Origin of the sequence: Prauserella cavernicola, from assembly GCF_016595675.1 — a bacterium.
Classification (GTDB): domain Bacteria; phylum Actinomycetota; class Actinomycetes; order Mycobacteriales; family Pseudonocardiaceae; genus Prauserella_A; species Prauserella_A cavernicola.
In genome coordinates, this window is the sequence record NZ_JAENJH010000003.1 from 733,144 (window position 1) to 909,516 (window position 176,373).

Here is a 176,373-nt window from a genome sequence, read left to right on the forward strand (position 1 = left end):
GCGTAGGACGTGGGCCACAGTCCGCTGTCGTCGTCGAGGTTCGCCTCGGTGGTGAAGCCGAAGGTCGAGTAGCGCTCCTTGTCGACCTGGCCGCTGCGGAAGAAGCACACGACCTTGCCCTTGCGCGCGTAGGCAGGTTGTCCGTACCAGAGCTTCGGAGACAGTTCTGGAGCGTTGGCGGTGATGATGGCGTGGATGCGTTCGGCCACCGCTCGGTCGGATGCCTCCATCTCGTCGATCTTCGCCAGGACGTCGAGTTCCGCGGCGGCGGCCTTGTTACCCCGTCCCTGGGTTGCCTCTTTCTTCAGCTCCGCGGCGCGCTCCTTCATGGCAGCGCGTTCTTCCTCGGAGAATCCGCCCGTGCTCGTCGTGCCGGTGTGTGCGCTCATCGATGTCTCTCTCCTGACCGTGTTCGTTCGAAGCACTTCGGACGCTAGCCATGTCGGTGAGCGGATGCTTCTTGATTCCTGATCAATGACCCATTGCGGTACGAACCAGCCAGACCGGTCAGGAATCAAGAAGCATCCGCCCGGTCGCGGTGCCTAGCGTGATCACCATGAACAGCACCACGCTTTCTCTCGACGTCATCACCATCGGAGTGCCGGACATGGAGGCCGCGCGAGCTTTCTACTCGTCGGCCTTCTCGGCCGCGGCGACCGGCGACGACCACACCGCGGGGCTGGACCTGCACGGCAGCGGACAGCTCGCTCTTCGCCAGCTCGCCGCGCTGGCCACCGACTCCGGGGCGAGCTCGGCGACCTCGGGTTTCCGGGGCTACGTTCTGTCCGCCATCGTCGACCAGCCCGCCGAGGTCAAGGCCCTGCTCGACGCCGCCGTCGTTGCGGGCGCGACGGTGGTCAAGTCGGCGAAGAAGGCTCTGTTCGGCGAGTTCATGGCCACCTACCAGACACCGGACGGGGCCGTCTGGAAGCTCGCCGCCGCGTCCAAGAAGGACGCCGGTCCCGTCCCCGATCCTCCGAAGCCGACCGAGACGGCCGTCTATCTCGGCGTCGAAAGGCCGAAGGAATCCAAGGTGTTCTACGAGTCCCTGGGGATGTCCGCCGATCACGACTACGGTGACAAGTTCGTCGACTTCACCATCGCTGGCGGCGGGTGCCGGCTGGGTCTGCTGCCGCGGAAGGCCCTTGCCAAGGACGCCGGTGTCGACGAGAACGGCGACGGCTTCTCCGCGCTCGTGCTCACTCACACCGCCACCTCCCGTGCCGATGTCGATGCACTGCTCGCCGCCGCGAGCTCGGCCGGTGGCCGGGTCACCTCCACGCCGGCCCACACCGACCAGGGCGACTACTCCGGGCGGTTCACCGACCTCGATGGTTACCACTGGAGGATCACCGCCGCCTGAGTGAACTACTCGATCGTGGACCCCGTGATCCGCGACGACCGGGTCACGGGGTCGACTCGCTCCGTCGGCGATCGCTGCCATCGCGGCCAAGGCTGTGGTTGAAGCCGCAGGAGATGTCGATGCGGGCGAGCGTCGGACATCGGGTGCACGATGTCTGGCCGGAGGTTGGCGTGGCCGGATCCCCTAGCGGCCGTCATCCACGATCAGACGATCCTCGGTCCACGTTCAGCACGATCATCGTTCCGGCTCGGCAGGTGTCGCACCGACAGCGCTCCACCGCCTCACGCCGGGCCGCGGGCTAGGAACCGCCGTCCGCGGTCCTGCTCCTGCGCGAGGAGGTACCCCGTTCCTCCAGGCGATCCTCACGCGGGTCGCTCTCTGACCTGAGCGGCCGCAGGCTCCCTGGCCGCTGATTCGACGGCTGCTTCGGAAGGCGGGTATGCGTCGCGCAGACGGTGCATGGTCGCCATCACGACGGCGCGGACGTCGGTCTCGCGCAGTGGTTCGGAGAACAGCGCCGAACTGAGCGAGAAGCCCTCGATCAGCGCGAACAGCAGGAGCGCCTCCCGGTGCAGCGCCTCCTCGTCGATCGTGCGGTCGGCCAGCGCATCACGCAGCAGCGAGCGGATCATCTCCGTGCCCGCGAGCGAGGTCGCAGCGATGTCGGCCGCGAACTCCGGGTCCGTGCGCGCCATGACGCGGTATTCGACCAAGGCGATGTTCTCCTTGCGCTCCTGCTCGCTGGTGGGTGCGGCGAAGGTGATGACGTCCGTGATCCGGGTCGCCGGGTCGTCGGACATCGTCGCGTCGCGGCGCACGGCGCGCTGGATGAGGACGCCCAGGGTGAAGCGCATGACCTCGCGGAGGGTGTCGCCGAAGTAGTGCCGGATGCTCCCGATGGCCAAGCCGGTGCGTGCGGCGATCCGGGCGAGGGTCACAGCGCGGAGCCCGTGTGTGGCGATCTCGTCGATCACGGCGTCGGCGACCTGTTCCCGGCGGGCATCCGGGTCGACTCTCTTGGGCATGCTTTCACCTTAGCGCTTCTAGCATGCACATGCTATTTTGTTGGCATGAGCGTGCTAAATAACTCTCGTGGCGGTGCTCCTCCCCGGTCACGGCCTTGGACAGGACGAGACGTGAATTGGGACAGTGCGGCGCGGAAGGGGCCTCAGGGCGACGGCCGGATCGACGGCTTCGACGGGCTCGAAGGTCTCGACGGCGATGGGGGAGCACTGTCGACGCCCGCTCCGGAGCCGGGAGCGCCGTTGCCGCCGTTTCGCCCTTCGCTCTCGCTGCAGCGCACGCGATTCGCGGTCGAGCTTCCCGATGCGTCGACGGCGACGGTCGATGTCGATCACCTGTCGGGGCGGGCGTCGCTCTACCGGGACGACCGGCACGTGCGGACCTCCGACATGCCGGTCCGGTTCCCACTCGGCTCGGAAAGCATCGACATCGCCGCGAGCAGGTACGGAATGCAGCGGATCCACCTGATCAGCGCGGACGGCAGCGAGCGACGTCTCGATCCAGCGCAGGGAACGCCCGAGTACTGGCGCGCCCAACTGTCCCGGCGGCATCCCGGGGTCGGGCGCGCCCTCGCTGCCTGCGCCGTCATCGTGCTGACGGTCAATCTGATGCTCCTCGCCCCGCAGTTGCTCGAGCTGGTCACCCATCTACCGCTCTGGGCGGATCACTTCAGCCCGTTCGTCTCGCCCATCGACCTGCCGGCATGGGCGAACACGGCTCTCACCGTCACCGCGGCCCTCGCGGGAATCGACCGAGCGCTCACCTTCCGCCATCACCGGCTCCTGGACGCCGAGACCGACGGGATCGGGAGCTGAGGTCCCCGAACCAGCCGGTCAACGTTGCCGCCTGATCGAGCTTCTCAGCGCTCTCAACCAAGAACACCCAACCGCGCCGCACCCTCGTACCCGACTGCGGCTTGACAATGGAGAAACCCATGCGATCACGTCTTCGACCCCCGAGTCGATCCCGGCGCCTCGCGACCGGGCTCGCTGCGGCCGCCACGCCGATACTCCTGCTCACCGGTTGCACCGCCGCTGCTCCTTCACCGGACTCTGGCGCGGATGCGGACCTCGGCGCCTACCTCGGGCAAGAGCTCGACTGGGGCGGGTGCGAGGACACCGCGACGAGCGCGGCGGACGCCGAGCTGTTCGCGAATCCCGCGCTCGAGTGCGCCTCGGTGGAGGTGCCGCTCGACTACGGCGATCCGGAGGGCGAGCGGGCGCAGGTCGCGCTGCTGCGCCTGCCCGCCACGGGTGAGGCCGAGGGTTCGCTGCTGGTCGACCCGGGAGGCCCGGGAGGTTCCGGCACCAGCCTGGTCGCGTCGACCGTGCCGCTGTGGCAGGCCAGCCCCGTCGCCGAGCGCTTCGACATCGTCGGCTTCGATCCTCGCGGGATCGGGTCGTCGACCCCGGCTGTCGACTGCTACACCGACGAGGAGTACGACGCGGGCGACGTGCCGCGATTCGGTGCGGTGTACGACGTCACGAGCGCCGAGCAGGCGGTCGAGCTCGCAGAGCGCTGCACCGAGGGCTCTGGCGGCGTCGCGAACCTGGTGAACGCCGGGTCGGCGAACGTTGTGCGCGATATGGACCTCATGCGAGCGGCGCTCGGTGATGACAAGCTGACCTATCTCGGCTACAGCTACGGCTCGGAGCTCGGCGCCATGTACGCCGCGACCTACCCCGAGAAGGTCCGCGCGATCGTGCTCGACGGGGCCGTCGCTCCCGACCTGACGGCGAGTGAGTTCCGCCTCTCCTCATTCACCGGCGTGCAGGCCCGGTTCGACGACCTCGCCGCGCTCTGCGCCGAATCGCCCGACTGTGTACTCGGCACCGATCCCGCGGCTGCGAACGATCGTCTGCACGAGATCGTGCGGCCCCTCATCGAGACGCCGGCGCCGACGGCCAGCGGCCGAGACGTCAGTGTCTGGGACGTCTACCTCGGCATCACCGGCGGCCTGTACTCGGAGGCGAATTGGCCCGACATCATCTCCGCTCTGACCGCGCTCGAGGCCGGGCGCGCCGACGAGATGCTCGCCCTGCGCGACATCTTGTACACCCGCACCGCGGACGGCGCCTACGGCACGGACATGGACACGAACATCGCCGTGCGGTGCATGGACTCGCCCCGCCTGACGCCCGAGGAACAGACCGCGCTCGCACGCGAGATCGGGGAAGCCGCGCCGATGTTCGACCTCGACGTGTTCACGGCAGGGAAGTACCACAGCGAGTGTGAGGCGTGGCCTGCGCCGCCCACGCGCGGGGAGCCCTGGCTCGGCGATGTCGAGGGCCTCCCCGAGACGCTCGTCGTGTCGGTCACCGGTGACCCTGCGACGCCACACGAGGGCGGTGTCGCGATGGCTCGAGCCCTCGGCGGAAGCCTGCTCACCGTCGACGGCAAGCAGCACGGCGCCTACCTCCTCGGCGGCAGCACGTGCGTCGACGACGTGGTCAACGCGTATCTCCTCGACCTCGAATCCCCGCCCGCCGACGCCCGCTGCAGCCTGTGACCCGCTCGATGGGCTTACCGAGAGCCCACCCTCAGGGCCACGGGTGCGTACTCGACAGCGTCGCCGTCCGCGCAGCTGCGTGTCGCCGCCGCACACCGTCGCCGGTCTGATCAACGAAGCCGGCGTTGTTCTGCGGCGGCGGGCCGTGATGGTCATGGCCGCCGGGTCGACGGGGGCCCGTGATGTCGGGCCCGACTTCATCCTGGCGAGATGAGGCGCCGTGGTGGCGGGGGCGTGGACGATCGCTGCTACCCGTCGGAGGGACCATCATGAGTGAGCCGAGGACTGACGCCCCGCCGATCGTGCTGATCCACGGCCTGTGGATGACACCTCGGAGCTGGGACCGCTGGGCCGCGTACTACCGCGGCAAGGGATACGAGGTCGTCGTGCCGGCTTATCCGGGCTTCGAGATCGAGGTGGAGGCGCTGCGCGCGAAGCCCGAGATCATCGCCGAGGCGTCGGTGCCGGACACACTCGAGCATCTCGTGCGCGTGGTCGAGGGCCTGAACGCGCCCCCGATCATCATGGGCCACTCCTTCGGCGGGACGTTCACGCAGCTGCTGGTCAACCGTGGCCTTGGTGCGGCGGCCGTGACGATCGACTCGGCCCCGCCCGAGGGGGTGCGGGTCAACCCGCCGTCCCAGATCAAGTCCCTGTTCTCGATCCTGTCGAATCCCGCCAACCGGCACCGTGCGGTGGGCTTCACCAAGGAGCAGTTCCACTACGCGTTCGCCAACACCTGCACCCGTGAGGAGTCCGACGCGGCTTACGACCGGCTCCACATCCCGGCGCCCGGCAGCTGGGTGTGGGCGTACGGCCTGATCGCCAACTGGAAACCGGGTCACCAGGAGACCTGGGTCGACTACGACCTGGACGATCGTGCGCCGTTGTTGTTCATCATCGGTGGTAAGGACCACCTGATGCCGCCTTCGGTGGTTCGCGCGAACGCCAAGAAGTATCGCAACTCCGAGGCGTTGACCGACACCCACGAGTTCCCGGACCGGTCCCATTTCACCGGTGTCGAGCCAGGTTGGGAACAGGTGGCGGACTACGCCCTCGACTGGGCGATCAGCCACGCGCGCACGCGCCAGAGCTGACCGGCGTCGTCCGGCCCGGCGAGGCCGTTTTGCACAGGAGCCGAAGCCGGGTGTCCGGCCGGTCCGTCACGCTCGGTGTGCCGGACCGGCCGTCAGGCTCACCAGTGTCTCGGCCAGCACCTGCGCGGGATCGATCAGCGGCACGGCCACGTCGTCCGGACTCAGGCCCAGCGGGATCTCGGTGCATCCGGCGATGATGGCGTCGGCGCCGTCTTGCACGAGCGCGTTCGCGGCCGCGTGCAGGCCGGCGAGGTCCTCCGGTGTCCACTGTCCGCCCTTGATCGACCGGATCGCCCGCATGACCGACTCCTGTGCGGCCGCAGTGGTGACCACGGTCTCGATCCCGTGGTGCGCGAGCCATGCCTGGTAGAAGCCACCCTGGACGGTGCCGGTGGTGGCCAGCAGGCCGACCCGGCCGATCGGCCGCGCCGATGAGGAGAGCCGCTGTGCCACGGCATCGATCATGTGCACGATGGGTACGCCGACCTTCTCGGCGATGCCGTCGATAAAGGCATGCGCGGTGTTGCACGGAATGGCGATCTGCGTTGCGCCGGCCTCACTGAGCCGGCGCGCGCCGGCAACGAGCCACGGGGTGGGGTCGGGTCCGCGCCCCTGCAGAGCTTCGCTCCGGTCGGGGACGGTCGGGTCGGCCCAGATCACGACCCGGCGATGGTCTTGGTCACGCGTGGCCGGTGTCGCATTGATCAGCTTGCGGTAGAAGTCAGCGGTGGCCGCAGGGCCCATTCCGCCGAGAACACCGATCAGGTGAGCGCCCCGCTCAGTGGTGAATTGCATTGGCGCTCCAAGAGGACAGTGATTGGTCTGGCCCGTGTTCTCGTGTGAACCACGGGCCGCGTCGGGCACCAGGCGCATCAGCGGATGGCTCCGCGAACCGCCCTGCCCGGTCGTGCTTCCGGGAGCATCTCGTTGTCTCGGACCACGAACTCACCCCCGACGAGTACGTGACGCATTCCGGAGGAAGCCTGGTTGGGACTCGCGTACGTGGCGCGATCGGTGAACGCGGTGGGGTCGAAGACGACCACGTCGGCGTCCGACCCCACGCTGAGTGTTCCCTTGCGGCGCATGTCGGGCGAGACGGAGGCCAGGATGTCGGCGGGTACCTGCGTCAGGCGCCGGATCGCCTCCGCGTCGGACAACGCCCCCGTCTCGCGCACCATGGTGCGCCAGAAGCGGGCGAACGTTCCGGCCGAGCGGGGGTGGGACCTGGCGTCGCTGGGCAGCGGCCAGCCCGTCGCGGCCGCACCGGAGGCCGTGACGAAACCGATGGCGTCCGATGCCACCGCCGTGTCGGGAAAGATCAGCGCCCGCCGCATGACGTCGCGGTCATCGGCCTCGCCCTCGTCGAGGTAGTGCGCGATGACGGCCTCGCCGGGCGTGGTTCCGCGCAGTTCGAGCAGGCGCTCGGCCGAGGCGATCCGTTCCCCGGTGCGCGCCACCACGATGTTCTGTGGGCCGATGCCCAGCAACGGCAGGTTGTCGGGATGCAGGAACGGGGCGGCCACCGCGGTCATCCCGGCTCCGTACGGGTAGCCCTCGGTGGTGACCCGATGGCCTTCCGCGAGCGCCTTCTCCACGGCCGCGTGGACGTCATCGATGGCGCGCAACGATGTCGAGTTCACGTGGCAGACGTGCATGTGTGCACCCGTGCCGCGGGCGGCCTCGACGATCTCCGCGATTCCGTCGTAGGCGGTGCGGCTGTCGCCGGTCTGGTTCTTGTACCGGGCGTGGGTGAACGTCGGTACGTCGTGACGCCGGGCGAGCCGCGCGATCTCGATGTACTCCTCGCGCGTGGTCTCCGGTGCGTACCCAGCCAGCACCCCGATTCCCAACGCACCGGCACCGAGCTCGATCTCGAGATGTTCCACGACCGTGGCGAGTTCCCGCTCGGACGCCGGCTGCTTCCAGGCCGGCCTGCCCAGGCCGGAAAGCAGGGCTTGCACACTCGCCCCGATGTCGATCCCGCCCAGCACGCGCATCCGGACACCGGCCCACGAGGCGGAGAATCCGTAGTTGATCGGCCGTCCCTCGTTCGCGGCCAGGCGGTAGGCCATCGCGACAGGGCTGACGCCTGCCTCGAGTTCCAGCGCGGTGGTGACGCCATCGAGTGCCTGCATCTGCATCGACGACACGGACTGGCCGTGGCTGTGCAGGTCGATGAAGCCGGGCGCGATGGTCATGCCCGTCACGTCGAGGACGGTCGCCTCAGTGGCGGGGACGGCGCCGATCGAGCGGACACGGCCGTCGGCGATCTCGACCGGTGTGACGGCGTCGAGTCCGGAGGCGGGGTCGACGACTCGCCCTCCGACGAATACCAGCGACCCGCTGTTCTCAGGGGGCAAGGTGCACACTCATTCCCGGGCCGACCGGAAGGTCGGCGAAGTAGAAGACGGCAAGGATTCCGGTCCATGCGACGAGGAAGGCCGGTGCGAACGGCAGAATTCGCGTGACGAAGGTGCCCAGCCGCATGTCCGGAGCCCACTGCTTGGCCATGGCGAGCACTAGCCACAGATAGATCGTCATGGGTGACAGTGGGGTGGAGACCGAGTCACCGATCCGGTGCGCCGCCTGGATCACCGCCGGGGAGAGCCCGCTCAACATCAGGGCAGGCACCACCACCGTCGCCTCGAGCGACCAGAGGCCGGCTCCCGAGGTGATCAGGACGTTCAGCACGCACGAGATGAGGATCAGAATCACCAGGGCGCCGAAGCCGCCGATGTTCAGTGTTTCGATGAGGCTGGAGAGTTGAACGGCGAGAACGACGGCCAGGTTCGAGTAGTCGAGCACCGCGAGCGTCTGTGCGACCACGAACATGAGGACGATGAAGCTCGCCATTCCCGCCACTGATTTCTGCATCAGTGTCAGGCTGTCCTGTCCCTCACCGCGCTCGCCTCGCCGACGTACGGCGCGCACGTAGGTGAAGCCGAACACGAAGAACAGGGTGGAGATGACCACGGGCAGGGAGGACATCAGCGGGGAGCGGACCAGCCCGCCGTCCTCGCCCTGCCAGGGGCTGCCCGGGATCAGTGCGCTGGCGATGAGCATCGCGAACGCGATCGCGGTGGTCCCCACCGAGATCAGAACGGCCTTGCGCTCGTGCGGGGTGATGCGGTGGTCGGGGGTGTCGGTCGCGGCGGCGGCGTCGTCGCTGTCGTTGTCGGCCGCGTCGTCGTTCGCGGGAGCGCTCGGCAGGTACATCCGCAGGCGGGGTTCCAGGACACGGTCGATGATGAAGCCGCCGACCAGCGGAAGGATGAGACCGGTTGCCGCTGCGAAAAACCAGTTCATGAGCACGTGGCTCGGGGGAGCCGCGATGTCGACCATCTCGGCCGCGCTCTGGGTGATCCCGCTGAAACTGACGTCGAGGGTGCCGACGAGCACGCCGCCGCCGTAGCCGGCCGCGACCACCGAGAACGAGCCCATCAGCCCGGCCAGGGGATTGCGTCCGACCGCGCGGAAGATGAGCGCGGCCAGTGGCGGAATGACGATCATGGACGCGTCCGACATGACGTGCCCTTGCGCGGCCACCAATGCGACCGCGTACGGCGCCAACTTGGCCGGTACGCGCGAGAACAGCAGCCGGACGAGCGCCTCGAGACCGCCAGACCCCTGCGCGACACCGATCCCCAGAAGTACGACGAGCACCGGGCCGAGGGCCGGGAACGTCACGAAGTTCTCGACCGCCGTGGACGCCAGTTCGACCAACGCGGACGGCGCGAGGGCCGACCGCACCTCGACCGCGTCGGGCGAACCGGGAACGACCGTCGAGACGCCGACCGCTGACAGCACCGCCGAGAGGCCCAGGATGATCACGAAGAGGCCGGCGAACAGCACGAGAGGGTTCGGGACCCGGTTGCCCACTCTCTCCACGACGCCGAGTATTCGGTCGATCCGCGAGGCGGGGGGCGCAGCAGAGTCGGAGCTCATGAGCTCACGACCTGGAACACCAGACGTATGACGCCGGGACCGGATACGCCGCTCCGCGTCGTGATGTGGGCTGAGGTCATGACCGCGTACGGTAGGGTTCAGGCCATTGAGGCATCGCCAAATGCAGCATATCGACGCGGATCGAGTTCTGATGAAGGAATCGGCTACAGCGCAGCTGTCTGAGGGCGACTTGGAGTTGCTTGACGCTCTCCAGACTGATCCTCGGGCGAGCTGGGCTGACATCGCCGCGGCGATCGGAGTCGATGCGGTCACGGCCGCACGACGGTGGCAGCGGCTGGAGCGTGAGCAGCTCGCATGGTGCACCGTGGCGCTCGGACCGCGCCAGTCACGCTCGCTGCAGCTGTCGGTGTCCGAAATCAGCTGCGTTGCGGGAGCCGCGCCGCAGGTGGCCGAACAGCTGTCCACACTGGCGTGCGTCATCACGGTGCATCACGTCGCGGGCACGTGTGACATCTGGGCGGTCGTGGTCGCTCCGACCATGCCGGAGCTCGCACATCGCCTGATGTACGACATCCCGACGATGCCGGGCATTCTCAGCGTGCGGAACCGGATCGTCAGCCGCTCGTATACGACAGGGCACTGGCGGGTGCGGGCGCTGCCGGACACCAAGGTGGCCGCGCTGCGCGGATCGTCCGCGAGACCGGCTCCCGACACGAGACCGATGGACGAGGTCGACCGCACACTGTTCGTCGCGCTCAGCGGCAACGGACGCGCTTCGTTCGTAGAACTGGCCGAGCATTCAGGTCTCACCGCTCGATCGGTGCAACGCCGGGTGCAACAGATGAGGGCACGAGGCGACATCGAGTTCCGATGTGACATCGCGCGGATGGCCGGGGGATGGCACGCCGCCGCGGTTCTGTGGCTCGACGTCCCGGACGAGTATCTGGACTCGATCGGGTCAGACCTGGGCGGCTGGGCGCAGACCCGAACCTGCATGGCTGTCACCGGGCCACAGAATCTCATGTGGACGGTTGCGCTCCACGACCTCGGCGAACTGCACGCGGTGGTCGAGAAGCTGCGCATGTGCCATCCGGAGGTGCGAATCGGTGACAGGCACGCCGTCCTGCGGACGGTCAAGCTCTACGGCCGCCTGCTTGACGAGAACGGTCGTTGCTACGGCAGTGTTCCGCTGGACTTCTGGAAGCAGGACGCAGATACCCGAACGATGAGTCCTATTGAGAAATAGGCGACCATGCCTCGCTTCCAGCTCGGCCGGGTGCAGCATCAAAGGTTGGTTCAGACCTCCGGACCCTGACCTGATGGTGTGATTCACGCCGGCAGGACTTGAGTCCGACGCGACGTCGGGGTTTGAGCTTCGAGGGTCACTGGTTCATCAACCCGGACAGCAACATCGAGCTCTACCGCACCCTGGAGCGGTTCCTCGCCCACCACCTCGGCGGACGACAGGGCTGAGACGCTTCTGCCCTGGTCATTGGTTGAGGCGGCGCGTCAGGACGTCCAGCATCGATCCGACCTTCTCAACGGTGAGCGAGATGTGACCGTGGTCAGGCTCCAGGTGGGCTCTGACGTCGGTCAGGTTGCGGGAGAGCCACTCGCCGTGGGCGATGGGAACCATGCGGTCCAGCTCCCCGTGCCACAGCTCGACGGGGGCGACGACATCGGCGAGGTCGAAGCCCCAGTCGCCGCCCAGCGCCCGCAGATCGGCGAACCAACCTTCGTCGCCCGCCTCAAGGGCGTGGTCCATGTTCGAGGCGTTGTCCGCGCCGAAGCCACTCGCCATCACGGAGACGTCGACCTCGGGAAAGAGGGACGACAGGTGCGCGGTGACGTCCTCGGGCCGGTTCCCGCGAACCGCGGCCGCCATCTGGCTCACGGCCGCGCGTGCGGCCCGCTCGCCCTCCCTCAGGGTTCCGAACTGGACCTTGTTCTGCTCGCCCATGCCGGCGAGGAAGTCGAGACCCGGTGCGGTGGGGGGAGCGAAGGAGGCATTGATCAGAACGCCGGAGACGCGGTGAGCGTCGACGGCGGCGGTTGCCAGCGCATGAGGGCCCCCGCCGGACCAACCGAACGTGCAGTAGCGATCGATATCCAGGTGATCGATCAGGTGAGCGCCGTCCGCCGCCGACTCGGCCACGGTTCGGCTCGGGACGGGGGCGGACCGGCCGTAGCCCGACCGCGAGTAGGTGACCACGCGGAACCCTCGCTCGAGCACGGGATCGAGCACCGTGCGCATGGGAACAGCGGAACCGGGCATCCCATGATGGAACAGGACGACCGGGGCCTGCTTCGGGCCCAACGACTCGTATTCGAGTTCTCGACCTTCTGGGAGTCGTGCCAGCGGCATGGTCGTCCTTCCGGCTCAGCGGGTGGGTTCCGTCGGTATCGGCCTGGTCAGGCGTCGTTGCCGTGATGTGCGGCGGTGTGGTGCCACCGGGTGGGGTCGTCTTCGAGTTCGGTGCGGTTCCAGTTTCCGCGGTTCGCGGCGGCTTCGTAGGTGGTGTGGAGAAATTCGGCGACGGCGCGGTCGGGGTCGGGTGCGGTGCGGGCGGCCTCGTAGGGCAGCAGGAACTGCTGGTACTCGGTGCTGAAGTAGGCGCCGTCGGGGCCGACGGGCTGCTCGGCGAACCCGGCGGGTTCGGGGTAGGCGTAGGAGTAGAAGGCGCCCTCCTCGCCGCCGCCGGGCCAGAATCCGCAGCTGGACAGCTCCCGGGAGTAGCCCTCGACCATCACCCAGTCCCCGCAGTTGGGCACACCCCCAGGGTGCGGCGGGGCCGTGCGCCCGGAGAAGCGGGTGCAGGCCAGATCCATTCCGCCCCAGAAGAAGTGCACCGGGCTGACCTTGCCGATGAAATGCGACCGGAACTCCCCGATCACCCGGTTGGCCTGCAACAGCTGCCGCCAGAACAGGGTGGCCGCCTCACCGTCGTACGAGGCATGGTCGTAGTCCTCGGCGAACGGGATCGCCGGATCGACCTCGTTCGGGAGCGGCCGGATCGGCGCCTCGATACCCAACTGATCGAGCATGGCCATCGTCCTGGCGTAGAACTCCGCGACCGGCATCGGCCGCAACGGCATGCTCCGCACACCGCCATCGCTGCTACGGACCTCCAGCCGGTGACCGACGAAGTCGAACTCGATCTCGAAAGCCCCCGCCCGGTACGGGATCGACGACGTCGTCAACCCCCGCGCACTGACATACAACGTCACCTGCCACCAATGATTGAGCAACGGAGCATGCGCCATCCGGATCTTGCCCACGACCTGGGTCCACATATGCAACGTCTCACGAGTGGCGGCCCACTCCGCAACCCGCAAACCCGGCCAACTCACCATCGCGGAACTCGTCATCGATCCTCACATCCTTCGGGACACCACAAAAAGGTGGCGATCAGCGGTACTCGGGATTGGCGTTGTCGGGGTGATGGCCCGCGTCCCAGGCCGTGCGCTGGTTGCCGTAGGCCGGGAACCCGCCGGCGCGTCGGATCATCGACGCGAGATGGAGCAGGTTGTAGGTCATGAACGCGATGTTGCGGTTGGTGAAGTCGTTCTCCGGGCCGCCGGAGCCTTCGTCGAGGTAGGAGGGCCCGGGGCCGACCTCGCCGATCCAGCCCGCGTCGGACTGGGGCGGCACGGTGAACCCGATGTGCTGCAGGCTGAAGAGGATGCTCATCGCGCAGTGCTTGAGACCGTCCTCGTTGCCGGTGAGCAGGCAGCCACCGACGCGCCCGTAGTAGGCGTACTGGCCTTGGTCGTTGAGCACGCCGGAGTAGCCGTAGAGCCGCTCGATCACCCGGCGGGTCACCGAGCTGTTGTCGCCGAGCCAGATCGGTCCGGCGATGACCAGGATGTCGGCAGCCAGGACCCGGTCCAGCAGCGCGGGCCATTCGTCGGTGTCCCACCCGTACTCGGTCATGTCCGGGCGGACACCGGTGGCGATGTCGTGATCGACGGCGCGGATCTGGTCGACGCTGACCCCGTTCGCCTCCATGATCGCCACACTGCGGTCGATCACCCCCTGGGTGTGGCTGAGGTCGGGGGAGCGGTTGAGGGTGCAGTTGATGTACATCGCGCGCAGCCCGGTGAAATCGGGTTTCTCGATCGCGGTCATGGTGGTCCTTTCCCGTCCGAAGCCGGACATTGACGGGTGCTTCCGGTTACGGGCGTGCGGCCGGCCACGTCGCGGCCCACCTGGTCGGTGACGTCGGTGAACTCAGTGTGCTTCGTAGGTGGCGAGCCAGGGCCGGGCTTGCCGGCTCGTATCACGATGGGGTGTTTCACCTGCGGCTCCGGGGCAGGATCTGCGCGTTGGGCAGTGCGGGTGCGGGCAGGCGTTGTGGCGTGCCGGTGTAGCCGTCGATGCGGCCGAACTGGTCGGACTCGCGTTGCCATGCCTCGCGGAAGGCCACGATCTCGTCGTGGCCGCGGGCCACGAAGTTCCACCACATCACGATGTCCTCGTCGAACGGGGCGCCGCCGAGCACCAGCACCCGGGCCGGCTGCCCGCCGGGGTTCTCCAGCGTCAGGGTCGATGCGCCGGGCGCGAGGTAGCCGAGATCGGCCGGGGCCAGGCTGGTGCCGGCGAGCACGACCGTGCCGGTGTCGGCGAGGACGCCGTGTTCGTGGGTGGGGTCGACGGCCAGCGTGATGCTGGCCTGCGGATCGAGGACGATCTCCGCCCCGAGCAGCGGGGTGAAGGTCGGCACGGGGGAGGTCTCGCCGGCGAGGTCGCCCAGCAACACTCGCGCGGTGGCGCCGCCGATGTCGATCGAGGGCGGTGTGTGGTGGTGGAAGTCGCGTGCCGTGTGGCGGTGCGCGTCGGGCAGGGCGATCCACAGCTGCACGCCGTGCAGGGTCGTGACGCCCGGGGTGGAGACCTCGGAATGGCAGATGCCGTGCCCGCCGGTCATCAGGTTCAGCTCGCCGGGCCGCAGGATCGCGTGGGTGCCGAGGCTGTCGCGGTGCTCGACCTCCCCGGCGAAGAGCCAGGTCGCGGTCTGCAGGCCGGTGTGCGGGTGCGGGGGCACGTCCATGCCCCCGCTGCGATCGACGGTGGCGGGTCCGAAGTGGTCGGCGAAGCACCATGCGCCGATCAGCGATCGCTTGCGCTGCGGCAGCGTACGCCGGACCGCCATCGCCCGAGGGCCGCCGAGCGGTACCTCCCGTGCGGACAGGACCTCGACCCCGTCCGTGCCGGGTGCGCCGCCAGGGCAGGTGAGTTCGACCGGGACCGTGTCGGTGTTGCTCATGTACTGGTTCCTCAGGCGGCTTCGTCGGATCCGGCCGAAGTCGGCGCTCAGGTGCGGGCGCCGGCTCATTTGGTTGACGTGTCTACAAATATCCGGTTTTTAGTGACGTGTCAACGTCACTGCTAGGCTCCGCGCATGGATGAGGCGCGCTGGCTCGACGAGCGGGAAGCGCTCGTGTGGCGCGGGATGATCGGTGTGCTGCAGCGCGTGACCGCGGAGACGGAGCGTCAGCTGGTCCAGAACTCGGGGCTGTCCGCCGCGGAGTACACCCTGTTGGTGCCGCTCTCGGAGGCTCCGGACGGGCTGCTGCGGGCGCGTGACCTCGGCCGGATGGTCGCCTGGGAGCGCAGCCGGATCTCCCACCAGATCATCCGGATGGAGAAGCGGGGCCTGGTCGCCCGTGAGGAGTGCGGCGAGGACGCGCGCGGGTCGATGGTCCGGCTCACCGAGGCGGGCCGGTCGGCCATCGTCGCCGCCGCACCCGCGCACGTCGCCGCCGTCCGGCAGTACTTCTTCGGCGCGCTCACCGATGCCGAGATCGATGTCATCGGACCCGCGCTCGAACGGGTCCTCGACCGGCTCCCCGACAACGATGGATGACGCCGTCCCCTCGACGGGTCGTGTCCGGCCGGCTTTCGGGGGAGCCGCCCGTGCGGGTGTGGTCGGCGAGCACCTCGTCGTCGTTCGCGCTGCCCACGGTGTGGGGCCTGCTCAGCTCTGGTTCGCGCCGACGACGTAGCTGCTCACGAGCGCGGCGACGTTCTCCCGTCACCGTGCTCGGCCGCGCCCGCGCACGCCGAATGATCTAGCCCGGGAGCTGGTCCTCGAGCGAGCCTCCGGTCCACTTCTGCTCGCCGGGCATCGGGTCGTCGCACCGTCGCACGAAGGCGGCGATCTCGATCAGGAGCAGGTCGGTGAGCGGGTGTGCGCGCTGGGCTGACCCATGTTGCTGTCCGGCCACCACGCGGAGCTCGACCTCGCAGCCCGCGCGGGCGGCGGCGTGGGCGACGGCCAGGGTGTCGTCGCGGAGGATCTCGTGGCCGCCGCAGAACAGGAACAGTGGCGGCGCGTCGGTCCAGGTGCTCGGTGGCGCGAGCGCGGGGGACACCGCCGGGTCTTCCGGGTTCGCGGCACCGAGGTACATGGGGCCGATCTGATGCGCCTGGCCGGGCGTGATCCGGTCGAGTCCGTCGTTGTCCGCCAGCGATCGCTGGGTGAGGGTGAAATCAAGGAAGCCCGACAGCGCGACGACGCCGGAGGGCATGGGCAGTCCGTGCTCGGCGGCGCGGGTGATCACCGTCAGGGCCATCGTCGCGCCCGCGGAGTGCCCGTAGACCACCACGTTCTCCGGTGCCCAGCCCGCGTCGAGCAGTTGCCGGTACGCCGCGATCGTGTCGTCGCTCGCGGCCGGGAACGGGTTCTCGGGGCCGATCCGGAAGTGCGGCAGCACGACCGGCCGCTCCAGTGCCGCCGCGATCCGGTCCCCGTAGAGGTCGGGAGCCTCGTCGAACAGGAACGCCCCGCCGTGCAGGTAGAGCGCCACCTTCGCCCCGGGCTCGGGGGCACGCAGCTGCGGCGGGAGCTCCTCGCCCGGCTGCAGTTCGATGACCTCGGCGTCGACACTCATGATCCACACTCTCCTCGGGGCGGCGGTACGCGGGCAGAGCCGAGGCTACGGCGTCGCGACCGGGCGCACCTGCTGATGACCATGTGGTGCCCTGGAGGAGTGACGAACCAGGTGTCCACAGTGGATGGTTTGAATGGGTCGACGCCGCGTTCGTCGACCCCGCCCACCTGCGACGCGCCACACTTTCGAGGTCGCTACTCGCAGAGTGCCGAGTCGTGGACGTCGAAGGACTGCCGGGCCACTTCCGTGCCGACGGTGTTCGTGACGACCGACGCGAACCGGTCGTCATCGGTGACGCCGGTCGTCGAGACGTGGCCCGTTTCCAGGCCGCCGTTCTTCGCCCAGTACGTGCCCCCGCACGGCAAGGGGACCTCGTCGATCCCGAGCCCCGTGCCGCCGAGCGCCACGGGCACGGTCCTGCGCATCTCCGCCAGCGCGGCATCCGACATGACCTCGCCGTCGAGCAGCGCGCGGAAGAACGTCACCGAGTCCTCCAATGTGGACTCCATCGCCCCCGCCGTGGAGTAGAGCGACCGCTCGAGCACGGTGGTGTTGTCGACCCACAGGAAGAACGGCGGGATCCGGCCGCCCGTGTAGCCGTGCACGAACGGCTCCGCCAGCGCCCGCTCGCCCGGTGCCGGGAACGACGTGTCCTCAAGACCGAGTGGTTCGATGATCCGCTCCGTGATCGCGTCGCCCGCGTACTGGCCGGTGATCTTCTCGATGAGTATGCCGAGCACCTGGTAGCCGGTGTTGGAGTAGATGCTCTGCTCACCGGGCGCGGCCACGGGCGGCTCGTCCATCGCCGCGTGGACCAGGTCGGCCAGCGCGTAGGTGCCGACCGGGCCCGGCTTCGCGTCGCCGGAGAACCGGATCAGTCCGCTGGTGTGCTGCAGCAGCTGCCGCGCGGTGATGACGTTGCCGTCGTCATCGCGGTCTCGATCGTGCTGGTCATTGCCGCGCTCGGCGCCCTGATCCGTGCGCCCCGGCGACTCCCGGAGACCGCTGAGCCGCACAGCGACGCCAGCTCCGGCCGCTGAACCTCGAGCAGGTGGAGTCGCGCCCGGCGACCCACGTGACCTGCCGCGTGCGGTGAGACCGGCTCAGTGTGCGGAGGCGGCCGAGGGCAGCACGACCTGGACGGCGAGCCCACCCTCGGGACGCGGCCAGGCGGTGGCGCCGCCACCGTGGGCCTCGGCGATCGCGCGCACGACCGAGAGCCCGAGCCCGCTTCCCGGTGGCGGTTCGGCCCGGTCGAAGCACAGCCTGCGGAACGGCTCGAAGAGCTGCTCCGCCAGGGTGTCGTCCACCGGGGGGCCGCCGTTGGTGAGCTCCAGCGCGCAGTTCGTGCCGTCGCTCGTGGTGCGGATGCGGACCCAGCCACCGGGCTCGTTGTGCACGAACGCGTTGTCCACCAGGTTGTGCACCAGCTGGGTGAGCAGAACGGGCTCGCCGAGCACCTTGGCCGTGGCGAGGTCGAGGGCGGGCTCGACCCGTTCCGTGGCGCGAGCGAGGAGGTCGCGCACGGTGTCGTCCACCAGCATCGCCAGGTCCACACGCTCCGTGCGGTGGATCGTGTCCGGGTTCTGCGCCAGCGTGAGCAGCCCGTCGAGCACGCGCTGCTGGTGGTCGAGCCCGGCGAGGAGCTTGTTCCCCAGCTCGACCAGCTCGGCGGGGGCGCCCGGCCGAGCCATCGTCACCTCGATCACCGCCCGCTGGGTCGCCACCGGCGACTTCAGCTCGTGTGCGGCGTTGGCGAGAAACCGTCGCTGGCTCGTGAACGAGCGCTCCAGCCGCATCAGCATGTGGTCGAACGCGTCGGCCAGCTCCTTGATCTCGTCGGCAGGGCCGTCCAGCGAGTTGCGCATGTGCAGCTCCTGGTCGGCCACCCGTTGTGCGGTGGCGGTGATGGTCCGGACCGGCCGCAGCGCACGACGGGCGGTGCCCCAGCCGAGCACCGCGGCCACGGCCATCACGACGACCAGCGCGATGAGGCCGCTGATGAGCACCGCGGAGTAGGTGATGGTGCCCAGATCGTTCACCGGCTGGAGCTCCGCCTGCGGTGGTGGGCCGATCTCGCCGGACACGCCGGAATCGCCGGACACGCTCGGCCTCGAACCCGCCACGCTGGCCGGGAGCACGCCGTCCGACAACAGCACGATCAGCCCGAGCATGATCGAACCCGTGACGGCGGTCAGCGCCACGTAGGCGACCGTCAACCGCGTCCGCAGCGACCAGCGCTTCACGGGATCCGGTATCCCACACCGGAGACGGTCTCGATGAGTGCGGGCTTTCCCAGTTTTCTGCGCAGCGAGGTCATGGTCACGCGCACGACATTGGTGAACGGATTAATGTTCTCGTCCCACGCCGACTCCAGCAGGTCTTCCGTGGAAACGACGCCGCCGTCCGCGCGCAGCAATTCCTCCAGTACCGCGAATTCCTTCTTGGTCAGCGAAACCGGGAAGGTGTCGCGCAGTACGCGATGCCGCGCGGGGTCGAGCACCACGTCCGCGCGGCGCAGCACCGGTGGCACGGCCGACCTGCTGCGCCGCCCGAGCGCCCGCACCCTGGTGGCCAGCTCGGCGAAGACGAACGGCTTCGGCAGGTAGTCGTCGGCCCCCAGCTCCAGCCCGAAGATCCGCTCCGCGACGTCCGACGCCGCCGTGAGCAGCAGTATTCGGGTGTGCGGGTGCTCGTCGACGACCGTCCGGCACACCTCGTCACCGTGCACGACCGGCAGGCCGCGGTCGAGTACAAGCACGTCGTAGCGGTTCACCCGGCAGCGGTCGAGCGCGGCGGCGCCGTCGTAGGCGACATCCACGGCGAGGCCGGTGTCGCGCAGGCCCTCGACCACGGCGTCGGCCATCATTTTCTGGTCCTCCACCACCAATACGCGCATAAATCGTCAGTATCACGGTTGTCTCGGATGCGACAAGTGCACAGGTGGGAAAGGCAATGGAGTTGACCCGAATAGGCATAAGGAAAACGTAAGTCGTCGCTTAGCGCTCGTCATTGGGGTGATCCGGCACCGTGTTGGTTGTTCCCACAGATCGTCGGGAACACCAACACGGAGTGGAGATCCTGAGATGAAGAATGGACTCGCCAGGTCGCTGGTCGTGGCAGGCATCGCCGCCGCGGGCATCCTCACCGCCTCGTCGGCCGCGTTCGCCGACACCTCGGGCGGGCAGCCCGGCCAGGACCCGTGCTCGGGCCCCATTACGCCGCCCATGCCCGCGCTGCCCAGCGTTCCCGGTCTGCCGACCGTGCCCTCGCTGCCGAACCTGCCGGGTCTGCCCGGCCTGCCCGGCGACGTCGAGCCCGCCCCGGCCAACGCGGTCGACGGCGGGGACGACTGCGTCCCCTCGGGCGTGCCGGGCGTTCCCCCGGGCGTCCCCTCGGGCGAGCCGGGCGTTCCTCCGGGCATCCCGTCGGGCGAGCCGGGCGTTCCCCCGGTCTCCGACCAGGCCTGATCGGACTCGGCTCAGGCGGGTGGCGGCGCGCTCGGCGCTGCCACCCGCCTGCCGTCGAGTTCGGGGATGTCCGCCCGGTCGGTGGAGACCCTGAGGTCGTCGTAGTTGATGTAGCTGTCGTGCCGCGGGGCGAAGTCGGGGGTCGCCCCGCCCGCGAAGCTGTCCAGGTAGGCCGCGTCTACCAGGTCGTCGTTGGTGACGAAGCGCAGGCCGCTCACCGTGGCCGCGGACTCGCCGTTGTAGAACACCTCGATCTCGCCGTCACGGTTGGCCTCGCCGTCGGTGACGGTGTTGACCCGCACCCGCTGTACGACGTTGACCCACTCGCCGCGTGGCCAGTGGATGACGGAGCCGTCGCGCTTCAGCTCGGCGTAATCGCCGTACTTGCCGGGCTTGTCCATGTGGTAGTAGTACAGCGCCGCTTCGCCGTCTTCGCGCTGCCAGATGAAGCGGGAGCTGAATCCGTTGGTGCCGTCACAGGTGTCGCCTCCCGAACAGAATTCTCCGCCGGCGAGCCCGACGCCGACCTTCCCGGCGTATGAGGTGGTTCCCCAGCTGAAGTCCTCGTCGAACCTGATCCACATGGACAGGTAGTACTCGCGCGCACCGTCCAGTTCGAACGGTGCCTGCGCGCCCGATTCCTGGGGCCCCACCTTGCCTCCGGGGTAGAGCACCCGCAGTGACTTGCCGCCGCTGTGCGCCGGGGTGGAGTCGTCGATGACGGTCCGCTCCCGCATGCCGAGCGACCACGGCGCGCTCCAGCCGTCCTCGGCCCACTGTTCGAGCGGGTACGGCTCGCCCGCCGCGGGTCGCTCGAAGCCGTTCTCCGTGGGTGACCGGTCCGCGGCCGCGCCAGGGGTGGCCACAGTGGACAGCACCAGGGCAGCGGCCGCCGCGGTGGTGAGTCGCGCGGTCGTGGTCATCGCAGGCACGGGTCTGCTCCTCGTTTGGGGGCGGCCGACGATAGTCGATCACGGCCCGGCGCGGGCCGGCGTCACGGTGCGACTGCCCGAACCGCCAGCCCGGTCTGTCCGGATCACCGGGAGCCCGGGGTTCACAGATGATGCCGACATTCGGATCGGCGATATCCTCGTCGCGTCGGCGACGGGAGGAGCGGGATGGTTCGGCTGACGCGAGCCCAGCAGCAGGCGCGGACGCGCGACGCCGTGGTGGCGGCCGCGCGGCAGGAGTTCATCGAGCACGGCTACGGCGCGGCGAAGGTGGACCGGATCGCCGAACGGGCCGAGCTCACCCGGGGCGCGGTGTACTCGAACTTCTCCGGCAAACGTGCTCTCTACCTGGCGGTTCTCGTCGACCTGGTCGACCGGGCAGCCGGGGACGTGGCCGTCGAACGGCCGGGGACGGTGGCCGAGGCGCTCGGCGCGTTCGCCAGGGTCTGGCTGGAGCGGCTCCCGCTGGCGCACGACGTCGACGCGGGTGGTCGCCTGCAGTTGCGGTCACTGGCCGGCATCGTCGAGGACGACGCGGGCCGGGCCGTGCTCGCCCAACTGGCCCGACTGGAAGCGCTGTTGCTCGCGCTCGGGCTGGAGTCCTGTGCCGACGATGGCGCGCGCCGCGTGCGCCTGGCCGAGCTGGCACTGACCATGCTGGGCGGATCGAGCCTGCTCGCCGAGCTGACGCCGGGATTCGGTGATCCCTTCGACCGGAGCAGGGCGTGTGCACACCTGGCTGGTCTGGACCTCGCGGACAACTGGGCGCCGCCCCACCTGGCCTACGTCACGCCGGCAACGCCCGTCCACCAGGACTGGGCGCCACCGGCGCAGCTGCTCGACCAGATCAGCGGCACCCCGGCCGACCTCACGGCGGACGGGGTGGTCGTCGTGCTCGGGGCCCAGCGGCTCGGCGCCGTCGAGGAGGCCGTGCGCTCCGGCGAACCGGTCACGGTCGTGGTCGTGACCAGCGACCCGGCTGAGCTCGGGCAGCTCGTTCGCCTGCGCGTCAGGGACGCGCTCTCGTGCCTGGGGTCCGTGTTCCCACTTCGGACGTGGGAACGGCTGCGGCTGGTCATCGACGACGCGGCGCAGGTCGCCGCGGCGGTGGGGGTGAGTGACGCCACCGATACCACCGAAGTGGCGGTGCGGATCCACGCCGGCGCGGTCGTCGCCCGCGCCGAGGGCCACGGTGCCGCTCACGCCGTCGCGACGGGGCAGGCCGTCCGCGTGGACTGAGCGCGCTCAATCCCGTGTGGACACAGCGAAGGGGCGAGCCGCTGCGGCTCGCCCCTTCGACGTGTCAGGCTCAGGCGATACCCCGCACGAACGAACCCGGGTGCGTCGCGCCGTCCTGGCGCAGCACCGGCAGGTCGTCCGGCCAGTCCTGGATCAGCGGGCTGGACTCACCGGGAGGCGTGACCTCGATGGTGTCGGGCGTCCAGGTCTCGCTGCCCTGCGCCGGGCTCAGCACGGTCACCTCGGCGATCTCACTGGCCTCGCCGGGGACGAGGGCGGCGAAGCCACCGTCCGGCGTGCCCTGCGGCAGCTGGAACGTGTCGCCGTAGACGTCGTGCTCGGGCCCGACGAGCTCCACAGTGGGCAGTCCGTCGACGCCGCACGTGCTCTCGGAGATGTTCTTGAGGCTCAGCGTCATGGTGTGCTGTCCCGAGGCCCCGGCCTGCTGCGGCTCGCTCGCGGACAGCTTGAGCTGGCCCGAGGCGCAGGGCGGAACCTCACCGGCCTGCCCGGTCTCAACCGGGGCACCGGTGGTGGCGGACGCGGTGGTGATTCCCAGGACGAGAGCACCTGCCGCGGCGGCCACACCGGCGGTCACTCGCTTGACAATGGTCCGAGTCATGACAATTCCCTCCCTGTTGTTCCGGCGATTTCCCCGTCGCGGGCGAGGTGTTCGCCCGCATTTTCATCAATCGCCGCTCTGTGGCTTTGTGTGTTGATCCACGTTCGGTGGACGCCCGCTGAGCTGCACGAGTTGACCAATGGTGACGTGGGCCACCCGAAATAAACCTGTTCGTTCCCGCTGCGTCCAGGTCTATTTTCGCCGGTCAGAAACGGTGTTTAGTGGTGAGATCGACTCGCGCAGTTCGACGATCAGGGAGTGGACGTCGGAGATGTCGGAGAGGGCGGGCTTGGCGATGCCGGGTCCCACGTGGTCGGCCCATTTCCCGGAGATCGCCTCGTCGTCGGGAACCACGCCCCACGACGTTCGCGGCCCGTCCGGGAGGTCGATGCGCGCCCACGGTCGGTAGGTGGTGTCCGGGCCGTCGGTGTCGACGTGCACGGTCACGATGTCGAACACCTCCCGCACAGCCGGGTCGAAGCGGGTCGCCGCGCTGCTGCTCGCTTTCGGAGAGGGCGGTGCGGGCAGCGAGCACGGAGTCAGCGACCCTCGCCCGTGCCGTCGGCCGGGAACGTAGTCAGGTGTCGCGCATGCTGCACGCGCTGGAGCGTGGTGGGCTGGTCGAACAGGACGCGGACAGCAGGCGCTACCGGCTCGGCTGGTCACTGCTGGTGCTCGTCGCCGGTGCCGGGGACGCGGCGTTGCTCCGCGCGGCCCGCCCGATGCTGCGGAGGATCGTCGCCAGGACCGGCGAGGTCGCGCTGTTGTCGGTTGCAGCAGGGAAACCGGTCGCTGACCGTGCTGCGGGAGGAGCCGGCCCAGTCCCTGCGCGCGGGCGGCTGGGTGGGGCGCAGTTCCCCGATGCACTGCACCGCGTCCGGTCGTCCGCTGCTGTTCGACTCCGACGACGACCTGGTCGAGGCGCTCACCGCCGACGAACTGCTCGCGCCCACCCACGGACTCGCCGCTCCCCGGTCCCTCGACGAACTGCTCGACCGGTTGCACACCGAGCGGCAACGCGGCTACGCCGTCGCGAGCGAAGAGGTGGAGATCGGGCTCACCTCGGTCGGCGTGCTCATCCGCAACCACGCCGGTGACCTGCTCGCGGTCATCAACATCTCCGGCCCGACGTCGCGGCTGATCGCGCGCATCGACCAGGCGGCACACCGGTTGCGCGCCACCGCCACCGCACTCGAGTCCACACTCGCCCAGCCCCGGCCACCTGGCGCTGCGCCGCGCGGGTGACCGGGCGCTACAGCGCGAGCATCGCCGCGGCGACCTCGTCGGCGGCCGCGTCGGGAATCGCGTTCGCCGCGTCGTCGAGCACGAGCAGTCGCGCTCCGGCGATCTCGCGGGCGAGTGCTTCGCCGTTGCCCACCGGGAAGAACAGGTCGCGCCGACCGTGCACCACGAGTGTCGGCAGTGCCAGCTCCGGCAGCCGTTCGCGCCAGCGCGGCGTGCAGTCGAGCTTCGAGAACACCATGCCCAGCTGGTTGGCCAGGTGGACCGAGGGCTCCGCGCTCGGTGTGCGGTCGAACACGCGCCCGGCGTTCTCGCGGGCGTCGGCCGGGTCGGTGCCGAGCACCTCCGCGCTCGCGGCGGCGAACTCCGCGACGGCGGCGCGATCGGACCAGTCGGGCATCGGCACCGCGAAGAGCCGCTCCATCGCCGCGCCGTCGTGGTCGGGCAGATCGTCGTCGACAGGGCCAGGCGCGACGGGCCGGGTGGCGACGACGGTCAGTGCCGAGAACGCGTCCGGGTGGTCGAGCGCGGCGACCTGGGCCACCATCCCGCCGACGCCGATGCCCGCCAGGTGCGCGGGCCGGTCGTCGAGTCCGCGGGCGAGTGCGGCGGCGTCCGCGGCGAGGTCGCGCAGCGTGTAGTCCGGGGCTTCGGGGTCGGCGGTCGTCGAGGTGCCGGAGTCGCGCAGGTCGTATCGGACGACGTGCGCTCCGCCCCTGGCGAGCGCCTCGCAGAGCGAGTCGGGCCAGGACAGCATCGTCGTGCCGCCCGCGAGCAGCACGAGTGGTGCCGTCGCGTCGCCGAAGTGCTCGATCCCCAGTGTGACCCCGCCGGGCGTACGGAAGGAATTCATCTCCACCTCCGGGCCACACGCTACGCGCTACACCGGTCAGGGGGCCGAAAACGTCGCGGCGCACGGCGTGAAGTGGTACGACCAAGAGCGACAGCCGTGGCCGACCGGGATCGGAGCCATCCGTGATCGTTACGTTCGACCTCTTCAGCGCGCTGACCGACTCCCGCCGCGGCGGCGCGGCCGCCTTCGCCGGGATCGCCGGCGAACGTGGCTGGCCCTGCGGCGGCGAGCAGCTCTACGACGAATGGGACCGGCGCAACAAACGGGCCCAGCAACGGGTCGACACCAGCGCGGGCTGGGTGAGCTTCCGGGACATCTCGCGAGACGCTCTCGCCGCCACGTACACGGCGCTGGACCTCGATGCCGACGCGGACACCGACATCGACCGCGTCCAGGCCAGTGTCGGCGACTGGCCGCTGTGGCCGGACGTCGCCGAGGGCCTGCCCGCCGTGGCCGCGCACGTCCGGATCGGGATCCTGTCGAACGTCGACGACGAGCTCGCCGTCACCACGCGCGCCCACTCGCTCGTGGACGCCGGTCTGGTGCTCAGCTCGCAGCGGCTCGGCGCCTACAAACCCGATCCGGACATCTACCTGCGCGCCCGGGACTTCGCGGGCGACGACCTCGTCCATGTCGCCACGTCGGCCCGCGACGTGCGCGGAGCGCTGGAGGCCGGAATCCACACGGTGCGGCTCGTCCGGCCGGGCCACCGGCTCGATCCCGCCGGACCGGTGCCCGCCGTGTCGATCGACGCCGTACCCGAACTGCTCGAGCACGTGGTGCGCGACGGAACCGGATGAGTGGGTCCACAACGGACAAAACAAAAGGCAAGGAGAACAACTCTCCCTGCCACTCTCAACTTATAGCGCACAGGGGGACTTGCCGCAAGACCCCGGTTGTGCCGCACAATTCGCGGCCGAAGCCGGAACCGGTGGAACTCAAGGGGGTTTCCGACCGGCCGGATGAGTGTGTCGAGCGGGGAGTTCATGACTGACGTGATCATTGCCGGCGGCGGGCCGACCGGCATGATGCTGGCCGCCGAACTGCGGCTGCAAGGCCTGCACGTACTGGTGCTGGAGAAGGACACCGAGCCGCCGAAGTTCGTCCGCTCGCTGGGGCTGCACGTGCGCAGCATCGAGGTGCTCGACCAGCGCGGGATGCTGGAGCGCTTCCTCGCGCACGGCACGCGCTACCCCACCGGAGGGTTCTTCGCCGCCATCCACAAACCGGCGCCGGAACGGCTGGACACCGCGCACCCCTACGTGCTCGGCATCCCGCAGACCACCACCGACCGGCTGCTGGCCGAGTACGCCGCCGAGGTCGGCGTCGAGATCCGGACCGGGTGCGAGGTGACCGGGCTGAGCCAGGACGACGACGGGGTCGCCGTCGAGGTGGCCGGGGCGGACGCGCCGCTGCGCGCGCGGTACCTCGTGGGCTGCGACGGCGGTCGCAGCACGGTGCGCAAGCTGCTCGGCGTCGACTTCCCCGGGGAACCCACCCGGGTCGAGACGCTCGTGGGCGAACTGGAGGTCACCGCGCCTGCTGAGGAGGTACAGGAACGGATGGCGGAGGTCCGCAAGACCGTCGTCCGGTTCGGTCTCGGACCGCTGGAGGACGGCGGATACCGCGTCGTGGTGCCCGCCGACGGCGTGACCGAGGACCGCTCCGTGCCGCCGACCATCGAGGACTTCCGGAAGCAACTGCGGGCCTACGCCGGCACCGACTTCGGCGCGCACTCGCCGCGCTGGCTCTCCCGCTTCGGCGACGCCACCAGGCTGGCAGAGCGTTACCGCGTCGGGCGGGTGCTGCTGGCGGGCGACGCGGCCCACATCCACCCTCCCGTGGGCGGACAGGGCCTCAACCTCGGTCTGCAGGACGCGTTCAACCTCGGCTGGAAGCTGGCGGCGCAGGTCCGTGGCTGGGCCCCGGAGGGCCTGCTCGACAGCTACCACGCCGAACGGCACCCGGTGGCCGCCGACGTACTGGAGAACACGCGGGCGCAGATGGTGCTGCTCGACCCAGCGCCGGGACCGCGGTCGGTGCGCAACCTGTTGTCCGAGCTGATGGAGTTCGACGAGGTGAGCCGGTATCTCACCGAGAAGATCACCGCGATCGGGGTGCGCTACGACTTCGGCGAGGGGCCCGAGCTGCTCGGCAGACGCCTGCGGGACGTGCCGTTGAAGGGCGGCCGGCTCTACGAGCTGACGCGCGCCGGTCGCGGGCTGCTGCTCGACCAGACCGGCAGGCTCTCCGTCGCCGGCTGGCAGGACCGGGTGGACGTCGTCGTCGACGTCAGCGAGGAACTGGACGTGCCCGCGGTGCTGCTGCGGCCGGACGGCCACGTCGCGTGGGCGGGCGAGGACCAGCGGGACCTGCTGGAGCACCTGCCTCGCTGGTTCGGCGCGGCCGCGGGCTGAGCCGTCACGGGCTGGGACGCGGAGCCGGCGGTGACGTCGGCTCCGCGTTGATCCACAGCGGACTCGGCTCAGTCTCTGGGGAAGGCGATCGTGTCGCTCGCCGCGTCCGGCGGCACCATCCCCGTGCGCGCGAACTCGCCCCAGATGCGCCGGATCCGGCGGCCGTGTCGCTCGATGTCGGCCCACGTGGCCTCGCCCAGCAGCTGGGCGCCCTCCCACGCCCTGCGCGACCCGAATAGCAACGGAATGTCGGTGACATGGGCCGCGCCGAACTCGCTGCCTTCGGGCCGCCACGTCAGGCGGTAGCGGGTGGCGCGCCCGCCCGCTTCCCGGTGCCTGCGGGCGAACGCCCGTGCCGGGGATTCGTAGATCCTGCGCGTGGAGGCTCCGACGAGTGCGCGCCGGACGAGACGGCCCAGCACCGGCACCCGGAACAGCCTGTCCAGCGCCGGCACCGCCGCGATGAACAGCGCCGTCTCCTCTGCGGTTGACCCGATCAGGACGTCGATGCTGGGGGCCACTGTCCGCCACGCCGCGTCCCGGTCGGCCTCGCCGGGCACCGGTGGCAGGCCGTACTGGACGCCGAACGGCATGCCACCCGCGAGCCCGAACCGGCGGGCCGCCCGCTCGGCCACGGGCTGCAGAGCCAGCACCTCGTCGACGCTGGCCTCGACCGGCGGGTCGCCCACGGCCGCGAGCATGGCCCGCGTCATCGCGTCGCGTCCGTGGGTGATGCCGAGCGGTGCGCTCTGGATCACCGCTCGCCGGAACAGGCCGGACGCCTCGTCGGTGAGCATCAGCTGCGCGATCGCGTCCCCGCCCGCGGACTGGCCGAACACGGTGACCAGCGCCGGGTCACCGCCCAGCGCGGCGATGTTGTCCCGCACCCAGCGCAACGCGACCAGCTGGTCCAGTAGCCCCAGGTTGGCGGGTGCGCGCACCCCGTCGCCGAGGAACCCGAGGACACCGAGCCGGTAGGTGAGCGAGACGACCACCACCCGCTGCTCCACCACCAGCGCACGCGGGTCGTAGACGGCCAGATCACCCGCCCCGGTGACGTAGGAGCCGCCGTGGATCCACACCAGCACGGGCAGCTGCTCGTCGTCGGCGAGGTCGGCCGGGACGGTGACCGAGAGGCGCTGGCAGTGCTCGTCCTGCCCGAGGTCGTCGTCGCCGATCAGCCGCGCGAGCAGCTCGGAGGGGTGTTGGGGCGCGGCGGGAGCGCGCTCGGTCGCCGCGAACGGCTCGTCGAAGGGCGGCACGGGCCGTGGCGGCGCGAACCGGTCCGCCGTGGCGTAGGGGATGCCGAGCATCCGCACCACGGCGCCGTCGACCAGCCCGAGCAGTTGTCCCGCCGGGGTGTCGAACGCCCGTTCTCCCAGCTCGTCGGTAGTGTCGCGCACGCGCCCTCCTCAGCTCCCCAAGATCACGAGCGAAGCCTACGAGACGGCGGGGACAGGGGCACGACATGACTGTGGCGGCCGCCCCGGGAAGGGAACGACCGCCACAGTTGAACGTTTGGGGTGAGTAACGGGACTTGAACCCGCGACCTCCTGGACCACAACCAGGCGCTCTACCGACTGAGCTATACCCACCATGCGAGGAGCCGCTGAGCACCTCGGCTGGAATATCGTAGCGTGCCGTGTCCGTGGCTCCGCACCGGGTTACTCAAGACCGCGTGCGCAGCACCTCGTCGGCCGCCGCCCTCGCCTGCTCCGTGCTCGGGCCGGGGTGGGCGACGAAGGCCGTCTTGCGGTAGTACGCGAGCTCGCCGATGGACTCCTTGATGTCGGCGAGTGCCCGGTGCGCCAGGCCCTTTTCCGGCTTGGCGTAGTAGATCCGCGGATACCAGCGGCGCACCAGCTCCTTGACCGAGGACACGTCCACCATGCGGTAGTGCAGGTGGGCGTCGAGGGCGGGCATGTCCCTGGAGATGAACCCGCGGTCGGTTCCGATGGAGTTGCCCGCCAGCGGAGCCGTCTGCGCGTCGGGCACGTGGGCGCGGACGTAGTCCAGCACCTTGAGCTCGGCCTCCTCGAGCGTGACCGTCGAGCGACGTACCTCTTCGGTGAGCCCGGAGCGGGCGTGCATGTCGCGGACCACGTCCGGCATGTTCGCCAGCGCCTCGTCATCGGCGTGGATGACCAGGTCGAGGCCCTCGCCGAGGACGTTGAGCTCGGAGTCGGTCACGAGCACGGCGATCTCGATGAGCGCGTCCTTCGCGAGGTCGAGCCCCGTCATTTCACAATCGATCCAGACAAGACGGTCGGTCACCCGGCCACACTAACGTGAGCTGCTCCAAGCCGCTTGTCACGCTCCGCTCTCGAGGTTGTTGATGATGGTTTTCGCGTCGTTGATGGGGATCGCGAAGCCGATGCCGACGCTGCCCGACCCGGACGGCGAGTACATGGCCGAGTTGATCCCGATGACCTCGCCCGCGGCGTTGACCAGCGGTCCGCCGGAGTTGCCGTGGTTGATCGAGGCGTCGGTCTGGATCGCCGTGTAGCTCGGCGAGTCCGACGCCCGCTCGAGCGTCTGCTGCCCGAACGGCGACTGCTGCTGTTGCTGCTGGCCGAGGTCGGAGAGCTGCCGGTCGACGGCGCTGACGATTCCGGACGTGACGGTGTTCTGCAGTCCGGCGGGCGAGCCGATCGCCACTACTTCCTCACCGACCTTCACCGAGCCCGAGTCGCCGAGCGTCGCCGGGGTCAGCCCGCTCGCGCCGTGCGTCTGGAGCACGGCGATGTCGGCCTTCTCGTCGGCGCCGAGCACGCTGGCCTGGTACTTGGTGCCGTCGGACAACGTGACCGTCACGTCGCCGTTCGCGGCGTTCACCACGTGCGCGTTGGTGAGGATCTTGCCGTCCTCGCTGAGGATCACGCCCGAGCCGATCGCATTGCCCTCGGCAGTCGTCGCCTCGATCTGCACGACGCTGGGCAGCACCTTCTCGGCGACGGTGCTGACATCCGAGGACTCGTTGGACACGGTCTGGCCGTTGGTGGTGCCGACCGCGCTCGTGCCGGTTCCCGTCCCGGATCCGCCGTCGGTGGCCGAGACGAGGGCCGCACCGCCCGCACCGCCGACGAGGGCGGCGACGACGGCGGCCGACGTGACGAGCACGCCGACGCGGACCTTGCCCGTCCGCTTCGCCGGTGGTTCGGGCAGCGGTGGTTGTGCAGGCGGCTGGGCAGATGGTCGGGCAGGCGCCTGCCGGGGCATGAACAGCGGATTGGTCTGCGGGTCCTGCGGGTTCTCGGTCATGGTTCCAGCTTCGACGCGGTTCGTGAGAGCAGCCTGAGCGCAGGCACTCACTTGCCTGAGAGTTGTTGTGAGTTCCCGTCGAGTGCGATCGCCAGCGCCGCCCATCGCCGGGGTCGCACGGAGCCCGCGGGTGCGGCCGGGTCGAGGTCGCACGCGTGCAGGATTCGGTGTGGCCTGCCGCCGATCACCTCGGCCACCGCGGCTCTCGTGCTGCGCTGTGGTGTCCGGTAGACGGCGTCGAGCAGTGCCGAGAGCGCCTGTTCGGCGCCGGGTCCGAGCCGGGCCCGGCGCCGGATCGTGAGCTGCGCCGAGTCCACTGTGGGCGCGGGCTGGAAACAGTTCGGGGGGATCCGGCGTTCGAGTTCGAGGTCGAACCTGGCCGCCCACCACGCGACCTCGCGCGAGCGGGGCGCGGCCGCGGTGAGCCGCTTGGCGAAGCCCCATTCGACGATCAACGCCGCCCGGCGCAGGTTGCTCGTCCGAGGGGTGAGCAGCCTGCGCACCAGCGCCGTCGAGATCGAGTAGGGGATGCTCGCGACCACGAGAAAGCTCGTGCGGGGCAGGGGAAACTCGCGTGCGTCAGCGGTGACGACCCGGACGTTGCCGCTGGCGGCGACGCGCTTGCCGAGCTTGCGGGCGAAGTCGGCGTCCCGCTCGACGGCGATCACTCTGGCGCCGGTTCTGGCCAGTGGTGCGGTGATCGCCCCGAAGCCGGCGCCGAAGTCGACCACCAGGTCGCTCGGTTTCGGGGAGCAGGAACGGATCAGGCCGTCGGCGACGCGCGCCGAGGCGAGGAAGTGGACGCCGGAGGGGTTGGGTCCCGGTTTCCGGGAACGCGCAGGGCGGGATGTGGGCACGGGAGAGCTCCGTCATGACCGAGGGGAGCGCGCACGGTGAGGCGCGTGTGGACGTCATGGCGCAGCGACCGGGACCCGGCCGGACATGGCGGAAGAACTGGGCACGACGAGGCGCCCGCCGGTTCTGGGCGGTGGACGCGCTTATGCCCGAAGTGGACTGACAGCCGCTGCGCTCAGGCGCGGCGCGGCCGAAGCCGGCCCAGCGCCACGCAGCGGGTGCACAAAGTTCCCATGCGCGCCAACGTAGCAAGGCGGCGCAACCGATTTTCTTCCGTTGGCGCGGCGCGAGGTTCCCGTTCGCGGAGTTCTGAGTGCGAACGGATCCGTTGGCACGGCGGGAACTTCCGGGTTGTCGGTGGGTGGTTCTACGGTCGGTGGCAGAGGTCAGAACCAGTCGGCGAAAGGGATGTCCGATGCTCACCACCACTGCTGCCAGTGTCACCACGACGATCGAGCTCGGGGTTTCCGGCGAACTCGATCTCACGCGGTCGGCGGCCTTTCCCGCGGACGCGGCTCCGGTACCTGCCGAGCCGGGCACTCTGCGGCTGGCCTTTCCCCGAGAGGGGGCGTGGGAGCACGTCGGCGTGTTCGTGCGGCAGCGAGCGCCGGACGCGGTGAGCCTGGAGATCGCGGCGCCGCCGGGCGCGGCGGATGCCGTGGCCGGCCAGGTGCGCCGCATCCTCTCGCTCGACCTCGACGGCGGCGGCTTCTCCTCGGCGGTCGCCGGTGATCCGGTCGTGCGCACGCTGCGGGAGCGCAACCCGGGGCTGCGCCCGATGCTGTTCCACTCGCCCTACGAGGCCGCGTGCTGGGCGGTGATCTGCGCGCGCCTGCGGGTCGGGCAGGCCGCACTGCTGCGCAGGCGGCTGGCCGAGCGGCTGGGGGAGTCCGTCACCGTTGGCGGGCGGACGTTGCTGTCGTTTCCCGCTCCGGCCCGGCTCGCCACGCTCGACGAGTTGCCGGGGCTGTCGCAGCAGAAGGCGCGGCGGCTCGTCGAGATCGCGGGCGCGGCCGAGGCCGGGGCGCTCGACGCCGTGAGCCTGCTGGCGTTGCCGGTGGAGGACGCGCTGGAGCGCGTTCGAGCCCTGCCCGGCATCGGTCCGTTCTCGGCCGAGCTCGTGGTGGTCAGGGGAGCGGGTCATCCCGACGTGTTCCCGGCGCACGAGCTCCGGCTGCACACGGTGCTGGCCGCGGCCTACGGCACCGGCGACGTCGCCGAGCTGGAGGAGATCGCGCAGCGGTGGCGGCCGTACCGGAGCTGGGCCGTGGCCCTGTTGCGGTCCGTCGGCGCCCAGGACCGGGCGGGACAAAAGCTGTGAACGATAGCGCGGTGTTCGTGCGCACACCGGGAAAGGGGGTAACGGGGAGCAGATGGGCGTTGTGGTGAGCTGACCGGGTGCAGTTGGCCGTCGAAGACAGCGAGCTCTGGCGTGCGTTCGACCTTGACGCGACCACGACCGGAACCATCGCGCTCGCCACCGGAGTGGTGGCGCTGCTGGTCGTGCTCCTGCGGATGCCCTGGCGGCTCGCCCGCAACGTCATGACGATCGTGCACGAGGCCGGGCACGCCCTGGTCGCCGTGCTGGCGGGCAGGCGGCTGCAGGGCATCACGTTGCACTCCGACACCTCCGGCGTCACGGTCTCGCGCGGCAAACCCGAGGGCCCGGGCATGGTGCTCACCACGCTCGCGGGCTATCCGGCTCCCGCGGTGCTGGGGCTGGGCTTCGCGGCACTGGTGTCGGGCGAGAACCTGAGCGCGGTACTGGTCATCGCCGCGTTGCTCCTGCTGGGCGTGCTGGTGATGGTGCGCAACGCCTACGGGGTGTTCGCGGTGCTGGTCTCGGCTGCCGTGCTCGGCGGGATCGGGTTTTTCGCAGGGCCGGGGGTCCAGGCGGCGTTCGTCTACGTGATGACGTGGTTCCTGCTGCTCGGCTCGGTGCGGCCGGTGTTCGAGCTGCACGCCAAGCGCCGTCGCGGCGCCGCGCGCGACTCCGACGCCGACCAGCTCGCACGCCTGACCGGGTTGCCAGCCACGATCTGGCTCCTCGTGCTCGTGGTCCTCACCGTGACCTGCCTCGTGGTGGGCGGGATGTTGCTGGTGGAGCCCGCCGTGGCGGGGCCGCTGTGAGCGGTGCTTCCGGGGTTGCGCGCGCCTGTCGGTGAACAGGGGCAACCCGGACCGGCCCGGTGGTCTTTGCACCCCGTGCGGCACACTGGTGTGCCGACACCGGTTGGTGGAAAAGCTGTGGTGAGTCGCGTGTGGCGACGAGCGGGTGAGAGGGCTGTGCTGTGACGGACGAGGTCGCCAAGGCTGTCGAAGAGTGCGCGCGAGCGGCGAAGCGAGCCGCCCCGTCCCTCGCCACGGCGCCGGAGAAGGCGATCGACGCCGCGCTGGAAGGCATGGCCCAGCGACTGCTGTCCCACCGCGCCGAGGTGCTCGAGGCCAACGCCGCCGATGTCGAACGCTCCACCGCCGAGGGCATGAGCGCGGGTCTGCTCGACCGGCTCACGATCACCGAGGAACGCCTCACCGGCATGGCCGAGCAGCTGCGGTTGCTGGCGGGCGCTCCCCACCAGGAGCGCACGGTGGAGGTATCCACGCTCGAGGGCGGGCTGCGGCTCGTCGAGCGGCGTCGGCCCGTCGGTGTCATCGGCGCCAACTACGAGGCCAGGCCGAACGTGACGGTCGACGTGGCCTCGCAGCTGGTGAAGTCGCGCAACGCGGGTGTGCTGCGCACCGGCTCGGCTGCGCTGGGCTCCGCTCAGCGGCTGCTCGAGGTCGTCATCGCGCCCGCGCTGACCGAGGCGGGCATCGACTCCGACGTGGTGCAGCTCGTGCCCCGCGTCGAGCGCGAAGCGGCCGCGGCGCTGGTCCGCCTGCCCGATCTGGTGCCACTGGTCATCCTGCGCGGCAGCGGGGACAGCACGCGGGCACTGGCCACCGAAGCGGCGACCCACGGCGTTCGCACGCTGGCCCACGCCGACGGTGGCGGCGTGTTGTACGTGGACGCGGCCGCGGACGCCGACACGGTGCGGTCGCTCGTCAGCTCCAGCCTCGACCGGCTCGGCGTGTGCAACCGGCTGAACCTGCTGCTGATCAACTCGTCGGTCTACGACGAGCTGTGGCCGCGGGTGTCGGAGGCCTTCGCCGAGCGTGGCGTGAGCCCGTCGCTGGCGCCGTACGAGCACGAGATCGGCTACGAGTGGGCGCTGGACTCCGACCGGGAGGCCACGGTCACCGTCGCGAAGGTCGCCGGCCTGACCGAGGCCGTGACGATCGCCAACGAGCAGACCTCGGGGCTCGCCGCGGGCATCGCGACCGAGGACGCCGCCGCCGCGGAGGCGTTCTTCGACGCCTACCAGGGCACCGGCGTGTTCTGGAACGCGCCGACCCGGCTGCTCGACGGCTTCAAGCTGCTCGGGGTGCCCGAGACCGGCATCAACCTCGACAAGGTGCCGGGCCCGCGCGGTCCCGTCACCTACACCGACCTGTACGTACGCCAGTACGCGGTACTGCCCGCGGGGCGCTGACCTGGGAAACCCGAATCGGGACCGTAGGAAACCGACGGGATTCTCTGGGGCTGTTATCGCAGGTCAAGCGGTGTTCTGGGATCCACCGTTCGACGTGTCCGGGAGTTCCTGGTCGCCGGACTCGGGTCCACGGCCTTCAGCGGCGTTGTCTCGCCCAGGGCCGCGAGCATCCGAGCGCGAGACGCCTCCGTCCCCTACGTACTCGCGCGTGATCGGCACATCGCGTCCCTCGACTTCATCTTCTGAGGGGCCAGGCGATGACGAACTTCGTGACTTCGCGGGTGCGCACGATCGTGCCCGCGCTCTGGGCCTCCGTGGTGGCGTGGCTGGTGTCCCTCGGGCTGCCCGAGTCGCTCGCCGACAGCTCAACGGGCTCGCCGTCACACTGCCGGTGCCGCTCGTGTTCGCCGCGAGCCGATGGGCCGATGGGCCGACGCAACGCTGGAGGAGAGGGGATGATCGGCGATCACCCAACACCGATCACGAGTGACGCTAACGACGCGGAACCGTGCGGGGGCCGGTTCCGGTCGGTGTCACCCCGATTGCGTCGATCAAGGCCAGGCATGCGTTACAGCGGCGCGGGCACCCACTGGACGCAGGTGGGGCGCTGGCCGGTGGTGACGTACTCGCGCACGGCCTGATAGACGCGTTCGACGGGCGTCTCGACTCCGGGATCTTGTTCGAAGTCGTGCCCCTGCCAGGTGAAGTAGGGGACGTGGTCGGTGTTCAGGCCGTCGGCGGGTCGGAAGGATGCCTCGGCGGTGCCCCACAGGAGGCAGCCCCGGTCGCCGCGGACGCCGACGATCAGTTCGTGGGTGGGATCGGCGCTGTTGAACAGCCACCACAGGACGCCGGCCTCGGGTGTGCGTCGCTCGCCGTTGACCGTGGTCATCATCGCGATCAGCGCGTCGGCGTCGGTCATCGCGGCGATGTCGTAGGACTCGTGGCGGGCCAGTGTGCTGGTCATGCTTGCCCCTCGTAGGTGTGGCGGAACGGGCGGCCGTCCTGCGTGGTGCCGTTCACGGTGAGCGTGCACCCCTTCGGAAGGTACCGGGGCAGGGCCTCGTGGCAACCCGGTGAGATCGGGCTCCGGCCACGGCACGGCTGGTTGTTCACCGTCAGCTCGGTGTGCTCGCGTCCGTCGAGAACCATCTTCGCGGCGACTTTCATCTCGACGTGGGCGCTCAGGAACTTCGCGTTGGTCGGCGAGAACCCGAGCGTGGCTGCTCGCTGCCGGATCGTCTCGGACCAGGTGCCATCGTGGCCCGAGACGTAGCGGTCGAAGGAGCCGCCCACGTAGCCCACGGTGCGGTCCGAACCCTCGCCCGTACGCACCCTGCGGGGCAGCATCTCGGCGCACCACGCCGCCTCGGGTGGATACCGAGAGCCATCCGACGCCGCCACCTCCGGCTCAGGCCTCGCGATCCGCGGCGTGGCCGCGGCGGTGGGCTCCGGTCGACGCGCCGGTGCGCCCGGTTCGGGTCCGGCGGCGCCCAGCTCGTGCAGGTAGGCGCGCAGAGACTCGTCGACAAGCTGCAGCGGACCGTGGAGACTGCTGACCTCGTCAACGAACTGCGCGGCGATCGCGGGTAGTTGCGCGGCCTCGGGGTCACTGGCGCCGTACAGCACGGCACCGTAGATGTCGCGCGCCTCGCCAGTGAGTCCGGCAGCGTGCTCGGCATCAGCGCGCGCCTGAACAAGTAGGTCCAGTGCCCGGCGAACCGCCGCCGCCAGTTCCTCCACCGACATCCGTTCACCCCGTTTCACCAGCGCTCGCCGCTCAGCGTCACGGCGCCGGTGCCGGTGCCGGGAACGAAGCCACAGCCTGCGTATCCGCTCGTCCCTATGCAACTGAGCACGCGGCGCGGGCACGTACCAGCGGGCGTGACCTCCCAGGGTGACCCGCTCCGGCCAGACCAGCCCGCTCCGATGCCAGTTCGCCAGAGCTGCACGGTTTACCCCCAGCTGATGCGCAGCCTCCTCAGCCCCAGCCCAGGACGATCGCGACGAGGTTCGCGGCGATCCCTGCGAGACACAGCAGGGTCAGCACCAGCGGGAGCCGGTCGGCAATCCGCGAGTTTAGGCGCCACCGCTTGCCGCTCGGACTCGTAGCGAGACAGGCTGGCCTGCGAGATCGGCACCATGCGCGCTAGCTGGGACTGAGACAGCCCCGCCTCGCTGCGTAGGCGGCGGAGCCTCTGCCCGAATGTCTCGGCCATCGGTAATCCTCGTCGCGGAGTGGTCCTCTTCGCGTTGCCCCCGGGAGCTACCCGGGGGCGTCCCTCCGCGAAGAGGTGCATTGCCAGGCTGCCCGACCTGTTGCAACAGATCGGCTACCAAACGCGATCCTCGGCGTCGTCTCCATCGTCAGCGGGAGAAGCGAGCCACCTCGTGAACCGAGCCCACCCGCTGCGGGCCCATGCGATCGCCCGTCTGATCATCGCGAGGTCTCCCGTCGATCCAAGTTCGGCGCCGAGGGGCCCGCCCAGCGGCGCGATACCGCCATGAGGCTCTGCCACACCGTCGCAGCCATCGCAGCGACGAGGACCGGCACGAAGAACGGATCGTTGGCGACCACACCCCGGTCGGCAAGTGAGGCGAGGACGTACACCACGAACATCGCGTGGGCCGGTCTCACGATGAGCTTGGTGAGCGCGCGACGCGTTGGCCCAAGAGCCTGCCGAGTCGGTGGATGACTACGGGTGACGAGTGGCTGGTGGGGGCCGGTGTACGTTGTGGCCATGGCGGTACCTCTCTGTGGTGGGCACCCCGGGTCCACATCCGGTCCATGATCAAGGGTTTCTGCCAGGTCAGAGAGTCGAGTACGCCAGTACGCGGTACTGCCCGCGGGGCGCTGATCATCGACACCGGTTCGCCACAATCACAGTCGATGGTCGTCCCTGCCTGGGGAAGTCACGGGCGTGGCGTCGCCGAAACCCGTTCCCTGGATCAGGAGGTCCACCATGACTGAGCACGAATCCGAGCCCGAACCCGCGGCGACCTTCGCCGACCTCCTGTTGCGCCAGGAACTGCTCGACGCGCTCTCCGGCCTCGGCTACGAGGAGCCGACGCCCATCCAGCGCGCCGCCATCCCGCCCGTGCTCGAGGGCCGCGACCTCGTCGGCCAGGCCGCGACCGGCACCGGCAAGACCGCGGCCTTCGCGCTGCCGATCCTGCAGCGCATCACCCGCCACGGCCAGGGCGTCAAGCCCAAGGCGCTGGTGCTCGCGCCCACCCGCGAGCTCGCCGTCCAGGTCTCCGAGGCGATGCACCGCTACGGCCACCAGCTGGGCACCCGCGTGCTGCCGATCTACGGCGGCCAGCCCATCGGACGGCAGCTCAAGGCGCTCGAACGCGGCGTCGACGTCGTGATCGCCACGCCGGGCCGCGCGCTCGACCACATCTCCCGCGGCACGCTCTCGCTCGGCGAGCTGAGCATGGTGGTGCTCGACGAGGCCGACGAGATGCTCGACATGGGCTTCGCCGAGGACATCGAGGCGATCTTCCAGGACATTCCCGAGCAGCGGCAGACCATGCTGTTCTCGGCGACGATGCCGCCGCGCATCAGCGGGATGGTCCAGCACTACCTGACCGAGCCCGTGCGCATCGAACTCGGCCGCGCGGCGTCGCAGAAGAACGAGCCGTCGCTGGTGCGCCAGGCCGCCTACGTGGTGCCCCGTGGCCACAAGCCCGCTGCGCTGGGCCGCATGCTCGACGCCGAGTCGCCGACGGCGGCGATCGTCTTCTGCCGCACGCGCGAGGAGGTCGACCAGCTCACCGAGACGCTCAACGGCCGCGGTTACCGCGCCGAACCGCTGCACGGCGGCATGAACCAGCAGCAGCGCGACCGGGTGGTCGAGCGGCTGCGCTCGGCCACGGCCGACCTCGTGGTCGCCACGGACGTCGCCGCCCGCGGACTCGACATCGAGCAGCTGACCCACGTGGTCAACTACAACGTGCCGAGCGCGCCCGAGGCCTACGTCCACCGCATCGGCCGCGTGGGCAGGGCGGGCCGCGAGGGCACCGCCATCACGCTGGCCGAGCCCCGCGAGCACCGGATGCTCAAGACCATCGAGCGCGTCACGGGCCAGCAGATCCCCGTCCGCAAGCTCCCGACGATCGCCGACGTCAGGGCCCAGCGCCTCGAGCAGACGCGCGGCGCGCTGTGGGAGAGCCTGCAGGACTCCGACGGCCTCGACCGGTTCCGCGCCGTCGTCGAACCCCTCGCCGAGGAGTTCGACGTGGTGGAGGTGGCGCTGGCCGCGGTGAAGCTGGCCCACGAGGCCGCGGGCACGGTCACCGACGAGGAGGAGATCCCCGAGGTCACCTCGTGGCCGCCCGCCGACGCCAGGCGGGGCCGCAAGGACGGACCCGGTGGCAGGGAGCGCAAGGGCCGCGCGGTCGGGCGGGGCATGACCCGGCTGTTCGTCGGCGTCGGGCGCACCGCCGGTGTCCGGCCGCAGGACCTGGTCGGCGCCATCGCTGGCGAGTCCCGGCTGAGGGGCCGCGACATCGGTGCCATCGACATCGCCGACCGGTTCTCGCTGGTCGACGTGCCGGAGGGCGCGGCGGACGACGTGATCTCCGCGCTCAAGGGCACCACCATCAAAGGCCGCAAGACCACGATCCGCCGCGAGCGGTTCCAGTCGCGCTAGCGCCGGCCACGGCGGGGAGCAAGGCCGAGCAGGTCGGCGGCCTGCGGCCCGCTGTCCGACGAGCCGCTCTGACCCCTCGCCCTGCGCAGGGCGGCGGGCCGGATGCGGCTGTAACCGCGCACCGACGCCGACCGGCGCGAGCGGAGCTCGTAGGCCGGATCCCCGGTCAGCGCCTTCGCCAGCGTCCGGTCGACCAGGATGGTGCCGGGCCGCGCGATCGAGGTGAGCCTGCTCGCCAGGTTCACGGTCTCGCCGTAGACGTCGCCGAAGCGGCTCAGCACGCGCCCGGACGCCAGCCCGGCGCGCACCGGCGGCAGCTCGTCGTCGGTGCTCGTGCGCTCGGTCAGTGTCAGCGCGATCTCGGCTGCCTCCGCCGGTGAGTCGGCCACGAACAGCACCTCGTCGCCGATCATCTTGACCACGCGGCCGCGGCCCTCGGCGACGACCTCGGTCGCGAGCGCCTCGAAGCGCTCCAGTACGTCACCCAGTTCGTTCTCGTCGATCCGGCGCGTCATCCGGGTGTAGCCGACCATGTCGACGAAGCCGACGACCTGGGTGCGGGCCTCGAGGTCCTCGTCGGGAACCGCGAGCGCCCTGCCCGCGTACGCCACGAGGTGACGCCGCCACACGAAGCTCTGCACGCGCTCCAGCTGGGGCACCAGCGTCTCGACGAGCTCGGTGAGCCGCTGTTCGTCGGCGGCCAGCTCGGGGTGCTCGCGCACCAGCGACCAGAGCAGGTCGGCCTGCCATTCGGCCAACCGCGACAGGTGCAGGCCCAGCGCCCGCGTCACCGCCGTCTCCAGCTCCTGGTCGAAGACGCCCGCGTCGATCATGCCGTCGGCGATCCGGACCGCCTCGACATCCGCGTCGGTGAACACCACCTGGTCGTTCGGCACTGCGGCGAAGCCCAGCGCTCGCCAGAGCTGCCTGGTGCGTTCCTCGGACACGCCCGCGAGCTCGGCCACCTGGAGCCGGGTGTAGGAGCGCTGACCGCCCAGCAGGACGCGTTCCAGTCTGCGCTGGAATGCCTCGTCGGCCATCGGCTACGTCGTGTGCACGATCAGGACGTCGACGCCCGACTTGCGCGCCACCTCCGACGGCACGGAGCCGAGGAGTCGCCCGGCGAGGGTGTTGAGGCCCCGGTTGCCGACCACCAGCAGGTCGGCGGAGCGGTCCTTGACCACCGAGCCCAGCACGTCGGCGGGCTCACCGCGCACGGCGGTGGTCTCGATCTTCTCGGCGCCCGCCCTGACGGCGCGGTCGCGGGCGGACTGCAATGTGTCCTCGGCGGGGGCGGAACCGACGACCTGGTAGGCCTCGCCGCCCAGCTCGTCCTGGGCACGCTCGATCTCCTGCTTGCTCGCCGGAGAGTAGGCGCACGTGATCACCAGCGTGGCTCCGGCGTCGGCGGCTACGCCTGCCGCACGATCGACGGCGGCGAAGGACGACTCGGAGCCGTCGGTGCCGACGACCACGGTCTGATAGGCGGCCATCAGGTCCTCCTGCGGGGTCACGGGCCGGTATGCAGGAGGACAGTAGCGTGCCGCGCGGCCCAGCGCAGCAGTAACCTACTCGCGAGTCGGTTCTGAGCCGACCGAGGCGGTGGCCTTCTCCATGTGCTGCGCGGTGCCGTTGTTGTCGCCGCCGGAACCGGCCTTGCCCGCGGCGGTGGCGCCCGCCGGTTCGGCCTCCTCCAGCGCCGAGTTGGCCTCGGCGAGCATCGTGCGCGCGGCGCGCACCTGGTCGGCGATCTTGCCGCGCAGCGTCCGCAGCGCTTCCACCTTGGCGGTGGCCTCGGTCTTCCTGCGGGTGGCGTCCTCGGTGGCCTCGCGCACCCGGCGGTTGGCCTCGTCGGTGGCCTCGGCGACGCGTGCGTTGGCCTCGTTGATCGAGTTCTGCTTGCGCCGGTTGGCGTCCTCCACCGACTCCCGCTGGCGCCGGTCGATCTCGTTCTGGGCCTTGGTCTGCTCCTCGGAGACCTCCTTGCGGATGGCCGCCGCCTCGTCGGTGGCCTCGCGCACCCGCCGCTCGGCCTCGGCCTTGCTGGCCGCCTCCTGCTCGGCGAGCGTGCGCATCGACTCCGTGCGCCGCGTGGCCATCGCGATCTCGAAGTCCTCTTCGACCTGGGTACGGCGCTGCTCGGACTCGCGGTCGAGCCGGTCGCGCTCGTTCTTGGCCGTGGTGGTGATCGACTCGGCCTCGGCGCGGGCGTCGGTCAGCACCTTGCGGTGCTCGGCCTCCATCTCCCTGCGCCGCTCCGCGAGCTCGGTGAGCAGCTGCTCGTAGCGGGCGCGCATCGCGCTGGCGTCGGACTCCGCCTTGGCGCGGATGTGGCCTGCCTCGGCCTCGGCCCTGGCCTTGGTGTCGTTGGCCTCCTCCTGCGCGAGCCGCAGCATGCGCTGCAGTCGCTCGGAGAGGCCTTCGATCGTGGTGGGCGGTTGCGCGAGCCGTTCGACCTGGCCGCGCAGGTCGTCGATCTCGATGCGCGCCGCCTCGAGCTGCCTCGCCAGGTCGCCCGCCTGCGAGATGGCCGCGTCCCGGTCGGACGTGAGCATCTTCAGATCGGCGTCAAGCCGCTCCAGGTGCTCGTCGACCTGTGCTCGGCTGTACCCACGCTTCTCGAAGTCGAAGCCGGCTCCCAGCGGCACGAGCTCCCGTTCTTCGCCAAGGCTCATGTCCCCACCCTAACGGGCGCTGCGAAGTGCCCGCCGCCGAACGTCGCTATCGCGGCGCGATGTTCTGCCCGCGTTGGTCCGGCGCGCACAGCGGGCCAGTCGCTCCGCGCCGGCGTGAGTACGTTGTGGACGATCCCTGGCGAGGGTCCCGGCCGGAAAAATCAGTGCTCGGCGGCGGGTTCGACCAGCTCCACCAACACGCCGCCCGCGTCCTTCGGATGCACGAAGTTGACCTTGCTGCCCGCCGTGCCGCGCTTCGACTCCGGGTAGAGCAGCCGCAGGCCCTTCGCCCGCAGCGCGTCCGCGGCGGCCTCGACGTCGGTGACGCGGTAGGCCAGCTGCTGCAGACCCGGGCCCTTGGTGTCGAGGAACTTGCCGATGGTCGAGTCGGGGCGCAGCGGCGCGAGCAGCTGCACCGCGGGACCGCCGGCGTCGCCCGGCGCGCGCAGCATGGCCTCGCGCACGCCCTGCTCCTCGTTGACCTCGGTGTGGGTCGCCTCGAGCCCGAAGTTCTCCGCGTAGAACGCGATGGCCTCGTCGAGGTCTGCGACGGCCACGCCGACGTGGTCGATCGTCGTGATGAACGGCTTCAGTGCCTGCTGCATGGACGCAGGATAGGTGGCCTTCGCGCTCACCGGACGTGCCGATGTTCACACGCGGCGCTCACCGTCGCGCTCGATTCAGACGGGCTCCCGGCCGGTATCGTCGCCCGGAGCGGCTCGTGCAGCGAGGCAGCGCGTCGACGAGATTCAGGAGGCTGTTGTGTCCGGTTCCGTGATCCTGGGTGCCGCCCGTACGCCGATCGGTCGGCTCTTGGGTTCGTTGAAGGACTTCTCCGGGGCCCAGCTCGGCGGCGTCGCCATCAAGGCCGCGCTCGAGCGGGCCGGTGTCGCACCCGAGGCGGTGCAGTACACGATCATGGGCCAGGTGCTCACGGCAGGCGCGGGCCAGATCCCGGCCAGGCAGGCCGCCGTGGCCGCCGGCATCCCGATGAGCGTGCCCGCGCTCAGCATCAACAAGGTGTGCCTCTCGGGCCTCGATGCCATCGCGCTGGCCGACCAGCTCATCCGCGCCGGCGAGTTCGACCTGGTGGTCGCGGGCGGACAGGAGTCGATGACCCAGTCGCCGCACCTGCTGCCCAAGTCGCGCTCCGGGTTCAAGTACGGCGACACGACGCTGGTGGACCACATGGCCTACGACGGCCTGTTCTGCGCCTTCGACCAGGTCGCGATGGGCAGCTCCACAGAGAAGTACAACGAGCGCTACGGCCTCACGCGCGAGCAGCAGGACGCGTTCGCGGCGCGCTCGCACCAGCTGGCGGCCAAGGCCATCGCGGGCGGCGTGTTCGCCGACGAGATCGCCGAGGTCCGGATTCCGCAGCGCAAGGGCGACCCGGTCGTGTTCGACACCGACGAGGGCGTGCGCGCCGACACCACCGCGGAGAGCCTGGCGAAGCTGCGGCCCGCCTTCGCCTCCGACGGCACGATCACCGCGGGTTCGGCCTCGCAGATCTCCGACGGCGCCGCCGCCGTGGTGGTGGCGAGCAAGGCCAAGGCCGAGGAGCTCGGTCTCGCGCCGCTGGCCGAGATCGGCGCCCACGGTGTGGTCTCCGGTCCCGACGCGAGCCTGCACGAGCAGCCGTCCAACGCGATCAACGCCGCGCTGGGCAAGGCGGGCCTCGACGCGAGCTCGCTCGACCTGGTGGAGATCAACGAGGCGTTCGCCGCGGTGGGGCTCGTCTCCACCGAGAAGCTGGGCATCGACCCGGACATCGTGAACGTCAACGGCGGCGCGATCGCGCTGGGTCACCCCATCGGCGCGTCCGGTGCCCGCCTCGCCGTGCACCTGGCCTACGAGCTGCGCCGCCGTGGTGGCGGGCTCGGTGCGGCCGCGTTGTGCGGTGGTGGCGGTCAGGGTGACGCGCTGCTGATCCGTGTCCCCGCGAGCTGACGTCACCGAACTGGTCGGGCAGGCGCGGGAGGGCAAGCCCCGTGCCGTCGCCCGGCTGATCTCCCTCGTCGAGGACGCCCACCCGCAGCTGCGGGAGGTCGCGGCCGCGTTGACGCCGTACACCGGCAACGCGCAGGTCGTCGGCCTCACCGGGCCCCCCGGAGTCGGCAAGTCGACATCCACGTCGATGCTGCTCTCGGCGTTGCGTGAGCAGGGCAAACGCGTCGGTGTGCTGGCCATCGACCCGTCGTCGCCGTTCTCGGGCGGAGCACTGCTCGGCGACCGGATCCGGATGAGCGAGCACGCCGTCGACCCCGGCGTGTTCATCCGGTCGATGGCCACGCGCGGGCATCTCGGCGGCCTCGCGTGGGCCGCGCCGCAGGCGGTGCGCGTGCTCGACGCCGCCGGATTCGATGTCGTGCTGATCGAGACGGTCGGTGTCGGGCAGTCCGAAGTGGACGTCGTGCGGCTCGCCGACACCACGGTGGTGCTGCTGGCCCCGGGAATGGGCGACGGAATCCAGGCGGCCAAGGCGGGCGTGCTCGAGATCGCCGACGTCTTCGTGGTCAACAAGGCCGATCGCGAGGGCGCCGACGCCACCGTGCACGACCTGCGGCAGCTGGTCGCCATGAGCCGGAGGGGCGTGGCGGGGCCGTCGTGGCGGCAGCCGATCGTGCCGACGGCCGCCGCGAAGGGCGAGGGCGCCGCCGAGGTCCTGCGCGCGCTGGGGGAGCACCACACGTGGCTGGCCGAGCACGGCGAGCTGGACCGCAGGCGCACCGCGCGGGCCGAGGCCGAGGTGGAGGCCATCGCGCTGCGGCGGCTGCGCGCGGAGCTGGGCGAACTGCGCGGTGGCGAGCGACTCGGCGAACTGGCCAGGAGGGTCGCGGGCCGCGAGCTCGATCCCTACGCCGCCGCCGACGAGCTGGTGGCCGACCTGCGCCGCTAGCGGGACGGGACCCCGCCGCTGTCGATGAGTTCGGTGCGGTGCGACCGCTCCGACGAGCCCGGTGGCCGCACCGGTAGCGAGCCGCGTGCGGGCAAGCCGGGGTCGATCGTGGTTCACCGGGCCTACGCCGCCCTTGGTGAGCGAGCGGATCCGCTCAGGGTGACACTTCGGCGAGTGTCGCGCGCAGCGCTTCCAGCGTCGCCGGGAACGCGTGTTCGGCGGGCGTGCCGTTGCCCAGCATGATGCCCTGCGGGTGCTCGCCCTGTGTCATCCAGTGCGGGCCGAGTCCCTGCAGCGCCAGGGAATTCCCTTGCGCCGCCGCGATCACCTCTGGTTCGGAGGGGCCTCGCGCCGGCAGCGTGATCAGTAGTTGCGCCCCCGCCGAGATCCCGTGCGGCGTCACGAAGTCCGGCAGCGCGCTCAGCAACCGGTCCCTGCGCGCGCGGCAGACCGCGCGGCGGCGGCGGCGGACGTGCCGGTCGTAGTCGCCGGAGCTCGGCCAGCGCGAGCTGCTCCAGTACCGGAGTGCGCCAGCCGTGCGCCGTCAGCACGGCGCGCACGGGCTCCACGAGCGCGCGCGGCAGCACGAGCCAGCCGAGCCGCAGGCCGGGGCGCGAGCGTCTTGCTCGCCGTGCCCGCGTAGGCCACGCGTTCCGGCGCCAGCGCCTGCAGCGCACCAACGGGCTTGCGGTCGAAGCGGAACTCGCCGTCGTAGTCGTCCTCGATCACCAGCCCGCCCTGCTCGCTCGCCCAGCGCGTCAGCTCGGCCCGCCTGCGCGGAGCCAGCGTCATGCCGAGCGGGTACTGGTGGGCCGGGGTCACGACCACCGCTGGACTGTCCAGTTCGGACACCCGAAGGCCCTCGTCGTACACGGGAACTCCGGTCAGGCGTGCACCGGCGGCCTCGGCGATCCGGCGGAACACCCACAGCGACGGGTCCTCGAACGCCAGCGGCCCCCGTTCGCGCAGCACGGAAGCCAGTAGCGACATGGCGTGCGCGTATCCGCCGCAGACGACGATCCGCTCGGGATCGGCGACGACGCCGCGGCTGCGCGCGAGGTAGCGTCGCGCGGGTGTCGCTGGGCGGCGGCCTGTGGCACGCCCAGCGCTGCTGGTTGCGCGCCACCCTCGCGGGCGTGGCCGACGGCAGGCTCCCGTACTGAACTACGCGGCGGGTGGGCGGCAGCGGATCACGGTCGCCTCGCCCGTCAGCTCCAGTTCTCCCGCACCGTGGGGCACGACCAGCGTGTCGCCCTTGGCGATCGGGACGGAGCCCTGGCCGGTGCGCAGCTCGCCCGAGCCGTCGAGCACGACCAGCACCGCGAACGACGGGTCCAGCGCGAGCGCGCCACCACCGGGCCGCAACGTGTCGGCCCTGAAGAACGGGCTCGCACCGGGCGCCAGGAGGTCCACAGTGGATGAACGGTCGTCGCCGGTGTTGCGCACGATCGTGCCGAGGCGCTCGTCGTCCCAGCCCGACGTGTCGAGCGCGCGCAGCGCCGTGTCGAACCCGATGCCCAGGTGGCCCTTGTCCGGCGAGTCGAGGAAGTCGCGCCACTCCATGGTCAGCGAGAAGTCCGTCGGCTGCTGCAGCTCCACCACGAACACCCCGGCGCCGATCGCGTGCGGCAGCCCGGCCGGGATGTGGACCGTGTCGCCGGGCCGCACCCGGATGCTGTTGAGCGCGCCCAGCATCGAGGGCGAGTCCTGCTCGCGCACCCACTCGTCGATCGTCGCGAGGTCCTGCGACTCGCGGAACCCGGCGTAGACGGTCGGGTCGTCGCCGCTGGTGCCCGCGACGATCCAGGCCTCGGTCTTGCCGAAGTGCGAGTCGAAGTGCTCGCCCGCGAACGAGTCGGAAGGGTGGAAGTGCACGGGCAGCCGCTGACCGGCGTCGAGCAGCTTCACCAGCAGTGCCGTCGAGTCGCGGAACTTCGCGACGTGGGCGGCGCCGAGCCAGCCCTGGGGATCGGTGGTGACCGCCTCGCGCAGCAGGCGTCCGTCGGGCAGCCTGCTCAGGCCCTCGCTGTCCTTGCCGAACAACGTGGTGGTGGAGCCGACCCAGTCCTCGGGGCCGAACTCCTGGCTGCCCGCGGCTCCGCGCAGCGCGGCGATGGCCTCACCGCCCCGGTAGAACTGCGCGGGCTGGTTGGCGGGCACGTGGATGGGCTCGAACGCGGGTGTGGTCATGCGGGGGCCACCTCTCCGGAACCGCGGGCGACGAGATGCACGGGCAGAACGACCTTTCTCGGTGGTGACTGATCTCCTTGCAGGCGGGCGAACAGCAGCTCGGCCGCCGTCCTCCCGAGTACCCCGACGTCGTGTGCGATCACCGACACCGGTGGATCGAGCAGGTCGGCCAGCTCGACGTCGTCGAAGCCGACGAGCGCGGGCCGGTGTTCGCTGTGCGCGAGGGCGCGCAGCAGGTGCACCGTGATGCGGTTGTTGCCCGCCACCACGGCCGTGGCGGCGTCCGGCCCGGTGAGCATCCCGTGGACCGTGTCGGCCACGCCCCGTGCGCTCGGCTCGCGCAGGGCGATCAGCCGCGCGTCCTGGCCGACTCCGGCGCTCACACAGCCTTCGCGGAACCCGCGCAGCCGCTCGCGCGCCGTGTAGATCTCGGGGCTGTCACCGATGAACGCGATGCGGCGGTGGCCGTGTGCGGCGAGGTGGGCGACCGCCGCGGCCGCGCCCGCCGCGTTGTCCACGAGCACCGTGTCGGCCGTAAGGTCGCCGGGCGGGCGGTCGGCGAACACGATCGGCGTGCCCGCGCGCAGCTCCGGCTCCAGGTAGGCGTGCCGCGACCCGGCCGGCACCACGAGCATGCCGTCGACCCGCCTGGCGCAGAACTCCAGCGCCAGTTCGCGTTCCCGGTCGGGGTCCAGGTCGGACGATCCCGTGAGGACCTGTTTGCCGAAGCCCACCGCGACGCGTTCGACGGCGCGCGTCAGTCCCGAGAAGAACGGGTTGCCGACGTCCTCGACGATCAGTCCGAGCGTGCCCGTCGCCGAGCCGCGGCGGAGGTTGCTCGCGCCCGCGTTGCGCCGGAATCGCAGCTGCTCGATGGCGGCGAGCACACGGGCCGCGGTCTCCGGGTGGACGGCGGGCTCGTCGTTGACCACGCGGGACACCGTCTTGATGCTCACGCCCGCGAGCCGGGCCACGTCGTTCATGGTGGCCCGGCGGGAATCGCCTGGAGTGGACGACAACGTTGTCATAACGACGCGATGAAACACCGGGGCCAGAGTCGTTGTCAACCGGTGATCAGACGCGCCACGGGCGCTTGGTCGACGTGGATAAGGTCTGGTCATGACCACCTCGACCGCGCTCGCGGTCACTGATATCCACATGAGCTACGGCGACCTCCGTGCGGTCGACGGTGTCTCGTTCGAGGTGGCCGAGGGCGAGTTCTTCGGCATCCTCGGCCCGAACGGCGCCGGGAAGACCACGACGCTGGAGATCGCCGAGGGCCTGCGCGAACCCGACTCGGGCACCGTGCGCCTGCTCGGCGAGGCGCCGTGGCCGCGCAACCTCGCGCTGCTGCCGAAGATCGGCGTGCAGCTGCAGGCGTCGGCGTTCTTCGAGAAGCTCACCGCGCGTGAACAGCTGGAGACCTTCGGTGCGCTCTACGGCGTCACGTCGGCGCGCGTCGACGAGATGCTGGAGCTCGTCGGGCTCTCCGACAAGGCGAGCACGCCTGAGGCCAAGCTCTCCGGCGGACAGCGGCAGCGGCTCTCGATCGCCTGCGCGCTGGTGCACGACCCCGACATCGTCTTCCTCGACGAGCCCACCGCGGCGCTCGACCCGCAGGCCAGGCGCAACCTCTGGGACGTGCTGCGCGAGGTGCAGGCCCGTGGCAAGACGATCGTCTACACGACCCACTACCTCGACGAGGCCGAGGTGCTCTGCGACCGCGTGGCGATCATGGACCGCGGCCGCATCCTCGCGATGGACGCCCCGGCCAGGCTCGTGCGCGACCTCGAGGCGGCCACCAGGGTGATCCTCGAGCGCGGCGCGCTCGCCCCCGACCTCGCGAGGGCACTGCCCGGGGCCGACCAGGTCGCACAGGACGAGGTGTCGCTGACGATCTCCACCCGCACCCCCGCGCCGCTGCTCGCGGCGCTGGCCGAACACGGCACCCTCGACGGGCTGCAGGTCCGCACAGCGACTCTGGAGGACGTGTTCCTCGAGCTGACCGGACGGGAGTACCGGGCATGACGACGACAGAGACGCGGCCGCGTCGGACCGCCCCGAGCCCGGCGTCGTCGTCGGTCTTCCTCGCGTTGTCGAAGGCCGGGTTCCGCGGCTTCGTGCGCGACAAGGCGACGCTGTTCTTCACGTTCCTGTTCCCGTTGATGTTCCTGGTGATCTTCGGGCTCATCTTCGGCGGAGCCGGAGCGTCGAAGACCAAGATCGGCGTGGTCGGCGAGGGCGCCGTGATCCCGGCACTGGAGCGGTCCGACGCGGTGGAACTCACCCGATTCGACACCGCACAGGAGGCCGAGGCCCAGGTGAAGGCAGGCGATCTGCCCGCCTACGTGCAGCAGGACGGCGACACGGTGACGCTGCGTTTCGCGGCGAGCGACCAGACCCAGGCCGGGCTCGTGAACGGGCTCGTCTCCGGCGTGGTCAACCAGGCCAACATCGCCGCCACCGGGCAGGCGCCCGCGTTCACGCTCGACACCAGCCAGGTCGAGGACGAGTCACTCAAGCCGATCCAGTACATGGCACCGGGAATCATCTCGTGGGCCGTGTCGATCGGCGCCGTGTTCGGTGCGGCGCTGACGTTCGTGAGCTGGCGCAAGAAGCAGGTGCTGCGCAGGCTCCGGCTCGCCCCGGTGCAGCCGGTGGCCGTGCTCGGCTCGCGGGTGCTCGTCTCGCTCGGCGTCGCGGTGGTGCAGTTCTGTCTGTTCGTCGGCGTCGCGTTGCTGCCGATGTTCGGGCTGCGGCTGTCCGGGCAGTGGTGGCTCGCGCTGCCGTTGCTGTTGCTCGGCACGTTGTCGTTCTTCTCCATCGGCATGCTCGTGGGCGCCTTCTGCAAGACCGAGGAAGCCGCGAGCGGTGTGGCGAACCTCATCACGTTGCCAATGGCCTTTTTGTCCGGTGCGTTTCTGCCGCTCGACAACATTCCGCCGTGGCTGCAGACCGTGTCGTGGGCATTCCCGATGCGGCATCTGAACGAGGGCATGCTCGACGTGATGGTGCGTGGCCAGGGCGTGGACGCGTTGCTGGTGCCCGCGATGGTGCTGATCGCCTTCACCGCGGTCGTCGGATTCATCGCTGCCAAGGTCTTCCGCTGGGAGGACTGACGCGCCGGGGGTGGTGATGATCACCGGCCCCCGAGGTCCCGGTGATGGCCATCACGCATCACACTGGTATCGAGACGTCCGACAGCGTGGTTGACGTGGACCGGAAGTTTTCTTTGCCGCCGTCCTTTTTCGGGCGGTTTTCATGATCCGAGGAGGAACCGTTGTCGAACAAGGCTGCCGTCTTGTTCCGCGTGGTCGCCGTTGCCGAGGCATTTTCCTGGGCCGGCCTGCTGATCGGCATGTTCCTGAAGTACGTCGTCCAGCTCGGTGAGGGCGGTGTCCCCGTGCTCGGCATGGTGCACGGCGTCATCTTCGTGCTCTACGTGGTCGTCACGCTCGGCGTGGCCCGCCCGCTCGGCTGGTCCTTCAAGGTGACCCTGGTCGCGCTGCTCGCGAGCATCCCGCCGCTGTTCTCGTGGGTGTTCGAGAAGTGGGCGCTGCGCCGCGGCCGCCTCGACGGCCCCGCCCGCCTGAGCCAGGGCGGCACCGGTCTGTTCGTCGCGAACGAGCCGGAGCCCGTCAGGGTCTGAGGGCTCGCGCCCTCACTCGGCGAAGTCGCCCGCGGCCTTGCGGACCTTCGTCAACAACTCGGTGAGCTGGTCGGTCTGCCGCGAGGTGAGGCCGACCAGCCCGAAGTCGATCGCGGTGACCGCCTTGGTCGCCTGCTCCCTGCGGCTCCGGCCGTCGTCGGTGATCTCGACGAGCGTCGTGCGCCGGTCCGTGGGATGCGGCACCCGCTTGACGAGTCCGTCCTTCTCCAGGCGGTCGACGATGTTCGTGACGCTCGTCGGGTGCAGCTGCAGCCGCTCGCCCATCACGCGCATGGGCAGGCTCGAGCTGCGCGCGAACGTCAACAGCACCAGCGCCTCATAGCGAGCGAACGTCAGGCCGTGCGGTTTGAGCGCGCCATCGACGGCGGACTGGACGATCTGCTGGACCCGCATCAGGCCGGTCACGGCGGCCATGGTCTCGGAGGGCCCGATGCGGTCCTCCCACAGCTGCGCCGCGCGGGCGATCGGGTCGAACGGCAACGGACGGCTCATGGGCCTCGAAGTTAGCAGCGTTGGTCGGCAAGCTGGGGACCGGTAGGCAAGCTCACTCGCCGACCCACGGCCGACACAGCATGGAGGACCGCATGATCGTCGCTTTCAGCGTCAGCCCCGCGGGCGGGGACTCGGAGGGCGGGGTGAGCGAGGCCGTGTCCCGCGCCATCCGCGTGGTCCGCGACTCCGGACTGCCCAACTCCACCAACGCCATGTTCACCAACGTCGAGGGCGAGTGGGACGAGGTGATGGACGTGGTCAAGCGCGCCGTCGAGGCCGCCGGTGAGGGCTCCCCGCGCGTCAGCCTGGTGCTCAAGGCCGATATCCGGCCTGGGTACGACGGTCAGCTCGACGCCAAGGTCGAGCGCGTCGAGCAGCGTCTCGAGGGCGGCGCGTAGCCGGCCGCCCCACCAGCCGCGAACCAGCGATGAATCAGTCGCGCGTCCGTGCCAGGATGGAACCGTGACACAGCCTCGTGGTTCAGCAGCGAACTCGCCAGCCATGTCCGCCGCGCTCTCGGGCGCGGTCGACCTGTCCGGCTTGAAGGCGCGCGCGGACGCGTCGCGCCAGCAGCCCGCCGAGGGCGGCGCACCGCCGCCGCAGGCGCCGTCCGGGGGTGGCGGCGCGAACGTCATCGACGTCTCCGAGGCGACGTTCCAGGCCGAGGTCGTGGAGCGCTCGCTGCAGACGCTGGTCGTCGTCGACCTGTGGGCCGAGTGGTGCGGGCCGTGCAAGCAGCTGAGTCCCGTCCTGGAGAAGCTGGCGGCCGAGAGCAACGGCTCGTGGGTGCTCGCCAAGGTCGACGTGGACGCCAACCCGCGCATCTCGCAGCTGTTCGGCGTGCAGTCGATCCCGACGATCGTGGCGATCGCGGGCGGGCAGCCCGTCGACGCCTTCTCGGGCGCGCTGCCGGAGCCGCAGATCCGCCAGTGGCTGGATCAGCTGCTCGACGCGCTGCGCGACAAGCTGCCCGGCATCAACGCCGCCGAGCAGGGCGGCGCCGCCGAGCCTGTGGAGGAGCCGGAGGACCCGAGGTTCACCGAGGCGGAGGACGCGCTGGAGCGCGAGGACTTCGCCGCCGCCGAGGCCGCCTACCAGCGGATCCTCGACACCGAGCCGGGCAACGAGCAGGCCAAGGCCGCGCTGGTGCAGGTGCGCTTCGCCGCGAGGGCGACCGCGACCGACCCTGCGTCGGTGGCCAAGGCCGAGGCCGATCCCTCCGACCTCGACGCCCAGCTCTCCGCCGCTGACTTCGAGGTGGCGCAGGGCCAGGTCGAGGACGGCTTCGGCAGGCTCATCGCCGCCATCCGCCGGACCGCGGGCGACGACCGCAACAAGGTCCGCGAGCACCTGGTCGGGCTGTTCGACCTCTTCGACCCCGCCGACGAGCGGGTGATCAAGGCGCGCCGCGACCTCGCCAGCGCGCTGTTCTGAGCACGATCAACGCACGTTCGACGACGGCCGCTCGTCCGCGAGGGGCCGTCGTCGTGTCTCAGCCGTAGTTCTGCGTGCAGGCCGACGAGCCGTCGAAGTAGCCGAGCCGCAGGGACTCCACGCGCGCGAACCCGCTGGCGACCGGGCGGCCCTTGACGTCGGCCGAGAGCAGGCTGCGCGGCTGGAGCAGTTCCGCGATGGCCTCGTCGAGGTCGCCGGAGGAGAGCACGAGCGGGTTGTTGCCCTCGTCCTTGATCACCCCGGCCCACGCGCCGACGAGGCACGAGGTGCGCAGCCCGGCGTTGGAGTTGTCCAGCGACGCGCCCACGCCCTTCTGGATGCCCTGCGTGTAGCGCGAGGCGATTTCGCTGAAGGCCGCGAAGTCGCCGAGGCCGCCCGCGGACTCGGTGCCCTGGAACTCGGCCTCGCGGTCCACCGGCTGACCGATCACGGCGAGCTCCTCGAGATCGATGCTCACCGTGTTGTTGTCCTCGCAGTAGGTCGCGGGCGGCGTGCCGCTACCGTCCCCGCACGTGCCGCCCTCGTCGACGATCTGCGGCGCGTCCACGCCCGCGCCCGAGAACGCCTGGTCGAGACTGCGCTGCAGCAGGTCGATGCTGTTCTCGTCGATGGCGATGTCACCCGAGCCGATGTCGTCGGAGTGGAACGCCTCCTCGGTGATGCGCTCGTCCACGTTCTGCTGGTTGATGCCGGCGCACTCCTTGGCTCCCTGCTCGAAGCCGAGCTGGAACGCGTACGTGCGGTCGAAGGCGGTTCCGTGCGCGCCCTGCTCCGACGCCGACTGTCCCGCGTCGTCGCGGATGAAGAACATCGAGGCGAGCACCTGGTTCAGGCCCTCCGAAGTGGACACCGAGAAGTACTCGCTCCGGTTCTCGGCGATCCAGCGGAAGTAGGAGCCGGTGAAGCAGTCGGCCTGCTGTTCCTTCACGATCGTCGAGGTCGACTCGTCGATGCCGGCCTTGTCGCCGAGCCGGAACTGGATGGCGTGGCCGAACTCGTGGCCCAGCACGGTGACGATGGCCATCGGGCCGAAGCGTTCGCGCAGCAGCGGCAGCAGCAGGCCGCGGTCCCACGCGACGAGGTCCTCGGGAGGACAGTAGAAGGCGTTCATGGCCGCGTCGGCCGTCGTGGCGCCGCAGACCTCGATCTCGGGCTCGTTGGGGTCGTAGGACAGGAGCTTGGCGACGGGCTCGAACTCCTCGCCGAAGTGCTGGGGCAGCTCCTGCGCCCAGTAGGCGCTGACGTCGGCGATCGCAGCGGTCGCGAGCTGGTCCGCCTCGGTGTTGCTCGCGTTCTCGACCGTCAGGTCGGGCTTGGGAGCGTTCGGTTTGAGCCCGCTCTCGAAGTGGGTCACCGGCAGGCCCGCGATGTCGCCCGCGGTCTGCAGCTGGCCGGTGGTCTCCTGGCCACACGCGGCCGCCAGCAGCGAAGCGACGGTGACGATGCCGGCGATCAGCACGCCGCGGCGCGCGCCCCGCCCCCCAGTGAGGTTCATGGACGGCACCTTACTGAGTGGCCCTGCACCGCACGCACGGAATCACCGATCCGGCAAAGTCGCTAGGGTCGCTGTTCATGAGAGCAGTCCGCCGGTTCACGGTGCACGCACGGGTGCCTGATCAGTTGTCGGGCCTGACGGCGCTCGCGACCAACCTGCGCTGGACATGGCATCCGCCGACGCGTGACCTGTTCGCCTCCATGGACGACGCCCTCTTCCGGCGCATCCGGGATCCGCTGCGCATGCTCACGGAGATCCCCGCCGCGCGGCTGGAGGAGCTCGCCGCCGACGAGGCCTTCCTGGCCAGGACGCGGGACGCGATCGAGGACCTCGAGCGCTACCTCACCGAGCCACGCTGGTTCCAGCGCAGGGCCGACGGCGACGAGAACGGCCACCGGGCGCCCGCCGCGGTCGCGTACTTCTCGATGGAGTTCGGCGTCCATGAGGCGTTGCCGAACTACTCGGGTGGGCTCGGTGTCCTCGCGGGCGACCACCTCAAGGCCGCCTCCGATCTCGGGGTGCCGATGATCGGGGTGGGGCCGCTGTACCGCGCGGGCTACTTCCGGCAGTCGCTGTCGCTGGACGGCTGGCAGATCGAGCACTACCCGGTGATCGACCCGAGCGGGCTGCCGCTGGAGCCGCTCACCGAACCCTCGGGCGAGCCGGTGCTCGTGCGCGTGGCGATGCCGGGCGGCCGCGAACTGCGGGCCCACATCTGGAAGGCCAGCGTCGGCAGGGTGCCGCTGCTATTGCTCGACACCGACGTCGAGGGCAACGACGACGACCTGCGCGGCGTCACCGACCGGCTCTACGGCGGCGACGCCAACCACCGCATCCGGCAGGAGATCCTGGCCGGCATCGGCGGGATGCGCGCGGTGCGCCGCTACTGCGAGCTCACCGGCCACCCGCAGCCGGAGGTGTTCCACACCAATGAGGGCCACGCCGGGTTCCTCGGCCTGGAGCGCGCTCGCGAGATCCTCTCCACCGGAGACCTGACCTTCGACGAGGCGCTGTCCGCCGTGCGTGCGGGCACCGTGTTCACCACGCACACCCCGGTCTCGGCCGGCATCGACCGGTTCCCCGTCGACCTCGTGCAGCACTACTTCGGCGACGGCAGGCTGCTGCCGAACGTCGACCCGAGGCGCGTGCTCGCGCTCGGCGCCGAGGACAACCCCGGCATGTTCAACATGGCCCACATGGGACTGCGGCTGGCGCAGCGGGCCAATGGCGTCTCGGCGCTGCACGGCAGGGTGTCGCGGCGGATGTTCGCGAACCTCTGGCCCGGGTTCGACGCCCCCGAGGTGCCGATCAGCGCGGTGACCAACGGCGTGCACGGACCCACGTGGGTGGCCAGGGAGATGAGCGCGCTGCTCGGCGGAAGCGACGAGGAGTGGGGCCACGACGGGCACGACTCCGGCATCGACGAGTCGGTGACCGACGACCAGCTGTGGGAGCTGCGGCGCGAACTGCGCAGCAACCTGGTGGCCGAGGTGCGCCGCCGCGCGCGCGACGCGTGGCTGCAGCGTGGCGCCTCGGCGCTGGAGCTGGGCTGGACAGAGCGGATCTTCGACCCGGACGTGCTGACCGTCGGCTTCGCCAGGCGCGTGCCCACCTACAAGCGGCTGACGCTGATGCTGCGCGACCCGGAGCGTCTGCGCGCTCTGCTGCTCGACGACAAGCGGCCGATCCAGGTCGTGGTCGCGGGCAAGTCGCACCCCGCCGACGAGGGCGGCAAGGCACTCATCCAGCAGATCGTGCGGTTCGTCGACGACCCCGCCGTGCGCGAGCGCATCGTCTTCCTGCCCGACTACGGCATGTCGATGGCGCGCTACCTCTACCGTGGCTGCGACGTCTGGCTGAACAACCCGACCCGGCCGCTCGAGGCCTGCGGCACGTCGGGGATGAAGGCCGCGCTCAACGGCTGCCTCAACCTGTCCATCAGGGACGGCTGGTGGGACGAGTACTACGACGGCAGCAACGGCTGGGCCATCCCGACGGCCGACGGCGTCAGCGACCCGCTGCTGCGCGACGACCTGGAGTCCTCCGCGCTGTACGACCTGCTCGGCCAGCAGATCGCGCCGCTGTTCTACGACCGCGACGCGTCCGGCGTGCCCAAGGGCTGGATGTCGATGATCTGGCACACGCTGCGCACGCTGGGCCCGCGCGTGCAGGCCTCGCGGATGGTGCGCGAGTACGTGGAGTCCTACTACCTGCCGGCGGCGACGACCGTGGCCGCAGCCAGCGAGCACGGCTACGCGGGTTCCCGGGAGCTCGCGCGGTACCGGAACCGGCTGGACCTCTCGTGGAACCGCGTGCGCGTGCTCGACACCGAGCTGGTGGTGGAGGGCACCGACGCTCTCGTGGTGGGCGGTGACGTGCGGGTGCGGGCCGGGATAGACTTGGCCGGTCTCGACGAGTCCGAAGTGGACGTCCAGGTGGTGGTCGGCAGGGTCGGTGACACCGACGACATGCAGGACGTGGTGACCGTGCCGATGCGCCCCTCGGGCCGCGGTGTGTTCGACGCCACGTTGCGGTTGCCGCACGCGGGCGCGCTGGGATACACGGTGCGGGTGCTGCCCAGACATCGCCTGCTCGCGAGCCCGGCCGAGCTGGGAAAGGTGGTCCACGCGTGAGGCGGGGCCGTGCACGCGGGGCCGTGGTGAGTCGGTGACAATGGCCCATGTGAACTCGGTGCAGGAGAACCTTGACGATCTCGTGGTCCACATGTCCGGTGTCGAGGTCAGGAGGGGCGGCAACAAGCTGCTCGCCGACTTCGACTGGTCGGTGGAGCTCGACGAGCGCTGGGTGGTGCTCGGTCCCAACGGGGCGGGCAAGACCACGCTGCTCAAGCTCGCCGCCGCCGAGCTGCACCCGACCAACGGCGTCGTGCACGTGCTGGGCGAGCGCCTCGGCCGGGTCGACGTCTTCGAGCTGCGGCCCCGCATCGGGTTCACGTCCGCGGCGGTCAACGGGCGCGTCCCTCCCGAGGAGAAGGTGCTCGACGTGGTGGTCAGCGCCGGTTACGCGGTGCTCGGCCGCTGGCGCGAGAGCTACGACGCGCTTGACACCGAACGCGCCGAGGAACTGCTCGCCGCGCTGGGCATCGGGCACCTCGCGACGCGGATGTACGGCACGCTGTCCGAGGGCGAGCGCAAGCGCACGCTGATCGCCAGGTCGCTGATGACCGACCCGGAGATGCTGCTGCTCGACGAGCCGGCCGCCGGGCTCGACCTCGGCGGCCGTGAGGACCTGGTGGCCCGGTTGTCGTCGCTCGCGTTCGACCCGGACGCGCCGGCGATGGTGCTGGTGACCCACCACGTCGAGGAGATCCCGCCCGGCTTCACCCACGCCCTGCTGCTGGCCGACGGCCGCGCAGTGGCCGCGGGCCTCGTCGACGACGTGTTGACGAGCGAGAACCTGTCGGAGACCTTCGGGCAGGACCTGCTGCTCGAACGCTCGGGTGATCGCTTCTTCGCCCGGCGGCGGTAACGTCGGCGGGAAGCACCTAGTCAAGGAGGATGGCGTGGGCGAGTTCGTACGGCTCGAGGTCGAGGCGGGCGTCGGCACGATCCGGCTGGACCGGCCGCCGGTCAACGCACTGAACAACCAGGTGCAGGCCGAGCTCCGGGAGGCGGCCGAGGAGGCGGGCCGTCGCTCCGACGTCCGGGCCGTGATCCTCTACGGCGGCGAGAAGACCTTCGCGGGCGGCGCCGACATCAAGGAGATGGCCGCCAAGTCCTATCCGGAGATCTCCCAGTTCGGCGCGGAGCTGACGGCCTCGCTGACCGCGCTCGCCGAGCTGCCGAAGCCCACGGTCGCCGCCGTCACCGGTTACGCGCTGGGCGGTGGGCTGGAGCTGGCGCTCACCGCCGACCGCCGCGTGATCGGCGACAACGTCAAGGTCGGTCAGCCCGAGATCCAGCTCGGCATCATCCCCGGCGCGGGTGGCACGCAGCGCCTCACGCGGCTGGTGGGGCCGAGCAAGGCCAAGGACCTGATCTACACCGGGCGCTTCGTCAAGGCCGAGGAGGCGCTGGCGATCGGCCTGGTCGACGAGGTCGTCGCGCCCGACGACGTCTACACCGCCGCGCACACGTGGGCGGCGCAGTTCGCGAACGGTCCCGCCGTGGCGCTGCGCGCCGCGAAGGCCGCCATCGACGGCGGCCTCGACATGGACCTGCGCAACGGGCTCAAGCTCGAGACGCACCTGTTCACCGCGCTCTGGGCGACCGAGGACCAGACCACCGGCATGCAGTCGTTCATCGAGAACGGCCCCGGCAAGGCCACCTTCGAGGGGAAGTGACGTGACGGACGTGATCGACCCGGCGCCCAACCCGCACGCCAGCGCCGACGAGGTGCGCGCCGCCTACACCGACCCCAAGCTCGCCAACGTGCTCTACCACGACTGGGAGGCGGGCACCTACGACGAGAAGTGGTCGATCTCCTACGACGAGCGCTGCATCTCCTACGCCACCGACGTCTTCAACGCCGTCGCCGGCGAGCAGGACCAGCCCTACCCCACGGCGATGGAGCTGGGCAGCGGCACGGGGTTCTTCCTGCTGAACCTCATGCAGGGCGGCGTGATCAAGAAGGGCTCCGTCACCGACCTCTCACCGGGCATGGTGCAGGTGGCCCTGCGCAACGCCGAGCAGCTGGGTCTCGACGTGGACGGCCGGGTCGCCGACGCGGAGCGAATTCCCTACGAGGACAACAGTTTCGACCTCGTGGTCGGGCACGCGGTGCTGCACCACATCCCCGACGTGCAGGCCGCGTTCCGCGCGGTGCTGCGGGTGCTCAAGCCGGGCGGCCGGTTCGTCTTCGCGGGTGAGCCGACCAAGGTCGGTGACTTCTACGCCCGCAAGCTCGGCCAGCTGACCTGGTGGCTCACCACGAACGTCACCAAGCTGCCCGCGCTGCGCGAGTGGCGGCGGCCGCAGGAGGAGCTGGACGAGTCCTCGCAGGCCGCGGCGCTCGAGGCCGTGGTGGACCTGCACACGTTCGACCCGTCGGAGCTGGAGCGCTCGGCGCTCGGCGCGGGCGCGGTGGACGTCAAGGCGGTGACCGACGAGTTCAGCGCGGCGCTGGTGGGCTGGCCGGTGCGCACGTTCGAGGCCGCCGTGCCGCAGGAGAAGCTCACCGTGCGCTGGCGGCTCTTCGCCTACCACATGTGGCTTCGACTGTCCGCTGTGGACAAGAAGCTGCTGTCGAAGGTGCTGCCGCGTGAGCTCTTCTACAATGTGATGATCACCGGAACCAAGCCGCCCGCGGCGACGGGACTGTAGTTGCCCTACGCCTTCTCGCTCGACGACGTCGCCTTTCTGCGATCGGAGCAGGGCGAGCGGGCGGTGGCGGCGTGCGCCGAACTGCCGCTGACCGACGCCACCCGCATCGCCGACGTCGGCACGGCGCGGCGGCTCGTCGGTGAGCGCTATGCCGCGGCGCTGGAAACGGTGGTGCTGCGCCGCAAGGCGGTGTCGAAGCTGGCCGGGCTGCCGGGCGCTGACCGGTGGCTGTTCACCGGGGACGCCCTGCAGCAGGCCAGCGCGGCGCCGGTCGCCGCCGTCCGCGCGCGGAGGCTCGCGGGGCGCGACGTCCACGACGTGACGTGCTCGATCGGCGCCGACCTGGTGGCGCTCGCCGGTGCCGCGGCGCGCTGCGTCGGGTCCGATGTGGACGAGGTGCGGCTCGCGATGGCCGCGCACAACAGCGCGCGGTCCGGGGTGTCGCCGCTGCTGGTGCGCGCCGACGCACTGCGTCCGGTGACGCGCAACTGTGTGGTGGTGGCCGATCCGGCGCGCAGGGACTCCTCCGGGCGGCGCACGTGGCGGCCCGAGGACTTCGTGCCCGCGCTCGACGAGCTCGCCCGCGCCTGCGCCGGGCGCGACCTGGTGGTCAAGTGCGCGCCCGGACTCGACCCCGCCGCCGTGCCGTGGGCGCGCGAGGTGGAGCTCGTCTCGCTCGACGGCCAGGTGCGCGAGGCGTGTCTGTGGAGTGAGGGGCTGGCCACCGTCGGGCGCAGGGCGACGGTGCTGCGTTCTGACGGGACACAGTGGACGGTGACCGACGCCGAGCCCGACGACGTTCCGGTGGGCGAGCCGGGGGAGTGGATCGTCGACCCCGACGGCGCGGTGGTGCGGGCGGGGCTCGTGCGGCACTACGCGGCGCGGCACGGGCTGTGGCAGCTCGACGAGCGCATCGCCTACCTCACTGGTGACGAGCCGCCTCCGGGCGTGCGTGCGTTCCGGGTGCTGGAGTTCGAGAACTACAGCGAGAAGGCTCTGCGCGCCACGTTGCGCAGGCACGACATCGGCAGGGTCGAGATCCTCGTGCGCGGCCTCGACATCGACCCGAACACGTTGCGGCGCAGGCTCAAGCCGAAGGGCTCAGGCGAGGCGAGCGTGGTGCTGACGCGCATAGGCCGCACCCCAACGTCCTTCCTCTGCCGAGCAGAACGCCCCTAAGGCACTCCGCGAGTCCCCCGCTCCAGCCCGCGAGTCCCCCGCTCAGGGCGGCGAGTTGCGCACTCAGGGCCGCGAGTGGCGCGTTCTCGACTGCGAGATGTGCACTCCGGCGCGCGAGTCGTGCACACCCGACTGCGAGTTGCGCGTTCTGGCGGCCTGCCATGCCTCGCCCACTCGCGTGTCGTGCGCTCACCACGTTCGCGGTGCGAGTGGGAGTGCCGGATCGGGAGACTCGCGAACCTGAACGCGGGACTCGCGGGCCGGAGCGGGGAACTCGCGGTCTGGAGCGGGGGACTCGCGGTTCTAGTGCATGACTCGCGGATTGGGTCCCGGACGGTGCCCACTGCGTGGACTGGGTCAGCGTTCCCGCCGCGGACTGGCCGTACCTGCGCCCCGGTCCCGCCGACCGGTGGGCTGGCAGCAAGGCGCACACGTCCCGGTTCCCGCGGCCGTGCTGCGGCCGGGGCGGAACACGCTGACGCTGGGCAAGACCGCGGGCTCGTGGCACGCCTACGACGCGCTCGGGGTGTTCGAACCGGCGTGACTCAGCTCGTGGCACCGCGGAGGAAGGCGTCGCGTGCCTCGGAGCCGATGTGCTGAGGCCACAGTGCGTGCAGCGGGACGTGCACGTGCGGCTCCAGCGTGAGGACCTTGACGCGGCCGCCCGCCGCGAGCCCGGGTGCCACGGTGACGAAGGCGATGTGACCGGTACCGATCACGGCGGTCTCCGGCGGTGTGCCCTGGATCGGGTTGCGCAGCAGCCTCGGCTCGAATCCGGCCTGACGGCAGTGGTCCACGAGCAGGTCGGTGTAGCCGGAGCGGCCGGGGTGCCCCCAGACCATCACGGTCTCGTCGGCGAGCGCCGCGAGCCGGACCGAGTCGTTGTCCGCGAGGTGGTGGTCGGTGGCGACGGCGACGTGCAGCCGGCGCTGGTCGATCGTGCTGTGCGACAGCCCCCGTTCCGGGGTCATGGCCCGGCACAGCCCGAGGTCCAGGTCACCGGCGAGCAGCTGTTCGCTGAGCTCGTCCGGATAGCGCTGGTTGACGTGGGTGGACAGTTCGGGGTGGATGGCGTGGACCCGCCGGATCAGGGCGGTGACCTCGTCGCCCGTGACCGCGGGCGTGTGCCCGATGCGCAGCGTCTCGGCCTCGGCACGCCCGATCCGGCGCGCGCGCCGCACGGCGGATCGGGCGATACCGTGCAGCACGCGCGCGTCGTCGATCAGGGCTTGTCCCGCGGGCAGCACCGTGACGGCGTTGCCGCCCCGGTCGAGCAGGTCCACCCCCACCTCGCGTTCCAGCGCGCGGATCGAGCTGGAAAGAGCTTGCTGGGACAGGTGCAGCCGCCGGGCCGCGCGGGTGAAGGTGCCCTCCTCCGCGATCGCGACGAGATGCTCGAGCTTGCGCAGATCCAGTCCCAACTCGGTGTCCATCCTTCCCCTGGCTCAGGACCAGGGTGCCTCAGCGGGTGGTGTAGCCGCCGTTGGGGAACAGTGTCTGCCCGGTGAACCACCAGCCCTCGGTGGACAGGAACCGCACGATCGGGGCGATGTCGGAGATGCGGGTGAGCTGATTGCCCAGTGCCTGCGACTTGTGGAACTCCACCCGTTCCGGTGTCTCCTGTGGATAGAAGAACGGGGTGTCCATCGGTCCGGGAGCGACGGTGTTGACCGAGATGCCCCTGTCCGCGAACTCCTTGGCTGCCGCCCGGGTGAAGTGTTCGAGCGGCGCCTTGCCTCCGGCGTAGGTGGAGTAGCCGTCGGTGAACGCCGCCAGCAGCGACGTGCCGAGGCTGATGATCTTGCCGTTGTCGTTGAGCCGCCGCCCGGCCTCCTGGATGAAGAAGTACGCGGCCTTGGCGTTGATGCCGAACATCTGGTCGTACTCGGCCTCTGTCGTCTCCAGGATCGGCTTGCGCAGCACCATCCCGGTGGTGTTGACAGCGAGGTCGACGCCGCCGAAGGTGTCGACCGCCGTGTCGAACAACCGGCGCACGTCGGCGACTCGCGTCAGGTCGCCCTGGACCGCGATCGCGTCCCTGCCGGACTCCTTGACCGCACCAACCGTCTGCTCGGCGTCGCTCGCGGAGGCGTCACCGTGGTAGTGCACCACGATGTTGGCGCCGTCCTCGGCGAAGGTCGTGGACAGCAGCCCACCCAGGTTCTTCGCGCCGCCCGCGATGATCGCGACCTTGTCCCGCAACTGGGGCATGGTTCGTCGGCTCCTTGTCGTTCGGGTTCCTCGCACCGAACGTAGGAGGCAGGCTCGGGCGCGGTAAAACACGAAGTTCGGGTGGCCCGACAAGTCCGATCGATAACCGCAGGCAGCCGCCCGATCAGCCGCGTGGCTTGGCGACCTCGTCGAGGTTCGCCCAGCCCGGCCGCACCCCGGACCAGTCACCCTTGCCCGACAGCACCGCGATGGACGACGTCTTGAGCGTGCAGCCGCGGCCCGCCAGTTCCGAGACGAAGTCCTCGAGCCCAGGGTTGTGGCCGATGAACAGCACGGTGCGCGCCTCGCCCGGCAGTTCACGAGCGATCGCGGCCAGTGTTCCGGCCGAGGCGCCGTAGAGCCGCCCGTCGTGGGTCACCTCGGGTGGGGAGGCCAGTTCCCGCCGCACGAGGTGCCAGGTCTGGCGCGTCCGCTTGGCCGTCGAGCACAGCACGAGGTCGAAGGCGGGCACGTGGGCGCGCAGCCACTTTCCGGCCTCAGGAGCGTCGCGGCGGCCGCGTTCGGCCAGTGGGCGCTCCTCGTCGGCGACCCCGTAGGGCCAGTCGGACTTCGCGTGCCTGAGGATCACGAGTTCTCGTCGCACGTGCCCATCGTCTCGTATCGTTCGGGCGCTGTCGGCGGATTGCCCCCGAGATCATCCCCTGTCGATAATGCGCGACATGTCGATCACGCACGGCGACGCCCTGACCTATGCGGCCTGGTTCGCGTGCCTCGGTGAACCGACGAGGGTCCGGCTGCTCCACACGGTCGCCACGGCGCCCGGCGGGCTCACGGTGGGCGAGCTGAAGGACCGCGTCGGCATCAGCCAGTCCACGTGCTCCCACCACGTCCGGATGCTCTCCGACATCGGGTTCCTGCGCGTGAGCAGGCAGGGCACGACCACGCGGGTGACGATCGACGACGCCTGCTCCGTGGCGTTGCCGCACGCCGCCGACGTGGTGATGGGGGTGCTCGCGCCGCGGCCTCGCTATCCCGTCGATCCGCGGGCCGAGGTCTCGGTGCGCGCGCTGGATTCCCGCGACTGGCCCGCGGTCCGCGACATCTACGGCCAGGGACTGGCGACCGGCCTCGCGTCGTTCGACACCGCGGTGCCCAGCAGGTCGACGCTCGATGCGCGGTGGCTCGACGGGCATCGCTGGGTCGCGGAGCTGGCGGGCGAGGTCGTGGGGTGGACCGCACTGAGCCCGGTCTCGGCGCGCTCGTGTTTTTCCGGCGTGGCGGACAGCGCCGTCTTCGTCGCGGAGTCCTTCCGGGGTCGTGGCGTGGGCAAGGCGTTGCTGCGCGCGCAGGTCACCGAGGCCGACCGGGCGGGGCTGTGGCTGCTGCAGACGTCGGTGCTCACGGAAAACCGGCCCGGCATCGGTCTGCACCACGCCTCCGGCTACCGCACGGTGGGCGTCCGTGAGCGCATCGCCCAGCGCGACGGCGTCTGGCACGACACGGTCCTGCTGGAGCGCCGGGCTTCCTGAGTCGCACTCGCGCTCCCGCCCCCGGGCTTCTTGCGATGCTCAGATCATTCGAGATACTGTCATCATTCAGATGATGCCGTCATTTCACATGGAGTCCGCCCGTGGCCAGTACAGTTCCCGACGTCGACCTGACCGACCCCGCCGTCGTCGCCGATCCCTTCGCCGCCTACGCGCCGTTGCGCGAACGCGGCAGGCTGGCCAGGCTCACCGCGCCCGGTGTCCCCGCGATGTGGGCCGTGCTGCGCCACGAGGACGCCAGGGTGATGCTGGCCGACCCCCGGTTCGAGCTCACCGCGAACACCTTCGCGCTGCGCCCCGACGTCCCCGAGGACTGCGCGCCGTACCTGCGAACGATGCAGGAGGTGGAGGGTCCCGAGCACCTGCGGCTGCGCAGGCTGGTCGCTCCCGCGTTCACCGCCCGCCGTGCCGCGGCGTTCCGGCCCCGGCTGGAGGTGCTCGTCGAGCGGCTGCTCGCCGAACTGCCCCGGGAGGGCGGCGCGGTCGTCGACCTGGTGTCGCACTTCGCCCGCCCGTTGCCGATGGACGTGATCTGCGAGCTCACCGGAATCCCCGAGGCGGACCGGCCGCGCTGGCGCGAGTACGGCGCCGCCGTGGCCGCCGGGATCGGAGCCGAGTTCGGCGCGGCGATCCCCGGGATCATCGAGGGCTCGCGCAAGGCGGTGGCGGCACGGCGCGCCGAGCCGGGCGACGACCTGATCTCCGACCTGATCCGCGCGCAGGCCGAGGACGGCGACCGGCTCGACGATGTCGAACTGGTCACGCTGGTCTGGAACGTCGTGCTCGCCGGGCAGACGCCGACGAACCTCATCGCCAACGGGGTCTCCGCGCTGTTCGAGAACCCGGACCAGCTCGCGCTGCTCCGCGCCGAGCCCGGCCTGCTGTCCGGTGCGGTCGAAGAGCTGACCCGCTGGCAGGGGCCGCAGCTGCTGACCATGCCGCGGTTCGCCACGCAGGACGTCGAACTGGCAGGCCGCCTCGTGCGCAAGGGTGACGCCGTGACGGTGGCGATCGCCTCGGTCAACCGCGATCCGCGCGTGTTCGCCGATCCCGACCGGCTCGACGTCACGCGCCCTGCGACCGTGCCGGGGCACCTCGGTTACGCCCACGGCCCGCACTTCTGTCTCGGCGCGGGGCTGGCGAGGGTGCAGACCGAGGTGGCGCTGTCGGCGCTGCTGCGCGCTCCGGGGCTGGCCCCGGCGGGCCCCGCGCGTCGCGTGCCCGACCCTGGGACCTGGCGGCTCGCAGAGCTTCCCGTCACGCTCTGAGCGAAAGTCTTGAACTGCCAGGGAATCGGGGCTTTATCTCGATTATGGTGGAGGTATTACCGTGGTCCGATGACCAACGTGGACACTCATCCGGTGACGGTGCTCGGCCTCGGCGAGATGGGAAGCGCGCTCGCTCGTGCCTTCCTGAGCGGAGGTCACCCGGTGACCGTCTGGAATCGCACTCGCGCCCGCGCCGAACCCCTGATCGCCGAGGGGGCCGGCGGGGCGGAGTCCGTGCGCGACGCCGTGGCCGCGAGCCCGCTCGTGGTCGTGAACGTGCAGGGCAATGCCGTCGCCAAGGATGTTCTCGAGCAGGCCGGTGACGCGCTGGCTGGCCGTGACGTGCTGAACCTGACCGACGGGACCTCGGCAGAGGCGAGCGCCGTCGCCGAGTGGGTGGCGGAGCGCGGCGCGCGCTACCTGCACGGCCAGCTCATGACGATCGCGCCCGGAGTCGGGCATCCGGACGCCACGGTGTTCTACGGCGGTTCGCGCGAGGTCCACGACCGCTACCGAGGCGCGCTGGATCTCCTCGGTGGCAAGGGAGTCCTCGTCTCGGCGGACGCGGGAGTGCCGACGCTGTACGGAATGGCCGTGCACGGCACGATGTGGGGCGCGCTCAACGGGTTCCTGCACGCCGCCGCGTTGCTCACCAAGGAGGGCGTCGACCTCACGTCCTTCCTCGGCGATGCCGGCCCCGCGATGTCCTCGGTGCTGTCCCTGCTGCCGTCGCTGGCGGCCGAAGTGGACTCCGGCGAGTACGCGATCGAGTTCGGCGGCCTGCGTCACCACCTGCCCTCGGTGGTCGACCTGATGCGGGAGAGCGAGGATCGGGGCGTCGCCGGCGGTGTTCCCGCGCTGACGCTGGACCTGGTGCGCACGGCGGTCGCCGACGGGCACGGCGACGACAGTTACTCGCGGCTGATCGAGTACTTCCGCGCCTGAGCCCCGGAGGTCAGGCACTCGTGGTGGAGCCTGGCCGCACGATCATCAGCACCACGACGATCGCCCACAGGACGTTGAACATCCCGGTGATCATGGCCAGCCGCGCGCCCTGCCCGGTGTCCGGAGTTTCCAGCAGGTCCTGCTGTCTCGGCAGGATCGCGAATGCCAGCAGGCCCGCCGCGAGCGCGGTGAGCACCACCGACGCGATCAGCCAGGGATCGGTGAGCACGCCGAGTGCGGCACCAGTGGCGACGCCGAGGACGGGAACGCTCGCGCCGACCGCGGTGTAGACGCGGCAGATCCGGTGCAGCACGGCGGCCGCGGTCGCGGCCCTGGTCGAGGCCTCGCCGCCGTCGGGCAGCGGGGTGCGGACGTAGCGGGGGAACAACGACGCGGCGACGGCGATCGGCCCGACCGCGAGGATCGCCGCAAGCACGTGCAGGGACAGCAGCAGTGTGGACACGAGTGGGGACTCCGCTCTCGATAAGTTGGCTGCCAATATATCCGCTTCCAACTAATAATGTGTAGGCTGTCTACCTATGAAGGCGGACGCGATACGCGGGCACCTGGACGGGTTGCTGCTGGCTGTGCTCGAACCGGGCCCCCGGCACGGCTACGCGATCATCACGGCGGTCCAGCAACGCAGCGGCGGAGCACTGGAGCTGCGCACGGGCACGATCTACCCGGCGCTCAACCGGCTCGAGCGGCTCGGCCTGCTGCGCAGCACGTGGGACTCGGTCGGCGAGCGCCGCCGCCGTTGCTACGAGCTCACCGACGCGGGGCGGCGCGGTCTCGCCGACGAGCGCAGCGCGTGGCGGGCGTTCACGACCGCCATCGGCTCGGTGCTCGACCCGCAGCCGGGGAGCGCGACGTGAGCGCGATGCCGTCGGTGGAGGCCCACGCGGCGGAGCTCGCCGCGTCCCTGCACGGTCCCGAGAAGGTCAGGACGCGGCTTGTCGACGAGATCCGCGAGGGCCTCGCCGACACGATCGCCGCACACACCCGCGAGGGCGAGCCACCGGAGGGTGTCTTCGAGCGGGCGGTACGCGAGTTCGGCACCCCCGCCGAGCTCGCTCCCTCGTGCCAGCGCGAGCTGACCGTCGCGCAGACCCGGCGCACCTCGCTGACCGTCGCCCTCGCCGTGCCCGTGGTGCTCGCCGCGTGGTCGCTCGCGTGGGGCGCGAGTGCCGTAGCACTGGCCGTCGGAATCGTCGGCGTGGTGCTGGCGCTGGGAACCCTCGCCGCTACGGGCTCGGTGGCGCGCGGGCTGCCGGTGCCGGGGTGGCTCCCGCTCGTGGCCGCGTGGTCGGGCACGATCGCGGGCGTGGCCGTGGTGCCGACCACGCTCGCGCTGGCGCTCACCTCGGCGGCGAGCTGGCCGCTCGTGCTGCTCGCGAGCGTGCTCGCGGTGGTGGCGCACGGCGTGGTGGCGGGCTCGGCGCGCACGTGCCGCCGGTGCGCCCGGCTCACCCCGGCCTGACGACGCCTACGCGCCCGCCCCGGCGAGCACGCTCGCTCCGTCGCCCGTGCCGATCCGCGCCGTCGGGCCGTGCCACGTCACGTCGCCGCCGTGCTCGGAGGCGAGTGCGGCGGCACGTACGGGATCGGCGACGGTGACGACCGTGTCCCATCGCGCCTGTCCGGGCGCGGCGGTGACCGTGACTCCGTCGAGCGGGCCGCCGAGGGTGCGCTCGTAGAAGTCGCTGGCGTGCACGGGATCGGAGCACGAGAGCACCATCCGGCCCGGCGCCGACGGCGTGCCGGGCTGGAACGTCCAGCCGCCGAACTCGCCCGCCTGCCACACCGAGAACGCCGCGCCCTGCGGGTCGACCAGCGTCGCCATGCGTCCCTGACCGCCGACGTCGAACGGTTCGAGCACCACCGTGGCGCCATGCCGGGCCGCCGCATCGGTGCGACCGTCAGCGTCGTCGACCGCGACGTAGTAGGCGACGTGCGCGGGGACGCCGGGCGGGTAGACCGGATTCGCCAGATCGCTCACGCCGCCGATCCGGTGACCGCCCGAGCGGATCGTGGGCCGCTCACCGTCCTCGGCGATCTCCCAGCCGAACACCGCCGACAGCAGCGCCGCCGTGCCCGCGAGGTCGCGCGTCTTGAGGTCCAGCCAGCAGAACCCGGGCACCGCTCAGCCCTGCTCGGGCAGCCGAGGGTCCGGCACGGCTCTGATGGCGAGGAATCCGGTGGGCTCGCGGGTGAGCCGCTCGTAGCGGCCGGGGTCGAGCGCCGCGGCCTCGGGTGTGGGCCTCGGTTCGAGCAGGCGTTCCACGAGGAACCCGGCGTCGTGCAGCTCCTCGCACGTCCGCTCCAGCGGGGACACCCAGTGCCGCACCCGCCAGCCCTTGCTCCAGACCTCGTCGATGACGCGCGGGGTGAAGTAGTCGCCGCCGTGCCGGAGCCAGTCGCCGGTGGGGTGCATGCGTGAGAGCACCAGCGCTCCGTCGGGGCGCAGCACCCTGCGCAGCTCCCGCAACGCCCCCATCCGGTTGTCGAGGTACTCCAGCGCGAGCGCGAGCAGGACCAGGTCCATCGAGCTGTCGGGCAGCCAGTCGAGCGGCTCGCCGAGATCGTGCACGCGGAACTCGCCCGAGGGCACCCGTTCGGAGGCCAGCTCGATCATGCGCGGGCTGATGTCCACGCCGGTCACGGTGGCGCCGCGCTCCACGAGCTCATGGGCGTAGAGACCGGGCCCGCACGCCGCGTCCAGCACCCGGCGGCCGGAGACGTCGCCGAGCAGGTCCAGACAGGCGGGCCGGTCGTAGTGCGCGTTGTAGAAGCCGTCGCGCGCGTGGTCGAGGTACTCGTCGGCGAAGTCGTCGTACTGCGGGTCGGTCCCCACCTGCTCGGTCACGCCCGGCAGTCTGCAAGATCAACCGGCGTCACGCACGCGGTTTTCGGCTCAGGCCGCCGGACGCCCGATCCCGGCGAAGGAGTCGCCCGGCTTGCGGTAGTTGTGCACCTGGACCGCCTGGCCGAAGGTCGGCGCGTCGATCATCTGCTGGTTGCCGATGTAGATGCCGACGTGGTGGATCTTGGTGGCCGGGTCGCCGTAGAAGATCAGGTCGCCGAGCTGCGGTTCGTCGTTCTGCGACATCAGCGGCACGCTGTTGTACTGCCAGTGCGCCGTGCGCTCCAGCGTCCGGCCGGCCTCGGCGTAGGCCGCCGTGGTCAGACCGGAGCAGTCGAACCCGGCGTCGCCCTTCTCCTGGCCGTTGCCGCCCCACACGTACGGCAGGCCGATCTTCTCGATCGCGAAGGTCACTGCGGTGAGTGCCTCGCGGTTCGGCGGGGTGCCCTCCACGCCGACCGTGCCGTAGACGTTGGCGGTCGCGAGCACGCGGTGCAGGAACAGCGGGGCGTCCTGCACGGCCGAGACGCCGTCGAGCCACTGCTGGCCGTTGCCCAGGTTGCGGCCGCCGTCGCACAGCGCGCGGGCCGTGGCGAGCGCGGCGTCGTCGACGTCCTGCACGTCGGGTTCCTCGTCGGAGGCGCTGACCCGGTACCGGTCCCACACGTCGGGGGAGAGCTGCATCGGGCCTGCCGCGCCGTCGACCGAGATGACGTCGCCGGAGAAGTCCTTCAGCTCGATCGTGCCGATCGGCCCCGCGGGCTTGCCGTCGTCGCCGAGCTCGCCGCCGGCCCTGCCGTGGTCGGTGGTGGTGCTGCCGATGCCGGCCAGCGTCACCCAGGACAGGTCGCAGCCGGGCTGCTCGTCGCCGAGCCGCACCGTGGCGCCCGCATAGGCGTGCATCGCGCGGCGGGGGATGTCGAGCCAGTCGGCCACCTCGTCGACCCAGCCCTCGAACCGCGGCCCGGACTCGCTCGGCGCGGTGGTCTCGGGCGCGACGGGCGCCGAGCTGGCCGAGGGTGGGGCGGTCGTCGTCGCCGGAGCGGGACGGCCGGTCGCGGCCGCCGCGGCCACCTCCTCGTCGTCCGGCGTCGGCCGGAGCGTCACGACCAGCGCGCCCACGGCCACCACCGCCGCGACGAGCGCCACGATCAGCGTTCGCCTGCGCGGGCGCGTCCGGTTCGCGTCCGGCTCAGTGGGTGCGCTGTGTTCCTCCCCCGACGTCATGGGCCCCAGGATAGAGAGCCGAGGTAGCGACTCGGTGAGGAAGTCGTCAGACTCGCCGTCCGATGAGCCTTTCGAGCAGGAATTCGCGCAGTCCATCGAGGTCGGCGTCCACCGCGACGTCGGTGAACGGCCCGTTCGCGCCGTCGGTGTCGGCCCGCTGAGCCGACCGCCGGACATCGACGACCGTCATGCCCCGCGCCGGGCCGAACGAGCACTCCACCCGTACCGGCAGGCTCTCGGTGCGCAGGATCCCCGGCCGGATCGCCTCGGCGACGGCCACCGCGTCGTGCACGACGATGCCCTCGAAGCCCAGCGCCCTGCGGTAGTGCTCCAGGTAGTCGGGGATGAGCGAGTGCAGGGCCGCGCCGATCGGCCCCGACGCGGCGAGCGCGGAGAGCCAGCTGGCGTCGACGGCGCAGCGATGGGTGAGGTCGAGCGGCACCAGCACGCACGGCACCTCGCCGCCGGCCAGCACCCGGTGCGCGGCCTCGGGGTCGCTCCAGATGTTGAACTCGGCGGCCGCGGTGGTGTTGCCGCGCGCGATCCCGCCACCCATGATCACGAGCCGGTCGATCTTGCTCGCCAGGTGCGGGTGCGCCGCGAGCAGCGCGGCGATGTTGGTCAACGGCCCGATCGGAGCAATCGTCACCGGTTCCTCGGCCGAGGTGAGCAGCTCCGCGAGCAGCGTGACGGCGTCGCTCCGCTCGAGCTCACGGACGGGCTCGGGCAGCACGCCGGAACGGCCGGAGAGCCCGTCGGAGCCGTGCACCGTGCGGGCCTCCCTGGGCTGGTGGTGCACCAGCGGCCTGGCGGCGCCCGCCGCCACCGGTACGTCGTCGCGCTGGCACAGGGCCAGCACCCGCCGGGCGTTGCGCGTGGTGGCCTCGAGCCCCACATTGCCGAACACGGTGGTCACACCCAGCAGGTCGACGTCCTCGCTGAGCGCCGCGAGCGTGAGCGCGAACGCGTCGTCGACGCCGGGATCGGTGTCGATGATCAGCTTGGTCCTCAAGGTCACTCCTCGCATCGGCGTGGTCCGTCCGACAGGTTACGGTCACCCCATGACGTCCATGTGGGGATCGCCGGTGCTGTCCCGGGTGCAGGCGTGGCGGAGGGGGCGCAAGGACCCCGAGCAGGCCAGGTTCCTGACGGTCGACTCGCTGCGCTGGATCGTGCGCAACCGCGCGTTCTCGCCGTGGTATCTGGTGCGGTACTGGCGTCTGCTCAAGTTCCGCGTCACCAACCCGCACGTCGTCCTGCGCGGCATGGTGTTCCTCGGCAAGAACGTCGAGATCCACTGCAGGCCCGGCTACGGCAGGCTCGAGATCGGCCGCTGGGTGCACATCGGCGACGGCAACGCCATCCGCTGCCACGAGGGCTCCCTGCGCATCGGAGACAAGACCGTGTTCGGCAGGCAGAACGTCGTCAACAGCTACCTCGACGTCGAGCTGGGCTCCGCGACGCTCGTGGCGGACTGGGTCTACATCTGCGACTTCGACCACGTCACCGCCGACATCAACCTGCCGATCAAGGACCAGGGGATCATCAAGTCGCCGGTACGGATCGGCCCCGACACCTGGATCGGCACGAAGGTGTCGGTGCTCAAGGGCACGCGCGTGGGCAGGGGCTGCGTGCTCGGCGCCCACGCCGTGGTGCGCGGCGACATCCCCGACTACGCCATCGCGGTGGGCTCGCCCGCGCGCGTGGTGCGCGACCGCAAGGCCGACTACGAGGCCGACGCCGAGCGGCGCGAGGCCGTCAAGGACATGGCCCGCAAGGCGAGCAAGGCGCTGCAGAAGACCCTTGGCGAAGGCTGACGGAGAAGTCCGGACATCAGGGACTTTCCACCGTGATAGTTAGCAGCTATAACTAACTATCACGGTGGCGTCACCGCAACACCACAGCCGACAACCCGCGGGCCTCCCGCGGGTTCCTTGCAGAGCCTGAGGAGTTGCCGTGCCCTCACCACGACGCCCGTTGCTGGCCGCCGTCACAGGCGCCACGTTGCTCGCGCTGGTCAGCGCCACCACGCCGGCCATCGCGCAGCCCGCCTCGGCGGGAGCGCCCGCCGCCGAACAGTGCAGCGACGAGCCGCGCGACCTGCCCGTGCACGAGTTCACCGACCACCGGGAGCTGGGCAACGAGCTCGCCCGCCTCGAACGGGTCAGCGCCGGAGCCGTCGACGTCACCGAGATCGGCAGGAGCAACCGCGGCCGGGAGGTCTGGGCCGCGCGCGTGGGCACCGGGCCCAAGGCCGTGCTGCTCACCAGCGAGATCCACGGCAACGAGAAGACCGGGACCGACGCGATCCTGCAGGTGCTCGACTTCGTCGGCACGAGCGACACCGCCAAGGCCAAACGCATGCGCTCCGAGCTGACGATCGTGGCCATCCCGAAGATGAACCCCGACGGCGCCGAGCTGGACCGCCGGGGCAACGACATGAGGTGGGACGAGGTCACCGCCCGGTTCCCGCAGCTGCGCGGCAGCGAGCCCGCGTGGAACTACTACACCGAGCCGAGGCAGGGCGACGACTACTCGCAGCTGCCCGGCTTCGACGTCAACCGCGACTACAACCCCGACCTGAACTACGAGCCGAAGGCCGAGGACTTCCCCGGCACCTCGGCCGACACGGGCTGGTACATCACGCCGGAGTCGCGGATCGTGCGCGATGTCTACAAGGGCCTGACCGCGGAGTTCGGCAAGGTCGACACGTACGTGGACCTGCACCACCAGGGCGCCTGCTACGTGATGCCCGACGACCCCGACCGGTTCGTCACCATGTCGATCTCGGGCAAGTTCGTGGACGACCCGGCCACCACGCCGGGCTACGAGCAGTACGCCGACACCTACGACCTCGACTACGCGAAGCAGCTCAACGTCGCCGTCTACAACGCACTGCAGGGCAGGGCGAACAACAACCCGTTGTTCGGCAACATCACGCTGTACCCGCAGGACACCAACCTGCCGGGAACCGGGCTCGGCTCGTTCGCGCTCAACGGAAGTGGCTCGGTGTTGTTCGAGGTGCGCGGCCAGACCCAGACGCTCGGCCAGAAGTACCGCACGCAGCTGACCCGCACGGTCTACATCGGACTCGACGGCATGCTGTCGTCGATCGCGAGTGGACAGATCGGCAACCTCGACCCGGCCGTCTACGACAGCATCCCGCCGCGCGGCCCGAGCATCGGTAGCGCGTCCAGGACGGCTACCCACGTGCTCGAGGACTAAACCACTCGGTCGGAGTGTCCGGTTCCTGCCACTGTGCCGAGCGCGATCCGGTTCGCTGTGTTTCGCTGCTGTTGTCAGGAATTTCCGCTGAAAGGAACGACAATGGCTGCGAAGCACTCGATGTCGAACCGGAAAGCTCGGATTCGGCGCACCCTGCGCAACACCGGTCTCACGACCGCGGCAGCGCTCGCGACGGTCGCATTCGTGGCGGCACCCGCCCAGGCCGCCCCCGGCGAAGGCGACGTGCGGGTTCAGGAATGCGGCCTGTCCCAGGTGAACCAGACCTACGAGGTGTGCGGACCCGGCAATCGCTGGGTGTCGATCGCCTTCCACGACAGCATCACGAGGGACAGCGGAATCATGGACAAGTGCTGGGGTCCCGGTGTCTACCAGATGTTCCGCGAGCTCGGCCCGTACCGGCTCGCGGTCACCGCCAACGAAGGCGTTCCGTGCTGAGCTGATCGTCTGTACGACAACGAAGAGCCACCGTCGCCAGAGTCCGAGTAGGACCGGCGACGGTGGCTCTGTTGTTCTCGGGCCTCGTCACCCGGTCGTGTGTCCGGTTCCTGCCGTCGCCACGATCCCGATCCTGGCAGTCGTGTTCCGCTTGTGCTGTCAGGATTTCTCGGCGGAAGGGCAACGACAATGACTGCGAAGCATTCCACGTCGGACCGCGCGGCCCGGATGAGGCGATCACTGCGCAACACCGGTCTCACGATGGCGGCGGCACTCGCGACGGTCGCGTTCGTCGCGGCTCCCGCCCAAGCCGCACCCGTCGGTGGTGACGTGCGGGTTCAGGAATGTGGCCTGTCCCAGGTGAACCAGACCTACGAGGTGTGCGGGCCCGGCAATCGTTGGGTGTCGATCGCCTTCTACGACAGCATCACGAGGGACAGCGGGATCATGGACAAGTGCTGGGGTCCCGGTGTCTACAAGATGTTCAGTGAGCTCGGGCCGTACCGGCTCGCGGTGACGGCCAACGAAGGTGTGCCGTGCTGACACCCGGTCTTGTGTCCGGTTCCTGCCACCTTGTCGAGCGCGTCTCATCGATTCGTGTTTCGCTTGTGAGGTAAGGATTTCTCGGGGAAGGAGAGAGCATGACCGCGAAGCACTCGACGTCGAACCGGAAAACCCGAACGAGGCGCTCCCTGCGAGCCATCGGCCTGACCGGAGCGGCGACACTCGCGACGATCGCGTTCGCGGCCGCGCCGGCCCAGGCCGCGCCGGCCGGAGGTGGCATGCGGGTCCAGGAATGCGGCCTGTCCCAGATCAACCAGACCTACGAGGTGTGCGGGCCGGGCAACCGCGGCGTGGTGATCTCCTACTTCGACAGCAGCGACCGGAGCAGCGGAACCGTGTCGAAGTGCTGGGGTCCCGGGGTCTACCAGATGATCACCGAACTCGGTCCGTTCCGGCTCGCGGTCAACTCCTACGAGGGGATTCCGTGCTGAGCTGAGCCCAGTCGCACAGGGAGAGAGCCACCGTCGCCGATCTGTCAGCAGGTCGGTGACGGTGGCTCTCTGCTGTCCTGCACTGTATGTCTACAGTGGATCTCTCTGCGCTTGAAGGGCTGAGTACATCCACGGGTGTCCTGTTCCTGTCACGTTGTCGCGATCGGCCCCTTTCGACATGTTTCGCTTGTGTGGCCAGGATTTTCTGCGGAAGGAGACGACAATGGCAGCGAAGCCATCACAGTCCAACCGGGAAGAGCGGGCAACGCGCTTCACCATCAGAAATGTCTGCCTGACCGCGGCTGCGGCACTGGCGACAACCGCATTTGTCGCCGCGCCCGCCCACGCGGCGTCCGCGAACGAGGACGTGCGGGTTCAGGAATGCGGCTTGTCTCAGATCAACCAGACCTACGAGGTGTGCGGGCCGGGCAACCGCTGGGTGTCGATCGTGTACTTCGACAGCAGCACCAAGAGCACCGGCAACGTCGACAGGTGCTGGGGCCCCGGCCTGTATCAGATGATCAACGAACTCGGTCCGTTCCGGGTCGGTGTGAACTCGACCGAAGGTGTCCCGTGCTGAGCTGACCTGCGGCGCTACGCGGGAGAAGCCACCGCCGCGGCGGTGGCTTCTCCCGCGTGTCAGGAGTCCGCACGTTTGGGCACGGCGGGGTAGGGCACGAAGGTGCTCGCGTTCTCGTCCACCGTGAGCTGCTTGCCAATCGTCGGGAACGCCCGCTGCGGGCAGGCCGGGCGATCGCACACCTTGCAGCCCATGCCGATGGGCGTCGCGGCGGCACGATCGTCGAGGTCGAGGCCGGTGGAGTAGATGAGCCGCCGCGCGTGCCGCAGTTCGCAGCCGAGACCGACGCTGAACATCTTGCCGGGGCTGCCGTAGCCGCCGATGTTGCGCGAGACCGTGCGCGCGATCCAGAAGTAGCTCTTGCCGTCCGGCAGCGTCGCGATCTGGGTGATGATCTTGCCCGGCGACGTGAACGCCTCGTAGATGCACCACAGTGGACACGCGCCGCCGACGCGGGAGAAGTGGAACCCCGCCGCCGACTGCCGTTTCGACATGTTGCCCGCCCTGTCGACCCGCACGAACGAGAACGGCACGCCGCGCGCCTTGGGCCGTTGCAGCGTCGACAGGCGGTGACACACCGTCTCGAAGCCGACACCGAAGTGGTCGCACAATCGCTCGATGTCGTAGCGGAACTTCTCGGCCGTCGACAGGAATGGGCCGTAGGGCAGGATCAGCGCGCCCGCGAAGTAGTTCGCCAGCCCCACCCTCGCCAGCGAACGCGCGGCCGGTCCGGAGAACGCCCACGAGTCGGCGAGCTCGGTGATCAGGTCGTCGTACTCCAGCACCGCGATCTGCGACGCCATCCGAAAAGCCCGCTGCCCGATGCGCAGGCTCGGCGCCATGCGCAGGATGCGCGCCTCCGGCTCGTAGCGATGCTGCTGGCCCGCGGCCTCGTCGATGCCGTCGCTGGTCACCGTGACTCCGTAGCGGTCGGTGAGGCGGTTGAGCACCGCGCGGTGCACGTCGCCGCGCCTGAGCCCCATCTCGCCGGACATGGTCTCGGCGCGCTCGTCCAGCTCGGCGACGTAGTTCTCCCGCTCGTAGAAGAAGTCGCGCACCTCCTCGTGCGGCAGTGACGCGGCGGCGCTGCCGTGCAGCCCGGTGCCGTTCTCGGCGACCAGTGCGGCCGTGGTCTCCACCGCGTTGCGGTACGTGCGGTGCAGCCGCACCAGTGCCTGGGCGATGCTCGGCAGGTTGGTGGCGAGCTCGTTGAGCTCGCTCGTGGTGGCCTCCAGCCCGATGGCCTCGTCGAGCAGTGCCTCCCGGGTGTCGGCGACGAGCCGCGCGGTGTCGTTGTTGGCGAAGAACTCGGTGTCCACGCCGAACGCCTCGGTGATCCGCAGCAGTACTGGAACGGTCAAGGGCCGGCTGTTGTGCTCGATCTGGTTGAGGTAGCTGGGGCTGATTTCCAGCAGCCTTGCCAGGTCGGCCTGGCTCATCGAGCGGCTCTCGCGCAGATGCCGCAGCCGCGCGCCCGCGAAAGTCTTGTCCACCATTGGACTTCTCCTCGGAGATCTTCCGGCCCTGACCGATCAAGCGACCGGTTCAGTCTGCACATTTTCTGTGACGTGCAAACTACCTCTTCGCAACCTTCGCAACATGCTACGTAGATTTCGCAGAAATTGGCAAATTGGAGCTGTGGTGCCATTTTCGCAGTACATGTCAGTCTCAGGGGGACAGCGAGGCAATCGCAAAGTTTGCAAAGGTGGAGACGTCCAATGGTTCAGAACCTCGAGCAGGCAGCCGCGGAACTGGCGAAGAAGTGGGAGACCGACTCGCGCTGGAACGGCGTGAAGCGGTCCTACACCGCGGCGGACGTGGTCAAGCTGCGCGGCAGCGTTGTCGAGGAGCACACGCTGGCACGGCGTGGCGCCGAGCGGCTCTGGGAGCTGCTGCACACCGAGGACTACGTGCACTCGCTTGGCGCGCTGACGGGCAACCAGGCGGTGCAGCAGGTCCGCGCCGGCCTCAAGGCGATCTACCTCTCGGGCTGGCAGGTGGCCGCCGACGCCAACCTCGCGGGCCAGACCTACCCGGACCAGAGCCTGTACCCGGCCAACTCGGTGCCCGCCGTCGTCCGTCGCATCAACAACGCGCTGGGCAGGGCCGACCAGATCAACTGGGCAGAAGGAAACACCGGCAGCGATGCCACTGACTGGTTCGCCCCGATCGTCGCCGACGCCGAGGCGGGCTTCGGCGGTCCGCTCAACGCGTTCGAGCTGATGAAGGGCATGATCGCGGCGGGAGCCGCCGGTGTGCACTGGGAGGACCAGCTCGCGTCGGAGAAGAAGTGCGGCCACCTGGGTGGCAAGGTGCTGATCCCCACCAAGCAGCACGAGCGCACCCTCAACGCCGCGCGCCTCGCCGCCGACGTGCTCGACGTGCCGAGCCTCGTCGTCGCCCGCACCGACGCCCAGGCCGCCACGCTGATCACCAGTGACGTCGACGAGCGCGACCAGAAGTACCTCACCGGCGAGCGCACGTCGGAGGGCTTCTACAAGGTGCACAACGGAATCCAGCCGTGCATCGACCGCGGCCTCGCCTACGCGGAGTACTCCGACCTGCTGTGGATGGAGACCTCCGAGCCCGACCTCGAGGTCGCCCGCGAGTACGCCGAGGCCATCAAGGCCGAGTTCCCCGACCAGATGCTGGCCTACAACTGCTCGCCGTCGTTCAACTGGAAGAAGCACCTCGACGACGCGACCATCGCCAAGTTCCAGCGCGAGCTCGGCCACATGGGCTACAAGTTCCAGTTCATCACGCTGGCCGGCTTCCACGCGCTGAACCACTCGATGTTCGACCTGGCTCACGGCTACGCCCGCGAGGGCATGACCGCCTACGTCGACCTGCAGGAGCGCGAGTTCGCATCGGAGGAGCGGGGCTACACCGCCACGAAGCACCAGCGCGAGGTCGGCACCGGCTGGTTCGACCAGGTCAGCACCGCGCTGAACCCGGAGAGCTCGACCACCGCGCTCACCGGTTCCACCGAAGAGGCCCAGTTCTAGGCGAGCACCCCGTCCTGGAGGGACGACGAGATGGCTGACACGCTCAACTACCGGCTCGAGGTCGCGGGCCCCGCCGGCGACCGGTTCGACGAGATCCTCACCCCCGCCGCGCTGGAGTTCGTGGCGAAGCTGGACAACGCCTTCGCGGGCCGCAGGCGAGAGCTGCTGGACGCCCGGCGGCGCAGGCGCGACCGGATCGCCTCGGGCGAGGAGCAGCTCGGCTTCCTGCCCGAGACGCGCCGGATCCGTGGCGACGACTCCTGGCAGGTGGCTCCGGTGGCACCGGGGCTCGAGGACCGGCGCGTCGAGATCACCGGCCCCACCGACCGCAAGATGACGGTCAACGCGCTGAACTCCGGTGCGAAGGTGTGGCTGGCCGACTTCGAGGACGCCACCTCGCCGACCTGGAGCAACGTGGTGGGCGGCCAGCTCAACCTGTACGACGCGATCCGGCGCGACATCGACTTCACCGACAAGGGCAAGCACTACACGGTCGGCGACGACCCGGCGACGATCGTCGCCCGGCCGCGTGGCTGGCACCTGGTGGAGAAACACCTCCGGATCGACGGCCGTCCCGTGTCGGCCAGTCTCGTCGACTTCGGCCTCTACTTCTTCCACAACGCCAGGCGGCTCGTGGCCAAGGGCAGCGGACCGTACTTCTACCTGCCCAAGCTCGAGAGCCACCTCGAGGCGCGCCTGTGGAACGACGTGTTCCGCCTCGCGCAGCGGGAGCTCGGTCTGCCCAGGGGCACCATCAGGGCGACCGTGCTGATCGAGACCATCACCGCGGCGTTCGAGATGGACGAGATCCTCTACGAGCTGCGCGAGCACGCCGCGGGGCTCAACGCGGGCAGGTGGGACTACATCTTCAGTCTCATCAAGACCTTCGGCACGGCGGGGCAGAACTACGTGCTGCCCGACCGCGCCGAGGTGACGATGACCGTGCCGTTCATGCGGGCCTATACCGAGCTGCTGGTGCGGACGAGTCACCGGCGCGGGGCGCACGCGATCGGCGGCATGGCGGCGTTCATCCCGAGCAGGGACCCGGAGGTGAACGCGATCGCGCTGGAGAAGGTCCGCCAGGACAAGGAACGCGAGGCCGGTGACGGCTTCGACGGGTCGTGGGTCGCGCACCCCGGCCTGGTCCCGGTGTGCCGCGAGGCGTTCGACAGCGTGCTCGGCGGCTGGCCGAACCAGCTCGGCAGGCTGCGTGACGACGTCGAGGTGACCGAGGCCGACCTGCTCAACGTCGCCGCCACCGGCGGAGAGGTGACCGAGCGGGGGCTGCGGGCCAACATCAACGTGGCGCTGCGCTACGTCGACGCGTGGCTGCAGGGCACGGGCGCCGCGGCGATCTCCGACCTGATGGAGGACGCCGCCACCGCGGAGATCGCTCGCTGCCAGGTGTGGCAGTGGATCCGCAACGGCACGAAGCTCGACGACGGCACGCTGGTCACCCGCCACCTGGTGACGACGTGGCTCGACGAGGAGCTGGCCTCGGTCCGTGCCGACTTCGGTGACGGCTCCCGGCTGGCCGACGCTCGGGAGATCTTCGTCGAGACCGCGCTCGGGGAGAAGCTGCCGAGCTTCCTCACCACGAGCGCCTACGCGCGCTACCTGACCCACGCCACGGCCGGGTAGCCCGCAACCGCGGTGAAGGGCACCTTTCCTGCGTTCAACGCGGTAAAGGTGCCCTTCACCGCGTCCGGGTGGCCTCCAGAACCCGGGAGAGGGCCCGGTGGAGGTCCTCCAGCTCCGACAGTTCCATGCCGAGGCGCTCGACGACCTTGTACGGGATCTTCTCGGCCTCCCGGCGCAGCTCCCGGCCCTGTTCGGTGAGCGCCACGGCCAGGGAGCGTTCGTCGCTGGTGTTGCGCTGCCTGGTGACGTAACCCAGTGCCTCGAGTCGCTTGAGCAGCGGGGACAGCGTCGCGGGCTCCGAGCGCAGTGTCTGGCTCAGGTCCCTGACCGATCTCGGCGAGCGCTCCCACAACGCGAGCAGCACGAGGTACTGCGGGTGGGTCAGCCCGAACGGTTCCAGCAGGGGCCGGTAGATCGCGATGACGCTGCGCGAGGCGACGGACAGGGCGAAGCAGACCTGCCGGTCCAGTGCCAGCGGGTCGTCGCCGAGGTCGATGTCCGTCACGCAGCTCACCTTATCAGTTAGTGCACTAATGGTTAGTATGTTAAGCATGGTGAGGCGACCGAACCCGGTGCAGTGGCTCAGGTACGCGGCGGGCGGCAGACTGCCCGACCACCTGCGCGAGTGGGTGCTGCGCGATGTCACCACGCGCACCTGGTTCCTGCGCGGGGCGGCGCGCAGCTCGCTGCTGGTGCTGCCGCTGTCGTCGGTGTGGCTGCTGCTGCCGGGGCCGCTCGGGCTGCGCCTCTCGTTGTGTCTCATGGCGCTGCTGGTCGGATACTTCTACTCGCTGGCCTACCTGGAGGAGAGCTGCGAGCACAAGCTCGTCAAGCACGGCTACCGCTACGGCTCCGGGCGCGCGACCCGCAACGCGGCGAAGGACGCCCTCGAGGCCGAGGCCCACGCCCGCTACGTGGCCCGCTACCGCAACTGAGCCACCCCGCGTGCGGTGAAGGGCACCTTTACTGCATTGAACGCAGTAAAGGTGCCCTTCACCGCAGTGGGCGCAGTGCCGCGGCCAGCAGGGTTTCCGCCGCGTTGCGGGCCGGGTGGGCCGCGGTCGGCTCGCCCGACATCGCGGCGATCACCGTGGCTCCCTCCACGAGGGTCAGCAGTTGGTCGGCGAGCGCGTCCGGGTCGGCGACGTCGAGCGCGGCCGTGAGCCCGCGCAGGTACTCGCGCAGCGCGTCCTTGTGCGCGCGGTCGACGGCGGCGACGCGGGGTGAGGTCGCGCCCAGCTCGCCGAAGGAGTTGATGAACGCGCAGCCGCGGAAGCCGTCCTCGCCGAACCACTCGTGCAGCCAGTCGAACACCGCGAGCGGAGCCTCGTCGGGCGTGCGTGCGTGGCGCTCGACGTGATCGGCCAGCGAGCGCCGCCACCGCTCATCGCGGCGCGCCAGGTAGGCCTCGACGAGGTTCTCCTTCGACGGGAAGCACTGGTACAGCCGCTTGAGCGAGACGCCGGAACGCGCGCGGATCGTGTCCATGCCGACGGTGTGGATGCCGCGTCCGTAGAACTCGTGCTCGGCGGCGTCGAGCAGTCGTGTGGTGGCTTCGTCGAGATCCATGTGCTCACCCCTGGTGCGGAGAACCAACGTTCTCTAGCCTAGACGGCCAGTGGAGAACGATGGTTCTCCTCCGAGCGTGGAGAGTGAGACCATGTCGCGTCCCCCGTTTCCCCCGTTCGACGAGAGCACCGCGGCGAAGAAGGTCCAGGCCGCCGAGGACGCCTGGAACACCCGCGACCCCGAACGCGTCGCGCTCGCCTACACCGAGGATTCCGTGTGGCGCAACCGCGATCGCCACGTCGTCGGACGCGCGCGGATCGTGGAGTTCCTGCGCGACAAGTGGGAGCGCGAGCTGGACTACGCGCTGCGCAAGGAACTGTGGGGCTTCCGCGGCAACCGCATCGCGGTGCGGTTCCAGTACGAGTGCCACGACGCCTCGGGGCAGTGGTGGCGCAGCTACGGCAACGAGCTCTGGGAGTTCAGTGACGACGGACTGATGCGCCGCCGGGAGGCGAGCATCAACGACCACCGCATCGACGAGTCACAACGGCGCATCCGCGGTCCGAGGCCGGAGAGCGAGCACGGCCTGCTGTTGCCCGTGTTCTAGGGCTCGAAGGCGTTGCCCGTGGCGATCTTCGGCCTGCCGAGCACCTGCTGCTCGCCGACCCTCGCCCTGCGGTAGACCCGTGCCGTGGCCGCCGCGATCCGCGCCCAGTCGAAGTCGGCCGCCAGGCGCGATTGCGCCGCCTGCGCTCGCACCCCGGCCGCGTCGGCGTCGGCGAGCACGGTGTCCACCGCCGAGGCGATGGCGGGGACATCACCCGGCTCGAATGCCAGCCCGGTCTCGCCGTGCAGCACCACCTCGCCGAGCCCGCCCGCCGTGGACGCCACCAGTGGGCGTTTCGCGGCGGCGGCCTCCAACGCGACGATGCCGAACGGCTCGTACCTGCTGGGCAGCACCACGGCGTCGGACGCCGCCAGCACGGCCCGCAGCTCGCGGTCCGACAGGTGCCCGACGAAGTCCACCGCGCGCACCAGCCGCAGCTTGCGGGCCTGCTCGACGAGCTCGTCGAGATGCCTTCCCTTGCCTGCCACCACCAGCCGGGTGCCCGGGTGGCGCTTGCGGATCGACGGCAGTGCGGCCACCAGGTCCTGCACGCCCTTCTCCCACTCGAGCCTGCCGAAGTAGAGCAGCAGCGGCGCGCCGCCCGAGCTGTGCTTCTCACGGGCCAGCGCGATCTCGTCGGCCGGCACGCGCCACGTGCGTTCCTCGATGCCGTTGTGGATCACGGTGATGCCGCCGGGGGAGACCTCGAACAGGTGTGCCACCTCGCTGCGCATCGCCTGTGAGCACGTGATCAGCTCGTCGCAGCGGTTGGCCAGCCACCATTCGACCGAGTGCACCTGCTGGTTGAGCGCGTGCGAGAGCCAGCCGGAGTGCCTGCCCGCCTCGGTGGCGTGGATGGTGCCCACCAGCGGCACACGCGCGGCGTCGGCGAGCGCGATCGCGGGATGCGTGACCAGCCAGTCGTGCGCGTGCACCACGTCGGGCCGCCAGGTCCGCAGGAGGTCGTTGCCCGCGCGCACCATCGCGTGGCCCATCGCGAGCGTCCACGCGACCAGGTCGCGTTCGAAGGTCACGTGCATCGGGTCCTCGGCCACCCGGATGATCCGCACGCCCTCCACGACGCGGTCGGTCGCCGGATGCGTCTCGGCGTCGGTCCCCGCGACGTGCCGGCACAGCACGGTCACGTCGTGCCCGCCCTGCACCAGATGCCGAGCCAGTGCGTGGACATGCCGGGCGAGCCCACCGACCACCACCGGCGGGTACTCCCACGAGAGCATCAGCACGCGCATAGGTGGAGGTTACTCACGAGTCGCATCAGGTGTGCGACACGTCCGCGTTGCTCTGCCACTATCGAAGACGATGACGACACCACCAGTGCTTTCGACACCGTGGACCGATCGAGCAGAGCAGGACGGCCGGGTCCTGCCCGACTATCCGAGGCCCCAGCTGGTGCGTGAGCACTGGCTCAACCTCAACGGCCGGTGGGAGTTCTCCAGCCGCTCGGCCGATGGCCAGGAACACCGGGGCGAGCAGATCCTCGTGCCGTTCCCGCCCGAGTCGGCGCTGTCCGGCATCGGCAGGCCCGCCGAGCGGCTCTGGTACCGCCGGACCTTCGAGGTGCCGCCCGGCTGGCGGTCGGGACGGGTGCTGCTGCACTTCGGTGCCGTCGACCAGGTGGCGACGGTGTGGGTGAACCACCAGCTCGTCGCGCGGCACGAGGGCGGCTACTCGGCCTTCCACGCCGACATCACCGACGTCCTGCGGCCCGACGGTGAGCAGGAGCTGGTGGTGCGCGCCGACGACGAGGGCAACCGCGGCACGTTCCCGGTCGGCAAGCAGGCCAACCAGCCCGCCGGGATCCTCTACACCGGTACGTCCGGCATCTGGCAGACGGTGTGGCTGGAGGCCGTGCCGCCGGTGCACGTCGAGCGCCTCGACATCGGCTCCGACCTGCGCGGTCTCGACGTCACCGCGCACGTCGCGCGCCCGGCGGGGCAGCGGGTGGAGGTCGTGGCCGCCGAACCTGGCGGCGCGGAGGTGGCCCGCGCGAGTGGTGACCCCGGCGAGCCGATCCGGCTCGACGTCGCGCACCCGCGCCTGTGGAGCCCCGACGACCCGTACCTGTACGACCTGCTCGTGCGGGTGCTCGGCGAGGACGGCGCCGTGGTGGACGAGGTCACGAGCTACGCGGGCCTGCGCACGGTGGGCCTGGTTCGCGACACCGAGGGCAGGCCCCGGATCGCGCTGAACGGGCGCATCACCTTTCAGCACGGCCCGCTCGACCAGGGCTACTGGCCGGACGGGATCTACACCGCGCCGACCGACGAGGCGCTGCGGTTCGACCTGGAGCAGACCAGAGAGCTCGGCTTCAACACGGTCCGCAAGCACGCCAAGGTGGAGCCCGCTCGCTGGTACTACTGGACCGATCGGCTCGGATTGCTGGTGTGGCAGGACATTCCGTCGTTGCCGGTGGTGCTGGACAACCCGCCAGGGCCGCAGGCGGCGCCGGTGGAGGTCTCGCAGCGCCGGTTCGAGGCGGAGCTGGCCGCGATCGTCACGCAGCTGCGCGGAGTCACCTCGATCGTCGCGTGGGTCCCGTTCAACGAGGGCTGGGGCGAGTACGACACCGCGCGCGTCGCCAAGGAGCTCAAGGAGATGGACCCGGCTCGGCTCGTGGTCGCCGACAGCGGCGTCAACTGCTGCCACTCCCACCCCGACTCGGGCGCGGGCGACGTCTACGACGACCACACCTACGTCGGACCGGGACGGCCGCTGGTGCACGACCACCGCGCGACCGTCGACGGCGAGTACGGCGGACTCGGGCTGGTGCTCGAGGGCCACGTCTGGCCCGGTGAGCCGATGGCCTACGAGATGACGACGACCCAGGACGAGCTGACCCGGCGCTACGCGGAGGTCAGCGAGGACCTGGAGACGGTCGTGCGCGGGCTCGGGCTCTCCGGTGCCATCTACACGCAGACCACCGACGTCGAGAACGAGGTCAACGGACTGCTGACCTACGACCGCAGGATCGTGAAGGTGACGCTGTCCGTGGCCGCCGAGCGCAACCGCGCGGTGATCGCCGCGGGCGCGGTCGATCGCGCAGACTAAGCGTTCCCGCCGAGTCCGCGCGCGTCGAGGTGGCCGAACGGCCGCGCCAGCGCACCGAACGCGGCGGCCCTGGCCGTCGCGTTCGGGTCACCCGCCGCGCGCAGGCGGACCAGTTCGTCGAAGCGCGCGGTGTGCTCGCTCGCGCGCCTGCGCGCGTAGTCGGCGGCGGAGTCCTTGGTGACCATGAACGCCCAGTCGCTCGACAGAGCCAGTAGCGCCTCGGTGACCAGCTGGTCGGCCACCGCGTCCCGGCCCTGCCCCGCCACGTCCACGGCGAGCAGCCGCCGTTGCAGCTCCGCGTTGGCGGCCACCATGTCGGCCACCTGCTCGCCGTCCCAGACTCGCCAGTCCTTGCCGGAGCCCCACGACGACGCGGGCAGCTCGACGGGCCCGGCGACGTGGCCTGCCTCGACGGCGCCGCGCAGGGTCGTCACCCGCACGCCGGCCTCCGGCAGCGCCCGCAGCACGCCCTCCAGCCAGGCGGGACCCTCGTGCCACCAGTGGCCGAACAGCTCGGTGTCGTAGGCGGCCACCACGAGCGCCTCCCGTCCGTGCTGGGCACGCAGCTCGCGCAGCCTGGTGACGACGGTGTCCACGAAGTCCTTCACGTGCAGGCGCAGCGTGTCCGCCGCGAGCGCGGGATCGTAGGGCGCCTTGTCCGCGGGTTCGATGTGCTTGCCGGTGACGCGCGAGGGCTTGAGGCCCACCTCGTGCGCCCACGTGTGGAAGTCGCGGTAGGCCGCGTGTCCCGGGTATCCCGCCTTCGGCGACCACACGCGGTAGGTGACCTCGAGGTCTCGGCCGAAGGCCACCACGTCGGACTCGCCGACCATGCGCGCCGCGGAGGTGTCCCCGCGCAGCGAGGGACCGTCGACGAGGAACCGCCGCACGCCCGCGTCGGCGTAACCGCGTTCCATGCCGGGCGCGTACCCGCATTCGGGAGCCCAGATGCCCTCAGGCCTGCGGCCGGTGCGCAGCGCGGTGTCGGAGAGGCCGCCGCTCAGCGCGAACGAGCGCACGCGCTCGTCCAGCAGCGGCTGGAAGGGATGCGTCAGCGGGCCACCGAGCAGCTCCACGACATCACTGTCCACAAGCGAGCGCAGAATCGGGGAGAAACCGTGGCGCCAGCGGCCTTCGAACTCGTCGAGTGCGCCCATTGCGGTGCGGTGCTCGGCGGCGGCGAGGTCGGACAGCAACGGGTCCCCAGGCCACAACGTCGCCGCGTGCTCCGCGCGCAGTCGCCAGTGGCCGAGCCAGTCGTGAAACGCCCTCAGGCTGTACGGATCGTCGAGCTGCGCGGCGAGCACGGGCGTGACGCCGAGTGTGAGCACGTCGCGCCTGCCCTCGTCGGCGAAGCGCCGCAACAGGTCCACGACCGGCAGGTACGAGTGCGCCCACGCCTGGTAGAGCCATTCCTCGCCAACGGGCCAGCTGCCGTGGTGGGCCAGCCACGGCAGGTGGCTGTGCAGGACCAGGCAGAACGTTCCCTCGCGCTCGTTCACGGGCGCACCGCCACGGCGACCAGGTCGAGGCTCGCGTCCAGATCGGCGCCGTGGATCGCGAAGTCGGCGGCCGTGATGGCGGTGACGTCGGCGAGCAGCGCCTCGGGCCAGCTCGCCTGCCCGGGCAGACTGCCCAGTACGACGTCGAGCTGAGCGTCGATGATCGACCCGCCGTAGCGCTCGTCGAGCGCGCGTACCCCGGGCCCGTGGTGCAGACCGTGCACCAACTCCACCTCGAACCCGGAGTCGCGCAGTAGATTGTCCAGTTCGGACGGTGCGAGTTCCCTGGTGTGGTAGGGATTCAGCGGAGTGTCGCTGTCGGGAGTGAACGTGAGCCGGTTGGGTGTGGTGACGAGCAGCCGGCCACCGGGACGCAGCACTCTGGCGCATTCGGCGAGGAAGCCGTCCTGGTCCCAGAGGTGCTCGATCACCTGGAAGTTGGCGACGACGTCGATGGTGCCCTCCGCCACGGGCAGGAAGGCCAGGTTGCCACGCACCGGATCGATGCGGGGATAGCGACGTTTGACGTGAGCTGTGGTCTGTTCGTCGTAGTCGAGCGCGAGCACGCGCGCGGCGTGCTCGGCGATCAGCGAGGCGCCGTAGCCCTCACCGCAGCCGGCCTCGAGCACGACGGCATTGGAGCAGTAGGGCAGCAACGCCAGGTAGGCGGCTTCGTGGCGGGTGTACCAGTAGTTCTCCTCCGGCACTCCCGGCACGGTCCGCTCACCGGTGAGGTGCAGGGCCTCGGCGCGTGTCGACGTCACGCGCCGAGGGTAGCGGCGAGCGTCAGTGCGGCCGGGACGGCGGTGTGCCGCCGTCTGAGCCGCCCTTGCCCCGCAGCTTGCCCAGCGCGTCCTTGGCCTGTTGCCGCTTCTGCGGGTCCTTGGCCATTCGCTTTGCCTCGGAGATCATCCGCCTGCCCTGCGGGCTCTTCGCGAAACGGGCCACCTTGTTGAACAGCGATGCCATCGTGGTCCTCTCGGCGTGGCTCGATTGTCCGGTTCCGGGTCGAGTATCCAACGTAGCCCACCCCGCGTGCGGTTCCCGTCAGGACGCCAGTGGCGAGACGGTGATGCCGAGCGCGCCGGGGCCGACGTGCGCGCCGATCACCGTGCTGGCCTGGACCAGCATGATCTCGCCCAGCGCGGGGACCCGGTGGCGCAGCTGCTGGACCAATGTCAGCTCCCGGTCCGACGGCGTCGCGCACGCCACCGCGATGTCGACCTTGTGCTCGCCCGCGCGCCGTACCGCGAGGTCGGCGAGCTTGCCGAGAGCCCGTTTGGCTCCCGGAACGCGGGACAGTGGCGCGACCTCGCCGTTCTGCACCGTGAGCAGCGGTTTGATCGACAGCGCGGAGCCGAGCAGTGCCTGCGCGGCGCCGATCCGCCCGCCTCTGCGCAGGTACTCGAGGGTGTCGACGTAGATGAGCTCGCTGCTCGCCCTGACCCTGCGGTCGGCGACCTCCATCACGCGCTGCACCTGCCCGCCCGCGGCGGCGGTGCGGGCAGCGGAGAGCGCGGCGAAGCCAAGGCTCATGCTCGTCGTGCCGCTGTCGAGCACGTACACGGGAACCTTGACCTGCTGCGCCGCCTCGCGCGCCGCGTCGATGGTGCCCGAGAGCTTGCTGGAGATGTGCAGGCTGACGATGGCGTCGGCGCCCGCGCTCACGGCGTCCTGGTAGGCCCAGAAGAAGGCGCCGGGGTCCGGCGGTCTCGTGCTGACGGTGCGCCCCGCGCGCAGCATCTCGATCAACTCGGCCCGGTCGAACCGGCCTTCGTCGTCGATCCGGTCGCCGGCCACGAGCTGGACCTGGACGACGGAGATGCCCCACTGGGCCGCCAGCTGTTCGGGGATACAGGCGGTCGAGTCGGTGATCACTGCAACGGGCACGTCCCGGAGGCTAACCCCTGCTTCCACCCATTAGAAGTAGTCTCTTGCGACTTTCGGCGGCGGGTCGAGCACTCGTCGTAGCCTTCCTGCAATGGTCCCGTTATTGGGACTATGGTCCCAGTAAGTCGCGAATCCAGGTGAACGCCGTCACCTCGGGGCGCCAACCACGGGATTTGCGAATAATCTACCGCCCAGTAACGCCCTGCGTGCGCCTAAGGAGATCCATGACCAACATCGTTGTCCTGGTCAAGCAGGTGCCGGACACGTACTCGGAGCGCAAGCTCTCCGACAGTGACCACACCCTGGACCGGGAGTCCGCAGACGCGGTGATCGACGAGATCAACGAGCGCTCCGTGGAGGAGGCGCTCAAGATCAAGGAGGCCGGTGAGGGCGAGGTGACCGTCCTGTCCGTCGGTCCCGACCGCGCCACCGACGCCATCCGCAAGGCCCTGTCGATGGGCGCCGACAAGGCGATTCACGTCTCCGACGAATCGCTGCACGGCTCCGACATGGTGGCCACCGCCAAGGTCATCGCCGCCGCGCTCGGCAAGGTCGACTCGTACGACCTGGTGATCGCCGGTAACGAGGCCTCGGACGGCCGCGGCGGTGCCATCCCCGCGATGCTCGCCGAGCTGCTCGGCGTCCCGCAGCTGACCCACGCGCGTCAGGTGACGGTCGAGGGGACCAGCATCAAGGTCGACCGCGAGACCGAGGACGGCATCACGCACGTCGAGGCGAGCCTGCCCGCCGTCGTGAGCGTCACCGAGAAGATCAACGAGCCGCGGTACCCCTCGTTCAAGGGCATCATGGCCGCCAAGAAGAAGCCGGTGGAGACCCTCACCGTCGCCGACCTGGGTGTCGACGCGGGCGAGGTCGGCCTCGGCAGCGCCTGGTCCACCGTGCTGGAGGCCTCGCCGAAGCCCCCGCGCACCGCGGGCCAGCGAGTCGAGGACGAGGGTGACGGTGGCTCGAAGGTCGCCGAGTACCTGGTCGGCCAGAAGCTCATCTGAGACAAGGAGACGAACTCATGGCTGAAGTACTGGTGCTCGTCGACCACGTCGACGGTGAGGTCAAGAAGGTCACCTACGAGCTGCTGACCGCCGCCCGCGCCCTCGGCGAGCCGTCCGCGGTCGTCGTCGGCGCTCCCGGTACGGCGGGCAAGGTGAAGGACTCGCTGGCGTCCTACGGCGCCGCGAAGGTCTACGTCGCCGAGTCCGACGACGCGAACGGCTACCTCGTTACCCCGAAGGTCGACGCGCTGTCGGCTGTCGCGGAGCAGGCTTCGCCCGCCGCTGTGCTCGTGGCCGCCACGTCCGAAGGCAAGGAGGTCGCGGGCAGGCTCGCGATCCGCCTCGGTGGCGGGCTGCTCGTCGACGCGGTCGGCATCAACTCCGACGGCTCGGTGGACCAGTCCATCTTCGGTGGCGCCTTCTCCGTGAAGGCCAAGGCCGCCAAGGGCACCCCGGTGATCTCGGTCCGCCCCGGCGGCGTCGAGGCCGAGGCCGCCGACGGCGCCGCGGCCGAGGAGACCGTGTCGCTGCCCGCGGTGGACGCCGCCAAGTCCGCGAAGATCACCGGCGTCGAGCCGGTCGTCGGCGGGGACCGCCCCGAGCTCACCGAGGCGTCGATCGTCGTCTCCGGTGGTCGCGGTGTCGGCTCCGCGGAGAAGTTCGACGTCATCGAGAAGCTGGCCGACTCGCTCGGCGCGGCCGTCGGCGCCTCGCGTGCCGCGGTGGACTCCGGCTACTACCCGGCCCAGTTCCAGGTGGGCCAGACCGGTAAGACCGTGTCGCCGCAGCTGTACGTCGCGCTGGGCATCTCCGGCGCGATCCAGCACCGCGCGGGCATGCAGACCTCGAAGACCATCGTCGCGGTGAACAAGGACGCCGAGGCGCCGATCTTCGAGATCGCCGACTTCGGTGTGGTGGGCGACCTGTTCAACGTCGCCCCGCAGCTCACCGACGAGGTCGCCAAGCGCAAGGGCTGACCGCTCCCGGCTGACCTGAAGTGAAGGGCACCTTTACCGCGTTCAACGCAGTAAAGGTGCCCTTCACCGCGTTCGGGGTGGCCACAGTGAGGCTGAGAAAATCCTGAGAACTCGCTATTAACTCATTGTGCAGCCTTCGGTCACGGCCGGAGCCCTTCGTGGTTTCCCTCGCGGCGCGACCATTCGGGGCATGACGAGGTCGCAGCTTCTGGTGAGCACAGACCGGACGGGCGAGGGGACGGCGAAGTACTCGCTGCTCGTCGCCAACGACAACGACGAGGTCCTGGCCGCCCAGCGGCTCCGGTACCGGGTGTTCGCCGAGGAGATGGGCGCCACGCTCGAGTCCAGCCAGGCGGGCATCGACGACGACCACTTCGACCAGTTCTGTGACCACCTCGTCGTCACCGACGACAGCACCGGCGAGATCGTCGGCACCTACCGGATGCTTCCGCCCGGCCGCGTCGGCCAGGCTGGCAAGCTCTACGCGGACACCGAGTTCGACCTGACCAACCTGGCCGGGTTGCGCTCGTCCCTGGTCGAGACCGGCCGTTCGTGCGTCGACGCCGCCCACCGCAGCGGAGCTGTCGTGGGCCTGGTGTGGGCGGGCATCGCGCGCTACATGCTGTTGTCCGGGCACCGCTACCTGGTGGGCTGCGCGTCGGTTCCGCTCGACGACGGCGGCAGCACCGCGGCCGGGGTCTGGGACCTGGTCAGGACCAGGCACTACGCCGACGAGGCACACCGGGTCACCCCGCTGCGGCCGTGGGAGTGCGACGACATCGCCCGGCCCGCGCGGCCCGTGCTTCCCCCGCTGTTGAGGGGATACGTCCGGCTGGGCGCGCAGGTGTGCGGTCCGCCCGCGCACGACCCCGCGTTCGGCGTCGCCGACTTCTTCGTGCTGCTCGACCTGCAGCGGATGGACGCGCGCTACCTCAAGTTCTTCCTCGGGACGCAGCCGTGAGCCACGCCTGGATGCCCGCTTCGCCGTGCGGCGACGGATGCCTGACGCCCGGCGCGCCCGCCGTCGGCGTGGCGCGCAGGACGGCGCGGCTGTGCGCCGCCATCGGGGTGGTGTTCGCCGCGCTGCTCATCGCTCCGCTGCTCGTGGTGCTGCCGGGGCGGCAGCGCGTCGTGCGGCTCGTCTTCCGCGGTGTGCTCGCCGCGTTCGGCGTGCGGCTCGTGGTGCACGGCAGCCTCGACGGTGAGGGACGTGGCGCGCTCGTGGTGAACAACCACGTCTCGTGGCTCGACATCGTCGGCGTCAGCGCGGTGCGCCCGATGCGCGCGCTCGCGAAGAAGGAGATCGCGAGCTGGCCGGTGCTCGGCGGGCTGGTTTCCCGATCCGGCAACATCTTCCTCGACCGCGAGCGACTGTCCACATTGCCCTCGACGGTGGCGGAGCTCGCCGAGTCGCTGCGCGCGGGCTCGCTCGTGAACGTGACGCCGGAGGGCACCACGTGGTGCGGCCGCGCGTCGGGCCGGTTCCGTCCCGCGGCGTTCCAGGCGGCGATCGACGGTGGTGTGCCCGTGCGTCCGGTGGCGCTGCGCTACCGGCTCGCCGACGGCAGGGAGACCACACTGCCCGCGTTCATCGGCCCCGAGTCGCTGATCGCCTCGCTGTCGCGGGTCGCGCGCCTGCGCGGGCTGGTGCTCGAGGTGTTCGTGTGCCCGGAGATCGCACCGGGCCGCGCCGCGGACCGCCGCGAGCTGGCCGCGCTGGCCGAGGCCGCCGTCCACTCCGCACTCGGTACCTCCGGAATGCTGCCGAGGATCCCGGTCGCCCCGGCGGTCAGGCCGGATCTTCCTCTGCGCACGTGAGCTTGCGGATCACGTCCACCAGCATCGTGGTGAGCTCCTCGAACAGGGCCGCGCCCTCGGTGCCGCTGGCCTCGATCCGCTCGGTGTCCACGAGCTCCGGCCGTTCCGCGAGCAGGAGCGAGGTCTCGTAGCGGCGCGCGTCGCCCTCGGGGCGGTCGAGGTCGACGCGGACGAGCCGCTGTCCGCAGCGGCGTTGCACCACGTCGGCCGCCCGGTCCAACGCGGCCAGGTGGGCCTGTTCGTGGTGGCTGTTGACCACGACGATGCGGGGGAGTCCCTGGCCCGCGAGCGCGGTGCACACGTCCACCACGAGGCCCTGCAACGTCTCGGGGCTGATCGGCACGGCGCCCGACGGCACGGGACCTGGCCGGGCCACGCCGTAGGACAGGGCGGGCAGCACCAGCGCGCGGACGTGCTCGTCGCCTGCCAGCCTGGCCGCGGCGCGTTCGCACATACCCGTGGCGATGAGCCGATCGGTGCAGACCGGGGAGTGCGAGCCGTGCGGTTCGACCGCGCCGACCGGCAGCAGCAACACCGGTGATCGCGTGCCGTCTCGCACAGCTTTTACCTGCGGAGACGAGAGCTCGGCGAAGTACACGGCACTTAAGCTACTCAGCATGAGCGAGAGCGACCAGCACGCTGCGCTGACCTACACCTCCTATTTGGCGCTGCCCGAGGTGCTCGGCGCGCAGCGGCCGCGCTCGGCCGAACACGACGAGCTGTTGTTCATCGTCATCCACCAGGTGTACGAGCTGTGGTTCAAACAGCTGCTGCACGAGCTCGAGTACCTGCAGCGGCGGCTGGAGCACGGCGACACCCCGCACGCGGTGCGCACGCTGCGCCGAGTGCTGACGATCCTCAAGGTCGTGGTGGCCCAGATCGACGTGCTGGAGACGATGACCCCGAGCCAGTTCACGAGCTTCCGGGCGCGCCTCGACGCGGCGAGTGGCTTCCAGTCGGGGCAGTTCCGCGAGCTGGAGGCCGTGCTCGGCAGGCGCGATCCCGTCGTGGCCGAGCACTACCCGCCCGGTAGCGAGGCGCGCGAGCGAGTCGCCGCCGCGATGACGCGCCCCTCGCTGTTCGACTCGTTCCTCACCTACCTGCGAGTGCAGGGCTACGAGGCGCCGCCTCGGCCCGACGTGAGCGCTCCACTCACGCCCTCGCGAGAGGTACAGGCCACTCTGCTGCGCGTCTACCGCGACGACGGCGGAGAGGCCTCGGTGTGCGAGCACCTCGTGGACCTCGACGAGGGAGTGCAGGAATGGCGGTACCGCCACGTCAAGATGGTCGAGCGGACCATCGGCGACAAGCCCGGTACGGGTGGCTCCTCGGGAGCGGCCTACCTGCGGACCACCCTGTCGCCGCCGATGTTTCCCGACCTGTGGGCGGTGCGAGCCGAGCTCTAGCCGAAGCGGCCCCCACAGCCGGCGAACCTGGCCGAAGCGGTGGCTTTTCCGCGAGGGCGAGCCTAAGTTGAGCCTCAGCGGTGATCAGCGCGAGACGACCTCTCTCGCCGGTCCCCGCGACACAACCGACAGCGCCGCCGGCCGCGTCCACAAGCCGTGAGCCGGGGATGACAAGGGAGTCACCACCGTGACCGAAGGTGTATTCGGCCGCGAAAGCGGTCATGAGCAGGTTGTCTTCTGCCACGACGCCCACACCGGGCTCAAGGCGATCATCGCGGTGTACTCGACCGCGCTCGGGCCCGCGCTCGGCGGGACCCGCTTCCACCACTACGCCTCGGAAGCCGACGCACTCGACGACGTGCTCGCGCTGTCCAAGGGCATGGCCTACAAGAACGCGCTCGCGGGGCTCGACCTCGGCGGCGGCAAGGCCGTGATCATCGGAGACCCGGAGACCGTCAAGTCCGAGGCGCTGCTGCGCGCCTACGGCCGGTTCGTGCAGTCACTCGGCGGCCGCTACATCACCGCGTGCGACGTCGGCACCTACGTGCGCGACATGGACGTCATCGCGCGCGAGACCCGCTTCGTCACCGGCCGCTCCCGCGACGACGGTGGTGCGGGCGACTCCTCCGTGCTCACCGCCTACGGCGTCTACCAGGGCATGCGCGCCTCCGCCGAGCGGGTGTGGGGCACACCGGACCTGCGCGGCAGGCGGGTCGGCATCGAGGGCGTCGGCAAGGTCGGGCACCTGCTCGCTGGCCACCTGGTGGAGGCGGGCTGCGACGTCGTGGTGACCGACGTCAGCGACCGCGCCATCGAGCGCGTGGAGGCCGCCTATCCCAGCGTCGACGTGGTGGCCGACGCCGGCGCGCTCATGCGCTCGGACCTCGACGTCTTCGCGCCGTGCGCCCTCGGCGGGGTGCTCGACGACGACACGGTGCCCGCCCTGCGCGCGAAGGTCGTGTGCGGCGCGGCCAACAACCAGCTCGCCCACCCTGGCGTCGAGAAACTGCTGGCGGAGCGCGACATCTTGTTCGCGCCCGACTACCTGGTCAACGCGGGCGGCGTCATCCAGGTGAGCGACGAGCTGCACGGGTTCGACTTCGAACGGGCCAAGCGCAAGACCACCGCGCTCTACGACACGGCCAAGGCGGTGTTCGCGCTGGCTGCCGACGAGGGCGTGCCGCCGGCGACCGCGGCCGACCGGCTCGCCGAGCGCCGCATCGCCGAGATCTCGCGGCTGAGGTCGATCCACACGGTGTGACCCCGGCGGCCGCCAGACGAACACGAGGCCCCCGGCTCCGCTCTCGCGGTGGTTCCGGGGGCCTCGTGTTCGTCTGTGGTGTGTCTGTGGCTCAGCCGCTCTTGCGGCGGAAGGTGCGCTTGTGAGCCGCGGGGCCGTGGGCGTGGTTCACCTTGGAGCCGACGTCCTCGTGCGCCGAGCCCGCCTTCGCCTTGGCCTGCTTGCGTTCCAGCGCCTCCCGGAACCGTCGCTTGACGTCGTCCTCGGGAGCGTCGCTGTCCTTCGACGGAGCTGAGTCGGTCATGGAACCTCCCGGATCGGACGAAAGCCGTGCGTCACTCAGCCTGGCAGGCTCGAGCGCGCACGGCTACTCGTTTTCCGGTCGGGAACGTGCCCGGCTCAGTCGCCGCGCTTGCCCTTGCAGACGATGTTGTTCTGCGGGTTGTACTTGACGGTCCTGGATTCCTCGCTCACGACGTTGCCGGTGCCGGCCTGGCGCATGATGCGAGTGTCGGTGACCGTGAAGCCCGGCGAACCGCTGCTCTCGTGGCAGTTTTCCTTGGGGCCTTCCTTGGTCTCCGGATCCACGAAGTTGGTCCGGTCGCCCGTCACCGACTCCACGTCGTAGCGCTTGGTGCCCCACAGCTTGATCGTGATGTCCGATTCGGTCCACACCGTCTGGATGGCCACGCCCGTGTCGCTGTCGTTGGTGAACGCGATGTCGATGACGCTGGAGCCGTCGGGGTTCTGGAACACCGTCGCCTCGCGGCCCTCGGGGTAGCGGCTGATGTAGTAGCTGTGCTCCTGGTGACCCGCGTCCTTCATGCCCGCGAAGTAGTAGGCGTTGTAGAGCGTGGTGGCGAACTGCGAGATGCCACCGCCGACGGCCTCGCCGGGCGCGCCGTCCTCGATGATGCCCGCGGGCACGTAGCCCTCGGCCTCGGTGCGCGGACCGGTGTGGTTGTTGAGGCTGAACGTCTCGCCTGGCTTCACGATCGCGCCGTTGACCTCGTCGGCCACCGTGCGGATGTTGACGCCCGAGTCGGGCTTGAAGCCGCCCGTCGTGAACTCGCCGATGACCTCCTTGACGCCGAGCTGGTTGGCGTCGTCGGTGGTGATCTCGGCGGGCTTCTTCTCGTACTCCGCCGTCAGCTCACGGCTGTCGTCCTTCTTGAGGATCTCGAGCAGCGGCTTCAGCGTGACGTCCCACTTGATCTTGTTGCCGTCCTCGGAGGGCACGACCGTCGGGGCGCCGCTGTCGAAGACGATCTCGGCGTCCTTGCCTTCCTTCTCGGTGCCAGCGAGGTCGGGCCCGACGCCCTCGACGATCTTCTTCTGATCGATCTTGGGCACGAGCTTGCCGTCCTCCGCGGCGAACGAGAGCCCGGCCGCGATCTCCTCCGGCTCGAGCGTGCCGTCGGCACCTTCGCCGCGGACGATCACGGGGCTGGCGACGGCGGGCTCCGCGATGTCCTTCAGCGCCGCCTGCACGGCTTCCTCGGTGATGGTCACCGGCGTGCTCTGGACGGGCAGGTTCAACGGCGTGCCGGACGCCCACCCTCCGAGGATCCTGCGCTGCGCCGCGGGGCCGTCGAGCTCCTGGCCGTCCTTCGGCTCGACGGCCTTCGCCGTCGCGCCCTCGAAGACGACGTTGCCCTCGACCGGCTTCTCGTTGACGCGGTTCTTGAGCCCGGTCATGGCGTTCTCGAGCTGGTTCGGCTCGGCCTCGGTGACCACGCCGACCTCGCGGTCGCTGAAGAACGACCCGATGCGCGTGAACGGGTTCAGCGGCTGGTCGCCTGCCTGGTCGAGCGTCTCCGTCCAGTTCAGCCGGAGCCCGGCCTCCCTCGGGTCGAAGGAGTCCTCGACGTCGCCGGCGGTGTAGCGCACGGGCTGGGTCAGCCGCGGCTCGAGCTCGGAGCGCAGCTTCTCCTCGGCCTGCGAGTGGCTGAGGCCACCGACCTCGACGCCGGCGACGATGACGCCACGCGGGACGTCACCGCTGGTGACCAGCAGGTCTGCGAAGTAGGCGACCGCGAGCACGCCGACGACCGCGCCACCGATGAGCATCGGCTTGCGGAACCGGCCCTTGCCCTTGTCGCCCTGCTCCCCGGCGCCGTCCCCCGGCGGGCCTGGCGGAGTCACCGCGATCTGCTGCGTGGGAAAATCATGGGCGCCCTGCTGTGGCGCGATGTGCTGCGTGACCTCGTTCGCGTTGTGCCCGCCGCCTGGATGCGCGGGAACTACCGGCAGCACATCGGTCTGCTCGGCGTGCGACTCGGGCCACTGGCGATCCTGTGGCAAGACAACCCCTCCACGTCCGGCGGTGCGGGCCAGGACTCGCGTCAAGATAGTTGCCGCCACCGGCCTTCCCGCACTCGCCCCCCTGGCCCCCGTTCCCGGGATCTGCGCAGGTGGTCAGCAACTTTTGCGCCATCCGGGTGACGGGTAACCGCCTGCCGGTGCAGATGTAGCGATTCGGTCTCGATTGCCGTCCGGCGCTACGCTGAGCTGCGCAAAAAGAGGGGATTCGGGCATGCGACTGCTCATCATCGCCGACACCCACCTGCCGCAGCGGGCCAAGCGCCTGCCCGAGCTGGTGTGGAACGAGGTCGCCGAGGCCGACGTCGTGGTGCACGCGGGCGACTGGGTGAGCGCTGACCTGCTCGACGAGCTGGAGCGGCGTTCCCGCAGGCTGATCGCCGTCTTCGGCAACAACGACGGCGCCCAGCTCCGGCGGCGCTTGCCCGAGGTCGCGCGGGCGGAGCTGGAGGGCCTGCGGCTTGCCGTGGTGCACGAGACGGGCGCCGCGAAGGGCAGGGAACAGCGCTGTGCCCGCGACTTTCCCGACACCGACGTGCTCGTCTTCGGGCACAGTCACATTCCGTGGGACTCCGTCGCCGACGGTGGACTCCGGCTGCTCAACCCCGGCTCGCCGACCGACCGCCGCAGGCAGCCGTACTGCACCTACCTGACGGCGACCGTCAATGCCGGTGCGCTCGCCGACGTCGAACTGCACGAGCTGCCGCGGAGGTGACCGGATGCCGATGGACCCGGTGAAGGTGCTGAAGCAGATCGCGCTGCACCTGGAGCGCGCGGGCGAGCCCAGCTATCGCGTGCGGGCCTTCCGCAGGGCGGCCTCGGTGGCCGACGAGCTGCCGGAGGGCGAGCTCGCCGAGCGCGCGGACAAGGGCACGCTGACGCAGCTGAGCGGCATCGGCAAGTCCACCGCCGCCGTGATCGTGGATGCACTGGCGGGTCGTGAGCCCGCCTACCTGACCGACCTCGAGTCGCGTGGTGCTCCCGGCATCCCCGACGGCGGGGCGCTGCACGCCGCGTTGCGCGGCGACTGCCACACCCACTCCGACTGGTCAGACGGCGGCAGCCCGATCGGCGAGATGGCCGAGGCCGCCAGGGCGCTCGGGCACGAGTACGTGGTGCTGACGGACCACTCGCCGCGGCTCACGGTCGCGAACGGGCTGAGCGCGGAGCGGCTGCGCAGGCAGCTTGACCTCGTGCGCGAGCTCAACGCCGAGCTGGCACCCTTTCGCATCCTCACCGGAATCGAGGTGGACATCCACGCCGACGGCACGCTCGACCAGGAACCGGAGCTGCTCGCCGAGCTCGACGTGGTGGTGGCGAGCGTGCACTCGCTGTTGCGCATGCCCGCCGCCGAGATGACCGAGCGGATGCTCACGGCGGTGGCGAACCCGCGGGTGAACGTGCTCGGGCACTGCACGGGCCGTCTCGTCACCGGCAGGGGCAGGCCGGAATCGCAGTTCGACGCCGAGGCCGTGTTCACCGCGTGCCGCGACAACGACGTCGCCGTGGAGATCAACTCCCGGCCCGAGCGGCTCGACCCGCCGCGCAGGCTGCTGCGGCTCGCCAAGGAGCTCGGCTGCCGGTTCTCGATCGACAGCGACGCGCACGCGCCGGGACAGCTCGGCTGGCTGCCGTTCGGGTGCGTGCGCGCCACCGAATGCGGCGTCGGGGCCGCGGACGTGGTGAACGCCATGAACGCCGATGACCTGGTCTCCTGGGCCGCCGGCGGCTGACCACCGGCTGGGACGCGTTTACAAACAGGTACGGGCGTACTAGAACAGTGTCGTGACGCGGCCGCAGGTACTCCCCGGGAAGCCGGAGTCGCCGTTGCGGCACCGGAACTTCCGACTCGTTCTCCTTGCCTCCGCGGCCGCCTTCTCCGGCTACTCGCTGCTGCTGCCCGTCGTGCCGCTGTGGGCCGTCCGGCAGGGCGCGGGCGCGTTCACCGCGGGAGCGGCCACCGGCGTGTTCATGGCCAGCACCGTGCTCGCGCAGTTCGCCACGTCCGCGCTCGTCCGGCGCCACGGCTACCGCGCGGTGATGGTCTGGGGCGCGCTATTCCTCGGCGTGCCGACCCCGTTGCTGATCCCGTCGGTCGAGGGCTGGGAGATCCTGGGCATCTCGCTGCTGCGCGGCATCGGTTTCGGCCTGCTCACCGTGTGCGGCAGCGCGCTCATCGCCGAGCTGCTGCCCTCGCGCTCGGTCGCCAAGGGCTCGGGGCTCTACGGTCTCGCCGCCGGGGTGCCGCAGCTCGCGGGGCTCCCCATCGGCACGGCTGTCGCCGAACAGTGGGGCTTCGCCCCGGTGTTCGTGCTCGCGACGGTGCTGCCGCTGTGCGCGCTCGGGCCGCTCCTGCTGCTGCCGACGCTGCCGCCCCGGCACGAACCGGGAGCCGGCGCCGGGCTCGGTGCGCTCGTCGGCGCCACGTGGAAACCGTGGCTGCCGATGCTCGCGGTCTCTACGGGCTTCGGTGCGCTCGCGACGTTCCTGCCCATCGTGGTGACCTCACCGGCCTCAGCCGTGGCGCTGTTCGTCGCACCCTGCGTGGCGATGCTGTCGCGCTGGGCCGCCGGGCACGTCGGCCACCGGGTCGCGGGCCCGGGGCGGATGCTGCCCGCGGGGCTCGCCGTCGCCACCGTCGGACTCGCGGGCTTCGCGCTCCTGGCCGATCACGGCGTGCTCGCGATCATCTCCGTTGGTGTCTTCGGGCTCGGCTTCGGAGTGGTGCAGAACGACGCGCTGGTGGCGATGTTCGCCCGCGCCCGCGCGGGAGCGGCGAGCGTAGCGTGGAACGTCGCCTTCGACGCGGGACAGGGCCTCGGCGCCGTCGCCGTGGGCGCCGTCGTGTCGCTGACGAGCTTCGGCGCGGCCTTCGGCCTGCTCGCGCTCGCGGCCGCGGCGCTGCTGCCGGTCGCCGTGCTCGCCAGGCGCGCCGGTTAACCTGGACGCGTGCCTCGAGTAGCGATCCTGGACTACGGGTCCGGCAACCTCCGTTCCGCCGAACGCGCCGTGCAGCGGGCAGGCGCCGACGTCGAGGTGACGGCCGATCCGCACACCGCACTGGAGGCCGACGGCCTGGTGGTGCCGGGCGTCGGTGCGTTCGCCGCGTGCATCGAGGGCCTGCTCGCCGTCGGTGGCGAGAAGATCATCGGCACCCGGCTCGCGGGCGGGCGGCCCGTGCTGGGCATCTGCGTCGGCATGCAGATCCTGTTCGAGCGTGGCGTCGAACACGACGTCGAGGCCGAGGGCACCGGCGAGTGGCCCGGCATCGTCGACCGGCTCCACGCCGACGTGCTGCCGCACATGGGCTGGAACACCGTGCGCGCGCCCGCCGACTCGCAGCTGTTCGCCGGACTGGACCCCGACACGCGCTTCTACTTCGTGCACTCCTACGCCGCGCGTTCCTGGCAGCTGGAGTCCGAGCTCGCCGGGCAGCAGCCCACGGTGACGTGGGGCCACCACGGCGAGGACTTCGTCGCCGCGGTGGAGAACGGCCCGCTGTGGGCCACGCAGTTCCACCCCGAGAAGTCCGGCGACGCCGGAGCACACCTGCTGCGGAACTGGCTGCGCACCCTCTGAGCCCAGCGCGGACGGCGGTTTTTATAGTGGCCTGGTGACCTTCACTCTCCTTCCCGCCGTTGACGTCGCCGATGGACAGGCGGTTCGCCTCGTCCAGGGCGAGGCCGGCACCGAGACCTCCTACGGCTCGCCGCTCGAAGCGGCACTGCAGTGGCAGCGCGACGGCGCGGAGTGGATCCATCTGGTCGACCTCGACGCCGCGTTCGGCAAGGGCTCCAACCGTGAGCTGCTGGCCGAGGTGGTCGGCAAGCTCGACGTGCAGGTGGAGCTCTCCGGTGGCATCCGCGACGACGCGTCGCTCGCCGCCGCGCTCGCCACGGGTGCTCGCAGGGTGAACCTCGGTACCGCCGCGCTGGAGGACCCGGTGTGGAGCGCCAAGGTGGTGGCCGAGCACGGCGACCGCGTCGCGATCGGCCTCGACGTGCGCATCACCGAGGCGGGCCACCGTCTCGCCGCGCGCGGCTGGACCCAGGACGGCGGCGACCTCTGGGAGGTGCTCGACCGGCTCGACCGCGACGGCGCCCAGCGCTACGTCGTCACCGACGTCAGCAAGGACGGAACGCTGCGCGGCCCGAACCTCGAGCTGCTGCGCGAGGTCACCGCCCGCACCGACGCACCCGTCATCGCCTCCGGCGGAGTGTCCAGTGTGGACGACCTCGTCGCGCTGGCCGGGCTGGCCGGCGAGGGCGTCGAGGGCTCCATCGTCGGCAAGGCGCTGTACGCGGGCGCGTTCACGCTGCCCGAGGCGCTGGCCGCGGTCGCCGCGGTCTGATCACCCGCTCACTCGTCGAGTGCCACCGCGATTCCGACGGTGCGCTGCGAGCCGCCCCGCAGGCGGCTGAAGAACATCGTGATCGTGCCGCTGAGGCCGTACTTGCGCGCGATGACCCTGCGGACGCGCTCGGACGCGTCGTCGTCGAGGATCCGCGCCACACCGGTGACGGTGGCGCCGTGGGTGGCCCTGCCCCTGAGGTCGCATGCCACCACCTCGACGTGCGGCTCGCGCCGGATCCGCTTCACCTTGCCCGCGGTGCGCCCGCTGAACAGCACGAGCTCGCCGTCGTCCTCCGCGGCCCAGACCGGAGTCGGCACGGCGTCGCCCGACTTGCGGAAGGTGGTCAGCTGCACGTACTTCTCGTCGGCCAGTCGGCGCAGTTCGGCTCCCATCTGATCAACGTAGCCCGGTGTCGCTGAGAACGAGCTACGGCGTGCGCCTGCGCAGCGTCGCGGCGCCGAGGACGAGTGCGAGCAGCGCGCTGCCTGCCACGACGGCCAGATCACGCACCAGAGTGCCGTCGAACTCGGCCGAGTGCGTGACGCGGTCGAGTGCGTCCACCGCGTACGACAGCGGCAGCACGTCGGAGATCCAGCTCAGCAGCAGGCCCATCTCGTCGCGCGGCTGCAACAGCCCGCACAGCAGGAACTGCGGCAGCACGACGACGGGCATGAACTGGACGGCCTGGAACTCGGTCCGGGCGAACGCGCTGACGAACAGCCCGAGCGCCATGCCGAGCAGGGCGTCGAGCACGGCCACCAGCAACAGCAGCCAGACCGAGCTCGCGACGTCGAGCCCGAGCCACGTCACCGACACCAGCGCGGCGAGCGCGACCTGGACCACGGCGAGCAGCCCGAACGCCAGCGCGTAGCCCAGCAGCAGGTCGAGCTTGGCGATGGGCATCGTCATCAGCCGCTCGAGCGTGCCCGACGTGCGCTCGCGCAGCGTCGTCACGGAGGTGATCAGGAACATCAGCGTGAAGGGAAAGATCCCGAGCAGCGCGGGTGCGATGCCGCCGAACTGCTCGGGCGAGTTGAACACGAAACGCAACAACACCATCAGCAGGGTCGGCACCACGAGCAGCAGCACGACGGTGCGGGGATCGTGTCGCAGCTGGGTGAGGATTCGCCGGTTCGTGGCGAGCGTGACCGAGGCGCTCATCGCGACGCTCCCTGCCGTACCAGGAACAGGAAGGCCTGTTCGAGGTCCGGTGTTCCGGTGCGGCGGAGCAGTTCGTCCGGCTCGTCGTGGGCGAGCAGCGCACCCTCGCGCATCAGCAGCAGCCGTTCGCAGCGGGAGGCCTCGTCGAGCACGTGACTGGAGACGAGCAGTGTCGTGCCGCGTGCGGCGAGCCTGCCGAACAACGTCCAGAGCTCGTCGCGCAGCAGTGGGTCGAGCCCCACGGTCGGCTCGTCGAGCACGAGCAGCTCCGGTGCGCCGAGCAGGGCCACCGCGAGGTTGGCCCTGCTGCGTTCGCCTCCGGACAGCGTGCCGATGAGCGCGTCCGCGTGGTCACCGAGCGCGACCTCAGCGACCACTCTGTCCACATCGGACTTCGGTGCGCGGAGCACGGCGGCGAAGTACCGCAGCGCCTCGGCGACCGTGAGATCCGGGTACTCGGCAGGATTCTGCGTCGCGTAGCCGATCCGGCCGCGCAGCTCCCGGCTGCCCGCGGGCTCGCCGAGCACGGTGACCGTGCCCGTCGTGAGCATCTGAACGCCGACGATCGCGCGCAGCAACGTGGTCTTGCCGCACCCGCTCGGCCCGAGCAGTCCCGTGACGCTGCCGCGGGCGATCTCGCAGTCGATGCCGCGCAGCACCTCCCTGCCGCCGTGACGTACCCGCAGTCCTGCCACCGAGACCACCGAATCGGCCATGCGGTTAATTCTGCGAGCGTTGAGTTCTCGCTGTCAACGAACGGCGAAGGCCCCCGCACCAGGTCGGTGCGGAGGCCTTCGCCGGTGACTTTCTAGGACTGGCCCGTGTCGGTCTGGTCGAAACGCAGCGTGTCGCCACAGTGGCGACGCGGCCAGTTCGGGATGTCGCGCTCCACCTGAACCGTGTGCTCGCGGGCGTACGCGCGCAGGTTCTCGAGCATCTGCGGGTCGCTCACGGCGTCCTTGCGGACCCAGTCGCCGTGCGGAGGCCCCTGGTAGATGTCGTAGTGGATCGGGTAGTAGTCCCGCTCCAGCCTCGGGTCGTAGCCGAGGCCGTTGCCGGTGCTCCACGGCTGGCGCGTGTGGATGAACGTCGGCTTGACCTCGTCGTAGACGTAGTTCTGCTGACCACGCAGGTCGTGCTCGCGCACCAGCTCGGCGAACCGGTGGTTCGTCAGGCCGGCCATGTCGACCAGGTGCAGCCTGCTGGTCAGCGCCGAACCACCGAGGTCGGGGATGAGCAGCGAGGCGTCCTGCGCGCCCATCACGTCGGCGTAGCCGTTGAAAATGCGGCCGAAGCGATCGGCGACGTAGCAGGCCGAGATGTCGGGCTCGTTGCGGAACTGGCTGGCGACGGCGCCGAACGAGGCCGTGGTGGGCAGCAGCACGGCCACCAGGCCAGCGGTGATCCAGACGCGGCCGCGCAGCTTGGCGTTGCGCAGTGCCTCGGCCGCCGCGAGCACGGTCACGAGCGCGCCGAGCACCCACACAGGCGTCGCGAACCGCAGCTGCGACATCCAGTCGGGCTCCAGCACCGAGAACGCGATCACCGCGAGGCCGAGCGGGACGAGCAGGGCGAGCAGCCCCCTGCGCCACCACGCGGGCTTCGCCAGCGCCATGCCGACGAACAGCACGGCCACCAGGACCGCGGGCGCGCCCGCGTAGCCGACGAGCTCACCGGGCCTGGTCAGTTCCTGCAGCGTGGGCAGGTCCTGCCGCTTCGCGATGGACGGGCTCGACAGCCACAGGCCGAACGTGGCGTAACGCCAGATGAAGTAGGCGCCGACGGGGATGGCGAACGCCGCCACCGAGACCAGGGTGTGCTTGATCCTCGGGACCAGCGTCGCCTTGCTCACCGTGCCGAGCAGCACGAGCGGGTAGACACCCGCGTAGATGAGGCCCTCGGGGCGGGTGAGGGCGGCGGCCGCGGCCAGCAGGCCCATGCCAGCCGCCAGTTTGTAGCCCAGTAGCCGGTCGTCGAGCACCGCTCTGAAGACGAGCACCGCCATCCACGTGATGATCAGCGCGTAGAGCGGGTTCTCCAGCCCGGAGAAGGTCCAGATGACGAACGACGGCGTGATCGCGAGCAGCGCGCCGACCGCGAGGGTGGCGAGCCACGGCCGCTTCGTCACCTTGGCGGCCGCGACGTAGCAGGCCGACAGGATGCCCGCGACGAGCAGCAGGGCGAGTGCCTTCGGGAAGAGCACGTAGTCGGGGATGCCGAAGATCGTGCCGCGGTCGAACAACCCGACGAGCCTGCCCAGCACGAGCAGTGCGGTGTAGGTCGGGTTGGAGTAGCCCTCGACGGGCTCCGCGCCGGGCTGGACCACGGGGCCGAGCCCCTCGGCGAAGCTGCGGGCGTACGCGAACGTGATGGCGGCGTCGTCGATGATCCAGTTGCCGTACAGCGTGGCGTGCGCGCCGATCAGGGCCGTTCCGCCCGCAACCGAAGCCGCCGGGAGCAGGCGGGCGCCCGGCTTCGGTTTCGGGGGAGCGGATTGCACGTCCGACGTCTCGGAAGCCGTCGCTTCCCCCGTCGCGACCGAGGTCATGCGGGCGTCCTTAGCAGTCTTCGTGCCGGCCTGTTCCGGATCATGAATGGATTCCCCAACCCGTGTGAAGGTAACGCTACGGAGCCGCAGCAGGTTGCCCGCCGTCGAGGTGGCACTGCGGCACCGGGCCGGCCGGAGCGGCGGTCTCGTCCTCGGTCGCCGCGGACATCGGCGGCACCTCGAGAACGTAGCGCAACGGCGCGACCCTCTTTCCCCTGGCTGCCGCCGCCGACGACGTTCGCGGGCCGGAACTGTCCCTGACCTCGGCCGTCGCGGTGTGCACCGCGCCCGTGAGGATCTGGCGGGACGTCGCGTTCGCCTGCTCGTCGGTCACGGCTGACCGGAGCAGGGCGAGAAGCGGTGCCCTGGTGTCCGGTTCTGCCCATAATCGCAGGATCATACGCACGAGACGGGCCCCGGCCTCCCGGGGTGGTCCATTCAGGACCTGCGGTATTTCACGTGACCCGGTGGGAGCCGACGAACCGTCATCGGCCGGATATGCGCGCCGTAGTGCGGATGGTGACGTGCCGGAGGCCGGCCTGGGGACGGAACCTAAGCTGGGGGTATGTCCGTTGCGGTGAGGGTGATCCCGTGTCTCGACGTCGACGCGGGCCGGGTCGTCAAAGGTGTGAACTTCGCCGATCTGCGCGACGCCGGTGACCCGGTGGAGCTGGCGCGCGCCTACGACGCGGAGGGCGCGGACGAGCTGACGTTCCTCGACGTCACCGCGTCGTCGGGCAACCGCGAGACCACCTTCGACGTCGTCGGCCGCACCGCGGAGCAGGTCTTCATCCCGCTGACCGTCGGCGGCGGCGTCCGTGCCACCGAGGACGTGAACCGGCTGCTGCGCGCGGGCGCCGACAAGGTCAGCATCAACACCGCCGCGATCGCCAGGCCGGAGCTGCTGCGCGAGGCGTCCCGCCGGTTCGGCGCGCAGTGCATCGTGCTGTCGGTCGACGCGAGGCGGGTGCCCGAGGGCGGCGAGCCCACGGCGTCGGGCTTCGAGGTCACGACCCACGGCGGCCGCCGTGGCACCGGGATCGACGCGGTGGAGTGGGCCGCGCGCGGCGAGGAGCTCGGCGTCGGCGAGATCCTGCTCAACTCGATGGACGCCGACGGCACGAAGTCGGGCTTCGACCTGGAACTGATCCGACTGACGCGCGCCGCGGTGCGGGTCCCGGTGATCGCCAGCGGCGGCGCGGGCGCGACCGAGCACTTCCCGCCGGCCGTCGAGGCAGGGGCCGACGCGGTGCTGGCCGCCAGCGTCTTCCACTTCGGGCAGCTCAAGATCGGCGACGTCAAGAACGTGCTGCGGGATTCGGGGGTCGAGGTCCGGTGACGCTCGATCCCGCCGTCGCGAACCGGCTCACGCGCACGCCCGAGGGCCTGGTGTGCGCCGTCGTGGTGGAACACAGCACGTCGCAGGTGCTCATGGTGGCCTGGATGGACGACGAGGCACTGCACCGCACGCTGACCACGCGCCGCGCGACGTACTTCTCGCGCAGCAGGCAGCGCCTGTGGGTCAAGGGCGAGACCTCGGGCCACACCCAGTACGTGCGCGAGGTGCGCGTCGACTGCGACGCCGACACCCTGCTCGTGCGCGTCGACCAGACCGGCCCCGCCTGTCACACGGGCACGCACACCTGTTTCGACACCGACGAGCGGGTACTGCTCGCCGACCCCGGTCAGGACGGCTCGAGCTCCCCCGTGAGGTAGCGCTGGATGGTCGGCGCGATCGTGGCCACCAGCGTCTCGATGTCGGCGGAGGCCACCGGTTCGATTTTCGCGACGTAGCGGGCCATGCCCATGCCGATCATCTGGGTCGCGCCCAGGCTGGCGCGCAGCTCGGGGTGGTCGCTTTCCGCCGTCCTGACGACGTTGGTGAAGATCTTGTTGACCAGGATGGTCCGCAACGTGAGCATCGCCTCGGGCTTGGTGGTGACGCTGCGGATGAGCGCGACGAATGCCTCGCCGCCCGCGCCGTCCCAGCGGGTGAGGAACGTGCGCACGATGTTCTCGCCGAGCTTGTCGGGACCTCCGGCCGTCACCGTCTTGATCACGTCGTTGATGTCGAACGGCACGTGCAGCACGGCCTTGGCGAACAGGCCCTCCTTGCCGCCGAACCAGTGGTTGACCATCGCGGGGTCGACCCCGGCGCGGCTCGCGATGGCCCTGACGGTGGCGCCGTCGTAGCCGTTCTCCGCGAACACCGCCCTCGCGGCCTCGAGCAGTACGGTCCTGGTGTCCTCGCCGGCGGGGCGGCGGCCCCGGCGGCGGCCGGGCTCATCTTTCGCGGTGGTCACACGACCATCATGAAGGAGCGAGGTCAGAAATTCCACGAAGCCTGAAATAGTGCCCGGTGCACGTCGCCGAAAGCGCGGCGGCACAATAACCGCATGGTAACTGCCCATTCTGTCGGTACCGGCGGATCAGGACTCGGAGCGATCAGCCCGAGCCGCGAGGACTTCCGTGCGCTCGCGGAGGACCGGCGCGTGATCCCGGTGGTGCGGCGCGTGCTCGCCGACGCGGACACGCCCGTCGCGCTCTACCGCAAGCTCGCCGGGGACCGTCCCGGCACGTTCCTGCTGGAGTCGGCCGAGAACGGGCAGTCCTGGTCGCGCTGGTCGTTCATCGGCGTCCGCAGCCCCTCCGCGCTCACCGTGCGCGACGGCAAGGCCGTCTGGACCGGCACGCCCGTGGCGGGCCTGCCCACCGAGGGCGACCCGCTGACCGTGCTGCGCGAGACCCTCGCGACCCTGCACACCGAGCCGCTGCCCGGCATGCCCCCGCTGACCGGCGGCATGGTCGGCTACCTCGGCTACGACGCGGTGCGCTGGATCGAGCGGCTGCCCGAGCTGGCCGAGAAGGACATCGACATCCCCGAGGTGACGATGCTCCTGGCGACCGACCTCGCCGCGTTCGACCACCACGAGGGCACCGTCACGCTCATCGCCAACGCGGTGAACTGGGACAACTCGCCCGAGCGCGTCGACGCGGCCTACGAGGACGCCGTGCGCCGCATCGAGGAGATGACCAGGCTGCTCGCCGCTCCCGCGCCCGCGACCAACGCGGTGTTCGAGCGGCCGGCGCCCGAGTTCACCCGGCGGCGTGCGAAGGAGGAGTTCCACGCCGCCGTCGACAAGGTGCGCGAGGCGATCCACGCGGGTGAGGCCTTCCAGGTCGTGCCCTCGCAGCGGTTCGAGATGCGCACGGGCGCCGACGCGCTCGACGTCTACCGCGTGCTGCGCACGTCCAACCCGAGCCCGTACATGTACCTGCTGCGGCTCGACGGCTTCGACATCGTCGGCTCCAGTCCCGAGTCGCTGGTGACGGTGCGCGACGGCAAGGCGACCACGCACCCCATCGCGGGCACGCGCTGGCGCGGCGTCGACGCCGACGAGGACGCGCAACTGGCGAAGGACCTGCTCGCCGACGAGAAGGAGCGGGCAGAGCACCTCATGCTGGTGGACCTGGGCCGCAACGACCTCGGCAAGGTCTGCAAGCCGGGTTCGGTGCACGTGGTCGACTTCTTCGCCATCGAGCGCTACAGCCACGTGATGCACATCGTGTCCACCGTCACGGGCGAGCTGGCCGAGGGCAGGACGGCGTTCGACGCCGTGGTCGCGTGCTTCCCCGCCGGCACCCTCTCCGGGGCTCCGAAGGTGCGCGCGATGGAGCTGATCGAGGAGCTGGAGCCCACGCGCCGCGGGCTCTACGGCGGGGTCGTCGGCTACCTCGACTTCGCGGGCGACGCCGACACCGCGATCGCCATCCGCACCGCGCTGATGCGCGACGGCATCGCCTACGTGCAGGCCGGTGGTGGCGTGGTGGCCGACTCCGACGCCGACTACGAGGACAACGAGTCGCTCAACAAGGCCCGCACCGTGCTGTCGGCCGTCGCCGCCGCCAACACGATGGTTCCCACGACGGCACTGGATCCGACCAGTGTCTGAGAGCGCCGCCGCAAAGCGTCCACTGTGGATCGTGGTGGTCGCGCTCCTGCTCGCCTCCGTCGCGCTGTGGGGTGCATCGGGCCTGACGTGGATCGACGTACCGCGAGGGCTGACGGTCGACGGCAGGCTCTCCGAGGACCTCTCCGGTAGCGACCTCATGACGTGGCCGGTGCCGCTCGCGCTGCTGGCACTGGCTTCCGTGGCCGGGGTGCTCGGCGGCAGGGGAGTGGTGCGCCGGATCCTCGGGGTGCTGCTGGTGGTCGTCGGCGCGGTCATCCTCTACCTGGCGCTGAACGGCGATGCCTACGACGTGGCGTGGTCCGGCTGGGCTCCCGGCTACGACGACACCGCGGGTGTTCCTGAGCACACGTTCTGGGGTCCCGCGGTGGCGGTCGCGGGCGGCGTGCTGGTGTTGCTCGCGGGCGCGTTGCTCACCTGGCGTGGTCATCGAATGCCCCGCATGGGTGCCAAGTACTCCGCTCCGGGCGGCAGACGGGCCGAGAAGCACACGGAGACGGACCTGTGGGACGCACTGTCCGACGGCGAGGATCCGACCACGCGGAGTTAGTTCCGGGGTCAAGTCCCTGGTGGACAAGACAAATCCGACCCGGAGCCGGTGCGGCGAACCGCGAGGGTTAGCATCATTTCGGCGGGAAGGGGAAGGTTTTTGTGAGCCACCTTGCGAGTGAACACACAGCCGGTGAGGTTGCCCGGTGAGCATTCTCGAGGACATCATCGCCGACGTGCGGACCGACCTCGCCGAGCGTGAGGCGGCACTGCCGTTCGACGAGCTGAAGCGACAGGCGGCGGCCGCGACCCCGCCCCGGGACGTCATGGCGTCTCTGCGGGAGTCGGGCATCGGTGTCATCGCGGAGGTCAAGCGCAGGAGCCCGTCCAAGGGCGACCTGGCATCGATCGGTGACCCGGCGTCGCTGGCCAAGGACTACGAGGACGCGGGAGCGCGCGTCATCAGCGTCTTGACCGAACAGCGCCGGTTCGGCGGATCGCTCGCCGATCTCGACGCCGTCCGGGCAGCGGTCGACGTGCCGATCCTGCGCAAGGACTTCATCGTCAGCCCCTACCAGGTGCACGAGGCGCGGCTGCACGGTGCGGACATGGTGCTGCTGATCGTCGCCGCGCTGGAGCAGAACGCGCTCGCCGCGCTGCTCGACCGCGTCGAGTCGCTGGGAATGACGGCGCTCGTCGAGGTCCACAACGCCGAGGAGGCCGACCGCGCGCTGGAGGCGGGCGCGTCGGTGATCGGCATCAACGCACGGAACCTGCACACCCTCGAGGTGGATCGCGACGTCTTCGGCAGGCTGGCTCCCGGGCTGCCGATGGAGACGTACAAGATCGCCGAGTCGGGTGTTCGCGGTCCCGGTGACCTGATGGCCTACGCGGGCCACGGCGCGGACGCCGTGCTGGTCGGCGAGGGCCTGGTCGCGACGGACGACCCGAAGGGCGCGCTCGTCAAGCTGGTGACCGCGGGTTCGCACCCCGCATGCCCGAGGCCGAGCCGGTGACCGAGAAGAACACCAAGGACCAGCGCTCCCAGCACGATCCGGACGAGCGTGGGCACTTCGGCCCGTACGGCGGCCGGTACCTGCCCGAGGCGCTCATGGGCGCTCTCGACGAGCTGTCGGCCGAGTACGACAAGGCCAGGCTCGACCCGGAGTTCACCGGTGAGTTCGCGCGGCTGCTGTCCGGCTACGCGGGCAGGCCGTCGCTGCTCACCGAGGCGCCGCGGTTCGCGGCCCACGCGGGCGGGGCACGGATCTTCCTCAAGCGGGAGGACCTGAACCACACCGGTTCGCACAAGATCAACAACGTGCTCGGTCAGGCGCTGCTGACCAAGCGCATGGGCAAGAAGCGCGTCATCGCCGAGACCGGGGCCGGCCAGCACGGCGTCGCCACGGCCACGGCGTGCGCGCTGCTCGACCTCGAGTGCGTCGTCTACATGGGAGAGGTCGACACCGAGCGCCAGGCGCTCAACGTCGCCAGGATGCGGCTGCTCGGCGCCGAGGTGATCCCGGTGAAGACCGGCTCCCGCACGCTCAAGGACGCCATCAACGAGGCGCTGCGCGACTGGGTGACCAATGTGGACACCACGCACTACCTGCTCGGCACGGCTGCCGGTGCGCATCCGTTCCCGGTGATGGTGCGCAATTTCCACAAGATCATCGGTGAAGAGGCGCGCAGGCAGATCCTCGAGCTGACCGGCAGGCTGCCCGACGCCGTCGCGGCGTGTGTCGGCGGCGGCTCCAACGCCATCGGCATCTTCCACGGCTTCATCGACGACTCCGACGTGCGCCTGATCGGCCTCGAGCCCGGTGGCAAGGGCATCGAGAGCGGTGAGCATGGCGCCACGCTCACCGAGGGCACGCCGGGCACCCTGCACGGCGCCCTGTCGTACCTGCTGCAGGACGAGGACGGCCAGACCACCGAGGCGTACTCGATCTCGGCCGGGCTCGACTACCCCGGCGTCGGCCCGGAGCACTCGTGGCTCAAGGACACCGGTCGCGCGGAGTACCGCGCCGTCACCGACGCCGAGGCCATGGACGCCTTCCAATTGCTGTCGCGCACCGAGGGCATCATCCCGGCCATCGAGTCCGCCCACGCGCTGGCGGGCGCGCTCGAACTGGGCAAGGAACTCGGCGAGGGCGCCCAGATCCTCGTGAGCCTCTCCGGCAGGGGCGACAAGGACGTGGACACCGCGGCGCGCTACTTCAAGCTCGTGGAGGACGTGTGAGCCGGCTTGCCCAGCTGTTCGAGGCCACCCGCGCGGAGCAGCGGGCCGCGCTGGTCGGCTACCTGCCCGCCGGCTACCCGACCGTGGACGCGTCGAAGGAACTCCTCGCGGCCACGATCGACGCGGGCGCGGACCTGGTCGAGGTCGGGGTTCCCTACTCCGACCCGGTGATGGACGGCCCGACCATCCAGGCCGCCGCCGACCAGGCGCTGCGCAACGGTTTCCGGCTCAAGCACCTGTTCGAGGTCGTGGAGTCGGTGTCGGCCAGGGGCGGCCGCGCGGTCGTGATGACGTACTGGAACCCCGTGCACCGCTACGGCGCCGACGCGTTCGCGCGCGACCTGGCCTCGGCGGGCGGGCTCGGCATGATCACGCCGGACCTGACACCGGACGAGGCGGGCGACTGGCTCGCCGCGTCGGACGCACACGGGCTGGACCGGATCTTCCTGGTGGCGCCGTCGTCGTCGGAGGAGCGCATCGCGCTCACCACCGAGGCGACCACCGGCTTCGTGTACGCCACCGCCGTGATGGGCGTGACCGGCGCGCGGGAGTCGGTGGGTGCCAGCGCCGCCGACCTGGTGAGCCGCACCCGCGCCCACACGGACCTGCCGATCGGCGTCGGTCTGGGCGTGCGCTCCGGAGACCAGGCCGCCGAGGTGGCCGGGTTCGCCGACGCGGTGATCGTCGGCTCGGCGCTGGTGTCGAAGGCGGGCGAGAGCGCCGCCGAGGTGGCCGCGCTGACCGCCGAGCTGGCGGAAGGCGTCCGCAGGCCGGTCGTTCCCGCCGCGTAACGCCCGTTCGCGCCGGTTCCGGCCGGACATGCCAAGCCTCGGCGTCAGGGTCACCCGACTGCACGCTACGGTGACCCCGTGAACACCGCGACGGCAGTCTTCCTCGCGAACATCCCCAGCCCGGACCGTGGGGTCTACCACCTCGGTCCGGTTCCGCTGCGGATGTACGCGCTCTGCATCATCGTCGGCATCATCGTGGCCATCTGGTGGGGCGACCGCCGGTGGGTCCAGCGCGGTGGGTCGAAGGGCACGATCGTCGACATCGCGGTGTTCGCGGTGCCCTTCGGCCTCATCGGTGGCCGGCTCTACCACGTCATCACCGACAACCAGCTGTACTTCGGCGAGGGCAAGGACCCGATCAGGGCGCTCTACGTCTGGGACGGCGGGCTCGGCATCTGGGGAGCCATCGCGCTCGGTGGTGTCGGTGCGTGGATCGCGTGCAAGCGCAGGGGAATCCCGCTGCCCGCGGTCGCCGACGCCATCGCTCCCGGCATCGTCCTCGCGCAGGCGATCGGCAGGCTCGGCAACTACTTCAACCAGGAGCTCTACGGCGGTCCGACCGACCTGCCGTGGGGCCTGGAGATCTACCGGCGCGTGAACCCGGACAACCCGTTGATCGAGGACCCGCTCAACGGGGTCGCTGTCAACGATGTGCCGATCGCGGTGGTGCACCCGACGTTCCTGTACGAGCTGCTGTGGAACCTCGGCGTCGTGCTGCTGATCGTGTGGGCCGACCGCAAGTTCCGCCTCGGCCACGGCCGCGTGTTCGCGCTCTACGTCGCCGGCTACACGGCGGGCCGCTTCTGGATCGAGCTGATGCGCACCGACCAGGCCAACGAGATCCTCGGCCTGCGGGTCAACGTGTGGACCTCGATCGTCGTGTTCGTCGGTGCCGTCGGGTACTTCGTCTACGCCCGCACACTCGGTGAGCGCGAGGATCCGGCGACATTGAAGACCGACGAACCCGATCCGGACGACACCGGTTCCGCGGCCGCGGACAAGCCCGATGCGGACGAGTCGAATACTGACAAGCCCGGTGACGAGGGCCCGAAGGACGACGCCGAGAAGCCGGACAACGAGCCCGGCGACTCAGCGGCGGAGGAGTCCCCGTCCGGTGACGAGCGGAAGGTCGAGCCCGGTCAGTAGGCCGGGTTCGGCGGCCACGACGGCGGCCACGGCGTTGACCAGCCGCATGGCCGTCGCCTTGAGTCCCGCCGTGTTGTGGTCGCCGTCGGTGCCCAGCATGCGCAGGTCGAGCGTGTAGTTCGGCTCGCCGGTCACCTCCACCCGGTAGCCGCCCTGCCCGAGCGGCTGCGGCCAGTCGGGCCCGAGGTCAGGACGCAGCCGCGTCACGTGCTCCAGCACGCACGCGGGCTTCCCGCCGAGCATGCCGCGGATCTCGAAGCGCAGCGCCGCGGCGGTGCCCTTCTCGATCGTGCCCGAGGGGATCTCGAACGTCTCCGGCGCGGGCAGCCGCTCGTAGCGTTCCTCCACGGAGTCGAGCTCCACGCCGAGTCCCGCCGCGAGCTGGCGCACGACGCTGCCCCACGCGAGCGTGAGCACACCCGGTTGCAGCAGCAGCGGTTTCTGCTCGAGCGGCGAGCCGAAGCCCATGATGTCGAACAGGACCTTGCGGTTGTCGTAGGTCGAGTAGTCGAGGATCTCCAGGCAGCGCACCTCGTCGATGCGCTCGCAGACGCTGGTGAGCACGAGCGGAAGCCAGTCGTTGGCGAAGCCGGGGTCGATCCCGTTGACCCACAATGATGCCCCGCCCTCGGCCGCGGCCTCCCGGATCGGGTCGGTCAGTTCCTTCGGCACGACGCCGTCGGGGAACTGGAGAAAGACCGGGCTGCTGGAGACCACGTTGACGCCTGCCCGCAGGATGCGGCACAGGTCGTCGAGCGCCTCGTTGATGCGGTCGTCGGCCATCGCCGTGTAGACCACACAGTCGGGACGCAACGCGAGCAGCGCGTCCGCGTCGTTGGTGGCGGTGACGCCGAGGTCGTGGCCGAGCCCGGCGAGCTCGCCGGCGTCCCTGCCGACCTTGGCTGGGTCGGAGACCCACACGCCTGCCAGTTCGAGATCGGGCCTGGCCGCGATGCCCGCGATGGCGTGCCTGCCGACGTTGCCGGTGCTCCACTGCACCACGCGAAGAGTCATGTCAGATCCGGGAGTCCGAGTTCGAGGTTGGGGGCCTGCTGCCCGCCGTCGACCTCCAGCACCTTGCCGGTGACGTAGGAGCCCGCGCGGGAACTGAGATAGAGGATCGTAGCGGCGATGTCGTCGGGTTCGCCGAGTCTGCGCAGTGGCGTGGCCGATTCCATACGCTCGCGCAGCTCGGTGTTGTCCACCACCACCTGCAGTGCCGAGGTGGCGACGGAGCCCACGGAGATGGCGTTGACGCGGATCTTGGGGGCCAGGTCGGCGGCTGCGAGCCGGGTGTACTGGGCGAGCGCGCCTTTCGCCGTGCCGTAGGCGAGAAACCCGCGGCCGGACACGCGGCCCATCACCGAGGAGATGTTGACGATCGAGCCGCCGCCGGACTCCAGCATCGCTGGTACGGCGGCGGTGGTGAGCGCGTGCGCGGTGCCGACGTTGAACCGGAACGCCTCGGTGAGGAACTCGGGCGTGGTCTCGAGCAGCGGGCGGGGCATCGTGCCGCCGACGTTGTTGACGACGATGTCGAGACGGCCGAAAGTCTCCGTGGCGGCGTCGGCGAGCCGGCCCGCGGCGGCGGGATCGCCGAGGTCGGCGGGCACGACGCAGGCCTTGCGGCCGGTGTCGGCGATGCGCGCGGCGACCTCGTCGAGCTGCTCGCGGGTGCGAGCCGACAGCACCACGTCGGCCCCCGCCTCGGCGAGCGCGATCGCTGTGGCGGCACCGATCCCGCGCCCCGAACCGGTGACCACGGCTACGGCGCCGTCGAGCCGGAAATGATCGAGGATCACGCGAGAAATGTAACACGTTCTAGTAGGGCGTGGTGCCTGCTTTCGGGGTGCCAAATCCGGTTGCGGGTCGTGCCAGGATCGGCTCGTGCCCGTTTCCCGACCCGACCTGATGCGCTGGCAGTTCGACTTCACCTGGTCGCTCGCCGAGGTGCACCTGCGAAAACTGCGCCCCGAGGACTTCCTCTGGGAACCCGCCGCGCACTGCTGGACGCTGCGCCAGGGCGCCGGGGGCGCGTGGGTGCCCGACTTCGCCGAGGTCGAGCCCGATCCCGTTCCCGTGCCGACGATCGCGTGGCTCTCCTGGCACCTCGGGTGGTGGTGGAGTGTCACCCTCGACCACGCCTCGGGGCGGCCGCCCCGGGAGCGCGACGATGTTCGCTGGCCGGGGGCCGAGCACGCCGTCGACTGGTTGCGCGGCCTGCGCACCGGGTGGATCGGCGTGCTCGACGGACTCTCCGAGCCCGATCTCGATGCCGTCGCGACGTTTCCGTGGCCGGACAACACCGAGCTGACCGTCGCGCACCAGCTCGGCTGGGTCAACGCCGAGCTGATGAAGAACGTCGCCGAGATCGGGCAGCTGCGGATGCTGCGGGCCGCCGGCTAGGTACGGCTACGGCGTCGTGCGGACAGGGGCCACCACCGGGTGGCCCTCGCTGGTCCGCAGTACCTCGGTGTCGGCGCCGTAGTGGTCGCGGAGTCGTTGCGCCGTCAGCACTTCCGACGGTTTGCCCGATGCGGCGACCTCGCCGTCGTCGAGCAGCAGCAGTTCGTCGGCGTACTGCGCGGCGAAGGTGAGGTCGTGCAGCGTCGAGACCACCGTGGTGCCGTCCTCGCGGCGCAACCGGTCGAGCCGTTCCAGCAGGGCCTGCGCGTGCCCGATGTCGAGTCCGGTCGTGGGTTCGTCCAGCAGCAGCACGCTGGTCTGCTGCGCGAGCACGCGCGCGAGCACGGCGCGCTGCTGTTCCCCGCCGGAGAGTGTGCGCAGCTTGCGTTCGGCCAGCTCGCCGAGGTCGAGCCGTGCCAGCGTTTCCTCCACAATGGATAGATCTGAACCGCTCTCCCTGGCCAGGAAACCGAGGTGCGGTGTCCGTCCCAGTAGGACGTAGTCGGTGACGGTGAGTCCGTCGGGCAGCACCGGGTTCTGCGGCGCGTACCCGATCAGCAATGCCTTCTCCTTGCGGGACAACGACTGTGCGGGCGCTCCGTCCAGATTCACCTCGCCCTCGTGCGGTACCAGTCCGGCGATGGTCTTCAGCAACGTCGACTTGCCCGCGCCGTTGGGGCCGACGATGGCGAACCAGCCGCCGCTGTCCACCTCGGTGGAGACGCCGCGCACCACCGGGCTCGTGCCGTAGCCCGCACTGACCCCGGCCAAGTGCAGTGCCGTCATGGCGTCCTCCCCCTGCTACTGCGCAGCACCAGCGCGAAGAACGGCGCGCCCGCGAACGCGGTCACCACACCGAGGGGCAGTTCCCCGGGAAGTGCCGTGCGGGCGACGAAGTCGGCCAGGATCAGAAACACCGCGCCGCCGATCAGCGACAGCGGCACGATCACGCGGTAACTCGCGCCCGCCAGCAGGCGCACGACGTGCGGCACGACGATGCCGACGAAGCCGATCAGCCCGCTCACCGCCACGGCCGCCGCGGTCGCCAGCGACGCGGCCGCCAGCAGCACGAGCCGGACCCGGCCGGGCCGGATGCCCAGTGACGCGGCCTCCGCGTCGCCGAGGGTGAGCACGTCGAGCAGTCGTGCGCTGCCGCACAGCACCACCGCGGCGAGCGCGATGTAGGGCAGTGCGACCCACACGTCGCGCCAGCCCGTGACGTTCAGGCCCCCGAGCGTCCAGGTGTAGACCTGCTTGATGGTGTCGGTGTTGAGCTGCTGCACGAACGTCTGCACTGCGGTGAGAAACGCCGTCACCGCGACTCCCGCGAGCAGCAGTGTCGCGGTGCCGGACCCGCCCGCGGAGCGACCGAGCAGCCAGCTCAGCGCGACACCGCCGAGCGCGCCCGCGAACGCGGCCAACGGAAGCGGCCCGATCAGCCAGCCCGTCACCACCGGCGCGAACACCACGACCATGGTGGCGGCCATGCCCGCGCCTGCCGCTGCTCCGAGCAGGTACGGGTCGGCGAGCGGGTTGCGGAACACTCCCTGGAACGCGGCGCCGGCACCCGCCAGCGCCGCGCCCACGAGCCCCGCGAGCAGCACGCGTGGCATCCGTAGTTCCCACACGATCGCCGCCTCACGCTCGGACAGCGGCGATGTCGTTCCCGTCAGCTGGGCGCCGAGCTCGCCGAGCACGCGCTGCCAGCCCAGTTCGCCCGAGCCCGCCACGAGCGCGAACACCATCGCGGCGAGCAGCACGGCGAGCGCCAGCGCCACCGCGCGGGGGCGCAGGCGCGTCGTCGCGGCGCGGGATCGGGACCTCAGCACGTCAGCCCTGTTCGCCGGCCACGGCGTCGGCCACTTTGCGGACGAGCTCCACGATCCGGGGGCTCCACCGCGACGCGACGTCGTCGCCGAGCGCGAACACGTTGTCCTGCTTCACCGCGGCGAGCGTGTCCCAGCCGGGACGGGCCGCGACGGTCTCGGGGTTCTGCCCGCAGCAGTCCCGGTCGGCGAGGAAGATCAGGTCCGGGTCCTCGCGCAGGATCGTCTCCGCCGACAGCTGCGGGTATCCGCCGAGTGCGTTGGGATCGCCCTGGTCGGCGATGTTCTCGAGGCCGAAGAGTCCGTACACCTGGCCGATGAAGGTCGCCGACGTCGCGCTGTAGAACGAAGGGTCGAGCTCGTGGAAGTAGCGCAGCGGCTGATCGGGCTTCGGTGCGTCGGCGACGAGCTTGTCGATCTCCTCCTTGGTGCGGCGGGCCAGGTCCTCGCCCTCGGCGGCGTGGCCCGTGGCCTTGCCGACCATCGCGAACTGGTCGTACGCGGCGTCGAGCGTCGCCGGTGCGGGCAGGACGAGCGTCGTGATGCCGGTCTTGCCGAGCGACTCGGCGAGCTTGCCGTCGACATCCGACTCGACGACGACGAGATCGGGGTTGTGACCCGCGATCGCTTCGGGATCGATGTTGAGGCCCGACAAATCGGTCGTCGGCGCCTCCTCCGGATAGTCCGAGAAGGAGTCGACGGCCACCACCTGGTCGCCCGCTCCGACGGCGAACAGCGTTTCCGTACTGGACGGCGACAGGGACACGATGCGCTCGGGCTTGCGCTCGATCGTCACCGTGGGAGCACCCTCGGCGCCGATCTCGACGGGGAAGTCGGCGCTTGCGGCGGACGTCTGCGGTTCGGGCTCGCGGTCGGCACAGCCGACGAGGCCGGGCACCACGAGAACGGACAGCAGACTCAACAGGGCGAGCGGCCGGCGACGGCGGGACGCACGAGACATGAGGACCTCGACTGATCGGCCGGCCCGGGCCGCGCCCGACCGGCGGGCGGTCGAGGACGCCGCAACCCCTGAACCGGAGGTGGATGGCGTCGGCGCGAGTGCAGGCGACCTGACTCGTCTCGCTGTCACGGCACGTGACCGTTCCGGTACGGCGAGGCATCACAGTTGCGGCACAGCGCCGGGTTCACACCGGACTTCGCTACCGCTCGCGTCGGAAGTGACGCTATCAGGCGAAACGAGCCGAAGTCCGGGAACCCGTTCGTCGGGTAAGCTGGCCGGGCGAGCTACCCGCTCCGCGCCCATCAGGAACGATGTCGTTGGCGGCTGCCAGATCGTTACAGTCGACGGCTGAAATGGGCACTCCGATCTGGTGCCCACGCGTTTCCTAGATGTTAAGGTCGCGCTAATAAGCGGGCCATTGTCGTCCCGTGCCCAGCACTTATCGAGCACGAAGACGACGCAGGAGGTCCCCTTGATCTTCTCCGCGATTCCGTCTCAACAGGGTCTCTACGACCCTGCGACGGAACAGGATTCCTGCGGTGTAGCCATGGTCGCGCATGTCCGTGGTGTCCGCTCTCACAGCATCGTCACCGACGGTCTCAACGCACTCACGAATCTGGACCACCGTGGCGCCGCTGGCGCCGAGCCCACCAGTGGCGACGGCGCGGGCATCCTGGTGCAGCTGCCCGACGAGCTGCTGCGCGCCGAGACGGACTTCGACCTGCCGAGGCCCGATGCCTTCGGCAGGCACCACTACGCCGCCGGAATCGCCTTTCTGCCCGCCGACGCCGAGCTGCGCCGCAAGGCCGTCGAGCTCGTCGAGCGGATCGCGGGCGAGGAGGGCCTGTCGGTGCTGGGCTGGCGCGACGTGCCCGCCGACGCCGACAGCGCCGACGTGGGCCCCACGGCCCGTTCCGTGATGCCGCACTTCGCCATGCTGTTCGTGACGGGCAGGCCCGACACCGACGGTGAGCTGCCGAGCGGTGTCGACCTCGACCGGCTCGCGTTCTGCCTCCGCAAGCGGGCCGAGCACGAGAGCGAGACCGCGGGCTGCGGCGTGTACTTCCCGTCGCTGTCCTCGCGGACGATGGTGTACAAGGGCATGCTCACGCCGGGCCAGCTGCCCGCGTTCTTCCCCGACCTGCGCGACGAGCGGCTCGTGAGCGCCATCGCGCTGGTGCACAGTCGTTTCTCCACCAACACCTTCCCGTCCTGGCCGCTGGCGCACCCGTTCCGGTTCGTGGCGCACAACGGCGAGATCAACACGATCCGCGGCAACCGCAACCGCATGCGCGCCCGCGAGGCGCTGCTCGAGTCGGGCATGCTGCCCGGCGACCTGACGCGGCTGTACCCGGTGTGCTCGCCGGAGGCGTCGGACTCGGCGTCGTTCGACGAGGTGCTGGAGCTGTTGCACCTCGGCGGGCGCTCGCTGCCGCACGCGGTGCTGATGATGATCCCCGAGGCGTGGGAGAACCACACCACGATGGACGCCCAGCGCCGTGCGTTCTACCAGTTCCACGCCAGCCTGATGGAGCCGTGGGACGGCCCCGCGTGCGTCACGTTCACCGACGGCTCGCTCGTGGGCGCGGTGCTCGACCGCAACGGCCTGCGTCCCGCGCGCTGGTGGCAGACCGCCGACGACCGCGTGGTGCTCGCCAGCGAGGCGGGCGTGCTCGACGTCGCGCCGCAGGATGTGATCGCCAAGGGCAGGCTCAAGCCCGGCCGCATGTTCCTGGTGGACACCGAGGCCGGCCGCATCGTCAACGACGACGAGATCAAGTCCGGGCTCTCCGCTGAGGCGCCGTACGAGGAGTGGCTGCACGCCGGGTTGCTCACGCTCTCGGAGCTGCCCGACCGAGACCACATCACGCAGACCCACGCCTCGGTGCTGCGCCGTCAGCTCGCCTTCGGCTACACCGAGGAGGAGCTGAAGATCCTGCTGGGCCCGATGGCCGCGCTGGGCGCCGAGCCGCTGGGCTCGATGGGCACCGACACACCGCCCGCCGTGCTGTCCAAGCGATCCCGCTCGCTCTACGACTACTTCAAGCAGGGCTTCGCGCAGGTCACCAACCCTCCGCTGGACGCGATCCGCGAGGAACTGGTCACCTCGATGAGCCGCATCATGGGGCCCGAGCAGAACCTGCTGGAGTCCGGGCCCGCCTCGTGCAGGCACATCCAGCTGCCCTACCCCGTGATCGACAACGACGAGCTCGCCAAGCTGATCCACGTCAACGACGACGGAGACCTGCCCGGCTTCGCCTGTACCGTCCTCTCCGGACTGTATGAAGTGGACGGTGGCGGGAAGGCGCTGGCCTCCGCCGTCGAGCGGGTGCGCCGCGAGGCATCCGAGGCGATCGCCGCGGGCGCGCGCACACTGGTGCTGTCCGACCGCGACGCCGACCACCGCATGGCGCCGATCCCGTCGCTGCTGCTGGTGTCCTCGGTGCACCACCACCTGGTGCGCACCAAGGAAAGGCTGCGCGTCGCGCTGGTCGTCGAGACGGGCGACGCACGCGAGGTGCACCACGTCGCGCTGCTGCTGGGCTACGGCGCCGCCGCGGTGAACCCGTACCTCGCGTTCGAGACGATCGAGGACATGATCGGGCAGGGCGCGATCACGGGCATCGAGCCGGCCAAGGCTGTGCGCAACTACGTGAACGCTCTGGTCAAGGGTGTTCTGAAGATCATGTCCAAGATGGGCATCTCCACCGTCGGCGCCTACACCGCCGCACAGGTCTTCGAGTCGCTCGGCCTGTCGCAGGAGGTGCTCGACGAGTACTTCACCGGCACCGTCTCCAAGCTCGGCGGCGTGGGCCTCGACGTGCTCGCCGAGGAGGTGGCGATCCGGCACCGGCGCGCCTACCCGGACAACCCGACCGAGCGCGTGCACCGCGGACTCGAGACCGGAGGCGAGTACTCCTACCGCCGCGAGGGCGAGCTGCACCTGTTCACGCCCGAGACGGTGTTCCTGCTCCAGCACGCGAGCAAGACCCGCAGGGACGAGGCCTACAAGGCCTACGTCGACGAGGTCGAGCGCCTCAACCGTGAGGGCGGCGCGCTGCGCGGGATGTTCTCCTTCCGCGGCGAGGACCGGCAGCCCATCTCGATCGACGAGGTCGAGTCGGTGGAGTCGATCTGCAAGCGGTTCAACACCGGCGCCATGTCTTACGGTTCCATCTCGGCCGAGGCGCACCAGACGCTCGCGATCGCGATGAACCGCATCGGCGGCCGGTCCAACACCGGCGAGGGCGGCGAGGATCCCGAGCGGCTCTACGACCCGGAGCGCCGGAGCGCGATCAAGCAGGTCGCGAGTGGACGGTTCGGCGTGACGAGCGAGTACCTCGTCAACGCCGACGACATCCAGATCAAGATGGCGCAGGGCGCCAAGCCCGGCGAGGGCGGCCAGCTCCCGCCGAACAAGGTGTACCCGTGGATCGCGCGCACCCGGCACTCGACGCCGGGCGTGGGGCTGATCTCGCCGCCGCCGCACCACGACATCTACTCGATCGAGGACCTGGCGCAGCTCATCCACGACCTGAAGAACGCCAACGAACAGGCGCGGGTCCACGTGAAGCTCGTCAGCTCGCTCGGAGTCGGCACGGTCGCGGCGGGTGTCTCGAAGGCCCACGCCGACGTGGTGCTGATCTCCGGCCACGACGGCGGTACCGGCGCCTCGCCGATGAACTCGCTCAAGCACGCGGGCACGCCGTGGGAGATCGGCCTGGCCGAGACCCAGCAGACGTTGCTGCTCAACGGTTTGCGTGACCGCATCACCGTGCAGGTGGACGGCGCGATGAAGACCGGGCGGGACGTGGTGGTCGCCGCGCTCCTCGGCGCCGAGGAGTACGGCTTCGCCACCGCGCCGCTCATCGTGGCCGGGTGCGTGATGATGCGCGTCTGCCACCTCGACACCTGCCCGGTCGGGGTCGCCACGCAGAACCCGGACCTGCGCAAGCGCTACACCGGCCAGGCCGAGCACGTGGTGAACTACTTCCACTTCGTGGCCCAGGAAGTGCGGGAACTGCTGGCGGAGCTGGGGTTCCGCACGCTGGACGAGGCGATCGGGCGCGCCGACGTGCTCGACGTCGACAAGGCCGTCGAGCACTGGAAGGCGCAGGGGCTCGACCTCTCGCCGGTGTTCGAGGTGCCCACCGACTCGCCCTACGGCGGGGCGCGCCGCAAGGTGCGCGAGCAGGACCACGGCCTCGAGCACGCGCTGGACCGCACTCTGATCCAGCTCGCGGAGGCCTCGCTGGAGGACGCGCACCCGGTGCGGCTCGAACTGCCGGTGCGCAACGTCAACCGCACCGTGGGCACGCTGCTCGGCTCGGAGATCACGCGCCGCTACGGCAGCGCCGGTCTTCCCGACGGCACGATCCGCGTGCTGCTGACGGGGTCGGCCGGCCAGTCGCTCGGTGCCTTCCTGCCGCCCGGCGTCACGATCGACATGGTCGGCGACGCCAACGACTACGTCGGCAAGGGGCTGTCCGGTGGGCGGATCATCGTCCGCCCGCATCCGGAGTCGCCGTTCGCGGCGGAGGGCCAGGTCATCGCGGGCAACACCATCGTCTACGGCGCCACCAGCGGCGAGCTGTTCATCCGGGGCCAGGTCGGCGAGCGCTTCGGCGTCCGCAACTCCGGCGCGCTGATCGTCGCGGAGGGCGTCGGTGACCACGCGTTCGAGTACATGACCGGCGGTCGCGCCGTGGTGCTCGGCCGCACGGGCCGCAACCTCGCGGCCGGCATGTCGGGTGGGCTCGCCTACGTGCTCGACCTCGACGAGGCGCAGGTCAACCTCGGCATGGTGGAGCTGCTCGCGCCGGAGGCCGACGAACTGGTCTGGCTCAAGGAGACGGTCACCAGGCACCACGACCTGACCCGCTCGGCGGTAGCGGCGTCCCTGCTCGGCGACTGGCCGAGGCGCTCGGCGTCGTTCACCAAGGTGATGCCGCGTGACTACAAGCGAGTTCTGGAGGCGACGAAGGCGGCACGCGCAGAGGGCCGGGACGTCGACGAAGCGATCATGGAGGCGGCTCGTGGCTGAGAATCGCGGAGCGTGCGGAGCAACGGCCACGACCGCCGACCGGGTGCGGGTGGCCCGCAGAACACAGGAGGCGGCTCGTGGCTGACCCGACGGGCTTTCTGAAGTACGAGCGCGCCGAGCCTGCCAAGCGGGCGAAGGCCGAGCGGGTGCGGGACTGGCAGGAGGTCTACGCCGACGTCGGCCAGGAGGAGCGCAACCAGCAGGTGCGCACGCAGGCCGGCCGGTGCATGGACTGCGGCATCCCGTTCTGCCACTCCGGCGGCTCCGGGTGCCCGCTGGGCAACCTCATTCCCGAGTGGAACGACCTGGTGCGCCGTGGCGACTGGGCCGAGGCCAGCGAGCGCCTGCACGCGACCAACAACTTCCCCGAGTTCACCGGGAAGCTGTGCCCCGCGCCGTGCGAGGCGGGCTGCGTGCTGTCGATCTCGCCCGCCTCCGGTGGCCCGGTGGCCATCAAGCGCGTGGAGGAGACGATCTCCGCGCAGGCCTGGGAATCGGGCTACGTGCAGCCGCAGCAGGCGGCCGTGTCGACGGGCCAGCGGGTCGCCGTGGTCGGCTCCGGCCCGGCGGGGCTCGCGGCCGCGCAGCAGCTGACCCGCGCCGGTCACGAGGTGACCGTGTTCGAGCGCGACGACCGGCTCGGCGGGCTGCTCCGCTACGGCATCCCCGAGTTCAAGATGGAGAAGAAGGTGCTCGACCGCAGGCTCGCGCAGCTGCGGAATGAGGGCACCACGTTCGTCACCGGCTGTGAGGTCGGGGTCGACCTCACCGTCGAGGAGCTGCGGGAACGCTACGACGCCGTGGTGCTCGCGGTGGGCGCGCTGCGCGGGCGCGACGACACGACGACGCCGGGCCGGGAGCTCACGGGCGTCCACCTGGCGATGGAGCACCTGGTGCCTGCCAACCGGCAGTGCGAGGGCGACGGCCCTCCGGTGATCGACGCCGAGGGCAAGCACGTCGTGATCATCGGCGGTGGCGACACCGGCGCCGACAGCTACGGCACGTCGATCCGCCAGGGCGCGCTCTCGGTGACGCAGCTCGACCAGTACCCGCAGCCACCGTCCACACGCGACGACGACCGTTCGCCGTGGCCGACGTGGCCCTATCTCCTGCGCACCTACCCGGTGCACGAGGAGACCGGCGAGCGCCGCTTTGCCGTGGCGGTGAAGCGCTTCGTCGGCGACGAGAACGGCAACGTGCGGGGCATCGAGCTGCACAAGGTGCGAGTGGAGAAGGACCCCGAGACGGGCCGCCGCGAGGTGGTGCCGATCAGCGAGGAGGTCGAGGAACTTCCCGCGGACCTCGTGCTATTCGCGATCGGTTTCGAGGGCGTCGAGCACATGCGGCTCGTCGACGACCTCGGCCTGAAGCTGACCAAGCGCGGCACGCTCTCGTGCGGCTCCGACTGGCAGACCGAAGCGCCGGGAGTGTTCGTGTGCGGCGACGCCCACCGCGGCGCCTCGCTGGTGGTGTGGGCGATCGCGGAGGGCCGGTCTGTGGCCAACGCGGTGGACACCTATCTCACGGGTGCCTCGGACCTGCCGAGCCCGGTCCACCCGACGGCACTCCCGCTCGCGGTGGTCTGAGCACGGTCTCACCTGGTTGCGGTGAAGGGCACCTTTACTGCGTTGAACGCAGTAAAGGTGCCCTTCACCGCGTCTGGTGACCGTGCGCTCAGGAGCTGTCCGTGAACAGGCTCGACTGGTCCAGCATCTTTGCAAGCCTCCCGCCGTGAGGTGCAATAGACGCGGGAGGCCCCCATGGGGACGGTCACTGAACTCGGACGTGCCCGCCAGTGCTTCGACCGGCACGACTGGCGGGACGCGTTCGTGCGGCTCTCGGCGGCCGACGCGAGCGAGCCGCTCGAACCGGATGACCTGACCCTCCTCGCCTCCGCGGCGTTCCTGCTCGGCCACGACACCGAGAGCCTGCAGGCAGGCGAGCGCGCGTTCCAGGCCTACCTCGGTGGCGGCGACGGGGAACAGGCGGCCCTGAGCGCGTTCTGGCTCGCGCTGCGCCTGCTGTTGCGCGGCGAGCTCGCCCGCAGCGGCGGCTGGTTCGCGCGCGCCCAGCGCATCGTCGACGACGGCGACCTCGACGGCGTCACGCGCGGTTACCTGCTCACCGCGAATGCGATCCGCACCGCGCAGGAGCGGGACTTCCTCACCGCCTACGACCTGTTCACCGCCGCCGTCGAGGTCGGGGTCCGCTTCGGCGACCCCGACCTGGTCGCGATGGCGAGAATGGGGCAGGGCCGCACCATGATCGGGATGGGCGACGCCCCAGCGGGCCTGTCGCTGCTCGACGAGGTGATGGCCGCCGTGGCCGCCGGCGAGCTCTCACCGATCCCGGCGGGGATGATCTACTGCAGTGTCATCGAGGTGTGCCAGGAGGTCGCCGACCTGTCCAGGGCACACGAGTGGACGGCCGCGCTGAGCGCGTGGTGCCTCGCGCAGCCCGACCTGGTCCCGTTCCGGGGACAGTGCCTCGTGCACCGCACCGAGGTGCTGTGCCTGCGCGGCGCGTGGGCGGACGCGCGAGCCGAGATCGAGCGCGCGTGCCTGCGGCTGGCCGATCCGCCCGGACAGCCCGCGCTGGGCTTCGCGCTCTACCAGCGCGCGGAACTGTCGCGGCTGCGCGGGGATTTCGCGGCCGCCGAGCAGCTCTACCTCGAGGCGAGCGAGCACGCCTGTCAGCCGCAGCCGGGTCTCGCGTTGCTGTGGCTCGCGCAGGGACGCACCGGCGCGGCAGCGGCGGCGATCCGGACCACCGAGAGCGCCGCGCTCGCTCCGGTGCCGAGGGCGGCGCTGCTCGCCGCGCGGGTCGAGATCCTGCTGGCGGCCGGCGATCGCGAGCCCGCTCGCGCCGCGGCCGGTGAGCTGGCCGACATCGCCGTGACGATCGGCGCGCCACTGCTGCGGGCGATGTCGGCGCACGCCGAGGGCGCTGTGCGGCTCGCCGAGGGCGATGCTTCGGGCGCTGTCGACGCGCTGCGGCGCGCGGGCGCGCTGTGGGCGGAGGTCGAGGCTCCGTACGAGGGTGCCCGCTCCCACATCCTGCTCGGGCTGGCGGCCAGGGCGCTCGGCGACGACCACACCGCGAGGTTCGAGCTGGACGCCGCGCGACGCACGCTGGTCAGGCTCGGGGCGGCTACCTCGGCCGCCGGACTGACGGGGCCCGCCACCAGCGTCTGTGCGCTCACCGGGCGCGAGCTCGAGGTGCTCGCCCTCGTCGCGGCGGGCCGCTCCAACCGTGAGATCGCGGCCGAGCTGGTGATCAGCGAGCACACCGTGCGGCGGCACCTGCAGAACGCCTTCGCCAAGCTCGGGGTGTCCTCCCGGGCCGCCGCCACGACCTACGTGGTGCAGCACCACCTCGTGTGACCACGCCCGAGTGGCACGAACGTGCCACGTCACCGCAACCGGTTGGTACACGCGTGCGATGTGCACCGGGGGCGCCGTTCGTAGCGTCGGACGACATCGGACGTGTTCGGACGGGTGAGGAGGACGGACATCATGAGCGAGGCGAACGGCGCCCAGCGCGTGGAGACGGTGATCATCGGTGCGGGCCAGGCCGGGCTGTCCACCGGCTACCACCTGGCCAAACGCGAGCGCGACTTCGTGATCCTGGACGCCAACACGCGGGTGGGCGACAACTGGCGTTGTCACTGGGACACGTTGCGGCTCTACAGTCCCGCGCACATGGAAACGCTGCCCGGCATGCGGTTTCCCGCATCGCGGATGACGTTCCCGACCAAGGACGAGATGGCCGACTTCCTCGAGTCCTACGCGACGAGGTTCCACCTGCCGGTCCGGCTCGGTGTCACCGTGCGAGAACTGTCGCGTGTAGACGGTGAGTACGTCGTGCGCACCGACGGGGCGACGTACTCGTGCGACAACGTGGTCGTGGCATCGGGGACCTTCGGGCGCACCCCGCGGGTGCCCGCGCTCGCGGCGGAGCTCGACTCCGCGATCCTGCAGCTGCACTCGAGCGCCTACAAGAACCCCGACAGCGTGCCGCCCGGCGGTGTGCTGGTGGTCGGAGCCTCGCACTCGGGCGGCGACATCGCCTACGAGCTCGCGCGGGCGGGGCACCCCGTGGTGCTCAGCGGGCACATCAACGGTGAGCTGCCGTTCAACATCAACCGCAAGCCCGCCTACGCCATCGCCCCCGTGCTGTTCTTCCTGGCCAAGCACGTGCTCACGCTGCGTACGCCGATCGGGCGCAAACTGCGTGAGGAGATCAGGTCCCACGGTGGACCGCTGATCAGGGTCAAGCGCGCCGACCTGGTCGAAGCCGGCGTCGACCTCGTCGAGGACCGCACGACCGGGGTCCGCGACGGCCGCCCGGTGCTGGCCGATGGCCGTGTGCTCGACGTCACCACGGTGGTGTGGTGCACCGGCTTCCGGCAGGACTTCTCCTGGATCGACCTGCCCGTCATCGGTTCCGACGGGTGGCCGCTCGAACAGCGTGGCGTCGTGCGGACGGCGCCGGGTCTGTACTTCGTGGGGCTGGCCTTCCAGTACGCCTTCGCGTCGATGCTGGTGGGCGGCGCGGGTCGCGACGGTGAGTACGTTGCCCGCCACATCGTGTCCCGAAAGCGAGCGCCGCTGGTCGCTTCGTATGCTGGAGGCCGTGAACTGGACAGTTGACGTCCCCATCGACACCCTGCCCTCGCTGCCGCCGCTGCCCTCTGAGCTGCGCGACCGGCTCGACGACGCGTTGACGCGCCCCGCGGCCCAGCAGCCCGACTGGCCAGACCGGGACACGCTCGCCCGGGTCAGGGCCATCCTCGAGAGCGTCCCGCCGATCACGGTGCCCGCCGAGATCGACCGGCTGCGCGACCGGCTCGCGATGGTCGCGCGCGGCGAGGCCTTCCTGCTCCAGGGCGGCGACTGCGCGGAGACGTTCGAGTCCAACACCGAGCCGCACATCAGGGCCAACCTGCGCACGCTGCTGCAGATGGCCGTGGTGCTCACCTACGGCGCGAGCCTGCCCGTGGTGAAGGTCGGCCGCATCGCGGGCCAGTACGCCAAGCCGCGCTCGGCCTCCACCGACGCGCTCGGCCTGCCCGTCTACCGAGGCGACATCGTGAACTCGCTGGTGGCCGAGCCCGAGCTGCGCGTGCCCGACCCGGGCCGCATGATCAGGGCCTACGCCAACTCGGGCGCCGCGATGAACCTCATGCGCGCCCTGACCGGAGCTGGCATGGCCGACCTCGCCCAGGTGCACGACTGGAACAAGGACTTCGTGGGCACCTCGCCCGCTGGCGAGCGGTACGAGGCGCTGGCCTCCGAGATCGACCGCGGCCTGCGGTTCATGTCGGCGTGCGGGGTGAGCGACAGCTCGCTGCACTCCACCGAGATCTTCGCGAGCCACGAGGCGTTGCTGCTCGACTACGAGCGCGCGATGCTGCGGCTGGACAACCCCGACGCACCCGACGCGAAGCTCTACAACCTGTCCTCGCACTTCCTCTGGATCGGCGAGCGCACGCGGCAGCTGGACGGCGCGCACATCGCCTTCGCCGAACTGGTGTCCAACCCCATCGGTCTCAAGATCGGCCCCACCACCACGCCCGAGCAGGCCGTGGAGTACGTGGAGCGCCTCGACCCGCGCAACGAGCCGGGCAGGCTCACGCTGATCGCGCGCATGGGCAACGGCAAGGTCCGCGAGGTGCTGCCCGGGATCGTGGAGAAGGTCGAGAGCTCGGGCCACAAGGTCATCTGGCAGTGCGACCCGATGCACGGCAACACCCACGAGTCGTCGAACGGGTACAAGACCCGCCACTTCGACCGCATCGTCGACGAGGTGCAGGGCTTCTTCGAGGTGCACCACCGCCTGGGCACCTACCCCGGCGGCATCCACGTCGAGCTCACCGGCGAGGACGTCACCGAGTGCCTCGGTGGCGCCCAGGAGATCTCGGACCTCGATCTCTCCGGCCGTTACGAGACCGCGTGCGACCCGAGGCTCAACACCCAGCAGTCGCTGGAGCTGGCCTTCCTGGTCGCGGAGATGCTGCGCGCCTGACGGGCGCCCGCGTCAGAGGCTGCGCTGGTAGAGGGCTGCCAGCGACTTGGTGACGGCGTCGGCGAGCGAGCCGACGTCGGGCACCGCCTCGCCGTTGGCCTGCAGTCCGATGTGGAGCGCGTTGCGGTAGGTGCTGACCGCGATACCCACCGACTGGTGCGGCGCGAGTGGCACGAACGGGTAGATCTCGCGCAGCCTGGCGCCGCCCAGCGACATCGGGATGCCCGGCAGCGGCACGTTGGTCACCACGGTGTCGAACAGCAGTGGAGCGGCCCTGCCCGCGACCTTCGTGGCGATCCGGTGGATGCCCGCGGGCATCCGGTTAGCGAGGATCGGGATCGCGCCAGGGCCCCTGGCCGGGCCCGCTTGCTTGTTGCGCGCCATCACGTCGCGGACCACGCGCAGCCGGTCGACCGGGTCGTCGAGCTCGACGGGCAGGTCGCACAGGTAGCCGGAGAGCACGTTGCCACCCGCGCGCTCCGCCTCGCGTCCGCGCAGGCTGACCGGGATCAGCGCGCGCAGCGACCTGGCGTCGGCGCGCTGGCCCCTGTTGATCATCCAGTCCCGCAGCGCGCCCGCGAGCACCGCGAGCACGACGTCGTTGTTGGTGCCGCCGTGGGTCTTGCGGATGCTGCGGACGTCGCCGAGGTCCAGCCGGACCAGCCCGATGCGGCGCAGTGCGGAGTTCAGCGTCGCCGTGGGCGAGATCGGGTACGGGCGGGCGGCCCGCAGCACCGCGCTCGCGATGCCCGCCGACGTGGCGGCCTGGCCGAGCGCCGCCGTGGCTCCGTCGCGCAGCTCCTGCAGCGGCGTCCTCGGCTCCGGCTCGGGCTGCGGCGCCCTGCCGCCGCGCTGGACGGGCAGCGAGATGTCGTCGAGCAGACCGAACGCCAGCTCCACCGCACCCGCGCCGTCGGTGAGCGCATGATGGAACTTCACCAACAGGGCGAACTCACCGTCGGGAAGCCCGGTGACCAGTTGAACATTCCACAATGGAGCATCGAGTTCGAGCGGCTCGGCCATCCAGTGCGAGGCGAACTCGGCGAGCGGGTCGGGCTCGTAGAGGTCGCACAGCTTGCTGAGACCGATGTGGTTCAGCGCGTCGAAGCCGGGGTCGTCCTCCCACTGCGCTCCACCCAGCAGGGGCAGGCCGGAACGGACTCGCCTGCGCAGCTTGGGAATCCCGGCCGCCCGCTGTGCCAGCAGCGCCACGAGCCGTTCAGGATCGACGTGCCGTCGCGGACGGAACGTGGCTACCGCGCCCATGTGCATAGGCGTGTTCGCGCCCTCCAGGCAGAGGAAGGCAACGTCGAGTGCGCTGAGCCGGTCGAGTGGCATCGGCGGTCTCTCCCTGCGAGTAGATCGCTTGTCGCTTGCCGTTGAGTAGTTCACCAGTCATACATGTCGTGTGCGTGGTCGCAGTGTTACCGACCCGCAAATCCCAGGGCGGTCGCCGAGCCCCCTCGCGCACCTCGCCCGTGGCCCCAGAAGGTACGGCGAATTCCGACGACGTGTCGAGGGGCCTTACCTTTTTTCCAGCCGTTACAGCGATTTTCGCCAGCGATCGAGTAATTCGATCAGTCAATTTCCCGCGCGGTCGACGGATGGACGCGAACTTTCACACATATTTCAGATGCACGGTGCGTTGAACGCGGTGAAGGGCACCTTCACTGCGTTCAACGCACGGAAGGTGCCCTTCACCGCATTGGTGAGGCGTCACGGCACGATCGTGAGACTGATGGCGGTTCCCCGTGGCACGAGTGATCCCGGTGCGGGATCCTGCTGGAGCACGAAACTGAACGAGCCCCTGCCCCCGGCGTCACCGGCCGACAACCCGGCCTCGGACAGGATCTGCGCCGCTTCCTCGGCCGAGCGGCCGATCACCGCGGGCACCGCGACGGCGTTGGACACGAACACACCGACGCGGTTGCCCTCCTCGATCGTCGCGCCCTCGGCGGGGTCGGTGCGCGTGACCTGTCCGGCAGGCACGTCCGCGGAGAACTCCTCGCCGGCGTCGTACGGCTCGAACCCGGCCGTGGTCAGCGTCTGGAACGCCTGGTCCCTGGTCATGCCCACCACCGAGGGCACCGGGGTGGGCGGCGGTCCCTTCGACACCACGATCGTCACGGCGTCGCCGAGGTTGGCCTGGCTGCCGGGCTGTGGCGCCACTGAGATCACCGCGCCCTCCGCTACGTCCGCGCTGAACTGGTCACCCGCCTCGTCCCGTTTCGGTTCGAGCTGCACGCCACGAATCGCCTGTTCGGCCTGCTCCACCGTGGATCCCGCCGGGATGTCGGGCACCACCGGCCTGCCCAGCGACAGCACCACCGTGACCTCGTCGCCCTGCAGCGCCCGGGAACCCTGTTCGGGGTCGCTGCGGATCACGGTCCCGCTCGGCACGCTGTTGTGCCGCTCCTCGGTGAACCGCGGCGTGAGTTCGGCCCCGCGCAGTACCTGTTCGGCCTTCGCCTGGTCCATCCCGCCGACATTGGGCACGTCCACGTACCGCCCGCCAGTGAACCACCAGACGCCCGCGCCGATGCCTCCCGCGACGAGCAGGCCCACCAGCACCCACAGCGCCACCCAGAGGCCGCGTCGCCGGGGGCGCTGCTGGTCCTCCTGCGGGGCCTGCGGCGGCCCCGGCTGCTGGGTGTCGGCGTGCTGCGCCATCCTCGGCAGCGCCTGCGTGCCCCTCGGCCCGCCCGCCTGGGTGTGCACGGTGACGGCCTGGAACGAGGGCAGTGTCTTCTCGGCGTCCGGCACGTCCTGTTCGGGCGGCGCCGAGGGGACCGGGACCCCGACGGTGGGGATCCCCAGCTGCGTGCGCACCTGCGTGAGCTCCGCGAGGAACGCGCCCGCGTCGGCGGGCCGCGCCTCGGGGTCGCGACGGGTGGCCCGCAGGACGAGGTCGTCGAGCGAGGGCGGCAGGTCGGCCCTGGACTGGCTGGGAGCGGGCACGTCGTCGTTCACGTGCCGGTAGGCCACCGACAGCGCCGTGTCGGCGGTGTAGGGCACGCGCCCGGTGAGCATCTCGTACAGCAGGATCCCGGCCGAGTACACGTCGCCGCGTTCGCTCGCCGAGCCGTTGGTGACCTGCTCGGGGGAGAGGTAGGCGACGGTGCCGAGGATGACGCTCGTGCTCGTGGTCCCGGCGCTCGCGACAGCCCTGACCAGCCCGAAGTCGCCGACCTTCACCACGCCCGCTCCGCTGGTGCCGCTGCGGCCGATGAGGACGTTCTCGGGCTTGACGTCGCGGTGCACGAGCCCTGCCGTGTGGGCCGCGGCCAGCGCCGAGAGCACGTGCTCGATGATCGTGAGCGCGAGCGGTACGTCGAGTGCGCCGCGCTGGTCGAGCAGATCGCGCAGCGTGCCGCCGTCGACGAGCTCCATCACCAGGAACGCGCGCCGGTCCTCCGTGCCCGCCGGAGTGTCGAAGCCCTGGTCGTGCACCGCGACGACGTGCGAGTGGTGCAGTCGCGCCGCCGACCTGGCTTCGCGCTCGAACCGGTCCACGAACGTGCGGTCGTCGGCGAAGCGGGAGTCCATGATCTTGATGGCGACGGGCCGGTCCAGTCGCGTGTCGACACCGCGATACACCGAGGACATCCCACCTCTGGCCAGCAACCCGTCGACGCGGTATCGCCGATCGAGCAGCCTGCCGACAAGGCCGGTTTCCGTGCGTGTCACAGCGCTGAATCCTACGGTCGGTGGCGTGTGCCCTCCCTACGGTGCCCCCGTTACGCCATTAGATTGGTCCTGCTCGGCCGCGACGGGAATGTGGCAAGGTAGTACCCGTGAGTGCGATCCCTATCGCTGACGACGTGCTCGATGCCGAAGTGGCGGTGCTCCCGGTTGCGGAGGTCGCGGACTCGCTCGGGCTGTCTACGAACAAGGTGCGGCAGTTGTTGCGGGACGGTCAGTTGATCGCCGTGCGCAGATCCGGTGACCTTTTCGTCCCAGCGGACTTCCTCGGTAAGGACGGCGTGATCAAGGGTTTGGCGGGCACCATCACGGTGCTCTCGGACGCGGGGTTCACCCGCACCGAGATGCTGCGGTGGCTCTTCTCGGAGGACGAGTCGCTGCCGGGCACCACGCCCATCAACGCGTTGCGCACCAGCCACGGCACCGAGGTCAAGCGGCGCGCGCAGGCGATGGCGTTCTGACGCGCACGGCCAGATAGGTCAGCGCGGCGAGCGCCTCGAACCCGGCCGCGGCCAGCAGGCACGCGGTGGGTGAGTACGCCGCGAGCGGGCCCGCGAGCGCGGAGCCCAGTGCCATGGCGGTGATCTTGAGGCTCGCGCCGGTGGTGAAGATCTGTGCGCGCAGGTGCTCGGGTGCCTCGCGGTGCCGGATCGCGAACAGCGCCGTCAGCTGAGGGCCTTCGCCGAGCCCGGTGAGCGCCAGGGCGGCGACGGTGAGCGCGGGCGAGCCGGTCAGCGCCGCCGTCACCGTGCCCGCTCCCAGCAGCACGGTGCTCGCGAGCACGATCCGGTCCGGCGGGTTCAGCAGCGCGGGCCAGCGTGCCAGCGCCGTGTTGGCGAGCAGTCCCGCTGCGGCCATCGCGGCGAGCAGGAGCGCGCCGAGCCCGGCGTCGCCGAGGCGTTGCTCGCCCAGCAGCGGGCACGCCACCAGCAGCATGCCGAAGCCCGCGAACGACACCACCGAGGTCGCCGTGGCCCGCAGCAGCGACCGGGCCGCGCCGATCGCGCGGATGCCCGCGAGGAGGTCGCGGTGCGGCGCGCAGTGCCGTGCCGGGTCGTGCGATGCCGGATATTGCCGGGGCAGCGACCAGGCCACCGGGATCGCTCCGGCGACCAGCCCGATCGCGAGCAGCATCGGCACCGTGGCTCCGTACGCGCCTGCCAGCAGCCCGGCCAGCGCGGGTCCGGCGAGACTCGCGGCGCCGAACGTCATCGCGTCCAGCCCGGTGGCGCGCGGCAGGATCCCTGGGCCGACGAGGCGGGGCAGCTGTGCGGTCCAGCCGCCGGACAGGGCGGGACTGAGCAGTCCCGCGACGACGGCGACCGCCACGACCAGCGGAGTCGCGACCGTGCCGGTGCCGGCGAGCACGACGCCGAGGCCGGCCGCGTACCCGCCGAGCGCCACCGCCAGCAGAACGCCGGGGCGGTGGCTGCGGTCGAGCACCACGCCCAGCAGCGGGCCGCCCACGGCCGCGGAGATCGTCAGCCCCGTGAGCAGGGCCGACGCGGTCTCGATCGAGCCGGTCGCCGAGAACCCGAGCACCAGCAGTGCGGGGCCGGACATCTCGTCGCCCGTGCGTGCGGTGGTGGCCCCCAGCAGATACCGCTGCAGTGCGTAACGGCTTTGCACTGACAAGACGTTACACTGTGCGCATGGCATTCGATGGCGCCCAGCGAGCCGCCGATCTGGTGGCTGTGCTGCTGCGCGACCCGGCGGACCCTGCCGAGGTGTCCGAGGTGCTGCTCGCCCACGGGGAGAAGGAGCCGCTGGGACTCGGCGGCGCCGACGTCGCCGCCATGCGGGCGGTGGCGCCGCGGTTGCACGCCGTCTTCGCCGCCACGCGGACCGAGCGGGCGGCAGAGTTGCTCAACGACCTGCTCTCGCACCACGCCGCGCCGCCCCGGCTCACCACCCACGGCGGCGAGCACCCGTGGCACGTGCACGTGGACAGCGCCGACGACGCGCCGTGGGCCGAGTGGCTGCTGGCGTCCTCGGCGCACGCGCTGGCGCTGCTGCTCGCGGAGCGGCAGCGCCCACCCGGCGGGCTGTGCGCGTCGACGGCGTGCGGACGTCCCTTCGCCGACCTCGGCGGCGGCAGCCCGCGCCGCTACTGCTCCACGCGCTGCGCGACCCGCGAACGCGTGGCCGCGCACCGTAGGAAAGGCCCTGCGTAAGGGCGGAGGGGCACAAGAAAGCGCCCGCGCACCGGAGTCCGGTACGCGGGCGCGTCGTCAGGTGGTACTCAGCCGTTCTGGGCGTCGCGCCACGCGATCCACTTGCGCAGCAGCCCCAGGTCGTAGTCCGGGCCGCCCGTGGCCACGGTGAACATACTGATACCCAGCTCCAGCAGCTGCGAGCCGGAGTCCTCGGGATCACCCTGCACGCCCACCGACCGCTCGATCTCGGCCGGGTCGCGGCCCACGTCGGCGCAGTGCTGATCGAGGATCTTGACCTTGCGTGAGGCCACCTCGACGTCGCCGAAGCCGTGCCAGATGTCGGCGTGCTTGGCGACCAGGCGCAACGTCTTCTTCTCGCCACCGCCGCCGATCAGCACCGGGATCTTCCGGGTCGGAGCCGGGTTGAGCTTGGCGAGCCGGTCCTCGATGCGCGGCAGCGACGCGGCCAGCTCGTCGAGCCTGCCTCCCGCGGTGCCGAACTCGTAGCCGTACTCGGTGTAGTCCTTCTCGAACCAGCCGGAACCGATCCCGAGGATGAGCCTGCCATCACTGATGTGGTCGACCGTGCGGGCCATGTCGGCGAGCAGTTCGGGGTTGCGGTAGCTGTTGCACGTCACCAGCGCGCCGATCTCGACCTGCGACGTCGCCTCGGCCCACGCGCCCAGCATCGTCCAGCACTCGAAGTGCAGGCCGTCGGGATCGCCGTACAACGGGTAGAAGTGATCCCAGTTGAACACGATGTCGACGCCGAGCTCCTCGGCCTCTGCTGCCGCGCGGCGGATCGTCGCGTAGTCGGCGTGCTGGGGCTGCAGTTGCACACCGATCCGGACGGGCCTGTTCGCTGTAGTCATGAGGCCAGCCTAGTCAAGATGGCCGATCCCGCTACGGCGAAGCGACGCCGCAATGGCACCGCGACGCGCCGCTGGAGCACGTCGTAGTCGGCCGCGACGATCTCGTCGAGGATGCTCTCGTACAGCGTGCACGCCGTGGAGACGCATGGCCGGGATCGCTTGCGCAGCAACGCGATTCCCGGGCGAGCCCGGCGGTAGACGGCGCGGTTGCGGGCCACGAGCGCCGCCAGTGCGCGGCGGATCCTGCGGTCGGTGCCTCCCGTCCGCGCCGACCATTCGAGTAGGTGACGGTCCACATCGAACGCGGCCAGCTCTGATCGCGGCAGGTACACGCGGCCTCTGCCGAGGTCTTCGCCGATGTCGCGCAGGAAGTTGGTGAACTGGAACGCCTCGCCGAGCGCGGCCGCGTACGGAGCCGCTTCCTCCCTCGGCGCCACGGTGCCCAGCACCGGCAGCATCTGCAGCCCGATCACGCAGGCGGAGCCGTGCATGTAGCGGTGCAGGTCGTCGTACGTGTCGTACTCGCTCACGTGCAGATCCATCCGCATGGAGCGCAGGAACGAGTCGAACAGCCATCGGTCGAGTCCGTAGCGGCGCACCGTGTCGGCCAGCGCGAGCAACACCGGATCGGACGGCGGCTCGCCGGAGAACACCGAGTCGAGCCGGGCGTCGAACAGGGCGAGCCCGGCTTCGGGATCGCTGCCGGGAGGCGGGTTGTCCACGACCTCGTCGACACACCGGGCGAAGCCGTACAGCGCGTGCGTGCCGGGCCGCGCCTCGGCGGGCAGCAGTTGGGTCGCCAGATAGTAGGTACGTCCGTGGTGGGCGTTGATCCGGCGGCACTCGGCGTACGCGCTGCTGAGCTCGGCCGTCACGGCTCCCCCTTCGGCGCGGCGATGCGGGCCGCGGCGAGCCTGCCGGAGATCACGACCGGCGGGATGCCGACGCCGGGGGTGGTGCCGCAGCCGGCCAGCACGACGTTGTCCACGCCGCGCACCAGGTTGGCAGGGCGGAACGGGCCGGTCTGGGAGAACGTGTGCGCCAGCGAGAACGGCGTGCCCGCGGCGAGGCCCTTCGCCGCCCAGTCCTCCGGCGTCACCGTCTCGGCGACCTCGAGGTCGCGCGCGAAGCCGGGCAGGCCGCGCTCGGCGAGGGTGCGCAGCAGTTCGTCGCGGTAGGCCGACCCGACCCGGCTCCAGTCGATGGGGCCCGCGTGCAGGTTCGGCGCTGGCGCGAGCACCGAGAGCACCTGGCCGTCGCCGTTCGCCAGGGAGGGATCGGTCGCGGTCGGTCTGGTCACGAGCAGCGACGGGTCGCTCATGAGCCGTCCCTCGCGGATGATCTCGGTGAACGTCTTCTCCCACTGCCCGCCGAAGAAGATCGTGTGGTGCGCCAACCGGGACCACTCGCGATCGCTGCGCCCGTGCACCACCACCGCCGAGGGCGAGAAGCGCAGTGGCACGGGCCTGCGGGGTCCGTGGCCGAGCAGGTCGTAGGCGGTGGTCAGCTCGGTGGCGAGCACAACGGCGTCGCACTCCACGCGGTCGCCGTGGCTCGTGCGCACCGCCCGCACTCGCGAGCCGGTGCGCTCCAGCCACGCGGCCCTGGTGCCGAACCGCACCGTCGCCCCCGCCCGTTCGGCGGCGTCCGACATCGCCTCCGCGACCCGGGCCATGCCGCCCAGCGGGTAGTAGACGCCGCCGACGGTGTCCATGTAGGAGATCACCGCGTACGCCCCGAGCGCCCGAGCCGGGTCGAGTCCCGCGTAGAGCGACTGGAACGAGAACAACCTGCGCACGCGCTCGTCGCGCAGGAACCGCCCGACGCGCGGGCCGAGCCTGCCGAAGCCGCCGAGCGCGGCCAGTCTGGCCAGCTCGGGCCGCAGCAGATCCAGGGGTGAGTCGAAGTTGCCGCCGATGAACCGGTCCTTCTGCACGGCGTACAGGTCGGTGAGCCAGCGCCGCAGTCGCCGGTAGCCCGCCGCCTCCTCCGCGCCTGCCACCTCACGGACCTCGGCCTCCATGGCGTCGGCGTCGGTGTGCAGGTGGATGGTGCTGCCGTCGGCGAAGTGCGCCCGGTAGGCGGGATCGAGCCTGCGCAGCGTCAGCGTTTCGGCCGTGGACGTGCCCACCGCGGCGAACGCCTCGTCGAGCAGCTCCGGCATCGTCAGCACACTCGCGCCCGTGTCGACGGTGTAGCCGTGGTCGTCGTGCCCGCCCGCGCGGCCTCCCGGTGCCGGACCTGCCTCGAGCAGCGTGACCTGCCTGCCCTCGCCGAGCAGGTGCAGCGTGGCGGAGAGTCCCGCCAGGCCCGCGCCCACCACGACGATCCTGTCCGTCGGACCGGAGACCGTGCGCACTAGTACTTCCTTTGTGTGGCAACGATCGTGAGCTCGGTGAGCTTCGTCGTCGCGGGCTCGGCGAGGTCGATGCCCCGCAGCGTGGCGTGCGCGGCCTCGGTGAGTTCGTCGATCCGGCGTTCCACCTCCGCCACCGCGCCGACGTCGGTGAGCGCCTGCCGCACCGTGTCCACGTCGGCGAGCGTGAGGCCGGGGTTGCCGACCGCGGCGGTGATCACCTTGTGCTCCTGTTCCCGCTCCTGCTCCGCCGCAAACCGCAGTCCCAGCGCGAGCAACAGGGTGCGCTTGCCCTCGCGCAGGTCGTCGCCCGCGGGCTTGCCGGTGACCGACGGGTCGCCGAACACGCCGAGCATGTCGTCGCGCAGCTGGAACGCGACCCCGAGGTCGCGGCCGAACGTCGTCAGCGGGTCGATCAGCTCAGGTCCCGCACCCGCCAGTGCGGCGCCGAGGTGCAGCGGGCGTTGCACCGTGTAGGCCGCGGTCTTGAGCCGGTCGATGCGCAGCGCGGCCTCCACCGACGCGTCGCCCGTGGCCTGCGTGTGCACGTCGAGGTACTGCCCGGCGAGCACCTCGGTGCGCATGGCCCGCCACGCGGGCCGCGCCGCCGCGAGCACCTCCGGCGGCAGCGGGGCCTCGCTGAACATGTCGTCGGCCCACGCGAGCGCCAGGTCGCCGATGAGCACCGCCGCGGCGAGCCCGAACGAGTCGGGTGAGCCGAGCCAGCCGCGTTCGGCGTGCCTGGCCGCGAAGGCGACGTGCACGGTCGGCGAGCCTCGCCGCGAGTCGGAGGAGTCCAGCACGTCGTCGTGGATCAGCGCGCACGCCTGGATGAGCTCGAGGCTCGCCACCGCCCGCAGCACGCCCTCCGCGTGCTCGCCCTCGGGGTCGCCGCCCGCGCCCCGCCAGCTCCACCAGGCGAACGTCGGGCGCAACCGCTTGCCCCCGCCGAGCACGAAGTCGCTGAGCGCGTCCGTGGCGGGACCGAACGTCGGCTCGATGCTCCCGATGGACTCGCCGGCCCGCCTGAGGAAGTCGGTCAGCGCACTGTTCACGTGCGCGGGCAGGTCTGCGTCGTAGCCGGGCTCGCTCATGCCTCTATCGTCCCAGGTCCGTTCGCCGCCAGTAGCATGAGCGCTATGACGTCGGTGATCGAGCGGCTGCGGGGAGAGACGCCCGTTTTCTCGGTGGAGTTCTTCCCGCCCCGCGACGAGGCCGACGAGGCGATCCTCTGGCGGGCGGTGCGTGAGCTGGAACAGCTCGACCCCGCGTACATGTCGATCACCTACGGCGCGGGCGGCTCGAGCCGCGACGGCACCATCCGCAGCATCGCGAGGGTCGCCACCGAGACCACCCTCGTGCCGATGGCGCACCTCACGGCCGTCGACCACTCCGTGGCCGAACTGCGCAACGTCATCGGCTGGTACGCCGCCGTCGGCGTGCGCAACATCCTCGCGCTGCGCGGCGACCCGCCCGGCGACCCCTACGGCGAGTGGATCCCGCACCCGCAGGGCCTGAACTACGCCGAGGAGCTCGTGGAACTCGTGCGCTCGCTCGGGGACTTCTGCGTCGGGGTGTCGGCGTTCCCGTACGGCCACCCGCGCTCCGGCGACCTGGACACCGACACCAAGTACCTGGTGCGCAAGTTCAACGCGGGCGCGGACTTCGGCATCGCCCAGCTGTTCTTCGAGGCCGAGGACTTCCTGCGGCTGCGCGACCGTGTCGCCGCCGCGGGCTGCGACAAGCTGATCATCCCCGGCATCATGCCGCTCACCACGCCGCGCACGCTGAACAAGACCATCGAGCTGTCCGGTGCGAACGCTCCGCGCTCGCTGCTCGACCGGCTCGAGCCGCTCGCCGGTGACGCGAAGGCGTTCCGCGCCGAGGGACTCGACGCCGTGACCGAGCTGTGCGAGCGGCTGCTCGCCGAGGGCGTGCCGTCGCTGCACTTCTACACGTTCAACCGGTCCAAGGCCACGCGTGAGCTGGTGGGCAGGCTCGGGCTGGTCCCCGCGCGCGCCTGAAACAGGTAGCGTTCCGCGCATGCCTGTGCACGAGATCTGCGACAAGTTCGTCGACGACTACGCCGCGGCCGACCCCGTCGCGGCGACGACGTTCGGCGTGGCGAGCTACGACGACCAGCTCACCGACTACTCACCGGAAGGGCACGCCGCCCGCGGCGCGCTCGCCAAGCGCGCCCTGCGAGAGGTCGAGGCCGCCGAACCGGCCGACGACGGCGAGCGCGTGGCCAAGGCCGTGTTCCTCGAACGCACCGGGCTCGAGGTGGAGATCCACGAGGCGGGCCTCGACGTGGCCTCGCTCAACGTGATCGCCAGCCCGATCCAGGACGTGCGGCAGGTGTTCGACCTGATGCCCAGCGAGTCCGCGGAGCACTGGGAGAACATCGCCGCGAGGATGGCGAAGGTCCCCGCCGCGCTCGACGGCGTGCGCTCCTCGCTGCTCACCGCCGTGGAGGCGGGCAACGCCCCCGCGCTGCGCCAGATCGGCAAGGTCGCCGAGCAGGCCGAGGTGTGGGCGGGACTGAGCGGCGACGCGGGCTTCTTCGTGACCATGGCCGAGGGCGCACCGGAGCTGCCCGAGACGCTGCGCGCCGAACTGGGCAGGGCCGCGAACACGGCGCAGGAAGCCTACGCCGAGCTCGCCGGGTTCCTGCGGGCCGAACTCGCGCCCCAGGCCCCGACCAAGGACGCCGTCGGCCAGGACGTGTACCGGTTGTGGTCGCGCTACTTCGTCGGCGCCGAACTGGACCTGCACGAGGCCTACGCGTGGGGCTGGGAGGAGTTCGCCCGCGTCGAGCGCGAGGCGCGCGAGGTGGCGGAACGCATCACGCCGGGCGGTTCGCTCGCCGACGCCGCACGGGCCCTCGACGAGGACCCCGCCTATCGCGTGCGCGGGCAGCGTGCCTTCGAGGAGTGGATGCAGGCGCTGTCCGACGACGCGCTGAACTCGTTGCGGGGCAAGCACTTCGACATCCCCGACGCGCTGATGGCGCTCGACTGCCGGATCGCGCCTCCCGGTGGCGGCGTCGGCGCCTACTACAGCGGGCCGAACGAGGACTTCTCCCGGCCGGGCACGATGTGGTGGTCGGTGCCGCAGGACCGCGAGGAGTTCTCCACCTGGCGCGAGGTCAGCACCATCTACCACGAGGGTGTGCCGGGACATCACCTGCAGATCGCGACGTCGGTGTACCAGTCCGCGACGCTGAACCGCTACCAGCGGCTGCTGGCGTTGACCTCGGGTCTCGCCGAGGGCTGGGCGCTGTACGCGGAGCGCCTGATGCAGGACCTCGGCTACCTCACCGACGACGGCAACCTGCTCGGCATGCTCGACGCGCACCTGTTCCGCGCCGCGCGCGTGGTGGTGGACATCGGCATGCACCTCGAGCTGGAGATCCCGTCGGGCACGGGCTTCCACGAGGGCGAGCGCTGGACTCCCGAACTGGGGCTGGAGTTCATGCTCACCAGGACGATCACCGACGCCGATCACGTGCGCGACGAGATCGACCGCTACCTCGGCTGGCCCGGCCAGGCGCCGTCGTACAAGCTCGGCGAGAAGCTGTGGCTCGAGGCCAGGGAGGACGTCCGCGCCAGGCAGGGCTCCGCCTTCGACCTGCGGGACTTCCACATGCGGGCACTGAGCATGGGCGGTATGGGTCTCGACACTCTGCGCGAGCAACTCGCCCGGCTCTGACCGCTGATCCCGGGGCACCGTCAGCGCGCGGCGCCCCGGGATTGTCGGTTCTGCGCGGCGGTCAGCGCGGCGCGGCGGCCTGTCCTCCCGGCTGCGCGTGGACGACGAGCCCGTGGCGGGTGCCCTCGCGGTCGGTCACCTTCGCGGTGCGCCAGCCGCGGGGCACGTCCCCGGCGAGCAGCCGGTCCCGCGTGCGTGGCGCCTGCCTGGCGTGCCGCGAGAACGACCAGCCGAGCAACACCCTGCCTCGCCTGCGCTGTCCCGCGAGCGCCTCCTCGACCGTGCAGTCGATCCAGAGCAGGTGCAGCGGCCTCGACGTGAGCGTGCCCAGCGCGACGAACGCGAACCGGGCGATCGCCCCCGTGGCGGGGTCGTGCACCACGACGGGTCCTCTGGTGCGGGCGGCGACGAGCACGAGGGTCAGCAGGTGCAGCACGTGGACCAGCGGCCGGTACCAGGAGTAGGGCGTTCCAGCCGGGAACAGCCCTCTGAGCCGGGCTCGTTGCTGGTCGGTGTCGAGCACGGTCGCTGAGGGGAAGCTCTCGATGTTGCGCAGCAGCGTGCTCTTGCCCGCTCCTGGTAACCCTGCGACAACGAGCAGGCAGCGGTGTTCGACGTCCATGCGAAGCCGGTCCGGCGGTCGGGTCATGCCTTCGCCAACGTCGGGGAGGGGCCAGGTCGTTCCGGAATTCCGGAACGTTCCCGGCGATCTGGGCGAACTCCCAGGTCAGTCTTCAAGAGGAAGCGCCCGGCCGAGGATCGCGAACGCGCGGGGGTCGCCCGCGAAGTAGTAGTCCCGCAACACGTCGGTGAAGCCGAGCCTGCGGTACAGCTTCCAGGCCCTGCTCGTGCCCTCGGGGGTGGAGAGCAGGACGTTGCGCTGCGGCACGCCGTCGACGAGGCCGCGCAGCAGGTCCTCACCGGTGCCCTTGCCCTGGCTCGCGGGCCGCACGTGGATCTCGGTGAGCTCGAAGTAGTCGCTCAGCCACGCGTCGGCGGCCTGGTCGCTCTCCCGGCCTGCCAGTCCCTTGCGCACCTGCTCGTGCCACCACTGGCCCGTGGTGCCCCGGTAGCCGTAGGCGAGCCCGACGAGGTGGTCGTCGGCGTCCAGCGCGGCCACGCAGCGCCAGCCCTCACGCAGCGCGTGGGTGAGCCACATGGGAGCGCGCTGCTCTGCGGTCCCCTGTGGGTAGTTCATCGCGGCGACGTAGAGGGCGAGCGCCTCGGGCAGCCTGGCCCTGAACTCGTCGCCGGTGAGTTCGGTGAGTTCGGTGTATCCGGTGGACATCCTGGTCATGACCGTACGTCCTGCCCCGTCACATCGGCGGCTCGGCCTCCGGTGACGGCGAGCAGGTCCTCGAACGTCGTCGGGTACACGGACTTGGGGTGTCCCGCGGCCGCCCACACCACGTCGTACTCGCGCAGTGCGGTGTCGACGAGCGTGATCAGCCTGCCCGGGTGCCCGACCGGTGCGACGCCGCCGATCGTCTGCCCGGTGTGCTCCTTGACGAAGGCCGGCTCGGCCTTGCCGACCTTCGTCGCACCGGCGAGCGCCGCCAGCGTGGCGGTGTCGGCGCGGTGCGCGCCCGAGGTCAGGGCGAGCAGGGGCGCGTCGGGTGCGTCGTCGAACGAGGCGCGGAACACGAGACTGTTGGCGATCGCGCCCACCTCGACGCCCAGTGCCTCGGCCGCCTGCGGTGCCGTTCGCACGTCGGCGGGCAGGATCACGATCCCGTTGGCCGCGGCGTCCTGGCCCGCTTCGGTGAGAGCGGTCGCGACCTTGGCGATCGCAGGATGGTCGAGGGTGCTCATACACGTATGAGATCACGGGAACGTGCTCAGGTGCGACGCAGCTCGCCACGCGACCACCCCACCTGGGCTTGAGCCACCGGCACCCGCGAGCTACTGTGGAGGAGTTCGAACATACGTTCGACATCCCGGTGGAGCGCTCTCCGGTCGGTCCCGGCGCGTGGGTGGGGGAAGCATCTGCGCGCCGGGGCCCTTGTCCGGCGCTTCATCTCGGTTCGAGAAAGGGAGGTGGGCCGTGTCCGTCACCCACGCGTCGCGGAGTGGCCCAGTGCCGCGCACGGGCTCGGAGCAGCCCGCGCTGCCGTTCGAGCTGCGACCGCCCGTCACCCCGGCGGCGATGTCCTTGCTCGCGCAGGCCAGGCACGGGCTCGCCGAGGCCGGTGCCGAGACCGATCCGGTCGGACGGTTCACCGGCTCGTACCTGTCCGCGCTGCGGGCCGCCGCTGCGATCCTCGCCGCACGCGGACGTCCGCACCGGGGCAGGGCGAAACCGGAGAGCGGGTGGACCCTGCTCGAGGGCACGGTGCCCGAGCTGCGGCAGTGGGCGGTGTTCTTCGCGGGACACTCGGCCAGGCACGCCGCGGCGCAGGCCGGTGTCACGCGGCGGATCACCGCCGAGCTCGCGGAGGAACTGCACGCACAGGCCGGTCAGTTCGTGGCGATCGCGGGCCGGGTGGTGCACGGGCACCCGGTCGAGTTCGAGCGCGTGCGTCAGTGCGGTGCCCGGCCGCTCGCGCACCGGCGACGGAGCAGGTGATGCCGGGGCAGGCGCTCATCGACCACGGCAGGCTGTTGCAGGCGATGGGCCACGAGGTCGAGCTGCTCGTCGAGGCGGCACGCGCGGTGCCGCACGACGTCCCGGTGCGGATGAGTCCGGGGTGGACGGTCGGTGAGGTGGTCCGGCACGTGGGCAGCGTGCACCGGGTGGTACTGGGCTGGCTGGCAGAGGGGCGGCGGCCCCGGGAGTGGCAACGCGACCCTGCTCCGGGGCAGTCCGTCGAGAGCTATCTGCGAGAGGGCTTCGTCGACCTTTCCGAGGTGCTGGAGTGGCACGATCCCGGTGAGCGTGCGGCCACCTGGTGGCCCGCCGACCCGACGTACGGGTTCTGGTGCCGCCGGATGGCGCACGAGACCACCATCCACCGCGTCGATGTCGAGGACGCCGCGGGATTTCCGCCGTCCGCGATCGACGACGACATCGCGCTGGACGGGGTGGACGAGGCGCTGGCGGTGTGGTTCGGCCACCGGCTCGCGATGCTCGGCCTCAGTGGGACCAGGGAGAGCTCGGTCGGGGTGCGCACCGGCGGCCACAGCTGGATCGCCAGGGCGGGGTCCGCCGAGACTGTCGCGTGGCGATGCTCCGACGCCGAGGCGCGTGGCGCGGGCGCGGTGGTCTCCGCCTCGCCGGTCGAGACGTACCTGTGGCTGTGGGGCAGGCAGCGGGTGGGCGCGGTGCGCGTCGAGGGCGACGAGGACGCGGCGGGACAGTTGTGGGCGCTGCTGCGGCTGGCGACGCGATGACGGGTTTGTGGGGAAGCAACATCCGTCCGCGTAGGCCACTAGATTGCGACCATGACCACTCGTCTCGCGCACGTCGTCGTCGACGCGCAGGAGCCGTCTCTCGTGGCGGAGTTCTGGGCCGGGTTGCTCGGCTGGGAGGTGGTACCCGGAGCCGGTGAGGGTGGTGTCGCGGGTGCCGTGACCGTGAGCGCGCCGGAGCCGGAGAACAGTCCGCTGTCGTTGGTCCTTGTGCCCGCTCCCGGGCACAAGGAAGCGAAGAACCGCATCCACTTGGACCTGGCCTCCGCCACCGTCGAACAGCAGCGGTCCATCGTGGACGAGGCGCGCGCTCGCGGTGCGTCGTCCGTCGACATCGGACAGAGCGATGACCTGCCGTGGGTGGTGCTCGCCGATCCCGAGGGCAACGAGTTCTGTGTGCTGGAGCCCCGGGCGGAGTACGCCGGCATCGGGGCGCTGGCGGCCGTCGTGGTCGACGTGACCGATCCGGAGGTGCTGGCACCGTTCTGGTCGGCGGCGTCGGGCTGGGACGTCGTCCGGCAGCAGGAGGACTTCGTGAGCCTGCGCGCGCCGGAGCAGGCGGGGCCGTGGCTGGAGTTGCTGCGTGTTCCCGGCTCGAAAAACACGGTCAACCGGTGGCGTCTCGATGTCGCGGTGTACGACACCGTGACGGGTGCCGGTATCGACGCTCCGGCGGAGGGCGAGGGAGACCTGGTGCTGGCGCATGAGGTGCGGCGCCTGTCGGAAGCGGGCGCCGTGCCGGTGACGCTGGCGGCCCCCGCGACCGGTGTCCGGTATCGGCTGCTCGCCGACCCGGACGGCAACGAGTTCGGGGTGCTCGCCCTGTCCACCGGCCCGGTGTGATCATGCGACGCCGCGCCGCCCGGGAGCGCGACGGTCGCGGCGCGCGTGTTGCGGTGGCGTTGCGAGACCGCCGCAACGCTGACCTGCGCGCAACACCTCCGCCGCCGGCCCGCAACGGGAAGCCGGGACGGTGAGGTCATGGACAGTCGTCGTGTTCGGGCCACCGCGCCTTCGGACCTACCCCGCCACTGGCTGGACGACGTGCCCGCGGGCGGTGCCCACGCGGCGACGTGGCGTCTGCGCGTCCGGATGGCCGACCGGCCGGGAACGCTGGCCAGGGTCGCGATCCGGCTCGCCGATCTCGAGTGCAACATCCTCGGACTGGCCGTGCTGCCGGTGCCGGGCGGCGTGCTCGACGAGATCGTGATCCGCCCGGCGACCGGACTGAGCAGGGCGCAGCTGGTGCGGGCCGTCGAGGAGGAGGACTGTGAGTGCCTCGGCGTCACCGATGCGGACGTGCGTGAGCTCGTCGACTCGTCGGCGGCCGGTCTCGCCGCGGCCGGACGAGTGGTGGCCGACCCGGACGCGCTCGCCGACGCGGTGCGCGACGTCCTCGCCGCGGACCTGGTCACCGTCGTCCCCTCGGCGGAGGCCAATCCCGCTCGCACCGAGGGAGGTCATCGGGCGACCTTCGCCACGGGTGAGGGGCAGGTGCTGGTCGCGCGGCGGTTGTGGGCGCCGTTTCTGCGTCAGGAGCTCGCCCGGGCCGAAGCTCTGCTCGGTCTGCTCGCGGCGGTCGAGGCCAATGTCTCCGGACCGACGATCGCGACGTGTGCCGACGGGGCCACCGTCGTGCTGCGCGAGGCACGACCCGCCGATGCCAGGGCCCTGTCGGCGTTGCACGGCAGATGCTCGACGCGGACGCTCTTCCGTCGCTACGGCATCGAGGAACGGACGGTGCCGCGCCCGCAGCTGCACCGGCTGCTGGTTCCACCACGCGGGATCAGCGTCGTCGCGGTCTGCGGCCGCGATGTCGTGGCGCTGGGCAGGCTGATCCCCGAGCCCGGTGGCGAGGTCGTGGACGCCGCCGAGGTGTCCGTGCTCGTCGAGGACGCCTGGCAGCGCAACGGACTCGGTACCGCGATGCTGCGCAGGCTGGCGGTACTGGCCGCCGCCCGCGGCCATCGCGAGCTCGTCGCCCGGTGTTCGGCCGAGAACGACGAGATCCGCAGGACGGCCCTGCGGGCGGGACTCTCGCCCGCGCCGGACCCCGGTGAGCAGGGCGTCCTGCGAATCGGTCTGCGACCGTAGGTCAGCAGGTGACGGACACGTCGGCGCTCGCGTCGAACGAGACGTGCACGTGGTCGTAGTGGTTCGCGGTCGCGCTGCCGCGGTCCTCCATCATCGACCAGCCGCTGCCGTCGTTGTACTGCTGCGACCAGATCACGTAGGAAACGCCGAATTCGTCCTGGTTGGCCAGAACGTACTCGGCCAGCTGGTCACCCGTTTCCGAGCCGACCATGAAATCGAGTGCGAGTCCGGAAGGATGATCACTCGCGCCGGAACGGCTGCCGATTCCGCCGACGGAATCAACAGCGAATTTCGTCAGAACGTGATTGCCCACTTGCGCAACGTGAGATTGCGTTCCTTCGAGTTCTGCTGAGCAGGACTCGGGCGGGGGCGGCGGGGGAGGCGGAGGCGGGGGAGGAGGTTCCTCGCTGGAGCTCTCGGTGGTGGTCGTGGTGGTCGACGTCGGGGGAGGCGTCGTGGTGGTGGTGGTCGTCGTGGGCGGTGGAGTGGTCGTGGTCGGGGAGGGCTTCACGATCCGGTGTTGCTGGGTGGGTCCCGCTGAGGCCGCGAGCGCCGCACCACCGTTGTGCGGCTCGTTGTTCCACGCTTCACTCGTGAACCACACGGTGCCTGCGAGCATGCCCGCTGCGGTGATCCCTAACGCGGTCGGTTTGGCCCAGGAGGTCGATCTTTTCGCACGATGTCGGCCGGCCATTTCTGTCCTCGAAGAATCGATTACGGGGAGAGCTCGGCCAGATTACGAACCGACAACGGCGAAAGTCACGAACGAGTGGCGATGGACACACAGGGTTGGACGCAACCTGGTTCGACCACGGTGACAGTTAGCCCGCCCGGCGGTACCGCGCGGCGCTGGACCAGACCTGGGACGTCTACACCGATTGCGGACGGTCAACAGCGGGTGCCGCTACGTCGCCGTAACGGAGGAACGGAGTTCAGCGATGGCTCAGCGCGACCAGAACCAGTCGCGCTGACGGGCTTCCCGCAGCGCCTGACGGCGCTGATCCTTGTCGAGCCGATCGAGATACAGCATCCCGTCGAGGTGGTCGGTCTCGTGCTGCAGGCACTGCGCCATCAGATCGTCGCCCTCGACCGTCACCGGCTCGTTGCGCACGTCCACGCCCCGGACCACGGCATAGGAGGCCCTCACCGTGGTGAACCACAGCTCCGGCACCGACAGGCACCCCTCGGTGAACTCCTGGGTCTCCTTCGAGAGCTCCACGATCTCCGGGTTGAGCACGTAACCGAGCTCGCCCTTGACGTTGTAGCTGAAGGCGCGCAGGCTCACGCCGATCTGCGGCGCGGCGAGACCCGCCCTGCCCGGCATCTCCACGGTCTCCAGCAGGTCGTCGACCAGAGCCCGCACCGACGCGTCGAACCGGGTCACCGGGTCGGCCTTCGTCTTCAGCACCGGGTCACCGAAATAGCGCAGGTCGCGCACGGCCATGGTCGAGGTCCTTTCGCAGTTCGCCGTGCAGCTTAGAAGTCCGGGTCAGGCACGCAGCCGTAGCCCCTTCGGCGTGGCGCGGAACCCGGCCTCGCGCAACACGTCGGCGAGCTTGGACGTCAGCGCCTGCTCGCCGTCGGCCCGCTGGACCTGCAACTGCCCCAGCCAGCCCTCCTTGACCGCCGTGGACAGGGCGTGGGCCGCCGAACGCAGTGTCGCGGCCTCCTCCGTGAAGGACAGCAGCGACCGGCCGCCGCGTTCCACGTACAACGCGGGCACGCCGTCGACCAGCACGGTCAGCGCCCCCGCCTTGCGAGCGGGCCGGTGCTTGGTCGATCCCAGCGGCGGCGGCCACGACAGCGCTGCACCGTAGGGCTGAGCCGGGTCGCTGGAGGCCAGCACCACCGCCCCCTGCGTCGCGCGCTGCCCACCGGTGTCGGACAGAGCACGCAGCCGGTCCACCGCGCCCCTGGCGGCGAACTGTGCCGCCCCGAGTCCTTCCACGACGTAGCCGCGAATGACCTGGCCGGAGTCCTCCATGCCACGCAACACCTTGTAGATCCCGGAGAACCCGCCCGTGACCCGCTCGGTGTCCAGCGCTCCGCGCGTGAGCACGCCGTGCCGTTCCAGGAACGACTCCGTGCGGGCGTGGGTCCTGCGCGTCGGGTCGCCCTCGCGCTCCGGGGTCAGCCCCCACCGGCCTGCCACGGTCGGAGGACCGGTGCGCGACGGCATCGCGGGCCGCCCCGCACGCAGCCGGGCGTAGCGGCCCCGCGGGGTCGCGCGGCGAGGCTTGTGGGCCGCCCCGCGTCCCGACACCTGCGCCCGCAGCGGTCCGAGCGTGTCTCCCGTGACCAGCCCCGCCCACACGAGATCCCACAGCGCCGCCACGACATCCCCGTCGTCGGGCGACTTGTCGACCTGCGTGCTCACCCGGTCGACGAGCTGCCGGAAGAACAACGCGCCGTGCTCCAAAGTGGACCCGATCGCCGTGTGCAACGGGCTCTCCGGCACCGTTTCCTCGACATCGGGCAGCAGCAGGTCCGCGACGTCGGCGGGAGCCAGTGCGATCCAGCCGTCCCCACCGGACAGCGCCCCGCAGCCACACCACATCACCTCACCGGCCGTGGTCAGTTCGTCCAGCAGCGCCGGGTAGTAGCCGGGCAGCCTGCTCGGCAGGATCAGCGACTCCAGCGCGCTCGCGGGCAACGGTGCCCCGGCCAGCTGCTCGACCACCGCCAGCACGTCGTCCGCCGTCGGCGCCGATCGCACGCGTCCCCCGATCCCGTGCCAGCCGGGCAGGAACCGGCCCAGCGCCGCCGGTTCCACCGGCTCCACCTCCGCGCGCAGCCGCGCGAGCGACGCGCGCCGGAGCCTGCGCAACACGGCGGCGTCGCAGTACTCGACGCCACCCTGCTCGTACGGCTGCGGTCGCAGCTCGCCCCTGACCAGCCGCCCCTCCGACGTCAGCCGGTCCAGCACTCCCGTGACCACCGCGGATCCCAGCCCGAACCGCTGCGCGGTCTGCGCCGCGGCGAACGGGCCCCGGCCGCGGGCGTAGCGGATCAGCAGGTCGCCCAGGGGATCGGCGACCGGCTCCGTGAACGCCTCGGGCACACCGATGGGCAACGCGACGCCGAGCGCGTCCCTGACCTTGCCCGCGTCCTCGATGGAGAGATAGCGCTCCTCGCCGGCGATCCGGACAAGGATCGCGCGTCGCCCGGCCACCAGCTCGTCCAGCCACTCGGGCCGCACACCTCGCTCGGCCGCCTCGTCGGTGGTGAGGTCGCCGAGGAACCGAAGCAGGTCGGCGGCGTCCTCCACGCCACGGGCCTGCCGGTCCTCGTCGAGCCGCTGCAGCGAGCGCTCCACCGACTCGACCACCTCGGCGTCCAGCAGCTCCCTGATCGCCTCGGTGCCGAGCAGTTCCGCGAGCAGCGTGGAATCCAGCGACAGCGCGGCGGCCCTGCGCTCCGCGAGCGGCGCGTCGGTCTCGTACAGGAACATCCCGACGTAGCCGAACAACAGACTCCGGGCGAACGGCGACGGCGACGGAGTCTCCACCTCGACGACCTTCACCTTGCGCGCCCGGACGTCGGACATCAGCTCGCGCAGGCCACTCACGTCGTAGACGTCCTGCAGACACTCCCGCATCGCCTCGAGCACCACGGGAAAGCGCTCGTACTTGGCGGCCACGCCGAGCAGCTGGGACGCCCGCTGCCGCTGCTGCCACAGCGGGGTGCGCCGCCGGGGGTCCCTGCGCGGCAGCAACAGCGACCGCGCGGCACACTCCCGGAAGCGTGCGGCGAACAGTGCCGAGCCGCCCACCTCGGTGACGATCAGCGACTCGACCTCTTCGGGGTCCACGAGCACGTCGTCGGCGCTCAGCAGGATCTCCGTGCCGTCGGAGTCCAGCGCCTCCGGCAGCCGCAGCACGATCCCGTCGTCGGAGTGCGCCACCTGCGCGTCGACCCCGCGGTTCTCGCGCAACCGCGCGGCGATCGCCAGCGCCCACGGAGCGTTGACCTGCGCGCCGAACGGGGAGTGCACCACCACGCGCCAGTCGCCGAGCTCGTCGCGAAAGCGCTCCAAGAGCATCGTCTTGTCACTGGGCACGTGCCGGGTCGCCTCGCGCTGCTCGCCGATGTAGGTGAGCAGGTTCGCGCTCGCCCGTTCGTCCAGCCCCGCGGCCGCCGACCGTTTGCGTGCAGTCTCGTCGTCCGATGTGGACAGCTCGCGCAGGAACCGGCCGAGCGCCCTGCCCAGTTCCAACGGCCTGCCCGGAGCGTCGCCCTTCCAGAACGGCATCCGCGCGGGTTCGCCCGGAGCGGGCACCACGATCACGCGGTCGTGGGTGATGTCGGTGATCCGCCACGACGACGTCCCCAGCAGGACGGTGTCGCCGACCCTGGACTCGTAGACCATCTCCTCGTCGAGCTCGCCCACCCGCGATCCGGGCCGATCACCCTCGCCCGGCGTCATCACCGTGAACAGCCCGCGGTCCGGGATGGTGCCGCCGGAGGTGACGGCGAGCCGTTGCGCGCCCGGCCTGCCGTGCAGCTCCCCGGTCACCCGGTCCCACGTGATCCGTGCCCGCAGCTCGCCGAACTCCTCGCTCGGGTAGCGGCCCGCGAGCATGTCGAGCACCGCGTGCAGTGCGTCGTCCGGCAGCGCCGCGAACGGCGCCGCCTTCCTGACCGTCGCGGCCACCTCCTCGACGGTCCTCGGTTCCAGCGCCACCATGGCCACGACCTGTTGCGCCAGCACGTCGAGCGGGTTGCGGGGATAGCGAATCGCCTCGATCGCCCCGCTCGTCATCCGCTCGGCCACCACCGCGCACGACACCAGATCGCCCCGGAACTTCGGGAACATGACGCCGCTGGACACCGCGCCGACGTGGTGGCCCGCCCTGCCGACGCGCTGCAGCCCCGAAGCGACCGTGGGCGGCGCCTCGATCTGCACCACCAGGTCCACCGCGCCCATGTCGATGCCGAGCTCCAGTGACGACGTGGCGACCACGCACGGCAGCTGACCCGACTTGAGCTCCTCCTCCACCCGGGTGCGCTGCTCGCGCGACATCGAGCCGTGGTGGGCCTTCGCGACCGTGGCCTCGACGCCCGTGGAGAGCCCCGACTCGCCGATGGCCTCCGCGGGGTAGCGCTGGCCCGGTTCCAGCTCCGTCTGCTCGGCGACGAGTTCGTTGAGCCGGGCCGTGAGCCGCTCGGCGAGCCGTCGCGAGTTGGCGAACACGATGGTGGAGCGGTGCTGCTGGATCAGCTCGAGCACGCGCTCCTCGACCGCGGGCCAGATCGACGGCCTGCGCACCGGCCCGCCCGCGAGCTCCTCCGGCGAGCCGGTACCGTCCTCCGACGGCAGGGCCAGTGGTTCCGGTTGCCGCGGCGCCGGCGCGTCGAGCTCGCCCATGTTCTCGACCGGCACCTCGACGCTGACCTCGATGGTCTTGGCCAGCTTGGGCTGGACCACCCGCACCGGCCTGCCGCCGGAAAGGAACGAGCTCACCTCGTCGACCGGCCGCACGGTGGCCGACAACCCGATCCGCTGGGCCGGTTTCGGCAGCAGGTCGTCGAGCCGTTCCAGGGACAGTGCGAGGTGGGCGCCGCGTTTGCCGCCCGCCACGGCGTGCACCTCGTCGACGATCACGGTCTCGACGCCGCGCAACGACTCGCGAGCCGACGACGTGAGGATCAGGAACAGCGACTCGGGCGTGGTCACCAGCACGTCGGGCGGGGTGCGCGCGAACGTGCGGCGTTCCGCGGCCGTGGTGTCACCGGTGCGCATCCCCACCGTGATGTCGGGGACCGCCAGCCCGAGCCTGCGCGAGGCCTGCGACATTCCCGCCAGTGGCGCGCGCAGGTTGCGCTGCACGTCCACCGCGAGCGCCTTCAGCGGAGAGACGTAGAGGACCCGGCACCGGTGTTTCGCGGCGTCGGGCGGGCCTTCGACGGCCAGCTGGTCCAGCGCCCACAGGAACGCGGCCAGCGTCTTGCCCGACCCGGTCGGTGCCACCACCAGGGAGTGTTCTCCCGCGTGCGCCGCTCGCCACGCCCCCTCCTGCGCGCTCGTGGGCGCGGCGAACGCCCCCGAGAACCAGTCCCTGGTCGCGGGGGAGAAGAGATCGAGTACGTCCTTGCCCACGTCCCCCATGATGCGCCGGGCCGCCGACAGTTCGCGCCGGACCCGTCCTGAGCAGCGAATTCGCCGGGTCTGTCCACGGCCGACGTGGCGGCGTGGGAACATCACCGCGACTTCTCGCGACATCGACCAGGGGAGAGCTGTGCGGATTCTGTCCGTGGATCTCGGTACGTCCAACACCGTCGCCGTCTTGTCCGCACACGGTCGCCCGCCCCGCGTCGTCGAGGTCGACGGCTCCGCCACCATGCCCTCCGCGGTCTTCGCGGAGGAGGACGGCACGCTCGTCGTCGGCCGCGACGCCGAACGCCGGGCCCGGCTGGACCCGACCAGGTTCGAACCCAACCCCAAGCGCAGGGTCGACGAGCAGACCCTGTTGCTCGGCACCGATGTCGTACCGGTCAACGAGGCGCTGGCCGCCGTGCTCAGGCGGGTGCTCGACGAGACGTCCCGCCAGCTCGGCGGTGAGCAGCCCGACGAGATCCGGCTGACGCACCCCGCCGAGTGGGGCCCGGTACGCCGCAACGTCCTGCTGTCGGCGGCCAGGCTCGCGGGCATGACCGGCTCCGTGTCGCTGGTGCCCGAGCCCGTCGCGGCCGCCGCGCACTTCGCGTCGTTCCCCGGCAAGGCACTCGGCCCCGGCCAGACCCTGGCCGTCTACGACCTGGGCGCGGGAACGTTCGACGTCGCCGTCGTCGGCGCGACCCAGAACGGCTATACGGTGCTCGCCGAAGACGGCCTTCCCGACCTCGGCGGCCTCGACGTCGACCAGGCGCTGCTGGTGCACGTCGGCCGCGAGGTCTCCCACCGCGACCCGCAGCACTGGCAACGGCTGCTGCGCCCGGAGTCCACCGCGGACCGGCGCACCCGCCGCGCGCTGCAGGAAGACGTGAAGGCGGCCAAGGAGGCGTTGTCGCGGTTGCCGCAGACCGAGGTGCCCATGCCGGAGCCGTTCGCCGACGTGCTGGTCACCAGGGCGGAGCTCGAGGCGCTCGTCCGGCCCGCGATGCTGCGCAGTGTCGAACTGCTGGCGAGGACGGTCCGCTCCGCCGGTCTGAGCCCCGACCGGCTCGTGGGCATCTACCTGGTCGGCGGGTCGAGCAGGCTCCCGCTGGTCGGTACGTTGCTCGCGGAGAAGCTCGGCGTGGTGCCGTCGAGCCTCGACCAGCCCGAGACCGCGGTGGCGCTCGGCGCCCACCACGTCGCCTCCGACGGCATCAGCATGCGCACCCAGAACGTCGACAACTCTGTCGCCGCCGCGCAGCCCATGGCCCCGGGCGCGACCGGGCCGCACCACCCGCCGCAGGTCGCCGCCATCCCCGGCGCCTACACCCCGCCCGGTGGATATCAGCAGCAGCCGGGCTACCCGACCAGCGGTCCGCAGCCCGCGCTGGGCGCCCAGCAACATCCCCAGTACGGCAACCAGCACGCTCCGCAGGCCAACTTCCCCTCCTACCCGACCTCGCAGCAGGGCAAGGGCAACCGCAAGAAGCTGCTCATCTGGGCCGCGATCTCGGCGGTCGTGCTGCTGGCCGCGGGTGGCGCTGTGCTGTTCTGGCCCGACTCGTCGGGCACGACCTACACGGCGGAGGAGTGCCGGGAGCCTGGCCAGACCGACGAGCAGGGCTTCACCGGCTGCCTCCGTCAGCTCGCTGGCGGCCTCGCCGACACCGCCCAGTGCGGGCCGGGGACCGGAACCGGACCCGCCGCGGCGGCCAACGAGGAGGAGCTCGGGGTGACGGTCACCTGCTCGGCTCCGGGCCTGGCCGGCGCGCAGGTCACGTACGTGCACGGCTCGTCGGGCGACGTGCTCAAGCAGTACACCGACGGGCTGCTGAGCCGCACGGGCGGCGGCGACCGCGTCGAGGCGGAGTGGGGCGGCAACGCGCTGGAGGGCAGCTACTCGGCCTCGGCGGGCCGCAACTCATCGGTGCTGGTGTTCACGGTCGACGACCGGCCGCTCACCGGTTTCATCTACCAGGTCAACGCCACCGGCGAGGGCGAGGCGAGCAAGCCGGGGACCATGGCCGACTACTTCGAGCAGAACGTGCAGCCCGGCGAGTAGCCGTCACTTCCGCCGATTGCGGCGGACGTTGATGAGCAGCACGACCAGTGTCGCGGTGACCGAGGCGATCGCGGCGAGAGTCAGCGCGGTCGACTCGAACCCGGAGAACGTCTGTGCGAGCTGCATGCCATCACGGTACGTGGTCGGTGCCTGGCTACGCTTGTCCCGATGCGAATCACGGTTTTTCGACGGCTGATGGCCGATGAGTTCGGTACGGCGCGCTCCGAGACGCTGGCCAAGGACCACGTGCTCAGTGGTCTCGGCGGGCGGACGGTGGACCAGGCGCTCGAGGCGGGCCTTCCGGTCAAGGAGATCTGGCAGCAGGTGTGCAACGAGTTCGAGGTGCCCGCGGAACGCCGGTGAACCGGCGGAGCGGAAAACCCTACCGGAGGGGTGTGTCACCTTCGACCTCGAACACGTGTTCGTCTATCGTGTTGTTCATATCGGGGTCGTCTGTCCACAGATTCGCGCCGGGACCGGGAACTGTCGGACCCCGCCCGTAACGTCGAGCCCAACAGATCACAACCGCGACAGCCAATGAGGTGGATTCCATGCCAGCAGCACCGGACAAGGGCAAGGCGCTCGATCTAGCCCTTGCCCAGATCGACAAGCAGTTCGGCAAGGGGTCGGTGATGCGCCTCGGAGAGGACACGCGTCCGCCGATCGAGGTCATCCCCACCGGTGCCATCGCGCTCGACATCGCGCTGGGCATCGGAGGTCTTCCTCGTGGCCGGGTCGTCGAGGTCTACGGCCCGGAGTCCTCGGGTAAGACGACCGTCGCCCTGCACGCCGTCGCCAACGCGCAGAAGGCCGGCGGCATCGCCGCGTTCATCGACGCGGAGCACGCGCTCGACCCGGAGTACGCCAAGGTGCTGGGCGTCGACACCGACGCGCTGCTGGTCTCGCAGCCGGACACAGGTGAGCAGGCGCTGGAGATCGCGGACATGCTGATCCGCTCCGGTGCGCTCGACATCCTCGTGATCGACTCGGTCGCCGCGCTCGTGCCCCGTGCCGAGATCGAGGGCGAGATGGGCGACTCGCACGTCGGTCTCCAGGCCCGCCTGATGAGCCAGGCGCTGCGGAAGATCACCGGTGCGCTGCACAACTCCGGCACCACGGCGATCTTCATCAACCAGCTGCGCGAGAAGGTCGGCGTCATGTTCGGCTCTCCCGAGACCACCACCGGTGGTAAGGCGCTGAAGTTCTACGCGTCGGTCCGCCTCGACGTCCGTCGTATCGAGACGCTGAAGGACGCCGGCGAGGCCGTCGGTAACCGCACCCGCGTGAAGGTCGTGAAGAACAAGGTCGCGCCGCCCTTCAAGCAGGCCGAGTTCGACATCCTCTACGGCCACGGTGTCTCGCGAGAGGGCTCGCTCATCGACATGGGCGTCGACCAGGGCATCGTGCGTAAGTCCGGCGCCTGGTACACGTACGAAGGCGACCAGCTCGGCCAGGGCAAGGAGAACGCGCGGAAGTTCCTGCGCGACAACCCCGACATCGCCAACGAGGTCGAGAAGCGGATCAAGGAGAAGCTCGGCATCGGTGCGCAGCTCGACGCCGAGGAAACCGCTCCGGCGCCGGTCGACTTCTAGGAGTCCTGCTGTTGAGTGAGCCGAGCTCCGGCGAGGCACGTCGGTCGCGGGCGCGCCCCGTGTCCGAGCTGACCCCTGACGAGGCGAGGAAGAAGGCCAAGGAGGTCTGTTTCGATCTCCTGGCCGTCCGTCCGCGCACGAAGGACGAGCTGCGCAAAGCGTTGCGCCGCAAGGGGTTCGACGAGGAAGTCAGCGAGGCCCTGCTGGGCAAGCTGGATCACGCCGGGCTCATCGACGATGCCGCGTTCGCGGAGATGTGGGTGCGGTCGCGGCACAACTGCCAGGGGCTCGCGAAGCGCGCGCTAGTCGCCGAGCTGAGGCGCAAGGGAGTCGACAGCGAGATCGCCGCCGAGGCGGCGGGCGAGATCGACCGCGATGCCGAGGAGGAGCGGGCCCGGCAGCTGGTGCGCAAGAAGCTGCGTTCCATGAGCGAGGTCGACGAGCAGACCGCGACCCGGCGGCTGCTCGGCATGCTCGCCCGCAAGGGTTATCCGCAGGGCCTGTCCTACGCCGTGGTGCGGGAAGAGCTCCGCGACCTCGGTGCCGAGTCGACGATGCTCGACGACGTCACGCTGGACTGACCTCGCGCCCCTGTCGGGTGAGGCGGTACCGCGAGCGGCCGACGACGGAGCCACCGTTACGGGGTCCTCGCGCGTAGTCGGCGGTCGAGGTGGCCGGCACGGTGCGGTGTCGCCAGCCCGTCCGGTGGTGGAACGAGTACGCGTCCACGACATCGATGACGAGGGGGCAGCGACTGCGGTGGATCATCCGCAGGGGTGGTGGGCCGGTGGTGACCTGACGGCGGAACCAGATGGTGTGCTGTCCGCGCAGGGCATGCCGACGGCGAAGATCGCCGAGGTGACCTTCACCAGCGCGGACCGGGTCCGGCTCGTGATCCACAACGTCTCAAGCCGACCTCACCCTCGACGGTAGCGACGACGCCAGTCACGACGGGGCGACATGATCCGCCGCTACGTGGCCGAACAATCACGCCACCGACGATCGTCTACGCACGGTTATGACCGGTGCGAACGCCGCATGAGCCCGCCGGACCTACGTGAGTGCCAATTCGCCGAGAATCTGACCCTGAATCCTCTCCCCTGTGGGGCGGAAACCCAGTCGTAGATAGAAGTCGGCAGGGCCGTGCACATGCGGCACCCACAACACCGTTACCCGCCGCTGCCCTCGGTGACTGGCCTCCGCGCACACAGCCTCCACCGCGAACCGGCCGTAGCCTCGCCCCTGCTGCTCCGCCGCGATGTTCAGCCGCCAGATGCCGCACCGGAACGCATCGACCGGACTGTCCGGATCGAAACCGCCCATGACGAACCCCACGAGCTGATCACCGTCGAAGATCAATCGAGGCCAGGCAGCCTCACCATGCGCGTAGGCGTCGGCCAAGGACCTGACGACCGGCGCGACAACGCCCTCCTGCTCGGGGCGCACCTTCAGCCGGCACGCAGCGTCAACGTTGTCCGGCGAGACCTTTCCAGCCGCAGAAGCGCAGTCATGCCCGCACCCTACGACTCGGCACTGACAAAAAGCCGGGGCGACTGTTGCCTGATGCGGCACTAGTCGGGAGATCCGGCGGCGACGGCCTTTCCGTCCGCGGCGAGGGTGCATGTTCGGATCACCAGGCCCACCGGCTCGCGTACCCACCACGCACCGGTCTCCCTGCGCTCCCTGGGCGTGGTGTAGCGATAGTGGAAGAGCCTCGCCCGGACGAACGTCGGAGGTGAGTCCGGGAACGGGTTGCGGCGGAACAGTTTCACGATCAGTTCGTCCCCGGCCAGCAAGCGGGTCGCCAGTTCGGGTAGCCAACGGCTGCCATAGCGCGACGACAACGAGACGAACCACAGCTGCCAGTCCAGTCGCAGGTGATACGGCGCGATCTGGTGGGGACGGCGTCGAGGGTCCCCTGGCTTGCCCTTGAGCTCGTACTCCCGCCATGTCGTGTCCGCCGACACCACCTGGTCGTCGGTGCCCTCGATGATCACCTCGTGCCGATCGCGCGAGATGGTGCCGAACGCGCCGTAGGCATTGACCAGATGCAGCCGGTTGAAGCTGTAGTTCATGATCTGCCCGTGGCCGAGGAGGTTCCGGATGGGCCAGTAGCTGAGCACCACCACGCCCGCGGTCAGAGCCAGAACCACGGCGCGGTACCAGAGCGGGGACTCCTCCGGTGTCGGCGGCGACATCGGGAACAGGTGACCGTCCACAGTGGACACAGCGAGCGTGATGGTGATGACGTTGAGCCAGGAGAAGTTCCCGCTCAGCACCAGCCAGCCCTGCGTGGCGATCACGATCCCCGCGGCCACCGTCGCGGCCGGTTGCGGTGCGAACAGCACGAACGGAACCACCAGCTGTGCCACGTGGTTCGCGCCGGCCTCCACTGTGTGCAGTGGCCGGGGAAGGTGATGGAAGTACCAGCTCAGCGGGCCCGGCATCGGCTGGGTCTCGTGGTGGTAGTAGAGGCAGGTCAGGTCGCGCCAGCATCGGTCGCCACGCAACTTGATCAACCCCGCGCCGAACTCCACACGGAACAGCAGCCAGAGCAGTAACCACAGCACCAGCACCGGTGGTTCCACGTGCGCGGGCCCGAGGAAGATCGCCAGGAACCCGGCTTCCAGCAGCAGCGACTCCCAGCCGAACGAGTACCAGAGTTGACCGACGTTGACGATCGACAGGTAGAACACCCACGGCACCGTCCAGAACAGCATGTGCGCCCACACCGGCAGCCCGTCGGCGAGCCCGGCGACGAGCGCGGCCGACACGAGCGCACCGCTGAGCGCGATCGCGAAGAAGAAACGGTCCGAGTAGTGGAGGTGGAACAGACTCGGCGACCGGCGGAAGCCGACCTCCCGCACGAAGCGGGGGATCGGCAGCAGACCACGTTCACCGAGCAGCGCCCTGAACTGGTTGAGCGCCACAACGAAGGCGACGAGATAGATCGCGGCCAGCATCCGCTGGAACACCAGGCGCGAGGCCCAGTAGTCCTGGTCGCCGAACCACTCCCAGCTCACCGCAAGCGCTTCTCCTGACGAGCCGTCACCGCTCGAGCGTCGATGCCTCCTTCGCCAGGGCCTCGATCCGCGCGTAGTCCCGAGCGGCCAACGCATCCTTCGGGGTCAACCACGTGCCACCCACACAGCCTACGTTCGGCAGTGCCAGGTAGCGCGGTGCACTCGCGGGCGTGATGCCGCCCGTCGGGCAGAACCGCAGGTCCGGCAACGGGCCCGCGATGGCGCTCAGCGCGGGCGCGCCACCGCTGGCCTCCGCGGGAAAGAACTTGAGCGTGTCCAGGCCCCGCTCGGCCAGGCGCATCGCCTCGGACACTGTCGCCGCACCGGGCAGGAACGGCAGGCCCGTGGCGAACGCGCCGTCCAGCACGGAGTCCGTCGCGCCGGGCGTCACCAGGAACGACGCGCCCGCATCGGCCGCCTGTCGCGCGTGCTCGGGTCGTGTGACCGTGCCCGCGCCCACCACGATGCCGGGCACCTCGGCGGCCACCCGGGCGATGGCCTCGAGCGCGACCGGGGTGCGCAGGGTCAGCTCGATCGCGCGGATTCCGCCTGCCAGCAGCGACTCCGCGACCGGGACCGCGTCCTCGGCCCGGTCGAGCACCACCACCGGCAACACCGGCGACAGCTCGAGCACATCACGTCCGGTCGTCACTTCCTGCCTCCCACACTGACCTCCGAGTTCGACACCGTGGCGCCGAAGTGGCCCGGCGTCACCGGGCCGAACACGCTCGCACCCGCGTCGGCGGGGCCGACCGAGCGACGCAGCGAGGCGAACAGCTCCCTGCCGGTGCCGGTCCACGCCTCGTCGTCGGGCGGGCCGTCGACGAGCGCTCGCGCCGCCAGTTCCTCGGCGTCGACCAGCACGTCCAGCTCTCCTGCGTCGGCGTCCAGCCTAACGAGATCGCCGTCGGCGACCTTGGCCAGCGGCCCGCCCGCCGCGGCCTCGGGGGATACGTGGATGACCGAGGGGATCTTGCCGGAAGCGCCCGACATCCGGCCGTCGGTGACCATCGCGACCCGGTGGCCCCTGTCCATGAGCACACCGAGCGCGGGGGTGAGGCCGTGCAGCTCGGGCATCCCGTTGGCGCGCGGTCCCTGGTTGCGGACGACCACGACGACGTCGCGGTCGAGTTCGCCCGCCCGGAAGGCCTGGTCGAACTCGGCCTGCGTGCTGAACACCCGTGCGGGCGCTCGTACGACGCGGTGTTCCGGGGCCACCGCGGACACCTTGATGACCGCGCGACCGAGGTTGCCGGACACCATGCGCAGTCCGCCGTCCTTGGCGAACGGGCGGTCGGCCGGGCGCAGCACGTCCTCGTCGAGGCTGCGCGCGGGAACGTCGCGCCAGGTCAGCGAGTCGCCATCGAGGATGGGTTCCTGCCGGTAGCGGTGCAGGCCCTGGCCTGCGACCGTGCGGACGTCCTCGTGCAGCAGCCCGGCGTCGAGCAGGGTGCCGATGAGGACCTGGACGCCACCCGCGGCGTGGAAGTGGTTGATGTCGGCGCTGCCGTTCGGGTAGACGCTCGCCAGCAGCGGCACGACGGCGGAGAGCTCCGCGAAGTCGTCCCACGTCAGCTGGATGCCCGCGGCGGCGGCGATCGCGACGAGGTGCAGCGTGTGGTTGGTGGAACCACCGGTGGCCAGCAGCGCGACGAGGCCGTTGACGACGGCCCGTTCGTCGACCACCTCGGCGATCGGCGTGTGCTCCTCGCCCTGCGAAATGGCGACGATCCGCCGCGCGGCCTCCTCGGTCAGAGCCTTGCGCAACGGCGTGCCCGGATGGACGAAGCTGGCTCCCGGCAGGTGCAGCCCCATCACCTCGACCACGAGCTGGTTCGAGTTGGCCGTGCCGTAGAAGGTGCACGTACCGGGCGAGTGGTAGGACGCGGCCTCGGCGTCGAGCAGGTCCTCCCTGGTCGCCTTGCCCTCGGCGTAGAGCTGGCGCACGCGCACCTTCTCCTTGTTGGGCAGGCCGGAGGCCATCGGCCCTGCGGGCACGAGCATCGCCGCCAGGTGCCCGAAGGACAGTGCCCCGATGAGCAGGCCGGGCACGATCTTGTCGCACACCCCGAGCAGCAGCGTGGCGTCGAACATGTCGTGTGAGAGCGCGACGCCCGTGGCCATGGCGATCACGTCGCGGCTGAACAGGGACAGCTCCATCCCGGGGCGGCCCTGGGTGATCCCGTCGCACATCGCGGGAACGCCCCCCGCGAACTGGGCGACGCCACCTGCCTGCCTGGCGGCTTCCTTGATCCACGCGGGGAACTCGTCGAGCGGCTGGTGCGCCGACAGCAGGTCGTTGTAGGCGGAGACGATCGCGACGCCGGGCTTGCGCAGGCCGCGGATCGCGAGCTTGTCGGAGGGGGAGCAGGCGGCGAAACCGTGGGCGAGGTTGCCGCAGCCGAGCCCGGACCGGGCTGATCCCTCGGTGGCGGCGGCCGCCACCCGGGAGAGATAGGTGGCCCTGGTCTGCGCGCTTCGCTGCGTGATCCGGGCCGTGACCTCGGCGAGGACGGGATGGACGGTGTCTGAGCTCACGATCATCTCCGGTCGCTTCACTGGTATTGGGAGGCGGTGGGCGGCTCCGTCGCTGCCCTGTCCGTGCGTGGCAACTGACACGATACAGATGAGCGCACCGGGAAACAAAATCGATTAAGAAGATCACGATTAGTGACCTCGATCACGTCTGAAACTGCTGGTGTGCTACTTGTCACACTCCACGAGGACGGGCAGAGTCGGCCATGAGCCCGACCGGACTGATTCGGAGGTCACGGAAGATGTCCACCACAGAACTGACCGAGCTCCGCAGGACCATTGGGCAGCTGAGGCAGTGCGTCGGAGCGCTGCGTGCGCGTTACGGCGAAGCTCCCGCGGTCCGCAGGCTCGTCAACGATGTCGAGCGCCTCGACATCGACGCGATCGATCTCGACCAGATGGCTCCCGTGCCCGCGCAGGCGGGGCCCGTCGATGTCGTGCCGGTGCCCGACACCCCGTACGACCCGGCGCTGTGGGAGGGCGCCGACGACGAAGGCGTCGGTGGTCACCAGCGGCACCAGCGCTGAAGGCGGCGGCTGGCAACGTGGCAAGCCCCGTCGAGACTCCGACTCCCGCCCGCTCGCGCGCGCGCATCTCCGCGCGGACCCTGCGGACCGACCGCTGGTGGATACAACCACTGTTCACCACGCTCGGTCTGGCGACATTCGTCGTCTACGCGGGTATCCGCTCGTTCATGCGCTCGGGCTACTGGGCCGCCGAAGAGCACTACCTGACGCCGTTCTACTCGCCGTGCATCAGCGACTCGTGCGTGCCGGGCTCGGCGCACTTCGGCACGCCACTGGGCGAGCTGCCCGGGTTCATTCCGCTGGCGTTCCTGTCGCTGCCGTTCCTGCTCGGGTTCCGGCTGACCTGCTACTACTACCGCAAGGCCTACTATCGCTCGATCTGGCTCTCGCCGCCCGCCTGCGGCGTCGCCGAACCGCACGCGAAGTACACGGGCGAGACGCGGCTGCCGCTCATCGTGCAGAACGCGCACCGCTACTTCTTCTACGTCGCGTTCGTGATCACGCTGATCAACACCTACGACGCCATCGTGGCGTTCCAGGGCGGCTTCGGTCTCGGCAACCTGGTTCTGCTCGGCAACGTCGTGCTGCTCTGGTGCTACACGCTCTCGTGTCACTCATGCAGACACGTCACGGGCGGAAGGCTCAAACACTTCTCCCGAAACCCCGTCCGGTACCGGATCTGGACCCAGGTCAGCAGGCTGAACACCCGGCACATGCAGTTCGCGTGGCTCACGTTGGCGTCGCTGATGATCACCGACCTCTACGTGTGGCTCGTGTCGACCAACACGATCTCCGATCTGCGTTTCATCAACTGAACAGTTCTTTCGAGGTGGCAATTCATGACCGAGGTCGAACGGCACAGCTACGACGTCGTGGTGATCGGTGCCGGCGGCGCGGGCCTGCGCGCGGTGATCGAAGCGCGGCAGCGGGGCCTGAGTGTCGCGGTGGTGTGCAAGTCGTTGTTCGGCAAGGCGCACACCGTGATGGCAGAGGGCGGGTGCGCGGCGTCGATGGGCAACGCGAACTCGAACGACAACTGGCAGGTGCACTTCCGCGACACCATGCGTGGCGGCAAGTTCCTCAACAACTGGCGCATGGCGGAACTGCACGCGCGGGAGGCTCCCGACCGTGTGTGGGAGCTGGAGTCCTACGGAGCGCTCTTCGACCGCACCAAGGACGGCCGGATCAGCCAGCGCAACTTCGGCGGTCACACCTATCCGCGGCTCGCCCACGTCGGTGACCGCACGGGGCTCGAACTGATCCGCACCATGCAACAGAAGATCGTGTCGCTGCAGCAGGAGGACTACAAGCAGTACGGCGACTACGAGGCCAGAGTCAAGGTCTTCGCCGAGTGCACGATCACCGAGCTGCTCAAGGACGGGGGCCGGATCGCGGGCGCGTTCGGCTACTGGCGCGAGTCCGGGCGCTTCGTGCTCTTCGAGACCCCTGCCGTGGTGGTGGCGACCGGAGGCATCGGCAAGTCGTTCAAGGTGACGTCGAACTCGTGGGAGTACACCGGCGACGGGCACGCACTGGCCCTGCGCGCGGGCGCGAGCCTGATCAACATGGAGTTCGTGCAGTTCCACCCCACGGGGATGGTCTGGCCGCCCAGCGTCAAGGGCATCCTCGTGACCGAGGGCGTGCGCGGCGACGGCGGCGTGCTGAAGAACTCGCAGGGCGAGCGGTTCATGTTCCGCTACATCCCGGACGTGTTCAAAGGCCAGTACGCCGACAGCGAGGACGAGGCCGATCGCTGGTACGACGACGCGGACAACAACCGCAGGACACCCGACCTGCTCCCACGCGACGAGGTTGCCAGGGCCATCAACGCGGAGGTCAAGGAGGGCAGGGGCTCGCCGCACGGTGGCGTGTTCCTCGACATCGCCAGCCGGCTGCCGACCGAGGAGATCAAGCGCAGGCTCCCCTCGATGTACCACCAGTTCAAGGAACTGGCCGATGTGGACATCACCAAGGAGCCCATGGAGGTCGGGCCCACCTGTCACTACGTGATGGGCGGGATCGAGGTGGACCCGGACACGGCCTCGTCGAGCGTGCCGGGCCTGTTCGCGGCGGGGGAGTGCTCGGGCGGGATGCACGGCTCCAACCGGCTCGGCGGCAACTCGCTGTCGGACCTGCTCGTGTTCGGCCGCAGGGCCGGCCTTGGCGCGGCGTCCTATGTGGAGTCGCTGGCGGAGCGCCCCGTGGTGGCCGACGCCGACATCACCGCGGCCGCGAAGCTCGCGGTGGCGCCGTTCGACCCGCCGGCGGACGGTGTCGACGCGGAGAACCCCTACACCCTGCACACCGAGTTGCAGCAGAGCATGAACGACCTCGTGGGCATCATCCGCAAGGCCGACGAGATCGCCAAGGCACTGGACAAGCTCGGCGAGATCCGCAAACGCATCCGCGGTGTCACCGTCGAGGGGCACCGGCAGTACAACCCCGGCTGGCACCTCGCCCTCGATCTGCGGAACATGCTCGTCGTCAGCGAGTGTGTGGCCCAGGCGGCGTTGCGGCGCACGGAGAGCCGCGGCGGGCACACGCGCGACGACCACCCGCAGATGGACTCGCAGTGGCGCAACACGCTGCTGGTGTGTACCTCGCCGGGTGGCGACCCGCTAGCCCCGGACGTCGCGGTGGATGCCAAGCCGCAGGACCCGATGCGGCAGGACCTGCTGGAGCTGTTCGAACTCTCCGAACTGGAGAAGTACTACACCGAGGACGAGCTCGCCGACCACCCGGAAAGGACGGCCTGATGGGCTACGACGCGAAGCTCAAGGTCTGGCGCGGCGACAACGGCTCCGGTGCGCTCCAGGACTTCACCGTGGAGGCCAACGAGGGCGAGGTGGTGCTGGACCTGATCCACCGCCTCCAGGCCACGCAGGCGCCCGATCTGGCCGTGCGGTGGAACTGCAAGGCGGGCAAGTGCGGATCGTGCTCGGCGGAGGTCAACGGCAGGCCGCGGCTGTTGTGCATGACGCGGATGTCGGTGTTCGACGAGGACGAGACGATCACGGTGACACCGATGCGCACCTTCCCCGTGATCCGCGACCTGGTCACCGACGTCTCGTACAACTACACCAAGGCACGCGAGATCCCGTCGTTCACGCCGCCGAAGGACCTCGAACCGGGCGACTACCGCATGCAGCAGGTGGACGTGGAGCGCTCGCAGGAGTTCCGCAAGTGCATCGAGTGCTTCCTGTGCCAGAACACGTGCCACGTGGTGCGCGACCACGAGGAGAACAAGACCGCGTTCGCGGGACCGCGGTTCCTCATGCGCATCGCCGAGTTGGAGATGCACCCGCTCGACGTGGCCGACCGGAGCGACGAGGCCCAGACCGAGCACGGACTCGGCTTCTGCAACATCACCAAGTGCTGCACCGACGTGTGCCCGGAGGGCATCCACATCACCGACAACGCGCTGATCCCGATGAAGGAACGCGTCGCCGACCGCCGCTACGACCCGATCGTCTGGCTCGGCAACAAGCTCTTCCGCCGCGGCGAGAACTGAGTCCGCAGACGACGACAGGGCCACCTCCCAGCGCGGGGAGGTGGCCCTGTCGTTCGTACGTCGGAGCTAGACGGCGCGGCCGGTGGCCATGTCGTCCACGGCGCCCGGAGCGATCGTGGCACCGCTGCCCTTCTTGCGCGTCCTGTTCCACTTCTCCAGCCAGCTGGCGATGGAGGTGATGATGAAGTTCAGCACGATGAAGACCACGCCGATGATCACGATCGTGGCGATCGTGTTCTGGCCGTAGTTGTTCGAGATCGGCCGAATTCGGGTCAGCAACTCCGCGAAACCCACGGCGGCACCACCGAGCGCGGTGTCCTTCACGATCACCACGATCTGGCTGACGATCGCGGGCAGCATCGCCGTGACCGCCTGCGGCAGCAGCACGTTGGTCATCGTCTGGGTCTTGCGCAGGCCGAGCGCCTGCGCGGCCTCGGTCTGGCCCTTCGGCAGCGACTGGATGCCCGCGCGGACCACCTCGGCGAGCACCGAGCCGTTGTAGAGCACGAGCCCCGTCACCACGGCGAGCAGCGGCCGCTGGTCCGCGGACACGTCGGTGAAGTTGAAGTAGAACTCGTTGGCGAAGATCATCAGGATCAGCACCGGGATGGCCCGGAAGAACTCGACGGCCGTCGCCGAGGGCCAGCGAACCCAGATGTGGTCCGACAACCGCATGATGCCGAACAACGCACCGATCGGCAGAGCGATGAGGATGGCCAGCGCCGCCGCCATCAACGTGTTCTGCACGCCCGGCAGGATGAACGTCGTCCAGATCTGGCTGTCCGTGAAGAACGGACTCCACTTCTCGCCGTCGAGCTGGTTCTTGTCAGCCATCTCGGCGAGGACCCACCAGGCCACGCCGGCCAGGGCCACGACGAAGATGACGGTGTAGCCGATGTTGCGGGCCTTGGCCTTCGGGCCGGGGGCGTCGTAGAGGACAGAGGGAGCGCTCATCGCTTCACCGCCGATTTCTTGGCGACCCGGCCGAGGATCAGGCCGACGGGCAGGGTCAGGATCACGAAGCCGAGCGCGAAGACCGAGAAGACCAGCAGAATCCGGTCACTCTCGTTCTCGATCATCTCGGACATCAGGTACGACGCCTCGATGACGCCGATCGTGCTCGCGATCGTGGTGTTCTTGGTCAGTGCGATCAGCACGCTGGCGAGGGGGCCGATCACGGAACGGAACGCCTGCGGCAGCACCACGATGCCCAGCACCTGGGTGAACCCGAGGCCCAGAGCGCGGGCGGCCTCGGCCTGGCCGACGGGCACCGTGTTGATACCGGCCCTGATGGACTCGCAGACGAACGTCGCGGTGTAGGCGATGAAACCGAGCACGGCCAGCCGGAAGTTCAGCTGGTCGACGCCCTCTCCGCCCAGCGTGACGCCCAGAGTCTGGTTCAGGCCGAGCGAGCACGCCAGGATGATCAGGGTGAGCGGGGTGTTCCGCATCAGGTTGACGTACGCCGCGGCGAACCCGCGCATCACCGGCACGGGGCTCACTCGCATTCCGGCGAGAATCGTGCCCCAGATCAGCGAGCCGATCGCGGCGAAGAACGTGAGCTGCACGGTCACCCAGAACACGCCGAGCACGTCGTACTCACTCAGGAAATCGAACACTGTGGGTGCTCCTCGGGATGCTCGAACGACCTGGGCCGGCCGTCGCCGGCCGGCCCAGGACTAGTTCGGCTCTGCTGTTACCAGATCACTGCTCGAGCGAGGGCGGGTCGCCGACCTCGTAGCCGGACGGACCGAACCACTTCTCGGCCGAGGCCTTCCACGCGCCGTCGTCCTGCATCTTCTTGATGGCGTCGTTGACCGCGGTCCGACCCTCGTTGTCGCCCTTCTTCAGGCCGACACCGTAGTTCTCGTCGCTGAGCTCAGCACCCACGAGCTTGAACTTGCCGGGGTTCTGCGCGGCGTAGCCGGCGAGGATCGTGTCGTCGGTGGTCAGCGCGTCGACAGCGCCGGTCTCCAGGCCGTTGAGGCATTCGGAGTAACCGGCGTAGGTCTGCAGCTCGGCGTCGGGCGCGAAGTCGTCCTTCACGTTCTGGGCCGACGTGGAGCCACGCACCGAGCACAGGTTCTTGCCGTTGAGCTCTTCGGCGCCCTTGATCGAGTTGTCGTCGGCGCGGACGAGCAGGTCCTGGTGCGCCAGGAAGTACGGGCCGGCGAAGTCGACCTTCTGCTTGCGCTCGTCGGTGATCGAGTACGACGCGACGATGAAGTCGACGTCGCCCTTCTCGATCATGTTCTCGCGCTGGGCCGACGGAGTCTCGACGAACTCGATGTCGCCCTCCTCGACGCCGAGCTCCTTCGCGATGTACTTGGCGACATCGACGTCGAAGCCCTCGTAGCCGCCGTCCGGCGTCTGGAGGCCGAGGCCGGGCTGGTCGATCTTGATACCGACCGTCAGCCTGCCGTTCTCGGCACGCTGCGTCAGCGACTCGTTCTCGTCGCCACCGCCACCGTTGCCGCCACCGCAGGCGACCAGGGCAAGGCTTGTGGCCGCCGCAACGGCGCCAACGCGTAGTACTCGGCTGAACCGCATGTGTCTTGTGTTCCTTCCATCTGGATCTCCCCGCTCGCGTCGGGGTGCCCGCAGGCCACGGGCGGGGGACTAGTGGGTCAGAATCTTGCCAAGGAAGTCCTTCGCGCGCTCCGATTTCGGCGCGGAGAAGAAGTCTTCGGGCGTCGAGTCCTCGACGATCTCACCGTCGGACATGAAGACGACCCGGTGCGCGGCACGCCGGGCGAAGCCCATCTCGTGGGTGACCACGAGCATGGTCATGCCCTCGTCGGCCAGGCCGGTCATGGTGTCGAGCACCTCCTGGACCATCTCCGGGTCCAGCGCCGAGGTCGGCTCGTCGAACAGCATGACCTTGGGCCGCATGGCGAGCGCCCTGGCGATCGCGGCACGCTGCTGCTGCCCGCCGGAGAGCTGGGCGGGGTACTTCTCGGCCTGGTTGGCGATGCCGACCCGCTCGAGCAGTTCCATCGCCGTCTTGCGCGCCTCGGACGAGGAGACCTTGCGGACCTTCTGCGGTGCGAGCGTCACGTTGTCGACGATCGTCTTGTGGGCGAACAGGTTGAACTGCTGGAAGACCATGCCCACGTCCGCCCGCAGCGCGGCGAGCGCCTTGCCCTCGGAGGGCAGGGGCTTGCCGTCGACCTGGATCTCGCCGGAGTTGATCGGCTCGAGCCGGTTGATGGCACGGCACAGGGTCGACTTGCCGGAACCGGACGGGCCCAGCACGACGACCACCTGGCCCCTCGGGACCTCGAAGTCGATCTCCTTCAGGACGTGCAGGTCGCCGAAGTACTTGTTCACCCCGCTCGCACTGATCATCGGCGGCGCGGATGTCGCGGTGCTCATCTAACCTCCATCGCGGCGAGCTGCTCGGATCGCGGACCTCGCGGAACAACACCGGGATTCAACACTGTCGGATCAATCCCGGCACGACTAACGGACCAAAACGCAACTTTATGTGTCCGTCTGCCCACAATGGCGGCCGAACGACACAATGTTTCCGAACCTTAGCCACTCCTCGTTGCGCGGGCGTCGTGAGGTGCGACGACCGGGCTGACCTACCCTGTTGGGTGCAGTACTACCAGCGTGACCAGGAGATCGGGTGACCCGGACGTATCAGATCCGCACCTTCGGCTGCCAGATGAACGTGCACGACTCGGAGCGCCTCGCGGGGCAGCTCGAGAGTGCAGGCTACGTGGCGGCCGAGGACAGTGACGCCGCGGACCTCGTCGTGCTCAACACGTGCGCGGTTCGCGAGAACGCGGACAACAAACTCTATGGACATCTCGGCCATCTGCGGCCGAGTAAGACCGACCGTCCTGGAATGCAGATCGCGGTCGGCGGCTGCCTCGCCCAGAAGGATCGTGGCGAAATCGTTAAGCGTGCCCCGTGGGTGGATGTCGTGTTCGGCACCCACAACATCGGCTCGCTGCCCACGCTGCTGGAGCGGGCCCGGCACAACGCCGAGGCGCAGGTCGAGATCCTGGAGTCGCTGGAGACCTTCCCGTCGACGCTGCCCGCGCGCCGCGAATCGGCCTACTCGGGCTGGGTGTCGGTCTCGGTGGGCTGTAACAACACGTGCACGTTCTGCATCGTCCCCTCGCTGCGCGGCAAGGAGCGCGACCGCAGGCCCGGCGAGGTGCTCGCGGAGGTGGAGGCGCTCGTCGCCGAGGGCGTGCTCGAGGTGACGCTGCTGGGGCAGAACGTCAACTCCTACGGCGTCGAGTTCGGCGACCGGCTGGCGTTCGGCAAGCTGCTGCGCTCGTGCGGCTCGATCGACGGGCTCGAGCGCGTGCGCTTCACCTCGCCGCACCCCGCCGCGTTCACCGACGACGTCATCGACGCGATGGCCGAGACGCCGAACGTGTGCCACCAGCTCCACATGCCGCTGCAGTCGGGGTCCGACCGCGTGCTCAAGGACATGCGCCGCTCGTACCGGTCGTCGCGGTTCCTGTCCATCCTGGACAAGGTGCGAGACGCGATGCCGGACGCCGCGATCACCACCGACATCATCGTCGGGTTCCCCGGCGAGACCGAGGAGGACTTCGAGGCGACGCTCGAGGTCGTCCGGCAGGCGCGGTTCTCCAGCGCGTTCACGTTCCAGTACTCCAAGCGGCCCGGAACCCCGGCCGCCGACATGGAGGGCCAGGTGCCCAAGGAGGTCGTGCGCGAACGCTACGACCGGCTGGTCGACCTGCAGAACGAGATCGCCTGGCAGGAGAACAAGTTGATCGTCGGCAGGAAGGTCGAGCTGCTCGTCGCCGCGGGCGAGGGTCGCAAGGACGCCGAGACCCACCGCATGAGCGGACGCGCGAGGGACGGCAGGCTCGTGCACTTCACGCCGGAGGGGGCCGCCGTCGACCGCCGGGTGCGGCCGGGCGACGTCGTCGAGACCACCGTGACCTACGCGGCGCCGCACCATCTGGTCGCCGACGGCGACCTATTGTCGCACCGTCGAACCACGGCGGGAGACAACGCGGAGGCGGGTCAGCGCCCCACGACGAACGGCGTGAGCCTCGGCCTGCCGTCGTTCGGCACCCCGCCGCAGGCGCCTGCACCGACGCAGGGAGGCTGTTCGCTGTGAGTGACGACGACAGAAACCGCGCGGAGCGGACCGAGGACGCCACCGACGCCACCGACGCCGACGCCACTCTCGACACGGGGATCGACGAACTCGGTGCCGATGTGGACGCCGCCGTCTCCAAGGCGGCCAGGACCGTCGACTTCGGCACGCGCGGGTTCGGCATCGCCGTGGCCGTGTTCGGACTCGTGGTGGGTCTCGTCTTGCCCTGGGTCGGCGCGCACTTCGGCTGGGAGGTGCTGCTGGCGGGCGAGGGCGGCGCGATTCCCCGCCTGTTCGCCACCACCGCGACGGTGTTCGGCGTCGCGGGCTCGGCGCTGGCGCTCGCGACCCGCCGCTGGTGGCTCGCGTGGGTGTGCGCCGTGGGCAGCTGGATCTCGGTCGTCGACGGGATGCTCGCGATCTGGTCGCAGCAGTCGTCCTCGGCCAGCGGTGCTCCCGGCAACGGCCCCGGTATCGGCATGATCATCGCCGTCGTCTGCATGCTCGCGCTGGGCGTGCAGTGGGTTCGCGTCGCCTGGTCGCGGCACTGAGCACCGGCGCGTAGCCGGCCCAAAGCTGTTATCGACATCACACCCGTGGGCTGCAATACTTGGCTACCACATACTGTATGCACTAAGCGGGTGGGTGTATGTCCAGCATGTCCGTCGCCAGGGCCGTCCCGCGGGTCACCGAGATCCGCGACTTCTACGGTCGTCGCTACCGGGTCGGCGAGTCCGACCACGACCTGCTGGGCCGCTCCCGCGGCTGGATGCTCTGGGCGGCGTGGACCGCGATGCTGGTCGCGAGCGTCGGCCAGTACGGCTTCGGCGCGCTCATGCCGGTGCTGGCGGACACCCACGGCTGGACGCTGGCGCAGAGCGGCTGGGTGCTCGCCGTGTGGATCCTGTGCCAGAGCGGCACCGTGTATCCCGCGGCCAGGCTGCGCAGCAGGTTCGGACTGGCGCCCTCGGCCACGATGCTCGTCGGCGCGGCGCTCTGCGCGACCGGGCTGGTGACGCTCGGCGGCACCACGAGCTTCGTGGTGGTGCTGCTCAACCACGGGGTGCTCGGTGGCATCGGCGCCGGTCTCGTCTACGGCACGTGCCTCGGCGTGGTCGCCAGGTGGTACCCCGAGCGGCCCGCCCGCACCGCGTTCGTCAGCGGAGCTTTCGCGTACGGCTCGATCCCGTTCGTGGTGCTGGCGGGTCAGTTCGCGCGGCCGGGGTCGATGGAGGTGTTCCTCGGTGTCGCCGGGCTCGCCGTGGTCCTGGTGGTCGGCGCGGCGGCGCTGATCCTCAAGGACCCGCCCGCGCACTGGTGGCCCGAGCACGTCGACCCGAGGGCGTGGGCGCTCGACAAGGCCGTCAACCCCGCGCTGCGCCAGAACCGGCCGCCGATCCGGCACTACTCCGTGGCCGAGATGGTGCGCTGTCCCGCCTCCGGCCTGTTGTTCCTCGCGGTGACGTGCCTGTCGGCCGTGATCCTGTTCGACATCGCGTATCTCGCGGTGTTCGCCACCGCGAGCGGTTGGGACGCGGGCTTCGGCGCCGCGGCACTCGCCGTGCTGGCCGCGGCCAGCGGCGCGACGCGGACCGCCGAGGGCTGGGCGGGGGACCGGTTCGGCCGCCGCCGGGTCGTGCGCGTCGCGTTGTACGCGAGCGGAGTCGCGCAGTTGCTGCTGTTGTTCGCGGGACAGCAGGGAAACGCGCCACTGCTGTTGCTGGGCGCGGCACTGGCGGGAGGGGCCGCGGGCGCCTGCTACGGCCTGCTGCCCGGTCTGGTCGAGGGGCACTTCGGTGAGCGGCCGGGACTGCCCAATTTCGGGATCTTCTACGGCGCCAAGACCGTCGGCGCGTTGCTGGGCGTGGCGCTCGCGGCCTACGCGGTGAGTTCTGACGGCTACGGGGCGGTGTTCGTGATCGCCGCCGTGCTGAGCACGACCGGCGCGGGCCTGGTGCGGTACCTGCGCCGCCCCGGCAGGCCGAGGCTGCCGCTGCCGGGCCTCGCGGTGCCGGTGCGCTGAACCGACAACGTGGACGGTGCCGGGAGGCTGGGACCTCCCGGCACCGTCCACTGTGGTGGGATCAGCGAAGGATCAGTTTCCTCGCCAGTTCGGCGGTTTCGGTGGGGGTTTTGCCGACCTTGACGCCTGCGGCTTCGAGGGCTTCTTTTTTGGCTTGGGCGGTGCCGGCGGAGCCGGAGACGATGGCGCCGGCGTGGCCCATGGTT

General features: G+C 70.4%; 173 protein-coding genes, 1 tRNA gene and 2 pseudogenes (1 of these 176 only partly in view). 88 read left to right on the forward strand and 88 right to left on the reverse strand.

The genetic code is table 11. The features are described from left to right. Nucleotides 1–389, reverse strand: the 5' portion of a protein-coding gene (locus JHE00_RS16880) for a DUF1801 domain-containing protein (RefSeq protein ID WP_200318997.1). It extends 67 nt beyond the left edge of the window; the window shows 389 of its 456 coding nt (coding positions 1–389); its start codon is at nucleotides 387–389; the stop codon falls past the left edge of the window. 167 nt (nucleotides 390–556) lie between these two features. Here JHE00_RS16880 and JHE00_RS16885 point away from each other — a divergent pair, with 167 nt between their 5' ends. Next, on the forward strand, nucleotides 557–1,363 hold the full coding sequence (locus tag JHE00_RS16885) for a VOC family protein (protein WP_200318998.1): 807 nt from the start codon (nucleotides 557–559) through the stop codon (nucleotides 1,361–1,363). Between the two features lie 362 nt (nucleotides 1,364–1,725). On the opposite strand, the gene JHE00_RS16890 is transcribed toward JHE00_RS16885, so the two are convergent. Continuing rightward, on the reverse strand, nucleotides 1,726–2,388 hold the full coding sequence (locus JHE00_RS16890) for a TetR/AcrR family transcriptional regulator (RefSeq protein WP_200318999.1): 663 nt from the start codon (nucleotides 2,386–2,388) through the stop codon (nucleotides 1,726–1,728). A 111-nt stretch (nucleotides 2,389–2,499) separates the two neighbouring features. Here JHE00_RS16890 and JHE00_RS16895 point away from each other — a divergent pair, with 111 nt between their 5' ends. From JHE00_RS16895 to JHE00_RS16905, 3 genes are all read left to right on the forward strand, one after another. Next, nucleotides 2,500–3,201, forward strand: coding sequence for a hypothetical protein (locus JHE00_RS16895; RefSeq protein WP_200319000.1), 702 nt, complete (start codon nucleotides 2,500–2,502; stop codon nucleotides 3,199–3,201). Nucleotides 3,202–3,320: 119 nt separating this feature from the next. Beyond that, complete coding sequence (locus tag JHE00_RS16900) at nucleotides 3,321–4,895, forward strand: alpha/beta hydrolase (RefSeq protein ID WP_200319001.1); 1,575 nt, start codon at nucleotides 3,321–3,323, stop codon at nucleotides 4,893–4,895. Between the two features lie 269 nt (nucleotides 4,896–5,164). Then, a complete protein-coding gene (locus JHE00_RS16905) occupies nucleotides 5,165–5,992 on the forward strand; it encodes an alpha/beta hydrolase (RefSeq protein ID WP_200319002.1) in 828 nt (275 codons plus the stop codon). 66 nt (nucleotides 5,993–6,058) lie between these two features. Here JHE00_RS16905 and cuyB read toward each other — a convergent pair whose 3' ends face one another. The 3 genes from cuyB to JHE00_RS16920 are packed head-to-tail and all read right to left on the reverse strand — an operon-like array spanning nucleotide 6,059 to nucleotide 9,937. Next, on the reverse strand, nucleotides 6,059–6,865 hold the full coding sequence (gene cuyB, locus JHE00_RS16910; RefSeq protein ID WP_200319003.1) for a cysteate racemase: 807 nt from the start codon (nucleotides 6,863–6,865) through the stop codon (nucleotides 6,059–6,061). Next, on the reverse strand, nucleotides 6,865–8,352 hold the full coding sequence (locus JHE00_RS16915; protein WP_230424213.1) for an amidohydrolase family protein: 1,488 nt from the start codon (nucleotides 8,350–8,352) through the stop codon (nucleotides 6,865–6,867). Before JHE00_RS16915 ends, cuyB begins: the two co-directional genes overlap by 1 nt. After that, the gene (locus tag JHE00_RS16920) at nucleotides 8,342–9,937 is read right to left on the reverse strand and encodes an AbgT family transporter (RefSeq protein ID WP_230424214.1); all 1,596 of its coding nucleotides are present in this window, start codon (nucleotides 9,935–9,937) and stop codon (nucleotides 8,342–8,344) included. The genes JHE00_RS16915 and JHE00_RS16920 overlap by 11 nt, the downstream gene beginning before the upstream one ends. 121 nt (nucleotides 9,938–10,058) lie before the next feature. Here JHE00_RS16920 and JHE00_RS16925 point away from each other — a divergent pair, with 121 nt between their 5' ends. After that, entirely contained in the window at nucleotides 10,059–11,144 is a 1,086-nt protein-coding gene (locus tag JHE00_RS16925; protein WP_200319005.1) for an Lrp/AsnC family transcriptional regulator, read from the forward strand. A 243-nt stretch (nucleotides 11,145–11,387) separates the two neighbouring features. Here JHE00_RS16925 and JHE00_RS16930 read toward each other — a convergent pair whose 3' ends face one another. The 4 genes from JHE00_RS16930 to JHE00_RS16945 all read right to left on the reverse strand — a co-directional run bounded on the left by JHE00_RS16930 (nucleotide 11,388) and on the right by JHE00_RS16945 (nucleotide 15,165). Beyond that, nucleotides 11,388–12,263, reverse strand: coding sequence for an alpha/beta fold hydrolase (locus tag JHE00_RS16930; RefSeq protein WP_268958291.1), 876 nt, complete (start codon nucleotides 12,261–12,263; stop codon nucleotides 11,388–11,390). Between the two features lie 47 nt (nucleotides 12,264–12,310). Next, nucleotides 12,311–13,267 (reverse strand): DUF5996 family protein, encoded by a 957-nt coding sequence (locus tag JHE00_RS16935; protein WP_200319007.1) that lies wholly within the window; start codon nucleotides 13,265–13,267, stop codon nucleotides 12,311–12,313. A 40-nt stretch (nucleotides 13,268–13,307) separates the two neighbouring features. Further along, complete coding sequence (locus JHE00_RS16940; RefSeq protein ID WP_200319008.1) at nucleotides 13,308–14,027, reverse strand: flavodoxin family protein; 720 nt, start codon at nucleotides 14,025–14,027, stop codon at nucleotides 13,308–13,310. A gap of 166 nt (nucleotides 14,028–14,193) precedes the next feature. Beyond that, on the reverse strand, nucleotides 14,194–15,165 hold the full coding sequence (locus JHE00_RS16945; protein WP_200319009.1) for a pirin family protein: 972 nt from the start codon (nucleotides 15,163–15,165) through the stop codon (nucleotides 14,194–14,196). 135 nt (nucleotides 15,166–15,300) lie between these two features. Between JHE00_RS16945 and JHE00_RS16950 the strand changes: the two genes are divergently transcribed. Beyond that, nucleotides 15,301–15,765 carry a MarR family winged helix-turn-helix transcriptional regulator gene (locus JHE00_RS16950; RefSeq protein ID WP_200319010.1) on the forward strand — a complete coding sequence of 155 codons (465 nt, stop codon included), beginning with the start codon at nucleotides 15,301–15,303 and terminating at the stop codon, nucleotides 15,763–15,765. 205 nt (nucleotides 15,766–15,970) lie between these two features. Here the strand turns inward: JHE00_RS16950 and JHE00_RS16955 are convergent, their stop codons facing one another. From JHE00_RS16955 to JHE00_RS16970, 4 genes are all read right to left on the reverse strand, one after another. Further along, complete coding sequence (locus JHE00_RS16955; RefSeq protein WP_200319011.1) at nucleotides 15,971–16,792, reverse strand: alpha/beta hydrolase fold domain-containing protein; 822 nt, start codon at nucleotides 16,790–16,792, stop codon at nucleotides 15,971–15,973. Between the two features lie 194 nt (nucleotides 16,793–16,986). Next, nucleotides 16,987–17,808, reverse strand: coding sequence for a serine hydrolase domain-containing protein (locus tag JHE00_RS16960; RefSeq protein ID WP_307831969.1), 822 nt, complete (start codon nucleotides 17,806–17,808; stop codon nucleotides 16,987–16,989). Nucleotides 17,809–17,895: 87 nt separating this feature from the next. Further along, nucleotides 17,896–19,038 carry a sensor histidine kinase gene (locus JHE00_RS16965; protein WP_200319012.1) on the reverse strand — a complete coding sequence of 381 codons (1,143 nt, stop codon included), beginning with the start codon at nucleotides 19,036–19,038 and terminating at the stop codon, nucleotides 17,896–17,898. Further along, nucleotides 19,035–19,691, reverse strand: coding sequence for a response regulator transcription factor (locus JHE00_RS16970; protein WP_200319013.1), 657 nt, complete (start codon nucleotides 19,689–19,691; stop codon nucleotides 19,035–19,037). The genes JHE00_RS16965 and JHE00_RS16970 overlap by 4 nt, the downstream gene beginning before the upstream one ends. A 187-nt stretch (nucleotides 19,692–19,878) precedes the next feature. Between JHE00_RS16970 and JHE00_RS16975 the strand changes: the two genes are divergently transcribed. Then, nucleotides 19,879–20,262 carry a hypothetical protein gene (locus JHE00_RS16975; protein WP_200319014.1) on the forward strand — a complete coding sequence of 128 codons (384 nt, stop codon included), beginning with the start codon at nucleotides 19,879–19,881 and terminating at the stop codon, nucleotides 20,260–20,262. Nucleotides 20,263–20,273: 11 nt separating this feature from the next. On the opposite strand, the gene JHE00_RS16980 is transcribed toward JHE00_RS16975, so the two are convergent. Further along, nucleotides 20,274–21,185: a polysaccharide lyase gene (locus tag JHE00_RS16980; protein ID WP_372440466.1), complete on the reverse strand. Its 912-nt coding sequence runs from the start codon at nucleotides 21,183–21,185 to the stop codon at nucleotides 20,274–20,276. Between the two features lie 195 nt (nucleotides 21,186–21,380). Between JHE00_RS16980 and JHE00_RS16985 the strand changes: the two genes are divergently transcribed. Further along, nucleotides 21,381–22,451 carry a TetR/AcrR family transcriptional regulator gene (locus JHE00_RS16985; protein ID WP_200319016.1) on the forward strand — a complete coding sequence of 357 codons (1,071 nt, stop codon included), beginning with the start codon at nucleotides 21,381–21,383 and terminating at the stop codon, nucleotides 22,449–22,451. Between the two features lie 70 nt (nucleotides 22,452–22,521). Here JHE00_RS16985 and JHE00_RS16990 read toward each other — a convergent pair whose 3' ends face one another. After that, complete coding sequence (locus JHE00_RS16990) at nucleotides 22,522–23,073, reverse strand: DUF4232 domain-containing protein (RefSeq protein WP_200319017.1); 552 nt, start codon at nucleotides 23,071–23,073, stop codon at nucleotides 22,522–22,524. 192 nt (nucleotides 23,074–23,265) lie between these two features. Next, nucleotides 23,266–23,520: a hypothetical protein gene (locus tag JHE00_RS16995; RefSeq protein ID WP_200319018.1), complete on the reverse strand. Its 255-nt coding sequence runs from the start codon at nucleotides 23,518–23,520 to the stop codon at nucleotides 23,266–23,268. Between the two features lie 324 nt (nucleotides 23,521–23,844). Between JHE00_RS16995 and JHE00_RS35120 the strand changes: the two genes are divergently transcribed. Beyond that, nucleotides 23,845–24,318: an IclR family transcriptional regulator domain-containing protein gene (locus JHE00_RS35120; protein WP_230424220.1), complete on the forward strand. Its 474-nt coding sequence runs from the start codon at nucleotides 23,845–23,847 to the stop codon at nucleotides 24,316–24,318. A 7-nt stretch (nucleotides 24,319–24,325) separates the two neighbouring features. On the opposite strand, the gene JHE00_RS17010 is transcribed toward JHE00_RS35120, so the two are convergent. Then, nucleotides 24,326–25,168 (reverse strand): alpha/beta fold hydrolase, encoded by an 843-nt coding sequence (locus JHE00_RS17010; protein ID WP_200319021.1) that lies wholly within the window; start codon nucleotides 25,166–25,168, stop codon nucleotides 24,326–24,328. A 122-nt stretch (nucleotides 25,169–25,290) separates the two neighbouring features. Here JHE00_RS17010 and JHE00_RS17015 point away from each other — a divergent pair, with 122 nt between their 5' ends. Further along, nucleotides 25,291–25,968, forward strand: coding sequence for an HAD-IA family hydrolase (locus JHE00_RS17015; RefSeq protein WP_200319022.1), 678 nt, complete (start codon nucleotides 25,291–25,293; stop codon nucleotides 25,966–25,968). A 186-nt stretch (nucleotides 25,969–26,154) separates the two neighbouring features. After that, a complete protein-coding gene (gene rox, locus JHE00_RS17020; RefSeq protein ID WP_200319023.1) occupies nucleotides 26,155–27,585 on the forward strand; it encodes a rifampin monooxygenase in 1,431 nt (476 codons plus the stop codon). Nucleotides 27,586–27,653: 68 nt separating this feature from the next. Here the strand turns inward: rox and JHE00_RS17025 are convergent, their stop codons facing one another. The 5 genes from JHE00_RS17025 to JHE00_RS17045 form a co-directional block, all read right to left on the reverse strand. Further along, entirely contained in the window at nucleotides 27,654–28,988 is a 1,335-nt protein-coding gene (locus JHE00_RS17025) for a carboxylesterase family protein (protein ID WP_200319024.1), read from the reverse strand. Between the two features lie 116 nt (nucleotides 28,989–29,104). After that, nucleotides 29,105–29,180 (reverse strand) — tRNA-His (locus tag JHE00_RS17030). 73 nt (nucleotides 29,181–29,253) lie between these two features. Beyond that, a complete protein-coding gene (gene orn / locus JHE00_RS17035; protein ID WP_200319025.1) occupies nucleotides 29,254–29,859 on the reverse strand; it encodes an oligoribonuclease in 606 nt (201 codons plus the stop codon). Nucleotides 29,860–29,895: 36 nt separating this feature from the next. Then, nucleotides 29,896–30,846, reverse strand: coding sequence for a S1C family serine protease (locus tag JHE00_RS17040; RefSeq protein ID WP_200319026.1), 951 nt, complete (start codon nucleotides 30,844–30,846; stop codon nucleotides 29,896–29,898). 47 nt (nucleotides 30,847–30,893) lie between these two features. Then, complete coding sequence (locus JHE00_RS17045; protein ID WP_200319027.1) at nucleotides 30,894–31,703, reverse strand: ribosomal RNA small subunit methyltransferase A; 810 nt, start codon at nucleotides 31,701–31,703, stop codon at nucleotides 30,894–30,896. A 413-nt stretch (nucleotides 31,704–32,116) separates the two neighbouring features. On the opposite strand from JHE00_RS17045, the gene JHE00_RS17050 reads away from it, so the two are divergent. The 3 genes from JHE00_RS17050 (at nucleotide 32,117) to JHE00_RS17060 (ending at nucleotide 35,234) form a co-directional block, all read left to right on the forward strand. Beyond that, nucleotides 32,117–33,022 (forward strand): DNA-3-methyladenine glycosylase family protein, encoded by a 906-nt coding sequence (locus JHE00_RS17050; RefSeq protein WP_200319028.1) that lies wholly within the window; start codon nucleotides 32,117–32,119, stop codon nucleotides 33,020–33,022. Nucleotides 33,023–33,105: 83 nt separating this feature from the next. Continuing rightward, a complete protein-coding gene (locus tag JHE00_RS17055; protein WP_230424492.1) occupies nucleotides 33,106–33,831 on the forward strand; it encodes a M50 family metallopeptidase in 726 nt (241 codons plus the stop codon). A 161-nt stretch (nucleotides 33,832–33,992) separates the two neighbouring features. Beyond that, nucleotides 33,993–35,234 (forward strand): aldehyde dehydrogenase family protein, encoded by a 1,242-nt coding sequence (locus JHE00_RS17060; protein ID WP_200319030.1) that lies wholly within the window; start codon nucleotides 33,993–33,995, stop codon nucleotides 35,232–35,234. 568 nt (nucleotides 35,235–35,802) lie between these two features. Here the strand turns inward: JHE00_RS17060 and JHE00_RS17065 are convergent. The 4 genes from JHE00_RS17065 to JHE00_RS17080 all read right to left on the reverse strand — a co-directional run bounded on the left by JHE00_RS17065 (nucleotide 35,803) and on the right by JHE00_RS17080 (nucleotide 37,872). After that, complete coding sequence (locus tag JHE00_RS17065) at nucleotides 35,803–36,201, reverse strand: Imm1 family immunity protein (protein WP_200319031.1); 399 nt, start codon at nucleotides 36,199–36,201, stop codon at nucleotides 35,803–35,805. Then, on the reverse strand, nucleotides 36,198–36,983 hold the full coding sequence (locus JHE00_RS17070) for a DddA-like double-stranded DNA deaminase toxin (protein ID WP_200319032.1): 786 nt from the start codon (nucleotides 36,981–36,983) through the stop codon (nucleotides 36,198–36,200). The genes JHE00_RS17065 and JHE00_RS17070 overlap by 4 nt, the downstream gene beginning before the upstream one ends. Nucleotides 36,984–37,189: 206 nt before the next feature. After that, the gene (locus JHE00_RS35125; RefSeq protein WP_307831970.1) at nucleotides 37,190–37,534 is read right to left on the reverse strand and encodes a helix-turn-helix transcriptional regulator; all 345 of its coding nucleotides are present in this window, start codon (nucleotides 37,532–37,534) and stop codon (nucleotides 37,190–37,192) included. A 137-nt stretch (nucleotides 37,535–37,671) separates the two neighbouring features. Continuing rightward, complete coding sequence (locus JHE00_RS17080) at nucleotides 37,672–37,872, reverse strand: hypothetical protein (protein WP_200319033.1); 201 nt, start codon at nucleotides 37,870–37,872, stop codon at nucleotides 37,672–37,674. 325 nt (nucleotides 37,873–38,197) lie between these two features. On the opposite strand from JHE00_RS17080, the gene JHE00_RS17085 reads away from it, so the two are divergent. Then, nucleotides 38,198–39,889, forward strand: a complete 1,692-nt coding sequence (locus tag JHE00_RS17085) for a DEAD/DEAH box helicase (RefSeq protein ID WP_200319034.1) — start codon at nucleotides 38,198–38,200, stop codon at nucleotides 39,887–39,889. On the opposite strand, the gene JHE00_RS17090 is transcribed toward JHE00_RS17085, so the two are convergent. The 4 genes from JHE00_RS17090 to mce form a co-directional block, all read right to left on the reverse strand. Then, complete coding sequence (locus JHE00_RS17090; protein WP_200319035.1) at nucleotides 39,886–40,929, reverse strand: adenylate/guanylate cyclase domain-containing protein; 1,044 nt, start codon at nucleotides 40,927–40,929, stop codon at nucleotides 39,886–39,888. The two genes, JHE00_RS17085 and JHE00_RS17090, sit on opposite strands and share 4 nt — an antisense overlap. A 3-nt stretch (nucleotides 40,930–40,932) precedes the next feature. Beyond that, nucleotides 40,933–41,382 (reverse strand): universal stress protein, encoded by a 450-nt coding sequence (locus tag JHE00_RS17095; protein ID WP_200319036.1) that lies wholly within the window; start codon nucleotides 41,380–41,382, stop codon nucleotides 40,933–40,935. Between the two features lie 75 nt (nucleotides 41,383–41,457). Beyond that, a complete protein-coding gene (locus tag JHE00_RS17100; RefSeq protein ID WP_230424231.1) occupies nucleotides 41,458–42,564 on the reverse strand; it encodes a coiled-coil domain-containing protein in 1,107 nt (368 codons plus the stop codon). Between the two features lie 161 nt (nucleotides 42,565–42,725). Then, nucleotides 42,726–43,169, reverse strand: coding sequence for a methylmalonyl-CoA epimerase (mce, locus tag JHE00_RS17105; RefSeq protein WP_200319037.1), 444 nt, complete (start codon nucleotides 43,167–43,169; stop codon nucleotides 42,726–42,728). Between the two features lie 157 nt (nucleotides 43,170–43,326). Here mce and JHE00_RS17110 point away from each other — a divergent pair, with 157 nt between their 5' ends. Both JHE00_RS17110 and meaB read left to right on the forward strand, forming a co-directional pair. Further along, nucleotides 43,327–44,514, forward strand: a complete 1,188-nt coding sequence (locus JHE00_RS17110; RefSeq protein WP_200319038.1) for an acetyl-CoA C-acetyltransferase — start codon at nucleotides 43,327–43,329, stop codon at nucleotides 44,512–44,514. Continuing rightward, complete coding sequence (gene meaB / locus JHE00_RS17115; RefSeq protein ID WP_200319039.1) at nucleotides 44,498–45,463, forward strand: methylmalonyl Co-A mutase-associated GTPase MeaB; 966 nt, start codon at nucleotides 44,498–44,500, stop codon at nucleotides 45,461–45,463. The genes JHE00_RS17110 and meaB overlap by 17 nt, the downstream gene beginning before the upstream one ends. A 154-nt stretch (nucleotides 45,464–45,617) precedes the next feature. On the opposite strand, the pseudogene JHE00_RS35130 reads toward meaB, so the two are convergent. The 3 genes and pseudogenes from JHE00_RS35130 to JHE00_RS17135 all read right to left on the reverse strand — a co-directional run. After that, a pseudogene (locus JHE00_RS35130) lies at nucleotides 45,618–46,525 on the reverse strand (aminotransferase-like domain-containing protein); the annotation flags it as partial. Nucleotides 46,526–46,627: 102 nt separating this feature from the next. After that, on the reverse strand, nucleotides 46,628–47,653 hold the full coding sequence (locus JHE00_RS17130) for a class I mannose-6-phosphate isomerase (RefSeq protein ID WP_200319042.1): 1,026 nt from the start codon (nucleotides 47,651–47,653) through the stop codon (nucleotides 46,628–46,630). Further along, the gene (locus tag JHE00_RS17135; protein WP_200319043.1) at nucleotides 47,650–48,636 is read right to left on the reverse strand and encodes a LacI family DNA-binding transcriptional regulator; all 987 of its coding nucleotides are present in this window, start codon (nucleotides 48,634–48,636) and stop codon (nucleotides 47,650–47,652) included. The genes JHE00_RS17130 and JHE00_RS17135 overlap by 4 nt, the downstream gene beginning before the upstream one ends. A 136-nt stretch (nucleotides 48,637–48,772) precedes the next feature. On the opposite strand from JHE00_RS17135, the gene JHE00_RS17140 reads away from it, so the two are divergent. The 3 genes from JHE00_RS17140 to JHE00_RS17150 all read left to right on the forward strand — a co-directional run bounded on the left by JHE00_RS17140 (nucleotide 48,773) and on the right by JHE00_RS17150 (nucleotide 51,302). Next, complete coding sequence (locus JHE00_RS17140) at nucleotides 48,773–49,681, forward strand: ABC transporter ATP-binding protein (RefSeq protein WP_200319044.1); 909 nt, start codon at nucleotides 48,773–48,775, stop codon at nucleotides 49,679–49,681. Further along, nucleotides 49,678–50,772, forward strand: a complete 1,095-nt coding sequence (locus tag JHE00_RS17145; RefSeq protein WP_200319045.1) for an ABC transporter permease — start codon at nucleotides 49,678–49,680, stop codon at nucleotides 50,770–50,772. Before JHE00_RS17140 ends, JHE00_RS17145 begins: the two co-directional genes overlap by 4 nt. A 161-nt stretch (nucleotides 50,773–50,933) precedes the next feature. After that, nucleotides 50,934–51,302: a DUF3817 domain-containing protein gene (locus JHE00_RS17150; protein ID WP_200319046.1), complete on the forward strand. Its 369-nt coding sequence runs from the start codon at nucleotides 50,934–50,936 to the stop codon at nucleotides 51,300–51,302. A 12-nt stretch (nucleotides 51,303–51,314) separates the two neighbouring features. Here JHE00_RS17150 and JHE00_RS17155 read toward each other — a convergent pair whose 3' ends face one another. Further along, on the reverse strand, nucleotides 51,315–51,815 hold the full coding sequence (locus JHE00_RS17155) for a MarR family winged helix-turn-helix transcriptional regulator (RefSeq protein WP_200319047.1): 501 nt from the start codon (nucleotides 51,813–51,815) through the stop codon (nucleotides 51,315–51,317). 92 nt (nucleotides 51,816–51,907) lie between these two features. Here JHE00_RS17155 and JHE00_RS17160 point away from each other — a divergent pair, with 92 nt between their 5' ends. Together JHE00_RS17160 and trxA are read left to right on the forward strand one after the other, a co-directional pair. Next, nucleotides 51,908–52,213 (forward strand): thiamine-binding protein, encoded by a 306-nt coding sequence (locus JHE00_RS17160; RefSeq protein WP_200319048.1) that lies wholly within the window; start codon nucleotides 51,908–51,910, stop codon nucleotides 52,211–52,213. A gap of 103 nt (nucleotides 52,214–52,316) precedes the next feature. Continuing rightward, nucleotides 52,317–53,249 carry a thioredoxin gene (trxA, locus tag JHE00_RS17165; RefSeq protein ID WP_200319049.1) on the forward strand — a complete coding sequence of 311 codons (933 nt, stop codon included), beginning with the start codon at nucleotides 52,317–52,319 and terminating at the stop codon, nucleotides 53,247–53,249. 58 nt (nucleotides 53,250–53,307) lie between these two features. On the opposite strand, the gene JHE00_RS17170 is transcribed toward trxA, so the two are convergent. Further along, nucleotides 53,308–54,765 (reverse strand): neutral zinc metallopeptidase, encoded by a 1,458-nt coding sequence (locus JHE00_RS17170; protein ID WP_200319050.1) that lies wholly within the window; start codon nucleotides 54,763–54,765, stop codon nucleotides 53,308–53,310. Nucleotides 54,766–54,842: 77 nt separating this feature from the next. Between JHE00_RS17170 and glgP the strand changes: the two genes are divergently transcribed. From glgP to JHE00_RS35580, 6 genes are all read left to right on the forward strand, one after another. After that, complete coding sequence (gene glgP, locus JHE00_RS17175; protein ID WP_200319051.1) at nucleotides 54,843–57,398, forward strand: alpha-glucan family phosphorylase; 2,556 nt, start codon at nucleotides 54,843–54,845, stop codon at nucleotides 57,396–57,398. Nucleotides 57,399–57,438: 40 nt separating this feature from the next. Beyond that, nucleotides 57,439–58,254, forward strand: coding sequence for an ABC transporter ATP-binding protein (locus tag JHE00_RS17180; protein ID WP_200319375.1), 816 nt, complete (start codon nucleotides 57,439–57,441; stop codon nucleotides 58,252–58,254). Between the two features lie 34 nt (nucleotides 58,255–58,288). Next, nucleotides 58,289–59,068, forward strand: a complete 780-nt coding sequence (locus tag JHE00_RS17185) for an enoyl-CoA hydratase/isomerase family protein (protein ID WP_200319052.1) — start codon at nucleotides 58,289–58,291, stop codon at nucleotides 59,066–59,068. Nucleotide 59,069: 1 nt separating this feature from the next. Then, entirely contained in the window at nucleotides 59,070–60,047 is a 978-nt protein-coding gene (locus tag JHE00_RS17190) for a class I SAM-dependent methyltransferase (protein ID WP_200319053.1), read from the forward strand. After that, nucleotides 60,048–61,226, forward strand: a complete 1,179-nt coding sequence (locus JHE00_RS17195) for a THUMP-like domain-containing protein (RefSeq protein ID WP_200319054.1) — start codon at nucleotides 60,048–60,050, stop codon at nucleotides 61,224–61,226. It abuts the gene before it with no gap. Between the two features lie 409 nt (nucleotides 61,227–61,635). After that, on the forward strand, nucleotides 61,636–61,770 hold the full coding sequence (locus tag JHE00_RS35580; RefSeq protein ID WP_268958293.1) for a hypothetical protein: 135 nt from the start codon (nucleotides 61,636–61,638) through the stop codon (nucleotides 61,768–61,770). A gap of 1 nt (nucleotide 61,771) precedes the next feature. Here the strand turns inward: JHE00_RS35580 and JHE00_RS17200 are convergent, their stop codons facing one another. From JHE00_RS17200 to JHE00_RS17210, 3 genes are all read right to left on the reverse strand, one after another. Further along, nucleotides 61,772–62,659, reverse strand: coding sequence for a LysR family transcriptional regulator (locus JHE00_RS17200; RefSeq protein WP_230424233.1), 888 nt, complete (start codon nucleotides 62,657–62,659; stop codon nucleotides 61,772–61,774). Nucleotides 62,660–62,687: 28 nt separating this feature from the next. Further along, on the reverse strand, nucleotides 62,688–63,437 hold the full coding sequence (locus JHE00_RS17205; protein WP_200319055.1) for an SDR family oxidoreductase: 750 nt from the start codon (nucleotides 63,435–63,437) through the stop codon (nucleotides 62,688–62,690). 124 nt (nucleotides 63,438–63,561) lie between these two features. After that, nucleotides 63,562–64,041 carry a SixA phosphatase family protein gene (locus JHE00_RS17210; RefSeq protein ID WP_200319056.1) on the reverse strand — a complete coding sequence of 160 codons (480 nt, stop codon included), beginning with the start codon at nucleotides 64,039–64,041 and terminating at the stop codon, nucleotides 63,562–63,564. A 76-nt stretch (nucleotides 64,042–64,117) separates the two neighbouring features. Between JHE00_RS17210 and JHE00_RS17215 the strand changes: the two genes are divergently transcribed. The 3 genes from JHE00_RS17215 (at nucleotide 64,118) to JHE00_RS17225 (ending at nucleotide 67,158) form a co-directional block, all read left to right on the forward strand. Beyond that, nucleotides 64,118–64,927, forward strand: coding sequence for a helix-turn-helix domain-containing GNAT family N-acetyltransferase (locus JHE00_RS17215; RefSeq protein WP_230424235.1), 810 nt, complete (start codon nucleotides 64,118–64,120; stop codon nucleotides 64,925–64,927). A 101-nt stretch (nucleotides 64,928–65,028) separates the two neighbouring features. Continuing rightward, nucleotides 65,029–66,213: a cytochrome P450 gene (locus tag JHE00_RS17220; protein WP_200319058.1), complete on the forward strand. Its 1,185-nt coding sequence runs from the start codon at nucleotides 65,029–65,031 to the stop codon at nucleotides 66,211–66,213. Between the two features lie 69 nt (nucleotides 66,214–66,282). Then, nucleotides 66,283–67,158 carry an NAD(P)-dependent oxidoreductase gene (locus JHE00_RS17225; protein WP_200319059.1) on the forward strand — a complete coding sequence of 292 codons (876 nt, stop codon included), beginning with the start codon at nucleotides 66,283–66,285 and terminating at the stop codon, nucleotides 67,156–67,158. 10 nt (nucleotides 67,159–67,168) lie between these two features. Here the strand turns inward: JHE00_RS17225 and JHE00_RS17230 are convergent, their stop codons facing one another. Continuing rightward, the gene (locus JHE00_RS17230; protein WP_200319060.1) at nucleotides 67,169–67,621 is read right to left on the reverse strand and encodes a hypothetical protein; all 453 of its coding nucleotides are present in this window, start codon (nucleotides 67,619–67,621) and stop codon (nucleotides 67,169–67,171) included. A gap of 76 nt (nucleotides 67,622–67,697) precedes the next feature. On the opposite strand from JHE00_RS17230, the gene JHE00_RS17235 reads away from it, so the two are divergent. After that, the gene (locus JHE00_RS17235; protein ID WP_200319061.1) at nucleotides 67,698–68,033 is read left to right on the forward strand and encodes a PadR family transcriptional regulator; all 336 of its coding nucleotides are present in this window, start codon (nucleotides 67,698–67,700) and stop codon (nucleotides 68,031–68,033) included. 5 nt (nucleotides 68,034–68,038) lie between these two features. Then, nucleotides 68,039–68,638, forward strand: coding sequence for a permease prefix domain 1-containing protein (locus tag JHE00_RS17240; protein WP_230424498.1), 600 nt, complete (start codon nucleotides 68,039–68,041; stop codon nucleotides 68,636–68,638). Between the two features lie 6 nt (nucleotides 68,639–68,644). On the opposite strand, the gene JHE00_RS17245 is transcribed toward JHE00_RS17240, so the two are convergent. From JHE00_RS17245 to JHE00_RS17260, 4 genes are read right to left on the reverse strand one after another with little or no spacing between them, the layout of a single operon-like run. After that, a complete protein-coding gene (locus tag JHE00_RS17245) occupies nucleotides 68,645–69,298 on the reverse strand; it encodes a VOC family protein (protein ID WP_200319063.1) in 654 nt (217 codons plus the stop codon). 3 nt (nucleotides 69,299–69,301) lie between these two features. Next, the gene (locus JHE00_RS17250; RefSeq protein ID WP_200319064.1) at nucleotides 69,302–70,024 is read right to left on the reverse strand and encodes a class I SAM-dependent methyltransferase; all 723 of its coding nucleotides are present in this window, start codon (nucleotides 70,022–70,024) and stop codon (nucleotides 69,302–69,304) included. A gap of 48 nt (nucleotides 70,025–70,072) precedes the next feature. Further along, entirely contained in the window at nucleotides 70,073–71,248 is a 1,176-nt protein-coding gene (locus JHE00_RS17255; protein ID WP_200319065.1) for a C40 family peptidase, read from the reverse strand. 46 nt (nucleotides 71,249–71,294) lie between these two features. Continuing rightward, the gene (locus JHE00_RS17260) at nucleotides 71,295–72,260 is read right to left on the reverse strand and encodes a nucleoside hydrolase (RefSeq protein WP_200319066.1); all 966 of its coding nucleotides are present in this window, start codon (nucleotides 72,258–72,260) and stop codon (nucleotides 71,295–71,297) included. 49 nt (nucleotides 72,261–72,309) lie between these two features. Between JHE00_RS17260 and JHE00_RS17265 the strand changes: the two genes are divergently transcribed. The 6 genes from JHE00_RS17265 (at nucleotide 72,310) to JHE00_RS17290 (ending at nucleotide 76,504) form a co-directional block, all read left to right on the forward strand. Continuing rightward, nucleotides 72,310–73,065: an acyltransferase gene (locus JHE00_RS17265; protein ID WP_200319067.1), complete on the forward strand. Its 756-nt coding sequence runs from the start codon at nucleotides 72,310–72,312 to the stop codon at nucleotides 73,063–73,065. 139 nt (nucleotides 73,066–73,204) lie between these two features. Next, entirely contained in the window at nucleotides 73,205–74,473 is a 1,269-nt protein-coding gene (locus JHE00_RS17270; RefSeq protein WP_200319068.1) for a M14 family zinc carboxypeptidase, read from the forward strand. A gap of 102 nt (nucleotides 74,474–74,575) precedes the next feature. Then, on the forward strand, nucleotides 74,576–74,929 hold the full coding sequence (locus JHE00_RS17275; protein WP_200319069.1) for a hypothetical protein: 354 nt from the start codon (nucleotides 74,576–74,578) through the stop codon (nucleotides 74,927–74,929). A gap of 189 nt (nucleotides 74,930–75,118) precedes the next feature. Then, nucleotides 75,119–75,472: a hypothetical protein gene (locus tag JHE00_RS17280; protein ID WP_200319070.1), complete on the forward strand. Its 354-nt coding sequence runs from the start codon at nucleotides 75,119–75,121 to the stop codon at nucleotides 75,470–75,472. Nucleotides 75,473–75,570: 98 nt separating this feature from the next. Beyond that, nucleotides 75,571–75,924, forward strand: a complete 354-nt coding sequence (locus tag JHE00_RS17285; protein WP_200319071.1) for a hypothetical protein — start codon at nucleotides 75,571–75,573, stop codon at nucleotides 75,922–75,924. Nucleotides 75,925–76,147: 223 nt separating this feature from the next. Beyond that, nucleotides 76,148–76,504 carry a hypothetical protein gene (locus JHE00_RS17290; RefSeq protein ID WP_200319072.1) on the forward strand — a complete coding sequence of 119 codons (357 nt, stop codon included), beginning with the start codon at nucleotides 76,148–76,150 and terminating at the stop codon, nucleotides 76,502–76,504. A gap of 59 nt (nucleotides 76,505–76,563) precedes the next feature. Here JHE00_RS17290 and JHE00_RS17295 read toward each other — a convergent pair whose 3' ends face one another. Then, the gene (locus JHE00_RS17295; RefSeq protein ID WP_200319379.1) at nucleotides 76,564–77,997 is read right to left on the reverse strand and encodes a short-chain fatty acyl-CoA regulator family protein; all 1,434 of its coding nucleotides are present in this window, start codon (nucleotides 77,995–77,997) and stop codon (nucleotides 76,564–76,566) included. Between the two features lie 225 nt (nucleotides 77,998–78,222). Here JHE00_RS17295 and aceA point away from each other — a divergent pair, with 225 nt between their 5' ends. Then, nucleotides 78,223–79,509, forward strand: a complete 1,287-nt coding sequence (aceA, locus tag JHE00_RS17300) for an isocitrate lyase (protein ID WP_200319073.1) — start codon at nucleotides 78,223–78,225, stop codon at nucleotides 79,507–79,509. A gap of 30 nt (nucleotides 79,510–79,539) precedes the next feature. After that, nucleotides 79,540–81,150: a malate synthase A gene (gene aceB, locus JHE00_RS17305; protein WP_200319074.1), complete on the forward strand. Its 1,611-nt coding sequence runs from the start codon at nucleotides 79,540–79,542 to the stop codon at nucleotides 81,148–81,150. A gap of 55 nt (nucleotides 81,151–81,205) precedes the next feature. Here the strand turns inward: aceB and JHE00_RS17310 are convergent, their stop codons facing one another. After that, nucleotides 81,206–81,655, reverse strand: a complete 450-nt coding sequence (locus JHE00_RS17310) for a MarR family winged helix-turn-helix transcriptional regulator (protein WP_307831971.1) — start codon at nucleotides 81,653–81,655, stop codon at nucleotides 81,206–81,208. Between the two features lie 37 nt (nucleotides 81,656–81,692). On the opposite strand from JHE00_RS17310, the gene JHE00_RS17315 reads away from it, so the two are divergent. Then, nucleotides 81,693–82,085 (forward strand): DUF5313 family protein, encoded by a 393-nt coding sequence (locus tag JHE00_RS17315; RefSeq protein ID WP_200319076.1) that lies wholly within the window; start codon nucleotides 81,693–81,695, stop codon nucleotides 82,083–82,085. Between the two features lie 58 nt (nucleotides 82,086–82,143). Here JHE00_RS17315 and JHE00_RS17320 read toward each other — a convergent pair whose 3' ends face one another. After that, nucleotides 82,144–82,719 (reverse strand): TetR/AcrR family transcriptional regulator, encoded by a 576-nt coding sequence (locus tag JHE00_RS17320; RefSeq protein WP_200319077.1) that lies wholly within the window; start codon nucleotides 82,717–82,719, stop codon nucleotides 82,144–82,146. Nucleotides 82,720–82,810: 91 nt separating this feature from the next. Between JHE00_RS17320 and JHE00_RS17325 the strand changes: the two genes are divergently transcribed. Continuing rightward, complete coding sequence (locus tag JHE00_RS17325) at nucleotides 82,811–83,266, forward strand: nuclear transport factor 2 family protein (protein ID WP_200319078.1); 456 nt, start codon at nucleotides 82,811–82,813, stop codon at nucleotides 83,264–83,266. On the opposite strand, the gene JHE00_RS17330 is transcribed toward JHE00_RS17325, so the two are convergent. After that, entirely contained in the window at nucleotides 83,263–84,516 is a 1,254-nt protein-coding gene (locus JHE00_RS17330; protein ID WP_200319079.1) for a glycosyltransferase family 4 protein, read from the reverse strand. The two genes, JHE00_RS17325 and JHE00_RS17330, sit on opposite strands and share 4 nt — an antisense overlap. 70 nt (nucleotides 84,517–84,586) lie before the next feature. On the opposite strand from JHE00_RS17330, the gene JHE00_RS17335 reads away from it, so the two are divergent. Next, entirely contained in the window at nucleotides 84,587–86,335 is a 1,749-nt protein-coding gene (locus tag JHE00_RS17335; RefSeq protein WP_200319080.1) for a glycoside hydrolase family 2 protein, read from the forward strand. Here the strand turns inward: JHE00_RS17335 and JHE00_RS17340 are convergent. The 4 genes from JHE00_RS17340 to JHE00_RS17355 all read right to left on the reverse strand — a co-directional run bounded on the left by JHE00_RS17340 (nucleotide 86,332) and on the right by JHE00_RS17355 (nucleotide 89,727). After that, entirely contained in the window at nucleotides 86,332–87,837 is a 1,506-nt protein-coding gene (locus JHE00_RS17340; RefSeq protein WP_200319081.1) for a 1,4-alpha-glucan branching protein domain-containing protein, read from the reverse strand. The genes JHE00_RS17335 and JHE00_RS17340 overlap by 4 nt on opposite strands. Continuing rightward, nucleotides 87,834–88,601: a class I SAM-dependent methyltransferase gene (locus JHE00_RS17345; protein WP_200319082.1), complete on the reverse strand. Its 768-nt coding sequence runs from the start codon at nucleotides 88,599–88,601 to the stop codon at nucleotides 87,834–87,836. The genes JHE00_RS17340 and JHE00_RS17345 overlap by 4 nt, the downstream gene beginning before the upstream one ends. Before the next feature lie 22 nt (nucleotides 88,602–88,623). Next, nucleotides 88,624–88,806, reverse strand: coding sequence for a hypothetical protein (locus tag JHE00_RS17350; protein ID WP_200319083.1), 183 nt, complete (start codon nucleotides 88,804–88,806; stop codon nucleotides 88,624–88,626). A 78-nt stretch (nucleotides 88,807–88,884) separates the two neighbouring features. Continuing rightward, nucleotides 88,885–89,727 (reverse strand): DegV family protein, encoded by an 843-nt coding sequence (locus JHE00_RS17355; RefSeq protein WP_200319084.1) that lies wholly within the window; start codon nucleotides 89,725–89,727, stop codon nucleotides 88,885–88,887. 224 nt (nucleotides 89,728–89,951) lie between these two features. Here JHE00_RS17355 and JHE00_RS17360 point away from each other — a divergent pair, with 224 nt between their 5' ends. From JHE00_RS17360 to JHE00_RS17375, 4 genes are all read left to right on the forward strand, one after another. Then, entirely contained in the window at nucleotides 89,952–90,737 is a 786-nt protein-coding gene (locus JHE00_RS17360) for an electron transfer flavoprotein subunit beta/FixA family protein (RefSeq protein ID WP_200319085.1), read from the forward strand. A 17-nt stretch (nucleotides 90,738–90,754) separates the two neighbouring features. Then, complete coding sequence (locus JHE00_RS17365; protein ID WP_200319086.1) at nucleotides 90,755–91,714, forward strand: electron transfer flavoprotein subunit alpha/FixB family protein; 960 nt, start codon at nucleotides 90,755–90,757, stop codon at nucleotides 91,712–91,714. 190 nt (nucleotides 91,715–91,904) lie between these two features. After that, complete coding sequence (locus tag JHE00_RS17370; protein WP_200319087.1) at nucleotides 91,905–92,675, forward strand: GNAT family N-acetyltransferase; 771 nt, start codon at nucleotides 91,905–91,907, stop codon at nucleotides 92,673–92,675. Next, complete coding sequence (locus tag JHE00_RS17375; protein ID WP_200319088.1) at nucleotides 92,672–93,532, forward strand: lysophospholipid acyltransferase family protein; 861 nt, start codon at nucleotides 92,672–92,674, stop codon at nucleotides 93,530–93,532. The genes JHE00_RS17370 and JHE00_RS17375 overlap by 4 nt, the downstream gene beginning before the upstream one ends. Here the strand turns inward: JHE00_RS17375 and JHE00_RS17380 are convergent. Next, entirely contained in the window at nucleotides 93,504–94,151 is a 648-nt protein-coding gene (locus JHE00_RS17380) for a creatininase family protein (protein WP_200319089.1), read from the reverse strand. The genes JHE00_RS17375 and JHE00_RS17380 overlap by 29 nt on opposite strands. On the opposite strand from JHE00_RS17380, the gene JHE00_RS17385 reads away from it, so the two are divergent. After that, nucleotides 94,150–94,938 carry a tryptophan 2,3-dioxygenase gene (locus JHE00_RS17385; RefSeq protein WP_200319090.1) on the forward strand — a complete coding sequence of 263 codons (789 nt, stop codon included), beginning with the start codon at nucleotides 94,150–94,152 and terminating at the stop codon, nucleotides 94,936–94,938. The two genes, JHE00_RS17380 and JHE00_RS17385, sit on opposite strands and share 2 nt — an antisense overlap. 187 nt (nucleotides 94,939–95,125) lie before the next feature. After that, nucleotides 95,126–96,199 (forward strand): Glu/Leu/Phe/Val dehydrogenase dimerization domain-containing protein, encoded by a 1,074-nt coding sequence (locus JHE00_RS17390; RefSeq protein WP_200319091.1) that lies wholly within the window; start codon nucleotides 95,126–95,128, stop codon nucleotides 96,197–96,199. A 91-nt stretch (nucleotides 96,200–96,290) separates the two neighbouring features. Here JHE00_RS17390 and JHE00_RS17395 read toward each other — a convergent pair whose 3' ends face one another. Further along, nucleotides 96,291–96,482, reverse strand: coding sequence for a DUF5302 domain-containing protein (locus JHE00_RS17395; protein ID WP_200319092.1), 192 nt, complete (start codon nucleotides 96,480–96,482; stop codon nucleotides 96,291–96,293). Between the two features lie 95 nt (nucleotides 96,483–96,577). After that, nucleotides 96,578–98,482, reverse strand: a complete 1,905-nt coding sequence (locus tag JHE00_RS17400; RefSeq protein ID WP_200319093.1) for a VanW family protein — start codon at nucleotides 98,480–98,482, stop codon at nucleotides 96,578–96,580. Between the two features lie 232 nt (nucleotides 98,483–98,714). Here JHE00_RS17400 and JHE00_RS17405 point away from each other — a divergent pair, with 232 nt between their 5' ends. The 5 genes from JHE00_RS17405 to priA are packed head-to-tail and all read left to right on the forward strand — an operon-like array spanning nucleotide 98,715 to nucleotide 102,851. Continuing rightward, nucleotides 98,715–99,215: a metallophosphoesterase family protein gene (locus tag JHE00_RS17405; protein ID WP_200319094.1), complete on the forward strand. Its 501-nt coding sequence runs from the start codon at nucleotides 98,715–98,717 to the stop codon at nucleotides 99,213–99,215. Nucleotides 99,216–99,225: 10 nt separating this feature from the next. Beyond that, nucleotides 99,226–100,233: a PHP domain-containing protein gene (locus JHE00_RS17410; protein ID WP_200319381.1), complete on the forward strand. Its 1,008-nt coding sequence runs from the start codon at nucleotides 99,226–99,228 to the stop codon at nucleotides 100,231–100,233. 52 nt (nucleotides 100,234–100,285) lie between these two features. Continuing rightward, on the forward strand, nucleotides 100,286–101,440 hold the full coding sequence (locus JHE00_RS17415) for an MFS transporter (protein WP_200319095.1): 1,155 nt from the start codon (nucleotides 100,286–100,288) through the stop codon (nucleotides 101,438–101,440). Nucleotides 101,441–101,449: 9 nt separating this feature from the next. Further along, complete coding sequence (hisH, locus tag JHE00_RS17420) at nucleotides 101,450–102,079, forward strand: imidazole glycerol phosphate synthase subunit HisH (RefSeq protein WP_200319096.1); 630 nt, start codon at nucleotides 101,450–101,452, stop codon at nucleotides 102,077–102,079. A gap of 34 nt (nucleotides 102,080–102,113) precedes the next feature. Then, nucleotides 102,114–102,851: a bifunctional 1-(5-phosphoribosyl)-5-((5-phosphoribosylamino)methylideneamino)imidazole-4-carboxamide isomerase/phosphoribosylanthranilate isomerase PriA gene (gene priA / locus JHE00_RS17425; protein WP_200319097.1), complete on the forward strand. Its 738-nt coding sequence runs from the start codon at nucleotides 102,114–102,116 to the stop codon at nucleotides 102,849–102,851. A gap of 8 nt (nucleotides 102,852–102,859) precedes the next feature. Here the strand turns inward: priA and JHE00_RS17430 are convergent, their stop codons facing one another. The 5 genes from JHE00_RS17430 to JHE00_RS35885 all read right to left on the reverse strand — a co-directional run bounded on the left by JHE00_RS17430 (nucleotide 102,860) and on the right by JHE00_RS35885 (nucleotide 107,206). Next, nucleotides 102,860–103,246, reverse strand: a complete 387-nt coding sequence (locus tag JHE00_RS17430) for a PPOX class F420-dependent oxidoreductase (protein ID WP_200319098.1) — start codon at nucleotides 103,244–103,246, stop codon at nucleotides 102,860–102,862. Between the two features lie 34 nt (nucleotides 103,247–103,280). Further along, complete coding sequence (locus tag JHE00_RS17435; protein ID WP_200319099.1) at nucleotides 103,281–104,015, reverse strand: ABC transporter permease; 735 nt, start codon at nucleotides 104,013–104,015, stop codon at nucleotides 103,281–103,283. Beyond that, nucleotides 104,012–104,731 (reverse strand): ABC transporter ATP-binding protein, encoded by a 720-nt coding sequence (locus JHE00_RS17440; protein ID WP_200319100.1) that lies wholly within the window; start codon nucleotides 104,729–104,731, stop codon nucleotides 104,012–104,014. Before JHE00_RS17440 ends, JHE00_RS17435 begins: the two co-directional genes overlap by 4 nt. 92 nt (nucleotides 104,732–104,823) lie before the next feature. Continuing rightward, nucleotides 104,824–106,563 carry a hypothetical protein gene (locus tag JHE00_RS17445; RefSeq protein WP_200319101.1) on the reverse strand — a complete coding sequence of 580 codons (1,740 nt, stop codon included), beginning with the start codon at nucleotides 106,561–106,563 and terminating at the stop codon, nucleotides 104,824–104,826. 76 nt (nucleotides 106,564–106,639) lie between these two features. Further along, nucleotides 106,640–107,206, reverse strand: a complete 567-nt coding sequence (locus JHE00_RS35885) for a TetR/AcrR family transcriptional regulator (protein WP_307831985.1) — start codon at nucleotides 107,204–107,206, stop codon at nucleotides 106,640–106,642. Between JHE00_RS35885 and hisF the strand changes: the two genes are divergently transcribed. Both hisF and hisI read left to right on the forward strand, forming a co-directional pair. Next, nucleotides 107,129–107,902, forward strand: a complete 774-nt coding sequence (gene hisF / locus JHE00_RS17455) for an imidazole glycerol phosphate synthase subunit HisF (RefSeq protein ID WP_200319103.1) — start codon at nucleotides 107,129–107,131, stop codon at nucleotides 107,900–107,902. The genes JHE00_RS35885 and hisF overlap by 78 nt on opposite strands. After that, complete coding sequence (gene hisI, locus JHE00_RS17460; RefSeq protein WP_200319104.1) at nucleotides 107,899–108,279, forward strand: phosphoribosyl-AMP cyclohydrolase; 381 nt, start codon at nucleotides 107,899–107,901, stop codon at nucleotides 108,277–108,279. Before hisF ends, hisI begins: the two co-directional genes overlap by 4 nt. On the opposite strand, the gene JHE00_RS17465 is transcribed toward hisI, so the two are convergent. Next, nucleotides 108,249–108,866, reverse strand: coding sequence for a TetR/AcrR family transcriptional regulator (locus JHE00_RS17465; RefSeq protein ID WP_307831972.1), 618 nt, complete (start codon nucleotides 108,864–108,866; stop codon nucleotides 108,249–108,251). The genes hisI and JHE00_RS17465 overlap by 31 nt on opposite strands. 93 nt (nucleotides 108,867–108,959) lie before the next feature. Here JHE00_RS17465 and JHE00_RS17470 point away from each other — a divergent pair, with 93 nt between their 5' ends. From JHE00_RS17470 to lgt, 6 genes are all read left to right on the forward strand, one after another. After that, nucleotides 108,960–110,516: an anthranilate synthase component I gene (locus JHE00_RS17470; RefSeq protein WP_200319106.1), complete on the forward strand. Its 1,557-nt coding sequence runs from the start codon at nucleotides 108,960–108,962 to the stop codon at nucleotides 110,514–110,516. A 31-nt stretch (nucleotides 110,517–110,547) separates the two neighbouring features. Beyond that, nucleotides 110,548–111,084 (forward strand): Trp biosynthesis-associated membrane protein, encoded by a 537-nt coding sequence (locus JHE00_RS17475; protein WP_307831973.1) that lies wholly within the window; start codon nucleotides 110,548–110,550, stop codon nucleotides 111,082–111,084. 145 nt (nucleotides 111,085–111,229) lie between these two features. Beyond that, complete coding sequence (gene trpC / locus JHE00_RS17480) at nucleotides 111,230–112,039, forward strand: indole-3-glycerol phosphate synthase TrpC (RefSeq protein WP_200319108.1); 810 nt, start codon at nucleotides 111,230–111,232, stop codon at nucleotides 112,037–112,039. After that, nucleotides 112,018–113,265 (forward strand): tryptophan synthase subunit beta, encoded by a 1,248-nt coding sequence (gene trpB, locus JHE00_RS17485; RefSeq protein WP_200319109.1) that lies wholly within the window; start codon nucleotides 112,018–112,020, stop codon nucleotides 113,263–113,265. The genes trpC and trpB overlap by 22 nt, the downstream gene beginning before the upstream one ends. Beyond that, a complete protein-coding gene (gene trpA, locus JHE00_RS17490; RefSeq protein ID WP_200319110.1) occupies nucleotides 113,262–114,056 on the forward strand; it encodes a tryptophan synthase subunit alpha in 795 nt (264 codons plus the stop codon). The genes trpB and trpA overlap by 4 nt, the downstream gene beginning before the upstream one ends. Before the next feature lie 78 nt (nucleotides 114,057–114,134). Beyond that, nucleotides 114,135–115,202, forward strand: coding sequence for a prolipoprotein diacylglyceryl transferase (gene lgt / locus JHE00_RS17495; RefSeq protein ID WP_200319111.1), 1,068 nt, complete (start codon nucleotides 114,135–114,137; stop codon nucleotides 115,200–115,202). Here the strand turns inward: lgt and JHE00_RS17500 are convergent. Both JHE00_RS17500 and JHE00_RS17505 read right to left on the reverse strand, forming a co-directional pair. Then, nucleotides 115,146–116,216, reverse strand: a complete 1,071-nt coding sequence (locus tag JHE00_RS17500) for an NAD(P)H-dependent amine dehydrogenase family protein (protein ID WP_200319112.1) — start codon at nucleotides 116,214–116,216, stop codon at nucleotides 115,146–115,148. The two genes, lgt and JHE00_RS17500, sit on opposite strands and share 57 nt — an antisense overlap. Continuing rightward, on the reverse strand, nucleotides 116,213–117,004 hold the full coding sequence (locus tag JHE00_RS17505; protein WP_200319113.1) for an SDR family oxidoreductase: 792 nt from the start codon (nucleotides 117,002–117,004) through the stop codon (nucleotides 116,213–116,215). Before JHE00_RS17505 ends, JHE00_RS17500 begins: the two co-directional genes overlap by 4 nt. A gap of 85 nt (nucleotides 117,005–117,089) precedes the next feature. Here JHE00_RS17505 and JHE00_RS17510 point away from each other — a divergent pair, with 85 nt between their 5' ends. Then, nucleotides 117,090–117,608, forward strand: coding sequence for a DinB family protein (locus JHE00_RS17510; RefSeq protein WP_200319114.1), 519 nt, complete (start codon nucleotides 117,090–117,092; stop codon nucleotides 117,606–117,608). A gap of 6 nt (nucleotides 117,609–117,614) precedes the next feature. Here JHE00_RS17510 and JHE00_RS17515 read toward each other — a convergent pair whose 3' ends face one another. The 3 genes from JHE00_RS17515 to JHE00_RS17525 are packed head-to-tail and all read right to left on the reverse strand — an operon-like array spanning nucleotide 117,615 to nucleotide 120,395. Continuing rightward, nucleotides 117,615–118,394 carry an ABC transporter ATP-binding protein gene (locus JHE00_RS17515; protein ID WP_200319115.1) on the reverse strand — a complete coding sequence of 260 codons (780 nt, stop codon included), beginning with the start codon at nucleotides 118,392–118,394 and terminating at the stop codon, nucleotides 117,615–117,617. Further along, nucleotides 118,391–119,437, reverse strand: coding sequence for a FecCD family ABC transporter permease (locus JHE00_RS17520; protein ID WP_372440460.1), 1,047 nt, complete (start codon nucleotides 119,435–119,437; stop codon nucleotides 118,391–118,393). The genes JHE00_RS17515 and JHE00_RS17520 overlap by 4 nt, the downstream gene beginning before the upstream one ends. 1 nt (nucleotide 119,438) lies before the next feature. Further along, nucleotides 119,439–120,395, reverse strand: coding sequence for an ABC transporter substrate-binding protein (locus JHE00_RS17525; protein ID WP_200319116.1), 957 nt, complete (start codon nucleotides 120,393–120,395; stop codon nucleotides 119,439–119,441). A gap of 472 nt (nucleotides 120,396–120,867) precedes the next feature. On the opposite strand from JHE00_RS17525, the gene gltB reads away from it, so the two are divergent. The 5 genes from gltB to JHE00_RS17550 all read left to right on the forward strand — a co-directional run bounded on the left by gltB (nucleotide 120,868) and on the right by JHE00_RS17550 (nucleotide 131,466). Further along, nucleotides 120,868–125,439: a glutamate synthase large subunit gene (gene gltB, locus JHE00_RS17530; RefSeq protein ID WP_200319117.1), complete on the forward strand. Its 4,572-nt coding sequence runs from the start codon at nucleotides 120,868–120,870 to the stop codon at nucleotides 125,437–125,439. A 77-nt stretch (nucleotides 125,440–125,516) separates the two neighbouring features. After that, entirely contained in the window at nucleotides 125,517–127,025 is a 1,509-nt protein-coding gene (locus JHE00_RS17535) for a glutamate synthase subunit beta (RefSeq protein WP_200319118.1), read from the forward strand. 174 nt (nucleotides 127,026–127,199) lie between these two features. Further along, complete coding sequence (locus JHE00_RS35890; protein ID WP_200319119.1) at nucleotides 127,200–128,822, forward strand: LuxR family transcriptional regulator; 1,623 nt, start codon at nucleotides 127,200–127,202, stop codon at nucleotides 128,820–128,822. A gap of 132 nt (nucleotides 128,823–128,954) precedes the next feature. Beyond that, nucleotides 128,955–130,091, forward strand: a complete 1,137-nt coding sequence (locus tag JHE00_RS17545) for a flavin-containing monooxygenase (RefSeq protein ID WP_200319120.1) — start codon at nucleotides 128,955–128,957, stop codon at nucleotides 130,089–130,091. Further along, nucleotides 130,063–131,466 carry a class II 3-deoxy-7-phosphoheptulonate synthase gene (locus tag JHE00_RS17550; RefSeq protein ID WP_200319121.1) on the forward strand — a complete coding sequence of 468 codons (1,404 nt, stop codon included), beginning with the start codon at nucleotides 130,063–130,065 and terminating at the stop codon, nucleotides 131,464–131,466. The genes JHE00_RS17545 and JHE00_RS17550 overlap by 29 nt, the downstream gene beginning before the upstream one ends. 12 nt (nucleotides 131,467–131,478) lie before the next feature. Here the strand turns inward: JHE00_RS17550 and JHE00_RS17555 are convergent, their stop codons facing one another. Together JHE00_RS17555 and JHE00_RS17560 are read right to left on the reverse strand one after the other, a co-directional pair. Next, entirely contained in the window at nucleotides 131,479–132,804 is a 1,326-nt protein-coding gene (locus JHE00_RS17555) for a wax ester/triacylglycerol synthase family O-acyltransferase (protein WP_200319122.1), read from the reverse strand. Nucleotides 132,805–133,182: 378 nt separating this feature from the next. Then, complete coding sequence (locus tag JHE00_RS17560) at nucleotides 133,183–135,153, reverse strand: PASTA domain-containing protein (protein ID WP_200319123.1); 1,971 nt, start codon at nucleotides 135,151–135,153, stop codon at nucleotides 133,183–133,185. A gap of 107 nt (nucleotides 135,154–135,260) precedes the next feature. On the opposite strand from JHE00_RS17560, the gene JHE00_RS17565 reads away from it, so the two are divergent. Further along, nucleotides 135,261–135,629, forward strand: coding sequence for an Rv2175c family DNA-binding protein (locus tag JHE00_RS17565; protein ID WP_200319125.1), 369 nt, complete (start codon nucleotides 135,261–135,263; stop codon nucleotides 135,627–135,629). Here JHE00_RS17565 and JHE00_RS17570 read toward each other — a convergent pair. Continuing rightward, the gene (locus JHE00_RS17570; protein ID WP_200319127.1) at nucleotides 135,598–136,797 is read right to left on the reverse strand and encodes an MFS transporter; all 1,200 of its coding nucleotides are present in this window, start codon (nucleotides 136,795–136,797) and stop codon (nucleotides 135,598–135,600) included. The genes JHE00_RS17565 and JHE00_RS17570 overlap by 32 nt on opposite strands. A gap of 23 nt (nucleotides 136,798–136,820) precedes the next feature. On the opposite strand from JHE00_RS17570, the gene JHE00_RS17575 reads away from it, so the two are divergent. After that, complete coding sequence (locus JHE00_RS17575) at nucleotides 136,821–137,342, forward strand: CGNR zinc finger domain-containing protein (RefSeq protein WP_200319129.1); 522 nt, start codon at nucleotides 136,821–136,823, stop codon at nucleotides 137,340–137,342. A gap of 68 nt (nucleotides 137,343–137,410) precedes the next feature. Here JHE00_RS17575 and JHE00_RS17580 read toward each other — a convergent pair whose 3' ends face one another. From JHE00_RS17580 to JHE00_RS17595, 4 genes are read right to left on the reverse strand one after another with little or no spacing between them, the layout of a single operon-like run. Further along, the gene (locus JHE00_RS17580) at nucleotides 137,411–138,196 is read right to left on the reverse strand and encodes an LLM class F420-dependent oxidoreductase (RefSeq protein ID WP_200319131.1); all 786 of its coding nucleotides are present in this window, start codon (nucleotides 138,194–138,196) and stop codon (nucleotides 137,411–137,413) included. Continuing rightward, nucleotides 138,193–139,071: a phytoene/squalene synthase family protein gene (locus JHE00_RS17585; RefSeq protein WP_200319133.1), complete on the reverse strand. Its 879-nt coding sequence runs from the start codon at nucleotides 139,069–139,071 to the stop codon at nucleotides 138,193–138,195. The genes JHE00_RS17580 and JHE00_RS17585 overlap by 4 nt, the downstream gene beginning before the upstream one ends. Then, complete coding sequence (gene crtI / locus JHE00_RS17590; RefSeq protein ID WP_200319135.1) at nucleotides 139,068–140,555, reverse strand: phytoene desaturase family protein; 1,488 nt, start codon at nucleotides 140,553–140,555, stop codon at nucleotides 139,068–139,070. Before crtI ends, JHE00_RS17585 begins: the two co-directional genes overlap by 4 nt. Next, nucleotides 140,555–141,646, reverse strand: coding sequence for a polyprenyl synthetase family protein (locus JHE00_RS17595; RefSeq protein WP_200319138.1), 1,092 nt, complete (start codon nucleotides 141,644–141,646; stop codon nucleotides 140,555–140,557). The genes crtI and JHE00_RS17595 overlap by 1 nt, the downstream gene beginning before the upstream one ends. Nucleotides 141,647–141,691: 45 nt before the next feature. On the opposite strand from JHE00_RS17595, the gene JHE00_RS17600 reads away from it, so the two are divergent. After that, nucleotides 141,692–142,576: a methylenetetrahydrofolate reductase gene (locus tag JHE00_RS17600; RefSeq protein WP_200319140.1), complete on the forward strand. Its 885-nt coding sequence runs from the start codon at nucleotides 141,692–141,694 to the stop codon at nucleotides 142,574–142,576. 19 nt (nucleotides 142,577–142,595) lie between these two features. Further along, nucleotides 142,596–144,263 carry a DUF885 domain-containing protein gene (locus JHE00_RS17605; protein WP_200319142.1) on the forward strand — a complete coding sequence of 556 codons (1,668 nt, stop codon included), beginning with the start codon at nucleotides 142,596–142,598 and terminating at the stop codon, nucleotides 144,261–144,263. Nucleotides 144,264–144,324: 61 nt separating this feature from the next. On the opposite strand, the gene JHE00_RS17610 is transcribed toward JHE00_RS17605, so the two are convergent. The 3 genes from JHE00_RS17610 to JHE00_RS17620 all read right to left on the reverse strand — a co-directional run bounded on the left by JHE00_RS17610 (nucleotide 144,325) and on the right by JHE00_RS17620 (nucleotide 146,075). Continuing rightward, nucleotides 144,325–144,912, reverse strand: coding sequence for a P-loop nucleotide/nucleoside kinase family protein (locus JHE00_RS17610; RefSeq protein ID WP_200319144.1), 588 nt, complete (start codon nucleotides 144,910–144,912; stop codon nucleotides 144,325–144,327). A 78-nt stretch (nucleotides 144,913–144,990) separates the two neighbouring features. Further along, the gene (locus JHE00_RS17615) at nucleotides 144,991–145,560 is read right to left on the reverse strand and encodes a GNAT family N-acetyltransferase (protein ID WP_200319147.1); all 570 of its coding nucleotides are present in this window, start codon (nucleotides 145,558–145,560) and stop codon (nucleotides 144,991–144,993) included. After that, entirely contained in the window at nucleotides 145,557–146,075 is a 519-nt protein-coding gene (locus JHE00_RS17620; RefSeq protein WP_200319149.1) for a YbaK/EbsC family protein, read from the reverse strand. Before JHE00_RS17620 ends, JHE00_RS17615 begins: the two co-directional genes overlap by 4 nt. Nucleotides 146,076–146,340: 265 nt before the next feature. On the opposite strand from JHE00_RS17620, the gene JHE00_RS17625 reads away from it, so the two are divergent. The 4 genes from JHE00_RS17625 (at nucleotide 146,341) to JHE00_RS17640 (ending at nucleotide 149,705) form a co-directional block, all read left to right on the forward strand. After that, complete coding sequence (locus JHE00_RS17625; protein WP_307831974.1) at nucleotides 146,341–146,829, forward strand: SAV_6107 family HEPN domain-containing protein; 489 nt, start codon at nucleotides 146,341–146,343, stop codon at nucleotides 146,827–146,829. Then, the gene (locus JHE00_RS17630; protein WP_200319151.1) at nucleotides 146,829–147,593 is read left to right on the forward strand and encodes a maleylpyruvate isomerase family mycothiol-dependent enzyme; all 765 of its coding nucleotides are present in this window, start codon (nucleotides 146,829–146,831) and stop codon (nucleotides 147,591–147,593) included. Before JHE00_RS17625 ends, JHE00_RS17630 begins: the two co-directional genes overlap by 1 nt. A gap of 51 nt (nucleotides 147,594–147,644) precedes the next feature. Beyond that, nucleotides 147,645–148,454 (forward strand): VOC family protein, encoded by an 810-nt coding sequence (locus tag JHE00_RS17635; RefSeq protein WP_200319153.1) that lies wholly within the window; start codon nucleotides 147,645–147,647, stop codon nucleotides 148,452–148,454. Between the two features lie 138 nt (nucleotides 148,455–148,592). Then, nucleotides 148,593–149,705, forward strand: a complete 1,113-nt coding sequence (locus JHE00_RS17640; protein WP_200319155.1) for a GNAT family N-acetyltransferase — start codon at nucleotides 148,593–148,595, stop codon at nucleotides 149,703–149,705. Between the two features lies 1 nt (nucleotide 149,706). On the opposite strand, the gene JHE00_RS36255 is transcribed toward JHE00_RS17640, so the two are convergent. The 3 genes from JHE00_RS36255 to JHE00_RS17655 all read right to left on the reverse strand — a co-directional run bounded on the left by JHE00_RS36255 (nucleotide 149,707) and on the right by JHE00_RS17655 (nucleotide 155,814). Continuing rightward, nucleotides 149,707–150,399 carry a VldE C-terminal domain-containing protein gene (locus JHE00_RS36255; RefSeq protein WP_200319157.1) on the reverse strand — a complete coding sequence of 231 codons (693 nt, stop codon included), beginning with the start codon at nucleotides 150,397–150,399 and terminating at the stop codon, nucleotides 149,707–149,709. Between the two features lie 249 nt (nucleotides 150,400–150,648). Next, nucleotides 150,649–151,149, reverse strand: coding sequence for a peptide deformylase (gene def, locus JHE00_RS17650; RefSeq protein ID WP_200319159.1), 501 nt, complete (start codon nucleotides 151,147–151,149; stop codon nucleotides 150,649–150,651). A 45-nt stretch (nucleotides 151,150–151,194) separates the two neighbouring features. Continuing rightward, on the reverse strand, nucleotides 151,195–155,814 hold the full coding sequence (locus tag JHE00_RS17655; RefSeq protein ID WP_200319387.1) for an ATP-dependent helicase: 4,620 nt from the start codon (nucleotides 155,812–155,814) through the stop codon (nucleotides 151,195–151,197). A 130-nt stretch (nucleotides 155,815–155,944) separates the two neighbouring features. On the opposite strand from JHE00_RS17655, the gene JHE00_RS17660 reads away from it, so the two are divergent. Next, on the forward strand, nucleotides 155,945–157,864 hold the full coding sequence (locus JHE00_RS17660) for an Hsp70 family protein (RefSeq protein ID WP_200319161.1): 1,920 nt from the start codon (nucleotides 155,945–155,947) through the stop codon (nucleotides 157,862–157,864). A 3-nt stretch (nucleotides 157,865–157,867) separates the two neighbouring features. On the opposite strand, the gene JHE00_RS35585 is transcribed toward JHE00_RS17660, so the two are convergent. Continuing rightward, nucleotides 157,868–157,990 carry a hypothetical protein gene (locus JHE00_RS35585; protein ID WP_268958294.1) on the reverse strand — a complete coding sequence of 41 codons (123 nt, stop codon included), beginning with the start codon at nucleotides 157,988–157,990 and terminating at the stop codon, nucleotides 157,868–157,870. A gap of 42 nt (nucleotides 157,991–158,032) precedes the next feature. Between JHE00_RS35585 and JHE00_RS17665 the strand changes: the two genes are divergently transcribed. From JHE00_RS17665 to JHE00_RS17675, 3 genes are all read left to right on the forward strand, one after another. Next, complete coding sequence (locus JHE00_RS17665) at nucleotides 158,033–158,227, forward strand: DUF3046 domain-containing protein (RefSeq protein WP_200319164.1); 195 nt, start codon at nucleotides 158,033–158,035, stop codon at nucleotides 158,225–158,227. A gap of 188 nt (nucleotides 158,228–158,415) precedes the next feature. Beyond that, on the forward strand, nucleotides 158,416–159,456 hold the full coding sequence (gene recA, locus JHE00_RS17670) for a recombinase RecA (protein ID WP_200319166.1): 1,041 nt from the start codon (nucleotides 158,416–158,418) through the stop codon (nucleotides 159,454–159,456). 59 nt (nucleotides 159,457–159,515) lie between these two features. Further along, nucleotides 159,516–160,037, forward strand: coding sequence for a regulatory protein RecX (locus JHE00_RS17675; protein WP_200319390.1), 522 nt, complete (start codon nucleotides 159,516–159,518; stop codon nucleotides 160,035–160,037). Nucleotides 160,038–160,509: 472 nt separating this feature from the next. Here the strand turns inward: JHE00_RS17675 and JHE00_RS17680 are convergent, their stop codons facing one another. The 4 genes from JHE00_RS17680 to edd all read right to left on the reverse strand — a co-directional run bounded on the left by JHE00_RS17680 (nucleotide 160,510) and on the right by edd (nucleotide 165,023). Next, complete coding sequence (locus tag JHE00_RS17680) at nucleotides 160,510–160,857, reverse strand: GNAT family N-acetyltransferase (protein WP_307831976.1); 348 nt, start codon at nucleotides 160,855–160,857, stop codon at nucleotides 160,510–160,512. Nucleotides 160,858–161,027: 170 nt separating this feature from the next. Then, on the reverse strand, nucleotides 161,028–162,479 hold the full coding sequence (locus JHE00_RS17685; protein ID WP_200319170.1) for a lipase maturation factor family protein: 1,452 nt from the start codon (nucleotides 162,477–162,479) through the stop codon (nucleotides 161,028–161,030). Nucleotides 162,480–162,504: 25 nt separating this feature from the next. Continuing rightward, nucleotides 162,505–163,131 (reverse strand): bifunctional 4-hydroxy-2-oxoglutarate aldolase/2-dehydro-3-deoxy-phosphogluconate aldolase, encoded by a 627-nt coding sequence (gene eda, locus JHE00_RS17690; RefSeq protein ID WP_200319171.1) that lies wholly within the window; start codon nucleotides 163,129–163,131, stop codon nucleotides 162,505–162,507. Continuing rightward, nucleotides 163,128–165,023 (reverse strand): phosphogluconate dehydratase, encoded by a 1,896-nt coding sequence (gene edd / locus JHE00_RS17695; RefSeq protein WP_200319172.1) that lies wholly within the window; start codon nucleotides 165,021–165,023, stop codon nucleotides 163,128–163,130. Before edd ends, eda begins: the two co-directional genes overlap by 4 nt. A 233-nt stretch (nucleotides 165,024–165,256) precedes the next feature. Between edd and JHE00_RS17700 the strand changes: the two genes are divergently transcribed. Genes JHE00_RS17700 through JHE00_RS17715 form a run of 4 tightly spaced genes read left to right on the forward strand, consistent with a single transcriptional unit; the run spans nucleotide 165,257 to nucleotide 169,052 of the window. Beyond that, entirely contained in the window at nucleotides 165,257–165,541 is a 285-nt protein-coding gene (locus tag JHE00_RS17700) for an Rv0250c family protein (RefSeq protein ID WP_200319173.1), read from the forward strand. Nucleotides 165,542–165,558: 17 nt separating this feature from the next. Beyond that, the gene (gene sdhC / locus JHE00_RS17705; RefSeq protein WP_200319174.1) at nucleotides 165,559–166,356 is read left to right on the forward strand and encodes a succinate dehydrogenase subunit SdhC; all 798 of its coding nucleotides are present in this window, start codon (nucleotides 165,559–165,561) and stop codon (nucleotides 166,354–166,356) included. Between the two features lie 24 nt (nucleotides 166,357–166,380). Then, nucleotides 166,381–168,297, forward strand: a complete 1,917-nt coding sequence (locus JHE00_RS17710) for a fumarate reductase/succinate dehydrogenase flavoprotein subunit (RefSeq protein WP_200319176.1) — start codon at nucleotides 166,381–166,383, stop codon at nucleotides 168,295–168,297. Further along, nucleotides 168,297–169,052 carry a succinate dehydrogenase/fumarate reductase iron-sulfur subunit gene (locus JHE00_RS17715; protein ID WP_200319178.1) on the forward strand — a complete coding sequence of 252 codons (756 nt, stop codon included), beginning with the start codon at nucleotides 168,297–168,299 and terminating at the stop codon, nucleotides 169,050–169,052. Before JHE00_RS17710 ends, JHE00_RS17715 begins: the two co-directional genes overlap by 1 nt. A 66-nt stretch (nucleotides 169,053–169,118) precedes the next feature. On the opposite strand, the gene JHE00_RS17720 is transcribed toward JHE00_RS17715, so the two are convergent. The 4 genes from JHE00_RS17720 to JHE00_RS17735 form a co-directional block, all read right to left on the reverse strand. After that, the gene (locus JHE00_RS17720) at nucleotides 169,119–170,006 is read right to left on the reverse strand and encodes an amino acid ABC transporter permease (protein WP_200319180.1); all 888 of its coding nucleotides are present in this window, start codon (nucleotides 170,004–170,006) and stop codon (nucleotides 169,119–169,121) included. Further along, on the reverse strand, nucleotides 170,003–170,671 hold the full coding sequence (locus tag JHE00_RS17725) for an amino acid ABC transporter permease (RefSeq protein WP_200319182.1): 669 nt from the start codon (nucleotides 170,669–170,671) through the stop codon (nucleotides 170,003–170,005). Before JHE00_RS17725 ends, JHE00_RS17720 begins: the two co-directional genes overlap by 4 nt. 85 nt (nucleotides 170,672–170,756) lie before the next feature. After that, nucleotides 170,757–171,602: a glutamate ABC transporter substrate-binding protein gene (locus tag JHE00_RS17730; protein ID WP_200319184.1), complete on the reverse strand. Its 846-nt coding sequence runs from the start codon at nucleotides 171,600–171,602 to the stop codon at nucleotides 170,757–170,759. A 69-nt stretch (nucleotides 171,603–171,671) separates the two neighbouring features. Next, complete coding sequence (locus tag JHE00_RS17735) at nucleotides 171,672–172,400, reverse strand: amino acid ABC transporter ATP-binding protein (protein ID WP_200319392.1); 729 nt, start codon at nucleotides 172,398–172,400, stop codon at nucleotides 171,672–171,674. A 283-nt stretch (nucleotides 172,401–172,683) separates the two neighbouring features. Here JHE00_RS17735 and miaB point away from each other — a divergent pair, with 283 nt between their 5' ends. The 3 genes from miaB to JHE00_RS17750 all read left to right on the forward strand — a co-directional run bounded on the left by miaB (nucleotide 172,684) and on the right by JHE00_RS17750 (nucleotide 176,167). Next, a complete protein-coding gene (gene miaB / locus JHE00_RS17740) occupies nucleotides 172,684–174,165 on the forward strand; it encodes a tRNA (N6-isopentenyl adenosine(37)-C2)-methylthiotransferase MiaB (RefSeq protein WP_200319186.1) in 1,482 nt (493 codons plus the stop codon). Next, nucleotides 174,162–174,695, forward strand: a complete 534-nt coding sequence (locus JHE00_RS17745; protein WP_372440462.1) for an Rv2732c family membrane protein — start codon at nucleotides 174,162–174,164, stop codon at nucleotides 174,693–174,695. The genes miaB and JHE00_RS17745 overlap by 4 nt, the downstream gene beginning before the upstream one ends. Before the next feature lie 98 nt (nucleotides 174,696–174,793). Continuing rightward, nucleotides 174,794–176,167, forward strand: coding sequence for an MFS transporter (locus JHE00_RS17750; protein WP_230424247.1), 1,374 nt, complete (start codon nucleotides 174,794–174,796; stop codon nucleotides 176,165–176,167). A 61-nt stretch (nucleotides 176,168–176,228) separates the two neighbouring features. On the opposite strand, the pseudogene JHE00_RS17755 reads toward JHE00_RS17750, so the two are convergent. Then, a pseudogene (locus JHE00_RS17755) lies at nucleotides 176,229–176,373 on the reverse strand (succinate--CoA ligase subunit alpha); the annotation flags it as partial.

Coding starts and splice junctions, on each gene's coding strand:
- JHE00_RS16885 (WP_200318998.1), top strand. CDS start 557: ATGAACAGCACCACGCTTTCTCTCGACGTCATCACCATCGGAGTGCCG.
- JHE00_RS16890 (WP_200318999.1), bottom strand. CDS start 2,388: ATGCCCAAGAGAGTCGACCCGGATGCCCGCCGGGAACAGGTCGCCGAC.
- JHE00_RS16900 (WP_200319001.1), top strand. CDS start 3,321: ATGCGATCACGTCTTCGACCCCCGAGTCGATCCCGGCGCCTCGCGACC.
- JHE00_RS16905 (WP_200319002.1), top strand. CDS start 5,165: ATGAGTGAGCCGAGGACTGACGCCCCGCCGATCGTGCTGATCCACGGC.
- cuyB (WP_200319003.1), bottom strand. CDS start 6,865: ATGCGCCTGGTGCCCGACGCGGCCCGTGGTTCACACGAGAACACGGGC.
- JHE00_RS16920 (WP_230424214.1), bottom strand. CDS start 9,937: ATGAGCTCCGACTCTGCTGCGCCCCCCGCCTCGCGGATCGACCGAATA.
- JHE00_RS16925 (WP_200319005.1), top strand. CDS start 10,059: ATGCAGCATATCGACGCGGATCGAGTTCTGATGAAGGAATCGGCTACA.
- JHE00_RS16930 (WP_268958291.1), bottom strand. CDS start 12,263: ATGCCGCTGGCACGACTCCCAGAAGGTCGAGAACTCGAATACGAGTCG.
- JHE00_RS16935 (WP_200319007.1), bottom strand. CDS start 13,267: ATGACGAGTTCCGCGATGGTGAGTTGGCCGGGTTTGCGGGTTGCGGAG.
- JHE00_RS16940 (WP_200319008.1), bottom strand. CDS start 14,027: ATGACCGCGATCGAGAAACCCGATTTCACCGGGCTGCGCGCGATGTAC.
- JHE00_RS16945 (WP_200319009.1), bottom strand. CDS start 15,165: ATGAGCAACACCGACACGGTCCCGGTCGAACTCACCTGCCCTGGCGGC.
- JHE00_RS16950 (WP_200319010.1), top strand. CDS start 15,301: ATGGATGAGGCGCGCTGGCTCGACGAGCGGGAAGCGCTCGTGTGGCGC.
- JHE00_RS16955 (WP_200319011.1), bottom strand. CDS start 16,792: ATGAGTGTCGACGCCGAGGTCATCGAACTGCAGCCGGGCGAGGAGCTC.
- JHE00_RS16970 (WP_200319013.1), bottom strand. CDS start 19,691: ATGCGCGTATTGGTGGTGGAGGACCAGAAAATGATGGCCGACGCCGTG.
- JHE00_RS16975 (WP_200319014.1), top strand. CDS start 19,879: ATGAAGAATGGACTCGCCAGGTCGCTGGTCGTGGCAGGCATCGCCGCC.
- JHE00_RS16980 (WP_372440466.1), bottom strand. CDS start 21,185: ATGACCACGACCGCGCGACTCACCACCGCGGCGGCCGCTGCCCTGGTG.
- JHE00_RS16985 (WP_200319016.1), top strand. CDS start 21,381: ATGGTTCGGCTGACGCGAGCCCAGCAGCAGGCGCGGACGCGCGACGCC.
- JHE00_RS16990 (WP_200319017.1), bottom strand. CDS start 23,073: ATGACTCGGACCATTGTCAAGCGAGTGACCGCCGGTGTGGCCGCCGCG.
- JHE00_RS17010 (WP_200319021.1), bottom strand. CDS start 25,168: ATGAATTCCTTCCGTACGCCCGGCGGGGTCACACTGGGGATCGAGCAC.
- rox (WP_200319023.1), top strand. CDS start 26,155: ATGACTGACGTGATCATTGCCGGCGGCGGGCCGACCGGCATGATGCTG.
- JHE00_RS17040 (WP_200319026.1), bottom strand. CDS start 30,846: ATGACCGAGAACCCGCAGGACCCGCAGACCAATCCGCTGTTCATGCCC.
- JHE00_RS17050 (WP_200319028.1), top strand. CDS start 32,117: ATGCTCACCACCACTGCTGCCAGTGTCACCACGACGATCGAGCTCGGG.
- JHE00_RS17065 (WP_200319031.1), bottom strand. CDS start 36,201: ATGACCAGCACACTGGCCCGCCACGAGTCCTACGACATCGCCGCGATG.
- JHE00_RS17070 (WP_200319032.1), bottom strand. CDS start 36,983: ATGTCGGTGGAGGAACTGGCGGCGGCGGTTCGCCGGGCACTGGACCTA.
- JHE00_RS35125 (WP_307831970.1), bottom strand. CDS start 37,534: ATGCACCTCTTCGCGGAGGGACGCCCCCGGGTAGCTCCCGGGGGCAAC.
- JHE00_RS17085 (WP_200319034.1), top strand. CDS start 38,198: ATGACTGAGCACGAATCCGAGCCCGAACCCGCGGCGACCTTCGCCGAC.
- JHE00_RS17090 (WP_200319035.1), bottom strand. CDS start 40,929: ATGGCCGACGAGGCATTCCAGCGCAGACTGGAACGCGTCCTGCTGGGC.
- JHE00_RS17095 (WP_200319036.1), bottom strand. CDS start 41,382: ATGGCCGCCTATCAGACCGTGGTCGTCGGCACCGACGGCTCCGAGTCG.
- JHE00_RS17100 (WP_230424231.1), bottom strand. CDS start 42,564: ATGAGCCTTGGCGAAGAACGGGAGCTCGTGCCGCTGGGAGCCGGCTTC.
- mce (WP_200319037.1), bottom strand. CDS start 43,169: ATGCAGCAGGCACTGAAGCCGTTCATCACGACGATCGACCACGTCGGC.
- JHE00_RS17130 (WP_200319042.1), bottom strand. CDS start 47,653: ATGACCACACCCGCGTTCGAGCCCATCCACGTGCCCGCCAACCAGCCC.
- JHE00_RS17135 (WP_200319043.1), bottom strand. CDS start 48,636: ATGAACGACGTGGCCCGGCTCGCGGGCGTGAGCATCAAGACGGTGTCC.
- JHE00_RS17140 (WP_200319044.1), top strand. CDS start 48,773: ATGACCACCTCGACCGCGCTCGCGGTCACTGATATCCACATGAGCTAC.
- JHE00_RS17145 (WP_200319045.1), top strand. CDS start 49,678: ATGACGACGACAGAGACGCGGCCGCGTCGGACCGCCCCGAGCCCGGCG.
- JHE00_RS17155 (WP_200319047.1), bottom strand. CDS start 51,815: ATGAGCCGTCCGTTGCCGTTCGACCCGATCGCCCGCGCGGCGCAGCTG.
- JHE00_RS17160 (WP_200319048.1), top strand. CDS start 51,908: ATGATCGTCGCTTTCAGCGTCAGCCCCGCGGGCGGGGACTCGGAGGGC.
- trxA (WP_200319049.1), top strand. CDS start 52,317: ATGTCCGCCGCGCTCTCGGGCGCGGTCGACCTGTCCGGCTTGAAGGCG.
- JHE00_RS17170 (WP_200319050.1), bottom strand. CDS start 54,765: ATGAACCTCACTGGGGGGCGGGGCGCGCGCCGCGGCGTGCTGATCGCC.
- glgP (WP_200319051.1), top strand. CDS start 54,843: ATGAGAGCAGTCCGCCGGTTCACGGTGCACGCACGGGTGCCTGATCAG.
- JHE00_RS17180 (WP_200319375.1), top strand. CDS start 57,439: ATGGCCCATGTGAACTCGGTGCAGGAGAACCTTGACGATCTCGTGGTC.
- JHE00_RS17200 (WP_230424233.1), bottom strand. CDS start 62,659: ATGGACACCGAGTTGGGACTGGATCTGCGCAAGCTCGAGCATCTCGTC.
- JHE00_RS17205 (WP_200319055.1), bottom strand. CDS start 63,437: ATGCCCCAGTTGCGGGACAAGGTCGCGATCATCGCGGGCGGCGCGAAG.
- JHE00_RS17215 (WP_230424235.1), top strand. CDS start 64,118: ATGTCGATCACGCACGGCGACGCCCTGACCTATGCGGCCTGGTTCGCG.
- JHE00_RS17225 (WP_200319059.1), top strand. CDS start 66,283: ATGACCAACGTGGACACTCATCCGGTGACGGTGCTCGGCCTCGGCGAG.
- JHE00_RS17235 (WP_200319061.1), top strand. CDS start 67,698: ATGAAGGCGGACGCGATACGCGGGCACCTGGACGGGTTGCTGCTGGCT.
- JHE00_RS17240 (WP_230424498.1), top strand. CDS start 68,039: ATGCCGTCGGTGGAGGCCCACGCGGCGGAGCTCGCCGCGTCCCTGCAC.
- JHE00_RS17255 (WP_200319065.1), bottom strand. CDS start 71,248: ATGACGTCGGGGGAGGAACACAGCGCACCCACTGAGCCGGACGCGAAC.
- JHE00_RS17265 (WP_200319067.1), top strand. CDS start 72,310: ATGACGTCCATGTGGGGATCGCCGGTGCTGTCCCGGGTGCAGGCGTGG.
- JHE00_RS17275 (WP_200319069.1), top strand. CDS start 74,576: ATGGCTGCGAAGCACTCGATGTCGAACCGGAAAGCTCGGATTCGGCGC.
- JHE00_RS17280 (WP_200319070.1), top strand. CDS start 75,119: ATGACTGCGAAGCATTCCACGTCGGACCGCGCGGCCCGGATGAGGCGA.
- JHE00_RS17285 (WP_200319071.1), top strand. CDS start 75,571: ATGACCGCGAAGCACTCGACGTCGAACCGGAAAACCCGAACGAGGCGC.
- JHE00_RS17290 (WP_200319072.1), top strand. CDS start 76,148: ATGGCAGCGAAGCCATCACAGTCCAACCGGGAAGAGCGGGCAACGCGC.
- aceA (WP_200319073.1), top strand. CDS start 78,223: ATGGTTCAGAACCTCGAGCAGGCAGCCGCGGAACTGGCGAAGAAGTGG.
- aceB (WP_200319074.1), top strand. CDS start 79,540: ATGGCTGACACGCTCAACTACCGGCTCGAGGTCGCGGGCCCCGCCGGC.
- JHE00_RS17315 (WP_200319076.1), top strand. CDS start 81,693: ATGTTAAGCATGGTGAGGCGACCGAACCCGGTGCAGTGGCTCAGGTAC.
- JHE00_RS17320 (WP_200319077.1), bottom strand. CDS start 82,719: ATGGATCTCGACGAAGCCACCACACGACTGCTCGACGCCGCCGAGCAC.
- JHE00_RS17325 (WP_200319078.1), top strand. CDS start 82,811: ATGTCGCGTCCCCCGTTTCCCCCGTTCGACGAGAGCACCGCGGCGAAG.
- JHE00_RS17330 (WP_200319079.1), bottom strand. CDS start 84,516: ATGCGCGTGCTGATGCTCTCGTGGGAGTACCCGCCGGTGGTGGTCGGT.
- JHE00_RS17335 (WP_200319080.1), top strand. CDS start 84,587: ATGACGACACCACCAGTGCTTTCGACACCGTGGACCGATCGAGCAGAG.
- JHE00_RS17350 (WP_200319083.1), bottom strand. CDS start 88,806: ATGGCATCGCTGTTCAACAAGGTGGCCCGTTTCGCGAAGAGCCCGCAG.
- JHE00_RS17360 (WP_200319085.1), top strand. CDS start 89,952: ATGACCAACATCGTTGTCCTGGTCAAGCAGGTGCCGGACACGTACTCG.
- JHE00_RS17365 (WP_200319086.1), top strand. CDS start 90,755: ATGGCTGAAGTACTGGTGCTCGTCGACCACGTCGACGGTGAGGTCAAG.
- JHE00_RS17370 (WP_200319087.1), top strand. CDS start 91,905: ATGACGAGGTCGCAGCTTCTGGTGAGCACAGACCGGACGGGCGAGGGG.
- JHE00_RS17385 (WP_200319090.1), top strand. CDS start 94,150: ATGAGCGAGAGCGACCAGCACGCTGCGCTGACCTACACCTCCTATTTG.
- JHE00_RS17380 (WP_200319089.1), bottom strand. CDS start 94,151: ATGCTGAGTAGCTTAAGTGCCGTGTACTTCGCCGAGCTCTCGTCTCCG.
- JHE00_RS17395 (WP_200319092.1), bottom strand. CDS start 96,482: ATGACCGACTCAGCTCCGTCGAAGGACAGCGACGCTCCCGAGGACGAC.
- JHE00_RS17405 (WP_200319094.1), top strand. CDS start 98,715: ATGCGACTGCTCATCATCGCCGACACCCACCTGCCGCAGCGGGCCAAG.
- JHE00_RS17410 (WP_200319381.1), top strand. CDS start 99,226: ATGGACCCGGTGAAGGTGCTGAAGCAGATCGCGCTGCACCTGGAGCGC.
- JHE00_RS17430 (WP_200319098.1), bottom strand. CDS start 103,246: ATGGGAGCCGAACTGCGCCGACTGGCCGACGAGAAGTACGTGCAGCTG.
- JHE00_RS17435 (WP_200319099.1), bottom strand. CDS start 104,015: ATGAGCGCCTCGGTCACGCTCGCCACGAACCGGCGAATCCTCACCCAG.
- JHE00_RS17440 (WP_200319100.1), bottom strand. CDS start 104,731: ATGGCCGATTCGGTGGTCTCGGTGGCAGGACTGCGGGTACGTCACGGC.
- JHE00_RS17445 (WP_200319101.1), bottom strand. CDS start 106,563: ATGACCTCGGTCGCGACGGGGGAAGCGACGGCTTCCGAGACGTCGGAC.
- hisF (WP_200319103.1), top strand. CDS start 107,129: ATGTCCGTTGCGGTGAGGGTGATCCCGTGTCTCGACGTCGACGCGGGC.
- JHE00_RS17470 (WP_200319106.1), top strand. CDS start 108,960: ATGGTAACTGCCCATTCTGTCGGTACCGGCGGATCAGGACTCGGAGCG.
- trpB (WP_200319109.1), top strand. CDS start 112,018: ATGCCCGAGGCCGAGCCGGTGACCGAGAAGAACACCAAGGACCAGCGC.
- JHE00_RS17500 (WP_200319112.1), bottom strand. CDS start 116,216: ATGACTCTTCGCGTGGTGCAGTGGAGCACCGGCAACGTCGGCAGGCAC.
- JHE00_RS17515 (WP_200319115.1), bottom strand. CDS start 118,394: ATGACGGCACTGCACTTGGCCGGGGTCAGTGCGGGCTACGGCACGAGC.
- JHE00_RS17525 (WP_200319116.1), bottom strand. CDS start 120,395: ATGTCTCGTGCGTCCCGCCGTCGCCGGCCGCTCGCCCTGTTGAGTCTG.
- JHE00_RS35890 (WP_200319119.1), top strand. CDS start 127,200: ATGGGGACGGTCACTGAACTCGGACGTGCCCGCCAGTGCTTCGACCGG.
- JHE00_RS17545 (WP_200319120.1), top strand. CDS start 128,955: ATGAGCGAGGCGAACGGCGCCCAGCGCGTGGAGACGGTGATCATCGGT.
- JHE00_RS17550 (WP_200319121.1), top strand. CDS start 130,063: ATGCTGGAGGCCGTGAACTGGACAGTTGACGTCCCCATCGACACCCTG.
- JHE00_RS17555 (WP_200319122.1), bottom strand. CDS start 132,804: ATGCCACTCGACCGGCTCAGCGCACTCGACGTTGCCTTCCTCTGCCTG.
- JHE00_RS17575 (WP_200319129.1), top strand. CDS start 136,821: ATGGCATTCGATGGCGCCCAGCGAGCCGCCGATCTGGTGGCTGTGCTG.
- JHE00_RS17580 (WP_200319131.1), bottom strand. CDS start 138,196: ATGACTACAGCGAACAGGCCCGTCCGGATCGGTGTGCAACTGCAGCCC.
- JHE00_RS17595 (WP_200319138.1), bottom strand. CDS start 141,646: ATGAGCGAGCCCGGCTACGACGCAGACCTGCCCGCGCACGTGAACAGT.
- JHE00_RS17600 (WP_200319140.1), top strand. CDS start 141,692: ATGACGTCGGTGATCGAGCGGCTGCGGGGAGAGACGCCCGTTTTCTCG.
- JHE00_RS17605 (WP_200319142.1), top strand. CDS start 142,596: ATGCCTGTGCACGAGATCTGCGACAAGTTCGTCGACGACTACGCCGCG.
- JHE00_RS17610 (WP_200319144.1), bottom strand. CDS start 144,912: ATGACCCGACCGCCGGACCGGCTTCGCATGGACGTCGAACACCGCTGC.
- JHE00_RS17615 (WP_200319147.1), bottom strand. CDS start 145,560: ATGACCAGGATGTCCACCGGATACACCGAACTCACCGAACTCACCGGC.
- JHE00_RS17620 (WP_200319149.1), bottom strand. CDS start 146,075: ATGAGCACCCTCGACCATCCTGCGATCGCCAAGGTCGCGACCGCTCTC.
- JHE00_RS17630 (WP_200319151.1), top strand. CDS start 146,829: ATGCCGGGGCAGGCGCTCATCGACCACGGCAGGCTGTTGCAGGCGATG.
- JHE00_RS17635 (WP_200319153.1), top strand. CDS start 147,645: ATGACCACTCGTCTCGCGCACGTCGTCGTCGACGCGCAGGAGCCGTCT.
- JHE00_RS17640 (WP_200319155.1), top strand. CDS start 148,593: ATGGACAGTCGTCGTGTTCGGGCCACCGCGCCTTCGGACCTACCCCGC.
- JHE00_RS36255 (WP_200319157.1), bottom strand. CDS start 150,399: ATGGCCGGCCGACATCGTGCGAAAAGATCGACCTCCTGGGCCAAACCG.
- def (WP_200319159.1), bottom strand. CDS start 151,149: ATGGCCGTGCGCGACCTGCGCTATTTCGGTGACCCGGTGCTGAAGACG.
- JHE00_RS17655 (WP_200319387.1), bottom strand. CDS start 155,814: ATGGGGGACGTGGGCAAGGACGTACTCGATCTCTTCTCCCCCGCGACC.
- JHE00_RS35585 (WP_268958294.1), bottom strand. CDS start 157,990: ATGCAGCTCGCACAGACGTTCTCCGGGTTCGAGTCGACCGCGCTGACT.
- JHE00_RS17665 (WP_200319164.1), top strand. CDS start 158,033: ATGCGAATCACGGTTTTTCGACGGCTGATGGCCGATGAGTTCGGTACG.
- recA (WP_200319166.1), top strand. CDS start 158,416: ATGCCAGCAGCACCGGACAAGGGCAAGGCGCTCGATCTAGCCCTTGCC.
- edd (WP_200319172.1), bottom strand. CDS start 165,023: ATGATCGTGAGCTCAGACACCGTCCATCCCGTCCTCGCCGAGGTCACG.
- JHE00_RS17700 (WP_200319173.1), top strand. CDS start 165,257: ATGTCCACCACAGAACTGACCGAGCTCCGCAGGACCATTGGGCAGCTG.
- JHE00_RS17710 (WP_200319176.1), top strand. CDS start 166,381: ATGACCGAGGTCGAACGGCACAGCTACGACGTCGTGGTGATCGGTGCC.
- JHE00_RS17715 (WP_200319178.1), top strand. CDS start 168,297: ATGGGCTACGACGCGAAGCTCAAGGTCTGGCGCGGCGACAACGGCTCC.
- JHE00_RS17720 (WP_200319180.1), bottom strand. CDS start 170,006: ATGAGCGCTCCCTCTGTCCTCTACGACGCCCCCGGCCCGAAGGCCAAG.
- JHE00_RS17730 (WP_200319184.1), bottom strand. CDS start 171,602: ATGCGGTTCAGCCGAGTACTACGCGTTGGCGCCGTTGCGGCGGCCACA.
- JHE00_RS17735 (WP_200319392.1), bottom strand. CDS start 172,400: ATGATCAGTGCGAGCGGGGTGAACAAGTACTTCGGCGACCTGCACGTC.
- JHE00_RS17750 (WP_230424247.1), top strand. CDS start 174,794: ATGTCCAGCATGTCCGTCGCCAGGGCCGTCCCGCGGGTCACCGAGATC.